Origin of the sequence: Paenibacillus sp. FSL R5-0887, assembly GCF_038002305.1 — a bacterium.
Classification (GTDB): Bacteria; Bacillota; Bacilli; order Paenibacillales; family Paenibacillaceae; genus Paenibacillus_AQ; species Paenibacillus_AQ odorifer.
Genome location: NZ_JBBOCE010000001.1, coordinates 403701 through 634386, shown reverse-complemented (window position 1 = coordinate 634386; position 230686 = coordinate 403701). Strand labels below are relative to the sequence as shown.

The 230686-nt window shown below is 44.0% G+C and carries 202 protein-coding genes, 3 pseudogenes and 1 riboswitch (2 of these 206 only partly in view); of the genes and pseudogenes, 47 read left to right on the top strand and 158 right to left on the bottom strand.

From position 1 onward, the window contains the following. The 4 genes from MKY14_RS02815 to MKY14_RS02800 form a co-directional block, all read right to left on the bottom strand. A protein-coding gene (locus MKY14_RS02815) for a hypothetical protein (RefSeq protein WP_076130570.1) crosses the window boundary here: on the bottom strand, window positions 1–251 show its 5' portion. 58 nt of this gene lie to the left of the window's left edge; 251 of the gene's 309 nt are visible here — the first part of the coding sequence; the start codon lies at window positions 249–251; the stop codon falls past the left edge of the window. Window positions 252–355: 104 nt separating this feature from the next. Beyond that, entirely contained in the window at window positions 356–991 is a 636-nt protein-coding gene (locus tag MKY14_RS02810; protein ID WP_312150683.1) for a pyridoxamine 5'-phosphate oxidase family protein, read from the bottom strand. Between the two features lie 18 nt (window positions 992–1009). Further along, window positions 1010–1420 carry an HIT family protein gene (locus MKY14_RS02805; RefSeq protein WP_340975743.1) on the bottom strand — a complete coding sequence of 137 codons (411 nt, stop codon included), beginning with the start codon at window positions 1418–1420 and terminating at the stop codon, window positions 1010–1012. A gap of 248 nt (window positions 1421–1668) precedes the next feature. Further along, window positions 1669–3636, bottom strand: a complete 1968-nt coding sequence (locus MKY14_RS02800) for a glycoside hydrolase family 127 protein (protein ID WP_445669869.1) — start codon at window positions 3634–3636, stop codon at window positions 1669–1671. 162 nt (window positions 3637–3798) lie between these two features. On the opposite strand from MKY14_RS02800, the gene MKY14_RS02795 reads away from it, so the two are divergent. The 5 genes from MKY14_RS02795 to MKY14_RS02775 all read left to right on the top strand — a co-directional run bounded on the left by MKY14_RS02795 (window position 3799) and on the right by MKY14_RS02775 (window position 9730). After that, on the top strand, window positions 3799–4665 hold the full coding sequence (locus tag MKY14_RS02795) for a helix-turn-helix transcriptional regulator (protein ID WP_076136035.1): 867 nt from the start codon (window positions 3799–3801) through the stop codon (window positions 4663–4665). Window positions 4666–6404: 1739 nt separating this feature from the next. Continuing rightward, window positions 6405–7007, top strand: a complete 603-nt coding sequence (locus MKY14_RS02790; protein WP_038570150.1) for a YitT family protein — start codon at window positions 6405–6407, stop codon at window positions 7005–7007. A gap of 81 nt (window positions 7008–7088) precedes the next feature. Next, a complete protein-coding gene (locus MKY14_RS02785) occupies window positions 7089–8351 on the top strand; it encodes a DNA polymerase IV (protein ID WP_076189810.1) in 1263 nt (420 codons plus the stop codon). 157 nt (window positions 8352–8508) lie between these two features. Beyond that, window positions 8509–9273 (top strand): threonine/serine exporter family protein, encoded by a 765-nt coding sequence (locus tag MKY14_RS02780; RefSeq protein ID WP_076129956.1) that lies wholly within the window; start codon window positions 8509–8511, stop codon window positions 9271–9273. Between the two features lie 28 nt (window positions 9274–9301). Beyond that, a complete protein-coding gene (locus tag MKY14_RS02775; protein ID WP_036685970.1) occupies window positions 9302–9730 on the top strand; it encodes a threonine/serine exporter family protein in 429 nt (142 codons plus the stop codon). A 109-nt stretch (window positions 9731–9839) separates the two neighbouring features. Here the strand turns inward: MKY14_RS02775 and MKY14_RS02770 are convergent, their stop codons facing one another. From MKY14_RS02770 to MKY14_RS02750, 5 genes are all read right to left on the bottom strand, one after another. Continuing rightward, a complete protein-coding gene (locus MKY14_RS02770; RefSeq protein WP_076129966.1) occupies window positions 9840–10724 on the bottom strand; it encodes a DegV family protein in 885 nt (294 codons plus the stop codon). A 528-nt stretch (window positions 10725–11252) separates the two neighbouring features. Then, the gene (locus MKY14_RS02765; protein ID WP_076280857.1) at window positions 11253–11714 is read right to left on the bottom strand and encodes a DIP1984 family protein; all 462 of its coding nucleotides are present in this window, start codon (window positions 11712–11714) and stop codon (window positions 11253–11255) included. A 2-nt stretch (window positions 11715–11716) separates the two neighbouring features. After that, window positions 11717–11962 carry a GNAT family N-acetyltransferase gene (locus MKY14_RS02760; protein ID WP_340975740.1) on the bottom strand — a complete coding sequence of 82 codons (246 nt, stop codon included), beginning with the start codon at window positions 11960–11962 and terminating at the stop codon, window positions 11717–11719. A 19-nt stretch (window positions 11963–11981) separates the two neighbouring features. Next, window positions 11982–12242, bottom strand: a complete 261-nt coding sequence (locus MKY14_RS02755) for a GNAT family N-acetyltransferase (RefSeq protein ID WP_340975739.1) — start codon at window positions 12240–12242, stop codon at window positions 11982–11984. A gap of 2 nt (window positions 12243–12244) precedes the next feature. Then, window positions 12245–14263, bottom strand: coding sequence for a Na+/H+ antiporter (locus tag MKY14_RS02750; protein WP_076129954.1), 2019 nt, complete (start codon window positions 14261–14263; stop codon window positions 12245–12247). A 249-nt stretch (window positions 14264–14512) separates the two neighbouring features. Here MKY14_RS02750 and MKY14_RS02745 point away from each other — a divergent pair, with 249 nt between their 5' ends. Further along, window positions 14513–15274, top strand: a complete 762-nt coding sequence (locus tag MKY14_RS02745; protein ID WP_339281982.1) for an MBL fold metallo-hydrolase — start codon at window positions 14513–14515, stop codon at window positions 15272–15274. A 77-nt stretch (window positions 15275–15351) separates the two neighbouring features. Here MKY14_RS02745 and MKY14_RS02740 read toward each other — a convergent pair whose 3' ends face one another. From MKY14_RS02740 to MKY14_RS02700, 9 genes are all read right to left on the bottom strand, one after another. Beyond that, on the bottom strand, window positions 15352–15987 hold the full coding sequence (locus tag MKY14_RS02740) for an NAD(P)-dependent oxidoreductase (RefSeq protein WP_340975736.1): 636 nt from the start codon (window positions 15985–15987) through the stop codon (window positions 15352–15354). 18 nt (window positions 15988–16005) lie between these two features. Then, on the bottom strand, window positions 16006–16899 hold the full coding sequence (locus MKY14_RS02735; protein WP_340975734.1) for a beta-1,6-N-acetylglucosaminyltransferase: 894 nt from the start codon (window positions 16897–16899) through the stop codon (window positions 16006–16008). Between the two features lie 67 nt (window positions 16900–16966). Next, a complete protein-coding gene (locus MKY14_RS02730) occupies window positions 16967–17833 on the bottom strand; it encodes a VOC family protein (protein WP_340975731.1) in 867 nt (288 codons plus the stop codon). A 154-nt stretch (window positions 17834–17987) separates the two neighbouring features. After that, entirely contained in the window at window positions 17988–18269 is a 282-nt protein-coding gene (locus MKY14_RS02725; protein WP_256715847.1) for a GNAT family N-acetyltransferase, read from the bottom strand. Between the two features lie 68 nt (window positions 18270–18337). Next, window positions 18338–18682, bottom strand: coding sequence for a low molecular weight protein tyrosine phosphatase family protein (locus MKY14_RS02720; RefSeq protein ID WP_076218945.1), 345 nt, complete (start codon window positions 18680–18682; stop codon window positions 18338–18340). A 36-nt stretch (window positions 18683–18718) separates the two neighbouring features. After that, a complete protein-coding gene (locus MKY14_RS02715) occupies window positions 18719–19270 on the bottom strand; it encodes a GNAT family N-acetyltransferase (protein ID WP_076129949.1) in 552 nt (183 codons plus the stop codon). Further along, window positions 19267–20025, bottom strand: a complete 759-nt coding sequence (locus MKY14_RS02710; protein ID WP_340975727.1) for a Type 1 glutamine amidotransferase-like domain-containing protein — start codon at window positions 20023–20025, stop codon at window positions 19267–19269. Before MKY14_RS02710 ends, MKY14_RS02715 begins: the two co-directional genes overlap by 4 nt. A gap of 5 nt (window positions 20026–20030) precedes the next feature. Continuing rightward, window positions 20031–20633, bottom strand: coding sequence for a GNAT family N-acetyltransferase (locus MKY14_RS02705; RefSeq protein ID WP_051491425.1), 603 nt, complete (start codon window positions 20631–20633; stop codon window positions 20031–20033). Window positions 20634–20714: 81 nt separating this feature from the next. Beyond that, window positions 20715–21449, bottom strand: coding sequence for a metallophosphoesterase family protein (locus MKY14_RS02700; RefSeq protein WP_076309930.1), 735 nt, complete (start codon window positions 21447–21449; stop codon window positions 20715–20717). A 267-nt stretch (window positions 21450–21716) separates the two neighbouring features. Here MKY14_RS02700 and MKY14_RS02695 point away from each other — a divergent pair, with 267 nt between their 5' ends. Continuing rightward, entirely contained in the window at window positions 21717–22040 is a 324-nt protein-coding gene (locus MKY14_RS02695; RefSeq protein WP_340975725.1) for a hypothetical protein, read from the top strand. A gap of 6 nt (window positions 22041–22046) precedes the next feature. On the opposite strand, the gene MKY14_RS02690 is transcribed toward MKY14_RS02695, so the two are convergent. The 29 genes and pseudogenes from MKY14_RS02690 to MKY14_RS02555 all read right to left on the bottom strand — a co-directional run bounded on the left by MKY14_RS02690 (window position 22047) and on the right by MKY14_RS02555 (window position 53390). Next, complete coding sequence (locus MKY14_RS02690) at window positions 22047–22571, bottom strand: hypothetical protein (protein ID WP_076129947.1); 525 nt, start codon at window positions 22569–22571, stop codon at window positions 22047–22049. Window positions 22572–22746: 175 nt separating this feature from the next. Continuing rightward, window positions 22747–23169, bottom strand: coding sequence for an Rrf2 family transcriptional regulator (locus MKY14_RS02685; protein WP_076100677.1), 423 nt, complete (start codon window positions 23167–23169; stop codon window positions 22747–22749). A gap of 455 nt (window positions 23170–23624) precedes the next feature. Next, entirely contained in the window at window positions 23625–24452 is an 828-nt protein-coding gene (locus MKY14_RS02680; RefSeq protein WP_340975722.1) for a HEAT repeat domain-containing protein, read from the bottom strand. 377 nt (window positions 24453–24829) lie between these two features. Then, window positions 24830–25420: pseudogene (locus MKY14_RS02675) on the bottom strand (4'-phosphopantetheinyl transferase family protein); the annotation flags it as partial. 56 nt (window positions 25421–25476) lie between these two features. Further along, window positions 25477–26901, bottom strand: coding sequence for a B12-binding domain-containing radical SAM protein (locus MKY14_RS02670; protein WP_076129944.1), 1425 nt, complete (start codon window positions 26899–26901; stop codon window positions 25477–25479). Window positions 26902–26919: 18 nt separating this feature from the next. Continuing rightward, window positions 26920–27663: a hypothetical protein gene (locus MKY14_RS02665; RefSeq protein ID WP_036685943.1), complete on the bottom strand. Its 744-nt coding sequence runs from the start codon at window positions 27661–27663 to the stop codon at window positions 26920–26922. A gap of 21 nt (window positions 27664–27684) precedes the next feature. Beyond that, window positions 27685–28857: an NAD(P)/FAD-dependent oxidoreductase gene (locus MKY14_RS02660; RefSeq protein WP_076129943.1), complete on the bottom strand. Its 1173-nt coding sequence runs from the start codon at window positions 28855–28857 to the stop codon at window positions 27685–27687. Then, on the bottom strand, window positions 28854–29861 hold the full coding sequence (locus MKY14_RS02655; protein ID WP_340975720.1) for a hypothetical protein: 1008 nt from the start codon (window positions 29859–29861) through the stop codon (window positions 28854–28856). Before MKY14_RS02655 ends, MKY14_RS02660 begins: the two co-directional genes overlap by 4 nt. Continuing rightward, window positions 29854–30114: an acyl carrier protein gene (locus MKY14_RS02650; protein WP_175617289.1), complete on the bottom strand. Its 261-nt coding sequence runs from the start codon at window positions 30112–30114 to the stop codon at window positions 29854–29856. The genes MKY14_RS02655 and MKY14_RS02650 overlap by 8 nt, the downstream gene beginning before the upstream one ends. Before the next feature lie 18 nt (window positions 30115–30132). Beyond that, complete coding sequence (locus MKY14_RS02645; RefSeq protein ID WP_076189798.1) at window positions 30133–33474, bottom strand: non-ribosomal peptide synthetase; 3342 nt, start codon at window positions 33472–33474, stop codon at window positions 30133–30135. 38 nt (window positions 33475–33512) lie between these two features. Further along, window positions 33513–33800: a hypothetical protein gene (locus MKY14_RS02640; RefSeq protein ID WP_076129939.1), complete on the bottom strand. Its 288-nt coding sequence runs from the start codon at window positions 33798–33800 to the stop codon at window positions 33513–33515. Window positions 33801–33827: 27 nt separating this feature from the next. Next, window positions 33828–35480, bottom strand: coding sequence for a carbamoyltransferase family protein (locus MKY14_RS02635; protein WP_076129938.1), 1653 nt, complete (start codon window positions 35478–35480; stop codon window positions 33828–33830). Further along, complete coding sequence (uvrA, locus tag MKY14_RS02630; protein WP_076305287.1) at window positions 35474–38059, bottom strand: excinuclease ABC subunit UvrA; 2586 nt, start codon at window positions 38057–38059, stop codon at window positions 35474–35476. Before uvrA (MKY14_RS02630) ends, MKY14_RS02635 begins: the two co-directional genes overlap by 7 nt. Further along, window positions 38052–39785 carry a hypothetical protein gene (locus tag MKY14_RS02625; protein ID WP_143763938.1) on the bottom strand — a complete coding sequence of 578 codons (1734 nt, stop codon included), beginning with the start codon at window positions 39783–39785 and terminating at the stop codon, window positions 38052–38054. Before MKY14_RS02625 ends, uvrA (MKY14_RS02630) begins: the two co-directional genes overlap by 8 nt. Window positions 39786–39795: 10 nt before the next feature. Next, the gene (locus MKY14_RS02620) at window positions 39796–40989 is read right to left on the bottom strand and encodes a glycosyltransferase (RefSeq protein WP_076305289.1); all 1194 of its coding nucleotides are present in this window, start codon (window positions 40987–40989) and stop codon (window positions 39796–39798) included. Window positions 40990–40991: 2 nt separating this feature from the next. Then, window positions 40992–41258 carry an acyl carrier protein gene (locus MKY14_RS02615; RefSeq protein ID WP_036685924.1) on the bottom strand — a complete coding sequence of 89 codons (267 nt, stop codon included), beginning with the start codon at window positions 41256–41258 and terminating at the stop codon, window positions 40992–40994. A 14-nt stretch (window positions 41259–41272) separates the two neighbouring features. After that, window positions 41273–42442: a peptidase U32 family protein gene (locus MKY14_RS02610; protein WP_076129934.1), complete on the bottom strand. Its 1170-nt coding sequence runs from the start codon at window positions 42440–42442 to the stop codon at window positions 41273–41275. A 3-nt stretch (window positions 42443–42445) separates the two neighbouring features. Next, window positions 42446–43642, bottom strand: coding sequence for a glycosyltransferase (locus tag MKY14_RS02605; RefSeq protein WP_076129933.1), 1197 nt, complete (start codon window positions 43640–43642; stop codon window positions 42446–42448). Continuing rightward, a complete protein-coding gene (locus MKY14_RS02600; protein WP_179088803.1) occupies window positions 43639–44553 on the bottom strand; it encodes an NAD-dependent epimerase/dehydratase family protein in 915 nt (304 codons plus the stop codon). Before MKY14_RS02600 ends, MKY14_RS02605 begins: the two co-directional genes overlap by 4 nt. 8 nt (window positions 44554–44561) lie before the next feature. Further along, on the bottom strand, window positions 44562–46043 hold the full coding sequence (locus tag MKY14_RS02595; protein WP_076129931.1) for a class I adenylate-forming enzyme family protein: 1482 nt from the start codon (window positions 46041–46043) through the stop codon (window positions 44562–44564). A 12-nt stretch (window positions 46044–46055) separates the two neighbouring features. Then, window positions 46056–46850 carry an ABC transporter permease gene (locus tag MKY14_RS02590; protein ID WP_076309157.1) on the bottom strand — a complete coding sequence of 265 codons (795 nt, stop codon included), beginning with the start codon at window positions 46848–46850 and terminating at the stop codon, window positions 46056–46058. A 5-nt stretch (window positions 46851–46855) separates the two neighbouring features. Continuing rightward, window positions 46856–47647 carry an ABC transporter permease gene (locus tag MKY14_RS02585; protein WP_038570104.1) on the bottom strand — a complete coding sequence of 264 codons (792 nt, stop codon included), beginning with the start codon at window positions 47645–47647 and terminating at the stop codon, window positions 46856–46858. After that, entirely contained in the window at window positions 47644–48651 is a 1008-nt protein-coding gene (locus MKY14_RS02580; RefSeq protein ID WP_076183227.1) for an ABC transporter ATP-binding protein, read from the bottom strand. Before MKY14_RS02580 ends, MKY14_RS02585 begins: the two co-directional genes overlap by 4 nt. After that, the gene (locus MKY14_RS02575; protein WP_218641646.1) at window positions 48648–49796 is read right to left on the bottom strand and encodes a DegT/DnrJ/EryC1/StrS family aminotransferase; all 1149 of its coding nucleotides are present in this window, start codon (window positions 49794–49796) and stop codon (window positions 48648–48650) included. The genes MKY14_RS02580 and MKY14_RS02575 overlap by 4 nt, the downstream gene beginning before the upstream one ends. A gap of 12 nt (window positions 49797–49808) precedes the next feature. Continuing rightward, the gene (locus MKY14_RS02570; protein ID WP_340975718.1) at window positions 49809–50669 is read right to left on the bottom strand and encodes a hypothetical protein; all 861 of its coding nucleotides are present in this window, start codon (window positions 50667–50669) and stop codon (window positions 49809–49811) included. A 26-nt stretch (window positions 50670–50695) separates the two neighbouring features. Further along, window positions 50696–51391, bottom strand: a complete 696-nt coding sequence (locus MKY14_RS02565; protein WP_076183221.1) for a hypothetical protein — start codon at window positions 51389–51391, stop codon at window positions 50696–50698. Next, window positions 51388–52500: an electron transfer flavoprotein subunit alpha/FixB family protein gene (locus MKY14_RS02560; protein ID WP_254857014.1), complete on the bottom strand. Its 1113-nt coding sequence runs from the start codon at window positions 52498–52500 to the stop codon at window positions 51388–51390. The genes MKY14_RS02565 and MKY14_RS02560 overlap by 4 nt, the downstream gene beginning before the upstream one ends. Before the next feature lie 3 nt (window positions 52501–52503). Further along, window positions 52504–52590, bottom strand: a pseudogene (locus MKY14_RS30755) (4Fe-4S binding protein); the annotation flags it as partial. Further along, window positions 52587–53390 carry an electron transfer flavoprotein subunit beta/FixA family protein gene (locus MKY14_RS02555; protein ID WP_256715848.1) on the bottom strand — a complete coding sequence of 268 codons (804 nt, stop codon included), beginning with the start codon at window positions 53388–53390 and terminating at the stop codon, window positions 52587–52589. The gene MKY14_RS02555 and the pseudogene MKY14_RS30755, both read right to left, overlap by 4 nt. Window positions 53391–53611: 221 nt before the next feature. Between MKY14_RS02555 and MKY14_RS02550 the strand changes: the two genes are divergently transcribed. Next, window positions 53612–54598, top strand: a complete 987-nt coding sequence (locus tag MKY14_RS02550; RefSeq protein WP_076183212.1) for a hypothetical protein — start codon at window positions 53612–53614, stop codon at window positions 54596–54598. A gap of 33 nt (window positions 54599–54631) precedes the next feature. Beyond that, complete coding sequence (locus MKY14_RS02545) at window positions 54632–55720, top strand: hypothetical protein (protein WP_340975717.1); 1089 nt, start codon at window positions 54632–54634, stop codon at window positions 55718–55720. Window positions 55721–55916: 196 nt separating this feature from the next. Here the strand turns inward: MKY14_RS02545 and map are convergent, their stop codons facing one another. From map to MKY14_RS02515, 6 genes are all read right to left on the bottom strand, one after another. Next, the gene (gene map, locus MKY14_RS02540) at window positions 55917–56663 is read right to left on the bottom strand and encodes a type I methionyl aminopeptidase (RefSeq protein WP_036685897.1); all 747 of its coding nucleotides are present in this window, start codon (window positions 56661–56663) and stop codon (window positions 55917–55919) included. A gap of 32 nt (window positions 56664–56695) precedes the next feature. Beyond that, a complete protein-coding gene (locus MKY14_RS02535; protein WP_139330173.1) occupies window positions 56696–57682 on the bottom strand; it encodes a hypothetical protein in 987 nt (328 codons plus the stop codon). A 168-nt stretch (window positions 57683–57850) separates the two neighbouring features. Next, window positions 57851–58477: an SGNH/GDSL hydrolase family protein gene (locus tag MKY14_RS02530; RefSeq protein ID WP_076279848.1), complete on the bottom strand. Its 627-nt coding sequence runs from the start codon at window positions 58475–58477 to the stop codon at window positions 57851–57853. A gap of 163 nt (window positions 58478–58640) precedes the next feature. Next, window positions 58641–59819 (bottom strand): NAD(P)/FAD-dependent oxidoreductase, encoded by a 1179-nt coding sequence (locus MKY14_RS02525; RefSeq protein ID WP_036685891.1) that lies wholly within the window; start codon window positions 59817–59819, stop codon window positions 58641–58643. A gap of 40 nt (window positions 59820–59859) precedes the next feature. Continuing rightward, window positions 59860–60303 (bottom strand): DUF1641 domain-containing protein, encoded by a 444-nt coding sequence (locus tag MKY14_RS02520; protein WP_340975713.1) that lies wholly within the window; start codon window positions 60301–60303, stop codon window positions 59860–59862. 200 nt (window positions 60304–60503) lie between these two features. Continuing rightward, a complete protein-coding gene (locus MKY14_RS02515) occupies window positions 60504–61346 on the bottom strand; it encodes a DUF2785 domain-containing protein (protein ID WP_340975710.1) in 843 nt (280 codons plus the stop codon). 221 nt (window positions 61347–61567) lie between these two features. Here MKY14_RS02515 and MKY14_RS02510 point away from each other — a divergent pair, with 221 nt between their 5' ends. After that, window positions 61568–62185, top strand: coding sequence for a nitroreductase family protein (locus MKY14_RS02510; RefSeq protein WP_076129923.1), 618 nt, complete (start codon window positions 61568–61570; stop codon window positions 62183–62185). Between the two features lie 110 nt (window positions 62186–62295). On the opposite strand, the gene MKY14_RS02505 is transcribed toward MKY14_RS02510, so the two are convergent. The 7 genes from MKY14_RS02505 to MKY14_RS02475 all read right to left on the bottom strand — a co-directional run bounded on the left by MKY14_RS02505 (window position 62296) and on the right by MKY14_RS02475 (window position 68449). Next, window positions 62296–62916: a hypothetical protein gene (locus tag MKY14_RS02505; RefSeq protein WP_076129922.1), complete on the bottom strand. Its 621-nt coding sequence runs from the start codon at window positions 62914–62916 to the stop codon at window positions 62296–62298. 3 nt (window positions 62917–62919) lie between these two features. Then, window positions 62920–63804, bottom strand: coding sequence for an EFR1 family ferrodoxin (locus tag MKY14_RS02500; RefSeq protein ID WP_340975708.1), 885 nt, complete (start codon window positions 63802–63804; stop codon window positions 62920–62922). Window positions 63805–64479: 675 nt separating this feature from the next. Beyond that, window positions 64480–65622, bottom strand: coding sequence for a DNA polymerase III subunit beta (gene dnaN / locus MKY14_RS02495; protein WP_340975706.1), 1143 nt, complete (start codon window positions 65620–65622; stop codon window positions 64480–64482). Continuing rightward, on the bottom strand, window positions 65623–65958 hold the full coding sequence (locus MKY14_RS02490) for a hypothetical protein (protein ID WP_248548037.1): 336 nt from the start codon (window positions 65956–65958) through the stop codon (window positions 65623–65625). 824 nt (window positions 65959–66782) lie between these two features. Beyond that, entirely contained in the window at window positions 66783–67268 is a 486-nt protein-coding gene (locus MKY14_RS02485; protein WP_232061297.1) for a DUF3888 domain-containing protein, read from the bottom strand. A 60-nt stretch (window positions 67269–67328) separates the two neighbouring features. After that, window positions 67329–68291 (bottom strand): phosphotransferase enzyme family protein, encoded by a 963-nt coding sequence (locus MKY14_RS02480; RefSeq protein WP_340975703.1) that lies wholly within the window; start codon window positions 68289–68291, stop codon window positions 67329–67331. Beyond that, entirely contained in the window at window positions 68288–68449 is a 162-nt protein-coding gene (locus MKY14_RS02475; protein WP_179087399.1) for a hypothetical protein, read from the bottom strand. The genes MKY14_RS02480 and MKY14_RS02475 overlap by 4 nt, the downstream gene beginning before the upstream one ends. 174 nt (window positions 68450–68623) lie before the next feature. On the opposite strand from MKY14_RS02475, the gene MKY14_RS02470 reads away from it, so the two are divergent. Beyond that, window positions 68624–69838 (top strand): MFS transporter, encoded by a 1215-nt coding sequence (locus MKY14_RS02470; protein ID WP_076129958.1) that lies wholly within the window; start codon window positions 68624–68626, stop codon window positions 69836–69838. 77 nt (window positions 69839–69915) lie between these two features. On the opposite strand, the gene MKY14_RS02465 is transcribed toward MKY14_RS02470, so the two are convergent. Genes MKY14_RS02465 through MKY14_RS02455 form a run of 3 tightly spaced genes read right to left on the bottom strand, consistent with a single transcriptional unit; the run spans window position 69916 to window position 71908 of the window. After that, window positions 69916–70626 carry an SAM-dependent methyltransferase gene (locus MKY14_RS02465; RefSeq protein ID WP_076279853.1) on the bottom strand — a complete coding sequence of 237 codons (711 nt, stop codon included), beginning with the start codon at window positions 70624–70626 and terminating at the stop codon, window positions 69916–69918. Between the two features lie 38 nt (window positions 70627–70664). Next, window positions 70665–70964, bottom strand: coding sequence for a hypothetical protein (locus tag MKY14_RS02460; RefSeq protein ID WP_076189785.1), 300 nt, complete (start codon window positions 70962–70964; stop codon window positions 70665–70667). Between the two features lie 50 nt (window positions 70965–71014). After that, window positions 71015–71908 carry a LysR family transcriptional regulator gene (locus MKY14_RS02455; protein WP_076189784.1) on the bottom strand — a complete coding sequence of 298 codons (894 nt, stop codon included), beginning with the start codon at window positions 71906–71908 and terminating at the stop codon, window positions 71015–71017. A 131-nt stretch (window positions 71909–72039) separates the two neighbouring features. On the opposite strand from MKY14_RS02455, the gene MKY14_RS02450 reads away from it, so the two are divergent. Beyond that, window positions 72040–72780, top strand: a complete 741-nt coding sequence (locus MKY14_RS02450) for an SDR family NAD(P)-dependent oxidoreductase (protein ID WP_076220260.1) — start codon at window positions 72040–72042, stop codon at window positions 72778–72780. A 505-nt stretch (window positions 72781–73285) separates the two neighbouring features. Here MKY14_RS02450 and MKY14_RS02445 read toward each other — a convergent pair. From MKY14_RS02445 to MKY14_RS02435, 3 genes are all read right to left on the bottom strand, one after another. Further along, window positions 73286–76618 carry a X2-like carbohydrate binding domain-containing protein gene (locus MKY14_RS02445; protein ID WP_340977011.1) on the bottom strand — a complete coding sequence of 1111 codons (3333 nt, stop codon included), beginning with the start codon at window positions 76616–76618 and terminating at the stop codon, window positions 73286–73288. A 350-nt stretch (window positions 76619–76968) separates the two neighbouring features. Continuing rightward, window positions 76969–77727, bottom strand: coding sequence for a DUF6612 family protein (locus tag MKY14_RS02440; RefSeq protein ID WP_076309246.1), 759 nt, complete (start codon window positions 77725–77727; stop codon window positions 76969–76971). A 220-nt stretch (window positions 77728–77947) separates the two neighbouring features. Continuing rightward, window positions 77948–79189 (bottom strand): purple acid phosphatase family protein, encoded by a 1242-nt coding sequence (locus MKY14_RS02435; RefSeq protein ID WP_340975696.1) that lies wholly within the window; start codon window positions 79187–79189, stop codon window positions 77948–77950. Between the two features lie 226 nt (window positions 79190–79415). Between MKY14_RS02435 and MKY14_RS02430 the strand changes: the two genes are divergently transcribed. From MKY14_RS02430 to MKY14_RS02420, 3 genes are read left to right on the top strand one after another with little or no spacing between them, the layout of a single operon-like run. Further along, the gene (locus MKY14_RS02430; protein WP_036683495.1) at window positions 79416–80129 is read left to right on the top strand and encodes a polyphosphate polymerase domain-containing protein; all 714 of its coding nucleotides are present in this window, start codon (window positions 79416–79418) and stop codon (window positions 80127–80129) included. 2 nt (window positions 80130–80131) lie between these two features. Continuing rightward, window positions 80132–80860 carry a DUF4956 domain-containing protein gene (locus MKY14_RS02425; RefSeq protein WP_340975695.1) on the top strand — a complete coding sequence of 243 codons (729 nt, stop codon included), beginning with the start codon at window positions 80132–80134 and terminating at the stop codon, window positions 80858–80860. Window positions 80861–80889: 29 nt separating this feature from the next. After that, complete coding sequence (locus MKY14_RS02420) at window positions 80890–82788, top strand: CotH kinase family protein (protein WP_340975693.1); 1899 nt, start codon at window positions 80890–80892, stop codon at window positions 82786–82788. A gap of 112 nt (window positions 82789–82900) precedes the next feature. On the opposite strand, the gene MKY14_RS02415 is transcribed toward MKY14_RS02420, so the two are convergent. The 10 genes from MKY14_RS02415 to MKY14_RS02370 form a co-directional block, all read right to left on the bottom strand. Beyond that, complete coding sequence (locus MKY14_RS02415; RefSeq protein WP_076187371.1) at window positions 82901–83542, bottom strand: DUF1775 domain-containing protein; 642 nt, start codon at window positions 83540–83542, stop codon at window positions 82901–82903. A gap of 63 nt (window positions 83543–83605) precedes the next feature. Beyond that, on the bottom strand, window positions 83606–84265 hold the full coding sequence (locus MKY14_RS02410) for a response regulator (RefSeq protein WP_076130654.1): 660 nt from the start codon (window positions 84263–84265) through the stop codon (window positions 83606–83608). Next, window positions 84262–85035, bottom strand: coding sequence for a sensor histidine kinase (locus tag MKY14_RS02405; protein WP_254857126.1), 774 nt, complete (start codon window positions 85033–85035; stop codon window positions 84262–84264). Before MKY14_RS02405 ends, MKY14_RS02410 begins: the two co-directional genes overlap by 4 nt. Window positions 85036–85321: 286 nt before the next feature. Continuing rightward, window positions 85322–86215, bottom strand: a complete 894-nt coding sequence (locus MKY14_RS02400) for a hypothetical protein (protein ID WP_340975692.1) — start codon at window positions 86213–86215, stop codon at window positions 85322–85324. 20 nt (window positions 86216–86235) lie between these two features. Next, entirely contained in the window at window positions 86236–87156 is a 921-nt protein-coding gene (cysK, locus tag MKY14_RS02395; RefSeq protein ID WP_036683481.1) for a cysteine synthase A, read from the bottom strand. A gap of 147 nt (window positions 87157–87303) precedes the next feature. Then, window positions 87304–91224 carry a discoidin domain-containing protein gene (locus MKY14_RS02390; RefSeq protein ID WP_340975690.1) on the bottom strand — a complete coding sequence of 1307 codons (3921 nt, stop codon included), beginning with the start codon at window positions 91222–91224 and terminating at the stop codon, window positions 87304–87306. 267 nt (window positions 91225–91491) lie between these two features. Further along, window positions 91492–93186, bottom strand: a complete 1695-nt coding sequence (locus MKY14_RS02385; protein ID WP_076303021.1) for a methyl-accepting chemotaxis protein — start codon at window positions 93184–93186, stop codon at window positions 91492–91494. Window positions 93187–93346: 160 nt separating this feature from the next. Continuing rightward, window positions 93347–94045, bottom strand: a complete 699-nt coding sequence (locus MKY14_RS02380) for a Crp/Fnr family transcriptional regulator (protein ID WP_036683474.1) — start codon at window positions 94043–94045, stop codon at window positions 93347–93349. A gap of 94 nt (window positions 94046–94139) precedes the next feature. Next, on the bottom strand, window positions 94140–94664 hold the full coding sequence (locus tag MKY14_RS02375; RefSeq protein ID WP_076280879.1) for a hypothetical protein: 525 nt from the start codon (window positions 94662–94664) through the stop codon (window positions 94140–94142). A gap of 24 nt (window positions 94665–94688) precedes the next feature. Continuing rightward, a complete protein-coding gene (locus tag MKY14_RS02370; protein WP_076280880.1) occupies window positions 94689–96200 on the bottom strand; it encodes a DUF4153 domain-containing protein in 1512 nt (503 codons plus the stop codon). A gap of 112 nt (window positions 96201–96312) precedes the next feature. Between MKY14_RS02370 and MKY14_RS02365 the strand changes: the two genes are divergently transcribed. Next, on the top strand, window positions 96313–98007 hold the full coding sequence (locus tag MKY14_RS02365; protein WP_340975688.1) for an ABC transporter substrate-binding protein: 1695 nt from the start codon (window positions 96313–96315) through the stop codon (window positions 98005–98007). A 71-nt stretch (window positions 98008–98078) separates the two neighbouring features. Here MKY14_RS02365 and MKY14_RS02360 read toward each other — a convergent pair whose 3' ends face one another. From MKY14_RS02360 to MKY14_RS02330, 7 genes are all read right to left on the bottom strand, one after another. Next, the gene (locus MKY14_RS02360; RefSeq protein WP_076306246.1) at window positions 98079–100058 is read right to left on the bottom strand and encodes a CotH kinase family protein; all 1980 of its coding nucleotides are present in this window, start codon (window positions 100056–100058) and stop codon (window positions 98079–98081) included. A gap of 88 nt (window positions 100059–100146) precedes the next feature. Continuing rightward, complete coding sequence (locus MKY14_RS02355; RefSeq protein ID WP_340977009.1) at window positions 100147–100638, bottom strand: DinB family protein; 492 nt, start codon at window positions 100636–100638, stop codon at window positions 100147–100149. A 31-nt stretch (window positions 100639–100669) separates the two neighbouring features. Beyond that, the gene (locus MKY14_RS02350) at window positions 100670–101113 is read right to left on the bottom strand and encodes a GNAT family N-acetyltransferase (RefSeq protein ID WP_076219441.1); all 444 of its coding nucleotides are present in this window, start codon (window positions 101111–101113) and stop codon (window positions 100670–100672) included. A gap of 124 nt (window positions 101114–101237) precedes the next feature. Further along, window positions 101238–101372 carry a hypothetical protein gene (locus MKY14_RS02345; protein WP_303047238.1) on the bottom strand — a complete coding sequence of 45 codons (135 nt, stop codon included), beginning with the start codon at window positions 101370–101372 and terminating at the stop codon, window positions 101238–101240. Window positions 101373–101451: 79 nt separating this feature from the next. Further along, the gene (locus MKY14_RS02340) at window positions 101452–101985 is read right to left on the bottom strand and encodes an AAA family ATPase (protein WP_076219442.1); all 534 of its coding nucleotides are present in this window, start codon (window positions 101983–101985) and stop codon (window positions 101452–101454) included. 116 nt (window positions 101986–102101) lie between these two features. Continuing rightward, on the bottom strand, window positions 102102–103520 hold the full coding sequence (locus MKY14_RS02335; RefSeq protein ID WP_340975684.1) for an NAD-dependent malic enzyme: 1419 nt from the start codon (window positions 103518–103520) through the stop codon (window positions 102102–102104). A 323-nt stretch (window positions 103521–103843) separates the two neighbouring features. After that, on the bottom strand, window positions 103844–104419 hold the full coding sequence (locus MKY14_RS02330; RefSeq protein ID WP_340034344.1) for a hypothetical protein: 576 nt from the start codon (window positions 104417–104419) through the stop codon (window positions 103844–103846). Between the two features lie 139 nt (window positions 104420–104558). On the opposite strand from MKY14_RS02330, the gene MKY14_RS02325 reads away from it, so the two are divergent. Then, on the top strand, window positions 104559–105554 hold the full coding sequence (locus MKY14_RS02325) for an acrylyl-CoA reductase family protein (RefSeq protein WP_340975683.1): 996 nt from the start codon (window positions 104559–104561) through the stop codon (window positions 105552–105554). A 300-nt stretch (window positions 105555–105854) separates the two neighbouring features. Here the strand turns inward: MKY14_RS02325 and MKY14_RS02320 are convergent. Then, a pseudogene (locus tag MKY14_RS02320) lies at window positions 105855–106442 on the bottom strand (cupin domain-containing protein); the annotation flags it as partial. A gap of 171 nt (window positions 106443–106613) precedes the next feature. Between MKY14_RS02320 and MKY14_RS02315 the strand changes: the two are divergent. Next, a complete protein-coding gene (locus MKY14_RS02315; protein WP_081391977.1) occupies window positions 106614–107471 on the top strand; it encodes an alpha/beta hydrolase in 858 nt (285 codons plus the stop codon). Window positions 107472–108675: 1204 nt separating this feature from the next. On the opposite strand, the gene MKY14_RS02310 is transcribed toward MKY14_RS02315, so the two are convergent. Continuing rightward, window positions 108676–108903 (bottom strand): hypothetical protein, encoded by a 228-nt coding sequence (locus MKY14_RS02310; RefSeq protein WP_143763946.1) that lies wholly within the window; start codon window positions 108901–108903, stop codon window positions 108676–108678. 142 nt (window positions 108904–109045) lie between these two features. Continuing rightward, a complete protein-coding gene (locus MKY14_RS02305) occupies window positions 109046–109552 on the bottom strand; it encodes a hypothetical protein (RefSeq protein ID WP_036689814.1) in 507 nt (168 codons plus the stop codon). Window positions 109553–109753: 201 nt separating this feature from the next. Here MKY14_RS02305 and MKY14_RS02300 point away from each other — a divergent pair, with 201 nt between their 5' ends. Next, window positions 109754–110023 carry an excalibur calcium-binding domain-containing protein gene (locus tag MKY14_RS02300; RefSeq protein WP_076187014.1) on the top strand — a complete coding sequence of 90 codons (270 nt, stop codon included), beginning with the start codon at window positions 109754–109756 and terminating at the stop codon, window positions 110021–110023. Between the two features lie 2 nt (window positions 110024–110025). On the opposite strand, the gene MKY14_RS02295 is transcribed toward MKY14_RS02300, so the two are convergent. The 5 genes from MKY14_RS02295 to MKY14_RS02275 form a co-directional block, all read right to left on the bottom strand. Then, window positions 110026–110787 carry an ABC transporter permease gene (locus MKY14_RS02295; protein ID WP_076309132.1) on the bottom strand — a complete coding sequence of 254 codons (762 nt, stop codon included), beginning with the start codon at window positions 110785–110787 and terminating at the stop codon, window positions 110026–110028. Beyond that, complete coding sequence (locus tag MKY14_RS02290) at window positions 110784–111533, bottom strand: ABC transporter ATP-binding protein (protein WP_254847623.1); 750 nt, start codon at window positions 111531–111533, stop codon at window positions 110784–110786. The genes MKY14_RS02295 and MKY14_RS02290 overlap by 4 nt, the downstream gene beginning before the upstream one ends. Before the next feature lie 122 nt (window positions 111534–111655). Beyond that, entirely contained in the window at window positions 111656–113281 is a 1626-nt protein-coding gene (locus tag MKY14_RS02285; protein WP_340975681.1) for a glycoside hydrolase family 9 protein, read from the bottom strand. A 157-nt stretch (window positions 113282–113438) separates the two neighbouring features. Next, window positions 113439–114188 carry a GTP pyrophosphokinase gene (locus tag MKY14_RS02280; RefSeq protein WP_076130330.1) on the bottom strand — a complete coding sequence of 250 codons (750 nt, stop codon included), beginning with the start codon at window positions 114186–114188 and terminating at the stop codon, window positions 113439–113441. Between the two features lie 766 nt (window positions 114189–114954). After that, the gene (locus MKY14_RS02275) at window positions 114955–115533 is read right to left on the bottom strand and encodes an LOG family protein (RefSeq protein ID WP_076193859.1); all 579 of its coding nucleotides are present in this window, start codon (window positions 115531–115533) and stop codon (window positions 114955–114957) included. 97 nt (window positions 115534–115630) lie between these two features. On the opposite strand from MKY14_RS02275, the gene MKY14_RS02270 reads away from it, so the two are divergent. Continuing rightward, window positions 115631–115948, top strand: a complete 318-nt coding sequence (locus MKY14_RS02270) for a MazG nucleotide pyrophosphohydrolase domain-containing protein (RefSeq protein ID WP_076130332.1) — start codon at window positions 115631–115633, stop codon at window positions 115946–115948. Between the two features lie 82 nt (window positions 115949–116030). On the opposite strand, the gene MKY14_RS02265 is transcribed toward MKY14_RS02270, so the two are convergent. From MKY14_RS02265 to lepB, 3 genes are all read right to left on the bottom strand, one after another. Then, complete coding sequence (locus MKY14_RS02265; protein WP_076280317.1) at window positions 116031–116891, bottom strand: alpha/beta fold hydrolase; 861 nt, start codon at window positions 116889–116891, stop codon at window positions 116031–116033. Window positions 116892–117154: 263 nt separating this feature from the next. Then, the gene (locus MKY14_RS02260) at window positions 117155–118192 is read right to left on the bottom strand and encodes an HD-GYP domain-containing protein (protein WP_076130334.1); all 1038 of its coding nucleotides are present in this window, start codon (window positions 118190–118192) and stop codon (window positions 117155–117157) included. A gap of 184 nt (window positions 118193–118376) precedes the next feature. Next, on the bottom strand, window positions 118377–118874 hold the full coding sequence (gene lepB / locus MKY14_RS02255; protein WP_076130335.1) for a signal peptidase I: 498 nt from the start codon (window positions 118872–118874) through the stop codon (window positions 118377–118379). 155 nt (window positions 118875–119029) lie between these two features. Between lepB and MKY14_RS02250 the strand changes: the two genes are divergently transcribed. Further along, on the top strand, window positions 119030–120007 hold the full coding sequence (locus tag MKY14_RS02250; RefSeq protein ID WP_076187003.1) for an alpha/beta hydrolase: 978 nt from the start codon (window positions 119030–119032) through the stop codon (window positions 120005–120007). A gap of 84 nt (window positions 120008–120091) precedes the next feature. Here the strand turns inward: MKY14_RS02250 and MKY14_RS02245 are convergent, their stop codons facing one another. Continuing rightward, the gene (locus MKY14_RS02245; RefSeq protein ID WP_076130337.1) at window positions 120092–120493 is read right to left on the bottom strand and encodes a DUF4265 domain-containing protein; all 402 of its coding nucleotides are present in this window, start codon (window positions 120491–120493) and stop codon (window positions 120092–120094) included. A gap of 369 nt (window positions 120494–120862) precedes the next feature. Beyond that, window positions 120863–121720: an SDR family oxidoreductase gene (locus MKY14_RS02240; RefSeq protein WP_076130339.1), complete on the bottom strand. Its 858-nt coding sequence runs from the start codon at window positions 121718–121720 to the stop codon at window positions 120863–120865. 268 nt (window positions 121721–121988) lie between these two features. Between MKY14_RS02240 and MKY14_RS02235 the strand changes: the two genes are divergently transcribed. Continuing rightward, entirely contained in the window at window positions 121989–122732 is a 744-nt protein-coding gene (locus tag MKY14_RS02235; RefSeq protein ID WP_076193905.1) for a hypothetical protein, read from the top strand. 24 nt (window positions 122733–122756) lie between these two features. Here the strand turns inward: MKY14_RS02235 and MKY14_RS02230 are convergent, their stop codons facing one another. The 14 genes from MKY14_RS02230 to MKY14_RS02165 form a co-directional block, all read right to left on the bottom strand. Next, on the bottom strand, window positions 122757–123548 hold the full coding sequence (locus tag MKY14_RS02230; protein WP_036689792.1) for a lipid II flippase Amj family protein: 792 nt from the start codon (window positions 123546–123548) through the stop codon (window positions 122757–122759). 24 nt (window positions 123549–123572) lie between these two features. After that, window positions 123573–123983 carry a ribosomal maturation YjgA family protein gene (locus MKY14_RS02225; protein WP_076218742.1) on the bottom strand — a complete coding sequence of 137 codons (411 nt, stop codon included), beginning with the start codon at window positions 123981–123983 and terminating at the stop codon, window positions 123573–123575. Window positions 123984–123992: 9 nt separating this feature from the next. After that, complete coding sequence (locus tag MKY14_RS02220; protein WP_076130341.1) at window positions 123993–124418, bottom strand: hypothetical protein; 426 nt, start codon at window positions 124416–124418, stop codon at window positions 123993–123995. Beyond that, a complete protein-coding gene (locus MKY14_RS02215; protein ID WP_340034340.1) occupies window positions 124415–125002 on the bottom strand; it encodes a histidine phosphatase family protein in 588 nt (195 codons plus the stop codon). The genes MKY14_RS02220 and MKY14_RS02215 overlap by 4 nt, the downstream gene beginning before the upstream one ends. A 16-nt stretch (window positions 125003–125018) precedes the next feature. Continuing rightward, window positions 125019–125492 carry an NUDIX domain-containing protein gene (locus MKY14_RS02210; protein WP_076130372.1) on the bottom strand — a complete coding sequence of 158 codons (474 nt, stop codon included), beginning with the start codon at window positions 125490–125492 and terminating at the stop codon, window positions 125019–125021. Window positions 125493–125522: 30 nt separating this feature from the next. After that, entirely contained in the window at window positions 125523–125972 is a 450-nt protein-coding gene (locus MKY14_RS02205; RefSeq protein WP_076130343.1) for a DUF4362 domain-containing protein, read from the bottom strand. Window positions 125973–126140: 168 nt separating this feature from the next. Next, a complete protein-coding gene (locus tag MKY14_RS02200; protein ID WP_155288116.1) occupies window positions 126141–126287 on the bottom strand; it encodes a hypothetical protein in 147 nt (48 codons plus the stop codon). Between the two features lie 49 nt (window positions 126288–126336). After that, complete coding sequence (locus tag MKY14_RS02195) at window positions 126337–126813, bottom strand: DUF523 domain-containing protein (RefSeq protein ID WP_076280321.1); 477 nt, start codon at window positions 126811–126813, stop codon at window positions 126337–126339. A gap of 146 nt (window positions 126814–126959) precedes the next feature. Then, window positions 126960–127526, bottom strand: a complete 567-nt coding sequence (locus MKY14_RS02190; RefSeq protein ID WP_036689784.1) for a putative ABC transporter permease — start codon at window positions 127524–127526, stop codon at window positions 126960–126962. A 165-nt stretch (window positions 127527–127691) separates the two neighbouring features. After that, window positions 127692–127871: a hypothetical protein gene (locus MKY14_RS02185; protein WP_076280322.1), complete on the bottom strand. Its 180-nt coding sequence runs from the start codon at window positions 127869–127871 to the stop codon at window positions 127692–127694. A gap of 166 nt (window positions 127872–128037) precedes the next feature. Then, window positions 128038–128217 carry a hypothetical protein gene (locus tag MKY14_RS02180; protein ID WP_076305409.1) on the bottom strand — a complete coding sequence of 60 codons (180 nt, stop codon included), beginning with the start codon at window positions 128215–128217 and terminating at the stop codon, window positions 128038–128040. Window positions 128218–128311: 94 nt separating this feature from the next. Then, on the bottom strand, window positions 128312–128998 hold the full coding sequence (locus MKY14_RS02175; RefSeq protein ID WP_036689780.1) for an LrgB family protein: 687 nt from the start codon (window positions 128996–128998) through the stop codon (window positions 128312–128314). Next, the gene (locus tag MKY14_RS02170) at window positions 128998–129408 is read right to left on the bottom strand and encodes a CidA/LrgA family holin-like protein (protein ID WP_036689778.1); all 411 of its coding nucleotides are present in this window, start codon (window positions 129406–129408) and stop codon (window positions 128998–129000) included. Before MKY14_RS02170 ends, MKY14_RS02175 begins: the two co-directional genes overlap by 1 nt. Window positions 129409–129595: 187 nt before the next feature. After that, window positions 129596–130270, bottom strand: coding sequence for an NAD(P)H-dependent oxidoreductase (locus MKY14_RS02165; protein ID WP_076309913.1), 675 nt, complete (start codon window positions 130268–130270; stop codon window positions 129596–129598). Window positions 130271–130420: 150 nt separating this feature from the next. Here MKY14_RS02165 and MKY14_RS02160 point away from each other — a divergent pair, with 150 nt between their 5' ends. Then, window positions 130421–130813: a winged helix-turn-helix transcriptional regulator gene (locus tag MKY14_RS02160; RefSeq protein WP_076130348.1), complete on the top strand. Its 393-nt coding sequence runs from the start codon at window positions 130421–130423 to the stop codon at window positions 130811–130813. Window positions 130814–130829: 16 nt separating this feature from the next. On the opposite strand, the gene MKY14_RS02155 is transcribed toward MKY14_RS02160, so the two are convergent. The 10 genes from MKY14_RS02155 to MKY14_RS02110 all read right to left on the bottom strand — a co-directional run bounded on the left by MKY14_RS02155 (window position 130830) and on the right by MKY14_RS02110 (window position 141650). Beyond that, window positions 130830–131207, bottom strand: coding sequence for a YkvA family protein (locus MKY14_RS02155; protein WP_081383451.1), 378 nt, complete (start codon window positions 131205–131207; stop codon window positions 130830–130832). Window positions 131208–131317: 110 nt separating this feature from the next. Next, window positions 131318–131956 (bottom strand): Vat family streptogramin A O-acetyltransferase, encoded by a 639-nt coding sequence (locus tag MKY14_RS02150; protein ID WP_340975679.1) that lies wholly within the window; start codon window positions 131954–131956, stop codon window positions 131318–131320. A 154-nt stretch (window positions 131957–132110) separates the two neighbouring features. Then, window positions 132111–133385 (bottom strand): L-rhamnose isomerase, encoded by a 1275-nt coding sequence (gene rhaA / locus MKY14_RS02145; RefSeq protein ID WP_340975677.1) that lies wholly within the window; start codon window positions 133383–133385, stop codon window positions 132111–132113. A gap of 137 nt (window positions 133386–133522) precedes the next feature. Further along, complete coding sequence (rhaB, locus tag MKY14_RS02140; RefSeq protein WP_340975675.1) at window positions 133523–135013, bottom strand: rhamnulokinase; 1491 nt, start codon at window positions 135011–135013, stop codon at window positions 133523–133525. Between the two features lie 26 nt (window positions 135014–135039). Continuing rightward, window positions 135040–135768 (bottom strand): LutC/YkgG family protein, encoded by a 729-nt coding sequence (locus MKY14_RS02135; RefSeq protein WP_248548013.1) that lies wholly within the window; start codon window positions 135766–135768, stop codon window positions 135040–135042. Then, window positions 135761–137314 (bottom strand): LutB/LldF family L-lactate oxidation iron-sulfur protein, encoded by a 1554-nt coding sequence (locus MKY14_RS02130; protein WP_340975671.1) that lies wholly within the window; start codon window positions 137312–137314, stop codon window positions 135761–135763. The genes MKY14_RS02135 and MKY14_RS02130 overlap by 8 nt, the downstream gene beginning before the upstream one ends. After that, window positions 137311–138039 (bottom strand): (Fe-S)-binding protein, encoded by a 729-nt coding sequence (locus tag MKY14_RS02125; protein WP_036689769.1) that lies wholly within the window; start codon window positions 138037–138039, stop codon window positions 137311–137313. Before MKY14_RS02125 ends, MKY14_RS02130 begins: the two co-directional genes overlap by 4 nt. 26 nt (window positions 138040–138065) lie before the next feature. Continuing rightward, window positions 138066–138824, bottom strand: a complete 759-nt coding sequence (locus MKY14_RS02120; protein WP_036689767.1) for a DeoR/GlpR family DNA-binding transcription regulator — start codon at window positions 138822–138824, stop codon at window positions 138066–138068. 40 nt (window positions 138825–138864) lie between these two features. Then, the gene (locus MKY14_RS02115; protein WP_340034336.1) at window positions 138865–140934 is read right to left on the bottom strand and encodes a bifunctional aldolase/short-chain dehydrogenase; all 2070 of its coding nucleotides are present in this window, start codon (window positions 140932–140934) and stop codon (window positions 138865–138867) included. A 215-nt stretch (window positions 140935–141149) separates the two neighbouring features. Continuing rightward, window positions 141150–141650, bottom strand: a complete 501-nt coding sequence (locus MKY14_RS02110; protein WP_076130357.1) for a GNAT family N-acetyltransferase — start codon at window positions 141648–141650, stop codon at window positions 141150–141152. Between the two features lie 381 nt (window positions 141651–142031). Between MKY14_RS02110 and MKY14_RS02105 the strand changes: the two genes are divergently transcribed. Together MKY14_RS02105 and MKY14_RS02100 are read left to right on the top strand one after the other, a co-directional pair. Continuing rightward, on the top strand, window positions 142032–142940 hold the full coding sequence (locus tag MKY14_RS02105; protein WP_076130358.1) for an alpha/beta fold hydrolase: 909 nt from the start codon (window positions 142032–142034) through the stop codon (window positions 142938–142940). 29 nt (window positions 142941–142969) lie between these two features. Beyond that, entirely contained in the window at window positions 142970–143836 is an 867-nt protein-coding gene (locus MKY14_RS02100) for a sugar phosphate isomerase/epimerase family protein (RefSeq protein WP_076130359.1), read from the top strand. Window positions 143837–143899: 63 nt separating this feature from the next. Here the strand turns inward: MKY14_RS02100 and MKY14_RS02095 are convergent, their stop codons facing one another. Next, window positions 143900–144136: a hypothetical protein gene (locus MKY14_RS02095; protein ID WP_340975670.1), complete on the bottom strand. Its 237-nt coding sequence runs from the start codon at window positions 144134–144136 to the stop codon at window positions 143900–143902. A 142-nt stretch (window positions 144137–144278) separates the two neighbouring features. Here MKY14_RS02095 and MKY14_RS02090 point away from each other — a divergent pair, with 142 nt between their 5' ends. Both MKY14_RS02090 and MKY14_RS02085 read left to right on the top strand, forming a co-directional pair. Then, complete coding sequence (locus tag MKY14_RS02090) at window positions 144279–145307, top strand: glycosyltransferase family 4 protein (protein WP_076130360.1); 1029 nt, start codon at window positions 144279–144281, stop codon at window positions 145305–145307. 156 nt (window positions 145308–145463) lie between these two features. Continuing rightward, window positions 145464–146432 carry a glycoside hydrolase family 43 protein gene (locus MKY14_RS02085; protein WP_076130361.1) on the top strand — a complete coding sequence of 323 codons (969 nt, stop codon included), beginning with the start codon at window positions 145464–145466 and terminating at the stop codon, window positions 146430–146432. Between the two features lie 73 nt (window positions 146433–146505). Here the strand turns inward: MKY14_RS02085 and MKY14_RS02080 are convergent, their stop codons facing one another. Further along, window positions 146506–147300 carry an AraC family transcriptional regulator gene (locus MKY14_RS02080; protein WP_076130362.1) on the bottom strand — a complete coding sequence of 265 codons (795 nt, stop codon included), beginning with the start codon at window positions 147298–147300 and terminating at the stop codon, window positions 146506–146508. A gap of 133 nt (window positions 147301–147433) precedes the next feature. On the opposite strand from MKY14_RS02080, the gene MKY14_RS02075 reads away from it, so the two are divergent. Further along, window positions 147434–148777: a glycoside hydrolase family 30 protein gene (locus MKY14_RS02075; RefSeq protein WP_340975669.1), complete on the top strand. Its 1344-nt coding sequence runs from the start codon at window positions 147434–147436 to the stop codon at window positions 148775–148777. Between the two features lie 89 nt (window positions 148778–148866). Here MKY14_RS02075 and MKY14_RS02070 read toward each other — a convergent pair whose 3' ends face one another. The 5 genes from MKY14_RS02070 to MKY14_RS02050 all read right to left on the bottom strand — a co-directional run bounded on the left by MKY14_RS02070 (window position 148867) and on the right by MKY14_RS02050 (window position 156511). Beyond that, complete coding sequence (locus tag MKY14_RS02070; protein ID WP_340975667.1) at window positions 148867–151284, bottom strand: glycoside hydrolase family 31 protein; 2418 nt, start codon at window positions 151282–151284, stop codon at window positions 148867–148869. A gap of 22 nt (window positions 151285–151306) precedes the next feature. Beyond that, window positions 151307–152911 carry an extracellular solute-binding protein gene (locus MKY14_RS02065; protein ID WP_340975666.1) on the bottom strand — a complete coding sequence of 535 codons (1605 nt, stop codon included), beginning with the start codon at window positions 152909–152911 and terminating at the stop codon, window positions 151307–151309. Window positions 152912–152959: 48 nt separating this feature from the next. Next, window positions 152960–153883: a carbohydrate ABC transporter permease gene (locus tag MKY14_RS02060; protein WP_076130365.1), complete on the bottom strand. Its 924-nt coding sequence runs from the start codon at window positions 153881–153883 to the stop codon at window positions 152960–152962. Window positions 153884–153900: 17 nt separating this feature from the next. Next, entirely contained in the window at window positions 153901–154824 is a 924-nt protein-coding gene (locus MKY14_RS02055; protein ID WP_076130366.1) for an ABC transporter permease, read from the bottom strand. An 82-nt stretch (window positions 154825–154906) separates the two neighbouring features. Continuing rightward, the gene (locus MKY14_RS02050) at window positions 154907–156511 is read right to left on the bottom strand and encodes an extracellular solute-binding protein (RefSeq protein ID WP_076130367.1); all 1605 of its coding nucleotides are present in this window, start codon (window positions 156509–156511) and stop codon (window positions 154907–154909) included. A 257-nt stretch (window positions 156512–156768) separates the two neighbouring features. Between MKY14_RS02050 and MKY14_RS02045 the strand changes: the two genes are divergently transcribed. Both MKY14_RS02045 and MKY14_RS02040 read left to right on the top strand, forming a co-directional pair. Further along, the gene (locus MKY14_RS02045) at window positions 156769–158493 is read left to right on the top strand and encodes a cache domain-containing sensor histidine kinase (protein ID WP_340975665.1); all 1725 of its coding nucleotides are present in this window, start codon (window positions 156769–156771) and stop codon (window positions 158491–158493) included. A 14-nt stretch (window positions 158494–158507) separates the two neighbouring features. Further along, entirely contained in the window at window positions 158508–160118 is a 1611-nt protein-coding gene (locus tag MKY14_RS02040; protein ID WP_340975664.1) for a response regulator transcription factor, read from the top strand. An 88-nt stretch (window positions 160119–160206) separates the two neighbouring features. On the opposite strand, the gene MKY14_RS02035 is transcribed toward MKY14_RS02040, so the two are convergent. Both MKY14_RS02035 and MKY14_RS02030 read right to left on the bottom strand, forming a co-directional pair. Next, a complete protein-coding gene (locus MKY14_RS02035) occupies window positions 160207–160335 on the bottom strand; it encodes a hypothetical protein (RefSeq protein WP_256715861.1) in 129 nt (42 codons plus the stop codon). A gap of 1169 nt (window positions 160336–161504) precedes the next feature. Then, window positions 161505–162599 carry a glycosyltransferase gene (locus MKY14_RS02030; RefSeq protein WP_076280902.1) on the bottom strand — a complete coding sequence of 365 codons (1095 nt, stop codon included), beginning with the start codon at window positions 162597–162599 and terminating at the stop codon, window positions 161505–161507. A gap of 181 nt (window positions 162600–162780) precedes the next feature. Here MKY14_RS02030 and MKY14_RS02025 point away from each other — a divergent pair, with 181 nt between their 5' ends. Further along, the gene (locus MKY14_RS02025; protein ID WP_340012349.1) at window positions 162781–163662 is read left to right on the top strand and encodes a DUF4850 domain-containing protein; all 882 of its coding nucleotides are present in this window, start codon (window positions 162781–162783) and stop codon (window positions 163660–163662) included. 131 nt (window positions 163663–163793) lie between these two features. Next, a complete protein-coding gene (thiD, locus tag MKY14_RS02020) occupies window positions 163794–164606 on the top strand; it encodes a bifunctional hydroxymethylpyrimidine kinase/phosphomethylpyrimidine kinase (RefSeq protein ID WP_038570000.1) in 813 nt (270 codons plus the stop codon). 200 nt (window positions 164607–164806) lie between these two features. Here the strand turns inward: thiD and MKY14_RS02015 are convergent, their stop codons facing one another. The 6 genes from MKY14_RS02015 to MKY14_RS01990 form a co-directional block, all read right to left on the bottom strand. Continuing rightward, on the bottom strand, window positions 164807–166150 hold the full coding sequence (locus MKY14_RS02015; RefSeq protein WP_036689741.1) for a glycoside hydrolase family 30 protein: 1344 nt from the start codon (window positions 166148–166150) through the stop codon (window positions 164807–164809). Between the two features lie 63 nt (window positions 166151–166213). Further along, the gene (locus tag MKY14_RS02010; protein WP_038569996.1) at window positions 166214–167851 is read right to left on the bottom strand and encodes a sugar ABC transporter substrate-binding protein; all 1638 of its coding nucleotides are present in this window, start codon (window positions 167849–167851) and stop codon (window positions 166214–166216) included. A gap of 55 nt (window positions 167852–167906) precedes the next feature. Next, window positions 167907–168794: a carbohydrate ABC transporter permease gene (locus MKY14_RS02005; protein ID WP_036689738.1), complete on the bottom strand. Its 888-nt coding sequence runs from the start codon at window positions 168792–168794 to the stop codon at window positions 167907–167909. A gap of 14 nt (window positions 168795–168808) precedes the next feature. Then, window positions 168809–169750: an ABC transporter permease gene (locus tag MKY14_RS02000; RefSeq protein WP_036689816.1), complete on the bottom strand. Its 942-nt coding sequence runs from the start codon at window positions 169748–169750 to the stop codon at window positions 168809–168811. A gap of 179 nt (window positions 169751–169929) precedes the next feature. Next, entirely contained in the window at window positions 169930–170937 is a 1008-nt protein-coding gene (locus MKY14_RS01995; protein ID WP_036689737.1) for a LacI family DNA-binding transcriptional regulator, read from the bottom strand. 171 nt (window positions 170938–171108) lie between these two features. After that, a complete protein-coding gene (locus MKY14_RS01990) occupies window positions 171109–172011 on the bottom strand; it encodes an ArsR/SmtB family transcription factor (protein ID WP_076130581.1) in 903 nt (300 codons plus the stop codon). A gap of 150 nt (window positions 172012–172161) precedes the next feature. Here MKY14_RS01990 and arfA point away from each other — a divergent pair, with 150 nt between their 5' ends. After that, window positions 172162–173667 (top strand): arabinosylfuranosidase ArfA, encoded by a 1506-nt coding sequence (arfA, locus tag MKY14_RS01985; protein ID WP_076100772.1) that lies wholly within the window; start codon window positions 172162–172164, stop codon window positions 173665–173667. A 72-nt stretch (window positions 173668–173739) separates the two neighbouring features. Here the strand turns inward: arfA and MKY14_RS01980 are convergent, their stop codons facing one another. After that, the gene (locus tag MKY14_RS01980; RefSeq protein WP_340975661.1) at window positions 173740–176121 is read right to left on the bottom strand and encodes an alpha-L-arabinofuranosidase C-terminal domain-containing protein; all 2382 of its coding nucleotides are present in this window, start codon (window positions 176119–176121) and stop codon (window positions 173740–173742) included. Window positions 176122–176291: 170 nt separating this feature from the next. Next, window positions 176292–178958 (bottom strand): family 78 glycoside hydrolase catalytic domain, encoded by a 2667-nt coding sequence (locus MKY14_RS01975; protein WP_340975659.1) that lies wholly within the window; start codon window positions 178956–178958, stop codon window positions 176292–176294. 136 nt (window positions 178959–179094) lie between these two features. Here MKY14_RS01975 and MKY14_RS01970 point away from each other — a divergent pair, with 136 nt between their 5' ends. Continuing rightward, complete coding sequence (locus MKY14_RS01970) at window positions 179095–179964, top strand: AraC family transcriptional regulator (protein ID WP_076130584.1); 870 nt, start codon at window positions 179095–179097, stop codon at window positions 179962–179964. A gap of 47 nt (window positions 179965–180011) precedes the next feature. On the opposite strand, the gene MKY14_RS01965 is transcribed toward MKY14_RS01970, so the two are convergent. Next, the gene (locus MKY14_RS01965; RefSeq protein WP_076130585.1) at window positions 180012–180917 is read right to left on the bottom strand and encodes a hypothetical protein; all 906 of its coding nucleotides are present in this window, start codon (window positions 180915–180917) and stop codon (window positions 180012–180014) included. Window positions 180918–181084: 167 nt separating this feature from the next. Continuing rightward, complete coding sequence (locus MKY14_RS01960; RefSeq protein WP_076143215.1) at window positions 181085–181909, bottom strand: AraC family transcriptional regulator; 825 nt, start codon at window positions 181907–181909, stop codon at window positions 181085–181087. A 120-nt stretch (window positions 181910–182029) separates the two neighbouring features. On the opposite strand from MKY14_RS01960, the gene MKY14_RS01955 reads away from it, so the two are divergent. Beyond that, entirely contained in the window at window positions 182030–185140 is a 3111-nt protein-coding gene (locus MKY14_RS01955; protein WP_340975658.1) for a glycoside hydrolase family 2 TIM barrel-domain containing protein, read from the top strand. A gap of 66 nt (window positions 185141–185206) precedes the next feature. Here MKY14_RS01955 and MKY14_RS01950 read toward each other — a convergent pair whose 3' ends face one another. Continuing rightward, window positions 185207–186037, bottom strand: coding sequence for an AraC family transcriptional regulator (locus MKY14_RS01950; RefSeq protein WP_340975657.1), 831 nt, complete (start codon window positions 186035–186037; stop codon window positions 185207–185209). A 120-nt stretch (window positions 186038–186157) separates the two neighbouring features. Between MKY14_RS01950 and MKY14_RS01945 the strand changes: the two genes are divergently transcribed. Beyond that, entirely contained in the window at window positions 186158–187618 is a 1461-nt protein-coding gene (locus tag MKY14_RS01945; RefSeq protein ID WP_340975655.1) for an alpha-L-fucosidase, read from the top strand. Window positions 187619–187709: 91 nt separating this feature from the next. Here the strand turns inward: MKY14_RS01945 and MKY14_RS01940 are convergent, their stop codons facing one another. Together MKY14_RS01940 and MKY14_RS01935 are read right to left on the bottom strand one after the other, a co-directional pair. Continuing rightward, window positions 187710–188915, bottom strand: coding sequence for a mannitol-1-phosphate 5-dehydrogenase (locus tag MKY14_RS01940; RefSeq protein ID WP_340975654.1), 1206 nt, complete (start codon window positions 188913–188915; stop codon window positions 187710–187712). Between the two features lie 42 nt (window positions 188916–188957). Next, window positions 188958–189620, bottom strand: coding sequence for an HAD family hydrolase (locus MKY14_RS01935; protein WP_036689719.1), 663 nt, complete (start codon window positions 189618–189620; stop codon window positions 188958–188960). Window positions 189621–190146: 526 nt separating this feature from the next. Between MKY14_RS01935 and MKY14_RS01930 the strand changes: the two genes are divergently transcribed. The 6 genes from MKY14_RS01930 (at window position 190147) to MKY14_RS01905 (ending at window position 196747) form a co-directional block, all read left to right on the top strand. After that, window positions 190147–191172 carry an ABC transporter substrate-binding protein gene (locus tag MKY14_RS01930; protein WP_340975653.1) on the top strand — a complete coding sequence of 342 codons (1026 nt, stop codon included), beginning with the start codon at window positions 190147–190149 and terminating at the stop codon, window positions 191170–191172. Between the two features lie 139 nt (window positions 191173–191311). Beyond that, a complete protein-coding gene (locus tag MKY14_RS01925; protein WP_340975652.1) occupies window positions 191312–192979 on the top strand; it encodes an AraC family transcriptional regulator in 1668 nt (555 codons plus the stop codon). A 48-nt stretch (window positions 192980–193027) separates the two neighbouring features. Beyond that, window positions 193028–193171, top strand: a riboswitch (cyclic di-AMP (ydaO/yuaA leader). Window positions 193172–193302: 131 nt separating this feature from the next. Beyond that, the gene (locus MKY14_RS01920) at window positions 193303–194478 is read left to right on the top strand and encodes a KamA family radical SAM protein (RefSeq protein WP_370510714.1); all 1176 of its coding nucleotides are present in this window, start codon (window positions 193303–193305) and stop codon (window positions 194476–194478) included. A 133-nt stretch (window positions 194479–194611) separates the two neighbouring features. Further along, complete coding sequence (locus tag MKY14_RS01915; RefSeq protein WP_339190538.1) at window positions 194612–195523, top strand: helix-turn-helix transcriptional regulator; 912 nt, start codon at window positions 194612–194614, stop codon at window positions 195521–195523. An 82-nt stretch (window positions 195524–195605) separates the two neighbouring features. Further along, window positions 195606–196121: a DinB family protein gene (locus MKY14_RS01910; protein ID WP_339190537.1), complete on the top strand. Its 516-nt coding sequence runs from the start codon at window positions 195606–195608 to the stop codon at window positions 196119–196121. A 56-nt stretch (window positions 196122–196177) separates the two neighbouring features. Further along, window positions 196178–196747, top strand: a complete 570-nt coding sequence (locus MKY14_RS01905) for a YdeI/OmpD-associated family protein (protein ID WP_339190536.1) — start codon at window positions 196178–196180, stop codon at window positions 196745–196747. Between the two features lie 939 nt (window positions 196748–197686). Here the strand turns inward: MKY14_RS01905 and uvrA (MKY14_RS01900) are convergent. Further along, window positions 197687–200191 (bottom strand): excinuclease ABC subunit UvrA, encoded by a 2505-nt coding sequence (gene uvrA / locus MKY14_RS01900; RefSeq protein WP_340975650.1) that lies wholly within the window; start codon window positions 200189–200191, stop codon window positions 197687–197689. A 257-nt stretch (window positions 200192–200448) separates the two neighbouring features. On the opposite strand from uvrA (MKY14_RS01900), the gene MKY14_RS01895 reads away from it, so the two are divergent. Further along, window positions 200449–200886 (top strand): MarR family transcriptional regulator, encoded by a 438-nt coding sequence (locus MKY14_RS01895; RefSeq protein ID WP_076277474.1) that lies wholly within the window; start codon window positions 200449–200451, stop codon window positions 200884–200886. A 70-nt stretch (window positions 200887–200956) separates the two neighbouring features. Here MKY14_RS01895 and MKY14_RS01890 read toward each other — a convergent pair whose 3' ends face one another. The 8 genes from MKY14_RS01890 to MKY14_RS01855 all read right to left on the bottom strand — a co-directional run bounded on the left by MKY14_RS01890 (window position 200957) and on the right by MKY14_RS01855 (window position 215489). Beyond that, window positions 200957–203710 (bottom strand): alpha-mannosidase, encoded by a 2754-nt coding sequence (locus MKY14_RS01890; protein ID WP_340975649.1) that lies wholly within the window; start codon window positions 203708–203710, stop codon window positions 200957–200959. A 45-nt stretch (window positions 203711–203755) separates the two neighbouring features. Beyond that, window positions 203756–206908, bottom strand: coding sequence for a beta-galactosidase (locus MKY14_RS01885; RefSeq protein ID WP_340975647.1), 3153 nt, complete (start codon window positions 206906–206908; stop codon window positions 203756–203758). Further along, window positions 206905–208224: a glycoside hydrolase family 125 protein gene (locus tag MKY14_RS01880; RefSeq protein WP_340975646.1), complete on the bottom strand. Its 1320-nt coding sequence runs from the start codon at window positions 208222–208224 to the stop codon at window positions 206905–206907. The genes MKY14_RS01885 and MKY14_RS01880 overlap by 4 nt, the downstream gene beginning before the upstream one ends. Window positions 208225–208346: 122 nt before the next feature. Continuing rightward, entirely contained in the window at window positions 208347–209864 is a 1518-nt protein-coding gene (locus MKY14_RS01875) for an ABC transporter substrate-binding protein (RefSeq protein ID WP_076129999.1), read from the bottom strand. Between the two features lie 85 nt (window positions 209865–209949). After that, window positions 209950–210873: a carbohydrate ABC transporter permease gene (locus MKY14_RS01870; RefSeq protein ID WP_038569957.1), complete on the bottom strand. Its 924-nt coding sequence runs from the start codon at window positions 210871–210873 to the stop codon at window positions 209950–209952. An 18-nt stretch (window positions 210874–210891) separates the two neighbouring features. Beyond that, the gene (locus MKY14_RS01865) at window positions 210892–211821 is read right to left on the bottom strand and encodes an ABC transporter permease (protein WP_076129998.1); all 930 of its coding nucleotides are present in this window, start codon (window positions 211819–211821) and stop codon (window positions 210892–210894) included. 280 nt (window positions 211822–212101) lie between these two features. After that, window positions 212102–213676 (bottom strand): response regulator transcription factor, encoded by a 1575-nt coding sequence (locus MKY14_RS01860; protein WP_340975645.1) that lies wholly within the window; start codon window positions 213674–213676, stop codon window positions 212102–212104. After that, a complete protein-coding gene (locus MKY14_RS01855; protein WP_175617386.1) occupies window positions 213651–215489 on the bottom strand; it encodes a cache domain-containing sensor histidine kinase in 1839 nt (612 codons plus the stop codon). The genes MKY14_RS01860 and MKY14_RS01855 overlap by 26 nt, the downstream gene beginning before the upstream one ends. A gap of 250 nt (window positions 215490–215739) precedes the next feature. On the opposite strand from MKY14_RS01855, the gene MKY14_RS01850 reads away from it, so the two are divergent. The 3 genes from MKY14_RS01850 to MKY14_RS01840 all read left to right on the top strand — a co-directional run bounded on the left by MKY14_RS01850 (window position 215740) and on the right by MKY14_RS01840 (window position 220911). Continuing rightward, entirely contained in the window at window positions 215740–218886 is a 3147-nt protein-coding gene (locus MKY14_RS01850) for an alpha-mannosidase (RefSeq protein WP_340975644.1), read from the top strand. 152 nt (window positions 218887–219038) lie between these two features. Continuing rightward, the gene (locus MKY14_RS01845) at window positions 219039–220229 is read left to right on the top strand and encodes a pectin acetylesterase-family hydrolase (protein ID WP_340975643.1); all 1191 of its coding nucleotides are present in this window, start codon (window positions 219039–219041) and stop codon (window positions 220227–220229) included. A gap of 46 nt (window positions 220230–220275) precedes the next feature. Next, on the top strand, window positions 220276–220911 hold the full coding sequence (locus tag MKY14_RS01840; RefSeq protein WP_340975642.1) for a TetR/AcrR family transcriptional regulator: 636 nt from the start codon (window positions 220276–220278) through the stop codon (window positions 220909–220911). 2 nt (window positions 220912–220913) lie between these two features. Here the strand turns inward: MKY14_RS01840 and MKY14_RS01835 are convergent, their stop codons facing one another. The 5 genes from MKY14_RS01835 to sbnA all read right to left on the bottom strand — a co-directional run bounded on the left by MKY14_RS01835 (window position 220914) and on the right by sbnA (window position 228372). Then, window positions 220914–222266, bottom strand: coding sequence for a HAMP domain-containing sensor histidine kinase (locus MKY14_RS01835; protein WP_340034309.1), 1353 nt, complete (start codon window positions 222264–222266; stop codon window positions 220914–220916). Beyond that, window positions 222263–222940 (bottom strand): response regulator transcription factor, encoded by a 678-nt coding sequence (locus MKY14_RS01830; protein ID WP_076100805.1) that lies wholly within the window; start codon window positions 222938–222940, stop codon window positions 222263–222265. The genes MKY14_RS01835 and MKY14_RS01830 overlap by 4 nt, the downstream gene beginning before the upstream one ends. A gap of 59 nt (window positions 222941–222999) precedes the next feature. Beyond that, complete coding sequence (locus tag MKY14_RS01825; protein WP_340975639.1) at window positions 223000–224973, bottom strand: serine hydrolase domain-containing protein; 1974 nt, start codon at window positions 224971–224973, stop codon at window positions 223000–223002. 201 nt (window positions 224974–225174) lie between these two features. Continuing rightward, on the bottom strand, window positions 225175–226140 hold the full coding sequence (locus MKY14_RS01820) for a 2,3-diaminopropionate biosynthesis protein SbnB (protein ID WP_340975638.1): 966 nt from the start codon (window positions 226138–226140) through the stop codon (window positions 225175–225177). 24 nt (window positions 226141–226164) lie between these two features. Then, window positions 226165–228372 (bottom strand): 2,3-diaminopropionate biosynthesis protein SbnA, encoded by a 2208-nt coding sequence (gene sbnA, locus MKY14_RS01815; protein ID WP_340975637.1) that lies wholly within the window; start codon window positions 228370–228372, stop codon window positions 226165–226167. 162 nt (window positions 228373–228534) lie between these two features. On the opposite strand from sbnA, the gene MKY14_RS01810 reads away from it, so the two are divergent. Then, the gene (locus MKY14_RS01810) at window positions 228535–229344 is read left to right on the top strand and encodes a YheC/YheD family protein (protein ID WP_076129991.1); all 810 of its coding nucleotides are present in this window, start codon (window positions 228535–228537) and stop codon (window positions 229342–229344) included. A 71-nt stretch (window positions 229345–229415) separates the two neighbouring features. Here MKY14_RS01810 and MKY14_RS01805 read toward each other — a convergent pair whose 3' ends face one another. Then, window positions 229416–230438: an NADP-dependent oxidoreductase gene (locus MKY14_RS01805; RefSeq protein WP_076129990.1), complete on the bottom strand. Its 1023-nt coding sequence runs from the start codon at window positions 230436–230438 to the stop codon at window positions 229416–229418. Between the two features lie 127 nt (window positions 230439–230565). Then, window positions 230566–230686, bottom strand: the 3' portion of a protein-coding gene (locus MKY14_RS01800) for an ArsR/SmtB family transcription factor (RefSeq protein ID WP_038569940.1). It continues 176 nt past the right edge of the window; 121 of the gene's 297 nt are visible here — the last part of the coding sequence; the start codon falls outside the window, past its right edge; the stop codon is at window positions 230566–230568.

The window sequence follows — 230686 nt, the reverse complement described above, 5'->3', positions numbered from 1 at the left end:
ACGGCTTCATTGGCGCCAGAAACATAAATATCGCCCTGATAATGTCTAAATGGGATTGTTGTATCACCATAGCTCCACATAAAGAAATCTCCCTCAATGGACATGGTAGTGGCACCTGTTACTGTAAAAACTGATGTATAGGTGAAATCAGGTTTGGATGCGAAATATTGCTTACACTCTTCTAAAGATAGGGTTGTTGCTGAATCTCCAGCATTCTGCATTGCTCTTGTCATCCGATAACGTTTACTCATTGTGATGCCTCCATTATTATCTGTAAAATGATCAGTTACCTTATCCAGATCAAATATAGCATACAATGAAGGGCAAATCCCATTCCAATTCTAAGTCGAAAATGTTAATATAGCCGTTTTTCATAGCTTTCTTTTAGTGATTTTGAGATATCCTCTGGAGTAACTCCAAGTTTACGGGCATGCTGCGCCAGTATTTTTGATGGATTAGGCAAGACTTCTTTCGCAAGCCAATGATCTTCATCCCACAAATGTGACCGCTTAAAGGCTTTTGCACAATGCATATAACATTCTTCTACTTCCACGCCAATTCCAATGATCGGCACTTTACCATGCGCTTCCATAGGTTTCAATATTTCTTCATCCTTAACTATACTCGCGTGCCCATTTATTCTTAATGTTTCTTCAAGTCCGGGGATGATGAATATCAATCCGACTTTTGGGTTCTCAAGTATATTCCGCAAAGAATCAAACCGTCTATTCCCAGGGCGTTCAGGGATCACTAAATGTTTATCATTCAACACGTGAACAAAACCTTCTGCGTCCCCGCGCGGAGAGACATCACAAGCACCGGACGAACCGCTTGTAGCCATAAAAAGCATTGGGGATTTTGAGATATAATCACGGCAATGATGATCTATAACAGTTATGGTTTTGTTGTTAACCAATTCGCTTGGGTACCCAAATAAAGACCTTAGCTCTTCTTCTGACTCTATAACTTTTTCGAAAAAGTTTGACTTCATACTTCTCCCTCTCTCAACTTAATAAGCCCCAATGTTCTTATTTTTGCTCAAATATCCGCTTAATAATTGGGCGAAATTTTTTCTTGTTGATTCATCCGATAACTTCCCAAAAGTACCATACAGATTATCCCCATGATATCTTGGAAACACATGTAAATGATAATGCCATACATCTTGGCTGCCATCCGGCTCATTATGTTGTCTAGAAGAAACGCCATCACATTTATAAACTTCTTTAAGACCTTTAGCAATTTCAATTTCCAGCTCATGTATCCGGTTTGAGATCTCAACCTCCAATGTGTAAATATTCTCGATATGCTGATTAGGGATGATTAGAACATGCCCTTCATTATTCGGATACCAATGAGAAGCAATAAAAGCCGTTATGTAATGATCTTTATAAATAATATCCGCTTGCTTAGAATGCACATCTTCATTTTCAATGCCCGAAACCAACAAACAAAAGGGACAAGTATAACCCTCTGGAGCATGATTATAAATATAGCCCGCCTCCACTGTTATAGGATTTAAAATATTTCTATGTTTCTTCTAATTTCGCCATTTTGCGTGTGTTCTCCTTTTTGCAAAAAGAAAAGGACAGACTGTAAATTACAGCTGTCCCCTTAGAAAATACTGATAAAACACAGTCATTCCCGAGATCAATGTCTACCTATAACTTAAACGCTGGCTTCCGGAATCCATACCTTCATTTCACCACTGCCACGATTTCCCCATAAGTAATACGGAACCGCCTTAACCTTTACGGTTTGAACTGGTGCTTTGACTCTGCTGTAAAGCTCACCACTCCAGCCCTCTTTATCTACACGTAGCCCCTCTGCCTCGACAACAACAGCGCCGCCGAGCAATGTCTCATCAAAAGCCGCAGTAAGTTCACTGCCTTCTTTTAAAGAAATCGAGCTTAACGGCTCACCATTATCGATACTTTCAAGACAATACACAAGAGGTCCACGCTGAATCGTTACTTTTTGAGCATCAGCACGCAAACTTGGATGTGCGTAGATACGATGTGCCTCCATAGGGTCATGCACTTCGATTACATCTCCTGCTCTCCACAGTCTCCGGATAACGAGGTATCCCTGCTCGATGTTCTCAGCAGTATTCATTGCTTCACCGTTGACTCTGATCTCCATTCCTTGGCTCCATGATGGAATCCGTAAGGCAATCCCAAACTCTGCTTCCGCTGCGGGATTAATCTTCAACGAGACTTTACCTTCCCATGGATAGTTACTCTCTTGCTGAATCGCAATATCTGTTCCACCCAGCTTTGTTGTCAGCTCACTGCCAATATACAAATTCGTATAGAGCGTATCACCATGGATCGTATAGATATATTGATTAAGCGAAGTCAGCAGACGCGCCACATTCGGAGGACAGCAAGCGCAGCCAAACCAACCTTGGCGCTCGGACTTCACATGATGTTTATCTGGATTGCAGCTGCATGCCTTAGGCCATACTTCCAGTGGATTCACATAAAAATAGTGCTTACCATCCTGTGCCATTGAACCCAACACATTGTTATAAAGCGCCCGCTCCATCACGTCGGCATAACGTGCATCCGGCGATATTCTCAGCATTCGCTGTGCAAAAAAGATCAACCCAATAGATGCACAAGTCTCTGCGTACACCGAATCGTTAGGCAGATCATAATCGAAGGTGAAAGCCTCACCCCGATGCGTAGATCCGATCCCGCCAGTAATGTACATTTGCTTAGTAGTGATGTTATTCCACAGTCTCTCGCATGCTTCGCGAAGGGTATCATCTCCCGTAAGTGCGGCTAGATCAGACATAGCAGTATACATATAAACCGCACGCACAGCGTGTCCTACAGCCACTTCCTGTTCTCTTACCGGAAGATGACTTTGGTAATATTTTAAATCTAAATTCTCCTTCTGACCTGTGAAAAAATTGATACTCCCCAGACTATCCCATTGTTGCTTTAAGAAATTCGGCTGTTGACCTCGCTCATTAATAAAAAAGCTGCTGAGCTTCAAATACCGCTCCTCACCTGTGAGCCGATACAGCTTCACGAGCGCAAGCTCAATCTCCTGATGGCCATCATATCCCCGCATTTTTCCTTCTTCCGGACCAAACACAGAATCGATATGATCAACCATTCGGCACATGATGTTGAGCAGTTTTCTTTTGCCTGTAGCCTCGTAATAAGAAACGGCTGCCTCAATGAAATGCCCAGCACAGTAAAGCTCGTGGCAATCGTTCAGATTAGTCCAGCGTTTGCCGGGTTCTTTTATCGTAAAATAAGTATTTAAGTACCCGTCTTCCTGCTGCGCTTCTCCAACGAGGTCAATCACTTCATCCGCTTGACGCTCCAGCTCAGGGTCACGTTTGATGCTTAAGGAATAACCTACGGCCTCCAGCCACTTGGCTACATCACTGTCTTGAAATACCCAGCCGTAAAATTCACCGTTCTTCCGGCCCGCAGCAATCTCAAAGTTAGCAATGGCATGACTGGGCTCAGCTCCCGCTGCTTTATCGTGCAATGCCTCGTATTGATACGGGATTACAACATCCTGAACCAGCTTTATATAACTTCCCCAGAAATCATCTTTAATGCTAACGGATTGATCTTTTACAACTTGCTGATCCTGGATCGTTTTATTCATCATCATCTTCCCCTTAGCCTTATTTTATACTCGCTAATTACAATTATAGAGCGTACAATAGATAAAAAATATAATCAGAAGCAACCCCTTTTTTGTACTATTTCACACTCCTAATTCCAAGGACAATTTGAGCTCGGACTACGATAAAAAGAGAGGTAGAACACAGTGAGTCCTTCCTATGTACATTTCGCAGCGCCACCTTTTCCATATTTTCTGGAATGCAATCACACTGTTTATCAACCCGGAGAGCAGCATCCAAATAGAAGCCATATCGGCTTATTTGATCTGATTATTGTAGAGCAAGGTTGTCTATTTATCGGTGAAGAGCATAATCAATGGGAGGTTGCGGCTGGGCATACGCTGCTTCTGCTGCCTGACCGCTATCATTATTCCGTTAAGTCTTGCGAGGAGCTGACTTCGTTTATCTGGATTCATTTTCATACCCTCGCAGATTGGTCAAGCTCTGAAGGCGAGCCTGTGTATATCAACCGAGAGACACATTTCCGGCAGTTTCTTACTCATCCATATACCATTCGCATCCCGCAGTTTGGTCCCCTTCCTGATCCCTTTAAACGGAGTGGACAAGCTGAGAAGCTTTTACAGCTGTCCACTGGAAGACGTTCCAGTGCAGTTTGGGAGCAGCAAAGGATTTTTGAAGAAATGCTGCGGATGATGGATCTAGCGCAGCATGATACTTCAGAAAGTCATGCGGTAGAGATCGCCGAGAGGACAGAGACTTATATCCGCAATCATTATGCGGAGCCTCTCTCCAATGCCTCTTTAGCGGATGCGCTGCATTTTCATTATAACTACCTTGCCCGCTGCATGAAACGCGTATATGGACTGACTCCGATGGAGTATTTAACGGATTACCGTTTGGAACAGGCCAAGCTGCTTCTGCTTAAAACAGAGATGCCTATAGCTGCGATCGCAGAACGTATCGGTTTCGAGAGCACCGCCTACTTCTCGCGTCGCTTTACTCAGCAGATCGGAATCTCTCCGCTTCGCTTCCGCAAGCGGTATTCCCGATAACGGCAAAAACAGCATGCCTCATAATTGGAGGCGTGCTGTTTTCGTTGTTAATGCGATGCGCTGCTGTAGCTTTCTTGTGTGCTGCTGGCTTACGTGATCAACTATGGATTAATTGGACGCGAGATGCGAGATGCGAGTTGCGAGTTGCGAGTTGCTCCTCTAGCTCGGAGAAACTTAAGTAACTATTATGATGGAGCAGTACTCCGCTTGGCACATTTATTGTGTACCCGTGATCCGTCCTAAATCCTTCTGCTGCTTCTTGCTCCTTGCTCCTTGCTTCTTGCTCCTTGCTCCTTGCTTCTTGCTTCTTGCTCCTTGCTCCTTGCTTCTTGCTTCTTGCTTCTTGCTTCTTGCTTCTTGCTTCTTGCTTCTTGCTTCTTGCTTCTTGCTTCTTGCTTCTTGCTTCTTGCTTCTTGCAATAATTTTACCAGTTTACCTTCCTAGGCGTGGCGCACTCATACTTATCATAGATCAACGGCGATCATGCGGCTCGACCCTCCAAAGCTTATCAGCAAGTAACTTACCGTATAGCCATCACACTACTCTCTGTATCCCCCGGAGACGCGTCTACTTAATCATCCATTCATAGCATTCCCCGTTGCGGACCGGATTGCAGCTATTTGTGATTTTCGATCCATTTTGCAGCAGTTTCGGACTGCATAGCTCTTATTGCTCATAATTTGCTCCAAATCGGGCTACATTTGTGGGAATAACTGCAACTGAGTCCGATAGTGTGACAAAACGAGCGGAATCATGGAAATAAGAGCAACTGAGTCCGAACAGTTGCTGAAAAGAACGCCGCCTGCCAAATTTGCTCCTAAACGTGCTAGCCATTGTTTAAACTAGCTGTCTGGGGCTCAACCTAGCTACTCTGCGAGAAATTAGTTACCTGTTGTTCAAACTAGCCGCCTACGTCTCGAAATCTGCTACCTTTTGCTAGAACTTGATCGTATCGGACCGTATTGCAGCTATTTCAGCATATGGGTTCATTTTGCGAAGGTTTCGGACTGCATAGCGCTTATTACTCATAATTTGCTCCGAATCAGGCTACATTTGTGGGAATAGCTGCAACTGCGTCCGATAGTGTGACAAAACGAGCGGAATCATGGAAATAAGAGCAACTGAGTCCGAACAGTTGCTGAAAAGAACGCCGCCTGCCAAATTTGCTCCTAAACGTGCTAGCCATTGTTAAACTAACTGTCTGGGGCTCAACCTAGCTACACTGTGCGGAATAGCTACCTATAGCTCGACCTATCTATACCGTGTGCGGAATTAGCTACCTATGGCTCAACCTAGCTACACTGTGCAGAATTAGCTACCTATAGCTCAACCTATCTACTCCGTGTGCGTAATTAGCTACCTATGGCTTAATCTAGCTACTCCGTGCGCAGAATTTGTTACCTGTTGCACAACCTAGCTGTCTACGTCTCGAAATCAGCTACCTTTTGCTCGATCTTGATCGTAACGGACCCTTTTACACCTATTTGTGATTTTCGGCCCATTTTGCGGCAGTTTCGGACTGTATAGCTCTTATTGCTCATAATTTGCTCGCAATCGGACCACATTTGTGGGAATAGCTGCAACTGGGTCCGTTAGCTCGAAAAAATACCTTGTATCTGCCTAATAGCGGCTCCTGGGTCCGCATGATTAGGCCCGAAATCAGTTTTTTTGCTTCAATGCAATTTTTTGGAAGTGACAAGCATATTTATAAGACATGCCTTTAATGTGGAGATGTTAATATGCAGTCATTATTAAGATACGCGATCATCCTGATCGGAAGCTTGCTCATTGCAGCAGCAACTAATTTTTTTCTAGTCCCATATAAAATCCTAGATGGGGGAATAATAGGAATAGCCCTCATCATCAATTATTTATCCGATGCCAAAATCGGTATAGCTGTCCTTCTCTGCAGCTTTCCGATTTTCCTGTTAGCCTGGCTGAAGGAACGCGATATCTTTTTCAATAGTGTATTAGGTTTATTGACCTCATCGTTTCTGATTGAGCTTCTCGGTCCTTTGCAGTACCACTTTCTGTATTATTTTGAGTTCGGCTCCATTTCCAGCGCCATTATTGGCGGTTTTTTAATGGGAACGGGTCTTGGGCTTATGCTGCGGTTCAAAGCCAGTACAGGCGGAACGGATCTGCTTGCTCAATATATCAAAAGGTATCTCCCGCTTAACCTTGGACTCATCATTTTTTTGACAGATTTTATAATTATCGGCGCGGGGGGACTCCTGATTTCCAAAGAAACCTTCTTCCACTCCATCCTCACGATTATCGCTGGGGGTGTGGCCACAGGTCTCTGCACCTTGGAGACTGAAGAGAAATGGAAAAAAATATGAATATACACGATCATATGTTCGTATTATAATAATAAGAAAATCATCTACCGTATCTCTACCTCACCTGGAGAGTGTGAATCTATGAATAAAGAGCGTGTTATTTTGTTATCCGATTGTCAGAGCTTTTACGCCTCCGTGGAGAAGGCCTCTAATCCGCAATATAGCAACAAACCGCTTATTGTCGCCGGAGATCCGGCTAGACGAAGCGGGATTGTACTTGCCGCTTGTCCGTTAGCCAAATCTTTTGGCATTACTACCGCTGAGACTTTGAAGGAAGCACTCGCGAAATGCCCCGAAGTAATCGTCGTCAGACCACATATGCAGCAATATATCGATGTTTCCTCCCAAATCACGGACATTCTACGCAAATTCAGTGACCTCGTAGAACCTTATTCCATCGATGAGCAGTTTATTGATATCACCGGCAGCCTCAGCTTATTCGGAAGCCCAAGACAGATCGCTACGACCATTCAGGACTTAATCCGCAGAAATACAGGTGTGCGCGCACGTATCGGTATAGGTTATTCCAAGGTTACCGCCAAAATGGCTTGCGACCTGTGGGCCAAGAAGAACCCGGAGGGTCTATTTACCCTCACTCAGGAAGAGCTTCCAGATGTACTTTGGCCACTGCCCATTAGTGAGTTGTTTATGGTAGGCCGCCGCATGTCCGCGCACTTCCAGAGCATGGGCCTCACAACGATTGGCCATTTGGCACAGATGCCGCTAAGCGAGCTGAAATGGCGCATGCGGGAGAAATTCCATAAAAAATGCGATATCGATGCCGAGCTATATTGGCGAATTGCCAATGGCATCGACGATAGCCCTGTAAGTCCCGCTACCTATGAAGTAGCACCCAAGAGCGTCGGGCACCAAATGACACTGCCACGGGATTACTATACACTGCAAGAGATCAAGACCATCATTTTGGAGCTGTCAGAGCTGGTGTGCAGGCGCAGCCGCAAACTGAAGGTGCATGGTGCAGTCGTGTCTGTTGGCTGCCAAGGCGCCAGCTTTGATGACCCCAGCGGCTTCTCGAGACAGACTACGATGAGCGATCCTACGAATGCAACCCAGCTGGTATACGAGGCCGCCCTCGCTCTTTTCAAACAGCATTGGGAAGGTCAGCCTGTGCGCCGAATTCATCTAAGCCTGTCCAATCTGTCTGACGAAAGCCAATATCAGCTAACCTTATTTGAGTCGCGCCCCCGCTACCGCGAGCTCGAACGGGCCACTGATGCGCTGAAGAATAAATACGGGGAATCGATCATCGGACGCGCCGCATCGTTCACAGATGCCGGACAACTTAAGGACAGATCCGGAAAGATTGGCGGGCACTATAAATAAACAGTGCATCTTTATACATTTTATTTCTGAAACTATATTAAAATATATCCCATATCGTTTATAATGCTATATTGAGGTTGTTATTTTCACACAATGAAGCGACAATCATAAGTATATACACATAGATATGTAACATTCCAGGGGAGGACCGGAGAAGTTGGAAAGCACGAGCAACACTAACACTACCTATTATGAAATCGTTGATCTCTGTCTTCTTGCTGGCAAGATCATGCTGCAAAACGGTGCAGAAACCTACAGAGTAGAAGATACAATGACACGTATGGCTGCTTCTCTCGGTTTTCCAGGGGCACACAGTTATGTGACGCCAACCGTTATTATGTTCACCACCAATAGAACGGAGCCCGTTAAGTTATATCGGATTGCCGAGCGGACAACAGATCTGCAGAAAGTCTCGGAGGTTAATGATATCTCGCGGCGTCTGAACGAGCGTCAGATTACAGCCGAGGAAGCTCGGACACGATTAGGAGAGGTCGATGATGCCGCACATGCGTATCCGGTATGGCTGCAAATCATAGCAGCGGCGCTTACCGGCGCTTGCTTCACCGTTATGTTTAAGGGCAGCTTGTGGGATGCTCTCCCCGCATTACCGATTTCCGGGTTAGGTTTTGCTGCGGTTATCTACCTGCATCGTCTTGTGCAGACTAGATTTTTTGCAGAGTTCTCTGCTTCCTTCCTGATCGGACTTCTGGCCTTCTATTCTGTAAAGCTGGGCATAGGTCAAGAAATGGACAAAATCATCATCGGCTCCGTGATGCCTCTAGTACCCGGTCTACTCATTACTAATGCCGTTCGTGATCTGATGGCTGGTCATCTGGTCTCAGGCATATCCAAAGGAGCAGATGCCTTTCTAACTGCTTTTGCGATCGGTACAGGCATTGGGCTTGTACTATCACTATTTTAATTTTCCATGTGAAAGAGGTTAGCCCTTCATGATTTTGCAACTTATAACCAGTTTTATCGCCGCGGCAACCTTCTGTATTTTATTTAATGCGCCTAAGCGCGCTCTACTGCAGTGTGGTTTTGCTGGAATGGTAGGCTGGATGGTGTATGTAATCCTTGATGTAGAGTGTGGGCCTGTTGTTGCTACGTTTGCGGCTACTGTAGTGGTGGGCATCGTCAGCCAGCTGTTTGCCCGATCCTTCAAAATGCCGGTTATTATTTTTAGTGTAGGCGGTATTATCCCACTTGTTCCGGGTGGTCTTGCTTACGATGCTATGCGTAGATTTGTAGAAGAAAACTATAATCTGGCTGTAGAAATCGCTGTTCGGGCATTAATGCTCTCTGGCGCAATTGCGGCTGGACTGGTGCTGAGTGAAGTTATCGGACAAATGTTCCGCCGTCGTGCAAGCAAAGCATAACCTTCTTACAACGTCATCTCATAGATTCAAAAAAAAGAAATCGTCTCTTGGTATAATGAGGATCATCCGTCCCTCTTCCAAGAAGCGATTTCTTTGTTTACTATCCTATCTACACAAGTACTGCTACAGGTTCAACCTCCGAATAAATACTATTGATCCGGTTATTTTTAATCCAAGAAAGTCCCACGGTACCTTCACCCGCATGAACAGCCACGGCAGGAATGTAAGTCATAATCTCCGTACGTAAATCAGGCGCCATCTCTTTGATGTCTTCTTCTAGCTTCAGCGCCATTTCTAAATTATTGGAATGCATGATGCACACATCGCTAACAAGTCCAGCATCCTGTTTAAAGATATCTAACAGCGCCTGTTTCGTCTTCTTCATCGTGCGGATTTTTTCCACAACAATGACCTTGCCCTCGTCAAAACGCAGCAACAAATTTATCCGTAGTAATTGACTAAGAATTACCTGTGTACCAGAAACACGCCCACTACGGTGAAGCTGGGACAAGCTTGCAGGAATTAAGTAGAAGGACATATTTTGAATGATATTCTCTATCTTTTCTTTAATCTCTAGGCCAGTAAAGCCCATCTTGTGCCAATGAATACCTCGCGTAATCATTTCCCGAATCGGATAAGCGCCAACCTTGGAATCAATTCCAATAACATTAGCTTCCGCTATTTCAGCACCTTGCATGGAAGCATTGTATGTTCCGCTAAGCCCTGTCGAAAGATGCACCGCGATAATCTCATCATATTCTTCCTTCAACCGTTCGTATAACTCGATAAACTCACCGATTGGCGGCTGTGAGCTGCCTACTTGATCATGCTGACGCATTTTCTCATAGAACTCATCGATCGTAATATCTATATTTTCTTTATAACACTCGTTGTTAATAATCAGACGTAAAGGAACAATATACACATGGTTGTTCTTGGCGAATTCAGGATCGATTGTACATGTACTGTCGGTTACCCAGGCAATTGATTTCATGGTCACTTGTCACTTCTCTCTTTCATGAAAGGAATAGTAGAATGTTTGAAGAGACAAGGGCCACTAAACCTTCTCGGCCAATGAATCACTCTCTCATCCTGTACAATCAACATACGAATAGATCAGCGGTTTAGGAAGTCCTCGTGCGTATTCGTAAATTATACAAGATAACGAGCGATAAGATAGGCAAAACAGGCCGATAATGCAAATTTTATTCAACTTTTTTCAACTTTATTCGACATTATTTCACATTATGTATGACGAATATACCTATCCTAATAGAGACAGTTCATGTTATGTAAAAGCCTAACCACAGCAAAAATATCCCCGTCCCCACCCTCACCGTTCTTACATAAATCAGCGCTTGGTAGTTACATTAATAGGTACTCTTTGCAGTTGTTACAGTACGGGGCTAAGTTATGATTGGTCAGATATGGCCCGGCATCTGTCAATTTGTCCAACTTTCCCTGTTGGCGGGTTGCGCTCGCTTTTATGAAGATCAGTTACCTTCTGCTGTGATAAAGCTTTTTACGGTGTGATTAAGGCTACCGTCCAGTTTTTCTCCTGAATTTTAAAATCCAACTCGCGATAAGACTTAGACAGTTCATCAATCCGTTTCTGAATCTCAGCGACATCCACCGTTCTCTGGAAACGAACCTCAGAGCGGCTATACCGATCCTGAGTGATCGAAGCTTGCTCAAGCAAATCGCTAAACAGCTTCCGCAGCTGAAGCATTTTATCCCGTTCGGCTAGGGCATCGGCAATACTCCAATTCTCATTGAAGGCAACAGATGAATTCGTTCGATTAATCGCTCGAATCAAAATCGTCTGCTCGTTAACAGCTATTTCTAGCTCATGCAAAAGAGCCTCCGGCTGCTCTGCCGGATCTTCCCCCTCCTGCACCTTAACGACCCGATCGAGCCGCTGCTTTAGCTGCGCGATTTTACGGGTAAGATCACTTCGGTTCACTAATGCTTCCGCAAGTTTCATCTTTAAGTTCCCCCTAAGATTTTCTGATAGCTGGCGATATCCAGTCTTCGACCAAATTTACAGCCAATCTCCTTGAAGTAGGCACATTGTTCATATCCATTCTTTGAGAAAAGCTGGCGACTGCGTTCATTCTCTGCGCAAACGGTAGCTACTAACACATGGAAATCCAGTTCGGCAGCTCTCTTTTCAATAAAGCGTAAGGCATGCTGTCCTATTCTTTTACCCACACAAGCAGGTTTCAAATACACACTGATCTCCCCAGAGCTATCATAAGCCCGGCTTACTCTTATGTCTAGCAATCAGAACATAGCCCTGAATAACATTATCCCAGGATAATATAACGTATGATTTGAACCGCGGATCATCATTCATCACTGATTGCCGCATTTCGTCCAAACTTAAAGGCTCGGTATGAAAAGAAACCGTAGTGTTCAGCACGTAATAGTTATAAATATCGAGTACATCCGACAGATGCTCTTCGCGAATTTCAGTGAATAACAAACTTTCTCCCACTACTTTGTTCAACACAGCTAATCCTCCCAAATGGATGTTTCCAAATGATCGACGAACTTGCGTAATTTACCGGCTAGCTTGCGGTTAATAGTTCCATCCTGGTACATTTGCTGCACCTTATCCCGTTGCTCCTGAATAGCTTTCAGTTTCAATTCAAGCTTTTGATCATCAACGAGACCATCCTTTGTCCAACCTTGACCCTGCTCGAAGCGTGAGATTAGTTGCTCATAACTGCATGCAACCTTCTCTACTGCTTTTCGGTTGTTCTCATTCATACTTGCATTAACAGCAGCTATTGCTGCGCGGGACATAGAAACCTTAGCTTTTCTTGCACATTCAGCCTGTTGCAGCATTTGCTGGCTAGCTTCCCGTTCGTTTTGTCCTGAGAACATCCCCGCAAATAGCCTTCTAATCTCTGTAAGGGATAATCTAATTTGAGAGTTGAGACTTCTGGCTAAGAAAACTTCACTATGATCCAAGAATTCTTCCATTTTCTGAGCCACTGAGGCAGGAATCTCATTGTTAGTAAGCAATCGGGTCAGCTCTTTGCGTTCAGCATGCAAGCCCACTATCCTTGCTTCAACCCCAAGCCGACGGAGTTCCTCAAATGCCGGATCGTTCGCTTGATCCTCGCGGTTCAGACTATAAACCTTTTCTCTGAATTCACTCAAAGCTGGCTGTGCGGAATCCTTGCTCTCCTCCGTCATCATACTTTGAAGCAGCGTTATCCCGGCAGCAACGACCTTAGATTTGGCCGCCTGTTCAACCTCAGTGTCCCCTGGTTCGGCAACCGGCTCTTCTTTACCTGCGAGAATTGGTAAAAAGATACTAGCGATCAGCAGCGACATCAGAATCACACCCGCAGCGATAAAGATAATTAGATCACGTTCAGGAAAAGGTGAGCCATCTCCTAACACAAAAGGAATCGAAAAGGCACCGGCTAAAGTAACCGCGCCTCGCACCCCTGAAATGGTCAGGATTAGCATGGACTTTATAGACGATTTTTCCATTTTTTGCAGGCCGGCGCCAGCCAGGGAAAATACATATACCCATATAAAACGCAGCACAAAAAGCAGTAACGTTATCGCTAATACATAACCAATCACCATAAGATTGTCCACCGCTGTATCCCGGTAGATCACTTCAATAACATCTGGAATCGACAATCCGAGAATAAGGAAGACCAAGCCATTCAAGATGTAGAGCAGCACAGACCATGTGCTGGCGGATACCAGCTGTAGCTTATACTGTGGCGAGACCGCACGGTCCTTCTCGACCGCATGAATTATCCCCGCTGCAACCACAGCTAAAATGCCGGATACCCCTATTTCTTCACTGATCAGATACACAATGAAAGGAGTCAGGATTTGCAGCAGCACATGTACTGTGATGTCCTCCATCCCCAGTCTGCGGATAAATACACTGAACCGAATCAGGAGGAACGCGAGTATTGCTCCGACAATTAGCCCACCTAAAGCGATAATCACAAAGCTAATGGAGGCTTTCGGCAAAGAAAATATGCCTGTAACAGCTGCTGCAATAGCGAAGTTAAACGCAACAAGGCCAGAGGCATCATTCATCAATGATTCGCCCTCTAGAATACGATGAATACTCTTGGGAAGATGTACTCTCCCAGCGATTGCGCTTACCGCCACAGCATCTGTCGGCGATAAGATCGCTGCCAGCGCAAAAGCAGCTGCGAGTGGAATGGTGGGGATCATCCAGTTAATGGAATATCCAGCGATAAGCACTGTAGCAAATACCAAGCCTAGTGCCAGCATTAAGATTGGAGCCCGCAGGTTCCATAACTCATTTCTCGGTGTTCGCTTTCCGTCATTAAACAAAAGCGGCGCAATAAATAACACGAAAAACAACTCTGGCTCCAGTGACATATGTATTCCCAAAGGCAATAGTACGACCACTACACCCAAGCCAATTTGTATTAAGGGTATCGGCACGAAGGGAATGAATCGGTTTATGATGTTGGATATTGCGATAAGCCCAAGTAGGACGAGTACAACTAGAAATGTCTCCAAACCACATCAACTCCCTTTTTTATATTTGATTATTATATCGCAAAGCTTTAGGCAAGGGCAAAATCTAGCAAAAGATTCTTAACATTAAATCCCCTACAAATTCCACAAAAATTCCATCAGATACATATTGACATAAATATTTATTTGTGTTATAATTAAATATTTACCTATTGTGTTTATTTTCAGTTTTGAGTAATATATGCATTAGCCTCACGGCGTCGCTCTTATTATCAATCACGGAGGGATATAATGTACATTGCTCAAGGAATAGAAATGCTCGAGATTACAACGCAGGTTATGGGTGGAAAAGACACGATTTACCCCACGCTACTCTGGGATGAACATGCCGCCGTACTCGTCGATACCGGATTCCCGGGTCTACTCTCTACTTTCAAAGAGGCTCTAAAAGAAGCGCATGTGCCTTGGGAGAAGCTCCGTATCCTTATTATCACGCATCAGGATTTAGACCATATCGGTTGCCTCCCTGCCCTATTGGCTGATGAAGATCTAGAGCTTACTGTTCTGGCTCATGAAATTGAGCAGCCTTATATTCAAGGAGAGCGAATGCTCCTTAAGCACACTCCTGAAGCTTTAGCGGCGGCAGCGGCTATGATCCCAGCTCATGTACCTGAGGAATGGCGGCGTGCCTTCCTCTCTGTATTAGCCCATCCTCCTAAAGGAAAAGTGGATCAAACGCTTGTGGATGGAGAAAAGTTACCTTTTGCCGGTGGAATTACGGTGATCCATACCCCTGGCCATAGCCCAGGGCATCTCAGTCTTTACCATCATGATAGCCGTACACTTATTGCCGCCGATGCCTTGACCGTTCAGGATGGCGAGCTACAGGGTCCCACTCCTTCCGCCACCCCTGACATGGAGCTGGCTTTGGCCTCTCTGAACAAGTTCTCTGAGTATGAGATCGATACGGTCATTTGTTATCATGGCGGACTCTACCGCGGAGATGCAAACAGACGTATTGCTGAACTAGCAGAAGGAAAAGGAAAGCTGTAATGATACAAAAGAAGACAGAGCCTGAAATCCGGCTCTGCCTTCTCTTGTTATATATAATCGTTATTCTTCATTATCACTTAAGACTCTGAACCCACCGTAAACCGTTCACGAATATGCTGCGGCTGTTCGATTTCATCGACAATAGCAACGGCATAATCTTCGTAGCTGACATAACTCTCACCTTTGGAGTTCACCAGAAGATTATCCTTACCTTTTACATAAGAACCCGTTCTTGTGCCGATGGCAAAATTAGCAGATGGGCTAACAAAGGTCCAAGAGAGTGCATCTGTCCCTTGCAGAATCTCCAGATTCTTGGCTTGATTCGTCGCTGTTGGCTTAATAAAGTCAGGAAAATCATTCGTATCCACTACTTTAAGCGTTTTGGCTTCATCTACATAAAGACTTCCTGCACCCCCAACTACAATTAATCTTGTATCGGGCGAAGCCTTCAACGCTTCAATAAGCACATTCCCGGCATCCACATGCAGATGTTCTTGTCCAAACGGCGCACCAAAAGCATTCACAACCACATCGAACCCCTGCAAATCTTCAGCGGTAAGTGCAAATACATCCTTTTCAACGATATTCGCTTTACTATTTGTTACTTTAGATGCATCCCGCACAATCGCTGTAACTTCATGACCTCTATCCAACGCTTCCTGCGTAATTCGGCTTCCAGCTTTTCCACTTGCTCCAACAACTGCGATTTTCATATGATTGTCCTCCTGAGTTTACGATGTTTTCGCTTTAATATTTATATCAAGGAGCTCCTGAACGATGGTTCTATCGATATCGAGATCAAATTTTCTCCCCCAAAAGCATTCCGTGCCCCGTTGAGTGATCCGATCATAGTCTTCAATCGTTAGCGTTCTAGGATAATCCGGTCCTGTTTCCCAATCTGTATACCGCTTAATTTCATTCAGCACATGCATCTTATAAACACTATTCAAAATTATCGTATGGAAAAAGATTTCATCTCCACATAAAGTGTTCCTAAAAAATCTGACGTATTCCGGAGAGCTTTTTGTAAAATCCAAGATATATTCCATACATCCACCTGTAATAGACATCCAGTTTGAGCCTTTATATAAACCGTTCGGCAGAGCGCTTAATCTTCTTTGCAGAAACGAAACGCTCATAATTAGTTTAATGTACCTCATTCGGATCGCTGTCATACGCCGGGTCCTTGAGATGAGGAATCTAGGATAATAAACTGAGACCCGCTCGTAACATCCCCAAGTTTCCGCAGCATTGGGCAGCTGCAAATACTTCACAAATTCCTTACCTTCATTCCCCTTAAAGAAATCCAGAATCACTTCATTTGAAGCCAGAGGCAGATCCTGACCGCTTAGGATGTGGATATAATTGAAATCCCCATGTTCTTTGATCAGCGAAAAGCACTTCAAAATGCATTCAATCTGGCTGTAATGCCCCCACTGCACATCAATAGGCTTTTCCACAAAATGAATATCGTTACGATGAATAATATCAGCTTCAATATTACTTTTCTGATCGACATGAAGGAAAAACTCTACGGACTCGTTAGTTAAACTATCGATTAGCAAATTGATCTGCTCCGGATTCTTATGACAAAGAATGATATACGCCATTTTGAATGCTTCCAACAAACTTCACCCTTCCGCCCATCTATTTCCAATATTATAAAATAAATGGACGAAAATGGATATATAATTATCTCTCTAAAACAAGTCTGATTCCAATGTTCCATGGATCTTGGAATGTAGGAGTTCCATTCACTTCTGTAACTGCGTAACCAGCCTGCCGAACTCGCTCCACCACAGCGTTGCGTTCCTCTTCATTCGTAAGAATTAAGGTAAAATAATCAATCCCTACAGTATCAGCTGGAGCCGCAGGTGCGCCCTGTCCGGCCCAAACATTCAGCCCGATATGGTGATGATAGCCACCAGCAGAGATAAACATAGCAGCACTTCCATAATTAGCTGTTAGTTCAAAACCAAGCAAATCGACGTAGAAGGCTTTCGCCTTATTTAAATTCCCCACATGAAAGTGTACATGCCCAATCACTGTTCCCGCTGGCAGCCCGTTCCATGATAAACCTTCAGAAGCCGCCAATAGTCCATCTACATCCACTGGATCAGTGGACATCATTACATGCCCTTCCGCATCATATTTCCATTCACTCTTAGGACGATCTCGATAGATTTCAATCCCATTATTATCTGGATCCTGAATATACAACGCTTCACTGACCAGATGATCCCCCTGCCCCACTTCAATCCCCGAAGAGATCAAATTGCGCACAACCAATCCAAGGCTAGGACGATCTGGAACAAGGATAGCAAAATGATACAACCCAGCCACAGAATTAGGACGGATCACCCGCGCATTTTCAATCTCCCGCAAAATCAATAACACATTCTGACCGTCAGCGGTCATTTCAACTTCGCGGCCAGTCTGCCGCAAAACTCTTAACCCCACAACATTCTGATAAAAGGTGAGCGAACGCTCCAAATTGCTTACTCTAATCTGCACCAGACCGATCTGAGTGTCTGGTTGAAGTATTGTTTTAGTCGTCATTATAAATTCCTCCCAATCATGCTGTAACTGTTTTAGTTACAAATTAACTATCTTTAGTATAGTTACCTTCTATATGTTTGTCAATTACCTATAAAAAAATCATGTCGACTGGTGCACAGCCAAACATGATTCACAGGAACATATAATAAGTAATTCAAAAAAAGGTTTCCGGGTATTTCAACTCTCCCTTAATCCTCTGCAGTACGCCTTCCTTCAGCTCACAGACCATAAAGACATTCTCCGGTACCGCGAATTGTTTCAACTCCAGCCCATGTAGCCCTGCGGGTTGAAATCCGAATCTTGGATAATATTCGGGATGCCCGATCAAAAAGACAAGCTCATATCCGAGCGTTCTACATCTTTCTAACCCTTCTTGGATCAGCGCCTTGCCGATTCCTTGCTTCTGAACGAATGTTTTCGACCAACTGCGCTTCATCTTCCCGATCACCAAAAGCCTTAACATTCACTTGAAATACTTCATTATAGTCTGCCACAGTTTCTGCTCTAATTCTCATTTTTGTTGCTCCATTCCAGTAAATATTCGGATACACTGGATTCCAAAAGGCCGATCAAGTCTTCATCCATATACTTATAGTCATCAGCTATGTTCAGGCAAATTATTTTTTTGCCCCTTACACAGTCTCTAAATTTATCTTGAATTCTTCGAACATGTTTCTTCTCCATCACAAAAATCACATCCGCCCAACCCAAATGCCCTTCAGAAATTTTAATTCTGGCATGATCTTCAGTCCCTGCTGATCTCACTTCATGACCATCAATTCCTTGAAAGATCTTCTCCGCAGTTAGACTCCGCCAGCGATTCTGGCTGCAGACAAACAGGAGTTTAATAAGTGCACCTTCCTTATCCGATTGTTAAAAAGATATTTATTGTCTCGCCTGCTTCGTGTATTCAATCAACCAACAATCTCTTAGCTCTCCTTCATGTTGTTCGTGCTGTTCAAGGTATTTCTTTTTCACAAAGCCAATCTTTTCGTATACTCTAAGGGCTCTTTTATTCCAGGCTTGCGGGTCCATGACAATTTTTTCAGCCTGTTTTGCTTCGATAAGATAATTAACCGTTTCTTTAATGAGTCGCGAACCCATTCCTTGATTCCATAAATCAGGCTCGCCAATAAACTGGTCCATCCCAAAGATTTGACCTTCGAATCCCACGTAGCCGTACACCTCTAATTCTTCATCATCTATAAGATAGAACTGGAGATAACCTATATCCCGCTCCTTGTATTGCACAATACACCGCGTAACTTCGGCTTGCTCGTCGTAAAAATGCTCCTTCACCAGCTCCAAATCATGCGGGCGATCACGACCTTCATAGAACTCCAGTACAACGGGATCTGAAAGCCATTTTACAAGTAATGCGGCATCGTTTAGCTCAAGTGTTCTCAGTCTGATCTCTTGCTTTTCAAAAATAATCATAACGCACCATACAGTTCATGAAGTGGTCTGTAGCTTGGATGTTCTTCTATTTCCGTTACGACAACACCTTGCTCGGAGTCAATCACACGGTAGGCCTTAGCTTCTTCTCTGGTCGACATCACTTTATATTCCTTATCTTTATAGATGATTGCACAATTGTTATCCACCGCGATTCCAGGCAAACCTCCACCTTTAACCATGCGTGTAAAATCTTCAACCCGAATATCCTCATTATAATGCGGACAATGAATGCCCGGCAGAATCCCCATGGCTTCAAGCTTGATATACTGCCATTCCCCCTGATCGTCGAACGCCTCAGAGTCACTATGCCCATATTCAAACCAACAGATGGAACCTGCGCTAAGCCCGGCCAATACGGTTCCAGAGGAATAAGCTTCTTTCAAAAGCGTATCTACCCCTGTATTTTTCCAAATCTCCAGCATCTTTCGGGTATTGCCTCCACCAACATAAATCAAATCAGCAGCTGTAATTAAATCTGTAATCTCATCATGAGTGTAGGTTTGGCTCACAAGCAATAAGTGACTTGTTTCACATCCAAGAATATCGCCATATACTTTGCTAAAAGTATCACAATATCCCGGCACATCACTACTGGCTGTTGGAATAAATAACGCCTTCGGCTTAGCCTTTTGAGTTAGCTGCACAACTTTACGATCAATTTCCAGCGTTTCAAGCTCGATTAACTCTCCCCCGCCAATCACTACGATAGTGCCCATGATTTCCCCTTCTTTCACTAGGATTACATCCTATTGCTCACTCTTGGCTTACCGATGCTTGCAAAATATTCCTCTGCCAAAATGCTGTAGATCTCCAGATCCACCAGCCCTTTACCTGACCATACATGCGCCTGCCTTAACGTGCCTTCTTTCGTAAAGCCATTTTTCAAAAGCACCCGCTTCGATCGTTCATTAAAGGGCATAACCTCAGCTTGAATTCGATTGACTTCTGCAGTCTCAAATAAATATTTCACCACTAACTGAATGGCCTGAGCTGCAATTCCTTTTCCCCAATAAGGTTCCGCCAAAAAGTAACCGATCGTCACCATATCCACCTTTTGATTAAAATCCATAACTTCGATGATACCTAGCAATATGTAAGGGTTATTTTTGAGGAAAATCCCCCATTTCACTCTTACCCCTTTGGTAAAATCACGTTCGAAATGACCGATCATATTCTTGACTGTATCTTTATTATGTTTCGGAATAATTCCACAGTACTCAAACACTTGATCATTGCTATATATCCCAAATACCTCATTAAGGTTGCTGACTTCAATCTTTTTCAGTAATAATTGCTCGGATTCCAAAGTAGGGAATTGCTCAAATACGTGACTAAGCTTCAATTTGTTCCCTCCATTACTTTTTGATGGCTTGGATCAGGGTTGCAGTTTGACTTTTTGTTTCCTTTATTATCCTTTCCTTTATTATCCCCGGACACTTCCCCTGTACTGCGCGGTTCTAAGCTCACGAATATAAGGCTCTGCAGCTGGCATATCTGCCTCAACGGCCTGTTGAACAGCTAACTCGATGTCATAAGGCACTCTTACAAATTGCATATTCAAAGGAGCTGCTGACACTCCCATGTATTCTCCCTCCATAATCACATAAGATGCCTGGGTTAGATCAAGCGGATTCCCCACACTGCCTACGTTAAATAAGGTCTTACCTTCTAGATGTTGAATAAAAGCATTATGAATATCCCCATAACCTACGATATCCGCTTGTCGTTTTTCCTGGCAGAGATCAGAATAATCAAACAAAGATAATCGCTTTTCATAATCATCCCAAGGTTGAACACGTTCATACAGGCTTCGTGGCGAAGCATGAAATAATCGCACAAATTTACCACTCAACATAAACTCAATCGAAAACGGCAACGTGCTTAAATAAGCTAGGCGCTCTTGACCTAACAACCCGCGGCACCACCGAGCCATCTCAAAATCAACATCCTGATTCATTAAATCATCCCAGTTCCCCATAACACTGATTTCACAATTCTTTTTTATGATATCAACGGCTAGGTCTGAGTCCGGTCCTTTTCCAACAATATCGCCTAAACAAAAGACTCTGCTGATTCCCCGCTGCTGGATGTCATCTAAAACGGCCGTAAGGGCTGGTATATTTCCATGAATGTCTGAGATTATTGCAATTTGCTCCACTGTAGAACCTCCGTATATATTGATCTTTAAAAAAATTACTTATCCTAAAACTAATTGTACTGCATCAGCGGCTGTTGCTCGTTTATAGGGCATTTTGCCTTTCTTTTCGCTCATTCTGCGACTGTTGCTCATTTATAAGGCATTTTTGCCTTTCTTTTCACACTTTCAGCGGCTGTTGCTCATTTATAAGGCATTTTTGCCTTTCTTTTCGCTCATTCTGCGACTGTTGCTCATTTATAGGACATTTTTGCTTCTCTTTTTGCTACTTTGGATGATTTCAGCCAAATCCGAGGCGTTTATACCGTACATTTTACCATTCCAGCTACTTCAGCCCATTTCAACGGCATTTATACCGTACATTTCACCATTTCAGCCACTTCAGCACATTTCAACGGCATTTATACCGTACATTTCATCATTCCAGCCACTTCAGCACATTTCAACGGCATTTATACCGTACATTTCACCATTCCAGCTACCTCAGCCCATTTCAACGGTATTTATACCGTACATTTCATCATTTCAGCCACTTCAGCACATTTCAACGGCATTTATACCGTACATTCCACCATTCCAGCTACCTCGTTCTAGTCACACTTAATCTTTTGTAAACTTTATGGATTGTAAAATATCCTCTATCCTCTTCATATCTTCTTTATGTACTTCATCCACACTATAAGGGAACTGCACCATAAATGACATTTCCGGTTCCTCAATAACGTAATAGATAGCTTTTCCTTTACTCCCTTCCTCTTCGAATACTTCAGTTTCGTACTTTATGGACTCTAACCCGCCTAAACTAGCTTTACTTTTTGTCAGCTCCGCCCCGTTGTTGTAATTCGTTTGGGCATCCTCGAGCCATTTGTTGACAAGCTCCATGTCCTTAGGCTTAAATCCAAAGAGCATTACTCCCGGACCTTTAAGTCCCTCAGCAGGTTTATAATCAGTCGTAGAGACTATCAACCATAATGGCGCTCCATACTTCTCAGTTACAACCCAATCATCCGGATAGTTAAAGGTGATTCCAAAATTAGTATCCTCGTATTTAGTGGTATCCTTTGATTCATTACATCCGGTAATCATTACTATAATTAGTAGTATAGGCAGTAATTTCTTTAACATTCTTTAGCTCTCCCTCAATGTATGTATGTATATTATCTTTAATCCGGCTTCTAAATACAGATTCTATATTCTCTCTCACTTCCCTTCTTTGACCCTAAACCTAATTAAGCCAAAAAAGACCAGAATCACGTTTTCACATGTTCTGGCCTTTCTTCTAAGCTGTGATATGGAGGAATCATAGTTCTGGCATTTCATTCACAATCTGTTCCAATGTAACCTCCTGGAGAACATTCTCCATTGCTTTTTGGGCGAGTGAGAACACAGGTACAATTGCACTGGCTATATTCTTGCCAACAGGACAATCTGGATTAGGATGCTCATGTACAGAAAACAACGAGTCCTCTTCCACCGCATTAACTGCCTTATAAATCTGCAGCAGCGTAATCTCGGATGCGCTACGTGTAAGCGAAGCGCCTGCGACTCCGGGGCGTGCATTTACTAGTCCTGCTTTTTGCAGCATACTCGTAAGCCGACGGATAACTACAGGGTTTGTGTTTACGCTACCAGCTATCCACTCCGACGTGCTTTTGCCTTCTTTATTGCTGTCAATCAACGTTAATATATGAATGGCTACCGCAAATCGGGTGCTAATATTCATGGAAATCTCTCCTTCTGCCTTGCTGCAAAACATCCTTCAGATGCAACTATAATAGTTACATTTCATGCATTTGTCAAACTTTTGAGGATATGAACAACTTATAATCTATCAATATCTTCCATATAGATTATTCCTCAATATGACACATATTATTGAATCCAACATCAAGAATTCAAGAACTGCATTTACTTTTACAGTAAATAGAGCAATACTTTTGAAATGATTAAATATAGATAGGTTGGTGCATTTTAATGAAAAAAGATCGTTGGGACATATTTTTAATAATAATAGCTGTCTTTGAATTTATTAATATAACCTACAGTTTAATATTCGAACAATCCATAGAGTGGTTTTCTTTGATTATATTAATTCTCTTTGTTTCTTTAATTGTTAATTCTAATATAAGTAAAAACAAAAAAAATGATTAAATACAACTGCCAAATGGCACTCGTATCCTAAGTATCTTTTCCTATCTTATCGAATTCCTTTAGGATCTCAGCCACCTGGGCAGCATATTTTTTACTCAGACGCGATTTGCCAAGATTACTCTTCACAATCTTAAGGATTCGGGCATCTCGGCTCTTTGCAAATCTCTCCAGCATAACAAAGCCTTCTTCAGGCTCATTCGCCACAAATACACTCAAGCTGTATTCAAGTCCCTTAGATAATACACGAAAATGCTCAGCGTCCTCATGTTGCGCTCCCCCACCATCTATACTCTCCATGATTCCGGCAGCCATCTGAAGACAATATAGCGTATTTTCTTTCTTTTTTAAAAGAGGAGGATGCGCTAATGCCGCTACAAAAGCCCGTTGCTCAAGCCTGTTCGCACCCTTCTCCCACATGTCAATCAGCTGCCTGAGCAGGGTGAAATCATCCTCCCCTATACTTTGCAGCGCCATAGCAGACGCTTCACGCACCCTCCATCGCGAATCATTCATAGCTGTCTTGATGATGTTTTGAATCACTACTTGCTGCTCTTCTCCAGCGTAACTGTAATAAGCACCCAACGCCCTAACTGCACAAAACGGCAGAAACTCACGGGGATCATTCACCCCAGCTTCAGCTTCACTAATGTCAGTCCAAGAGACGAGCAGCTCCCAGCCTGTATCTGTTAGATTAGGATGAGCGAATTGTTTGGCAAAATGGTCTGAGAGCTCCAAATTCACTCGTGGTCCTGGGAGTTTACTCTCCTGCATCATCAAATCATTAAGCTGTACCCACAGCTCCTTATCGTTTACCCATTGCTGAAACGGCACTTCAATCATCTTTTGCTCAGCCATCTCTGGTCCCTCCGATAGTTATCTTCAGATTCGAACGATTCCTTGCATCGCATATGCGAGTTTCCTGTTCCATCAATATTTGATCAAATCTCCAGCATTAATCACTCATGGACATTTTACATCACATCAATGACTTATGCATATAACCGATGAGGGAATATTAACACCTTGGCAGAAAACTTCAAATCTAGATAAAGCGAAAACGTGCAAGACAAAAAGCAACTTATCTGTAGATAAGCCGCTTCTCTGTAACAAGTTCAATATCACCTAGGCTTAGATCGTTAAAAAGCATCCAATAGTTGCATGCAATCCTGGTGAAATTGGCATTGGTTTACCACTGAAACCTCCCCGGGAAATAAAGGGTTTTGCGCACATACGGCTAATTTATATTTCTCATCAATATGATACTGCTTAAAGTGATACAATCCGATTGTGTCATCGTTCTCCAATTGAATTCCGTTGTTTAAACGAAACGAAAACGAGTTCAATGGAAGAGATAATCCCTTCCCTATCGCTTTGATATAGCTTTCTTTAAGTGTCCAAAGGTCAAAGAACAGACTCATCCGGCCCATCTCTTCACATTCCGTCAATTGGACATATTCATCTTGCGAAAAAAAACGCTTAGCAATATTAAGATCGGCTTGCTGAATCTGCTCAATGTCAATACCGATCGGCAATTCATCCAATGCGCAAACCACCCATTCTCCTGAATGCGAAATATTAAACTCTACAGTACCCTCCCTTTTTTTTAGGGAGGGTTTTCCGTAGACATTTGTAACAAACTCGAGATCGCGGTTGTTCACTTTTAACCGTTTATTTAAGCTTACACGAACCAGCAATTCAGCAATAAGAGAATGCTGTAACGCTTCCACTCTTTTAAAGCGTTTAAGCCGCTCTCTCTTTTGTTGGGGGATGCGCCACATTAATGTTTCTAACGCAGGTTCAGATATTAGCTCAGCCACCTTCACCCCGAAAATCTCCATCGCTCATCGCTACTCCTTCAGCTCATAAGTACTTGCGGATCCTATTCATGAAAGGACAACACGTCATTCTCTATAAAAGCATCCTTCTCTACAATTTTCCGCTTATAATTCCTTACTTTTGCATCATCTTTCTCACCTTGAAGTGCAAAAAAACTATCCCGTGTTTCATCAGAAATTCCCCAGAATTTTTGCATCACCAAGGAAGTATGCATGTAACTTTCTTCACCATCTTTATAAATTCCAAAATCAAAAAGCTGTTCCTTCACCTGTTCATATAGCTGTGTGCCAACATAAGGAACATTAATATTTATCACATAATTATCAGCCTTTAAGGCTTTAAAAAAAGGTAACATCTCTATATAATCTTGGTCATTGAATCCAGGGCATCCCAGCAAAATATAGGCTGTCCGTTTGATTCCCGCCTCCGCTGCCATGCGGAAAGCTTCCTCGACTTCCGTCAATCTAATTCCTTTATTCACCACTTGCAGCATACTTTGATTGGCCATTTCTACACCAAATTTCAAATGCACGCACCCCGACTGCTTCATCTTATCAAGGATATTCTGTCTCACACAGATGTCCACGCGCGCCTCTGCCCACCAGTGAAACTCAGAGTACTCCTCTTTTAGTTCAATCAGCAATCTAAGCATTTCTGAAGTGCGTTTGCCTAAGCCCGGCAGAAAGATCATATCTGAGAAATAAAATCCAAATACATGCATATGTTCAATGCGGTAGCGGATTTCGCTAACAAAACGTTCGGGAGACATAAAGGAGACATTGCAGCCACGCAGCGAGGGCTGATAACAGAATGTACAGCGTTTGGGGCACCCGCGCATAGACATAATGTAGTCCCAGTCTTCCGGCTTATTTTTCTGCGCTAAATATGAATCTGTCAATATCGGAAGATCGTTTAATTGCTGGGCCCATTTAACAGGCAGCATTCCCCTTGCATTCTCCTCTACTACAGAAACCGCAAGGTCCTCACCTTCTCCAACAATGATCGTATCCAAATCAGCCGTATCCTTCAGCTTGGCATGTTTAAGCAAATGTCCATAACCAATACAGGTAACCTTATCTCCCCATCTCTTCTTTATCTCTTTTGCAAGGTATGCACAGGACTGAGTACTTCCAAGCTCGACAGTAGGCATCAGAACATCGCCAACACCAATAAACACATAATCAGGCTGAAAGCATTCTAGCTCATTTATGACCATATCAAAGCTTTCATGCCCCCGAGTACAGCGTTCCTGCATAAGCCAGCTGTTCATAGTCATACTGTACCGCTCTGTATAATCATGATCATCTGGAGCATTATCGCCATTAATTAACGTGACTGCATGACCCCTACGATGCAATATCTCCGCTATGTAATGCATAGCAGGACTGATCCTATTGTTTTTCGACTCAATAAGCCGGTAAAACGGGGGAATAACACAGGCTACTCTTTTACTCTGACGATCTGCCATTGATTTCGGCCTCCATTGTTAAATTTTAGTGAAACTGAGGTCTGAATCTGAGACGATGGAAGAACCGACTTTGGCAGCGGAACCGGGAAGTGTTCCAAATCTGGCACCCAAAAAACTGGCAGAGAATTGGGGCATCCAGCCATGCACATTAAAGCAGCCATTTCGGTCAAAACCGGCAATTAACATTCCCGAACGGTCGTATCTCCCTCTTGGAAGCCAAATCCAGTATTCCGAATCCGGGGTATTACCTGTCAAAAATCTCACTCTAGCCACGAACAGAAGATACCTTTCCAAACTAAAGTTAAGATCCCCGCTGTCTTCCACCAAGTGTGCAACCTCTAGCCCTGTGTGTTTCATTAATGAAGGCGACAGCGCAGCCGATGTGCGAATCCAGCAATCTTCCTGCTCCGTTGCGGCTGTCACAAGTGGATCTTTTAAGGCCCAGCTTGAAATTCTTGTAAGCTCACCAATCTGTTCCCGTGTAATTCCCTTGGGAAAGCACAAAATAATTTCTCCATTTTCTCTCGATGAACGAATCTCTTCGCTTGTAAAAGGACAAGGCGATAGTTCGAATTTTCTGCCAATGATCTGATCTACCCCCATCCCACGATACCAGGATTCAAGCTCCAGACGCAGCATTTCGGGATCATCCGGTGAATGCTCAAGGTTTGCGGTAAACCGTTTGAGATCCGTCCGCTGAAGCACATTTGCGTTTAGCATATTATCTATAAGCTTTAACATTTGGTTCTTAGAGTTCTCCATTTCAATAAACCTCCTATACTTCTAAATCTTGTAGTATTCATTAATTTTTCTGCCTGCTGCAGTTAGCCAGCGATTGGACCGCAATGATGATATGTCTAATGTTTGTGCGGAATTCCCGGCTATTTCTTCACTGATTAGGAGTCCGGCGGCCGGGCTGTGCATAAAACCATGTCCGCTGAATCCTGACGCATGGTAAAACCCCTGGATTTTGTTATCAGCGCCCAGCACCGGATGGGAGTCCAGCGTGTCATCATAATACCCTCCCCAGCAGGATTTGATGGTTGCTTCCTGGAGACGAGGCAGTCGACGAAGAGCAGCTTCCAGATGTTTATATTCCCATTCCGGGTCTGAGTAGTTGTAATCCGGATCTTCGCATACCCCTGCAACAAAGGGCTTATTCAAGCCCGTTAACAGACCGCCTGTCTCCTTATGTAAGCCTAGACCTTCCCCGGGGAACACAATAACGGGAAAATCGGCGGGCAGCCATGGGAGCACATCTGTAACCAACAACTGCTGATGGCAGGGGATTACCGGCAACTCAATTCCGGCTTTAGCAGCCACAAATTTGGACCAGGGGCCTGTAGCATTTACAACAACTCGCGAAGTTATCGCTCCTTCTGACGTTACCACTTGCTGTATCGCGGAACCGTCAGTAATAAAGTCCGTTACAGCGACTCCAGGATAATATTTGACACCCAGCTCTCTGGAGAGCCGAATATACGCGTTTGTAATCTTATTGGGGTCGATCAATCCATCCTGCTTATTGTAAGTTGCACCGGCTACATCCTCGAGAACCAGCATCGGCAGCTTCTTTTGAATCTGCTTAGGCTCCATCCATTCCGTTTGCACACCCAACCTTTGCTGCAAAAGCATCGCATCATAAAACTCGGAAAGATTATCTTGTGCCGTGAAAATAAACATATATCCGCACTGGTCCATTTCATCCTGAACAAGGTTATACGAATCAAGCTGCTCCAGCAATCGAAAACTTAACTTGGACAATTCAATATTTATCTCCGTTGTAAACTGACTTCGCATCCCGCCTGCGCAGATAGATGTGGTTGCTCCGCCTAAACTTCCGCTTTTCTCAAGCACTACCACATCGGTTATCCCTTTTTTGGCTAAATAGTAGGCTGTACATGCCCCGACTGCTCCAGATCCAATAATAACAACTTCACATTTATCGGGTATCACCGAGAATTCTCCTTTTCTTCTATTTTGCTGATTACAGTACTAAACTCTTTCAAAAGCGCTGACAGAAGCGCGCGCTCTTGCTCATCGATACTCTCCACTGTGCGTGCAGCGATCCGCAACAGGTTAAGGTCAGGCTCAAGATGATATTTCACCAAAATGTTTCTGAGAATAAGAGTGGTTTCGTATATATCCTCATAGCCTTTCATAATGAAATCAGAAAGGTTATATCCACATTGAGACAAATATCCAAGCCTGTTAACCATGCATTTTTTGTGCTCCCAGAGTAAATGAAACGGACGAACACAATAGAAAATTTCGTTACGCGCCAACCTATCTAAATAGTCTAGCAGCGCCCCATACACCTTCATCCCCCAACACGAACCTCCATCTGTTTCCGGGCAGGTTACCATGGTTTTCGGCTGGCGTGAATAGTAATAATCCCCTAGGCTTGCGATCAGTGTAGTTGGCTCAAAATGCATCTTATCAGCTTCATTTAGCCGGACAGAGCGAATCGAATGCCGCTCGAATGCATGAGCGCGCAGCGATGATATGATCTGATCGGCGGGAAGCTCATGAAACTCGAAGATTTTATCGTAATCCGAGCCAGCAATACTAAATGTATGACTAAGATCATCATAGCCGTAAATCATAAAATTCCTTTCGAAATGAACCTTATTAAAATAGTGCTTACCTTCTATATAAAATTCATCCAAGCTTACTTCGACATACTCCTTCTCGGCAAGACAATCCAAGATCTGTTTTACAGCAACACGTTCAGGACCAAGCCTGATCTCTTTAAAATTCAGATAGGGGAAATGCCCCAAAGATTGCTCGGGTGACAGAAATTCAAGATCCATCACATCCATATTCGCTCCAAGATATAAATGAATATAATGGTTATGCAGCCAATCCATCTTACAAGAGCAGACTTCCACTACACTGAGCAGATGAGAACTGTTCATGCTGCTGTTCACCATAGGGTACTTGATCGGCAGGTTAGGCATCTGTGGCACATCCTTCACCATTTTTACTCCAGAGATATGCCGTTAAATCTCCAACCGTAGGAAAATGTCCTGCTACCAAAAGGTAAGGATCAAAGTCCAATTGCAACGCCCGCTCAACTTCAACAATAAATTTGATGTAAGTAAGCGAATCCATTTCCAGATCTGTGAACGCACTTTCGGGCTCCAAGGAAATATCACACTTTACAAATAGGCGCAGCAATACCTCCACCCGCTGTTGTATTTGGTCCATCATATCCTCCCTGTCCATCATTTATCTCTGGCCTAATGTTCCTTCGCCTACTTGCAAAATTTCTTCCAATGACATTCCTAATTGAGATAACACTGATTTCGTCAGCTGTCCTTGGGCTGCAGCTGAGGACGGTTCAGACAGCATGTCCGCCATTCTTGCAATCGTAAATTCGCCTAGGTACAACTCCATAATGGTTATGTTTGTATTGAATCTTTTGTTGACAATACTAACTAGCTTTAGAGCTAATAACGAATGGCCGCCCAGATCAAAAAAATTCTCGGAAACGCCGATCGCACGGCCCTCCAAACTCAACAACTCTTGCCAGATAGATTCTATCTCTGCCTGAAACTCATTTTTAGGAAGTAGAGCGCTGCTCACTTCTTTAAATCTCACATCAGGCAGCGGAAGCGCCTGGCGATCAACCTTGCCATTTCGATTTAACGGAAATCTCTCAAGTTTCATAAAGATGCCAGGAATCATATAGGCCGGCAAATACGCTCTCGCATAGTTTCGCAGCTCCGCAGCAGCAATCTCTTCATCGCTCACATAATAGGCAATCATAAGCTGCCCCCCGTTATTCTGCTTCAGCGGATGGACAAGAATCTCTTTGATCCGGTTGTAACGGCGAAATACGGCCTCGATTTCACCCAGTTCTATCCGCGCACCGTTGAGCTTGATTTGTTGATCTGTTCTTCCCCCATAAATAATCGTGCCGTCTTCGAGGAATTTGCCCATGTCTCCTGTGCGGTACAGACGTTCAGCAGCAGGATGTCTGGAGTAAGGATTGGGTACAAAACTGCGGTTAGTCAGCTCTTCATTTCCGATGTATCCTAGGCCCACTCCTATTCCGCCAATACATATTTCTCCGTAAACCCCAACGGGAACCGGCAGAAGATACTTATCCAGAATGTAAATTCGGAGATTGGAAATCGGTTTGCCGATCGGAACACTTGAATGGCCTCGGCCTTCCGCACAGTCCCAGCAGGTTACATCAATGGCTGCCTCAGCGGGCCCGTACAAGTTGAACAAACGCGCAGCGGATTTAGAGAAAAAAGAATCACGTAATGTGGTACTCAGCTCTTCTCCACTGCAAATGACATTTTTAAGTGAAATGCAGTTTTCTATTGGAACGGAGTCCATAAACTGCTGCAGTATGGCCGGAACAAAATGAATGGTCGTAATATGCCTTTCGACAATCACATTCCCAATATATTCGGGATCATGCGGTTTATCCGGTCGGGCTAATACCAATTCCGCTCCATGCAGTAATGGCCACAGCAGCTCCCATACTGCCACATCAAAAGTGAGCGGTGTCTTCTGCAGCACTTTATCGGTCTCATCCAAACCAAACTGCCGCTGCATCCAAAGAAGCCGGTTGTATAATCCCTCATAGCTGTTCATCGCGCCCTTCGGGGTTCCGGTTGAACCGGAAGTATAGATAACATAGGCTAAATCGCTGGGCTCGGCCGGCTCATTGTGCACAATTTCACACCTTAAGTCAGCTGAATAAGAGCTAATCCCGACGAGGACCACCTTATGCATCGGTTTAAACAGAGCCGCATATTGTTCCTGGGTGATGATCAGTGCACACGACGACTCACAAATCATATGGGCCAGACGTTTGGAGGGCAGCTGTGGATCAAGCGGCATAAATGCCCCGCCGCATTTAATTACCGCCAGAATTGAGGTGACTAGCTCAACAGATCTCTCCAAGCCCAATCCAACAAGGCTGCCACGCCCGATCCCCAATTGCATCAGCCTCGAAGCAAGCATATCTGAGGCCAGATCAAGCTCCTCATAACTCATGTTGTCTTCTTCGCTCAAAAATACAGCCCGCAGATGACTATGCTTCTCAGCTTGTTTTTTGATCTGGCTTATGAACCTTCGGCTGTCCAGACAGCCGAAATCGGTACAAGTATCATTCCATTCGTAGATCACTTTATTGATTTCTTCCGCGGTCAAAAACATGTGGCTGCTAACCGTAGCCTCCGGTCGCTGCAGCAGCTGCTGGAGAATGTTAATGTAGTGGTAATGGAATTGCCTCAATGAGGCCGCGTACCATTTATCATTGTTGTATTCGTAAAATAATTGCACTCCGCTTCCGGTATCATTAAGCCCAATCGTCAGGTCAAAGGCCGAAGAGCTTTTATCTGCCTTTAACGCTTCAACAGTTAGGTTGGATAACTCCAAATCCGTTTTGCCGCTCTGCACATAAGTAAACATCGTTTGAAACAGCGGATTTTCCCCTGGCCTGCGATCTGGATGCATAATACTGACCAGCTTGTCGAAAGAGACTTGTTGATAGGCAATGCCCTCATTAATTGTTTCTTTCTCTTTATTCAAAACTTCAAAGAAGCTGTCTTCAGTCTGCACATTGGTGGTGAGTGGCAACGTATTGGCAAAAAAACCGATAAGATTCCTTACTTCAATGCGGTTACGGTTAGCCATGGTTGAGCCGATAATCAGGTTAGACTGACCGGTGTATCTAAACATCAGGACCCGGTAGGCTGCCAGCATAACGTTATAGACCGTGAATTCGGGGTGACGTTTTATAAAATCCAGCATTTCATTATAGGCATCCTGCGGCAACTCTCCCCCATAATTGCACTCCGAATCGGTTGGTCCAGCAGCTTCAGGCATTGCCGCAAGATTTAAATCAAGCCGCGTATCTGCCGAAGCTAACTTGTTGCTCCAATAATCCATTAGTGTTGAATTGCCGGCATTTGCAATATATTTTTGTTCCCAGACCGCATAAGCAGAATACTGTACCGGCAATTCAGGCAAGCGTGCCACCCTGCCTTCTTCCAAAGCGTTGTAGATCTCCCTGAATTCATTTGTAAAAATATCCAGAGACAACGCATCTGAAATGCTGTGATGGAAACGAAATATCAGTAAATGCTCGGTTGGGCTCATCTGCACCAGTACCGCCTCAAATAAAGAGCCTCCATTTAATTCGAACGGTTTATTAATCTCCATTACCAACCAATCCAGCGCCTGTTTCTCCATCTCTGACTCAAGACAATCCAGACGCTCAATCCTGACCGTTGCGGGCTGTGGAACCGTCTTTTGGTAAGGTTCCCCGTCTTTTTCGTAAAATACAGTGTCTAAAATTCGATGCCTTTCCTTCAAGATACCCAGACATTCAGTCAAGTGTTTATAATTCAGACAACCCTTCAAGCGGTATTGTATCGTCATATTGTAAGCGGAGCTGGTAGGGTTCAATTGATGCAAAAACCATAATCTGCGCTGAGCACCGCTCAGCGGAATATCAGTTAAATCGGAATCAGCACGGATAGGAGGGAGACTTCTATGCATTCGCTCGGCCTGCAGCAGCGCTTCCCAATTTGATAAACCTCGAGTCATACTTCATCCTCCCGATTCTTGGAATTAAAAATCATGCATCAGGAAATTGCCTTATCATTGAGCAACACTTTAAGACAGTTAATAATCGTCAGGGGAGACTCAAAGGTCTCCGGAGTGAGACAGTTGTCTGGAATCTGAACCCGGAAGACCTCCTCCAAATCGTACAGAAGATATAAAGCCCGAAACGAATTAACTCCCCATTCGCTTAAAGTTCTGTTCAAATCAGCAGCCTGTAGCGTCTCTTTCTGTTCTACTGTGGGTAAGGCTCCATTTTTGCGGATTAGTTCCATCACTGTCGCTTGGATATATTCCTCATCTCTGTTCATAACGGTCAAATCCCCTCGTTTCCCGTATTATTTTTCGATTAAGAAATTGCCGACCGCCAGCGCATCCATAGCGGAGGTATAGAAGGTTTTGATGGCGTCGTATGGAGTCTCACACACCGGTTCTCCTCGTGTGTTAAGCGATGTGTTCATTATCAGCGGAATTCCAGACAACTTATAATGCTCGGCAATAAGCTGATGCCAGACCGGATTCACCTCGCTTCGGACCGTTTGCGGTCTAGTGGATCCATCTACATGCACGATGGCAGGAACAGCTTGCCTTCTCTCTTCTTTGACTGTGTAGGCTTTCAGCATATACGGCGAATACTGCGCCTCCTCCACCAACCAATCCGAATGTTCATCCATAATACTTGGCGCCAGAGGTCTCCAGGATTCTCTGAATTTGATTTTTTGATTGACTTTTACATATGAATCATAACTTGCAGGACTGGCTGTTATGGAACGATTGCCCAATGCCCTTGGCCCCATCTCGGCTGCGCCTTGGAACCAGCCAATGACTTTACCTCTATCAATCAGTTCTGCCGTCTGCCGGCAAATATCGGATGAATAGTTATACTTCAAACCAAGCTTTTTTAACACCTCCGATATATGGTTGTCATCATAGGAAATTCCCCAGTAAGGAGTCTTCAGTCTGCCCTTTACAGGGAGAACGGAACGTTCTTTAGAGGCAATCATGGCAGCTCCGATACAGCCCCCAGCATCATTGGTTGCCGGTAATACGAAGATTTCATCGAACATTCCGAGGCGTTCCAGCCTTCCATTCGTCGTACAATTGAGAGCAACACCTCCGCCTATCACCAAATTTTTACTGTTGCCTTGCCGGATGGTCTGCTGGCAAAGATGCACAATAGTGTCTTCCAGCGCCTGCTGCGCCGATGCGGCAATATCTTTGTGCTTCTTGCTGTATTCGACCGTATAATTGAGCCCGCCATACAGTGTATTATTGCTATAGATACGTTTTGGAGGATCACCGAATTTACGGTACATTTCCTTCATCCATATTCGGGTCAGCTTGTTATACTTATCCTCCAAACCAAGCGAACTATCAGGTTCTCCGATAGGAATCTCGTACCCGTCTTCCGTCAACCGTACAGAAAAGTCATAGACTGACTCTCCATAAGAGGCTAATCCCATCAGCTTTCCTTCTCCCGATGCTCCAAGCTGTAAATAATCACTGACTATGGAATAAAAAAATCCAAGCGATTGTGAAATTCCGTATTCTTGCTTAACCTCAATATGCTCATTCTTCCCATAGGCTACTGTGGTTGAAATATCGTCTCCTTGTCCGTCCATGACCAAAATCACCGCATCATCGAACCCGGATAAATAGTAGGCACTTGCCGCATGGCATAAATGGTGGCTGACCGAAATGATAGTGGGCATTTTTTTGCCTGATAATACCGGGTGCTTCTTGAATTTCTCCAATATCCCCAATTCTTCCGCTTTTTGCGGGTCCCATGATAAAGCAATCAGATCGATATCTTCAAAAGCAACGCCCGCTTGTGACAGACAATTGAGGAGCGACAAAACCGGGGGCTCTCCGTAAGCATGTTTTTTTCGGCAAAAACGCTCCTCCTCAGCATAGGCCACCAAAACGCCATCATGAACCAAACATGCCGCTGAATCATGTCCTAGCCCACCGCTTAAACCAAGAATTAACACGTATACTCCCCCTCTAAGTTTTGTTGATATTGATTGAGAAGCTGATTTACAATTCGACCTGTTTTGGAATTCTTGATTTCCGCGATGTTCTCTGGTGTGCTTTCACCCAAGACTTGTCCCCCCTCCAGGCCTCCCTCCGGCCCCATGTCAATAATCCAGTCCGCCATGACTAAGACATCGGTATTATGCTCTATCACAACGACAGAATTACCCGAGTCGACCAACTGCCCAAGCATATCAATCAGCTTAATCACATCATGCGGATGCAGGCCTGTTGTTGGTTCATCAAGCAAGTACAAGGTGTGGTGTCTACTGCTTTTGGAGAGCTCTCTGGCCAACTTTACCCGTTGTGCCTCCCCGCCGGACAAAGTGGTTGCCGGCTGGCCCAGAATTAAATAATCCAGCCCAATACGGCACATCACATCCAGCTTGTTATATACGGATGGTTCATCCGCGAACAGTTTCATCCCTTCTTTTACAGAGCAAGCCAATACATCTGAAATGCTATGGTTTTTATACTTTACATCCAGAATCTCCGGCTTAAATCGTTTGGTCCGGCATACAGGACATGGGGTCTCAACCGACGGTAGGAATTGCAAATTCACTTGCACAAGCCCGGCTCCCTGACAGCGTTCGCATCGGCCGCCGGGTACGTTGCAAGAAAAGTGTTTGGCCTGGAGATTACGCATTTTCGCTTCAGGCAGCGCAGCAAAAATATTCCTTATCGCCGTGTACACATCTGTGTAAGTTGCCGCGTTTGATCTTGCAGTCTGACCGATAGGGGATTGATCAAAGCTAATGACCTTATGCACATTCTCCCAGCCCTTAACATCTGCATAGGCATCAGTCTCGGTGCTTTGGGTAAAATGAAGCTGTGCGGATCGAGCCAGGACGTCGAACATAAGAGTCGATTTCCCCGACCCTGATACCCCGGTCAGCACAACGAGCTTGCCCAACGGGATATTCACACTTACCTCCTTAAGGTTATGGCGATTGGCGTTTGTAATCTCAATGCATTTCCCGTTTCCTCTGCGGCGCTGTTCAGGAAGAACCACTGTATCTTCACCAGCGAAATACTGCCCGGTCCATGATCTGCTGCACTGAATCAGCTGCTGCACGGAGCCAGCCGCAACCACTTCTCCCCCTTGCTTGCCCGCACCCGGTCCGATGTCAATAATGTAATCGGCCGCCCGCATAACATCCGGGTCATGCTCGATAACTAGAACCGTATTTCCAAGATCACGCAACTGCCGGAGCACCCGGAGCAGGCCTTCGGTATCTATCGGGTGAAGGCCAATTGTCGGTTCATCGAGAATATACAAAACTCCTGTTAAGCTAGCTCCGATTAATGAGACGAGCTTAAGCCTCTGCATTTCTCCCAGAGATAAAGAAACGGTGGATCGGTCCAAGCTTAAGTAGCCGACACCTACTTCAATCAAGCGAGCCAGCTTTTTTTCCATTTCGGAAACGATGTTCATAAGCGGATCCTGACTTCCCCCTAGCTGTTGAGCGGACACTTTACGCAACCAGCCAAGCAAATGGAAGAGCGGCATTGCAGATGCTTCGGTGATACTTTTCCCGGCTAGCGTAACCGCTCGACTATCTGTGTTCAGCTTCGTACCGTGACAATCCGAACACTCTTGCAGATGAAAGAATTTTTCAATCTTCTCTCGATAGTCCGATTCGTGTCCGCGTTCCTTGTATCTGCGTTCCAGGTTGGTCAGAATTCCCTCGAACCTTCCCTCTGCAGCATAAGTTGGAGGGGTCTTCTCAGGAAAATGCCTGATAAATCGCTGGCTGTATACACCGAAATACAGCAGATCCCGTTCGACCGTGCCCAAATCTCTCAAGGGTTTATCAGAATCAAACACAAATCCGTAATAGTTACCGGCTGCAACCAAATTATCGGCCATTAACTGTGCTCCATGAGGATTGCTCCCCTTAAGTGCACACTGCTTCAAGCTGAGGCTGTCATTGAAAATTTCTTGTAAATTCGGTTTTCGTTCAACCCCCAAGCCCATACAAACCGGACATGCGCCTTCAGGTTTATTGAAAGAGAAATGGGACATGGTCAATGCTCTAAGCTCATGGCTGCACTCTGGGCACACGGCTTTGCCCTCATCGGAATAGGACATAGGAAGATCTTTAATCTCTGTTTCGATCGACTCATAGTTTTCCTGCCAGATGTCAGCACTACTTGGACCCTTGACTTGGCTTCCGCAATTAGGGCAAGGTCTTTCTCCGCTTTTGGTAAACAATATACGAAGCAAGGTGTACAATTCCGTTGTAGTTCCAACGGTTGACCGGGGATTTCGGTTAGTGTGGCGCTGGTCAATACAGATGGAAGGCGACAACCCTTCAATAGAATCAACCTTAGGTTTGTGGATAAAATCACTTATCATACCGAGCGAATCCATGTATTGCCTCTGACATTCCTGCTGCAAGGTATTCATGGCAAGCGTTGATTTGCCGGAACCAGACAATCCAGTTAACACCACTAGTTTGTTTCGGGGGATAGACAGAGATATATTTTTCAGATTGTTTTCTCTCGCACCTTGAATTTTAATCCAGTCATTCAATGTGATCGGCTCCTTCATGAGACATCGTCATATGCTGCCGTATGAATGTTATCCATTCGGTCTTCGCTTCAGAAATGTTCATCAGCTCACTGAAGCATGATTCATGGTTAAAAGCTACTAACAGATTTCCTTGCATCTTTGATGCTGGTTTTCGTTTTTTGCCGCTCCATATTTCTCCTTCAAAAAAACAATAGCTATCTTCATCAGTTATACAAACCCCGCCTTGAGACTGGTGGCTTTGATTTAACCAGACATACACCAACACTGTAAGGGAAGCAGGATCGGCGGTACCGTGACGTATTACTTGGTCCGCAGTCATCAGTCGGTCATGTTCCCGAAATATGGATTTCTTCTTCAATAAATCCACATATTCAAAAAAATGCTGTCTCGTATTATAGTCGCTCAGGAACTGACGAATAAGCGGACTATTCATAGATGCGAGAACATAAGCCTGCGGTTTTGTTACTAATAGTGTCTGATAAGCATATTTGGCGTACGTATATACAGAATCCGGCAGATTGCAGCTATATCTCAGCATCGTTTGACGCAGCAACCGATGAAGTTGCAGCGGGTCGGCGCATTCTTTTAAACTGGGCATTGGGCATTCATCCATATATCTAATTCCCGTTGTTAGCGGACGCGAGAATTTAAATACAATACCATCCTTGAACCAGTTATTTAACTGCTCCACCATCCGGTCTGATAAATTCGAACTTCCGGCAGCAGACCAATACTCCCTCTCATTGAACAGCTTGCTGATTTCGGTCTGATAATAGTAAGTACCTGCATTTAATTTAACAATCCGATCTGTGAAAAACAGATATGCCTCTCCAGTGATGGAGACGAGCAAACAATCGTAATTAACTAAACGGAGCTGGACGATATCCGAAGCCGCCAAGCCGCATAATCGGAGCACCGCAAAATAAAATGACATAAGCGGCGTACAATTAGCGGTTAGTGGAAAGTGATCTTCAGCCAAGGTCAACAATTCATCATAACTAAACGTTGGAGCAGTAAATTTGCTTGACCAGCTGCTGTTACGATCAGGCCGCTCAATCTGGAAATTGATATTTTCACTTGCAAAATGATATAAGGACTCCAGCGTCCCTAGAGCGGTTGGCTGAAACAGCAATGCTGCCAGATCAGCTACGCGCAAAGACAGCATATTGGATAGAATGGCCGCACATTCCAATTCAGAGTGCACTTCCCGGGAACGTATATTTCGTGGAATTGCCCGAGCGTATAAATTCGCCGGCAGAGGATCGTTGCTGTTTCTAACAATCTCCAATTCCGCTTCATTGGTCCACCAGAAGAGATCAGTCATGGAATAAGTATCGTAATAAATTAGATCGGCTTCGGCCGAACCAAACGGTAGCCAGCTTTTCTCGATCGTTACAACCTTCCATTCTTTTTTGTCTTCAACATAGCGCATAGTATAAATATGCTCATCCTTTAGCTGGTCAAACTCTTCATAAGTAAAGGTCAAAGTACAGGCAGCAACAATTTCAGCAAGACTTATTCTGACATTTCGTACGTTAAATTCTATGCAAGTCGGAACTGTTTTTTGTAAATACCCATGGAACCATGCCCGCTGTGATTCAGCTTCCATTTCATCTTCGAAATACTGGGTCTCCAGCCAAAGTTCAATATCTCCTGTTGTTAAAGCGCGATGAAGACAGTCGAGCAATGTAACGGAAATGGCGGATGTACCCAATGTCTTTTCCACACTCTTCACCTCACCTTGCTGACATTTCGGATTGCAGCATATTCTCCAGATACAGTTCGAATTTTTCAGGCTGGGCCTCCGTTATAAATTCCTGCGCGGCAGCTTTAGAGGCTGCAGAAATGGATTCGTAGAGTGTCCTGTCCGTCAGCAGCCGTTGCAAAGTCTCCACCCATATGGCAGTATCCTGTTCGGGAATAACCGGCATTGTATGTCCTGTTGCTTCATCCTTGTAAGTTTCCGAAATCGGCGTCACCGGAAGATTATAGTCAACCTTGCATTTCGATTGCATGAGGCCGCCTTGGTCGCTTGCAATAACAGGAATACCTCTTAGCATCGCTTCAATTACTGTCTGCCCAAAAGCTTCAGCGCAGATGGAAGGATGAAGCCACACTCGTACCTGTTCAAAAATCAAATTCATCTCGCGCTCCGGTTCAAGCAGTGTCACATTAGGCAGAGCACGTAAAGCGGATTGTTCCTCCTGCTTCAAATCGCCCCATGTAATTATCGCAGCAAAAGGATAGTCCGGAAAAGCTTGAGCCAGCTTCAGAAAAATGGATAAACCCTTTATCTCTGTAGGGTTGCATATCGCGATGTATCCTCTGTTGAAATTATGAAAGGTTGGAAAAATACCATCCCCATAAATTGGGAAACGTAGCGAAACAGCATTGGTATAACTCCCCCATTCGGTGATATTATGAGCTACGAAATCACTGTCACCAATAAAGCCGGAGACCTGGGCAAGCTCCTGTCGGAGCAGCGGATTTTCGATCCAGCTATGCGGCCCAAAAGGGAGAGTGATCACATCATGACAAATCACAACCAATTTTGTTGCGCTTCCAGCCACGAGCTTTATTCCCGCAGCAACCATGGTGTGGTAAGCCATATTCACAAGAACCACGTCCGGCTTGCCTTTTTTCATCAAATCCCCTGCTGTTCTGTATAACAGCATAACACTCGTGGTGAAATGGCATTCTACACCACTTACTGTACCCTGAAGACTATGCGCGGAACGAATAATATCGTTTACCCCATGCTCCTGCAGCTGTTCCTCCACCTGTAACAGAGAATCTTCCTGGTCTACCAGATGGACTACTCTACATTGATGTCCCCTGGCAGCCAGGGATTCGAATACTGCACGGTTAGCCTTGACGGCCCCTTGATAATAGGCAAAATAAGCACCTTCAGAAAGAAACAAAAGATTCATCGTCAGCTGCTCACCCTTTCCGACTGTCCCTCAATATATGCCGTCAATTTTCCGGTATCATTTAATAGTTCCAGTGCCAGGTCATCATCTTCAATGACGATTCCAAGCTGCTGTTCAATCTTAACGATAATCTGCAAAGCAATCAGTGAATCCATATGGAACGCTTCAAGTAAATCCGCTTGCGCATCCAGTTCCTCCATTGTAACCTCCTTGCTCAAGACCTCTGAAAAAATAGCGGCCAGCTTACCCAGAATCTCCTTGTTCTGCATGCTTATATCTCCTCTCAGAAAACCTTTGGTTGGCGCTCTGCCGTATCTTGTACCAGCTGCTGCAGCATGTTCAAGCTCTTGGTCCGGGCAGAAGGATCAGGAAACGAAAGGGCTTCAACGGCAAATTGATCGCAATACCCGCATACCGCACAATCCAGCGACCGGCAATCGACTTCTTTGAAAAAATCAATAAAACCTTGCAGCTTAGAATTGTCAAGATAAACATCCAATAAGGTCAGGGCACGGATGCTCTGGCGGCTCTGCTGCGTTTGCCGGGAAAAAACCGCCTTTTCTCGTGTAACCGCACCGGCGGCTCTGCGATGGTTGGTGTGAACGATGTTCAAAATATCAGCCAAGTTCCCCGGATACTGCCTATCATGATAGGCTTTTGCCGCCTGCAACAGCCAGGCAGTAGATTTTGACCGGTCTGTCAGCTTAAAACGGTGTATGCCTATCTTCTCATATTCCGCCAAATCCTCCGGCCTGATCCAGCGCGCCTTCATGATATTCCCTGGATCATTAAATTTCTCGTAAGTGCATTTGACGGAGCAATAATCCATAAAGCTTTGGTTATCCGTTCCACGGTTGGATGAGCCATGGCTCATTACATTGTCATGATAGACCTGCATTGGACATTCATAGAGACAGGTCTGATTGACAATGACCTGGATTTCACATTCAACGCTGTTCTGTATACGTTCAAGCAGCCTGAAATCTCTGGCTATATTTTCTCTCACTGTGATCTCTTTGACGCCCATTGAATCAAAGTATTTTGCCCGTTCCACACTTTCGACCACCGCAAAGGAGGACAAGCTCACTTTGATCTCAGGATGTCTTCTCCTGCAAATATCCACAAGCAGCTGATTGGCTAAGGTGATCCAGTCTACACCTATTTCAGCAGCCCAATCCATTTGATCTACAATTTGTCGGTAGCCTTCATCCTCATATTCCCTGTTGCCGAGACAGGAACTGTTCATCAAATAGTTAAACTCTTTGTTGTACATATGGGCCCGCTTAACCGCTTGTTCAATATCGCTCCGCGTACTTATCGGCATTGCCGCAGCCGATCTTCCGCTTCCACAGCCCTCCTTAGAAGAACCACCGAAGAAGCAGCTGATATATTCGTATCCGCCCAGCTCGTCAATAAGCTGGATATCGCCGTTATATGGAACAGATATCTTCATAAATTACACCTGCCAGCTATTTTTTTGTGCCAGTGCGATCAATGCAGCACAGCAATTCTCAGTTCCGCTTAAAGTCCTCAGCTTGGACCTATAATGCCCGCGAAGCTCAGCCAAATTATCGTTCAACGCTGTCTCAACAATCTTACGGATACGGCTTGGTCTGAATGCTTGAACGGGTAGTTTATAAGTGAGCCCAAGATTTTGGAGCTGCGTACAATTATAGTCCCGTTCAAAATGTTGACCGGGAATGGTTATGCTCGGAAGTCCATGCAGCATTGTCGTAAGCATAGTATCTTGTCCGCCATGAAAGATTACCAGAGCTGCTTCCGGCATAATTTCAGCAGCCGGGATAAACCAATGGAATTGAATATTGTCGGTATGGTCAGGAAGCGCCTTAAGCTCATAATGAAATCCGCATAAACAGGCAACACGGTAGGGTTGCTTGTCAAAGATCTCTTTGACCAGCTCAATATAAATTAAAGGGGGAATGGCACTAACGCTTAAATAAATAAAAATTAGCGGCTTGTCCTGCCAGTCCGGATGCCACTGCAGATTTGAAGATTGTCTTGCCTCCAAATCCAGAATGTAACCGGCGAAATCGCACTCCTTCAACGCAGCCAGCTCCGGCTCCAGTTCCGGTAGTGTCGGTGCCATTTTAATCGTTGCTCTTGAAAATAATAATTCAGCCAGATTGGAAACAGAATCCAGTGAATAATCCGCCAACACCTCGTTAAAAGCGGCGATAGCTTTGGCAGATCCCGGATACTGTAGGTTGGCCGGGAAGGCTGGATGGCTTGGCCAGCTCGCAATCATCAAAGCGGGAATCTGGGCCACGGCAGCTGAAATGGAAGCACTCGGACGAGACTCGGCAAATATAGCGTTGGGTTTAAAAGCCTGTATCGCCTTCAGTTCAGCCTCAACCGCTTGACGGATAAAGCCCGATTCTGCCATCCCTGTCCACTCCACATAATCGGCAGCACTGCGAACATCTCCGGAATTCGCTGAAGGAAGCGGAATCGGATAGTCATAAACCTGAAAGCCGTTGGCTCGGACAAATTCAGCAAGCTTGCCGCCAATCACAAAGCTGACCGTGCAACCTTGGCTTTGCAGAACCTTGGCAATGCCCAGCGTTTTGCTTACTGATCCTACAGAACCGGAGCTAGGGGGGCTTGGAAGAAGCATAATTCTTGGCGGACTCACAAACTATTCACCTCGCTTCTATTCGACATTTCTTCGATTAAATAAGGAATCGCATGGGCGTAAGTAGGGTATGCCAGCCGTACATCGGCATTCTTTTTTATCTTTTCGTTTCCCATACGTACGGAAAGGGCGCGTAAACCATGTATACTTAGTCTGATACGCTCAGTGACAGCCTCAGGAGAAATCCATTGTATTTCAGACAGTTGAGCATATTTCCGAACCTCTTTTATCAATTCCTCCTGTGTTAGAGGAAGATCATCACTCACGTTATAAATCTCTTGAACAACAAGATTGCTCCAGGCCAACTGCATCATTGAAATAACATCGTCAATATGCACTTTAGATGAGTAACTGCGTCCGTTCCCCAGCATCTGAGTGCAGCGCATTAATTGCCGGATATAATTATGCTCAAGCGGGCCGTACACTTCAGCGATCCTGAGAATGATATAAGAAAATTTCGCATGGGTGCAGTATTGCTGGACCAGCTGCTCCATTTCGAGTGTAATTCTTCCAAATGGATGAACGGGATGGCACAGTACAGATTCATCGGCCACACAAACGTTGTCGCTTCCATATACAGCCCCATTGCTTGCCACAATGAACTTGCCATACGTTCCGCTGCGCAAAAGTTGGTCCAGCAGATTCCGCGTCCCCTCTACATAAAGCTGCCTCATCCGGGACACAGAACCAGAATGTTTGCCGGCAAGATGATAGACGACATCAATATCCTCCCCTATGCCATCCATCGTTTCAGGGTTCAGAACGTCGCCTACCCACAGTTCCATACCCAATTCTGCAAGTGTTTCGCCAACGCCTTTTTCCTTCGGCAATACAAGCCCTCTGACAGCATGTCCCTGTTCCAGTAAACTGCTTGTTAACCTGCTCCCGATAAAACCGCTGCAACCTGTCACCAGAAATCTCATGGCGTCAGGATGTGACTGGCTGCTTGATTCTGATTTCTCAGCTTCTTCCCATAGCGACCCTTGGGAATGTTATCCGTCCACTTGATTACTCTAGGCACCTTATATGCCGCAAGTCTCGCTGAACAGAATCTGATAATATCATCGGCTGATACCTGGGCATCCAGCGGCACAATCTCCGCAATCAGCTTGCTGCCATAGTATTTATCGGAAACACCAAATACAAGTGCTTCTTTAATGCCGTTATGGAGCAGCAGGACTTGTTCAATCTCTGCCGGATTTACCAAATGTCCGCCGACATTGATGTTATCAGAAAGCCGCCCCGACAAATACAGATACCCAGCCTCATCCAACCTTCCCAGATCACCCGTACGTACCCAACCCTGTTGAAAGACCTCTGCCTGCAACTCTGGCTGCCCGTAATACCCGCACGATATATGAGCGCCGCTGACCCATATCTCTCCCTCCTCTCCATGAGCAACTTCGTGCCCCTCCGGGTCAAGCAGCCGAATAGAAACTCCCAGATGTGGCTGTCCCACCGAATCTCTGATCAGTTCTTGCTCATTTGAAGGATTATAGGCAATTGCCCCACCTTCGGATGAACAGAACAATGAACGGATAGACTTGCCCGATAGCTTATAAAAGTCATTAAAAGTCGCTGCGTCCAGATGGGCAGAACAGCTGATGCACAGTCTCACTTTATCCCAAGCTACACTTGAGGATGACACGACTGACTCATTAAGCAAGGCATACATATAGGGAACCGCAAAAAGAATCGTTACCTCTTTGCGATTGATCTGCTCGCAAATTCTAGCAGGCATTGTTCCCTTCGACATGATTAATGTAGCACCGGCACAGAGGGCCGGTAGGACTACAGTGGTTAGCGTCGCGGGCAGCCACGGCGAAATCGGTGTGAACAGCTTGTCGTTTGCAGTAATCTCAAGCCCTCTACAGATAGCCATTACATTATTGTAGATGGCCCGATGGCTGAACTGTACACATTTAGGCGGTCCAGTCGTTCCTGAGGTATAAAAATTCAAAGCAATATCTTCATCAGACTGCTTATCTGCCTGTAAAAAAAGCGTCGCAGTCCTAAAAATAAACATCGGTACTCTGAGTACGAGCTCAAGCTGACTGCTGCCCTCCGAATCAATTGGATCGCAAATTAAATACTGACAATGGCTTGACGAGTGCATTCTCTCCAGTTCCGGTAAGTTCTTCACAGGTTCAAATGGGATCGGAACGGCTCCCGTATGCCAGCATGCAAGCCACAGCATGATAAAAGCAGATTTGTCTGCAACGGCTAAGGCAACTCTGTGCCCGGGCCGGATCCCCGCGAGATCCAGCTTCTCACTACTGTGCTCCAGTTCCTGCCGTAGCTCTTCATAAGAGATCGTTGATCCTTCATAATCAATGGCCGTAAGCCCTGGATTATTCAAGCAATTGAAATAAATCAAATCAAATATGGAAGAAGTGTCCACTTAGAATCCTCCTCAGCTTGAAGCACTTGCATATTTTTTCACTGCTCGTTTAAAAAACGCACTGGCTAACATTAGCAAAACCGCAGCTAGCAAGCTGCCTCCGAATAAATAGGACCGGCTTACCCTGCCCACTAATGCTTCTGCAGGAATAGAAACGATAAAGGCGACAGGAACGATCCAGGTAAGCGCCAATTGGATTGGTTTCTGATATACATTGACCGGAAATCTACCCATCTGCATGATACTGTCGAATATACTCAACATCGGACTTCCGGCATACCAAAACGCCAAAGAGCTTAATAATAGCAGTATTGAGTACAACAGCAGTAAAGCATTGCAAATGGCCCATACAAACATCAGACAAGTGGATATTCCTATCGCTTCTTGCATTTGAGAAACGCCAAGCACCATCACCGCTACTCCCACCATAACATCAAACAGATTAAGCGGAGACCAGTATCTCGTGCTCACATAAAATTGGGTCTCAATCGGTTTGAGCAGTGTTAAATCAAATCCTCCAGTCCATAGCTCCCCTTCCATCCCGGCTAATGAGCCAAGGCTTGGACCAACAAATAGATTTTTCATTGCCAAAATAAAATAGTAAACGCCCGATAATGCCAGCGTATCCGCAAAAGTCCAACTGTTAAGCGAATTTGTGTTGGAAAAGAGGATCGCGATCCCGCCAATCGTCCCGGTTAAATTAATTGCGGTATACAAAATTTTGATTAGAAAGTCACCGCGGAATGACGCTTCCTTTAGAAGCGCTGTAGAGAAAAACAATCTCAGCAAACGCATATATCTCAGCATGTTCCCTACCCTCCCACGGCCATGTATGCACGAATCCCTTTTTTCCACACTAAACGGTTACATAATATGATAACGACCGCCCAAATGAATTGAACAATTATGCCAAAAACAAGCTGTGAATGATCCAACTTTCCAAGGGAAAACTCTATCGGAAAGCTGATCATATATTGAAAAGGCAAATAATCCGAGATATCCTGCATAAATCCCGGAAGCAACGACGAAGGCGCTACCTGTCCGGCCAGCAAAAATACCAGGGTGTCGTTAATAGAAAGCAAGGACTTGATTTTATTGGTGAAAAATGCAAACAGGGAAAGTGTATAGGCCAGCATAAATCTGATTATTTGAGCCATGAGAAGAAGATAAACGGCCACCAGCAAGTCCAGACCGGATATAGCCAGTCTGAAGTTCAAAAAAATGGCAGCCACGCCGGCAACAAATATAACAAAAGGCATACAGACGATTTTGACAGCCAAATCTGACGCAACCACATCGTAAAAAGGCGATATCGGCCTCAACAATACAATCGACATCTTGCCGCCATAGATTTGATCGCCGACCGTCCAGTGTGAGGTAGGGTAGGTCAGCTGGTTCACAAGAATTAACAGAATATAATACCTCACAAAATCCTGCTGAGTGAACCCGGTTATGCTCCCATCCCCCGCAGCAACGGTCCAAACAAACATATAGATGATAGGTCCCATCATCCAACCAAGCGTCAATGTCCAGAAAAACCCTTTCTCAGCCATAAACCCGAACATAGTCCTACGTATCAGCGCAAAGCCTCCGCGAAAATTCAAAGGAGCCTCCCCTCTCGATACACTTCATCAATTACAGAATCGATTGGAGCATCATTGATTGTTACATTTCCAATGCAATAGCTATTAAAGATTTCTGAAACAATCTCAGGTACAGCTTCCTTCTGAATCTTAAACAATACGTAGCTTTCCGCAAGCTCCATGACCTGCAAGCTGTCAGTAAACTTCTCCTTTAGCTCTTCAATTGTGCCCGTTACGTCTTCATCCATAAAACTGACTTTGAGAATGCGGTAGGGAGCTATTTTACCGCTCAGCTGCTCCAGAGATCCGTCGTATAACAGCTTGCCTTGATTGATCAGTACAACCCGTTTACAAAGGGAAGAAATATCCTCCATATAGTGACTGGTAAGCAGGATGGTTGTCTCATGTTTTTGGTTATACTCCTTGATAAAACTGCGAAGCCGCAGCTGCATGCTGACATCTAGCCCCAAAGTAGGCTCATCCAAAAACAATACACGTGGCTGGTGTAACAACGCTGCTGTTAATTCACACTTGGAGCGTTCTCCCAAAGAGAGATTCCGCGCCTGATTCTTAAGCAGATGCCCTATATCCAGCAGTTCTTTTAGCTCATTGAGTCTTTTTTTAAAATCAGCATCAGAGACTCCGTATATTTCCTTCATCACAAAGAAAGAGTCCTCGACCGTAATATCCCAGGTTAACGTCGATTTGTTCCCCATTACCATACTGATGTTGCGCAGAAACTTATGTTGGCGTTCCCACGGTTTGAAGCCATAGACGGAAATGTCGCCTGATGTCGGATACAGGATACCGGAGAGCATCTTCAGCGTGGTTGTCTTTCCCGCGCCGTTAGGTCCGATGAACCCGACAATTTCTCCCGGCTCAACCCTGAGGTCGATACCTTTTACAGCCTCAACTTCGTTGTATTCCATTTTGATCAGACTTTTGAACGCATGCTTTAACCCATGTTCTCTTACAGGGACGCGATAGACCTTTCTCAGATTATCAATAATAATGCCCTCTTTCATTGCTGCCCCCTTAACTCTGCGACCACACTTAAGAATACAGCCAAAACATAATCGATCTGCTCATCAGTCAAATTGGGATAAATCGGCAAGCAGATATGACGCCGACAATAATCATCCGCTAGCGGATATTCCCCACTGAACTGTAGGGAAGCAGCGATCGGCTGCCTATGAAGCGGCGTTGCATATACCTCCCCTTGGAGCGAAACGCCTTTCTCCTTGAGTCTGTCCTTCAAATCGGAACTATCAACGTCCAAAGGCACTATAACAATGTACTTATACCAACTGCATCTGTCCTGCGGCATCACAATCTCGAAATCAGGAAGATTTTTCGTAAAGAAGGAAGTATAACGGTTGGCGATCGCTTCCCGTTGTTCAATGATCGCGTCGAGTCGCTCAAACTGGGTAAGCGCTATCGTAGCTGTGATATCACTCATTCGATAATTGTTGCCAAGCGAGGTGTGGTAAGTCTCCCAGGGCTGGGGCTTGCCATGATTGCGGAACATTCGCAGCTTCTCAGCCATTGAATGATCGTTTGTGACAATGATCCCTCCTTCCCCCGAGGTAATGATTTTCGTGGCAAAAAAGGAATAACTTCCGGCAATTCCGAAAGCTCCCGCACCTTTTCCAGCCATCCTGCTGCCATGTGCATGAGCGGCATCTTCAAATAACCAGAGCCCCTGCTCATCGCACCATTGCCTGATTTCTTCAATCTCCGGTGTAACAATTCCGCCAATATGTACGATAATAACCCCTCGGGTACGACTTGTGGCCTGCTTCTTTATTTCAGCCAGCGACACCGAGAATGTACGGGGATCAATATCAACAAGGCGAACATGCCCTCCGGCAAACAGGACACTGGAAGCCGTGGCAATAAACGTATTTGCCGGAACCAGCACTTCCTGCCCCTTTACTTCGAGCACTCTCATTACCGCTTCAATCGCACTTGTACCCGAATTAACCGCAATGGCATGAGTAACTCCTACATACCGGGCAAAACGTTCCTCCAGCTCCTGTACATACCTACCCTGACTCAACGCTCCTCTCGACAGACAATCATCAATTCGCTCCATAATGATACGCCGCTCCTGCTCAGAAAATGCAATATCGAGTGCGGGTACATCCATAACACCTTGTGTCAACTGCATGACGAACCTCCTCTACCAGTCATAGACTACAGTTTTCCCTTCAAAAAAGCCTTCCGCCGCTTGCCTGATAAATTGCTCCATATGTTCCGCATGAATATGTTGGGCAATTAGGCTGGTTACTTCAAGCTCTTGCTTCCCAATTCTGCGAGAGATTTCCTGAATACGGTCATGCGTTATGGATTCCTTAAGTATTCCAGGTCTTGTCAGATCAATAAATTGTATGTGCTGGTCTGGTGGATCGTTTTTTAAAGCCGAATGCCGTTGAACCTGCGAGAGCAGGTCCGAATCAAGTGCAACAATGGCTCTCTCCTCGCAGTCCCACACACCGCTATTTAACCCGGCCCAAATCTCATCCTTGGCCTCCTTCTTTTCAACACTGAAGCTCAAATCTTCATCCTGCTCAAGCAACCTTAATAAAAGCTTTCCTAGCAGTCCCATTCCCCACAGTTCCACCGTTTTAATGCCTTCATCTGCCAGCTCTTCACACACATTTAGTGCCACACAAAACATAGGAACAAACGCAGCTGTCACAGGGTCTAAGTCGTTGGAAATAAAGATCTGACCATCCACCCCACTGTGCAGAGGGACACATACATCCTTTGTATAATGAGGAGAAAACACAAGAGCTTGGCCTACGCGATGCTCTGCTCCAAGCCCCGCTTTAGTCACTACTCCGACACTGGAGTAAGGATAATGCCCTGGTAAATGGCATGCCCCATGAAAAAGCTGCAAGCAGGATGGGTCCTTTACCGTTCCCGTTAAAGTAAAACGGTTGGTAATGAACAATTCATTAGGACCCGGTTCCGCCTTGCGAGCAGTGGTGAAGTGTACACTAGGCTGATGATGCCCCGATTCAGTGAACTTATTGTACATAGCTGAAATAACCGTCTCCTTACTGCTTATATATGGTCAGGTATCCACGTATAACGTCCGCCCACCATAGGCGAGTGGAAATTCGGCATCCAGCCATGTGCTGTAAACTCGCCAGCCGAGTCGAAACCAACCACAAGCATCGCCTTTCCCTCATATTTGCCGTTGGTAATCCACATCTTTGTCCTTATATCCGGTGTTTGTCCTGTCAGATGCCTCATGCGGGCGACAAATACCAGATACCGCTCCAGGCTCATTCCCAATTTTCCGGTTTTCTTGTATGTACGCTGTATTTCCACAGCCGTCCGATCCAGCATATTCGGTTCGGTTGTCCGCGGAACGGTGAACCAGAAATCCTCAACTTCCGGAGTCGCTGCGACCAGTTCACTCTCCAGCGCCCAATTGCGGATATTAAACAAGCAGCCTAATTGCTTGCGGCTGACGCCTTGGGGAACACATAAAATGATCTCGTTTCTTCGGTCCGCTTCTTCTAATTCTTCTCTCGTAAACTGCGGCATCCGAAGTGAAAATTTTCGCTGGATGATATATTCGATTCCTAATGTTCTGTACCAATTCTCCATCTCGCTCCGGATGTATTCCGGAGAATATGTGTCGTGGACATCACTTTGAAACCTGAACATATCCTCCTTCTGAAGCAAGTGCTCATCGAGCATGACGCCAATCGTATGCAGCGTTTGTTGTCTTAACAGCTCCTTCTCAATCATCGCCCAACCTCCTGTACTGTGTTCAATGCCGACAATATTTCAGGTATGACTCTAAAAAGATCGCCTACGATCCCATATGTGGAGTAGTCAAAGATAGGTGCATTGCGATCCGTATTTATTGCAATTATCGTCTCCGAATGATGCATCCCAACCTTATGCTGCACTGCCCCAGACACTCCGCAGGCGATGTACAGTTTGGGCTTGACCATTTTACCTGTCAGTCCGACTTGATGCATACTATCCATCCATCCACATTCTACAAGCGGTCTGGTAACCGCTACTTTCCCCCCAAGCGCATCGGCGAGCGCATAGATTAAACAAAGATTGTCCGCGTTTTGAATGCCTCTCCCGGCAGCAACAATAATTTCTGTAGTCTCGATGCTCTCCTTGCCCACGGCTTCTTCAATTACTCCCATAAACTGCAGGACTGAGGAAGAGCAAGAATACTGGGAGCTTAGATCAACAATCTTGCCCTGCACGACGTGTGCGGTCTCAGCAGCGGAATAAAAATTGGTTTTTACAGTTGCCATTTGCGGCCGTCTTGCCGGTATTTTTATCTCAGCGAATTGCTCGCCCATTTGCGTTGGTCTGGTAATAATAAAATCCCCATGATCCGGTCCCATCTTCAAATCGATGCAATCGGCGCATAGCCCCGTCCGCAGGCGGACTGCGACTCTGGGGAAAATAGACCTCCCCCATGCGGTAGCCATACCTAGCACGACAGACGGTCTTTGATCCCGGAGCACCGCAGAAATCAAATTATAATGAATATCTTCGGCGTAACGCTGTATGCCCGGTTTGTTCACCATCCACACCTCATCTACTCCCCATTGAAGCAGACGCTGGGCTAGGTCTTCTATACGCTCTCCGACCACCAAAGCACAAATGCGCTGGGCTCTCATAGCCTGCAGCTGTTTTGCTGCGCTAACCAGTTCCGGAAAATATGAAGAGAGCGCGCCTTCAGCATGTTCCACAACAAGGCAAATACCTTCATGCTCAGGGTACGGTTGTCTGGTCTCCTGTACCCTGTCTTTCATTATAATGGCTTGGTTAGGACAGCAAGACGTGCAGACTGAGCAATAAGTACATGCCGCAACGTCGATACGCAAGCCCTCATCCTCATCTTTGATTGCAGCCGCGGGACAGCGTTTTAAACACAGGAGGCAATATGTGCATTGTTCCTGATCAATCCTAATCATCCACTTCTAACCTCGCTGATTTTGCTGATTATCGGCTCCAATACCCGTAGATATTCATCGCTTTCTAGCAAAATCCCCTTTCTTTCGGAGTGCTGTTCGTACACTGAAACTACTTCAGTAGCCGAGCCTGCCAAACCAACCGTCTGTGGGTCAAGGCCAAGGTCATGACAGGACCATACCAGAATATCCTTGGTTCTGGCATGCAATTTGGCAGCAATTGTTAGCGGTTTCAACTCAGAGACGGCTGTCATTCCACCAATACTCAATACTGCCGGAAGCCGGCAAGACTGTCTGGTTGTTACCCCTTCGTCATGCTGGCGGTGGAACAATACCTCATCAGTCGAAATATCCTCAAACCGTGTTACATTTATCGCGTGGGGGATATCTAGATACTCGCCGATTCCCGGACCTACCTGACCGGTATCACTGTCGGTTGAATGGCTGCCGGTCAGAACCAGATCACATCCACCAAGCTTCTCAACAGCACGAGCCAGTACCAGCGATGTCGCCAATGTATCCGAACCGGCAAAAGAAGCGTCGCTGAGCAGGACAGCCTCATCGATCCCATAACCCATGAACTCCTGTAGAACCGTTTTACAACCGGGAGGGGCCATGGAAATAAGAGTTACATTAGCATTACAGCTATTCTTCAGCTCCAATGCCACATGGATGGCTTGCCGGTCCGGATAGTTTAGCTCAAAGGTTGCCTTCGGTGGCGGTGAGGCCGAGATCTTACGGCCATCATCAATGCCACGCACATTGTATTTGTTCACGTGTGCAATAAACTTTAAACAAACCACTATTCGCAATATATCGCTCCCCCCATCACATTCTGCAGCTTTTTCACCAGAGAAACGTATGCCAAAATGTATTCAAAAGTACTATTCTTCGCCAGATTACCACTTCCCTTTATTATCATAATATGATTATCATCACATAATTGGAATGAACAATTATTATAGTATAATAATGTCATTTATTTCATTTTTATTTAAATATAATGGGAATATGGAGGTGTAAATTGAGTAAAATTACTTTACCCGTTTCCGATCCACTAATAAATACTTCCAACACTTATGGGACTTTGTTTTCTATTATTTCTTCGGATAACCGCATATGGCCCTGGGTTTATTCCAACTTCATTCAGCTGAGATATGTAACGGATTGGGAAACTTACTTTTTTGACAATCATGAGCTTCTTGTTGATTATTGCCCATTTCTCAATAAGTTCATATTGCCTAGAACCATCATTTCCAAGTGGTCTTCCTTTACGGATTTCGTTGTAGACTCTATCAACGGCGATTGCTATGTATGGTGCCATCTCGACCGGTACTTTATATCTGCATATCAGGAGTTCGGCCAAGAGCACCGTTTTCACGAGACATTAATTTACGGCTACGATCTTGATCGCCAAACAGTCTGCATTCGGGACAATATTACGGGCGGTAAATTTATGACCGCTCAATGCACCTTTTCCGAACTGGAATCTGCCTTTGACTATCTGTGCAGAGAAGAAAATTTTATTACGCGTGTAACTTTGCTTAGCAAAATCGATGCAGAATTTGATTTAAACGTCGAACAGATTGTCGACAGCTTGCAGCGATATCTATCCTCCAAGCGCACATTTGATTTTATTAACCATACCACTACCAGCATTTATGGACAAAGTGTGTACCAACACCTCATTTATCAAATGGAGCACCCTAAAGAGGATGACCCTGAGCTTGACATTAGAGCTTATCATTTGCTGTGGGAGCATAAGAAGCTTATGGTTTTAAGACTTAAATATCTCCAACAAATAGAACTCCTGATGCAATGCAACCGATGGATTGAACGTTGTACTGAGCTTGAAGAACGTTCTCTTCTGAACAGAAATATGGTGCTTCGGTATAATCTGTCCATGGACCCCAAGGTGCTAGACGCACTCAAACATTCTCTGTTGACCATACAAACAGACGAAGCCAAATTATTGGGCGAAATAATAAGCGCGCTCGGCTCCAAGGGATGAATTGGAGAATTAGCAGCAGTTGGAGGGACAATTATGCAGCCGTTGCAGACGTTAGAAATGGAATATTACTATAATTCTGCAGGGGAGCCTATTGCAGAGGTACAGTCACTGGGAAACTGCTATACCCGTAATATTTTTTTCATGCTAAAAAGGTATGTCAATGACTCTAGCGTATTGTACAAGATGTTTTTAGATGATTTTAATCTGAAATTAGTTACCCATACTGACAGTGACCAGTTTGAATTAAGCTTGAACGAGATCAAAGATCCCGAGGATTATATAACAGTCGCTAATAAACATACTTTTAGCAACAATGCAGAGGCAGCCATCCAGACGATAGAGACACTGTTAGCAAATAACGAAGTCGTATTTGTCAATACGTTAATGAAACGAGTCCCCTTTTATAGAACATTTGAATTAAACCCGGCTCTGGAAACAGATCATATTGTGGATGGGCATATATTTTTGATCCTAGGGCAGACGGCAACTGATTTTTATTTCTTGGACAATTATATAAATTACAACAAAGAGTATTTCAAGCCTTATCCGCATAACAAAAATATCGGTCAAGATGCCAAAACTTCGTTTATGGATGCCTACAATCGGCAGTTTTCCTGTTTCACAGTGCATCCTAATCAAGATGAGCTTGCTGAATTGCCAGCCCGAGCCTCGCTCATTTTAAGAACCGCGCTATCGAATTATTATAAGCCGCCCTCTTGTACCGAAGGACGCCTTGAATATATCGGACGATCAGCTATCCAGGAACTGAACAATCTGTTTGCAAGTGGACGCTTCATCCTCAATACAAAGATTTCAAACCGCCCCCATGACCTTTACTCTTTAACCCGGACGACGCTCACCCGTCATTCAGATAGAAAAAAAGTATTGCTATTGCTGCTGAATTCCTTAGCGAATCCTAATGCTCTCAGCGATGTCATTCATTATGCTCGGCAAAGCATCGAACAATGGGAACTTTTAAGGAATGTTATGACCAGGCAGTATATCATGAATGAATTTACACTTACTGACCAGATGGAAGAATACATGGCCTATGTCCTTCATGCGGAAGACCTGTTTTATCATTCCATTGAAAAAAACATCGATAACTTATGCCAAATATAGGATATAAGCGTAACGCCTCATCCTAGAAAAAAAGAGACTTGTCAAATAGACAGGTCTCTTTAAAGTATTTACCGCATTGCCACTTATCACGGCTAATAACAACTTCGCTAACGACATGGAAGGAACGGAGGGTCCGGGTAAGGGCTTTTGCTCATATCCCCCTCCATCCTCCACCCCTTTAAGTCGCTATTCGAGCTTACACACTAGTCAGAATAACAGGCTCACCTTTAGTCACGATAATCGTATGTTCAAACTGTGCTACCCGACCGTTATCTACAACACTTAGCGTCCAGCCATCCGATTGCTGCTCCACATAGTCCGCTCCAGTCGAGAGGAAGGGCTCTATCGTAATTACTTGTCCTTCCTTTAGCACCGTGGTCACTCTTGGATTATAGAAGGGTAGAATTTCAAAAGGCTTCTCATGCAGTGATTTGCCAATTCCATGGCTGCACAGATTACGCACCACTCTATAACCGCGTTTGCGAGCTTCAAGTTCCATCATTCTGCCGATCTCGTTAACCTTCATTCCTGCCCGCAGATGATTGATCACACTCATCATGGTTTCCTCTGTACTCCGGCATAAACGCAGAATATCATCGTTATAGGGCGGCAGTTGAAAAGAAACGCCAGCATCCCCATAATACCCATTCAGCTCAGCAGAGACATCAATGTTGATCAAATCGCCAGCATTAATCACTCTCGGACCCGGAATACCATGAGCAACCTCTTCGTTCACACTGATGCAGGTGCTGCCCGGGAAATTATAAGTTATCTTCGGGGCTGAGGATGCTCCGAAGCTTTCCAGAATCTCAGCTCCAATAAGATCTAACTCCGCAGTCGTCATCCCAGGGGTTACTTTCTTTTTCATCTCGGCGATGGTGTGGCCCACCACTTTTCCAATAGCTTTTAACCCTTCTAAATCTTGTACCGTATCACTTGTCATCCAACACACATTCCTCTCACTTCATGAATTAATCATTTGTCGAGCCTCTGAAATGCACTCCCTACCCACTGAAAAGTATCTTCCACTTGTTTGCCTGCTGCGTTATCGTAGTAACTTCTCTTGAAGCTATGCTCATCAACTTTATCCAGCTTTATGGAATACCGCTCAGGACTGCTGATAAACAGCTGATTTTCAGGTTTAATAGGCAGTTCTTCTATCACGTTATTTCTTCTGAGTGTAAAAAGCTTGTAGAAATAACCGTTACTCGTTCCATATTGTCCGATCGTAAAATCGGGATCACCATCTCCATTATAATCCTCAAACTGAAGCTGAAAAAAATCATTAAAGGTCTGGGCAAATTGATCATTTAACGGATAGCTACTCAGTGTTCTTCCATGCTCATCAGTCACTACTAGCCTAAATCGGCCACTCCAGTTTCTTCCCGCTAACGGACTCGGTGTAGTCCAATCTTCGCTATATGTCCCCTCTAGCAGTTGCAGATTTAAAAATCCCGCTCTCCCTGTGACCGGAGACAGTTCATTATGTGATAGGGTTACTGGACCTGTTACCTCGACAGAAGTCTCCACAGGGTCTGCCTGTTCAATGTTCTCCGTATCGATTGTTCCATAAATGAGCTTTCTTAACTGGTCAGAGTTTTTCACAGGAATTGTATAGCCCTGACTGCTGTTCTCTGCTGTAGTAAACATCCCTTCATGTCCAAGTTGATCTCCAAGCGCTATGTAATAATCTTCCGAATAGCCGTCCCCATAAACAAGCTTCATTTCAAATTCCGGACCCCAATCCAGATCATCAGAAAATTTCTTACTCTTGTTCATAGCCTCCGCAAGCGTCTTGATCAAAACAGAATCCTTTAGCGTTAAGCTCTCTGAGTGCAAAGGACGATCCGCTTGTTTCTGATCACTCGTTGCCACGGGTGTCAACGACACGCCTTCGATCCATCTGGCATTGATGAAGCCCAAATCACTTTTACATCCGCTTAACACTACGACCAATAACAAAGGTGCTATCCATATTAACCGCCTAATGCGAATCGCCTCCAATACATAAGCATATTCCAATTATAACAGTGTCTATAAATATATAAAAACGACTTTATGAACACGCGATTAAAAAAAGACTACAACCTGCTTATTAAAGCGTGGTTCTAGTCTTAAAATGGCAATTGATTAGATTGCTCCCATCGTTTTGAGCCAAGCATCCGCAATAAGTGCATGACCTGCAGGAGTAGGATGTACTCCATCATATGCCCAGTAAGCCGGTTCTGCTTTTACGGAAGCCGCTGCAAAAAGTCCATCTAGCGGAACCAGCGGCGCCCCATATTCACGTGCCAGCTCGCGGACAATATGAATTTTAGGATCAAGATCCTGACGCCAAGTTCTACGATCTTCCGGTACAGGCAAAACAAAAGGCTCTATAAGCACTAATTTAGCATCTAAAGATTTCTGAGTGCGTTCGATCAGGTCCCGATATGAAGCTTCAAACTGCTCGGGAGTGGTTTCTTCACCAGAATCAAAACGCCGCCAAGTGTCATTAATTCCAATATAAATGGACACCCAAGTCGGCTTCAAATCCAGACAATCCTTATCCCAACGTCCCTGTAAATCAACAATACGGTTGCCACCAATACCACGGTTAATAAAAGTAAGATTCTTCTCTGGATATAAATACCCCAGACGAGCGGCGACCATCATTGCATAACCTACTCCAAGTGATGAAGCGTCTTCATGATTACGCCCCCAGTCTGTTATGCTGTCCCCTTGAAACAGAATGACATCGTTTTGTTGGAATATCATAAATGAAATCCTCCTCTAACTACCTCTGTTAATATAACCCAATCTATTATATCAAATACAATGAATACAGCCTACTGTGAAACATCAATAATGCAAACATTTCACTAAAAAACAATAACAAAAACCCCGCTCAGATTTGAGCAGGGTTTAGGGTTAAACTATATTAGTAAGCTAGGCTGAACAATCCTTTAATGTGGGACAAGTAACGGATATTACTTGCTTCCTTCATTAGAGTTGCAGGCAAGCCTTTTAACGGAGTAGAACTTGCACCAACGATGGCAACACCGTCTTTACGGCCTAAGCTAGCAAGTGTACCAGAGTTGATTGGGCTAAAGCTTTCAAACGATTTATTTTTCAAGAAGGCATACAGATTGTATCCGATCAATTCACCCATTTGCCAAGCAATTTGCGCAGTTGGAGGGTAAGGACGTCCGTCTTCTGCAAAGACCACCGCGCTGTCACCAGCAACGAATACATCTTTGTGGGAAGTGGATTGCAAGAATTCATTCACCGTTGCACGACCTCGGTTAACTTCAAGACCCGATTCGCCGATGAGTGGATTTCCTTGTACGCCACCAGTCCATACAAATGTGTTAGCAATAATTTTTTGACCGTCTTTCAAGTCAATCGCATTGCCTTCTACATTCGTAACAGGAAGACCTGTCAGGAATTGAACACCACGTTTCTCCAAGCTTGCTACAGCACGTTCGATTAATGCATCTGGCAATACTGGAAGGATTTTAGGACCTGCTTCAACGAGCATAAGCTTAATTTCTTTAGGATCAACGCCATATTTTTTAGTAAGTGTAGGCAATACATCCGCGATTTCACCAACAAGCTCAACACCTGTTAAGCCGCCGCCACCGATCAGGATGTTTGCATCTGCTTCATTTTTCGATTTCGCATATTCACGAATACGATCTTCAATATGTTGATGAATTTTGTTAGCATCTGCAGCTGATTTCAATACCATACTGTATTGTTCAAGCCCTGGAATGCCAAAATAAGCTGTAGTGCTGCCAAGACCTACAACAAGCGCATCATAAGTAAGTGTCACACCATCAGAAAGAACAATTTGTTTGTTCTCCACAGAAAATGAATTAACCTTCGCGATTTTCAGGTCAATATCTTTCCCTGCGAAAAGCTTAGTTAGAGGCATAGCTACAGCACCCTCTGCAACACTACCTGCTGCAAGACGATGCAATTCTGTAATGATTTGGTGGGTAGGATACTGATTAACTACAGTAATTTTAGCTTCATCTTTTTTGAGATATTTGCGTACGGTTAAGGCGCTTAGTAGACCACCATAACCTGCTCCTAGAATGACAATATGTTTAGACATGATGTTTCCTCCGTCCCTTACGTATAAGATATGAAAATGATTATTTCTGCTTACTGCGTTCTCCAGCAACTTGAAGGTATGCATTTACGAAACGGAAAAGCTTTTGCGCTTGCGGATCTTTCAACAACTTCATAAGACCAAAAAGACCAATAACTTCGTTACTTTCATTCGCACGATCTTTTGCTTCGATCACTGTAGCTGCCATATTCTTCGCGGAATACACTACAGGTTCAGCAAGTTCTTTAATTGCACTTACCGTATCACTTTTCAAGACATCATCCGCTGCGACAGTTTGCACAAAGTCATAGGACTTTGTAAGCACGCCAACAAGCTCAGTTAATTTTGGCAGCTGTTCCACCAAGACTGTTAATGATTCCTGAACTTCTGGTTTCAAGAGCTGCTCAAGAACATCCATTTGTTCCTTGCTAACAGCTACTTTTGGTGATTCTTGTTCAGGTTGTGTTTGAGTGATTGATTCTGACATATCCAAATCTCCTCTGCAATAAGCTTTGCTGCTTAATAGTGATGAAAAACATAAGAACTTTTAACGCCATATTTCTATTATAGCACTTATCAAGTTATAAATGTCACAAAGTTTTTGAATTTCCATAAAAATTTGTGATTTTTATTACATTATAATAAATTATTTAAATTACTAGTGTTAATTAAAACCGTTTGAGTGAATTAATGTACAAATTCATTCAAATTCTTCTCAGTTTTCAATAAAACCTCCACAATGTCCATATTCTTCTCTGTTAGAAGTAACCTGAAATAAAGAGAACGCAGGAAGTTCTTTGTATTTATTCGTGTAACGTACTGGCTGTGGCTTCTAGGCCAACTGCCACATTGCGCCAAGTTGAGAATCCAATCGGTTATAGACTGCTGTGGAAGTAAATGATGATCGATGATTGTAACTATAATAGTAGCAATCCGTTCATCTTCTTCCTCCCTGAATATGTATTGATCGTTATAAAGCATCTTTTGAATAACTGCCAGAACCTCTTCCCGCACCGCGGCATCACTCTCCGAGCATAAAACCAGCTCATCCAAGGCGTCGGCGCCATGAGCTGCTGCGTGTGCCCAGCCTTCTTTTTCCATATAACCTCTTAAGTCCCGTTCTTCCTCATAATAACGAATCAAACCCTGCTTCACCTTTATAAATTCAGAGCTATCCAATATAGCCATTTCCCTATGCCTCTGGAGAATAAGAGCAACAACCAATACAGAAAATGTTCTTGTATACACCGTCAGATCTTCTTTATTCCCAATGTGATAAAAAAGATGCTGCTCGTCAAGAAGTATCCACAGCAGTTCACGAAGCTCCGCATCATTAAACCAATGTTTCTCATTAATCCATTTGTAGAATGTGGAATAAATCAATTCATCACGCAGTACAGGCTCGGGATCTCCTATATGCTCAAGCATCAACTTCACATATTCCTTTATGTCCTCTCCACTTTTAAGTTCGTAGTCATTCTCTTCGATTCTTTGCAAATCTATCATCAATTGTTCTCTACTATTAATCAACTTATCCACCCTTTCATCCACTGTGTTTCTACATATCCTAATATCCTAATTTATGTCCTATTTTTTGACAACAGGGTATTCAAGATTAACTTCAATAAATTTTATCATTGACGAATTTTTTAGGCTGTGTTATTTTGAGTTAGTAACATTTAGTTAGTTCATTTACAAATATCAGGTGTTTATATTTTACAACCGAATACATACACAACGGAGGAATACTTATGAGCGCTTTTACAGACTTGATTCAGTCACGCAGATCCGCTATGAATTTTGTGGAAGGGGTTATCATCCCTCAGAATGAATTAGAGGAAATGTTCTCTTATGCCAGATTGGCACCATCGGCCTATAATCTACAGCATACAAATTACAAAGTGATATCTAACGAGAGCTTAAAAGAAGAAATTCGCGAAGCAGCTTACGGCCAATATAAAATCCATACTGCTTCAGCAGTTATTGTAGTGCTAGGAGATAAGCATGCTTATCAGCAGGCTCCAGAAATCTATGGCGGGCTTAAAGCTTTAGGAGCGATGTCACAAGAGGAATATGATGAGCAAATAGAGATGATTAACAATGCTTACATTGATAAGGATGCTTTTCAAAGAGATGAAGCAATACGTAATGCCTCTCTCTCTGCCATGCACTTTATGCTGATCGCCAAAGATAAAGGCTGGGATACCTGCCCGATGATCGGCTTCGATGCTGATGCTATCCAATCCACCTTGAATCTGCCGGATCATATGGTACCTGTTATGCTGATCACGATCGGCAAAGACAAAAAACATAAAATCAGACCCCGCGGCTACCGTAAGCCAGTCAACGAATTCGTTGAATTCATCTGATTATAGATACAGCAAAACGTTCCATCCGAGGCAAGTAGCGGGTGGAACGTTTTTTAATTGGAACTCATCATGAAGATAATGAACCGTACACCCGATATACAAGAGGGGCTCTACTTCGCATATTGTAAAATGGCTATCGCTGCTCGTTCCCGTCGTTCGGAGTCATCACAAATCAAAGCATCTTTCAAAATATTAAGCGCCTTAGAGAGTGTCTCCTCATCCAATTCCAGCGGACTATTCACTTCTTGTTCATTAGCAGAAACACCTGTAATCCACAGATCCAAGCGAGCACTTGGTTTGGGACCCTTATATTGTACAACCGGTGCACTTTGGTTAAATAACTCCCGCACGCCTGCGTTTAGTTCAGAAATCGGCAGACTTTTCAACCACGTCACACCACGTCGATGGCATGTACCCTCGTCAACATTATCAGTTAACTCGTTGTAAAAATAATCTCCGAGGTCCCCGAGATGTACCCAATCTCCATCGGCCACCAGCACATAATCTCCATCTTGCATCGTATGTACAAATAGCTGAAGGGCTTGCAGATGTTGCATAAGCTCCAACTCACTATATTGGTATGTGCCAATCAATCGATCATGAAGTTCCTCTGTGCTTAGATTCTCCAGATCCCCTATTCCGGGGTAGCCGATACTCACATAATTATCCTCCAAAAATGTGCTGATCCGCTCAATCCCCAGTGGCTTCGATCCCATCCGAAACAGATTCATATGTCATTCCTCCAAATACTTAATAAAATGCTTGTAGTAGCCCTTGGATTTGGGAGTAACAAACCGTCCATCATTCGCAGAATCCTTCATTAGTTTATGAAGATTCGGACCTCCAGTATAGGGATCTACTACGCTAGCCTTAAGTCGTGTCGCTTGGATTGCCTTCTGAGGACAAGAATAAACACAACGCATACATAATAAACAATTTTGACTGAAAACAATTCCTTCTACGCCGCTACTAATATTGGATGTTGGACAGTTTCTGACACATTTTAAACATAGTGTGCAAGCGTCGGTTGTACGCAATCCTTTGGCGAAGTATTTTCCCCCTTGGTGTTCCTCACAATAGTATACTGTTCTCAGAACCCGCTCCAACACAGGGTGAATCGGCAGATTTCGTGGTGTCCGGTTTACGATTTCCTCTGCAAACAATTCCACCTTACGCTGTGCGGCTTGATACAACTGCTTATTCAACCTGTCATCATATTTAATATAAAAATTACATGGCATCGCCAAAATCGAATTGTGAAAGGGATTATATCCCTTCCCACGCAAAGAACGAAGCACCGTATTCGAAGCACCGTTATTGATATAGTGTGGAGAGGATGCCGTTTTGAATACAAATGCCGGGGTTCCATTACAATCAGGTAGCCCTTCTGCAAAACGTTCAACAAAACCGGAAGCGCCAAAGCCTAGAACCGGATGACCAATACCTATAAGATCATAGGCTTCATATTCTACAGAACGAGTGCCTTTAAAAACATCTTCCACTCTAAACAAATCTACATCTTGCCCTTTACTTCTTAGCCTTTCAGCAAATTGCTTAGCAATAATCTCCGTATTGCCAGTACCTGAGAAATAAAATATGGCCGTCTTTGCATTATGCATTCCATCCCCTCCCAGATCAAATATACCTCATTCCCGTCTGGAAAAGCTGTGAAGTTGAGATGGATTTTGGCTAATTCGGACTCAGTTGCTCTTATTTCCATAATTTCGCTCATTTTGCCACACTATCGGACTCAGTTGCAGCTATTCGCTCAAATGCACTCCTTTTCTGCACAAATCAGGGGCAATAAGAGCTATACAGTCCGAAACCTTTGCAAAATGAACCCATATGCTGAAATAGCTGCAATACGGTCCGCTACGATCTCAATCGAGCAAAAGGTAGTTGGTTTCGAGATGTAGGCGGCTAAGTTTGGGACGTAGACGGCTAGGTTGAGTAATAGGTAACTAATTTCGTGCACGGAGTAGATAGGTTGAGCTATAAGGAACTAATTCCGCACGAAGTAGTTAAGTTGAGCTATAGATAGCTAATTCCGCACGAAGTAGTTAAGTTGAGCTATAGATAGCTAATTCCGCACGGAGTAGATAAGTTGAGCCCCAGACAGCTAGTTTAAGCAATGGGCAGCACGTTTAGGATCAAATTTGGCAGGCGGTGTTCTTTTCACCAACTATTCGGACTCAGTTGCTCTTATTTCCATAATTCCGCTCATTTTGCCACACTATCGGACTCAGTTGCAGCTATTCGCTCAAACCTACTCAAATACTGTACTTAACAAATCCTCAATCATGCGTCCTCACAGGAGTAATTAAAAAAAGTGTGGACGAAGATGCGTCCACAGGCAGGATCACCAGCGCCCTTTCTTTTCCCGCGAACCTGATTCTAAGCGTCTCACTATCGATCGCCCGAAGGATGTCCCTGAAATATTTTCCGTTAAAGGCTACTCGAAAATGATCACCTTCCAGATGCTCCAAAGGAATCTCTTCTTTTACATCCCCAATTTCTGCAGTCTTGGACACTAAACTTAGCGTATTAGAAGGAAGTACGCTGAGCATAACACTCTCACCAGCCAATATAGAAATACGTTCAACCACATGTAACAAACGGTCTTTCTTAACAATCACTTCGGAGAGGTACGCTTTTGGGATTAAATTATTGACAGAGGGATAAGTTCCTTCTAAAAGAGCAGACTGAACCCTCAATCCATTAGAAATAAATCTGATCTGCTTGGGGCCTATTTCTAAATCGGTGCTGCTGTCTGCATCATCGTTTAATATTTTCAAAAGATCCTCCAGGGTGCTGCCCGGGATTACAACATCTAAAGGAATTTCCCCGTAATCATCTACGCTTTCAACAACATGCTGGGCGAAGCGGATGCCATCAGTGGCGACTACACGAATATTATGCTTCTCTATTTGCAGCAAAACTCCTGTAAGCACAGGTCTGGTTTCCGATGAAGAGACCGCAAAAACCACTCTTTTAAATATTTGCTTCAGGAGAGTGTTCTTCATGCTTATCCTTTGAATGTTTGGATGATCTATGTATTGGATTCTTGGAAACTCTGCCACATCCATTCCACATAAACGAAATTGAGTGCTCCCTGATTGAATATTTAATATCAATGACTCTACGATTTCCAGCCTAATTAGTCCAGGATCAAGCTTACGAATGATCTCATAAAAATAACGCGCGGGAACTACGATCTCACCTGTGTTGTGCACAACCATCGAATCCATCTTCACAGGGAGCTTATATTCAATGGTCATTCTTATATTGCTGGCTGTTAATATCAAACCCTGAGTTTGCGCTTGAATAAGTATTCCTGATAGAACACGTGAGGAACTATTCGCGGATATGGCTTTTAATGCTGCCTGCAAAGCGGTACTAAGAGAATCTTTTGAAACATGGATTAGCAAAGACTTCACCTAACTCTCCTTAGATTCCTTTACAAAATGCGCCTCAATGATGTTCCGAAATACTTGGGAGCGAGATGCGTTCTGATCCGCGCAAGCCTGCTCTATCTCCTGCCAAACGTCCTCAGATAACGTCAGTGATACCTTTTTAGTTACACCAGTGCTTTTTCTACCTGCACCTTCCCGAAGCCCCCCTCTTGTAAAAAGAAACCCTAACTGCCCGTCTTTAGTAGCTACACCTACTTTGACTTTATCCTCGTTGTTACTTGCGCTATCGCTAGTGACCTTATCTTTAATTTCGCTAATACTGCTCCCCTTTTGTTCGCCCTCGAATTTATGATCACCCAATCCCTCACACCTCCATATTTGAATTTAGTAACTTAAATCAATATATCCACTAATTTCATAATACCATAATCGCCATTAATCCACCACAATTCTAACCACAAAAAAACACCCCAAAGATCGGAGTGTGTGCGGTGAGCTGGGCATGAGTTGGGTATGAGTTGGGTATGAGTTGGGTATGAGTTGGGTATTGCAATGTTAACCCATGGACTTTTTTATTTTGCTTAAAATCGTTTGGGAATGTATGGGTTAATTGCACTTTATACAACTATAAACAATACATTGTGCTGGCCGAGCGAAATAAGTGTATTCTCTGCAACTAAATTCAACGATATTAACAAATTAGTGTGAAAAGACTTCTTTTAACTGCACTAAATGCAACTAAAAGTGACTAAGCTTCTTATCTCCTGCAAATAAGTGTACAAACTGCAACTATCCCGTTTGCCCGCTCGCGGACACACGCACGCACACCCTCATCATCCCACTAACCCAATCTTTATCCCCTCACGCACACCCTCATCATCCCACTAACCCAATCTTTATCCCCTCACGCACACCCTCATCATGCCACTAACCCAACCTTCATCCCCTCACACACCCTCATCATGCCACTAACCCAACCTTCCTCCCCTCTCCCTCACCTCATCATGCCACTAACCCAACCTTCCTCCCCTCTCATACACCCTCTCCCAAAGACTCCTTTCCCTACAACTCCCATCACCATTACCTCAGAACTCCCTACTCATGTAAAAATAGCTCGCCTCATAACTCAACGTGTGGCACATATTAATATCTACTCTTCCACCCACCCGCCTTACCAAACTACACTATCTAAGGATGTTCTGATAATTTGGTGGAAAGTCTGATTTTTTGGGGTCTTTTAGATGCTTGAACGATTCAAGCTTCACCTTAGGACCAGGAGAGATCCTAAAAGTCATGGTATCTTCTCCAACTGAAATATGTGGACCAACTGTAGGATATACGTTAAGTGTAATCAAGAAATCAAACCCACGGAAACCATTGGTCCGCTTCACCTCTGTCACATCCACAAAGTAAGGATAAACCATTGGCGATTCTCGCAAAAGCGGCGAATAAATATCTGCAATCTTTTTCTCAATATGAGGTAAAAGAAATAACATCAGCATGTCTTGAAACTTAAGTTCGCGAGAATCTTGATCTGGCAGTTGAAGTCCCGAATCAGACCTGGAAGGTGTTACAGATTGAGGTTGAATCAACCTATTTGCGGAGCAAGGTTGTGGCGTCAGAACGAGCATCACTGCGACAAGAAGGGGAGCAATCCAGCTTTTTTTCATCACAATAGCCTCCTTAGGGAACTTTATATAAATTCCCCAAAGAGACCCTATTTCTATACGTTAAATCTCAATCCTGTTAAAAAGAAAGGGTTCTCCCTTAAGATAATTTTTCAGGATCGCTAACGCATACGGCTGTTCTGCTATTAGACCCTCGGTTTCCCTAGGATCGGATGCGTGATGGCAATAATTTTCGATCATAACCATGACCGTAAAATTCTCTAAAGTCTGAACCCACTCCCCATCAAGCTTGGCGATACTTTCGTACCCCTTAATGACCCCTTCTCTTTGCAATGGATACAGTCCAAGAAGGGTATGTGCCACGTCATAAAGATAATACCCCCAACCACATCTTCCAAAATCAATCGGCCGAGGTTCACCCTCTTTAAATATGATGTTGCCTTGATGTAAATCTCCATGGATAACGCCATAAGACCTTCTGTTCTTATTTTTATGCTGCTTGCTTAACCAATTGTATAACTTCTCAGCTGCCGACTGATACAGCACAAACTCTTCATCCGTAAGAAAACAATGATAATGAAGTTTTAAACGAAGCATTGCTTTTCGAAAGCTATGTTCATCCCAAACAGGACGATTAAAGCCAGGGGGTAACTCCAGCTCCTGTGCCGCCTTATGTAGCTTGGCTAATAGAACGCCTTCTTTGTAAATTTGTTCTTCGGTAAGATTTTCTTTCGCATGTTCCCCTTCAACCCAGCGCATTAATGAGGCATAAACACCTTCTCCATTTCCCTGTTCCACTCTGAACGTTACAGCACCCGTGCGATCATGAACACCTTTTGGCAGGGGGACATCGATTTTGCTCTTCAAAAGCTCCAGCCACGCGATTTCGGAGTTAATTTCCTCTTTAGATCTCCCCGAATGAAGGCGCAGTAAAAAAGTTCCCTCTTTATTAGTTTCTATTACAAAGGTACAGGTATCCGATAGCTGGTTAAAACGAATCTGCGTCCAATCCAGGTCAAAGTTCTGAAGCGCTATTAAAGCTGCCTGCTTATAATTTTTTCTCATCGCAAAGGAAGGAACAATTCAGTCTCATCGGGCCAGGAAGAGTTCGCAAATTGATAGATTTCTATAACCAATCCACGATCATTACTCTGCAAACTGCTATTAAATTCTCGCTTCATTTCCGGCAATTCAAGCACTTGGACTTGGCTTTCATCATTCATAAATAACCATCCCTTCAATGATCTATAAAAATGAAAACTATCTGAAAAAATATTTATCTTGAAAATATTTTCAGAAAACTAAATAATAGAAAAGCAATACTTACATGTCGGATCTATCATCTTAACCAAGGTGGAGCTTCATTACAGGCAGAAGAAAGGTTGAACATCGGCATCATGAACGCAATTCCAAACCTCAACAAGGCACAATCACGCAAAGAACGAGCAGGGAAAGAGCCCTTTCCCATCTCTATACTTTCTCTTACGGTAGGCGCTTTTGCGATTGGTATGACTGAGTTTGTTATTATGGGTATTTTACCAAATGTCGCCAACGATTTACAGGTTAGTATTTCGACTGCTGGCCAACTCATTACAATGTACGCACTTGGAGTGGCCGTTGGCGCACCCATCCTGACCATTCTCACGCAGCGTATTCCGCAAAAGAAACTGTTATGTCTTCTCATGATTCTTTTTATACTGGGCAACGGAATCTCTGTGTTTGCACCAAACTATACCGTTCTCATGGTAGCTCGTATAATTACAGCTTTAACTCATGGTACTTTTTTTGGGGTTGGCGCAGTCATTGCATCCAATCTTGTACAACCCAATAAGCGGGCCGGAGCCGTATCTATTATGATGGCAGGTTTAACGATAGCCAATATTGTTGGAGTTCCTCTAGGAACATTTATTGGACAAAGTATGGGCTGGCGGGCCTCATTTGCAGCGATTGCTGTCATGGGAGTCGCCGCGCTGATCGGCATCCTCATTTTTATTCCAAAGCTTAAACAAGAGAAACCAGCGAGTGTTATCCAGCAGATTGCTGCGCTGGCTAATCCAAAGCTGCTGCTATTCTTATTGATCGGGGCGTTAGGGAACGCCAGCTTGTTCACCGTGTTCACATATATTACTCCACTGCTTGAAGAAGTGACCGGTTTTGCTGAACATAGTGTGACTTGGATTCTAGTCTTATTCGGCTGTGGGGTGACCATCGGGAACATCGTTGGCGGAAAGCTTGCGGATTGGAAGCTGATGCCTTCTATCGTGGGACTTTATTTTGCAGTCAGTATGATTCTAACGATCTTTTCCTTCACGATGCATAGCCCAATAGCTGCGGTAATCACAATATTTTTCTGGGGTATGGTGTCCTTTGCGGTCATGCCAGGTCTGCAAATACGGATTATGAGTCTGGCTCAGGCAGCCCCTGCACTTGCTTCAACGACCAGCCACTCCGCCGGGAATCTCGGTAACGCAGCGGGTGCCTTTATTGGCGGTTGGGTTATTTCTCATCTAGCGATCACTTCGCTTCCTTGGGTCGGTGCGGTTCTAGTGGGCCTTGGTCTGGTATTAGGCATAGCTTGTTTTGTAGCAGAACGGAAAGAAACTGTAGCGTAAGCTTTATAGATATTTATACAAAAAACGAGGGTGCTCCCAAAGTCATCATGGCTTGAGGCACCCTCGTTTTTTATATTTCAGAGGAACAATTCTGCTCTTCTAATCTTCAACATCTGCTTTGCACCTTTTTGAAATTCATAAGGAACCTCTAGTTCCTCTGCAGTAAATCCTTGCCTCACCAAATCATCAATAAGGCGGTCTAAATACTTATACCTTTTACAAGAGAGGTCGACTAGTGGAAAGATTCGAAGCTCGCCTCTCGTCACCCGCATGAGTTCCTTAACAGTCTCTAAATGAAATTCATAGTCCAGCCGATCGCTGTACATAAATAGAAAGTGAGCAGATAATGTCAGATCAAATGCTTCATCCGCAAATGGCAGATCCGGAAGTATCACAGGAACATATCGCTGCGGGGTTTGTCTTCGATCCTTAGTGCTGGCGGTTAAAGCTGCGTTCCTCGCTTCGGTCAGTCCCTCGATTGATTTAAAGTAGTTCCAAACGAAATTATCCTGTACTTTTTCCATTCCGGACATCGCATGTGCAATATCTTGAGCCCCTTTGTCTGCCAGCTCATCTTCAGAGTAATAGTAAGCAATATCAGCAGCCGTTACTTCACCACCCAACCGATTCGCTATTGCTGTAAAAGAGCAAGCACCCGCAGGACAATCCAGAATGCTCTGGCCGATAAGATCTGATTCCAGCAAATCAAACATACGTATATATTCCTCATAGGTTCTGCCAATAAAAACAATTCTCTCCAAATCAAGTTTTCCCTTTGCTCCGCTCATCTCAGCTCACCTTTCCTCTTCTAGGCTCATCTACACTTCTACTTCTGTTTTAATATACGAATAAGGTAATCCATTAGAATACCCAAAATCAAAAACGTTCCAAAATGAATAATATACGTTGGGAATCTGACGCTGATTAACGCACTAGTGGTTCCCCATCTCGAATTGTTTACATCAACCATGAAGCTTTCAAAAGGTTCTGTAAAGATCAGTGTATCTATAATAGGGTTCAAACGTACAAGAATAATATTCGCGATCCCCACCCCCAGATAGTCACTCAGACAGATGATGATACTTATAATCGAAAGCCAGAAACTGAATTTCCTCCTAAAAAACATCAAACACCGCCCTTTCTATTTTTTCTATTTCTTAACAATTCGTTTAAAATTCAAAATATCCTTGTCACGGTTAGTTCCTGTTTTAAAAAATGATACAATCTGGAGCTCGCTTGCTTAAGCGGATAATCTGAAAGTTTACATAGGATCCCACAGGTCATATCAATAACCTTCCCCTCCAGCTTCCGTACTATAGTTCCTGCTGGGGCTGGATTCAGCACAATCTCAGGAACAAGTGCCACACCTAAACCACTTCCCACAAAATATTTCAGCGCTGTCATGCTCCCAATCTCCATTGTATCTAGTGGCGGCCCGCCTGATTCCTGCAGCACACTTACTAATTTTTTACGATAAGGACAATTCGCTGCCGTAATCAGTAAGCGATGACTCTGTAGATCCTCTGGGGTGATACGTTCCTTGGATGCTAGCGGATGCTCTTCTGGCAAAAGTAACAAGAATTCCTCCGCAAATAAGGGTTCAAAATACAGCTCCTTACCGAGCTCTGGTGCCGAACACACTGCCAAATCAATTTCACCACGCAGGAGTAGTTCACTAAGTGCGGCGGTTCCCGCAATATCCACGGAGATCTTCACTTTAGGGAATTGCACCATAAACCTACTTAAAAGCTGCGGCAAACGATAGCTCGCCGTAGGGTCCGTTACCCCTAATCGCACGTTGCCAGCTTCCCCTATTTTTAAATCAGCCAAACGGCTCTCTAGTCGTTCCATATCTTTAACAATATGTAGGCTCTCTTCATAAAACAATCTGCCTGCTTCTGTTAAGCTGATTTGCTTCCCCCGCTCAAGCAATTGACATCCCAGATCAGATTCAAGCCTTTGCATCTGCATCGTAACTGTAGATTGGGCATAGTTCAATTCTTCTGCTGCGCGATTAAAGCTTCCGGAAGTTACGATCGTTTGAAAGGTTTTTATTGTTTTTAGATCCATCCTAGTGCCCTCCCCTATTCAATTCAAATTAATTGAACCAAACCTTCATTATATTCAATTATACGAAATCCACTTTTCTCTATAGAATACTTTATAACAACAACATACGCCAACATAAGGAGTGATTGAGGGTGGATCTCAACAATAAAGTCGCATTAGTAACCGGTGGAGGGACTGGAATTGGCAAAGCTGTAAGCTTGGAGTTATCCAAACGCGGAGCCCACGTCGTAGTGAACTATTCTAGATCTGAGGATGAAGCCAATGAAACCGTAAAGACGATTCTGAATCAAGGAGGGTTGGCTATAGCAATACAAGCGAATGTGTCTAAAGATCAGGAAGTGCGAAGTATGGTCGATTCGATTATTCAGCATTTCGGGACAATAGATCTGCTAGTGAATAACGCCAGTATAACTAAACATATTGCTCTCGGAGATCTGGAAAAGGCAACAGAGGAAGTATGGGATGAGTTATATGATGTAAATGTGAAAGGAATGTTTTTCTGCGCCAGAGCGGTTGCACCGTATATGAACCAAAAAAATTCAGGAGCCATACTCAATCTCGGCAGCATCGCTGGACAGACAGGCTTAGGCTCATCCCTTCCTTATGCCGTCTCCAAAGCGGCTGTCCACGGTCTTACCAAATCGCTGGCACACGCGCTGGCTCCCCATATTAGAGTTAACTGTGTAGCACCGGGAGCCGTTGCTACTAGATGGTGGTCTGGACGAGAAGAACAAATGCATAAACTAGCCCCTAATCTGCTGCTTCAGCATATTTCAACCGCCGAGAATATCGCCCAGTTCGTCTGCGCTGCGCTAGAACAGGAAGCAATGACTGGACAGATCATTACCATAGATAGCGGACAAACATTGTAACAGCCAAAACAGCAAATGGTATTTCAGAACTACCTTTAAATATCATTAGCTGGTTTTTGCGTACCGTACAGGAGGAAGTGAAGCGTTGATAGCATAATTGGGGAATTTCTCCCTAAAATTCTAAGTTTTTCGGTCATCCAGCCAATAATTAGAGAAAAACTCCCTAATTATTGGTTAATTTGCTGGAAACTAACGAATACGCCTGATTTTCAGGGAAGAATTCCCTGATTTCGTTGATTTAAAGCAAATATCGGCTATTTTCAGGGAGGTTTTCCCTAATTTTTATATAGCCAACACTATAGGAACCATAAATGCATCCGACATACCACATAACGTATACCACACCCCCTCTCATAGCACGTACCACATACCACATGATTCATAGAACGTAGCACATAGCGTACATACCACCTATAGCCTGAGGGTTAAAGTAAGAAGCTGCCCCAAAAGTAGAATTTTCTACTTTTTAGGACAGCCTCTTCAGCATAACTATTGGTGAAGATTCTTAGTTAGGTTCATTACCCCAGATCAGGTTACCTGAGATGTAGGCGGGCGCTTTTGTCCAGTCTACAAAATTGGTATCAACCGCATTAAAGGAGTAATCTCCGGTTTGAGTGTAATTTGACCAATCCTCTTTAGCTACTCGCACTTGGATATCGATGCTCGCACCCGCAGCTAGTGAACCTGCTGCACTCGAGAATCCAAGCTCCAGATAATAATCCGCATCCGCTTTAGCCGTTGGCAGCTTCACAAACGTGCCCGTTACATTCGCGCTTCCAGCCTGTGACCAATCGCAGAAGAAGCTTTGTGCCTTCTCTCCGTCAATTGTGTAATAATATCTTAATTTCACATCAGAAAGTGCAACGGCACTTGTACTTGTGTTCACCAGCTTAAACTTTGGATTTAGCGTATTTCCGGAAGCAGTCACTGTACCGTTATACATCTGCACTTTCAGTGCTGCTATAGGAGCTACTGACGTATCTGAGAGAGTGACAACCAAGGATTGTGCCGCTCCGGCACTAAACTCAAAGGTCAGCGTTGTCGTTCCTACCGCTTGAGTTGCCAAATACTCCTTCTTGAGAGTGACTGTTGATCCACTTACCGTATAATCCGTTCCGGCTACGAGGGTTGCCGTTCCGTTCTTGATCGCACTCAGCGTGTTTCCGTTCAACGTCATAGTTACTGCAACGTCTGCCTGATTCGCTGTTTTCTTATCAAATCCCGCGCTTGTTGGCGTTATCGTGGAGTTGGATACTGGTGTTGTAGTATCCGTTACCGCTACCGCCAAGGATTGTGTAGCTCCAGCGCTAAAGCTGAACGTCAGCGTAGTCGTTCCTACCGCTTGCGTCGCTAAATACGCTTTTTTAATCGTCACTGTTGATCCACTTACCGTATAATCCGTTCCGGCTACGAGGGTTGCCGTTCCGTTCTTGATCGCACTCAGCGTATTTCCGTTCAACGTCATAGTTACTGCAACGTCTGCCTGATTCGCTGTTTTCTTATCAAAGCTTGTAGTTATTGGCGTAATGGTCGAGCCTGTAGCTGGTGGATTTACAGGATCAGCATACAAGGTGCCTCGGCCATTCGTACCGAGATATACACGTCCATAGATTCTTGGATCCCCAGTAATCGCCATATTGATCTTAGCGTATTGGTGAGCATCGTCATTAATACGAACCCAAGTTGCGCCAACATCATCAGAACGGAATACGCCCCGTACACCATCAATCTTAGCTACGGTGTACAATGCCATATAAGTTTGGCCCGGAGCAGCCTTACCATAACCAATAAGATCAGCTTCTTCTACATTCGTTAACTTCGTGAAGCTCGCACCTGAATTAGTGGAGTGCCATAGACCATATTTATTCTCAACCGTATTCCCTCCGGCGAACCAAATGTCACCTTCAATACCTGGAACTGCCTTCATACTGATTTGGGCTTCGTTCGGCTGTAATCCAGCCACATTATTGGTCGGGAAGCCCGAAGCTGCGGTGGCAGTAAATGTAGCTCCACCATCCACACTTACATAGAAGATTCCTGCATAAAATCCATAGTATTTGTTAGGATTCACGCGATCAGACGCTATCTTCGCGCCTGCCGGTAATCCTGCACTTGCTGTCCAAGAATTGCCTGAGGTTTTGGAATAATACACCCCGATATCTGAGGTGCTCCACAGAATGGAATTACCACTTGCAGAGACAGCTACTTGTCCATGGCCCACCGTTGTTTTGGTTCCATTGGAAGGCTCGGAGTTTGGCATGTACCAGTTCACTCCACCATCGTTAGAGATACCAATGGACTTCATACTTGGCGTTTTTTCTTTATCTGCACTGCCTACCCGCACCATATAGGACGGACTCAGTTCAGCATAGTCAATACTCATCGTCGTTGCCCATGAAGGACTGGTCTGGAATTTAGTCGGCGCTACCGACAAATCCTCATGACGGAAACCGGAAACGTCACCAAGTGCAGTGATCAAATGGGAGGTTCCTGTTGGCGGGCTAATTAGCCCCAGCACTGCAGTTTCCTCCACGCCTTTTGCCATGACAGAGATATTTACCTTGCCTCCGGTATCCCATGAGGTCAAATTGTTCGAGCCATAAATTGTTGCTCCAGTGCCGTACATCATTCGATTCGAGTTAAATGGATCAATTTCCAAATCACCCATCATCCAGCCTAGCTTCGGTGAAGGATCCAGGGATGTTGAAGTGGTTCCATGATCGAGCCATGGAGCAGCGGTGATGTCCATGCTGAACTTATAAGTCCGTTCTGGATAATTGCCCCAATCCCAAATGCGACTCCAAGTAGCCCCACCATTGGTACTGCGGAAAATAACTTCATCAGGCCACCAAGCGTTTAAGCTGGATACCATCAATGTGTTAGGGTGCTGAGCATCCAGCGCCAATCCACCAAAGCCATACCAGTTATCTTCACCGGTCGTAGGACTGATATTGGTCCAAGCCCCACTAGTTTTGTTGTATTTCCAAACTTCACCCTTACTGCCATCATAGGGACCTACACCATTACTATAAGTAATATAGAGATCACCTGTGGATGACAGCTCGCCGTGATGTGGCAAGAACCCCGTAGGTTGTCCAGCCAGAGCTGTCCAGGTTACTCCACCATCTGTACTCCGATATACGCTGCTAGCCGTATCGGCCACACCGACATATATCGTTTGAGTAGCGTTGCCAAGTGTACCTGTGCTCTTATCGAACGTGATCCAAGACAATCCGACAAGATCATTCCCATAATCAAGTGTCGGATTCTGAATATACGTTCCTACGTTTGGAAAAGAGGTTACCTTTGACCAAGTTACACCCGAATCAATACTCTTCCAGAGACCATTACCACTTCTAGCTCCAAAATAGAGAATGTTGTTCTTATTGGGGTCGATGACTAGACGTTCACCAGCGGAACGGCCAGGCATATTGCCACCTACTTTAAAAGGCAGTGGAGTAGTTTGCCAGGTGTTCCCCCGGTCATTAGAGCGCATAATCTGGCCATTATTATCCCAATGATTAGTATACGTACCCGTTGCCATGTAGACTTTATTAGGATCAATTGGGTCTGTAGCCAGAGCATCTACGCCATTCTTGTTCCAATCCACCCAGCCTACCGAGTCACTAATTGAGACCCAACTGGATGTAGCTTGATTCCAGCGATAGGCCCCGCCAATATCTGTTCTGGCATAAATCAGATTCGGTTCAGTTTGATTAAAAATAATTCCGGGTACAAAGCCCCCGCCAGCTCCCGTTACAACGCTTTTCCAGGTGTAAGGTTCACTTGAGGCTGCATGGGTAGTAGCTGGGAATGCAGAGAATAAAGAGCCTACCATCGCGCCAAGCAGGACCAAAAGTCCTGTTTTCCGGATACGGTTACGAATCACGTTTTACGCCTCCTACGATATAATTGGTTTGTTTATGCCTTCTTCTTACTCTATATCCCTGCTCCTCCCTCCCCCTTAATCCATACCTTCAGAACTTAGACTCCATTTTCTGATAACGCTTTCATTATAATGGTAAGGTTTTTCATTATCGAGAGAAAATGGTTATATTTTGCAGAAGATTGTCTCTAAAAATCGTACCATTTTCACACTTCTGGATACAATTTCACTAAATTTTGATTGAAAATAATTCTGCTGATAAAAAAAACCTCCGGAATAAATCCCAGAGGCTTCTGATATAACTATTCTTCACTAGTATCTACAGGCATAACAATCTCTTTTATACCATTAAAATTGCTGATAGTTGTTTGCAACGTGAGCACTGACTCTGAATTTAAGTTTTCTGATTTCAATGAAGTGAATATTTCTGCCTCCACTTTATGCGGCAAAAGTGTAGTTTTATCCAGCGTATATCTTAGTTTAATCTTGTCTGTCAAATTCTGCTTCATCAATTTCATCGTTTCCTTACTCGCATCATGAGACGATATCTCTATCGAAAGTATGTATTCTTGTTCCTCCTCAGAAACAACGATCCCCTGAGAATCTATCCGGTATATGTCTATATAATCATACGGGTCAATAAATCTTTGTGCGATTTGTTTTTCTTTCGCTGGAATATAATCGTCCTGCTTAATAAATAAATCATCCATTACCTTTGTATGATATTCAGTATCCGATATGTATTCTTCTCGTTCCTTTCCTTCCGCAGTCTCCGATTTTAGATATACGGTATAAGGATTTCTAACATAGTCGACATGAAATGAAACAGCGCTCAACCAATGTTTATCTTCACTTTTTTCCGATTTGCTGGATGTTTCTTCTTGTTTCTCCATTTCTATAGTATAGCTCTCCTGCTTAGCCAGTTCACTCCGAGACATGCTGAGCAGCTCCTCTGCACGCTTATCTCCCTCTCCTTCAGCACCTGATTTAGTGTTCGTTGCACAACCTGTCAAACCTAACATACAAATGATACCGATAAAAACCATTTTTCTGATAAACATATTACTTCCCCTTCACTTCAAATGAAATCCAAATATAACTAAATCTATTTTATCATTATAAAGTTAACAGCTTATATGACGGAAAAGGTAGACATGTGAAAAAACGGCTTAAGATACACAGTTGTTGCGCTGAATTTAGTGTTTTAATGCAAATCAAAAAATACCTCCCCGACTTTACAGCAGAGAAGGTATTTAAATAATATTATCCAATTCTCTTAGCTCAATGTGTCAACACAAACTCATCCAGCAGCTTTCCATCCACATCATAGGCCTGATAGGTTAATGTATCCCCGGTAACGTTAATGCCCGCAAACATTTGCTTATAGTTCTGAAAATGCACCGCATGATAGAACTGATCTTCTTTTTTCTCGTTAAATTTCCCTCCAGAAGCGTTGGTCACCACATAGACTGTCCCTCGTTTAGCATCTTTGGAAATCTCACCTTCTGGAACTATTTTTCCGCCACGTAACGGGTAGGATCTGGAGTATTCATGATTATGACCCTGCAGCACTAAATCAACCTCATACGTATCAAAAATATCCGTCCAATTTTCAACTTTCTTATAGGAGTTCCCCCCGTAAGCCGGTCGGTGCATCGCAACGATTTTCCACTTCTTGTCTGTGTTCTTCAGATCTTCCTTTAGCCACTCCGTTTGCTTTTTTAGATTGCTCTCTGTATTCAGTACCGTTACATGCACTGGTCCATAATCGAAGGAATACGAGGTGCCTGCAATTGAACCCTTTGCCCCATTATCCGGCAGGTTGAAGTGTGAAGTATAATACGTTGCATCCTCATCCACCTCATCATGATTGCCTGTTACCGGCATTAACGGAATCCCTGAAATCCAGCCCTGCACATTGCCAAAAAAATCATCCCAGCCTGCCGAATCCTCCGGATCCTCCGTCAAATCCCCGTTATGCACAATAAATTCAGCTTCAGGAAATGTCTGAAAAGCCTTGTTCAATGTATTTCCCCACAGCTTAAAATCCTCTGCCGTTTCCCCTTGAGAATCCGTTACGTTGATAAAAGACACACTGTCCAGTCCATCTTCTTCCGTTGTAAATTCCGCTGCCGGACTCCATTCTCCTTCAACGCCACTACCCACTCTATAAGTATATAACGTCCCAGGTTCAAGACCCGTAGCTTCCACTTTATGAACACCTTTGGTGCCATTGTCTGTTTTGATGGAACTACTTTTCGCATCTACCCTTTGTACATCCGTATTTGCAAAAGAGGACACTTGTCCCTTTACAATCTCCAGAATGCCTGCTGCACTCGAATCACTTGTATACCAAGTAAACGCGCGGCTTGTGCTCGCATCTCCCTTAAAGGTAGTCACGAGATCATACGGTGCTGGTGAATTTGCATTACTTCCGCTTTTCGATCGTTCCAACCCATAAGCCACTAAAATAACCACAATCACAAGCACTCCTAGGATTATGGCAAATTTATAGTCTCTCATCACGGTACCTCCTTATGAAAATTTCTCTCTAGCCTTCTAAATAAGATAGCCCCCTGCAAAGTCAGAAGTCAAATTTGCACACGAATCTTTATACAGACTTTTGTTAACGCAGTGTAAAACATTCAGCAAACATTCAGTCTATTTTAAGTTAAGCATAAGGTCTGTCTCCTAGAATTAGTCAAGCAGGAAGGTTAGCCAGAGATAGAGAGAGAAACGAGGTGTGAAAATGAATAAGAAGCTTCAATTCCGGCATGAACTTAAATTTTTCATTAACTATCATCAATACCTTATATTGCGCCAGCGATTGCAAAGCTTGATTGATAAAGATCAACACGCTAATGAGAGTGGAGAATACCACATTCGGAGTTTGTATTTTGACGATATCAACAACACGGCACTTGCAGACAAGCTCGGCGGTCTCAGAGAGCGGGCCAAATACCGGATTCGCATTTACAACATTCAAGACAACATCATTCACTTTGAGAAAAAAATTAAAATGGACGATTATATCGCTAAAATCAAAGAACCACTAACCCGGCAAATGTACGACGAGATTATGGCGGGCAACTACGAAGTGCTGAACGTCCCGGACAGTCCGCTGTTCATGGAGTTATACGATCAGATGCGCCATAACCTGCTGCGACCCAAGGTCATCGTGGATTATGTTCGCGAGCCTTATGTTTGCCACAACGGAAATGTGCGAATAACGTTCGATAAAGAACTACGTACGGGCCTGCACTCTACGGATATTTTCGATAAGGATTTGCATCCGATTCGGGCGATTGATGAGAACTTCATAATTTTCGAAGTGAAATTCGATGAGTATATTCCGGAGTACATTAAAATCGCGTTGCAGCTGGAGGGACTGAATAGGCAGTCCGCTTCGAAATACGTGATCTGCCGCAAATTCTTAAAAACTAACACTTGGGAGGATTATTGATTATGAATGCATCACTAGCACCGTTAGCAGCTACAACAACGACTACAGATACTACAAATAATTTTTCAGACATTATTAAAAACTCGGTGATCGACAATTTTGTATCTGATATTAGTATCTCCAAGATACTGATTACCTTGGGCGTAGCTTTTCTGATCGGATACTTCATTTACCTGCTCTACAAACGTGTCTTTAGCGGCGTTTTATATTCCAAAAGCTTTAACGTCTCACTCATGGGCATGACCATGATTACAGCTACTGTCATTATCGCGATTAACTCTAACCTTGTGCTGTCCCTCGGTATGGTCGGCGCATTGTCCATCGTTCGTTTCAGAACACCAATCAAAGATCCAACTGATCTGATCTTCTTGTTCTGGGCAGCTGTAGCAGGGATTGTAACTGGAGCAGGATTTTTCACCTTGGCTATTATCGGTTCGATCATTATCGGCCTTATATTGTTCCTGTTCATTAAACACTCTTCTATCGAAACGCCATACTTACTGGTCATTAACTGCGACAGTGATGAAAGCGAACGTGAAGTACACAGCCATATCACCAAATCCGTAAAACGCTACAATGTGAAGCAAAAAACAGTCTCCGCAAACAATATTGAATTGACGCTGGAGCTTCGTCTGGATGATAAAGTAGGCGGCTTTGTCAACACAGTCTCTGACCTTAAAGGTGTCAAAAATGCACTCTTGATCAGCTATAGCGGTGACTATGTATCTTAATTACAACGAGATGAAAGGCGGTGCCCCAGATGAAAACCAGAGGTAAGTCAATCCTGCTGAGTTTTTGCTGCCTGCTGCTGGTCATCGCCGTAGCCGGGTGTCAGAACGCAAGTCCGTCTGCAACAAATAATCCAACGTCTGATGCTCAGGACAAGGTCATTTCGAGCGATGAGAAAAAGCTAGACGAGCAGGTCTTTCCAAAAGATAAGGTCGTGGATGTCAAAATCACCTTGGACCCGGACGATTTTCAGGATATGCTGGATAATGCCAGTGCTGAAGAATATAAAATGGCTTCCGTCGAGTACAACGGTATGAAATACGATAATGTAGCTGTACGGACCAAAGGAAATCTCAGTCTCAGAAGCGTAGTACAGATGACAGACTCTGACCGCTACAGCTTCAAAATTTCTTTTGATGAGTATGTTAACCAGAATTTATTCGGCATTACTAAGATCAACCTGAATAATAATTACAGCGATGCTTCTTATATGCGTGAATTTCTGACCTATGAGCTCGCTGAAAGTGTCGGTCTCCCGACGCCGAAATATTCCTTCGTCAATGTGTATGTAAATGATGAACTGAAGGGTTTCTATCTTGCAGTAGAACAGATCAGTGATGCTTATCTGGAACGCAATTTCGGCAACACTTATGGTGCACTTTATAAAGGTGTAATGACTGGTCAGGGCAGTGATTTAACTTGGCTGGGCGATGATACAGCCCTCTATACTGGACTAGAAATGAAATCCGATAAGTCTAACGATGATATTCTTGTCGACATGCTGAATGAGCTAAACAACGGCACCGATTATGAAAAATACATCGACGTAGAGGAATCGCTGAAGTATATCGCTCTAAATGCGGTCACGGGTAATATGGACAGTTATTTAGGTGGAAATAAGCAGAATTATTACTTATATGAAGACGATGGGGTCTTCTCGATTCTGCCGTGGGATTACAATATGGCTTTTGGCGGCATGGGAAGCGCAGATGTGTTAATTGACGAGCCTACCCAAGGTGCGTTGGCAGAACGACCACTGATTGCGAAACTGCTCGCTAATGATGAATACAAAACGAAATATCATGAGATTGTTAGTGAGATGATTACTGGCTATCTAGCGGACGATACGTTCCAGGCTCGGATGGATGAGCTGAACACGATGATTTCCAGCTATGTCAAAGCGGATCCATCCGCCTTCTACACTTTCGAACAGTATGAAAATGGGATAAAGGCTGTTGAGACCTTCATGTCGAACATGGCCACAAGTATCCAGCAGCAACTCGACGGTACCATTCCTTCCTCCGGTGACGGATCAGGAAGTGGTGGTGGCATGGGTGGTGGTGGCTTTGGTGGCGGCGCTAAAAATGGCGCAGCTCAAGGCGCTGCGGGTGCTGGGCAGGCCACAGGTGCAAATGGCGCTACTGGTAATACTGGCGCAAATGCAGCAGCACCAAATACCGAAGGACAAGCGGCTACAGGTGGACAGACTGCCCAAGGCGGTGCAGGTGGTGAACCTGGTGCCATGGGCGGACCGGCTATCCCTAATGGCGGCGAGGGGCCTGGCAGTAACTCACAAGCAGCTGCGGGTGGGCAGACTACACAAACAGGGCAAACTGCTCAAGACGGACAGACCAACACTAACGGCCAAGCTGCTCAAGGTGGATTTGACGGCGGCGCGGGTGGTGAGCCTGGAGCTATGGGCGGACCTGCTTTCCCTGAAGGCGGCGGAAATGGTCCTGGTGGTGGCGGCATGGGCGGCGGTGGCTTTGGTGGCGGTATGCCTGGTGGTATGGGCGGTGGCGACTTTGGTGGTGCTGGTACTATGCAGCAAAAAGGCAGCACGAGTGAAGCCATCACAACTGGCGTCGCCATCCTTCTCCTAATACTAACCGCTGCTTTCGTAACCTTTTACAAACGCAAACGGCTGTAGATAAGTAAAAAGTATCCTCATAAACAAATAATTCATGCAAGAAGCCTCCGTCGTTTATTGGCGGAGGCTTCTTGCATGAACACTATATTCTTGTATCACAACTATTTCCCGCTTACTCTTTTCGCCCGCGCAATATACTTATGGTTGCTATTAAAAAGGCTAGTAAAGAGATCCCTAATGCGATATAGACCATTGGGTTGACACTGGTAGAGTTGTTCTCGCTTTCCATGATGGCATTATGTTCTTCCATGCTCATTCCATTGTCACTGGAACCATGAGAATGTTCATCCCCACCGGAGGCTTGCACAATCGAAGTAATAGAATGCGGACTTTCTGTTCCTGCCTCACCAGACCACTGCACCAAGCTGCCATCGGCATAATGCTGATAAGCATCCCAAGCAATGTCGCCTGCAGTATCAGGATTCTTTGCTGTGAAATAGAAACGTTGGAATTGCCCTGCTTTAATTCCTTCTCCATTAGCTATCCAGCTAACTTTGTTCCCCTCAATGGTAACATCCCAGCCCGGTGTAGCCTCATATTGCTTGAACTCGGCACCTGCCGGGATTCGTAGATCCACTTGTGTAGTCGCCACATCTTTTTCTGAAGGAACTTTAAGTGTGTAAGTCTCCCATGCTCCGGTACTGGATTGTGCTGGTGCTACGGTTACATGCGCGCTAGCCACGGCTGCGAACAACAGAAGTGTTGCAGCGGCTGGTGCGAAGAGTGTCATTATTTTGCGAGATAATCTGTTCATAGTTAGAGTGCCTCTTTCTTTAAGTAATTTTATCATTATTCACTTTCATCTCTATCCTCATATTTACCGCGGAAAATCACGTTTACGTGAAGCAAGCCCCTGCTCCAGAGCATAACGCGTCAGCTGCGTACGATTTTGGAGTTGAAGCTTCTGAAGGATGTTTTTCAGATGGTTTTTTACGGTATGCTCCGAAATCGACAGGCTTATGGCAATCTCTTTATTCGTCGATCCGGAAGACACACAGCTTAAAATCTCCTTCTCCCTCGCCGTCAAAGACTCCCCTTCGTCCGTTAATGAAGGAACGGTAAATTCTTTCAAGATTTGAAAAGCCAGCTCCCGGCTTAGCGGTGCTTCTTCATTCACAATGGCTTGCAAATATTCAATCCAGGTGGAAGGTGCCAGATTCTTGAGTAAGTACCCTTGTGCGCCTTGCTTCAGCGCTTCGAGGAGGTGGGAAATTTCGTCCGATACCGTAACGATAACGATTTTGACATAGGGATATTCCTGCTTGATCCGGCGAGTAGTCTCCAGCCCGTCCATCTCCGGCATCTGAATGTCGATAAGAATGAGATCAGGCATCCACTGGGCCGTGAACGCGATCGCCTCAGGACCACTCTCCACTACACCAATGACCTCAAAACTATCATCCATGGACAAAATCTCACACATCGCCTCACGTGCATGCGCATGATCATCCACAACCAAAACCCGGTACCGGCTCATAAACTTCCCCCTCCTTTCGTAATTTCCACATTTGTCCCCGTATTGCCGGAGCTCACCTGAAGCTTCCATCCCATTCCTTCGACACGTTCCTTCATGATCTGAAGGCCGTAACTTCCGTTCACCTCAAAGGGATCATGCTGAAATCCTTCGCCATTGTCGACAATCGCCACGCTCCAGTTTTTCTCAGTGCCTGCACCTGTGATGGAAACCTTCGCCGCTCTTGTATGCTTACGCACATTAATAATAGCCTCTCGGATACAAGATAGCAGTTCTGCTTTTTCCGAAGGAGAGAGGGCTTCATCCTGTAGACTCCAATCCAAGGAAACCTCAATCATAATCTCGTTAGCCATTTGAGCAAGCTGATCTTTAACCGACTGTTCCAATGAAAAAGAGTGCTGCTCAGACACTGGTACCTTCAGATTGGCGATCGCCTGCCGAACATAACGGTTCACCTCGTGGACGGTCTTTTTGATCTGATCCACATTTTCTTCGCTGACTTCCCCATTCCTGCGGCTTGCTTCCAGACGATCTATTTTGACAGATAAAAGAAATAAAGATTGCGCCATCCCATCATGCAGTTCCTTAGCTAGCCCTTCCCGGGCTTTCATTGCCTCTTTGAGCGCACGTTCCTGCTCCAGCTCCCGCTGATTCCGCTCCATCAGCGAAAACAAAGGGACGAGCAATACAAGAGTGAACAAAAATACGAGGACAGGTGTCAAATAATTCCCCAGATCCATCGAGATATAAGGCATTAGAAACTGATGGCGCACGACCTCCCAGATCCCTACCATTAGCGTTGGCAGTAACAGGATCATATACTTGATTCGGTTATACGTTGCTGTCCCCTCCCGTACATCTTATGATTAACAATATCACCGTCACAATTCTGCTACATGACTCGATCGGGCTATTTAAAGTTCTTATTGTTACAAATTTAAGTATTTTAAAAAAATAATGCTATCCTTCATAATATTATAAGCAATATATAGTGAAAATTTATACTTTCTTATATTGTAGCAAAAAAAAGATACATCCTTCGATGTATCTGCATCCCAGTTATAGTGGTGATGTGTAGCGTCCGTATTGAATGTCCATTTCTTTAAAAACATCTCCCTCTTTTTTCAGGAAAAATGTGTTTACGCCTTCCGCTCCCCACCACTCCATACCGAGTAATGGACCTTCAGCAGTTTCCGCCGCAAAAAGAATAGAGAACATCTCAGGTATCACTTCCCCTCCATCATCCACTCTCCAGACGGAAAATTCATCGCCTTGAATGACAGCCGGATAATCCATAAAGGTAAGCCCGGCCTTATCTTCCAGCACGAGACTAAATAACATATCCTGATCCTGTCTAATGAATTGAACGAGATACAGCTGCCGATCACCAGACAGGTCAGCAAGTTTCCAAATGTGCTCTACTTCACGATTTTTCGCAGAAACAATATTCTGCCGCACACTTTCTGCAACATTTAGCGAGGCTTGCTTAACCTCTGTAGGCTTAACAGAGATTAGCGCATTCGCATTAAACTCTGCCTGATCCGTCAGGTAATAGGTCTCATCAGGGGTCGCATTCCCCTCTTCAACCGTATAAAGATACCCTGGCAGATTCATAAAATTGTGAGCCATCTCCCGGCCATTACTGTTCTCCGTACCCTCCTGCCATTTATTCAATTTCACTTTTAGCACTTGCCCATGATCGCCGATCGCTTCATTCAATTGTTGCATTTGCGCATCCAGCCCTTTTTCCTGCCCGGTGACTAAGATGCTCTTGCCAGACTCATCTGCAAAACCAAAATTCGCCTTCAGCTTTTCAGCTTCCAGATAAGCTGCTGGCTGCTGCATGCTTGCCGTTGGCCTTGGCTCTGCACTTGGAGAAGGGGTTGGCTTGTTAGAGCCTGAGCAGCCCGCCAGCAGTAGAACAATAAGGAAACTCACACTGAGCTTATTCATTCCCATTCCTCCAGACGAAACTAAAATATTCCCATACTAAGATACCGTTCCCCTGTGTCAGGTGCAATGCAAAGCACGCGTTTGCCAGCCCCAAGACGACGCGCTTCCTGCAACGCCGCCCATACAGTGGCACCCCCGGATGGACCCAGCAGAATTCCTTCTTTTGCAGCTAGCGTTCTTACCGTCTCCAAGGCAGCCTCATCCGCGACTTGAACGATGTCATCGTAGACCTGTGTATTCAAAATGGCGGGTACGAAGCCCGGACTCGTTCCTACCAGCTTATGTGGTCCTGGCTTTCCTCCAGATAATACGGGCGAGCCTTGCGGCTCAACCACAAGAACCCGGATATCAGGTAGATGCTCACGCAAAACCTCACCGGTTCCAGTTATCGTGCCCCCAGTTCCTGATGAAGCAACAAACACGTCCAGCTTACCTTCCATTTGCTCCAGGATTTCCAGAGCGGTCGTTGTCCGGTGAATATCCGGGTTGGCTTTGTTCTCGAATTGCTGTGGAATAAAACTGTTCTCCACTTCTTTTCCCAGCTCAATCGCTTTTGCTATAGCTCCCGGCATCCGTTCTGCTGCGGGCGTCAGCACAACATCCGCACCATAAGCCTTTAGAATATTGATTCGTTCCTTGGTCATATTATCAGGCATGACAAGAATCGCTTTATACCCTTTTGCCGCGGCATTCATCGCTAAGCCTATCCCTGTATTTCCACTAGTCGGCTCAATAATCGTTCCGCCCGGCTTCAGCAAACCTGCTAGCTCGGCTTGCAGGATTAGATTATAAGCTGCCCGGTCTTTTACACTGCCACTTGGATTAAAAAGCTCCAGCTTCACGTATAGTTCTGCATCTTGGGGGCTAGTCAGCCGATTTAATCTTACAACCGGTGTATTCCCAATCAGCTCTGTTATATTGTTAACCACTAAGGATGTCATTTTAGAGCCTCCTTCATTTCTGTACCTTCCATTATTGTAACGTGAGCAGCACCTCCTGTCGATTCAGAACCTTAGTTTCTGCAACCTGAAAACAACCGCCCCCCACGAAAGCGGGAGACGGCTGTTCAGTACTGGCAGCATTTATTTTTAAGGATTAACGTTAATCGTAAAAGTAGACGTATTATTTTTAATATTCGTTACCGTGTTGGTAATCTTCAGATTGTTAAAGGTGGCTGACCCTCTGGCAGGACCTTGCCCAGCCTCAGCCGCTTCATTTACCCAGATGCCCACTCCGGATTTGCTGTCAAAAGCATCTCCACTCTTTTGCGCACCGGAAATTGTGACATTCGTGAAGAGGGTATCTGTCACTGGGAATTGCGGCGTGGAGCCGACATAGTTGGTCTGGAACATGATGCCATGATAGGTTGGATCAATGATATCCACATCACTGACACGAATGCCTTGGAATACCTTAGAGGCTGAGAATACCCAGATTGCCGGGAAGGTCTGTGCCCCCCAGAAATGTCCACCTGCACGAACAATGGAAATATTCTCAAAATTCGTTGTCGGTGAAGCGCCAAAGCCGTTCATTGGATACCCGAAGTCAAGTGAGCTGATCGTAATTCCAGAATAGCAAAGCGTGTCGGCAATATAAATGTTGCGGAAGGTATTGGCATATCCGCCATAGACGGCTACACCTGCTGCCCGCCAGGTTAAGATTGAAGTGAGATTCTCATAAATATTATCCTTCATATCTGCACCACCGGAATCAATAGCCGAAAACAATGCAAAGCTATCATCCCCTGTTGCCCGTGCCTCAATATTGGATACGAGATTATTCGTGCTGCCATTCGTCATATTGATGCCGTCAGCGAAGGTGTTGCGGATACGGGAGTTTTTGATCACCATGTAATCCGTATTAGCTCCCCAATACATACACACCTGATGTTCGGTCCAGATGTTATCGATCGTAATATTTGCCACATTGGAGAAATCAAATACTTTACCCGGGCCATCAATACGTGATGTGTAGTTCCCAAAGTAAGCAAAATTCGCAAAAGTAGAGCCGTTAGCGGTATCGCTTGCCCGGAAACCGATATCCGTATTCTCCTGATTCGTTGGAGCGTAAAATCTGGTATACCATGGGCCCGCACCAATGATCTTCATTGCTTTTCCATAGACCTGAAATTTACTGGAGGTCTGATAGTTACCGGCCGGCAAATACACACCTACGAGATTTCCGGTCGTATCCATGCGTACTTTATCTAGCGCATTTTGCACATCCTGATGTGTAAAGCCGGCTGGGACCGTATATTTGGCCGGATCTGGATTGGCAATCGGTGATACCTGCTCCAAACTGATGAAATCAATGGCATACTGCGAGGTATTTGCCACATCCTTTTGCAGTCGAATCGTACTACCTTTCGGAATCGTGCTGTCGAACATAATGTTAGCTTCATCATAAATATGCCGCGGAGAACCCGCGCTTGGTGAATTGCCGGGACTTATCTCTGAACCGTACAGCCATGCATATTTAGAGGTCAGATTAATCGCCTTGGTATAAACTCCGTTCACATAGATGTTCAGTGTAGCATTCGTACCGTCTCCACTCGCCGAATCTGGAATGGAGAAGCGGGTGACCAGTGTATTAGTGTCAGCCTTAGTAGTGAATTCTACATAACTGCCTGTAGTATTCAGTGTGACTGCTCTTCTGCCTGAAGCCTCACCCGCAAGATCTCCAATGGTCCGATTAGCAGTAAGCTTCACAGCCCCGCCACCAATCACACCCTCCTCAGCCTCATACATGTCGTAAGGCATATTGGCTCCACGACCTACAAAAAGAGACTGTGTTTGAATATTATTGGCCTGTTTAACTGGCAGCTCATTAGTGTCTACGGCAATTTCCGTCTTCACAGTATATTTGCCATTAGCTGCTGTCCAAGTGCCAAGACTAACAGGAGGCGCTGTTACTCCACTGCCAATCACGCCGTTATAGGTTCCAGTTAAGGTTTGGAGTACAGCATTCGTAGTAGCATCCAGAACCTTCAAGGTTATGTTATGCGCACCCCCTGCGGATGCTGCTGTCCCTTGATTCTTGATTGCTACCGAGAAGCTGACCACATTGCCGCCTGCTGGATTGCTTGGTGTCCAGCTAACAGGGGAAGCTACTAGATCAGAACTGGATACGGGAGCAATAATAAGAGAATTTGGGCTAGTGAAGCTGTTATTGCCTTCGTTCAATTCAATAACCGTATTATTCTCGTCAACCTTTGCAGTTAAAGTATAGGTAGCAGCATCCTTTGCGCTTATATTTAAAGTGACGTTCGTAGATGCGCCAGCCGCTAATGCCCCCACTGGGCTAGTGCCTACAAGTGTGCTGCCCAAGTAGAAATTCACATTAGTCGCTATGGAAGCTAACGTTCCAAGGTTTTTTACCGTTGCATTTAAAGTAATGGCATTGGTCTCTACTGGAGCTGAAGGTGACCATGTAAGACCGGTTATTGCCAAATCCGGATTAGCAGCTGGTGCACCCATCACTTGGAATTCAGCGATTTGTCCAGCGGTTGAACCAGTATTGGTGGTAATCTTCAACTGTACTTCACTAGCCGTGGCCGTTACCGGAATAGTGACCGTATTGCCAGTTGCCGGATTAAAAGTATACACGGTTGCTGGCACAAGACTAGTAAAGGCTGTTGTATTCTGATTATGCCCAAGCACTTGAATAGTCTGAGTACGTGTGGACCAAGCCGATGATGGATTCAGTTTGAGGACAATGGATGTAATATCGGCATTACTACCCAGGTTTACAGATAATGTATTGGGATAACTTCCTCCTGCTCCTTCCCAGTAAGAAGTTACATCACCGTCATTCGCATTTGTAGGAACAAAGGTAAAGACGGAAGAGGAAGCGTTGATGCTTTTGTTCAAAGCCAGATTGGAACCCGCCCCAGGCGTTGGTGTAACTGTTGGTGTCGGGGTCGGTGTTACCGTTGGAGTTGGTGTAGGTGTTACTGTCGGTGTTGGCGTAGGTGTTACTGTCGGTGTCGGTGTTACCGTCGGTGTCGGTGTTACCGTCGGCGTTGGGGTAGGTGTTGCCGTTGGTGTCGGAGTTGCCGTCGGCGTTGGCGTAGGTGTTGTCGCAGAAGCTGGAGTGACGTTCAAATTATCTAGATTCACATTTCCAGTGTCTCCTGCATCGTACTTATAAGTAATCGTGTTAGCACCAGCATTCAGAGCCAGCGTCTCAATCTTTGTTGACCAAGTATTCCAATTGGCCAGATTCGCAAGTGAGGTTTGCTTAATTTTAGTTCCATTCACATAAACACTAATGGTTTTTGTACTGCCTAATGCATTTGAAAATCTTAATGTAGCATCATAGTTACCAGCAGAAGCCACATTAACGCTAAATGCAGTCGCAGCACCTTGATTTAGGTAACCATCAACAAATCCTGTACCTGTATAACCTGTATGATCCGTGTTAACCTTGGCACCACCGGATAATGCGGCATTCTCCGCTTCATATCCTGAGGATGGAGTTGTAGTTGTATTACCATGAACCTCAAATTCCGCTAACTGTGCTGCTGGCCAGACCGTATTGGATGTGAAATTCAGTTTAACATATCTGATATTCGCAGTTGTAAAGCTGATGGTCACTGTATTGGAATCAATCGTTGGATTAAATGTATAATTGGCGGAATCTACTAAGTTATTGTAAGTTGCATCATCTGTACTTCCTTGCACCGCTAACGTTTGAGTTCTTGTTTCCCAATTCGTTGGCAGCTTTAGTACAACCTGATTCACGCTGCTTGCTGCCCCTAAATCCACTTTAATCCATTGCGGAAAAACACCGCTTGCGCTCTCCCAATACGTTCCTTGGCTGCCATCATTAGCATTGGCTGCTACGTATACATCACCGAAGGAGCTTGAAGTAATAGTCTTCCCTTGGGCTAAATTCCCCGCGGCTAAACTCACCGAGGGATATAATCCTAACTGACCTACAAATAATATAACAATCAAACAATAAAGTACTGCCGTCTTCCCGGTAAATCTTTTAGAAGCTGCTATCATTGAATAACCACCTTCCAAAATTTTGTGGAGCTACACAGCAGAAAGGATGCGCTTTCAAAACAGTAGTTTTATAGACATTCGCCTCCTACATTTGAAATGATGGATTACGGATACAAGCTAACTAATAACGCTAATAATATAAGTTATAGGTAGATGGCCGTCGATGGCGATTTCTATGCTTTGTATGTGGGATATTACGTTCAACCAAAAAAAGCCCCGGAGAGGCCAAGGGGATTATATTGCCCCTTAACTCTCCGACGCTTCATGTTATACATTAAATCTAGCTACCAACCCTTGCAGTCCATGCGCCATTGTACTTAATTCACTTGCAGAGGATGCAATTTGTTCGACCGAAGCCATTTGCTCTTGTGAGGCTGCTGACACATGCTGAGTACTCGCAGCGGTTGTTTCCGAGATTTGCGTAACGTTACGAATTGACTCTACAATCTCATCCGCAGCTGCCGTAATCTCCTCCACGGCTCCAGATACTTCCTGAACCTGTTCAGCAAGTGAATCTATAGATAATCGAATCTCACCGAAGGAACGTCCCGCTTCCTCGATAATCTCCGTACCTCCCTTTACTTCACGCATGCTGCTCATCATCACCTTCATAGCATCATCTGCTTCACTTTGGATCCCAGTCGCCATTTCTGCAATTTGATTGGCGGATTCCGCGGACTGCTCTGCCAGCTTACGGACCTGATCGGCAACCACAGCGAAACCTCTACCTTGTTCACCAGCACGAGCTGCCTCAATCGTCGCATTCAGGGCCAGCATATTCGTCTGCGAAGCGATTCCTTTTATGACTCCTACAATACTGCCAATCTCCTGAGATCGATTCACAAAACCTTGGACCTGCTGTGATAAAGATTGTATGGAGTGATTAATCGATTCCATTTGCTGCCCAGCGGCCTGAAGGGATTCATCTCCAGTAATGGCAAATGCCGCAGAGCGATGGGAGGCTTCCGAAATGTCCTGGACACTGGCAGCAATTTGGCCGATTCCTAGTGATATTTCTGAGATTGTAATTGTATTAGTCTGCAAATCATTCATCTGTTTGGCTGTTCCAGAAGCGACTTCACCCATAATATCCGATATTCGTTCTGTGGCGCCTGCCGTCACTCCACTATCTGACCTAAGCTTTGTAGAGGAACTCGCGAGACTATTCGCTGATAACTTCACCTGTTCAATCATCGTGCCCAGATTATCTGTCATTTTATTAAAGTTAAACGCCAGTTCACCAATCTCATCTTTAGAACGAACACTTAACTTGCGGGTAAGATCGGCATCCCCATCTGCAATTTCCTTCAACTGAGTGTTCACATCACGAAGCGGTTTAATAATCCGTCCAGAAATTAGCAGCGCAAGGATCACCGCGAGCACTACCGACAATCCGGTCACACCAAAGCTAGTAATCAAAGCGTTGTTACGATGCGAATTTGCCAGGCTTTGTCCATTCTCTATTTCCTCTATGAGCATGTTCTGAAACACAATCTGAGATTCAATCATAGCGTCTAATGACAGGTTCGTGAATTTCTTCTGCGCTTCCGGGAAGTTGCCTTCCTTAGCTAAGGCAAAAGCTTCCTTCAGAACGATTAAATAATCATTCCATTTGCTCTTCAGCTCAGCTACACCCTTTAACTCAGCTTCACTTAATCGGGCATTCTCCAGCTCTGTAATAGCATTTTCAATCAATGGGAGCATTTCTTCATACTGCGCCAGATATGAATTCCGCTCATCATCTGTGTTACTCATCACATAACGAGCACCCAGCTCATCTGCGGTACGAATCTTATCCGTTAAGCCTTGAACAAGTGACAGCTTGTCCCAGTTACGATTAACCTGATCTGTCAATTGGGTAACCTTCCCCTGAAACAATGTGTTTCCGGCTATCGCCACTAGAAAGACTATAATCACAGCAGTAAATCCTAAGACTATTTTCCCACGGATACTTTTCACCATCGGTTTTCCTCATCTCTATATGTATGTAGATCTATTTGGTACTTTTATCCTACTAGCTCTCCCTTAAGCCTCTCTGAATTTGAACTGAATGTTTGCTTAAAAAAACAAAAAGACCCCTATTTCCGGCCGAGGCAGGAACTAATGGTCTCTTGAGATCTTTTTATTCGTATAAATTTCCGTTAGCCAGCTCTGCCAGCTTCGATTCATCCAGTACACTTAAGCGTCCACGATTTCGTGTAATGATTCCTTCATCAATAAAACGCCGTACAATTCGATTAAGATGCCGATAGCTTGTGCCAAGCAATTCTGCTGTCTCAATAAGACTTGAGGTCCGAATCTCCTCCACCCGCCGGTCACCATTTTTATCCGCGAACAAAGACATTAAATAACTGGCAAATCGATTCTCCACAGGATACAACAGGTTAAGTGCGGAGGCTTGACCGAGTGTATGCAATTTGTGACTAAGTTCTCCGACGAGAAAACGTAACAACGCTGTGTTTTCCTCAAGCTCTCTCAGGAGTAGTCTTCTCCCTGCAAAAAGAATCAAGCTCTCACCCACAGACTCCACTTGATTCTTAACAGGGAACCGGTGAAGCAGCTCTACATCCCCAATCACAGATATCGGATTTGTAAACCGCACCAGCATAGATTTGCCATTTGGCAGCAAGGTCTGGATTTTGAGCTTGCCCTCAACCAATATGAACATTCCATCCAATTGATCGCCAACCAGACACAGCTTTTCTTCATCCGCGTAACGTCTCAACTCCATTTTATGCGTTACCAGCGGGCTAAATATTCCGTCCAGACCGTTCTTCACTGCCAAGGCACGGACAGCCTCACGGTCATTTATCGTCTGCATGTAGTGCCCCCTCTATTGTTTGCTCTAGTGTAATTTAGAATACCCCACAAAAAAAGGACATATGTCCTTTTTAATGAGGTTTTCCTATGACACTTTACATTACAACAGAATCCACACAATAACGAATCATATCCACCTTCTGATCCTGCAGCCAAAATTCAATACTCCGATGGTTGATTTTATCCACGTATCCGATAATCTCAGCCCCTTGCTCCCCTCTTTTATAATAAGAAGTGCCATAAGCCTTGATCACTTCGTCCGCTGAAGCTCCAATATGAATATCTCTTGCCGTACTCATCGTATGATCGGAATAGACGCTGATTAGAATGATCTTATCATCACCACGTGCTGTGGCTATTGTTGTCTCGTGACCCAGATCATAATACTGATACCGCTCTATATCATTATTTGGCTTAGGTTCCGTAGCGATTGAATCAAGGCTTTGAAGCAGCTGAATGCCGCCCAGACTTTCCTGTTCAAGATGGGTGCTGGAAACACGCGAGTAATGATTTTGTTTGGGCGCATTGTATAAATAGATATGATAGATCCCGTAACTTAAACCTACCGTAATAAAAATAATGATAAATGACCAGCCTCTTTTAAATGGCTTTTTCCTCACTGACCTCACACCTTCTTCTTACCTTTACTGTGCAAAATATTCAGCCAGCTCACGCTGCGCCAGATATTGCGGGAAATTAAACGACTGCCATGCCTGCTCACGCTTATTGAGTTCTCTCCATTCATTCTTTAAAAAATCATCCAGCATCCCATCTTCCTGTTCACTAAACTTTATCAGAGAAGGGATGACCTCCGGAGATAAACGGACCAAATAATTGGCGTCCAATTTACCACTCGCTGCATAGCGATCCATATTTTTATTAGCGATAATAACATCCATCCCGATATAGTTCATGACGACGTAGGAGATCAAGCCCAGCACAATATAACATTTCGCCAATGGCACACGCTGAACAGCTATCCGTAAGGCTGCAACCACCAACAATAAGCCCATAAATATCATAAATGCATGCACTAAAAACCGAGTCGTGGTATAGCCATACACCTCTTCATAGAGAGTCAGACGGGTATAGGCGGAATATAGCATAACTGTCGAGCAACCAACCAGAATGTAGAGCAGGACATTAATGAATTTTTGCAGCCCCCCACTTCTTTTTCCTTCCGATACCAAAGCCAGCAGTAAAATCACGAAATTAATCGCAGCCACCATAATCAGCTCAAAAAATCCACTACGTGCGTAATCAGCATATGAGCTGCCCTCTGGTAAAATCCCTTCCCATGCTCCAAACAAGTAAGAAAACTGTACGAAAACAAACAATACATATACCGTGTTAATGGCTATAAGAATCGTCGTCATAATTATCGGATCCATTTTAAAGCTTACAGGCGCCAGCACTGGACCATATTCCTTAGGCTGCATATTCCAGTCATAGATTTTCGAATCCACATACCCCCACACTAAGCCGAACAAGCCCATGCCCAGCAGGATAATCCACAGCACCCGCACAAAACCTTCCCCAAATGAAATCCGATCCAGCACATTCGGCAGCGCCAGCAGTACATGATGAAACACTCCGTCCGCTGAGGACAGCAGAGTCACCACAACCAGCAATATTGGAAAAGAGATCGCAAGTCCTATCAGCACTTTCCCCATGACCTGCTTACGCTCGTCCTTCATTTTACTGCCGCCAGACCTTTTAATGATCGTAAACACAGTGCTCCAATGGCGGAAATTCTGTGGAAGCACATGCTCCAGCGTGTTCCCCACTAATCCAAGCCGGCTCCAAGCCGGCCGTTTATCACTAAGCAAATAAGTCATATGTAATAAAATCAACACCGGGATCACCAGCAGGTTCAGCCCAAAGAAGAAAAAATTATGAAAGAATAAATAGGTTAATGAAAGTAGAAAAATCGCTCCAAACCAGAAGTAACTGAATTTGTTAAGCTTGCGGATTTTAGCCTTGGCATAATAAAGCATGAACGCATAGAACAGACATACAAAGATTGGATACGATAGGCCCGCCAGCTTTCCATAAAATAAATACTGATGAACTATTGCCAGTAAGAACGCGGCAAGCAAAGCAGCAAGCGATCGATTAAGCCTAAGTCCCGTTCCCGTTTCCATTTCCTCGGTCATGGTAATTACCCCCATTTTCTTACTTTCTCATCCTTATTTTACGTGATAAAATAAGAAAAAAAAGAGAAAGAATTTATTTATAATTTCCTATTTTCCGAAAGGAACCAAAACAATGAAGCTGCATAGCCAATTTTTAAAGCTGCAATCTCATTTTGGGGGAGCCACAGAAATCTCAGTGACGATGGATGAGTTGGCATTGATTTTCGGCTGTACACACCGCAATGCCATGCATATTGTGAATAAAATGATGTTGCAGGAATGGATCAAATGGACGCCTAAGCGTGGGCGGGGAAGCCGCTCTTTGCTGCAATTTCTTGTTCCCTCCGAAGAAATTGCCCTTCAATCCATGATGCAGGCGATTAGCCGCAAAGATGTCCACAACGCTTTAGAAGGCATCAAAACCCATGCCAGCTCCACCTCACTGCAGGATACACTGCAGGGTTGGCTGCTGACCTATTTTGGGCATCATTCTGAAATTCGTAGTGACAAACAAATTGATACTCTCCGGCTGCCTATTACCCAGCAGCTCCATACCTTCGATCCGCTCTATATGAATTTGCTGGCAGAGTCATTTGTTTCCAGCCATGTTTTCGACGGGTTAGTGAAACGAAGCGGTGAACAGGACAAAATTGTTCCCTGTCTGGCTCACGCCTGGGAAGTCGATGAGAGCCGGACGCTCTGGACTTTTTTTCTACGCAAAGAGGTGTTATTCCATCATGGAAAAGTGCTGACAGCCAAGGATGTAGTCTATTCCCTGGGACGGTTGATGCAAACCTCTAAACGGACACTCTATAGCTATATTTTCAAAGAAATCCAGCGGGTCACCGCATTAAATCCATCTACCGTTCAAATTACGCTTAAGCAGCCTAATGAACTATTTCTGCCATTTTTGTGTACGAGCAGAGCCGCAATTGTACCGCGTGATTTAGAAGGAATGGATGAGCAGAGCTTTGGCCGTAGACCCGTGGGGACTGGCCCCTTTAAGGTTGTGGATATGACCGAGGACACTTGTGTGCTGGAGGTTTTTCCTTATTATTTTCAAGGACGGGCTCATTTAGATCGGGTTGAAATCCTTTATGTCCCGTGGGATACCGAAACGTCATCCTCTGATACGGGTTCTGCTTTTCACGTGATTCAGAATCCCTCATCCGCCAGTTCTTCGACCTGGAGCCGAATTCATTCGGAGTCTTCCATTCGGAAATTCGTCACCTGCAATACGCAAAAAAAGGGACCGCTAAGCGATCCCCTGCTTCGGGCAAAAATAGTCTCCTGTTTAAAAGACGATTCAGCGTCCATCGAGCAAGAAGCGATAATAGATCAAGAAATCACGTTGCAAATCTCTACGATTCCACAATATGCTGGCGATGCTGATTTTATTGCCACTAGACTAGAGCAACAAGGTTATAAATGCAATGTCATTTCCGTGTCTCCAGAGGAATTTAAAGGTCCGATTCGGCTGGAATCTGACCTGATTGTTTTCTCATTATTCCGTGACGAGGATGAACAACTTCGTTTATTTGATCTATACCTCACGCTCTCCCAGCATATTGAACCGCATACCCGGGCGGATATAGAAGGCTGGCTGTATACCATCGCGCGCGAACCTAATCCGGTGGCCCGAGCGGAAAGTTTCAGTATCATCGAGAACCGTCTGATTAAAGAGCACCACCTACATATTTTGTATGAAAAGCCGACTCAGACAGCTTATCTCCCCTCTGTCCGCGGGGTTAGCTTCAATAGCCAGGGTTGGGTCGATCTTCGTCATGTCTGGTTTCCGCCACTGCTCTCTAGCAGCAGCACGAGTTGATCTGCTTGAATTAAAAAATGCGGAAATCCAGAGCTTGCCCCGGATTTCCGCATACGCGATAAAGCTAATTATTAAGCTGCCGTTTTAGTCGTAGCTGTAACTGTAGAAGTCCCTGCATCCCACTTCACATCCATATTCAATCCCTCGGAAATAAATCTTACCGGAACCAGTGTCCGATTTCCGATAATTTGCGGAGGAACGTCGAGTGTGAGTGCTTTGCCATTGATATAAGCAGTCTTGCTGCCAATGGCCATTACGATCGTTGTATTGTCTTTTATTGCGGTAATTTTCTTAGTCGTTTGATCCATGGTTACTGTAGCACCCAGAGCATTAAAGATTGCATTCACTGGCACCAGCACACGGCCATCCTTATTCACAGGAAGCTGATCTGCAAAGCTGACCGCTGTTCCGTTTAAAAGTACGGATATTCCCTTAGTGCCCGTCGTGTTCGGATTCGTTGTTGATGGTGTTGTAGTTACAGAGGGTAGAGGTGTGACGTTAAGTCCTAGCTGGCCTTGCAAATTAGCAAGTCTGTTCAGCGCAAAGGTCATAATCGAACCTGCAGCCATTGTGCCCATACCTTGTCCCCCGCCTCCAGCGTTACCTGTTGGAGGTGTAGGATTACCATCAGTGGCAGTCCCTGTATTATCAGGACGTGCTGGCGGTGTCGTTCCATCCGGAGGTGTCATGCCCTCCATCCCTTCAGGAGGAGTCATGCCTTCCATCCCAGCTGGCGGAGTCATTCCTCCACTACCACCCATTTCACCTGTTGTTGAATAAGTAACATTACTTTCAAATTGTTCCATGGTATAAAATTTGGTTGGGTCTGCTTGAACGTAAGGTTTGATTAAGGTAGCCAATTCAGTAATTCTGCTCTGAATTCCTTCCAAATAATCAACCAGCTCAGATACATATTTCAGGTATTTAGTCTTATATTCAGGCACTTCCAACAGATTAGCAATCATTGGGACCTGATCTAAACTTATCCCAAGCGTTGGATTATCAATTGATGCAGTTACTGCGTTGGTATTGGCTGCAAGGGTTGTTGCCGATGTAGAAGTTGTGCCCGCAGCAGCTGTTGTCCCTGTTCTGCCGCCTCCACCACCAGAATACCCGTTAAAGGACATGTTCATATCCCATGGAAGTACACTAAATTTACCGGATGCATCCCCGTACAACATATAATTATGACCTTTATCCCCGTTATAGCTGTCATAGTTACCCAATACAGCATTAGCGGCAATATACTTCAGTGCCGAATCCACATCTAGCACACTTTCAATAGAACCCTTCTCACCGGCAGGCATCTCATTCAGCACCTTGATGAAGTTCTTTAACGAAGCTTTATCATCTTCTTTACCTGTATCATAAGTTATCGTTTCGTAGTCACTGCCTTCTTTGTACTGCAGATAACTTTTTTCTTCTGTATCATACAGAACACCATCGTCATAATTTTCTCCATAGGTACGTTCTAAGTAGCTGTCATCTATTGCTTCCACGCCTACATAAAAACCATATAATTCTCCGTTGATATACAGGTTGGTGAACACAGTCAAAGGTGCATCCACACCAACAGAACGGAGCGCTTCGTAATGTAAATATTCACGAATATACGAAGGGTCTGAGTAATTGTTGTTCAGTACCATTTTATCAAGACCAAGTAACGTTTGCTTCTTATCATATTTATCAAATTTCAGCCGGAAGCTGTATCTGTCCGAGTCTGTCATACTGGCTACCGATTTTAACGTCAGATTCCCTTTAGTAGAAAATCCAACATTTTCAACAACATTCCCGTCAACTTCAACCTTAACTTTTTTGTATTCTTTTTCGAGGGGACTTGCTAATATACTTTTCCAATCCGCATCATCAATCGTTACTTTAACATCAATGATTCTGTCACCCGCGAACAGGGATTCATACGCTTTCGTTACACCTGCATCCGCCGCACTAACTACGGGCGTGTTTCCAGCAACACCAAACGCCGTTGAGACGATAGCAAGACTTAGTGTAGCTGCCATGAACTTTCTCAGCAAATTTTTCTTCTTCACCATGTGTAATCCTCCTTGAAGTACAGATTTATGTTTTCGCAGTTCAAGGAGATTGTAAAATATGAATCTGAGTATACGCTGAATAGCTTGTCTACACTTTGCCAGGTAGGCTGTTTATCAGCCCTTTGCCAATCAGATTAGCTGAAACTGGCGGTTTTCCGATCTCTCTAGCCCAGACCGATAATTGCCCGACATGATGAATCTCATGAGCAATCACATGGCGCATTACCTCACCCCAGGCATCGGTCACGATCCTGCCATCCGGAAGATGATCCTCAAAAATCCTCTGCTCCAGCCCCTCATGCCAAGCCGTTACAAAAGGTTCCACCTCTGAGTGGAATTTTGCATCCAATTCTCGTACTTGCTGCAAAGTCTTGTACCGCTCAAAATCCTCTTGGAAATCCGGCTTTCCTTGCAATACTTGAATCCAGCTCCACTCCACATCAACAATGTGAAAAAGCGTCTTAAGAATACTGCCTACACCACCTATACGTGTTGCGAGCAACTCCTCCTCAGAAATATCTCCACACCACTCATACCATTGTTCACGGATCATCCAGTTATATTGAAAAAATGTTTGCAGGTTAAAAACCTCCTAGAAAGTTGTGTGCTTTTTAATGGGAGCTTAAATGTTTTCGGTATCCCTCCACCTTTTCATCTCTATAACCTAACGATTCATAGAACACATGCGCTTCCTTCCGCTGCTCACCGGAGACTAAAATGATATAATAGCAGTCTCTTTCCCGGGCCGCTTGTTCAATGGCGTTCATAAGTTTTTTGCCAACGCCTTGACGGCGTGCCCGCGCTGAAACCACCACATTCTCAATCACCATAAACGGTTTGCAGTCCCCCACTAAATCCTGACACACGATCCCCATCAAAGACCCTAGTAACTCTCCTTCTACAAAAGCACCCAACAGGATGTAGCGGTTATCCGCCTTGACCCCTTTAAATACTTCTTCAAGCCTATTAAGGTCAGACGGTTTATTCATCAGCTCTTGATATAAATTCCCCAGTTCAGGAAGAGATTCCATTTCTATTTCTTTAATAACAACCATGATTGTTCATCCTGCTTTCTTTTAAATTAACAGCCCTACTCATACACATACAGTCCACCATTCCGTGGATGAGATATTCGCTTTCCATTATAACCTCTTTGGACCAGCTGCTGCGCCAACACCTTCATAAAGAGTAATGCCCATAATTCCAAACTTCCTTCAACTCGAATTCGTCTTTCTGTCCATTCCACTCTACTACCACTTTGATGATAGAATCCTCTCGCTCAAACGCACCAATCCCAGAATGTACGGACTTCAACTCACCTTTGACTCCCTCAATATTATTGCTGACTTCTTCTGTAGCCTGTTGAATATATTCCGCCGACCAAAAGTTCCTCCTATACCATTTGTAAATATCTCAGCACGATCTCAACGCGCTCTCCAACCGATAAATCTTCCTCTATTCGTAAAATAGGACATTCCAGTGCGGACATCCATTCCTCATGCAGCACTTTGCTCCTGACTTCAACTCCAGCAACATCATATAATGCCGCCCACTCCATAAAGGTCTGATATGCTTCGTATTTACTTCCTCCAGGCAAAATATGATCACCATATCTCTCGTACTCTCTGGCTCTTAATCTATCTAAACGAATTTCCGGTGGAAGTCCTAGAAAAATAACCAAATCGAATAATGGTCGAAGGCCATCTCCCCAGCCACATACCGCACCGCTTAAAATCCAAGGCTCCTTATGGGTCAAATCGCTTGTAAGTTTCGCTAATCGCGCATTGACCTCACGCTGCTTAGTGAATTTATGCTCCCAAAAATAGTCGTCACTGTCTAACTGTACATGTGGCAACACTTTAGCTAATTCGTAACCTAAAGTACTCGTTCCTACGCCTGAGGCTCCCATAATATGAATTCTTCTCATACACTCCCTCACCTTTAAGTGGATTTAAAGTTGCAATTCGGGCAATTTTCCTCCAAGTATAAAAACAAATAGACTGCTCTCTAAGTAAGCAAAGCAGTCCATTTATCGTATAGATCTTATTCCGTTATAGCTGCTACGTCTTTAGGAATCCGGCGTGCTGCATCCGTGGATATAGCTGCTTGGATTACTGCCAGGCGCACCTGTTCAACTACTTTTTCGTTAAAAATACTTGGGATGATATATTGCTCATTGAGTTCATCCGGATGAACGACCGATGCAATGGCTTTTGCCGCAGCCAGCTTCATTTCCAGATTCACAGTTCTAGCCCGGCAATCAAGTGCGCCACGGAAAATACCCGGAAAACATAACACATTGTTGATCTGGTTCGGATAATCACTTCTGCCTGTCGCTAGGACGCGAACAAAAGGTTCTGCCAAATCCGGTTCAATCTCCGGTGTAGGATTAGCCATCGCAAAAACGATGTTATCACTGGCCATGCTTTTGAGATGATCCACGGTTAGAATTCCCCCACGGGACACCCCAATAAAGACATCTGCCCCTCGTATAACCTCCGTTATTCCCCCCTCAATTCCCTCAGGATTGGTTGCGGCAGCAAGCTTCTGCCATTCCGGATTATCATACTGAAGATCTTTTCTGAGAACGCCTTCACGATCAACCGCATAAATATAACGCGCGCCCGCTGCCAGCAGCAGATTACCTATGGACACCCCAGCCGCCCCAATACCCACAACAACAATCCGTGCATTTTCAATAGATTTATTTACAACTTTAAGCGCATTCAAAAGTCCTGCAAAAGCCACCACGGATGTTCCATGCTGATCATCATGAAATACCGGAATGTCCAGTTCTTCCGCAAGCCGGCGTTCGATTTCAAAGCAGCGTGGCGAACTTATATCCTCTAAGTTTATCCCTCCAAAGCCAGGAGAAACTGCTTTTACGATATTGATAATTTCATCCGGATCTTTGGTATTTAAGCACAGCGGAAAAGCATCAATGTTCGCCAATTGCTTAAACAGCATCGCCTTACCTTCCATGACAGGCATAGCGGCTTCCGGCCCGATATCCCCTAGTCCAAGCACAGCAGTGCCGTCCGAAACGACTGCAACTGTATTTCTTTTCATCGTCAGAGAATAAGCTTTTCTGGGATCTTCGGCAATCGCCGTACATACCCGGGCTACCCCCGGCGTATACACTAAGGATAAATCCTCCCGATTTTTAATCGGCATTTTAGGTGTGATTTCAATTTTTCCGCCAAGATGAGCCAGAAAGGTCCGATCCGACACGTTGATTATTTTAATTCCCGGCATCTTCGATAATATTGAGATAATATCTCCATTAGCTGCGTCTTGCACATTCACTGTTATATCTCGGGTAGTGACATCCTTCCCTGCACGTATCACGTCAATAGCAACAATATCTCCGCCAGCTGCGGCAATTCCTGAAGCAACATCGCCAAAAGATGCAACCGATTTCCGAATTTCGAGCCTGATAATCATTGTAGTCGCAATCGACATGAATTAGCCTCTCTTTCTTCAATCCTATTATTTAAAAAATACTATACTTTCCCATTTAAACATATCTTCCGCCTATTAACTAGATCAACGAAAAATTTTTCTTCTTACAGTATTCCCATCCGCACCCGGTCCAAATACATCAGGTATGACAGCTACGGGCACAGAGCCATTTTTCCCATAAAAATAAAATTCATCATAATCTTAAGTGTATGTAAGCATAAACAAACCGTAAGCTCTTCTACTCTTCATTACCTTTTCTGCATGCTGTAGAGCATCCTGCCGATTCCTTTTCTCCACTGGCCCTTTCTAGTTGTTCTCCTTCACTAAGGTCTGTACTGCTCTTCTAGCAAAACAACCTTACCTTCTACAAATGTCAGATGGAATAATCTTTCCATTAGCTCTTCGCTAATAAAACTCGTGTAGTCCCCTTGCTGATGTCTCGCCCCGTTTAGTTCAGCTATAGTTACATCAGGCTCCAGCTTAACCCGCTTAATTTCTTCGCTTGCATTTCGGATATAGAATCCATTAGGCAATGATTCGGGTTCTATTACACCATCTTCTTTAGCTGCAATTTCTGCTGCCGCTCCACCGAACCATTCCACCTCATCCAGATCCAGATAAACCGTATTCCCTTCTGTGATAACGCCCTTTATAAAAGCTAATTCTTTCTCCACTTGCGGTAACTTATAAATAATTTTTTTCAGTTCCTCCACACTCTCACCCTGCACTCCGCTCTCAGAGTTAGATTGGATTGAAATCACACCCATAGTTTGAACTAGCTCCTTGGTAGTTGGGTTAGTCTCTTTTGGTGGCTTGTTATAAAAAGAATATCCATTAAAACCAAGTGAGACTAATGTGATACCCACTAAGACTGTAACCCTTAAATTTTTCCATTTCATAAGCTTCACCCTCTATCACGCGATTTAACGGAACCATAATAAACAATTGCGCTATATCATAGACAATCACAAGTTGACCGGGCAGAATAAATATTATATACATGTCTTACCTATAACGTAGTTGAAGGAGCTCACACTTATGACAGAATCATTTCAAGCGTTAGTTGTCGACAAAACAGAATCATCCTTCTCCGTAGCTGTTAAACCGGTTACCCTAGAGGATCTGCCAGCTGGAGAGGTTGTAATTAAGGTTGCTTACTCCAGTGTAAACTATAAAGACGGTTTAGCCAGTATTCCAAACGGTAAAATTCTAAGAACATATCCCTTTATTCCAGGGATAGATTTATCCGGTATTGTGGTATCTTCCACAGACGAGCGGTTTCATAAAGGGCAGCAAGTCATTGCGACAGGATATGGTGTTGGCGTATCACACTTTGGTGGCTTTAGCGAATACGCTCGTATTCCCGCAGGTTGGATCACTCCCCTTCCAGAAGGCCTGACGCTTAAAGAAGCTATGATCTACGGTACTGCAGGACTGACAGCAGCCTTGTCCATACTAGCCCTGGAAGATCATGACGTTTCCCCGGACAAAGGCAAAATACTTGTAACAGGCGCTACCGGCGGTGTAGGTGGATCTGCTATTGCCATGCTTGGCGCAAAAGGGTATAGCGTAGTGGCAAGCACAGGTAACGCCGAAGCTGCCGATTACCTTAGAGGTATAGGAGCCGAAGACGTGATCTCACGTGAAGAGGTCATTGGCGGCGCCAGCAAACCCTTGGACAAACAATTATGGCAAGGCGCAGTAGATTCGGTGGGTGGTGACACCCTTGCCGCAGTTCTGAGTAAAATCACCTACAGAGGTTCTGTAGCTGCAAGTGGTTTAACCGGAGGCACTTCAGTTCCAACTACAGTACTTCCGTTTATTCTTCGGGGCGTTAACCTTCTCGGCATAGATTCTGTGGAATGTCCTGCAGACCTTCGCCAGCAGGCTTGGAAACGGATGGCGAGCGATCTGAAGCCAAGTCTGCTGGAGAACCTCGTGGATCGTGAAGTCACGTTAAACGAGCTACCGCAAGCATTGGAAGATATTCTACAAGGAAACCTTAGAGGAAGAGTACTTGTCCGTTTATCCTAGGTTTAATAACGAAACCTCCCGGAATCTAGAGTTCCGGGAGGTTTTTTTAGTTTACTCTTGGTTATTCGGATATTGGTAATGCGGCTGCTGCTGTACATAGGGTTGTTGGCGATAATGCTGATCATAACCCTGCGTATAGTACCCTTGCATCGGGTAAGGCTGATAATTAAAGGCTTGTGTAGCTGGAGGCATTTGTGAAGATATCGGGATGGGTTGCGCCTGCATATGAGCGTAAGGATTCATATTTGGCTGCATATTAGGATGCATATTTGGTTTAACATTGGCTTGCATATTTGGAGCCATGTTAGGGGCCATATTAGGAGCCATATTGCTGCTGCCCATTACTTTATCTTCTTCGCAGCAGTCAGCAGGAGGGCCGATAAAGGTTCCAGGCTTGATTGGAGCTAAAGCTTCTTTTACCTTAGCTTCATTTAAGCAGTAAGTATGGGCTAATACATTTGCCGGGGTTTTGCTAAGAATATCCGAACCTAAGATAACCTCAGGAATAGGTGCGTCAAAAATCGCGAGCAGATGTGTATTATCGACAGTAGCTATCTCATAATGCCACCAGCCTTGCGGCACATTTGCCACTTGACCCGGACAAATCGGAAAATGCAGAAGTTCATTTGTGAACGGATTGATTAAAGACACTACCGCTGAACCGCAGATACAATATACAAGCTCTGCAGCATTTTGATGATAATGAGGTTCAACCACATTTGATTTGCTAAGAAAAATATCCAGCAGTGATATGTTCTCGAGCGTATTCAATTGTTTAACCGACAGCAAGTTAATGAAGTTGTTGGCATCTTTTTTAAAAAGTGTATTAGTGTTCACATCAAAAGTAAACTCTGTATTGGGGGACGTATAGTCCATGTATGAAGTCACTTTTTTTCCTACCTTTCTGTTGCTATAAATTTTTGCTTTCCCTAAACACAAGATATGCGTTTGCCTATGCCTAGGTGCGGAGATTCACTACTCCTGATAAAAATTCATCTTTCTTTTCTAAACGGGGCATCCTCTAAGTATTACACTCTCACCCCACATAGGAGGCACAGTATGAAATCGATTCGCACAAAAATAGTGTTAGCTTTATGTATCACTGTCTTTACAATTATGGGTTTCCAGCCTATGAATCTTAGCTCCACAGTTGAGGCCGCCAATAACAAAACAGCAGCGAAACAAGCGCCTCTTACATTCGTTCTAGTTCATGGGTCTTGGGCTACTGCTGGTTTTTGGGATCAAACGGCCGCCGCACTTCGCAGCTTAGGGCACACCGTCTATACTCCGGAATATGCCGGACATGGCGGGGACAAAAACAATAATGTAACGCATGCGCAAATCACACAGTCTGTTGTCGACTATATCAAGCAAAAAGACTTAAAGGATATCATTCTGCTCGGACATAGCTTTGGTGGTTCGGTGATCCAAACCGTCTCTCAGCAGGTACCGGATCGAATCAAACGTCTGGTATTCTTCGACGCCTTCGTACCGCTGGATGGGCAAAGTGTGGCGGACCAATTTCCAGCTGATTCGCTGAAGTACTTTGAACAGCTGAGAGATACTTCCGGCAATAACACCATAACGCTCCCTTTCCCTCTTTTCCGGGATACATTCGTCAACACCGCCAGTCTTGCGGAAGCGCAAGCTTTTTATAAACAAGCTCCTCCTGAGCCAGCAAGTCCACTTTTCGAAAAGCTTGATCTCAAGAAATTTTACAGTCTCCAGATCCCTAAAAGTTACCTTTATCTAACGGAGGACACCGCGATACCGCAAGGTCCATACGGATTCCACCCTACACAATCTAGTCATTTAGGCATCTTCCGCTTCATCGAGGGCAAAGGAGATCACATGACCACCGTTCGAACCGAACCCAAAATGCTGGCGGAATTAATGGTGAAGGCGGGAAGAGATTAGTCGCTTAACAGCTGGATAATCTAGGTAGCTTCTGTGGCTTGGCTGGGGTTTTTGGCACTGAGCTGGTGATTGAGCTGAGCTATGTGATGTGAGTTGGGCTATGCGATGCGAGCCGGGCTGATGACGCTGGGCCGGGCTATGCGATGTGAGTTGGGCTATGCGATGTGAGCTGAGCTGGCGGCTCGAGCTGCACTTTGTGAGCAAGCTAGACTACTGACGCTGAGCTGGGCTATGTCATTCTGAGATAGCCTTGCTACTTTGAGCTGGCATTGTCACTCTGAGTTAGCCTTGCCACTCTGAACTGGCATTGTCACTCTGAGTTAGCCTTGCCACTCTGAACTGGCATTGCCACGCTGAACTGAACATTACGACTCTAAATACACTAGAGTTTGGCGGTGATCGGACCGAGGAGCTCTTATTTTCATAATTTCGGCGATTTAGCCTTGCTATCGGACTCAGACGCAGCTATTCGCCCAAATGTACTCCTATAATGCGTGATTTTAGGGGAATAAGAGCATACAGTCCGAAACTCTCGCCAGAACGACCATAATGCTAAAATAGCTGCAATACGGTCCGTAACGATGTCTGAAGCGCTGTCTCTTAAGTAATCAGCAACGTAGGCTGATCATTTGTGACGCTGAGTTAGCCTTGCCACTTTAAGCTGCACTGTCACTCTGAGATAGCCTTGCTACTTTGAGCTGGCATTGTCACTCTGAGTTAGCCTTGCCACTTTGAGTTAGCCTTGCCACTTTGAGCTGGCATTGTCACTCTGAGCTGAACATTGCGACTTTAAATACACTAGAGTTTGGCGGTGATCGGACCGAGGAGCTCTTATTTTCATAATTTCGGCGATTTAGCCTTGCTATCGGACTCAGATGCAGCTATTCACCCAAATGTACTCCTATAATGCGTGATTTCACGGGAATAAGAGCCATACAGTCCGAAACTCTCGCCAGGACGACCATAATGCTAAAATAGCTGCAATACGGTCCGTAACGATGTCTGAAGCACTGTCTCTTAAGTAATCACCAACTTAGGCTGATGATTTGTGACGCTGAATTAGCCTTGCCACTTTGAGCTGGCATTGTCACTCTGAGCTGAACATTGCGACTTTAAATACACTAGAGTTTGGCGGTGATCGGATCGAGGAGCTCTTATTTTCATAATTTCGGCGATTTAGCCTTGCTATCGGACTCAGATGCAGCTATTCACCCAAATGTACTCCTATAATGCGTGATTTCAGGGGAATAAGAGCCATACAGTCCGAAACTCTCGCCAGGACGACCATAATGCCAAAATAGCTGCAATACGGTCCGTAACGATCGTGCAGTGCAGCAAAAATAGCTGCAATACGGTCCGTAACGATCTGTGAAGCGAGGTTTCTTAAATAATCACCAACGTAAGCTGATGATTTGTGACGCTGAGTTGGCATTGCCACCCTGGGCTGACATTGTCACTGATCATTTGTAGAAAAACAGACCACGTGGACTAAACGATGTGCTTTCGAATCAAAAAAAGAGCAAGCGTATGGGCCCCCCCTACTACGCTTGCTCTTTTTCCTATCCATAACCAACCTACTTCCTAGGCAATCCGCCACGCGGCAGCTCGGGGTCCGATGTCACTCCGGTAATCACCCAGCTATTCTTCTCTTGCACAAGTGAGATTGTCAAAAGTATAGAAGGTGCTGGTCCACTTGAAGTCGCAGTATCCAAACGCATTTCTATGACCTCTGAGTTCTTGTTAATTATCGTTTCTTTAGTGACCTCGTAGTTCGTGATCCAAGGGCTGGAGACACCCGTCACCCAGTTTAGTTCAACAAACCGCGGATACATAATCTTTTTGAAATCTTTAGAGAAGATCGAATACTGAATCGAGGCATTCCGATGCTGTAATCCGAACCCGTATAGCTCTGATGCTTGAATTGCAGAAGGTAATATAATGCGCCTAGACTCCGGAGCTGGCTTGGGCATAGCCGATAACAGTTCTCCATTAACGTGAGTCATAGTAACGGGAGCTGATGCACCCATAGCCATTCCCGGCAGAAGCAACAATCCCGCAATTAGGGCAGTCGCCATTTTCATTTTGCTAATTAGAATCACCTCATTCGTAGCCTGTTCACTACATGTGAATTGAATCTAATTATTCCCCCACCTCACCCATAAATATGTACACCGTTTCCAATTTTCCCAATAATGTATACCTCAATGAATTAAACTGGTAATATAAAATACAATGATACTACACAACCAGCAATTTCATTAAATTTTTATAGGAGTGTTCCCATGAAAAAAATCTTAAACATTTGTCTAGCAGCAGGCCTGCTACTCACTCTATCCGTCGCTACCTTGAATACAGCAAGCGCAGAATCCAAGGTCAAAACCTACAAAAACTGCACGGAGCTAAACAAAGATTACAAAGGTGGAGTTGCCATTTCCAGCTCAACCAAGAACAAAGGCGGCAAAACTAAATACAAACCCTACGTATCGAAAGAACTCTATAATGCCAATAAAAAAAGCGACCGTGACAAAGACGGAATCGCTTGTGAGAAATAGGCTTAGCCTTGCTCCACTATTTGCTTGAGCCTTAGATCCGGCGTGAAAAAGAGTCGGTAGCTCAGTACACTGAGCAGCATACTCGTTATGGCAGCAGAGGCAGTGAACGAGAACACAATTAATATCTGATAACGAACAGCTACTACAGGATCAGCGCCCGCGATGATCATTCCGGTCATCATTCCAGGGAGTTGAACAAGCCCAACCGTCTTCATACCGTCGATGGTAGGAATCATGCTGAATTTTACAGATCTTTTTCTAACTTCCTGGATCGCCTGTGGGATCGTTGCGCCAAGAGACAACAACGTTTCAATCTCCCCTTTGCTCTGCTGAATTTCATGCTTGATATGGTTAATGAACAACCCTGAAACCACCATAGCACTGCCAATGGTCATGCCGCTAATCGGAATGATATATTGTGGCGTAGCCTCAATGATATGTAAGCTGAGCAGAATGCCCATCATGAGCAGTTCCATAGTAGCAATCGCCAGTCCAATTCTCCAGACTAATCCGCGCAAGCCTTTGCCTCTTTTGGCTGCATTCCATGCGGCTACACTGATCATAAAGAGTATTATCACAATTACATAAATGATCTGATCCGATTTAAAAATAAATTGCAGCACATACCCCACCGCAAGCAATTGAATGGCCGACCGCACTGTGCCTACAATGATATCTTTTTCCAGTCCGAGCTTTTGCCACACGGAGACCAACATTGTCCCTAATACAAACAGAAGCGTGAAACTTAGTGCTGTATAACTCATAACAACGACGCTCCTTCCGAAGGCCGAACGAACCTTTTAGCCAATTCTTCCGCAGATTCAGCAAAAAAAGACTCGCTCACATGCTGTTCCAACCTGCCTTTTCCCATAAACCATGTAGTTGTGCTTATTCTGCTCGCCTGCTTAAGATCATGAGTGACCCAAATCATCGAAGTGCCTTCTTCCTTATGCCAATCCTCTAGTAGCTTTTCAACCATTTGAGTGCTGTTGACATCGAGCGAAGCGGTGATTTCATCGAGCAATAATACCGTAGGTCGGAGCAGCAAGGACCGAATTAAAGAAATCCGCTGCTTTTCACCACCCGAACAATCTGCCGCTTTTTTGCTTAAATCCAAATGCTCCAGCCCCAATTGCCCAATTAGTCGCTGCACTAGTTTAAGATCATAAGGTTTGTCATGCAGTCTGCTGACAGTTCTTAAATTATCCTCCACACTGCCAGACAGCATGACCGCTTGTTGTGCTACAAACCCTATTTTCATCCTCCATAATCTCGCATCCATACTTTTATATGAAGTCCCCTTTACCAACATATCTCCCTCATCCGGAGCATCCAAGAGAGCCAGGATTCTAAGGAGTGTACTTTTCCCTTGGCCAGAGGCACCAATCAATGCGATGCGGTCCGATTCAGCTATGTCTGCGGAGATCTCCGAGAAAAGATATTTCGAAGTTTGCTCGTTACTTTTCCAGTTAAGTTTTGCAAGTCTCTGAATCTCAAAAATACTACTCAATCCCCTACCTCCTAATACCATCCGCTAAAATAGCATACCGTCTAGTATTATAGCATTTCAGCTATAAAAAAGAGAAAGACATCCAGTTTCAGGACGTCTTTCTCTATTCGAACTATTGCATTTTATTGATTAAACCGGGCCACAACAAACACCGCAGGTGAATTCCAATAGATCGTCACTTCATTCGTAGAATAGCTAAGCTCATGATCGACAAAGCACTGCGCAGCTGGTTTTCCTTGTAAATGCTCAACTACATATTCATCATGCAGCCCACGATCTGGCCCCCCTGACACCAATCCCGGCACCGGATCAGCCACATGGTCACCTACAGAAGGGCGATGATGCGGATTCATCACGGCATGATCCCCAAACCCGGTAACATAGCTGATATCCAGAACGTTACGCCCCATCAGATAATGTAGATGATCTAAGACACAGTCCGCAAAACCGGAGTCTCCACTAAAATATTCAGCCGCCAGCAGCAGCATTGCATTGTTCATTACTAGCATATTGCTGCCCCAGATATAGTCCTCCTCTTTTAAGGAGATCCTATAGCCCTCCTCACGACTCTGTTCCGCTAATCGTTGTGCCTCAGCAACAAGCCCTTCTTTTAACGAGGCATATAAAGCACGGTCTGCCTGCTCTTCACCATTTAACAGATAAGCAATAGTGCCATAGCCCCCCATATCACCCCAGCCTAAACTGTATTTTGGAAAAGTCAGCTGCACTAGCTGCAGAACAGCTTGATGATATTCCTCTTTCCCTGTCGTACGATACAGCTCCGCCGCTGCCCAATACCGCTCGTCCTTATCGACTCCATCCCCGTATTCTCCAGTGCTAATCTCAGGCGGATTCGTAAAACCGGGTACATCTGGATGCTGTACAAGCCATTCCCATGCTGCCCCCGCAGCATCCAGACATTTCCGCGCATAAGCAGCATCAAAAGGCTTGTACACTCTTGCAGCCATAGCCATAACACCAGCAAAATCCCCAGTTGCAGTAGCAGATATTGGTGAGAAGTACAGATCTGCTGTATCGTCCTCAGGCATAACATCCAGACCAGGAAAGCTTAACGTAGTCAATTTATGGTATACACCACCTGTTGCGGAGTCTTGCATTTTAAACAACCAATCGAGCTCCACCTTGCATTCCAGCAGCACATCTGGCGTAGATCCATCACTTTCAGGCAATGGGATAGCGCTTACAAAAGCCGAGGGATATAATTCATAGGCAAGCAGCATATCCGCGATAGCTTTCGCTCCGGGACCGCTATATTTTCCATAATCACCTGCATCATGCCAGCCACCCGAACAGTCTAGTTGAAGATCCGGTTGCCCATATACAATCCCTTTTGCGGTATGGCACGCCTTGTGCTTCCAATCTCCAGCATATTCTTCAGTCAACTCAACGCCACAGCGATAATAATAGAAAGCTTTCAGCAAGCCCTGTTGAAGCTCATGATAAGGCTGATCTGAGATTGTAAAGGATGCCGAAGCTACACCCTCGCCCTGCTCAATCCGATATCTTCCCTCAGTATTGACTTCCGAGAAATCACCTGTGTGCAAAGTTACTCCACTGGCTTTATCAAATCTTCCAGCATCTGAACTACCTTTGAACACAATAGTCCCACTATCAACATCAACTACCTGAAAATCATGCTCAGTACCTGTAAATACTGCGATCTTTTGTCCATCCAGCGGATATCCGATTTGATTCACAGTAATGGTGCGAAGTGTACGCTCGCTCATCTTCATTCTCCTTTTATGTAAAAATGATGAAGCTGAAGTAACCATTCTCTTCTAGTTGAGAATACTCTATTCTAGTTATCTATAGCAATGATGTATACAAGAAAAAAACCTAGAGTCACCCGAAAGGAAACGGATAACTCTAGGCGGACAAAACAGCTTATTTGTCGTCAAGCAGTTTAATAAAGTTAGCTGGAAGTGTGAACTGCTTATTATGAACCACTATACGGCGAAGCTCTTCCTCGAAGGAGCTAAGATCATCTTCATCATCGTCTTTGATTTCCTTTATATCCCGGTGCAGACGCTCCATTTGCAGATCAAGGGCATGAGCGGCATCCGCCGCATTTTTCAGTTCACGAGTCATACTCTCAGGTACTGATTTATTATATTTATAAAAGATTTTATGTTCGAGGCTTGCCCAGAAATCCATAGCAATGGTACGAATTTGAACTTCTACACAGACAAGCTCCTGGCGATCGGACATAAAAACAGGGACTTGAATCAGCAAGTGAAGACTCTGATATCCGTTAGGTTTAGGGTTCTTAATATAATCCTTTACCTCAAGGACCGTTAGATCATCCTGCTTCTGAAGCATCTCACTAACATGATAGATATCAGAAATAAAAGAACAGGTGATCCGCAGACCAGCGATGTCTTTAATACAATTTTTCACTGAATCCAGCGATAATTCACCATTTTTGCGCAGCATCTTGTTCATGATACTCTCTGGAGACTTAATACGCGATTTGGTATGTTCAATTGGGCTGTAATCATGCAGAGACTGAAACTCCTGTTTTAGGATCTCAATCTTCGTTTCCATCTCATCCAATGCAAATTTATAAATTAACATGAAACGAGTGATATCGTGCTTAAGCTTCTTAAATTGTTCGATTTGATTCTCGGGGGTCATTATCTCATTTCTCCTCTTGTAGCGTTTCTCTATATTTATCATAGCCAATCCACTAGTGAATTTCAAATTCAGCGGTAATGTAGCCATAATCCAAACCTCACACTTCGTTTGATTACGTACCTTTTGCGCCGCGAATCCGCTTGCGAAGTCGCTATAGGACCCAGTTGACCTTATACACAGTATAATCCCATAATCGGGATGCTATCGGACTCCATAATCGCTATTGGCAAAAAAAACACAAAATATGAACCTCTTCATAAGAAATAACGTCACTGGAGTCCGAAACCCTCCTCAAACGGAGATAAACCTAAGAACCAAACCCATGATGCCCAAGAAACTAAAGTAACCCAAATAACCAAACTAGCCAAAGCCCCTCAATATGTTACGGACCGTATTGCAGCTATTTGCGCTTTTTGGTCATTTTTACAGAAGTATCGGACCGTATAGCTCTTATCACCATGTAACAGTGCAGAATCGGTGTGGTTATGAGTAAATAGCTGCAATATAGTCCGATAGCTCGCCTAAAACGTTCGAAATGGAGAAATAAGGTCAGCTGAGTCCGATCCATCGGAAAAGTGTGTTCACAAGCATGGGGGATAGTTCAAATCGCGCGAGAACCCAAAGTAACCTAAGTGCAAATAACGCCTTCTGAGTCCGAACGCTCAGCGGTAAAGGTCATGGAGAAACTAATGCCTGATTTCGGTTGGTTTACGTCCAGATCACAGTGTACCCGAGTACCCGATCATTAAACTGAAAGTTTCATTATTCAGTTGAGCTGTTTCCACTTTTGCTCAAGCGTTTGCGGAACATACTCCTTCAAAAGAGTCAAGAGTTCCAACGGCTCGTTGGATACGTTTAGCAGACTTAGATGCGAAGAATTAGAGAAGCCTTCTTGGATACTGTTATGTATCAGATTCATCAGAGGATCAAAATAATTCCTGATATTTAGAACCCCTACCGGCTTCTTGTGTATGCCAATTTGTGACCAGCACAAAACCTCAAAGAGCTCCTCATACGTTCCAAACCCTCCAGGCAAAGCAATAAAGCCATCTGCCAGCTCTCCCATTTTTGCTTTACGGCCATGCATATCCTCTACTTCTATCAACTGCGTTAACTCTCTATGTACCATTTCCCCATTAAATAATCCTCTAGGCATTACCCCAATTACCTCGCCTCCACCATTCAAAACAGCATTAGCGACCTCACCCATTAATCCGATTTTTGAACCACCGTAAATTAAACGATAATTATGCATAGCCATGTAGTTACCAAGTTCAACAGCTTTAGCTTTATAATCCTCATGCACCCCTAAATTCGATCCTGCGAAAACACATATTGATTTCAAAATCTCATCTCCAAACTATATATTGATAATGTCCGCTATCTAATATACTATATGTTGGAGTATAAATCATGTGAAAGATTAAGGAGTGCTACATAATATGGAAATTAATGATGTGCAGAAATGGATTAATCATTTTTATGGAGAACGAGGCTGGACTACTTATGGTCCTTTTATAAGAGTCGGATTCTTAATGGAAGAGACCGGTGAAGTCGCTCGAGCTGTACGCTCCTATGAAATCGGCAGAGATCGACCGGATGAATCGACTCGTACTCCAGAGCAACTGAAAAACGACTTGATTGAGGAAATCGGGGATGTTCTCGGAAATATCGCATTGTTAGCTGACTTATATGGCATCACTTTAGAAGAGGCTTTTACTGCACATAAAGAAAAATTAGTGAAGCGATTTAATTCCTAGGGACGAAGTAATCCTAAAAAAATAGGACTACAATCGGCAAGACCGAATTGTAGCCCTTCTTTATTTTACTCTTTAAGCCCTGTTAAGCTTTACCGCCTAAAGTATGATTCGAAATGGCTTTGATTATTGTTTCCCAATCATCCGGGTGGACTTCGTGGCCCGTTCCTTCCAGGGTTAGAAGCGACGCATCAGGAATTTCCGCCGCAAGCGCCAAGCCATGCTCTATAGGAAGCACCGTGTCTTCTGTGCCGTGGATAACCAAGGTAGGAACCATGATATTTTTTGCCTTGCCCTCGTAGCCGTCATCCCCTGTAAGAAGAGAATGATTAAACATGCTAAGCAAGTTGTTGGCACGTTTTATTTCCAGCCTTACTTGTTTATACGCTCTTTTCTCATCGAATTTATGTTTTGAACCACAGAGTATGCCGGAACCTGAAACCAAATAATTGGCTACCTCTTCCTCATTAGACCAATCCAGTGTTGCTCCATTTGCATGGAATGCGAGGATCCGCTCATCCATAGGAGGCAAGTTCCGATCATTATCGTCAGATTCGAAAAAACTTGATGCGATCAAGGTTAAGGTTAGAACTTTTTGCGGATGACGTGTAGCAAGGACTTGCGCAATCATTCCGCCTAAGGACATTCCAACGATATTTGCCTGTTCTATATTATAGGCGTCTAGTAACCCAGCAGCATCATTTGCCATGTCCATCACGGTATAATTGGAACTCCCAGGCTCATAAACAACGGAACGTCCGACATCCCGGTTATCATAACGAATAACGTAACGTCCGGTATCTGCTAATCGCTGACAGAACTCTTCATCCCAATAAACCATAGAACAGGTGGCACCCATAATCAGCAATATCGCAGGATTGCTAGGATTTCCAAAACTTTCCGAACATATATCAATTCCGGTTACTTTTACTATTTTTTCGCTCATTGTTCATTCCTCATTTCATTCGAATTTTATCAATGAATGCACAGTTAAATAAGACTCAATACATTTTCAAAAAAATGGATGATGTCATCATTGAATTGCACCTCAAATTAACGTAAACGAATGAATTTGATAATCACGATAAGCACTCTCCTATTCCATATTGAAGGGTTTTTAACCCAATTTCGATTATAACACAAAAAAGCTATCCCCTGATTTTACGGATCAGGGAGATAGCCTCCTATTTATCGCCACAAAAATATTCGTTAAATAAATACTTCTTCAACAGTCAAATTACGCTCTTTAGATAAGTCTCTGAACGTAGTCTCATTTATTTTTACCAGAGGTTTGAAAATATCCAACGGATTATTCATAATAATCGTACCTTGCTCACCATTGCTAAGCTGAACGCTCTTACCCACAAAATTCGGCAATAAATGTCCGATCAGAGCTTGTACCGCATTTCCATTCAGCTTGCCAAATCCAAGCTCATGTACCTTGCGCAGAACGTTAATCAGGCCTTGTTTTGGTTGATTCGCTCTTCCTAAGGTCATGCCTACATAAGTATTTGCAACAGCAACAATCTGCGTATACGGATGCAAGTCCTGTTTACGGAGATTGTTAGGATAACCTGTACCATCCTCGAATTCATGATGCTGAAGCGCCACTAGTGCGGTCTTTTCGTCATTCATCGATTTAAGGATAATGTCGTATCCATACGTAGTATGACGTTTTAGTTCTTCTGATTCTTCGGGAGTTAAGTTATCCGTCTTATTTAAGATATGTGGAGCAATCTGGCTTTTTCCGATATCGTGCAAATAACCAGCTCTACTAATCTCAAATCTTTCGGCTTTTGTATGACCTAACCAAGTCGCTATGTAAAACGATAACAGTCCGACCTGCAATGAATGATTGTATGTACTGATATCATCACGTTCCAGCAGCAATAATAAAGAAACGACATCCTTTTGTTCATCCAATTTCTCCAGCAATGGCTGCAGCGTATTATCAACATCCGACTGCGTAAAGCTACCCTTGCTGAGTGCTTCCAGAAATATAGATTCATAGTTTTGGATGGCTTGATCAAAATTACCATCTATCCCTTGTGCCACATTCATTTCTTCATTATCCAGCACCATCATGCGTGGTTCAATATCGACATAATCAATCTGATGCCTCATCAGGATGGTGATTTCTTCTCCGTAGACCACTGTCCCCTTCGGAAGCACGTGTAGGCCAACACTATTGAATGTATCTGTGATTAGACAATCGCCATGTTTGAGATCTGTGACATGAGCTTTCAAAATTCAGCACCCCTTACTATATGTAGGTATATTTTACCTTAAGGATAGCTAAATTCTTCCAAAGTAACAATATGGTTAAAGACTCATTAAAGCACTCGGTTAGTTCAAAAGACCCCCGCGACTTCAGCACCCCTAAATCTATTTTTAGAGATTAAGCCTTACATTTATCCGTCTTACACACTACCTAAAAGGGATTGCTAAATTCAGCGATTACTTTCCCAATCAACTTATCCTTCGACACAAATGGAGTATCCCACAGATGAGCATCATAGCTTATATTCCGGTTATCTCCGAGAAAAAAATAATGATCGGCGGGTACCGTAACCGGTCCAAAAGTGTAATCCATCTGTTCATTGAGGTAAGGTTCGTTAACCTTCGCTCCGTTTCGGTAAAGTGCGCCATCTTTAATTTCCAAGGTATCTCCAGGCAGCCCCATTAGCCTTTTTACATATCTTTTATTCTCATCACCAGCTACAGGTGGCGTAAATACAACAATATCTCCATGCTCCAGTGTGGTCATCCATAACATTTTCTCAACAATTAAGCGATCATTGATTTGAATCGTTGGGATCATAGAGCCCGTTGGAACTCTCATGGCTTCAGCAACATAGGTTCTAACAAACAAAGAAATAACCACTGCGATCACAATACTCGGCAACCATTGCTTCATAAATTTCAACATTATTGCTCACCTCACATTCATATTATAGAGTCAAACTTTTTTAGCTGGTTCATATTCAGTTCATATTGTCGTCATGTATAGTTCATCTTCATCGGGTAAGCTTTCTTTAGCAACTCATTAAGGTAGCTAGAATAAAGCGATTAGAACAGGAGAAGATGCGATTGAAACCAGAAGAAGAGGTTATTAAAAAAAGGATGAATAAACCGCTGAAAATTATACTTATTTCCTTAGGGGCTTTAGCTACTGCAATAGTACTTTTTCTAGTGACTGTTTTTGTCGCTAATATTTTCCTCAATAAATCGGACCAAGCTAAAATAAAACCCTATGGTCAGTCTGTAAGCGTCGATGGTAAAAATATGAACGTTTTGATTCAAGGAAAGGGTGAAGAGACAGTCGTGCTCTTACCTGGTTATGGAACGGTGGCACCGGGACTTGATTTTAAGCTGTTAATAGATGAACTATCTCCATTTTACAAAGTTGTCGTGATTGAGCCTTTCGGTTATGGATTAAGTGATAGAACTGAAAAAGAGCGAACCACAGAAAACATTGTGAGTGAAATTCACGAAGCTGTAAAGCAGCTTAATATTGACCGTTATATTCTAATGGCACACTCTATTTCCGGTATGTACAGTTTGAATTATGTGAACAAATATCCAAACGAAGTGAGTGCATTTGTCGGGATTGATAATAGTATTGCAACGGAAGACAGAATAGGTGTTAAAATACCAACAGGAAAATTAAAACTACTTAGAGAATCAGGCTTGGGCAGATTGTTATTTAAATCAAGTGGAAATCCCTATGCTGAATTGCCGTTTGATGATGAAACTAAAGAACAATTGAGATTGCTTACGCTTAGAAACACTTATAATTACACTAACTTAAATGAAGTGGAACATATGTCTTCTAATTATAAAGGGGCTCTAAATTCAACTTTTCCAAAGGATCTCCCCCTTTTGCTCTTTGTTCAAGGGGATGATACTCTCTTAAAAGATTGGATATCATTGCATGAAGAGCAAGTCAAAAATTCCGTACAAGGAAAATTGGTAAAACTTGATGCAGGACATTATCTGCACCATACCAAATCAAAAGAAATCGCCGAAAATTTTAAGACATTTATGGAAGAAATAAAATAAAAAGCGTTTCTTCTATTCTCCATGCTGCGGTCATCATGTGCAAGTTTCCTTGCATTTCATGACGCAGCATTTTTTCCTTAGTATTTAAATCTCGAACCGCTCAATAATTCGATTCATTTCCCCATCAACATCAATTGAAGTATTCTTAGGAATATGAATGACGAACAAACCGCCAAAGATCAACTCACATTTGCCTTCATTCTCTATAATTCTATGTTTAAAAGCTGCAATGGCCGTTGAATCAACAGCTTCTTTACTAAGCAGCCAAGCGTATCTTTTGAAAGGAGATTTCTGAACAGTCTCTTGGTAATAATAGACTCCATTTTCTTCCTTCACCTGTATAATATCTCCCATTGTAACAGCCGGATTAAAAATCGGTGTCTCTTCAATTCGAAATTTATCTTTGCCAAATGGAGTAACATCGAGGATTTCTATTTCACGGCCATCTGCGTTGAAACAGATATGGATTCCGGACGATTCTAGCATCGGCACACCTCTATCCTTGTTCAATATCTAATCTTGTTCATTCTAAATAACACAAAACAAAGTAAATACATTAGACTCGTAATCCCGAACAACCTAAAGATTCCGGGTGTTAATAACATATATAAACTGTAGGGAAAACTCCAGATAAATGCAAGCAGCATTAGCCGACTTCTGTTTAAAAAGACACCTATTGCTAATAACCCCGCCGGTAATAACAACATGATTATACTAATCACAAGAGTGGAGCGATTCGTAATCTCAGCATAAGGATTGATGAATATAAAAATTAGCCATAAAAAAACGGTCATCAAACTGGACACATAACCTATTAGTTTAATGATTGTTAAATTTATGGATGACTCCATCCTATCACCTCAATTCTTTCGCAATAATTCTCTCCAGCCACTTCCATGGAAGCAGCGTTTTGCCTAAAATTAAGATTCGCGTACCTTTGCCGATAGGATAACGTAGCCGTGGTGCTTTCATTTCGGTAATACGACCGATAAGATTAGCCACTTGACTAGGGTCAGGCGCTGTCTCAGCAGTATGTTTGGAATATCGTAGCACAGCGTCAAGACGCGCTTTATACGGAGAATCCTCCTTACGTCGAATTTGCTCCATGCCTTTTCCCCATATCGGTGTTCGGAAGGAGCCCGGTTCAATTAATACCACCCTTATTCCATAAGGGGACATTTCATGACGCAGGCTTTCGCTGAAGCCTTCAACAGCAAATTTAGAAGCTGCATAAGGCGCATAACCTGGAAATCCGGATAATCCACTTACACTTCCCACATTAATAATCGTGCCGCTCTGCTGTTCTCGCATAATGGGCAGCACAGCTGTTGTCACAGCCACTAATCCAAAAAAGTTCGTCTCCATTTGCCGCCGCCATTCCTCCATAGATATTTCTTCTATGAAACCGCCAATGGCAAAACCTGCATTATTGACTAGAACATCAATTCTTCCAAATGTTTCGTGTACTGAAGATATTGCTGTCTCTATAGAATCGCTGTCAGTTACATCCATGGTCATTAAATGAAGCTGCTTTAAAATTCCTGCCTGTTCTGCCTGCTGCACCAGCTCGCCTTTACGGCTTAAATCACGCATGGTTGCTATCACCTTAAACCCCTGTCCAGCTAATTTGAGCGCCGTCAGCAGTCCAAATCCACTGGAGGTTCCGGTAATCAGGGCCACACGATCGTGCCCATACTCTAGATGTGAACTCATATTTACTCCCCTTTGTATTTCACAATTACAAAAACAAGCACAAATGTTCTATTATTCATTGACTATCCATTAATTTCAAGTTATAGTAAGAGCATCTTTTATATTTCTGTGCGGGAGAAGCACCTCGCAAGACAGGCGTCAATGCCTATCTTGGAGGTGCTTTTTTGCGTATATTAACTAATTCATTAAGGAGCTGAGAGGAATGTTTAAGCCAAAAAACACCGTCAGATGTAGAACGAACATTTTCAGAATTAGGGATTTAAAATGGATGGCTCAAGTAGTACTGGTAGCAGCTTTCTTAACCTGTAACCTCACACTTGTGTCTGCTGCTACTGGCTGGGATTCCGCGCTGGATGACATTAACAGTCTTCATGGTAATTATACCGCGCTTCAAGCCACCCTCAAGACAGATAACTCAAAAATTCAGAAGTTACGCAAACAGAATAATGACGCTCTGAAATCTATTCGTACCGTCATACAGTCAACAGATCAAGCACTGTTAAGCCGCTTATCTTCAGAAGCTAGCTCAGTTCAGAAGAAACATGCTCCCCTTCTGGAACAATACAGCACACTCAGTAAACAGTCTACCGCAGCCAAGAAAGCTAAAGACTTGAAAACAGTCACATTGCTGGACCTGAAGCGTAATAAACTAAAGGCTGCTGTAACCCTCGCCCGAGCCGAAATTAAGACAAAGACAACCGCTTTGGCAGCCGCTCGCAAGCAAACCGCTGCTAAGCTTAAACCCGTCAAAGATGCGTTGGCACCCATCACTGCTTTAAAGAAACAAATAACTGCCGAGAGTAAGAATCTCGCTGCCACGCAGAAAGTACGCGCGGAAGCTGACAAACAATATAAAGCAGCTGTTAAGCAAGGAGATGCAGTTAGAGCCGCCACAGAATTGAAATCATCCTATGAGCAAATGAAACGAATTCATTCCATGCAGCAGAATATTTACAGCTGGGAACAGAAGACTTCGCTAGCACTACGAGCAGCAGAATCTAAACTTCCCTAATGATTATGATTCGCCCCCACCGGCTCAAATCAGCTTCACTAACATACTAATTAATTGGGCTGCAGGCACAATTAGGAGCTGAGCAAATATAGTGCCTACAAATCGTGAACCCATCAATACCACATATATTTTTCCTAGCTGATCACGGTATTCTACATTTTCAGTAGCCTTATGGGTAATAAGACCAAGCTGTGGGTCGATAAATATGGTCAGCAGAATAGTCGCCATACCGTTAATCAGTCCGGAAGCTTGAGAAGCAGTCGTGCTATATTGAGGCATTAGATGAGCAGCGTACAAAGATGATATGACACCTACGGTGTAAAAGGCTGTAACAAAAACATTCATCACAATAAAACGTTTAGGAATCCCCAGGTATCTGAAGTTATATAAGTTCACTTTTGGTTTTCTTATGTATTTTCTTGTGTTCTTAAGTTGCCCGATCGTCACACTGGTAAGCAGTTTTGGGATAGAACCTTCGATTTCAAGCTTAGAGATGATTCTCCCAAACAAGCCTACAAAGGTAGGGAACACAGCAATGGCAATTAAAGTCCCTAATGAAGAAGCCAATAATATAATTCTCAAGTAATTAAGAAGTGGAAAATCGGAATGTATTTTGGCATAATCTACGAATTTAGCCGTCAGTGGAGCTTGGATCATATTTGCAGTTCTTGAGACGAGAACAATAATGCCTGTGAGAGATAACGCAATGGCTATCTTGTTCAGCTTCACTCCGGCGTATCGTACCGAATACGATAAGGTTTCTGCCGTGTGAATAATCATCGTAAGCAAGCATACCACAATCAAACTATTTACCATTTAAAGGTTCCTCTCCAATAAACACTATTTATTATTTCGGTGCACCTTTTGGTGAAAGTATTGATCCAATCCATAACAAAGGGCAATGCCCACTAAATATCTAACAAGGTCGATCCACAGGAATCCTTTTCCGAGAATTAGACCACCCAATACTGTAGAACGGATGCTGTTGATCCACTCCGCTTGATACAGCTGGCTAAATTCTATGCCGAAGCTAAACACCAAACTCCATACAAAGGCGAGCCTTAGCTTTTGATTTACCAGTAGAACCCGAAACATAAAATAAACCATACTGCCCCAAAGCGCATCTCCGAAATGTCTAGATACAAACAAAGGCAGCTGATCCGTGAATACTCTAGTGCTTAACCCCAATACAATAACAACGAGGCAGATACAAATATAAAAAAGTCTTTCTTTCAGATCATTGATCCTCATTTCCAACCTCTATCCAGCTTCTGACTTAAAATTGATGCTTGCGATAATACTAATCATTGCGATATAAAACGGATAAATAATCATGGCCCCTATTATGATCAGTCCTGTTACCGGTGCAGGTTTATCTGCAGGTTCTGTGATTGGGAACCAGGTTGCGAATAAACTAATGAATAGAATCAAATAGGGAAACCATAGGATCGTAGTGAAATACATGGATTTTTTTCCGCTCAAATATTTTTTTGTAAGCCAAATAAATACTATAGAAGATAATAAAAATAAAACAAGCTTGAAGATAAACAGCAAGGTATCTACTTTTCCCAGCTCCAAGCCGGAAATTCTGCTGATTCGATAAATATTCAATGGCAGCTCTATTACAACAAACAACATAAAGGCATAAAGTACGCTTAGTGCATTCAGCTTTATAAAATATTTCATCTGTTCAGCACTTCGGAGTCCCACAGCCGCTCCACATGGGTAAGCTCCAATTCTTCAAATTCCAGCTTATAAATATCCGGCTTGGACGTTTGTTCAAAGAACTCATATCCATACTTCTTATCGAAGTAGTTCAGGATAATGGTCATGATATTCCCATGCGTACCTAATGCGATTTTTCCGCCTTTATGCTGTTGAATTAATTGCTTGATAACAGGAATTGCACGCTCTTGTGCTTCCTGGGTACTCTCTCCATCCGGCATTTTATATTGCTTGTCGCTGAACGATGTCCGAATGCCCTGCAGAAAATCATCTTCACTGATTTCAATCTCGGCACTTCCGATTGCTCGTTCTCTGAGTTCTTCATACAGTTCAATCTCTTGGTTCGAAGCTTCTGCCAAATATTTAATTGTCTCTACGGCTCGTCTATATGGGCTGGATACAAAATATGTAATTTTCTCCTCCGCCAAAAGCTCTTTGATTCTATAAGCGTCTGCGTGTCCTTTTTCGGATAATCCCCGTTCCCGCTCATTCCCTAATACAAAAGGTGACACTGCATGTCTAACCATATAAATGTATGTCTTCATGAGGCACTCCTCTCAGTCACTCAAATATCGTTGCAGTCTTCTCTCGGTCTTTTATAAAAATCTCTCTAGGATAAAGAATTGCAATCTCTGGCAGCTCGTTCTCTTTGAAAAATTTAAATTCTTCGATCTCCCCATCTATAGCTCTAAGCGTTCCTCTGATGATAGAGCACTCAAATACAATAACCGTATATTCTACCTGATCGCCATTACTATATTCGTATCTATATTTCGCTCCACCAAAAACACCTAAAATCGACGTAGGATGAACCATCAACCCTGTCTCTTCATATACCTCTCTGCGTAAGGTTCTTCCGGGACGCTCCCCTGGCTCAATCGCTCCCGCAGGCAATCCCCACAAAGATTCTCCTGGCTTGCGGATGAACAGAATCTCATCCTCTTTATTTCTTACTACTGCAGCTACGGAAGGCATCATTAATAATTCTGAGCCCACTTTCCCACGAATCCCTTGATAGTACTCAGACATCGGCATATTGATCATCCATCCTCTCCGTAAATGGGTTTATAATCTTTCTTTTAAAAAGCTGATCACGTTTATTTTCTCACCGTCTGGCTGAACATTACATTGAGATAACTCGACATTAAACCGCTCACCTGTCTCTATTAGTTCAATCGCTTGGCATACATATTCGATCTTCCCAGGACTACTACTCCATGCATCTCTTGTATCATCCTTTACCCAATGAAGCTCTTTACCATTAGAATAGAAATCATGAATTAACCGTCCACTATCCGTGGTTGGCTCAATCAACATCAGGTTATCTCCTTTACCTTCACTAAACCTTTGAACGGTTTCTTTCATCCTGTTTAAATCTTTTTGATCAAAATGTATTAAAATATCATCATGTTTAGACTCATCTGAGCCTGTCTCACCTAGATCGGCCGCCAACACGCCTACAAGCACAGCAATCATAAATAACTGCACAATGATTATCCATGTTCTAAATTTCATAGTTCCCCCTAAATTCTTTCCTTGGACTTCCCAAAAACCCACTATATGTATATTAGACATCACTATGAAGGAATCCTTTAGATTTCACAATATGCATAGCCGTGGACAAAAAAAGCTTCCGAACTCAAAAAATGCTGAGCTCCGGAAGCAGTTACAATGAGGTGAGTCTTAGTGTTTACCTTTTGTGCCAGCAAGCTGTACGATCATAATGACAAGAACGAGCAAAGCAATGAGCTGATCAATACTCATCTGCGTCCGCCTCCTATCCCAAATGAAGGATGGCTCATCGGACGGCATTTCCTCTCCCAAGGACACTGCTTCGTTCCCCTTATACACACTATGTATCCTGCAGCCTATTTATTACTTAAAGAATGCCCTGCCCGTCCGTACGTGCGAGTTCCTGCTCGACTTCATCCAGCTGATCTTCGCCAAATACTTTAAACCCATTTTTCCTCAACAGCTCCGTAGTGTTGCCCTCTCCCGGTGCTTTCGTATCCTTAAAGGTTCCATCATAAATATACAGGCTTCCGCATGAAGGACTGTCTTGTTTTAAAATAGCTAATGCAACCTGATGCTCCCTAGCCAGCTTTAGTGTGGCTTGAGCCCCCTTCATAAATGGCTCCGTAACATCGACGCCTGCCCCCGTCACTACCCGATCTCCTTGCCGCTGTGCGTCAGGACGAGGGGTTGGCAAACCTCCCACTACCTCTGGACAAATGTGGACAAAACGCCCTTCCTCATACCACTTTAGGAATCGGGCATCGAGACACGGAACATCGCCATTATCATAACGTACTTTATACCCTAACAGACATGCGCTCACTAGAATCTTCCCTGTCATCGTTATCGCCACCAGTCCGTCTAGTATTTAATATATTGCTATATTATTTATGACTAGAAACGGATATGCAATATCGAAATGCCTGTCCACGAAATGTTTGTGCTTGATACACAAAAGAAGACTCGTAGTACACATATAGAAAACCATTATTTCTGATATTGAGGGGTTTTCTCCATCCGATACCGGCTCCAGCAGGTCCATAATAAATCCGCCATAAAGTAGAACCCCACGATCGGAAGCACGAATTTCCAAATAGGCTGAACACCCGAATATAAAAGCTCCATAAGCGGCTGAATTACATACACACTAGCTACTGAAAGCCCCCACCAATATAGAGAAAAACGCAGGCAAATATGCCCTTGCAGTTGATAAGACATTCCTGAGTAATCCCACCATTGCTTATGGAATACCGTTTTTAACAGCCAACCGCTTATAAATTCCACAGCAGAAGGAATGATTAGCGCAAGAAATAGGAAAAGCGGAAGTGGCAGCGTCAAATCTCTAGCAATCAATAGCAATAGTGGAGCAAAGCCATACATCGGCTTAAATGGACCTTTTAGAAATCCTTCTTTGCGAAAGCTTCCATTACTGTATAAATTATAGGTCCCTTCCAATACCCAACCTAAAAAGGAATAGACCATAAAATAAAAAAAGTATTGGCCCACCACAGTAACTGCTATATCTCCACTTAACGAAAATATAGGAATAATCATGACCTAATCTCGCCTCCCGTTGTCATTATTTTCTTAGTTGTCCATCCGGCCCTATTATGTCTTGATCGTTCTGGAAATATGCGCACAAAAAAAGACATAACCCAAAAGGTTATGCCTCCATTCTAGAATTCCAGGAGTAAAAGTCTCCCACTTGTTACCTTCTAATTATTTAGGCTCTTCTTCATGAGGTGTCGTCAGCAACTGATCGTCGTTTGGTTTCTTCAGTGCATCCATCTTAAGCTCACTGCGTACGCCAAAGTTTGAACCGTACTTTTTCTCAAAGTTTCCTGCTAGAGCCTCACCACGTTTTTGCCGGTAACGGCTGTTCTCATTCCGACTACGCATTCCATTTCCTCCCTGTTGGCAAAGATCTGTGAAATTTGCGAAAAGCTAAGACGAACTTGGAGAAAACACTCTGATGAGGTTGTACTTTTATTTATTATACAATACTTACTATATTCATCAACAAAAACAGACTGTCCCCTAAAGGACAGCCTGTCTTCCGAATCATTTACTCCAAATTATCGGGAAGCGGATCTGGGTGTGAGGATTCAGCAGGTTTGGCTACCCACTCATCTGCCTCTGGCTCGATGTCTACACCGTTCTCCATCTTCTTAATTTCAGCTAATGAATCGCCTTCTTTATTTTCCTTGTTGCGGATTTCCGCTTCATCTTGTGTGTGATTGGACATGTGAAATCCTCCTCAGGTGCTTTGCTTTTTTTGTTCCTTAGTTATAGTTACCCGATGGAGTGTTTTGCAAACATAGTCCAATTAAAAGAATAATTTAAGGGTACATCATCCACGCTACAAGTGGGCCGATACAAGAGCCAACTATGGCGCAAACAGTCATCGCAACCGAGCTCATCGAAACGGATTGTTCACCATATTCCAAGGCCTTTGCTGTTCCTAGAGCATGAGAAGCGGTTCCTAGACCAATTCCGATTCCAACCTCACTACGAATTCTAAACAGTTTGATGATAAAAGGTCCGCCAATCGCACCTGTAAATCCAGCAATCATAACAAATACAGAGGTTAAAGAAGAGTCCCCACCTAAGCTGTTCGAGATCTGTATCGCTACAGGTGTAGTGATCGATTTAGGTAATAAAGATAAAACATATAATTTAGAGAAGCCTAGACCTGCCGCCAAAAGCAGTCCACTAAACATCCCTATAAGCAGACCTACAATGGCTCCGCCCAGAATTGCCGGGAGATTCTCAATCAACACATTACGTTGTTTATATAATGGGTAGGCTAACGATACTACAGCAGGACCGAGCAGCTGATTAATCCATTGGCCGCCTATCATATATGTATCATACGGAATATGAAAATATAGTAGTAAAGTTACAACAATCACTGTTGCTGTAAGCGCGGGAATAAGTACAGGAATACGAAATCGTCTATATACTACTGACATCATCAAATAAATAGCTACGTTAAGCAGTACAATACCTGTTGCGATAAAAAACATTATATTTCCTTCCCCTTTTCGCTTAGTCTCTTGCCGCTCCATCCCGCTTTCAGCTTGTTGTTTACGCTAGTAAGCCATTGGCTAGAATGTGCAGCTGCGGCAATCGTGAGAACACTGCTAACGATAAGGATTAGGATTAATAGTAAACCTCTACCACTAAAGATATCCATATGATTCACGATCCCAGCTGTCGCTGGAATAAAAAATAACGGAAGATAAGCTAATATCGTTGTAGCACCCTCTTCAATCCACTTCACAGGCACGACCCTGAATAGCAATAGAACAAAAAGTAACAGTAATCCTACGATACTCCCGGAAACGGGGAGATGCAGTTGCTTTTGCAGATAGTCCCCAGCCAAGTAGAACAAATATAGCAGGAACACTTGGATAATAATGCGAATGATTTTCATGATGCAGGATCCCTTCATTATTAAGTTAAAGCGATAGCGCTAATATGGAGTCACCTTCATAAGGGTATCAGAGTTTTCATGAAACTTTCAATTACTTTTTGAATCTTATAAGAAATATCGCAAAAAAACCTGCAAAATCCCCAGAATACAGAGACTTTACAGGCTCAAAGATTAAGATTCAATTTCGTTAAACCCACTGAATTACTTGCTCTGCACCTTGACGCGTCTTACCACGTGGTTCGTTCAGGCGATATCCGAAAGCTGCCATACAGGAGATTCCAAAATGCTCAGCGTCCAAAATCCCTTCTTCTTCCAGAATCTGCTCAACCTTAGCTTTATCAAAACCTTCCATTGGGCAGGAGTCGATCCCGATTAACGCAGCTGAAGTCAGCATATTCCCAAGCGCCAGATAAGTCTGCCGGCAGCTCCATTCGAACATTGCCCGCTCATTCTCCATCAGTCCGAAATCAATCTTCAAGAACTTATCAAAAACTTTACGTTTTCCTTCCATTCCTTGCGGAGGCAACTCCTGCACATTCTCCATGATCCCTTTAATATAATCGGAGTCAGCAGCCATATCTTTAGGAAGACGTGAGAGAATAAGCACAAAATGGCTTGCGGTTGCCAATTGCTTTTGTGCGCCCCAGGCATAAGGACGTAATTTCTCACGTACTTCCGGACTTTGTACTACCACAAAACGCCAAGGCTCGAATCCGAATGAACTTGGTGACAATCGTCCAGTTTCCAGAATAAATTGAAAGTCCGATTCACTAATTTTTTTACGGCTATCGAATTCTTTAGTTGCATGTCTGAACTGATATGCAGACAGGATTTCATTCTTGTTTAACGATAAAGTATCCATGAGTAACACTCCCTTTACTTGGTTAGCATCGACGAGCATTTGACTGTTTGCCGATCACATGCTTAATATTAGTGTATATATCACTTCTTTAAAAGTACGCACAATAATGTTATGTAGTATACAAAATGATACCATGGGAGTTGAACAGCTATGCGTGACCGAAAAGGTGGCTTTGGAAATTTCCCGGAAAGCAACAAAGAAGCTTGCCCTGTAGAATTTACACTGGACGTTATAGGAGGCAAATGGAAAGGAATTCTCATCTATCACTTGATTGATGGCACGAAACGTTTTAACGAATTCCGCCGGATCTGCCCGGGCATTACCCAACGTATGCTGACCCTGCAACTAAGAGAGTTGGAAGAGGATGGGGTTGTACACCGTGAGGTCTACCATCAGGTTCCCCCAAAAGTCGAATACTCTTTAACTGAATTCGGCAAGACACTGATTCCTATTATTAAACTCATGAAAGATTGGGGCGAGGTGTACAAAACAAAACAGCTTTCCGCAGAAAGCTGTCCTGAAGGTACAGATATTACAGTGTAGCTCAATGCTGCACCTTTTATTTTTCCCCATTAAAAAACGCTGCAGCTTTTTCCTTATGTTCGTTGGTTACCTGACCGGATATCGCTTTAATGCCTGCTGCGATAATCGCTGCATCATCTGTAAATCCAAGGCCTAGAATCGCATCGGGTATAGCATCTATAGGAGAAATAAAATAAGCCAATGCACCGAAAGCAATTCCTTTCGCCCATAAAGGTGTTTTAGCGTCGACGGCACAATAATACATCGCGATAGCATCTTTAGTAAATGGAATTTTGCCTGCGAACTTTTTAGTTTTCGTCCAAAAATTTTGCGTTACCATTTCCTCATTTTCTTTGCTATATGGAAATTCCTCTGCAGTGAGCTCCATGCTATTCTTGACCTTATCTTTCTTCATTGCCGGTTCCCTCCGAAAGGTTCATATGACGTACATACCTAAAGTATTCCCTCAATTGAGGTTTATATCTTTAAGATAAACTAAAGTCCGTATCCTGAACCTACTTACGATTAATTGATCGCTTTGATTTTCGTTAAATCGCTACTGCATAACACTTCAAGATTCTTAAAGATTCGCTCAGCATCCCAATCCCACCACTTCAGCGCTTCAAGATATTCGATCATTTCATCATCAAAACGTTGTCTAATCACTTTGCAGGGATTTCCTCCAGCTACACTATACGCCGGGATATCCTTTACAACTGTAGAATTGGCTGCGATAACTGCTCCGTTTCCAATATGCACACCTGGCATAACCGTAACATTTTGTCCAATCCAAACATCGTTTCCGATGACTGTATCACCTTTTAGCGGCAGATCTTTTAAATCCGGGACCGCCTGTTCCCAGCCATGGGCCATGATATTAAACGGATAGGTCGAAACCGAATTCATCCGGTGGTTGGCACCATTCATGACAAATTCAATGCCTTTGGCAATCGCGCAGAATTTTCCAATAATAAGCTTATCGCCAATAAAATCATAATGATGAGTCACACGTTCCTCAAACTTCTCTGCACCGTTTATATCATCATAATAGGTATAATCGCCAACAATGATATTGTCTCTTGTAATCGCATTTTTTATAAAGCAGATACTTTTAATTTGTTCATTGGGATAGAGCGTATTCGGGTTCGGTCCATATTGTTTCATAGTTTGCGCCTCGCTCTCTTTTGGATAAAACATAGCAGAGATCAGAGCTGAATTCAAATCATGCACGATTCATAAACATAAAAAAGCGGCTACCTGCCGGTAACCGCCTATCTTTTATCTACTTATATTGTTAAAGCTCGTTCTACTTCTACCTCTATCTTTTCGATAAAACCTCAGCCTCATACTGTTTTACTTCATTTAGCCAGCTTTCCCGGACCGGTACGCCATTCTTCGCACAATAATAATCCCAAATGGCTCCAAACGGATACGATTTAAATTCCTCGACCAAGGCAAGTCTTGAAGTGTAATCTCCATCTAGCTCAATTTGCTTCAATTGCTCGATTGGCTCCAGCATAGCACGAAGCAAAGCTTTTAATGTATTTCGTGTTCCGATCACCCAAGCAGCAACATGATTGATGCTTCCGTCAAAAAAATCTAATCCAATATGCGTTCTGCCCAGAAACTGACCACGAACCAGTTCACGGGCAATCTCGAGCAGCTCATCGTCCATAATTACCACATGATCACTATCCCAGCGTACTGGACGGCTAACATGCAGCAGCAATTGATCCCCAAACAGCAGCCAGGAAGACAGCTTATTCGAAATCGTCTCGGTTGGATGGAAATGCCCAGCATCGAAGCACACCGCCTTACCCCGGCTTAGCGCATAACCCATATAGAATTCATGTGAGCCAACCACGTAACTTTCCGAACCAATACCAAACAGCTTACTTTCTACAGCATCAATGTTATATTGCTGATCGATTTCCTCGCTGAAGATTTCATCGAGTGACTGCTGAAGCCGTACCCTTGGTGACAAGCGGTCGATCGGCGTATCTTTATAACCATCTGGAACCCAAAAATTAGTGACACAAGGCTGACCTAATGCTTGACCAAAGGACTCGGCGATTCGACGTGAGGCCTTGCAATGAGCGATCCAGAAGTTGCGGATCTCAGGATCTGGGTGACTCAGTGTGAAGCCATCATTTGCTTTTTCATGAGAAAAACAGGTAGGATTGAAATCCAATCCGAGTCCCTGCTCTTTGGCCCAGCTCACCCAGCGCTCAAAATGCTTAGGCTCTAACGCGTCGAGATCTACAGTCTCTTCTGTATCCGCATAAATAGCATGTAAATTTATTTTATGTTGCCCTGGGATGAGTGCTAGAGCCTGTTCCAAATCCCGGCGCAGCTCCTCCGGATTCCCGGCCCGCCCCGGGTAACTTCCGGTGACTGCGATCCCGCCGCTCAGTTCTTTTTCCTTATTCAAAAAACCCTTCACATCATCCCCTTGCCAACAATGCAAAGAAATCTTAATTTCCGCTAGCTGCTCCAACACTTTATCTACGTCGATCCCATGCTGTGCGTAAAGCTTTTTCGCTTCATTGTAGCTGTTCTGAATGCTCTGTAAGCTCTCTTTACTCTGCTCCATGTTTGAGCCTCCTGATTTTTAACTTAGTGTGTTTTAGATGAGGCACTTTTGCCTCTCTTTAGCTCGTTTTCCGCGTATTGCGCTCGATGAGAGGCATTTTTGCCTCTCTTTGGCTCGTTTTCCACTAAACTTAGCTACTAATTAACGACCTGCAGCCGGGCGAACTGTGCCAAAGCCGCTTCTTTGGTCGTGGGGTCCATCCCCTTCGGTATATAAGATGTTACTTGGAATGAACGACTTATAATTTCTCTCGCCTCTTGAAGATCAGTTACAGCACCCGTGCTGATCATCTGCACAACCAGATTGCCTAAAGCCGTAGATTCTGTTGGTCCGGCGTGAATTTCCATCTCCAGCAGATCTGCCGTAATCTGGCACAACAGGCCGTTATTCGCACCTCCGCCAACGATATGCAACCTCTCTAAGTTGTCACCCGTCAATTGCTGGAGATCCTGAATGTAGAAATAATAAGATAAAGCAAGACTATCAAAAACACATCGAGCTATTTCCCCAAGCGTTTGAGGGACCAGCTGTCCTGCTTCCACACAATAGCTGCGGATCTCGTCAATCATGCTCTGTGGATTCATAAATCGTTCATCATTGCAATAAATGATCGATCTAAAGGGGATTTCTTGTGCTGCCAGCTCTACCAGCTCGCCGAAGCTGTATTGTCCGCCGTACTCCTCACGAACCTTTTGAATCAACCACATGCCCATAATGTTTTTAAGAAACCGGAATGAGCCGTAGGCTCCCCATTCATTCGTATAGTTGCGTAACATTGCCTCTTTACTTGTGATGGCTGAACCCCGTTCCACCCCGATGAGTGACCAAGTACCACTACTGAGAAATCCCCATTTCTCGCTGTTTGCCGGAACCCCTAATACAGCTGATGCTGTATCATGAGAGGCTACTGCTATGAACTCGCAATCTGGAAGATCACCGCGAGCCGCCAAGTCCTCCGTCAACCTCCCAACGGGTTCCCCAGGTTCTGTTAAGGGAGGGAATTGCTCTTTTGAAAGACCAAGCACCGACAGAAGATCCTCATCGTAATCACGAGTGTGAAGATTCAGCATCCCAGAGGTGGAACCTATCGTCACTTCACTAATCTTGCGACCCGTAAGCCGATAATAAAGATAATCAGGGACCAGCAGGATGGAATGTGCTGCTTCCAGCTCCGCCTGATCATGCACAAACAGTTGATACAACGTATTTATCGGGAGATATTGTATCCCCACTTTTCCGTAAACGCTTTCAGTTGAGATGTTACGATGCAGCCTCTCTATCGCTCCATCCGTTCGGGAGTCACGATAAGAAAAAACCTCATGGATCCGCGCTCCCTCCTGATCGAGAAGTACATAATCGACACCCCAAGTATCGATGCCCACGGTGCAGCGCTCGATCCCTCTAGCCTTGGCCTGCTGTAAGCCCTTGACGATTTCAGCAACTAAATAATCTATATCCCAATATAGATTACCATTTTGTTCAGCGAATCCATTACTGAAGCGATGAATTTCTTCTATAGACAGGGTTCTTCCCGGCTGCTGCAAGGTTCCACAGACCACTCTCCCACTAGAGGCTCCGATATCAACAGCAATATGATTCTGAATTTGATTATGAGCTTGTGTATTCATCCCTATACAACACTCCTTATCTCCTATCAGCCTACTAGCAAAGCGAATACGATTCCTGGACCATGCACGCCTATCGTCAGATCATTCTCAATATCCGCTGAACGGCTAGGTCCGGAGATAAAATGGATGCCCGCCGGCAGCCCCGATGGCCCAGCTTCATCAAAATCAATAAGCACCTCACCGAGACGAGTCTTCAGCCGCTCCAATGGAACGATGGCAACTAATGCGGTAGGTAATAAGCTGACTGAACGGCCTTTATTCTCAGAGGACAGCACAGTAATGGAGCCTGTATAGGCAACTGCATAATCCGCAATCACAATTCCAATATCAGCCTCGGCCGCCCTAGCTTTCCATGCCTCCTGATCATCTGTATTCCAGACAGACACCCGTGTATCAGTGAGTTCCTCCTCTAGTCGAAGTGCTGCTAGCTCGGTGACATTTTGCCGGAGAATATACCGTGCGAGCATCTCATTGACTTTGCTGACGATGAAAGCTTTGGCTTCATCCATATCCTTCACACGAAATACATGACCACCGGCGCTTTGAAAATTCGCCGTAAATTGTTCAATCCTTTCCTCCGGACTCCACTGGAATTGCTGCCAATACTGCGGTGCGCCGCGAAAAGGATGTGCAGGAGCTTCAGTAATTCTCGGCCGCTTCAGGCGGCGAGCGATATCATTCATGAATGTCTGCTGCTTTTCACGTGAATCCTGCTCCATACGTTCCAACCAGTTACTGTGCGTCTCTTCAGTCATGTCCGGCCCCTCCTTCCAGCTCTTCCCGCTTCCGCTTCGCTAGTAAATCTTCCATTCGCTTCTGTATCGCCGGGTCCATTTCGCGACTGTTCTTGTCTAGCTCCTGTTGCAGCCCCTTCCAGCTCTCACGGAAGGATTGATCTGCCAGCTTCGGGGCGATCCGATAATTGTTCCAGCCTTTCAGCGGCCCCAGTTTCGACGAAATTCCTCCGTCTCGCACGAGCAGCTTTTGCCCGATTCTACCTACCTTCATCACATTACTAAATCGCTGTGACTTCGCCATAATCGCCCCAAAACCCTTCATGCCGAGACCTTCTCCCTTATCCCCATAACCACGTTCAACCTTCCGCCGCCGTAAATAGATGAGCATATCATGCAGAGGAATTTTGACCGGACAGGCTTCATAACATGCTCCGCACAGGCTAGAGGCTGAGGCGATGTCATCCCATTGATCTACATTTTTATTCAACGCCGGGGTCAACACCGCTCCTATAGGTCCGCTATACGTTCCCCCATATGCATGACCGCCAATATGACGGTAGACAGGACAAGCATTCAGACAAGCTCCACAGCGGATACAGTTCAGCAGCTCCTGAAACTCAGGATCACCTAGCTGCTCAGATCGGCCATTATCAAGAATAATAATATGCTGCTCTTCCGGCCCATCACCGTCATTATCCCTGCGGGGACCAGAAATACCCGACATATATACCGTTAACTTCTGCCCTGTTGCCGAACGAGGCAATAATGTAGCCATCACTTCAAGATCACTCCACGAAGGAATAATCCGCTCCATCCCCATCAGGGTAATTTGTGTTTTCGGTAAAGTGGTGACCATACGAGCGTTGCCTTCATTCTCGAACAGCACCATCGAACCCGTCTCTGCAATAGCAAAGTTACAGCCAGTCATTCCGATATCCGCATCAAGGAACTTCTCTCTCAGCTTTCGCCGTACAAATCCAGCAAGAATAGTAGTTTCAGGCAAAAGCTCCTCCCCTGCCTCTTTGGACAACAGCTCGGCAATCTGGTAGCGGTTCTTATGAATCGCCGGAATAATGATATGTGACGGGGTTTCCCCGGCAAGCTGGATAATATACTCCCCCAGATCCGTCTCTATGGTCTCCACACCAATGGATTCCAGCGCCTTATTTAAATGCAGCTCCTCAGTAACCATTGATTTAGATTTGACCACAGAAGCTGCCTGTTTTCGCTGCGCGATTTCAAGGGCAATCTTCACAGCCTCTTCACCCGTTGCTGCAAAATGAATATGTGTGCCGTTTGCTCTTGCCTTGTCTGCAAAAAGGTTCAAATAGTAATCAAGATGGGCGATCGTGTGTAGACGAATTTGCCGCCCACGTTCACGCCACTCTTCCCATTGACCGTGATCGTTAGCCGCTTTTTGTTTTCCATCACGCAGTCTCTCTGTGGTAAAACGAACAGCCTTTCGTAAAAAGTCATTATTCAGTGCCAAGTCTGCACGCTCTTTTACTGTTGTTGGCTTTCCATTCTCTGAACTCGCCGTGGAATTGGTGGTGGCTTGGCTCATTTATCAGTCACCCCCTCATATAGCAGTTCTGCTAAATGCATAACTCGAACGGGTTCGCGGCGGTAACGCAGATTCCCGGCAATATTCATCAGACAACCCATATCCAGACCCGTTAGGATTTCTGCTTCCGTCTCCAGCACATGATCTGATTTCTCAGTGACCATCGCCCCGGAGATATCAGACATTTTCACGGCAAAGGTTCCACCAAACCCACAGCAGTCCTCAGCAAAAGGCAGTGGTACCAGCTCCATCGCCTTCACATTTTGCATAAGCTGCATAGGTTCGTCGCGAATCCCTAGAATCCTTGTGCCATGACAGGAAGGATGATAGGTAACCTTATGCGGAAACACTGCTCCTAAATCAGTTACGCCAAGCACCTGCACCATAAACTGGCTGAATTCATAGGATTTACGTTGCAAATTCTGCGCCTTGACCAGATTAACCGGATCATCCTGAAACAGCTTAGGGTAATGATGAAGCATCCCCGTACAGGATCCGGAAGGTGCAATGACAAAATCACTGTCATCGAAGGCCTGCAGAATCGTAAGTGCAGCTTGCCGCGCTTCATTCCAATATCCACTGTTGTACGCAGGCTGTCCGCAGCAGGTCTGCACCTCCGGGAACTCCAGCTGTACGCCATATCTGGCCAGCAGACGAGCCATGGCTTCCCCGACCTTCGGGAACACGGCATCGCTGACGCAAGTTATAAACATCGATACCTTCATGCCTTCACCTCCTGCACAACTATTTACTACACCGTCGTTATTGCGATGTTCAGCTTCTGCAACTGCTTCATTTGTTCTTCAACAGGGCTGTAATCCGTTATTAGAACATCCACATCACTAGGAGCCGCAAAATGTGTGAACGCTTGAATTCCGAATTTACTGGAATCGCATAATAAGATCACTTGCTCCGCTATAGAAATCATCTTTCGTTTCACCATAGCTTGCAGCTCATTTGATTCACTAGCGCCACGTTCGAGATGAAATCCTTTACAGGAAAAAAACATTTTATCCACGTGATACAATTCAAGCGAACGTTCTGCTAAATGACCCACATAGGACATTGATCTGCGGCTCAGTTGCCCGCCTGTAGAAAAGACCTCGATCCGCTCCTTCCCGCTTAACTCTGCTGCCACTCTAGTAGAATTGGTCAACACAGTGAGCGGCATATCCGGCAAATGCGAAGCCATATACCAAGCCGTTGTACTGGCATCCAGTAAAATCCGATCGCCCGGCTTAATCATCATTACCGCCTCACGGGCAATCCGCTGTTTCTCCGCTGCATTCATGATTTCTCGTTCGGCATAAGGAGTCTCCGGTTGCCGGTCACGCAGGCTAACTGCTCCGCCATGCGAACGCAGCAGCCGCCCCGCTTTTTCCAATCGATCCAGATCGCGGCGAATGGTTTCTTCGGTCACTTGGCATAATGTACTCAATTCTGAGACACGGATGCTGCCACGTTCATTCACTAGTTCTACGATTCGTTCATATCTGTCTGCAATCAGCATGATTTCCCTCCGTTATCCCTATCTATATTCAAGCTACTTCTTATCTAGTAAAAGCTGCTGGCACTCCACCGTCGATTGTCAGCATACAACCCGTAGTTTTCTCTGACTTGGAAGAAGCAAAAAAAGCAACGCCTTCGGCAATATCACGTGGATAAATATTAACTAGCAGCGTCGTGCGTTTACGGTAATGCTCCTCTAATTGATCCGGCTCAATCCCGTAAGCAGCCGCCCGTTCATTACGCCAGTTCGAATTCCAGATGGCTGATCCTTGTAGAATTGCATCGGGCAGAATCGTATTGGCACGGATGCCAAACTCTCCACCTTCAGCTGCTATGCAGCGGGCCAGATGGGCTTCGAGCGCCTTGGCAGAACTGTAAGCCGAGACGCTTTTACCTGCAAAAATAGAATTTTTGGAGCCGATGAATACCATGCTGCCTCCGATTTTTTGCTCCTTCATCACTTTAAAAGCTTCGCGTGCAACGAGAAAATATCCTGTGCCCAGCACAGAAATATTCAAATTCCACTCTTTCAATGAAGTCTCATCAAACGGACTGGAGGTTGCAAGCCCAGCATTATTAACAATAATATCGACCCCGCCATAAAAAAGGGCTGTCTCCGCATAAGCTGCGGTTACCTGCTCTTCCTGAGTTACGTCCATTTTAACGGCGAATGCACGATTTTCACCATACTTAGCGTTAATCTCTTCCGCTACTTTTTGTGCACCCTCCAGATTGAGATCTGCCAATACAACATGCGCTCCTTCTGATACTAAACGACGAGCCGTCTCACTCCCAATTCCCCCGGCACCACCTGTAATAAAGGCAACTTTACGGGAGAACTCCGCTTCTGCCGGAGCCAAGGATAATTTATATAATTCCAGGGGCCAATATTCCACATTGTACGATTCATTCTCACTAAGAGAGACGAAATCTCCCAGCGCAGTAGCTCCGCGCATAACAGCAATCGCCCGGTGATACAAGGCTCCGCTGATCTTAGAATTGCTCCAGCTTTTACCTGTGTTGATCATGCCCACACCAGGGATCAGGATCACACGTGGCGCAGCCTCGAACATTACATCGCCTTCATGTTTATTACGGTCGAAGTACGCTTTGTACTGCTCCTTATAATCGCTAATCGCCTCGCTCAGCTTCACCTTCAAGCCATCGATATCATTGGTATTTGGCTCCCACGCAACAAAAAGCGGCTTCATTTTGGTATGTACCAAATGATCTGGACAAGCTGCGCCTACACCGGATAACTTCTCCGAGTCAGCCCCTCCTACAAAACGCAGCACATCCTCCGCATCGTCGAAGGTCAAAATCATTTTACGCTCATCGCTGACCGCGCCTCTGATCAGTGGCATCACTGCCGCCGCTACAGCCCGCCGCTCTGCTTCCGGAAGTGCTTCCGATTTACGGCCGCCAAATAGGTTCTGATCTTCAATTCTTTCTTCAATATAACTTTCCGCTTCGTTAATTATGGAGATTGTTTTGGCATAACAAGATTCAGGTGTATCCCCCCAAGTCACGAGACCGTGTTTCTCCATCAGCACTAATTCAGCTTTCGGGTTTGCGAGCACACCTTCGGCAATCATTTTGGATAAAGTGAAGCCTGGACGGATGTATGGCACCCATACGAAACGATCCCCATAAATCTCACGGGCAATTTCCTTACCGTTATGAGCGCAGCATAAACTGATAATGGCATCTGGATGCGTATGATCCACATGCTTGAAAGGTAAAAATGCATGCAGTAACGTTTCGATAGAAGCACGCGGATGTTTAGGATCAATCATACAATTTGCGAGATAAGCTACCATCTCTTCATCTGGCATTTCATCACGTTCAAATAACGGGGCAATATCCTGAAGCCTTAGTCCGGTAAAGTTGCCTGCTTTCATCGTAGCAAGGTCAGAGCCGCTGCCCTTTACCCACATTACTTCTACCTCACGCCCGCGAAAATCCAATTCTATCGTTTTGCTGGAGGTATTCCCTCCGCCAAAGTTACAGACTCTGCGATCTTCGCCCAGCAGATTAGAGCGGAACACTAATGCATCCAATCCCCCGTTTAATTTCGTTTCCCGAGATGAATCCCATAAGTTTTGTACCATTTGTGAATACCTCCGTTTTTGAATGTTTGTTTTTTTGTTTATTTTTGTTTGTTTTGATTTTAAACTATTTGTTTGTGTTTGAATAGAGCGCTTTCAACAAAATTTTAAATTTTTTCACATTTTAGACGAATCTCCATTGGATGAACTACAATAACATCGCGAATAACAAAAAAGAGCTGCCTCTTGGCAACTCCTCCCCTATTTTTCACACCAGCTTAAAGGGTGATCCAGTAGTTACATTTTTCATTCTCAATGCCATGTAGTATTCCTTTGTTCGCTTCAATAACCTTTCTCGAAGATATATTATCCGGCTCACAAGTCAGCATGACCTTATCAATCCCCATGTCCGCAGCTTTTTTTAACAGCTCTGCCAAAAAAATCGTACCATAACCCTTTCCTCTTTCACTGGGTCTGATACTATAACCGATGTGTCCACCGGACTTCCTCAATTGATCATTTAAGGAATGTCTTAGTTTTCCGACACCAACAGGATAAGCGTCAATCAGTAGCCAGTAGTTGGTTTGTGCTACATACTGTGGCGGAAGATTATCACCTTGTGAAAGTGCTATCCGATCCCGGATGAAATCAGGAAATTGACTGTAAGCCAGATCAAATCCGTTATTGACGAATCCATTCTCCCCCGGACCTATTTCCACAATCAGCTCAAAAATATCGCGTCCATCTGAAACACTAGCTTCCTTTAGCTCAACGAGCATAATCATCCCCACCTAGAACGTTATTAATAACTTCCCTATCAAAATTTACCGCAAAAGAGACCGGCATGCATTATTTAATTGCACATTCTACAACTAAAATGAACTTCAATGCTCACGCCTAATGTGTTAAGTGTACTTTGTGCAATTAAATTCGCCCAATTTAGCTGAATCAGCTAAATACGAGAGAAATAGTTGTACGAAGTACATCTATTTCACAGTAGTGAGAGTAAAGTAGCAATTTAGTTGTATGAAATACACTTATCTGGTCTGCACCCCTCTTTTCACAGGAATGTTCCTATTGCGCGCTCCTCCTTCCCCACTCTCGTAGTATACTTATTGGAATAAGATACAGATGTTGTATTTTCACTAAGGAGGTTTGTGATGGTAAATAGCTTTAAAAATGCCAAGGTGCAAGAACGAGTGTGGCAATCCTACCAACAGCTAGTTGATCAGTGGCCTATTCCTCTTGAAGAGCTCGATCTCCCAACCACATATGGGCTGACGCATTGTATCCTTACCGGGCAAAAGAGTAATCCCCCTTTATTTCTGTTTCATGGCGTTGGTGACAACTCGGCGGTCATGTGGCTCCTTAACATCGAGGAATTATCGCGGCATTTTTACTGCGTTGCTATTGATACTCTGGGCGGACCCGGAAAAAGTATTCCTAATGCGCACTTTAATAAACAAAAGTTTGAGCAGGTGGAATGGATTAATGAAATAGCCAAACATCTGAGCATAGACATCTTTAATATTGCAGGGGTGTCAAATGGCGCCTATATTGCTTTTAATTATGCAACCAAGCAACCGGACAAAGTGAACCGTGTGATTTGTTTGGAAGGCGGAATGGTCACCACACCCATCAAAGCCATGCTGCAAACGCTAATGATGATGTTCCCAGAGATTCTGATTCCCACGGATCGCAATTTACTGAAAGTGCTGAAGAAGTTAAGTGCGCCTGACTCCCCTTTATTTGACAATCACCCAGAAGTAGCTGCTCATCTAATTCTTTTAATGCGAGCTCATAATCAGCAAGCTATGTTTGTTCATAAGCTTCAAAAATATGATAAAAACGCCGCAGTTGCCGTCAGAGATAAGCTTTATTTTTTAGTAGGAGAACACGCGTTAAAACAATCAAAGGACTTCATAGATATTTTAGAGGATGGAAAGTTTCATTACCAAGTGATCCCCCGTGCGGGACACGGCATTAATCATGAGCAACCGGATAGAGTCAACACTGAAATCATCAATTTCCTGACCCGCGATAATGATAAATCACTTGCATCCTTATGAAAGCGTTACTATTATGAAGGTTATTACTCATACTTACTCTATTAAAGGAGAGGTTACTCATCAGATACGGAACTCTGGCCCACACATTTGGCTGCCTGCCGCTCAAGTCGTTAACTGCAACCCTTCAGAATTATGATATCGATTTTGTTCAGCTTGCATTATCCAAAGCCATTCAGGACATCGACACTTCTACCGGTAAACTAAGTCCAGGTCTTGCCAGCTATATTGGCGAACAATTTGACAAAGCAGGAATACGTATCGGTGTTTTGGGCTGTTACATCAACCCTGTTCATCCGGATCCTGTCATCCGGAGAGCTGAGATCAATCGTTTTAAAGAGCATCTTCGTTATGCCCGCCAATTCGGCGCACCTATGGTGGCAACAGAAACAGGTGCGCTGACTACTTTTCAAGCACAAGATCCGATCCATTACGAAGCTATCGGCTGGGATACGTTAAGGGCAACTGTAGAAGAACTTGCAGAGGAAGCTGAAAAATGGGGCGTTTTTCTAGGACTAGAAGGGGTCTGCACACATACACTTTCTACACCAGACAAGATGCGCCGCATCTTAGATGAAGTCCCATCAAGCTGTATAGGTGTTGTATTGGACCCTTGTAATTTTATTGGCACGGCTGCGCATTTGCAGGATCAAATTGTCGATGATTCCTTTAGATTATTCGGCGACCGTATCATTCTTGCGCATTTAAAAGATATCTATCAAGATGGTGAAAAAGCATACCACGGAAAAGCAGGCAGCGGAGTATTCCATACCGAGGCTTTCCTGCGCAAACTCCAAGGATATAAGCCAATGATCGATGTGTCATTAGAAGATATCAAGGATCTGGAGGTTAATGAAACCGTTGCTTTACTGAAGAAGCTTGCACCTATAACACAATAAAAATCCATTTCTGAGGATAGGTGTTAGCAGCAGCTGCGCATCTATCCCCAGCTTTATCTATGCTCAAAAATAATAATTCCAGTTATTGAGCAGATGATCATCCTCTTTCTGCAGCAATTTAGAGGCATATACGATTTGACCTGTATGATAGGAATAATGCTCTGCCGCTCCGATCATAATCTTTTGAATACTCCAAGTATAATTCTCCATTCCAGCCCCCTCAGGGAAACTAATGGTGACCTCCCGTTCTAGATCAGCCTTCGTCAAATTGCCCACCACCGAACGGCTTTCTTCCCTCATACTCCCCCCTCTTCCTTCTCCTTTTGTTTATAAACTTGATAAATGGTACTTTTCTATAGGAACTGAATAAAATAAGAAATAGAACGATTGAATAATATTGTTTCACTATTATAGCTCTAACTTGGAAGGGACGGGATTATCAATGAGATTCACATTCCCTATTCTGACCTTATCTCATGGCGGAGCACAACGTATGCTAGTAGAGCTCACCAATGGGCTGACAGACTTGGGTCATCAGGTCAATCTCCTTTTGCCTGTGGATGGCGCTATTTCTTATGATGTGCGCGCAAACGTAATCCGCTCCTCACATATGAATATTCACGAGCATGACTTTCCTCCCGGAGACGTCATTGTTTCTAATTATTATACAACTGTCCCCATCGCCCAAGCAGCAAGCCAACAAGGAAAAGGGGTTCATGTACGTTTATCTTTATGTTATGAGCCACCTTTTTTACCGGATAACGGACGCTCCTTCCCCTCCTATCACATCACTGAGCATCTAATCGTTTTATCACGTTGGCAGCAGGAGCTGATCCGTTTAAATCATGGTATCACCGGCAGTATCGTGCCCATTGGCATTAGCTCCTCTTTTAAAAATATGAATATCCGTCACAGTCTTCAAGAGCCTTTAAACATAACAGCTATATTAAGAAAAACAGAACGAGGTTTCTCCTGGCACCGTGAGCAAGATTATCTTATAGAACAGCTGGATTACGTAAAAAGCCAATATCCCGATGTAAATATTAACTTCATCAGTCCGCCTGACGAGTTCAACACCTCAGAAATTCTCCAAAGAATGAAAGCTACTGGCAAATATCGGTTCTTTACGCCAGCAAATGATGAGGAGCTCTGCTATCACTATAACGGTGCGGATATTTTTGTTAGCTCAAGTATTTTTGATACAGGCTCTTTACCGGGACTTGAGGCCATGCGTTGTGGAGCAGCGTTAGTCTGTGTATATTCAGGCGGGAATATGGAATACGCCCATCACAAGAAAAACTGTTTGCTCTCTTATCGATATGAGAACCGGCTCGGTGAAGATGTCATCCGCTTAATACGTGATCCCAACTTAAGAACTAAATTAGCGGAGCAGGGGGAAAGATATTCGCGCAAATGGACTTGGGAAAATAGTGTCAGATTATTTGAACAAGCGATCACAGATTTATTTTAAAATATAAAAAAGCAAGTCTCCGATGACCGAGATTTGCTTTTTTATTGATCCAAAAGAATCATTGACTAGAGAAATAATACAAGATATTATGTAAGCGTTATCAATTGAAAAATAATGAAACACTTTAGGGAAATCTAAACTAAAAGGAGAAGAAATATGGCGAAAAAAGGTAGGCAAGGTTATCGGTTGTTATTGTTGTCTTTTTTAATGCTTTTTACAACTGTTTTTTCAGCAGGATCGCAAGCTTATGCAGCAACCTGGAATCTGACTGGAGATACCAATGTACACGACCCTTCATATATCAAAGAGGGAAACACACATTGGGTATTCAGCACGGGATCAGGTCTCCAAGTGATGTTTTCAAACGATGGAACGAACTATATTCGCTCCCTCCCGATTTATAACTCGAAACCCTCCTGGTGGAGCTCTTACGTTCCCAATCAAGAAGGGCTAGATGTATGGGCTCCAGAAATTTTCTACTATAACGGTACCTATTACCTCTATTATTCTATCTCCACATTCGGCTCAAGAGTGTCTGCTATTGGTTTAGTAACTACTAAATCGATCTCCGGGGGAAAATGGACGGACCAAGGTGTCGTTATCTCGTCAAATGACGCCTCCAATTATAACGCCATTGATCCTAACATTACGGCAGATGCTAACGGAAACCTATGGATGACCTTCGGTTCCTGGAGCAACGGGATTTACATTACCTCCATCAACAAAACAACCATGAAGCCAACGGGCAACTCCTATCGCATTGCCACTAAATCCGGGGGGATTGAAGGCTCCAGCATGGTTTACAATCCAAATACCGGATATTATTATCTATTCGTATCCATTGGCCAATGCTGCTCAGGCGTAAACAGCACCTATAAAATTGCAGTGGGACGCTCAACCAGCGTACTGGGTCCTTTCTATGCAAAGGACGGTACTGATATGAAAAATGGCGGGGCTACGGTCATCGATAGCGGCAACAGTTTTTGGGCGGGTCCTGGTGGACAGGATATATACGGAACCAACGTTATCGTCCGCCATGCTTACAGTGTCGCCGAGAATGGTGCACCCAAATTGTTAATCAGTGATCTCGAATGGGATTCAGCTGGCTGGCCTTACTATAATTAACGTCTAATCGAGGAGTTGCCCCTAAGCCCTATTCTGTGATTTATGGGGCAGCTTCTTTTTACTGCTAAACCTTCTACTCTCTCTTTCGATAAATACCTGGCGAGACACCATAACGCTCCCGAAACACCCTGTGAAAATAGGTATAACTTCCAAACCCCGTCTCCTCTGCTATACGCTCTAAGGTGTAATTGGTATTGTCCATTAATCTCAGTGCCATCGCAAGCCGGATTTGCCCCGCATATTGCATAATAGAATAACCGAATTGGATTTTGAATACATGCACGGCCCTTGTCACACTAATTCCAGCATGAGCGGCTACGTCCTTTAGTCTGATCTCTGAAGTAGCATGCTCCTCCACATAACTCTTCATCTTAAGTCCGTGTAGAAGTGAAGCCGAAGATGATGCAGGTGCCTCTTCCATAGCCCGATCTAACAGCAAACATAAAGCTTTAAATAGCGCTTCTAGTATTTCAGGGCTACCCCCGTCTAGTCTTCTATTCTCCAGATCAAGCTGTTGCCATATACTTTGCAGCTTACCATCATCCGCAATTCTAACCTTTTTGGGTCGCTCACGCAGGTTCCACCAGTGGTCCACCCATTCCCCTGTACACATTACAAAATAGTCCACACTATGTCCCAGAGGACTTTTCTTTTCACCGATTCTCAGATCATATATATCATAGGGCTTAAATAATAGTAGATCCCCAGGTACTACGGTAGTCATTTCTCCATCAATGAGGACTTCACATTCCCCTTCGGCTTGCAGCCTGATGATATAGGTATCCAACCCACTGCGATATAGTTGCCGAAAAGGCTGAGTATGGCGGATAAATCCACACAAACTAATTTGAACGCTGTTTGTTTCCATCGCATTTGCTCCTCTTTCTATAGTAATCAATGACCAGATTGTTGAGGTTCTTAGCCATATAGTTTCTTCAAAGTGCAGTGAATCTCCTTCTATAATAAAGACAGAATTCATATGTAGGAGGTTATCAACCATTATGAGTAAAACTATTCGCGTCATTCAAACCGCTAAAGAAACCACGGATCGTTTAACAGAAAAGGACCCTCTGATTTTCCTTCCCGATACGTCAGGAGTCGAATCAGAGCTAATCAATATCTATGATGATCTGGAGTATCAAGAAATTGAAGGCTTTGGTGGAGCCCTTACGGAGTCCTCTGCCGTTACTATCGCTAAACTTAGTGAAGCTAAACAAAAAGACATCATTGACGCTTATTTTCATCCTGAGCACGGCATCGGATACACCCTTTGCCGCTCACACATCCAAAGCTGCGACTTCTCACTGGGCAACTATGCTTATGTAGAGGAAGGCGATGCGGAGCTACGTTCATTCGATATTTCCAGAGATCACGAATCAATTATCCCCCTCATAAAAAATGCTGCCGCAGCAGTAGGTGAAGATTTTCGTCTGTTCTCTTCCCCATGGAGTCCTCCAGCGTTCATGAAGACAAACGGGCAAATGAACGAAGGCGGAGCTCTTAAGCCTGAATATCGTGAGGCTTGGGCTAACATGTTCGTTAAATATATTGAGGCGTACGCTGCAGAAGGGATTGATATCTGGGCTGTCAGTGTTCAGAATGAAGCCAAAGCTGTACAAAGATGGGATTCCTGCCTGTATACCGCTGAAGAAGAAAAGGATTTTGTGCGTGACTACTTGGGACCTGCTCTGGAACAAGCGGGCTTGGGCCATGTAAAAGTTATGATCTGGGATCATAACAAAGAACGGGTATATGACCGTGCTAAGGTTGCTTTTGAAGATCAAGCAGCGTCCAAATACATATGGGGAATCTGCTTCCATTGGTATTCCGGTGATCACTTCGAAGCCCTCTCTGCTGTACATGATCGTTTCCCAGATAAAAAGCTGTTCTTCAGCGAAGGCTGCCAAGAAGGTGGCGTTCATCTCGGCTCATGGAACACCGGTGAACGTTACGGACATGATATCATTGGCAATCTGAACAACTGGATGTCGAGCTGGACAGACTGGAACATTGTCTTGGATGAGCAAGGTGGACCTAATCATGTAGGAAATTACTGTGACGCTCCAATTATCGGAGATACCAAAAACGATGAAATTACTTTTGAGAGCTCTTTCTATTACATCGGGCACTTCAGTAAATATATTCGTCCGGGTGCTAAACGCATTGGTTTCTCCAAATATACAGATAAGCTTGAAACAACAGCTTTCCGCAACCCTGATGGCACTATTGCTGTTATCGTTATGAACCGCACAGAGCAAGAGCTTCCATTCACCCTGCGCTTCCATGACGAACTGGCTGAGAACATGATTCCGGCTCATGCCATTCAAACCCTGCTAATTAAGTAGCAGCGGTTCATTCCTAATAAAAAAGAGGTTCTCTTTATGCCAGCGCACAGAGAGAACCTCCTTTTTTATTAAATTAAATGAAATAGTGCTTAAAGTCTTGCCGACAGTATTTCGCATAACGCTCCATACAGTGTATGTTCAAGATCCAACGAGGCAAGAGAAGCCAGGGCTGCCATCGGCGTTACTGCTGCTTTGACTACATGGTAAATTTGTTCTTTCAATTGGAAAAGAATTTGCGCACGGTTCAGAAGGCTGAACACCTCATCATCTACCGAATTCACCGCAATCCGGGCATCTGTGAACGTTACCTCCAATGAATGCTCTACCGCTTGATCCGAAATCATGATCGTAAGCGTATGTGTAGCCTCATCATAGTCCATGTTTGCTTCGATTTCTGTGCCGCCAGCGAATACCTGTACCTTCGTATCAGCAAAACCAACAAAGGACAGCTTCCACGATCTCCGCTCAGGCACAACCTTTGTATTTCCCTTAGCAGAGAGGATCTTGAAGCTCGCTCTATCCCCCATTTCCAGGATCATTTCTGTATCACACCATTGATCGTCCTGATCCTCCGCAGTATCGCCCTCATCCTCCCAGAGATGAAAATGACCCCTTCCTCCCGCAAATACACGGACCTCCATATGCCTCGGATTATCCACTGAAGAGGTAAATTGCGTCAGATCTGCCATGGGCACAATAGCACCCGCTTTAGCTAATACAGGGATATTCTCAAGATTACGATAAAGAGAAAGCTTTCTGCCACCGTCGTACACTCTTCCGTTAAAAAAATCTATCCAAATCCCTTCAGGTAACCAAGCCTTAAATTCGGCAACGCCTACCTTTGGGTTGACCGGCTGTGTAATCGGACAGGCAATAAGTTCCGTTCCGAAATAATATTCATTGGGCACTTCATAGGCTTCATTCGACAACGCATGATGATAATACATCGGTCGGATTAGCGGAAGACTATCGCGGCTGGCATAGCGATTCATCGTGTACAGATAGGGAAGTAAACTATGCCGCAAACGCAGGCAATCCTTCATCACATCTTCCGCAATCTTATTGAATCGCCATGGCTCCTTGCTGTTAAAGGCACTAGCAGAACTATGTAACCGCAGAATAGGCGAAAACACACCGAATTGCACCCAGCGCATTGCCAACTCATCGTCTAAATAACCATTCATATGGCCCCCGATATCATGGCTCCACCAACCATATCCCACGTTAGCGGCGTTGGCTGTGAAGTATGGCTGGAAATCCAGCGACTCCCAAGTAACAATGGTATCTCCAGAGAAGCCCACAGGATAACGATGGCTGCCAAGACCTGCATAACGGGAAAAAGTAATCTGCCGGTTGCCTCGCCGGCCGCTATCCAGATAGTGATAATGGTTCAGCATCCAAAGCGGATCTAGTCCCGGTACTTTAGTCACTCCACCCTGCTGCCAATCAATCCACCAGAAGTCCACACCTTCATTCTCTAGCGGATGATGCAGAAACTTAAAGTATGCTCGCAAAAAATTCGGATCCGTGATATCAAATTCCACAGCATCCCCTTTTTCCGGGTCCATACCCATCTCCGCAGCAATGGCAAGATAAGGATCTTCAAACGCCCGTACACCGTCTGCTGGATGTACGTTGAGCGTTACTCGAAGTCCTTTTTCATGCAGCCATGCCAAAAATCTTTGAGGCTCCGGAAACAGTTCCCGGTTCCAGGTATAACCCGTCCAACCACTGCCGTACTGCGGATCAATATCGACGAGATGCCAATCCATATCTATAACAGCGACGGAAAACGGAATTCGTTCGAGCTCAAACCGCTCCATTAACGCTTTGTATTCTTCTTCTGAATATCGGTAATAACGGCTCCACCAGTTGCCAAGGGCATAACGTGGCAATAGGGGCGTACGACCGCAAAGGTGATAGAAATCCTTCAAGCAGTGCAAATAATCATGACCGTATCCAAAAAAATAAACATCGAGGCCAGCCAACGCCCGTAGCTCGACCCGTCCATCCTCTTCCAGTACTAGGGAGGTGCTATCATCAATTAACGTATACCCCGCACGTGAAAGTAGTCCGTGCTCCAGCGGAATGGCACCATCTGCATTATCCAGGGTACGTGCAGTCCCTCCCAAATCTTGGACTGTATCTCCATAATTCCAGACACTCATTAGGTGACCCGCTTCGTTTCTCACCCGAACATTGAGACCATGCCGGGAGAAAGGCTGCTTGTCATAAGTTAAATACAGGCGCTCCGTAATCAACTCAAGTTTATTCCCCAGATCCATTACGCGGAACTCTGGAACCGGGAAATTGCGATTCACAACGGTCTGCGACGCCCGATCTTCGAAAAAACCTTCCTCACTATATTCCATCCGGATAAGCTCCGGAGTTAAGACAGTGAACCGATAGCACTCCCCCTGAATAATCGCGTCAGCATTACTGCCTGGTTCAGAATGCAGCTTTAATTGGGCCGCCAAAGGGGTTGGCTCTTTCATTATATTTCCCATCAAGTAAAAACCTCATTTCTTGTTATTCAACGCCCATATAACGGCTGAAAGCATCTGTCCGAATTTTCACCATCTTTTCGAGGCCCATCCCCCGTAGCTGCTTCACATAGTCATCCCACTGCTCGTCAATATCACCTGAGATTATAAATTGAGCACGCATTGTATTGACGTAACTATCAATATCGGTGGTCAAGGTCGGTAGCTCCTGAAACTCTTCTGCAGTGTACATTACGTTGGGGAAAGGTGGTGTTGTGTAGTTACTTCCCAGCTTATCGAGTTGTAGCTTCAGTCCATCTCCGGTTTTAGGATTTAGAAAGATAGTCTTTTCAAAAGCTGGGCTTACATATTTCGGCCCAAAATCCCGGAGTGACTGTTCCCAATACCAAGCATCCGCACTGGTGCCGGTTGGAGGGTCCATCAATGTATACGTACCGTTGTCATTTTTCTTAATCACCGTTCCAATGGCACCCCAGAAATTCTGAATGCTGGCTTCATTGGTATAGAACTGATCCGCCCAGCGTGCTGCAATTTCTGGATACTTGCAGGATGTGGTGATCAACAGCTCGTTGCGTTCCAGATTCATCCCATACGGGTTCCCAACGGTGTAGCGCTTCCCGTCTGGTCCAGCAATTGGCGGAATGGTCACATATTGATCACTCCATTTGCCAAACATAGCGTCTGGCGTCCACTGATAAGAGAAGCCTACGATTGGGGCATCCGGATTTAGAAACTTTGCCGATCTCATCGTTTCGTCTTGAGTGAATACTTCTTTATCAAGTAATCCGTCTTTAAACAATTTGCTCTCCCATTTGAGCCCTTCTTTGTATTCCTCTGAAATCGGGTAATAAACCGCATTTCCGTCCTTGACCACCATGAAGTTATTATTCAAATCTGCAATTCCGAAGGGACTGATTAGATCATTACTTAATTCGATAAAAGGAATCTCATCCTGTTTTCCGTTTCCATTCGGATCTTGTTCTTTGAAGGCTTTTAGCACGCTATAAAGATCATCAATCGTATCCGGTACCTTCAAACCCAATTTGTCCAGCCAGGTTTTATTAATCACAGGCTGACGTGAGCTTTTAGGACGTGAGGGTAATCTTGCAGGCAGCGAATAGATTTTCCCGTCAGGAAAGGTGCTGATTTTTTTCATTTCCGGTGTTTCTTCCAAAGCTGCTTTAAGATTAGGCATGTTGTGCTCAATATAATCATCTAACGGCCGAAATAAGCTTAAATTATTGACGATATCCGCATCTCCAAAGGTCTGACTCCCTAAAATGATGTCTGGAAGTGTGCCGCTGGCCAGCATAATAGACTTCCGTTCACTCCAATCATTGGAAGACATCACCTGCCACTCAATTTTGACATTCGTGTTCTTTTCCAAATCCTTGAGCCATTCATTCTGGGTAAAAGAATCTCCCATGCTTCCCCACCGGACAGTTAGTACTTTCAGCGTCACAGGCCTATCCACTATCGGCAATCCTTCTTTATTAAATTCACCCGGCTCAGGTTCAACAGAATTAACCCCATTGCTCCCTTTACAGGCAGTAAGGCTAGCAAGCAACGTTGTCACTAAAAGAATGACGGTGATTGTTCTATATATCCTGTTTTTTTGTTGCTTTTTCATAACGTTCTTGCTCCTTACGAATGAATGTTAGTAAAATAGCTGAATGTACTATTCCTTCACTGCGCCGATCATTACCCCTTGGTTAAAGTATTTTTGTACAAAGGGGTACACACACATGATCGGAACCGTTGCCACGATAATAACAGAATAACGCATCATATTGGCGAGTCGTAGTGCGATTTGCGCAGCTTCCCCGGTTCCCATCCCCGACTGCATCTGATTGGTGATCAGAATATTTCGCAGAATCAGCTGCAAGGGATACATATTAGGATTTTTCAAATAGATCAAGGCATTAAAATATGAATTCCAGTAACCAACGGCGATCCATAGACCCAGTACGGCAATAATAGCCTTCGATAGTGGCAAAACGATCTGTACAAAATAACGAAGATTTCCACAACCATCGATCTGTGCAGCTTCCCATAAATCTCCCGGAATACTCGACTGAAAAAAGGTGCGGGCAACGATAATGTTAAACACCCCAACGGAGAAAGGCAGTACCATCACCAGAAATGTGTCGTACAGATGGAAATCACGGATCGTTAGAAAAGTCGGAATTAACCCCCCATTAAAAAACATCGTAAAGATGAAAAACAGGGAAAGATATTTCCGTCCCACAAGATCCTTTCTGGACAACGCATAGGCCGCAGAAATATTTACAATTAAACCGATTGCCGTCCCTACCACCGTATACATGATGGTATTCCAGTAACCGATCCAAATATTTTCATGACGCAGCAGCTCTTTGTAACCATCGAAGGTGAACCCTTTAGGAAATAACCAAACCTGCCCCCCCGCCACCGCGGAAGGATCACTGAACGAAGCAATGACGATAAAATATAGCGGATAGATTAAGATAACTAGAAAAATTGCTGATATAACATACATCACTATTTCCATTATAGTATCCGAAGAACGATTCTTCTTTATTTTCCCCACATTCCCTTTAGTAACTGTCTCTAAACCTCCCATTTCAATTCTCCTCCCTTCTACCACAAGCTATTTTCGCTTAGTTTTTTAGAAATCTGATTGACCATGATCAATAAAATAAAATTAATAACGGTGTTGAATAGGTTGATCGCCGAGGAAAAGCTATATTGACTGCTGAGCAAGCCAATTTTGTAGACATAAGTAGAAAGAATTTCGCTTGAAGTGATGTTCAAGTCATTTTGCATTAAGTACACTTTTTCAAAACCAACCCCAAGCAATCCACCGACCCGCAAAATAAGCAAGGTTATCGCTGTTGGCATCAGCATCGGAATATCGATATAACGAATTTTATGCATCCGGCTTGCTCCGTCTACGGTTGCCGCCTCGTACAAGCTAGGATCAACTGCGGAGAGCGCAGCGATAAAGATAATGCTGTCCCAGCCGACATGCTGCCACACATCCGACCAAACATATACACTGCTGAATAATCCAGCGGAGCCAATCAGATCAGGAGCCTCTTTTCCAAAAAGACTATATATATTGCCCAGCAGTCCGGTGCTAGGTGAGAACAAAATCATCATTAAACCCACCATTACTACCGTGGAGATAAAGTGCGGCATATAGGACACCGTCTGGAAAAAACGTCTGAACCGGTTTGGTCTCATCTGGTTAACCATCAGCGCCAGTATAATTGGAATCGGAAAGGTAATCAGACTGTACACACTGATGATCAGTGTATTTTTAATCGTTGATGAAAATTGATAGGAATGAAAGAATTTCTCGAAGTATTTGAATCCTGCCCAAGGGCTGCCTCCAATTCCCAACGCCGGGCTATAATCCTTGAAAGCAATCAGCACCCCGTACATTGGCTTGTACGCGAATAATAACGTCAGAACTACAGCAGGAAAAAGCAATAGATAGAGACCCCAATTTTGTTTGATTTGTCCGAATTTCCGCCCGAAATGAAGTGGACTAGATTTCATGACATCCCCTCCTTATTTAAAATAGAGAATGCTACCCCACAGCTATCCTGCAGGGCAGCACCTTTTTCGAAAGACGAATAGGTTATTTCACGTTCATATAACGGCTGTAAGCATCCGTGCGAATCTTAACTAACTTTTCAAGTCCCATTTTATTAAGCTTGCTCACATAAGCATCCCAGCCCTCGTCAATTCCGCCTTTGCTAATAAATTGCGCCCGCATAGTATTCACATAGCTGTCGATATCCGTAGTCAAGGTTGGCAGCTCCTCGAACTCCTCAGAAGTGTACATTACGTTAGGGAAAGGTGTGGTTACATATTCACTGCCCAGCTTATCCAGCTGCAGCTTCAGTCCATCTCCACTTTCAGGGTTCAGGACAATTTTCGATTCAAAGGATGGGCTCACATATTTCGGTCCAAAATCACGTAGCGATTGATCCCAATACCAAGCATCTGCGCTGGTTCCAGCTGGTGGATCCATCAATGTATAAGTGCTATCATCGTTTTTCTTAATAACCGTTCCAATCGCACCCCAGAAATTCTGAATGCTCGCTTCGTCAGTATAGAACTGATCTGCCCAACGTGCGGCAACCTCAGGATATTTGCAGGACGTGGTGATCAGCAGCTCATTACGGTTAAGATTCATCCCAATCGGATTCCCGATCGTATAACGTTTACCATCTGGTCCGGCAATCGGTGGAATCGTCACATATTGATCGCTCCATTTTCCAAACACGGCGTCTGGAGTCCATTGGTACGTAAAGCCTACGATTGGAGCATCCGGATTCTGGAACTTAGCCGATCTCATCGTATCGTCCTGAGTGAATACCTCTTTATCTAGCAAGCCTTCCGCATACAATTTATTTTCCCATTTGAGACCTTCTTTGAACTCCTCCGAAATAGGGAAATATATCGCTTTTCCGTCCTTGATGATCATATTATTGTTATTCAAATCGGCAATTCCGAAAGGACTGATCAAGTCATTACCAATTTCAATAAAAGGAATCTCATCTTGTTTTCCATTCCCATTCGGATCTTGTTCTTTAAAAGCTTTGAGCACGTTATAAAGCTCATCAATCGTTTCAGGCACCTTCAAGCCCAATTTGTCCAGCCAGGTCTTGTTAATCACAGGCTGACGTGAGCTTTTTGGACGTGCAGGAAGTCTTGTTGGCAGGGAGTAGATTTTCCCGTCAGGAAATGTGCTGATTTTTTTCATTTCTGGGGTTTCTTCCATAGCTGCTTTGAGATTAGGCATATTTTGCTCGATATAATCATCAAGCGGCCGGAAAAAGCTCAGATTATTTACGATATCGGCATCCCCAAAGGTTTGATCTCCCAAAACGATATCCGGAAGCGTGCCACTTGCCAGCATAATAGACTTCTGCTCACCCCAGTCATTGGAGGACATTACTTGCCAATCGATTTTGACATTCGTATTTTTCTCCAGATCCTTCAGCCATTGGTTTTGCGTAAAGGTGTCCCCCATACTCCCCCAACGGACAGTCAGCACTTTAAGTGTCACAGGCTCATTCACAATCGGCAGGCCTTCTTTGTTATAGCTGCTCGTTTCATTTGTCGCTGCATTATTCCCGTTGTTACCGCCGCAGCCAGCAATTCCAAATACCATCGCAGCCGCCAGCAGACCCACAGTCCATTTCTTTGCAGTTTTTTTCTTACTGTGTTGACTCATCTCTTAATCCCCCATTTCAATTTATCAAAATGCATCTGAATAGCTTTATAATAACTTCTTATTTTTTCGTATTCCGGACACATTAAGACGGTTATCCAGACCTTTGAATTCGCTTACAAAAAAACACAAAAGCTAAATGCTCTACTTGGGGAGATTTAATAACAGTATCCCGACTTCTGTATGTGCTATCCGGACTTTGAGGGAAATCGATAGCGAGTTCTTATGTTTTTTTCACGCAGAGGTTTTATAATGACTTTATGATCAAAAAAACAGCGAAACACAAAACCTACCCCATTCGCCATTATATAAAAGTCATGATGTTGGTTTCATTCACAGTCCTTATTCTGGATTTAGGAATCAGCATCGCTTCCATTTCCATCGTTAAGCAGCAGTCCACTCGAAACTTGCAGGATACTGCGGCGCTTTACATCAATCGTATTAATCATGATTTTGCCTACATTAATCACTATATGGGCTGGACGCTTGGGAACGATGAGAGCTTACTAACGATGAATACTTACGGGGTCAACAGTATCGAGTTCTTAAAAGCAAATGATAATCTGTTCAAACGCTTTACCGAGCTGCAAAAAAACTACGGGCATGAGTATAACTTCTTCTACTATTTGAAAAATGAGACCTATTTTTTGAATTGCGCACCGATCAGCGTAAGCTATACGGATTACAGGGAGCTGAAAAAGAAGATTATTTCTTATATTGATGATAAGGAGATGTATGAGAAGTTTTATTCCAAATGGACGCCTATTCTTGTGAACAACCATTATTATGTAATTAATATCGTGCCCTATTACAATCGTTATTTAATTGGACTGATCTCCGCAGATAATCTGATCCGGCCGCTACGCCAAATTAATCTTGGCGCCAATGGTTATGTTTCTCTAGTAGATGAGAATGAACAGCCTTTAACCAGTCCGATCTCCAATAGCGGAACGTTAATAACGGAAAATGGGGGATTCGCTAATCTTTTGCAATCGCGTACAACCATCAACAGCGCATTCTCAGACACCACCTTCAGCACCAAAATGGTCATTAAATATGGCATATTCGAAAAAATCATGATTGCCCAGCTGCTTATTATGTTATTGTTCTTCATTGTGACCTCCACGTTATGCATTGTTCTGCTCTTTTTCAAAAAAAGAGTGTTAGGTCCGATTCAAAGCTTCTCCGATAACCTTGCCTTCATTAATGAGTCTGGGCAACCCGCAGATTTCAAAAGCAGTGAGATTATAGAGCTGGAACAGGCAAACACTCAGTTTAAAGGCTTGGTTGAACAAATCAAAACCTTTAAAATCGCTATGTACGAGCAGGAACTGGAGAAACAAAGAATACAGCTGGACTATATGAAGCTACAGATTAAACCACACTTTTTCTTAAACTGTCTGACTAGCATCTATAGCATGGCGCAAATTCATATGTATAAAGAAATTGAAAATATGACGTTGTCTACCTCTAAGTATTTCCGTTACATTTTTCAGAATGGCGAGAATTTTGTCCGGTTGGAGGATGAAATCGAGCATGTCCGAACCTACTTGGAGATTCAAAAGCAACGTTATCAGGACGCATTTATTTATTACATCGAACAAGAGGATCAGGCAGGCAGTGTGGAAATTCCACCGTTAGTGCTGCAAACCTTTATCGAAAATTCAATTAAATATGCGATTTCACGCGAACATGAAGCCGAGATCAGACTTACAGTACAACGATTACAGATGGAGCAGGAAGAAGAAATGCTCATTATCCAGCTCACCGATACCGGTCCCGGTTTTCCACCTCAGGTGTTAGAGAAACTTAATCTTGGAGAGCCCTTGGATCAAAGTAAAGGTACGCAAATCGGCATTATGAATACGCTTAAAAGACTAGAGTACCTATATTTAAAAAGAGCAACCGTCACCTTCTCCAATTTGGAGGGCGGCGGCGCTAGTGTAATCTTATATCTTCCGAAGCTTCCTAATAAATCTAAATGAATGGAGAGCAAACTATGAATGTACTGCTTGTTGATGATGACTTTTATGTTATTGCCGCATTGCAAAAGAAAATAGATTGGGAATCACTCCACATTGATACTGTTTATACGGCTAATAATGTCGCTCAAGCACGTGAAATAATAGAAAAGCATTCTGTTCAAATTCTGATTTCAGATATTGAAATGCCGCAGGGCAGCGGACTGGAATTACTGGCATGGATTCGCGAGGGAAATTATAGTATTCAGACTATTCTTCTTACCAATTATGCAGATTTCAACTATGCGCAGAAAGCAATCGAATTGCAGAGCTTTGAATATTTCCTCAAACCCATTGAATTTGACAAGCTGATGTTGATCATCCAAAAGGCGGTCACCCAAGCAAAAGAGCAGCAAAAAAACGAAAAAGCCATTCAGGGCGCTTACTTTTGGCAAAAAAATCAGGCGAAGATTCTTGAGCATTTTTGGCGGAAGCTAGTCAGTGGCAGTACATCATTTCCGATTAAGTTGGCAGACATCACACATGCCATTGAAGAACAAAACCTCTCCTATCAAATGAGCGATACTCTACAGCCTTTGATATTTAACTTATTCCCTTACAATGGCAGCATGGGAAAAGAAGAAAAGGATCTGTTTGATTTTGCCCTGCTAAATGTATTGTACGAATTGTTTCAGCACCCTTGTTTTACCATCGAAAGCATTCTGGAATATAGAGATTATAACTGGATCGCCATTTTAAAATGGAACCAGGCACCAGACACGCAACGGCTTGAAGCATTATGTTCTTCTTTTATTCAAAAGGCGAATCCTTATTTAAAATGTGATGTCTGCTGCAATATTGGCTTATACGATAAACTGAGTAATGTAGGGAATGTTCTAAAACAATCCCTGACTATGGATGAAGAAATTACGAGATGCAGAAATCAGACCTTTTTGGTGGAGGCTTATCTGCAGCAAAATAAACCGGGCTATACACCACCGGATCTTGCCTATTTGGAAGAGCTGCTGAACCAGAATAAATTCACTGCTTTTCTTGAAGAAGTTACACAATATTTAAAGGTCATGCTTAACAATAGAACACTTGAGACCTCTGTCCTTAGCTTGTTCCGTTTAGATGTAGTTCAGCTAGTCTATTCATTTCTCAATCTGAAAGGGATACGATCGCACAAATTATACTCTGGCAAAACTAATGATAAATTATCTATGCACTCTTTGGATTCAATCGAGGATATGGAAGAATATCTTAAATACCTTGTCACTACAGCCATGAAATATCGTGACTTTGCTGCCCAGCCTAAGTCCGTCGCAGAAGAAATCAAACAATACATTCATTCACATTACGGCGATGATCTGACCCGAAATGATTTGGCTGAAATTGTTTATCTCAATCCTGATTACCTGGCGAGGATATTCAAACGAGAAACTGGGGTTTCATTAGGAAGCTACGTCATCCACGTCCGAATCGCTGCTGCGAAACATCTATTAGAAACCACAAATATGTCTGTATATACCGTCGCGAACAAAGTCGGCTATAGCAACTACTCCTATTTCTCCAAGCTTTTCAAACAAGAGGTAGGTCTCCCTCCAAACGATTATAAAAAGGAACAACAATACAATCCAGCTTACTAAAAGAGGGTAACCAAGCATCTAGTTCATGGATGCTTGGTTACCCTCTTTGGGATATCTTCTGAATATTAATTACTGTCTACCTTTACTCCTACGCTGCTGATAATGATCCACCTACGAGCTTACTCTTGCGCCCAGTAATCATACGCCACGCCTGTACTCCTACACTGCCGGAGTCATTTACGCCGAGCTTACTCTTACACACAGTAATCATCCGCAATGCCTTTACTCCTTCGCTACCGGGAATCTTACACCCCTGACCTTACTCTTACATCCAGTAACCATTCGCCCCAGGTGCTTTCGGACCCAGATGACGCTATTTGCCCATTTGTCGCCTTTTGAGCACAGTTTCGGACTCCAGTGCAGCTATTCCTGAGATATTGCTCCAAACCGAGTGTGTTTCTGGTCAATAGCGACTATGCGGTCCGTTAGAATTCCAAATTTGGCATAAAGCAATGTTTAAGGTCCGCTGAGTCCGATAGCTACTTCCTACGCGGAAATCTGGAGCTAATTAGCGAAGCTTGCCGGGGATCAAGGGAAAAGACCAAGACCCCACCAGTAACTATCCGCCTCACTCTTGCAAACAGTAATCATCCACCGCACCTTTACTCCTACGCTACCGGGAATCTTACACCTCATACCTTACTCTTACACCCAGTAATCATCCGCCACGCCTTTTCTCCTACACTACCGGAGTCATTTACGCCGAGCTTACTCTTACAACCAGTAACCACCCGGCCCACTCTCGCCTCAGGTGCTTCCGGACCCAGATGACGCTATTTGCCCATTTATCGCCTTTTGAGCACAGTTTCGGACTCCAGTGCAACTATTCCTGAGATATTGCTCCAAACCGAGTGTGTTTCTGGTCAATAGCGACTATGCGGTCCCTTAGAATTCCAAATGTGCCATATAGCAGCGTTTAAGGTCAGCTGGGTCCGATAGCTACTTCGTACGCGGAAATCTGGAGCCAATTAGCGAAGCTTGCCGGGGAATCATTTCCCCGACCTCACTCTTACATCCAGTAACCACCCGCCCCACTCTCGCCTCAGGTGCTTCCGGACTCAGATGACGCTATTTGCCCATTTATCGCCTTTTGAGCACAGTTTCGGACTCCAGTGCAGCTATTCCTGAGATATTGCTCCAAATCGAGTGTGTTTATGGTCAATAGCGACTATGCGGTCCGTTAGAATTCCAAATGTGGCATAAAGCAACGTTTAAGGTCAGCTGGGTCCGATAGCTGCTTCCTACGCGGAAATCTGGAGCAAATCCGCGAAGCTTGCCGGGGATCACGGGAAGGTTCCCCACTGCCAGTAATCTTGCAAGCTCCAAAAAAAACATAAATGCCCCAGCAGTCATAATCAGAACGGCTGGGGCATCTCTTTTACTAAATTAAGCCTGAAGCGCTACATATTTATCGCCAAGCAGATTTTTAAAATAGGTGCGATTGTATAACATACTAGGATGGGATGGATAAAAACTCAACGCCGTTTCATTGTGATGATTCGCCTTCTCGTGTTGGCCGAGACGATCATAACAAAGTGCCAATTGAAGATGCGGCAGCCAGGTATAAAAGATCCCATTCTTCATCCCCATCGAATCGTTATCCCGCGGTAGCTGAATCGCTAGCTCATACCAGTATGCGGCTGGATGCAACTGGCCTTTTTCCAGCAGAAGTGCCCCCAGTCGGCAACAGAACTCTGACCGTGGTTTATCATACTGCAAGGTTTTACATAACGCTTCAAATGCACCGTCTTTATCCCCCAACCGTTCCCGGCATTCGGCAAGCTTTAGGCAAGCCTGGAAATTATCTTCAATCCAGCCCTGCCCACCCGCTAAGAAAATCTCATAGTATTTGCAAGCCTCTTCATTTATAGCATGATCCCTTAATTCATTCGCATAATAATACTGGTCTCTCGGCGAAAATACTTCACCCTGTGCAACTCGTTTTTGATAAATCCGCAAATTACGATCTGTGTATTCCTTATCTTTCTCATGTGTGATGCAGACATCACTACTAAAAGAAGGACCACTTACCTCTAAATACTCATGAACAGGCCCAATCCATTGAAAGTTGCAGCTGCGCCGAACCAGCCTGTTGCGGCGTAAACTAGCTGTGACATTTCCCGCTTCGTCAAAAGCCAGATTATATTGCATGTTCACACTGTGAATATGTCCTGGCAGGATTTCTTTTAGTTTTTTAAAAAGAATCTGATCCTCTTCCTTTATATAATCATCCGCATCAAGCCACAAAATGTACTCCTGAGTAGCTTTGCTAAAGGCAAAATTACGTGCGGCACTAAAATTATCAATCCATTCAAAATCATAAATTACAGCTCCGAAGGACAACGCAATCTCTTTCGTTTTATCCGTCGAGCCTGTATCCACGATAACAATTTCATCTACGAGACTTGTAATGGTAGACAAACATCTGTGTAAGCTTTTTTCTTCATTTCGTACTATCATACATAAACTAATCGTAACCATACTCGCCCTCCTACACGCTTTGTTTGAAATTCTTTCTATATTGATATGCAGGGTTTAAGAAACGGACTCCCTCTCTATCCCGCCCGATCATGAAGAACTTCAGAAATATAAAGGTTATGTAAGAAACTTTCCACTCCATTCTTAGGTCTATATAAGTAAGATCAAAGGAGGTACAACATATATGAAATCCAAACGAAGAGGTGTTAGAAACGGCTGGATCTTAACTTCAATATTATGCGTCGTAATTGTACTAGTGCTGCTGGTTGGATATAAAGGGCTCGACTGGGGTACACCTACCACACCACCTACATCCACCAACGCACAAACTAATAATGAAGCAGATAACAAACATAGCTCCACTCAAGAAATGCTCGAATTTCCTAGCAGTGATCCCGATAATGGGCAGGTCATCATTCCACTGCACACTACGCTCGCGCAGCTAAATATTGATAGTGGTGACGAATATGTAAATACAGAAATCCCCCCCATACCTGAAATGACCTTTGCTTTATCTCAAGACATGAAAAACCAAGTAGAAGCAACGCTGGTCTACCGCCCTGATATCGGTGGAGGTTATCTTCTACTCGCTCCTGCCGGATGGCAGGCTACTGCGGTTGTCGGCGCTAACGGTTCTTATGGAGTTACCTTTCAGGATCCGAACCATCCGGAACAAAACATGCACTATTCAGATACGGCTTGGACTTGTATAGGCTGTGCTATCACTGCAATCGGAGCCTATTTTCCGGAAAAAGCCGAATGGGCTGACGCGCTGGGATTTACCATTAATAATCCGCTTAAGTTTAGCGAACAGCATATTTTAGGTACTGCTGGAGCTGAAGCAAGAACGGTCAGATATACGCTTCAAGCAGACGCGAATGGTTATCAGGATGAGGGTGCTGCCTATTACGATAAGGGAGAATGGGGTTATTTATTCCGCAGTATCGGAATACATCAAGCTCAAACATCCCCACAGCAGGAAGTAGTGGAGACCCTCATAAAGTTCTTTACAGATAATCATGGACCGCTCTTCATTGCTGACCCAAACGCAGAGAGGCTGGACTAAGGGTGGGAATTTTTAGAGGAAGGTATTTTCAACCTTACTCTTGCTTTTAGAAAGACGTAGGTGCTATTTTTTGTTATAATCAATGCAATGCGTTGTTTATGAATTCAGACATATATAAAGGGGACGTAACCATGACTCAAATTATTAAAACTCTAACTATTGCAGGCAGCGACTCCAGTGGTGGCGCAGGCATCCAAGCGGATCTAAAAACATTTGAAGAGTATGGTACCTACGGCTTTAGTGCCTTGACCACTATCGTTACTATGGACCCGGACAACGGCTGGCACCATAATGTTTATCCAATTGATGCCTCCATTGTTGCTGAGCAGTTAAAAACTATTTTCGCTGGTGGCCCGGTTAATGCCATGAAGACAGGTATGCTTGGAAGTGTTGAAATTGTGCGCGTTGCAGAGCAAGCGATCAAAGAAAATCTTCAGACTAATGTAGTTATTGATCCAGTTATGGTGTGCAAGGGTGAAGATGAAGTCTTGAACCCTGACAGCGCTGAGGCTATTCGTGACTTATTGCTACCACTAGCAACTGTGGTCACCCCAAACTTGTTTGAAGCAGGTGTTCTTTCAGGTCTTGGCAAACTTACTACCCTTGAGGAAATGAAAGAAGCTGCCCGTCTGATTCATAAGCTCGGTGCACGTAATGTCGTGGTTAAAGGCGGCAAAGCACTCGGCGGCGATCAAGCGATTGATATCTTCTTCGACGGTTCTGAGTACACTGTATTCCAAACAGCCAAAATCGAACCCGCTCACAATCATGGAGCTGGATGTACTTTTGCCGCAGCAATTACAGGCGGTCTAGCTAATGGCTTAACGGTTCATGAAGCTGTTGCAAAAGCTAAAGATTTTGTCTCCGCAGCCATTCGTAATGGATTTGCGTTTAATGAATATGTGGGTCCTGTATTTCACGGTGGTTACCGTTTAGAACGTTAGAACTCGCAATCCAATTACACAAAAAATAAATGGCAGTCCAGACGCTGAACTTCAGCTCTGGACTGCCATTTTTATTTACTATTATAGAAAATCCGTAAATTCAAAACTAAGCTTACCGAACATACATTTTTTATACGATTATTTTCATAAAAAAAAGCACCCGAATCAAGATTCGAGTGCTTCTGAGCTACGTCCTCTAATTATTTTATCAAAATGGATAAAGCACTTTTTGACGCCAAACGGAAAGATAATTCATCCGCTCCCGGCAAGTTCAAAGCCACATTCTCAGCCTTTTCACTATCGTTGAACAGAACAACTGCAATAGAGTTATCTGTATTCTTAAAAGCTACGGAACGAATCACTTCTTGATTGGTGGAGGCGTCAATGCGCACAGCCTTCGGACGAATAAATTTACTGAAATGGGCCAGCGCATAATAGTCGAGCGTATACGTAAGCTCCTTGGTCTCTTGGTTGACTGTCACAACACCACGACAAGTACTTTTGCCAAAACCCGGTACGGTTGGGCCGTTCTTTTCATCTAAGGCCATATTCCATAACACAAAGGATTTACTATGATTTCTAAGAATATCAATCCCTGTTCTCATTACATTGGAGAAGGCTTGTTCAAACGGAGGAATCCATTCTCCACCAGAACCTTCTGTAAAATGCACTTCTTTATCAGCAAAAGCTTTCAGAACCTCTGATTGCGCTGACGCATTGCCACCATACCAGTGCCAAGCTACACCATCTACTTCATCTTTTGCATAATCGAGCACGGTTAACGGATAATCTGGACGATCCCAGTTGTGGTCGTAGCAGAGAATTTTTGTAGCGATGTTATGCTTAACAAAGCTAGGCTTCAGGTAGTTTTTAATGAAATCTTTTTGCGCCTCAGGCAACATTAACATACTAGGGTAGTGTTTGGGTTCAAATAAAGGCTCGTTCTGTGGTGTTACAGCATAAGTTGGCAATCCGTGCCCTTCAAAAGCTTGAATATATCGAACAAAATAATCGGCATAAGCCTGATAATATTCTTGTTTAAGTTCTCCAGCAATCATCGATCCGCTAGTCTTCATCCAACCTGGTGCACTCCATGGAGAAGCCATCAGTTTGATCTCAGGGTTAATTTCCAGAGCTTGTTGCAACAAAGGGATAATGTCTGCTTCATCATGTGCGATAGAGAAGTGGGTTAATTCCGTATCCGTTTCCTGTGCAGGTCTATCGTCATAGCTATAAATATCTCTAGCATAATCCGATGCCCCCATTGGATTTCTTAATACGGACAAACCAATTCCATCTTGTGCGTCAAAAAGCTTGCTCATGACTTCCTTTTTCTGTTCGTTGTCCAGGACTTGATTAATCAAATAAGCGGATGAATCCGTAAAGGATGCTCCAAAGCCATCCATTTCCTGAAAGGTTTGATTCTCGTCAATAGTTACAGTAGTGGTCGCCTCTGCGTCAGCAATTGGAGTTAATTGTTGCAGACTTTGCTCTACAAACAATGTATTCTCCCCGGTGGATTGATAAATTTTAAGCTCTGGCATGTTGTTTCCCTCCATCTTTCTATGAAGAGGCCCCAGTGAAGGGGCCACATTCTATTATCTAACTTATTTAAGGCCTAATTTTTCTTTGTTGTTTTTCATTTTTTCAGAACGAACTTCTACAATCTTATCCCAGTTGTTATCATTCAAAAATGTTTTGTAAGCAGCCAAGGTGCTGTCGAATGTAGCATCGTCTTTAGCGCGGATCATACTTACAAGCGTAGTGTTCCAAGTAGTATCAATTGCAGTAAGACTGCGAGCTTCAGGCGTTCCTTGAGCCGGGTTAATATTTTCAAGAATAAAGTGTGGTTTTAGCTTTCCTTTGCCCCACTCTTGCATTTGTTTAATGGAATCTGCGAATGCGTCATTACTCAGCGCTTTATCACGGTCATGTCCAAAGAACATAAATTCGCCCATCCGGTAATCTTTTTTGAATTTATCGGCATTATTTAATTGCAGGTCTTTGATTTCAGGCAAGAATTCAATTTTACCGCTGTCATTAACTTTATAGGTCTCTCCTTCAATACCGTAGTTCATGAGCTTTTGTCCTTCGTCGCTGAGCAAATAAGTGTAAATTTGAATCGCTTTTGCAGGATCCTTAGCCTTTTTAGTAACATAGCTAATCATCCAACCTGTAATTCCGGATTGATTCAACGTTGGTTCATGTCCAACAGTACTTTGTGGGCCATCAATAGCGATATATTCCTTGCCTGGATTTTCTGTCATGAAGATTTGCAGGTTACCACTTTGTTGAGGGGTTCCATCCAAAAGTATTGTTGCATATTTACCAGATTTCACTTTTTCTTCAAAGGCAGTACCGTCATCAGCAAAACTGTCATCACTGATGTCACCATTTCTGTAAACTTCATTTAACGTTTTCAACCAAGTCAAGTAATCCTCATCCAGGTTACGGTTGTAGAATTCGCCATTTTCAGTTTCCATCGGCACTCCGATGAAATCCTCCAATACATCTCCCAAAGAACCAGTGCCTGAACCAATGGAGTTAAAACCAAAAGGAATCATGTCCGGGAATTGTTTTTTGATTTGTTGCATAACGCTCTTGAATTCCTCAGGAGTTCCAAAGCTTGGTTTTCCAATGGCTTCGTAAACATCCTTGCGGATGACAAAGGCTGTTTTAGCAGGGATGTTACCGCTATCATAATCGTTTTGCGTATTGGAATAGTTAGGGTATCCATAGGTCTTGCCATCTGCTAACTGGAACCAGTTCATCGTATCTTTTTCTGCAACTTTATTGAAATACGGATCATATTTATCTGCCAGATCATTTAAAGGCAATGCCCAGGTAGCAGCTTTTTGTACGACTGGAGAGTTGGAATCAAAAATAGTCAACAGATCTGGCATTTCACCGCCGGCAAAAATCGTATTCAGCTTAGTGTCATCGCCTGTAATGAATTTAATGTTGATGTTTAAATCCTCTTTAATTTTCTTGGTGACAAGGTCTTTTCCGAAATCAGTATTCCACCAGTCTGCATTCACGTACCAAGTCAGATCTGTTGTTTCTTTTTTTGTATCCAGCTTCCATGCCGGTGTTTCCGGATCTATAGTATAACGGCCTTCAATGGAGCTTAACTCTTTACTGGAGCTGTCAGAATTACCTTTCGATCCACAACCTGTAAATACTAATACAACAGCCATAAGTGCCGTACAAAGTTTGAGTCCTTTTTTCCCAAATGCTTTGTTCATCTTTTGTTTCCCCCTAAAATGTTTTGTAAGCATTCACTACTTGGAGATTTACTTACTATTCCTTCACCGCCCCCATCATCATGCCTGAGATAAAGTACCTCTGTAATATTGGATACATCACAACAATCGGCAAAGTTGTAATGACAATTGTTGCTAGTTGAACCCCTTTAGTCGTAGTTTCGATAATCGCAGATCCACCAACATTTTGCATGGATTGTGTTTGCGACTGAACAATGATTTCATAGAGCTTCATCTGCAGCGGGTAGAGCGATTGATCGGTAATATATAACTTGGTAGTCATAAAGTCGTTCCACTGCCCAACCCCGTTAAATAACGCAATGGTGGCCATAGCCGGCATGGAAAGAGGGATAAAGATTTTTAGGAAAATGCGCCAGTCACCTGCACCATCAATTTTGGCTGACTCTTCAAGTGAATCCGGTACATTTCTGAAGAAGTTCATTAGAATAACTACATCATAATAACTGAACAAGGCCGGGATAATATAAACCCAGAAGCTGTTTAAGAGGCCTAATGATTTAATCAATAAATACGTAGGGATCATTCCACCAGAGAAAAACATAGTGATTACACCCATGGCAACATACAGCTTACGTCCACGTATGTATTTCTTACTCAAGCCATAACCGATCATGGCACAAAAGAATACGTGGGTAATGACACCAATGAATGTTTTGGCAAGCGATACTACGAATGCTAAACCAATAGTCTCATCTTGAAATACAGCACGATAATTTTCCAAAGAGAACTCTGGAGACCAAAATATGAATCCGCCTTCCGCAAGCGCCTTGCCCGAACTTAAAGAGGATATGACTACATTCCATAAAGGAACGACAATAATGATTGTACAAATACAGAGCAGGATAATATTTAAGGTATTAAAGATTCGACTATCGAGATCTTCTTTAGCCACCGTACGATTCACAGAAATGCCTCCTTCTACAGAACTGATTGATTATCATTTAATTTACTGGATACTTTGTTGGCGCTAATCAGTAGGATGACTGAAACGATGGAGACACCTAAACCAACAGCAGTAGCATAAGAGAAGTCACCTTGCGTCATACCCATACGATACACATAAGAATTAATGACCTCCGCCTTAACGCGGTTCTGAGAATTCATCAATACCAAGGTTTGATCCAGATTTGATCCTAATAAACCGCTTACAGTCAGAATCAGATTTAAACTGATAATCGGTTTCATGTTAGGAAGCGTGATATTCCAAATTTGTCTCATACGGCTTGCGCCATCTATTTTGGCAGCCTCATAATAAGTAGGATCAATTTTCGACATAATGGCTAAGTAGAGAATCGTTCCCCAACCAGCCTCTTTCCAAATATCGGATAACGTTGCAATCCACCAGTATTTATTCGCATCAAGCAAAATATTTACCGGTTTCGAAATCAGTCCCAAACTGAGCATAATCTCATTAAACATACCGGATGAGGAAAACCAGGCAATCAGCATCCCGCCGAGAACGATCCAGGACAAAAAGTGTGGTAAATAAGAGATGGTTTGCACTATCTTTTTAAAGCGTCCACCACTTAATTCGTAAATCATAACGGATAAAATAATAGGAATAACAAACCCTATGGCTAATTTCAGAAAGCTGATCCCTAATGTATTGACTACAGCGTCCCAAAAATATTTATCAGATAAAATAATTCTGAAATTATCGAGCCCTACCCAAGGTGCAGAATCGAGCGTATCAATTACGGTGTAGCTTTTAAAAGCAATCGTCAATCCGTAAATCGGAATAAAACAAAAGATAATCATAAAAATAATTCCCGGGATGACCATGGATTGAATTTCCCATTGTCTCTTATAATCAATTACAAATTCTTTGACCCTCTGCCCCATAGGCTTTTTCCCGCTCATTGGATTCTTTCCGTTTGTTGGCACTACGGCTAATTTATCCACTTTTTCTTCTCCCCTCCAAATCATGATCCCCAAACAATAAAAACGTTTTTATTTTTTCGAAAAAAAAACCCTCCCAAAACAACAAAATTTTAAAAAATGATCGGGTGAAATCTTGAACCCATTACATATATGTGTTCTTACCGACCAATCTTTACTTGACTAGAACCTCTTACAACTAATTCACCCGCCAATTTCATCATCTCGCCCTGTTCCTTCTTCTGAATCATACGAACGAGGTGATTAATAGCCAAAATACCCTGTCTAGCAATTTGATTTCTTACAGTAGTTAAAGGCGGTGAGAAATATTGCGCAATATCAATATCATCAAACCCCATAACACTAACATCTAGCGGAACTTCGTATCCATGCGATTTCAAAGCTTGAATACATCCAATCGCACTCAAGTCGTTCCCTGCTAAGAAGGCATCAGGTATTTTATCAGGACTATAGTGAAGAAAAGATTTTATAGCGTTGTAAGTGCTTTCTTCTTCAAAATACCCTTGTATAATATACTCTTCATGCGTGGGTAGCTGATACTGACGCAAAGCAGCTAAGTATCCTTCTCTCCGCTGAACACTGTCGTACATCTCATCCACACCAGATATGTAAGCAATCTTTTTATGCCCTAGACTGATTAAATATTTGGTCGCTTCAAACCCCGCTTCAAAAGAATCAAATATCACGCTTCCCATCGTGTCGTTCTTAAGCGGCCGATCCAAAAATACAGCCTTGATCTTGTCTTTCACCATTGCGGCAATTTCTTCTTCGTCTATTCTCAGCTCCTCGTAGATAATGACACCATCCACTCGCCGGCCTAGAATATTGCTCATAATCACTTGTTTGTCCTTGGTAACAAATACATTCAGCCCGTAACCTAGCCGATCACATTCACGCGACATGGACTCAACAAGCTTATAGAAGTATGGACCCGACACACTTGTTGTGAAAAAACCCAGCATTTTGGTTTTCCCATTCCTAAGGAGCTTACCGTTCAGGTTAGGAACATAATTTAATCGCTTCGCAACCTTAAGAACATGTGATTTCGTCTCCGGGTTCAATACATCTACGTCATTTAGCGCGTTGGAAACCGTAGAAATGGAGACTCCAGCCTCTCTGGCAACATCTTTGATCGTTACCTTTTCCATAATGATTCAATCTTCCTTTACGAATAAAAACGTTTTTATAGATTTAAATTAACATAAAAACGTTTTCATTACAATATATTTTTTATTTTTATTTTATCAGAGGTAATAATTGGTACACAAGCTTAAATTTTCTACAGAATCTTATAAAACACCTCTTCTGCAAACTCGAAATCATTCATAATACACTCTAAACATAATGTCTTGCTCGTAATTCCCAAACCCACGGCCATATATGGTTAGTCCGCCTCTTCTCCGTCCGCTATTCTCTGCCGTTAAACGAAAGGTCCACTGATCCTGCTCTACTCGTACATCCTCCAACGTAATATCTGAGATTTGCTGGCCATCCACAAAGGTTCCACCTGTATTAATCCGCAGAACCTTCAGCAAACCATATTGGTTAACATCCGAACGCCACCAAATGGGATTTAATCGTCCTCTAGTGAGGCCAAAGTCGCCCGGACTGGTCCATTTTCCTAAATCCTGACCATTCATCATAAAGCCAATATCCGACGGCCACTTCTCATTTACATGTGGAGCTTCGGAACCTATTTCTAGCGAAATCTCAATTTCCTGCACCACTTGATCTTGAAATAGATAATTTGGAATCTTGTACTCGATAGAACCTTTCGCAAACCATACAATGCCGGCATTCACCCGTTCCGGGTCCAGAAAATAACGTGGATCATCATAATAGCCGATCAGCTTCTCAGTAGTAGCAATCCCGCAGGTAGGTAAAGCCTGAATATCGGTATATTGCCCTACAGGGATAGACACCTCAACCACCTTTCTGGCAACTCCACGGGAGCCCGATAATTTAATCTGCAGGTAATTCGCAGACAAAGAACAATATTTATAGGTCCCTCCATTTACTCGTCTCATTTTAGAACTGATCAGGCCTGCTTTTTGCAGCTTTGCTACATGAGTACTGACAATTGCACTACTAAGGTAGAGCTCCGCTGCCAGCTCTTTGATGTGCATCTCTCTGCGGTCCAGAAGTTCAATAATTCGCAACCTAACTTCACTTGCCAGCGCTTCATACACCTGCAAGGATTCAGAATCTGTGGTTAAGTACATTTCAACGTCTCCAATGCTTATTGAATTAGTATTTTAACGAATCCTAAATTAATTCATTGCTTATTATAAGCTAAAATCAGTATCATGTAATCATAAAACAATTACTTAATTAGTGAAATCATTAATTCAACTAGAGGGAGCTGTACACTCATGCCGATTAAATCGACAATGATTATTGACAAAGATTTCAGACTAGCTGAAGTAGACCCGCGGATCTACGGCTCATTTATCGAACATTTAGGAAGAGCAGTTTACGGTGGCATTTATGACCCGGGTCACCCTACTGCGGATCAGAATGGTTTTCGGAACGATGCCATCGAAGCTATTCGTGCCTTAAACGTTCCTATCATCCGTTATCCTGGAGGAAACTTTGTATCCGGTTACAATTGGGAAGATGGGGTTGGACCCAAGCACGAACGCAAGCAATCTCTTGAATTAGCTTGGTGGACCACGGAAACCAATCAAGTGGGTACCAACGAATTTGCAGATTGGGCTAAGCTCGTAGGCAGCGAAGTCATGATGGCAGTTAACCTTGGAACACGCGGCATCGATGCAGCTAGAAATCTAGTAGAGTACTGCAATCATCCTTCCGGCTCCTACTACAGTGACCTGCGGATCTCTCATGGGTATAAAGAGCCTCACGCTTTTAAGACCTGGTGCCTCGGAAATGAAATGGATGGTCCGTGGCAGATTGGAGCTAAAACCGCGGTCGAATATGGACGGTTAGCGAACGAAACTGCAAAAGCTATGCGCTGGGTCGATCCAACGCTTGAGCTTGTGGCTTGTGGCAGCTCCGGCAGCGGCATGGACACTTTTGCCGAGTGGGAAGCTACCGTGCTTGATCTTTCTTATGATAATGTGGACTATTTATCACTGCATACGTACTACAATAACAACAATGACGACACGCCTAACTTCCTAGCCCGCTCTATGGATTTGGATCATTTCATCAGCAGTGTGGCTGCCACCTGTGATTATGTTCAAGCGAAGAAAAAGAGCAAAAAGAAAATTAATCTGTCGCTCGATGAATGGAATGTATGGAAATCACAAGGCAGCAGCCGTGCCGAACAACATTGGCAGATCGCACCGCCAGAATTCGAAGATGTGTACACACTTGAAGATGCACTTGTTGTGGGCTGCTGTCTTATTTCATTGTTGAAGCATGCTGATCGTGTGAAAATGGCCTGCTTAGCGCAGCTGATCAATGTTATCGCCCCAATTATGACTGAAAATGGCGGACCGCTTTGGCTGCAGACTACTTATTATCCGTACCTGCATGCTTCCCTTTATGGTCGTGGAACCGTACTTCACCCGCTGATTTCCAGCCCTAAATACGATTCCAAAGATTTCACTGATGTGCCTTATTTGGAAGCCATTAGTGTATACAACGAGGAGCTGAATGAAGTAACCGTCTTCGCTGTAAACCGCCATTTATCCGAAGGACTAGAGCTCGACGTGGATCTGCGCAGCTTCAGTTCCGTAAACATCATTGAGCATATTGTACTGGAACATGAAGATATTAAAGCTGTAAACACCAAATCCAATCCACATAACGTGATGCCTAGCCAAGGCAAAGCCGTTGTTGAGGGTGGACATGTAAAGGCCCTTCTCGCAAAAGCTTCCTGGAATGTGATTCGTCTGCGGGTGAACGGCTAAGTTAACTTGTAATAGTCATAGAAATGCCCCCATGAATCTTTAATAAGCCATAGATTCATGGGGGCTTCTTCGTTATTTTATTCTGAAAATTGTCACGGATTGCTTCGGAAACTCATAACTAAAGCTGCTCCCTTCTGTCTTAAAGCTGGTTTGTTTCGGAGAGACCTGCTGCTTATTCTCGAAGTTATTTTCGTCCTCAAGCGGGTATCCCGACATTTCATAGACTTCGATGGTCAGTGCTTCTTTTGCCAAAGATTCCAGTGCAACCTCAGCAGAAACACTATTCTCTTGTACGTTTACTGTCTTGAGGATAATATCCCCCGTTAAGTCTTCCACACTTGCCGTGTAATACAGCGGTTCGATCACCGGAAGTTTATCTTCTGTCTCATTCACCAGTTCTCCGTTAATAAAAGTACGGATCTGTCTGCCCACTACTTCTAGCTTAAGATCGTATTCTACATCTGTTTCAACCGTAAACATAGCATGCGTCAGAACAGAATTTCTTCCGTTGATAATTGAGGCCACAATCGAATCCTGATTCTGCCAGCCACCCAGCTCCCAGTACAAATGATTCTGATCATCCGCTTTACCAAAATAGAAGATAAACCCTTTATTTCCTGCGGTTCGTCTAGCCTTAAAATGCAAAGTATAGTTTTCCCACTCTGTCTCACCAAGCTCTAGTGTCCGATTAGCCGTTTTGTTCTGAGCAGGGTCAGGCAGATTTGAAACTTCCTCTGATAAGTCAGAATACGTCTTCACTTCTCCCGTAAGATTGTTGACTAAGGTGATCTCGGAGAAACGAGCAGCAGAGGCATCCACACCGAAACTGACGGCTCCAGTGATCGCTTCCTTTCTGCTTTCCTTCGGTGCCGTGAAGCCATCTGCTTCCATCTTCAGCAAATGATCTCCCTGATGGTTCATAAATAGCTTTTGCACATAATAGTTTGCCGTTCCGTACACTTCATGATTATTGAACCAGATCATATCCGGCTTCCAGTTAATATAATCCACATTGCAGAGCATTGGAGCATAACAAGCTAAGCCAACGGCATGCGCATTATTTTGCAGACCTGTCATAAATGCTGCTTCCACCAATGCATTGTAATAGGTATTGCCCCATGAGGCATATTCACCGAGGAATACCTTTGGCTCATCCGCTTTGAAGTCATCATAACGATGATGATTAGCCAGGAACCATTCAGGTGTACAGTAATAATGCTCGTCTACGAGGTCAGACTTGTTCTCTTTTGCCGACGTCCAGCCCCGTTCATATTCCTGACCGGCAGAGAACGGACCGCTAGAATTAATGACCTTGATTTCCGGATATTTTGCTTTGATGGCTTGATGAAAGTAAGGATATCTCTCGAAAAAGGGTGCACCTACCTCTTCATTCCCAATGCCGACATACTCCAGCCCAAAAGGCTCAGGGTGACCCAGTTCTGCACGAATGCCTCCCCACTTCGTGGAAGAATCCCCCTTGGCGAATTCAATTAAATCCAAAGCATCCTCAATCCAAGGCGTTAATTCATCCAGCGGTACCATCCGTTTATGATGCGGGTCGTAGCCGCCCGGAAGTACGGGGATCGGCTTAGCTCCAATATCCTCACAGAACTGAAAATATTCATAATAACCTAACCCAAGCGTTTGATTATATGACCAGTTATTGCGTCTTGCCGGTCTTTGTGCAACATCCCCAATCGTATTCTTCCATCTGTACATGGAGTCTCTGTCATCTGGATCCAAGGAACCGTCATGCACCAGACATCCTCCTGGGAACCGCATAAATTTAGGTTTTAAATCAGCGAGCAGCAGCGAAATATCTTCACGCATGCCTCCGGGTCTATTCTTAAAGGTCTTCTCAGGAAACAGGGAAACCATATCCAGATATACCTTCCCGTTACCTTTGGTAACGATTACGAGACGACTGCTTGTGTCCGTGCTATTAGCTGTAATAACGGCTTCATATCGGGTCCATTCAGAGCTGCTTACGGCGATCTCCACTTCACCAAGAATGGTGCCGTCTGTGCTTTCAATGTTTACGGTAAGCGGCACATCAAAGCTTGTCTCCCGGCGGGCATACACCGAGAAGTTATAATTCTCGCCTTCTTTTACCGGAATACCACTGTTAAAGCCTAGATTCATCAGGCCAACGCCGTCACCTTCAGCCACAATATCGATGGCAACATAATGTTGGTTACGATCATTTAAGGGCTTGCTGTCTTCTACAGAGATATTTACCTTTCCATCTCCACGTTCTACAGGCTCCCAAGCCATCAGCGCATGATAATCTGCCCGGTCAATCGGGTCGAATTCAAAAGATCGGTTCTGAACTAGCTCAGCGTAAAGCCCACCATCGGCCGCATGATTCAAATCCTCGAAGAAAATACCGAATAGATCGCCTAACTCCGCCCCCCGCTGCTGCGTATGTATCGTCAATTTTCCTTCTGTCTTCATTCTTTTGTCTTCCTCCTTGTGAATTCCAATTTGATTTATATTTATATTACTTAGTTCATATCAATATAAATCATTATAATAACTCCTCTCTACATTCGTCAATTCGAAAACGAAAAACTGACACCGAATACCCCTCGATGTCAGTTCACACTAGGAAGCCCTAGTAAAGGTTATAAAGAATACGTAAATTGATAGCTGCCCGAACCTAATTGAAGTCTCACTCCGTTATCGACCAAGCTGATGCTGTGCACACCTCTGGACTGCTCCACAGGAACTTCATTTTCTAATAACCCTAGTTGATTGGCTCCAGGCAGAACGACAATACCGTTGGTATTGGCAGGAATCGTAACGTGAATCATCATTCCATTATCCTCTGATCGCCGCCACGCTGACTCTACTTTTCCGTACATGGTTTCAAGACTAGCTTCTGCGTAATCCAGACCGGGGCCTGGCTGTGGCTTGATATGAACGATTTTGAAACCAGGCTCTAACTCATCTGTTCCGATTCCTGCAACGTAACGATACAACCATTCACCTATTGCGCCATAGGCATAATGATTGAAGGAATTCATATCTGCACTCCAGAAGCTGCCGTCATCCTTGATCCCATCCCAATGCTCCCAAATCGTAGTCGCACCTTTCGTCACCTGATACAGCCAGGATGGATAATCCTTTTGAAAAAGAAGCTTATACGCGAGTTCATTATTTCCAATCTCGCTGAGCACAGGATTCAGATATGGTGTGCCCACGAATCCAGTAGTCAGATGATCCTTAGCTTCAGCAAGCAGCTCAGTGAGCTTCTGAATTGCACGTTCTTTGGCGACCCCTTCTATAAGATCGAAACGTAGGGCTAATATCTGTGCAGTCTGGGTAGAGACGGACAACCTTCCCGCAGGTGTTATGAACTCATCACTGAATGCTTTTATAATATTGGCGTGCAGCTCCCTATAATAGTCCACGTCCTCCGATTTTTCTAAGGCTATTGCCGCTTTTAAAGTAAGAGAAACGGAATAGGCATAAAAAGCGGTGGCGACATAATCCCGATCTGTAGCTCCCACATAGCTGTCTGGCTTGGAATCAAGCGCTAGCCAATCGCCGAAATGAAAGCCAGTATTCCACAGATAAGGGTTACTTCCCTGTGCATAGATATATGAAATCCATTGCTTCATGCTCTCGTATTGCTCTGCAAGCAGCCTTTTGTCGCCGTACATTTCATAGATTGTCCATGGACAGATCGTAGCTGCATCCCCCCAGGCTGCAGAAGAATGGTTAGTATCTCCGTCGCCAGGAGGCGCTGCTCTCAGCTCTGGAATAAAAAACGGAATGCCGCCCTCAGGGGTTTGGTCTGCCTTCAAATCCCGTAACCATTTCGTAAAGAAAGGTGCCGTATTCATCAAATAAGAGGCTGTTCGGACAAACATCTGAGCATCCCCCGTCCAGCCGAGCCGCTCATCACGCTGTGGACAATCAGTGGGCACATCGAGGAAATTCCCTTTTTGCCCCCACAGGATATTGTGATGCAGTTGATTCACAAGTGGATCTGAGCACTGAAAATCACCCGTACGTTCCATATTAGAGTGCATCACAATTCCTGTGAAATCCTCTAATTGAAGATCTGCTGAGAACCCACTAAGCTTCACATACCGAAAGCCTTGGAAGGTGAAGTGTGGTTCATACGTCTCTTGCTCCCCACCTTTCAGAGTATAGCGGATGCACTGTTTCGCTTTACGCATATTCTCCGTGTAGAAATTTCCGTCCCGGTCTAATATTTCAGCATGCTGAAGTTCTACCGCCTGACCAGATTGACCTTTTACATTAAATTTTAGCCACCCTACCATGTTCTGGCCCATGTCCAGCACTCTATCTCCCTGCGGGGTAGTCAGCAGTGCAATCGGCTTCAAGGTTTCAACTTGTGTCACTGGCACATTTTCCTGGGCAACGATGATCGCTTTGGAATAATTAATAATCTCCACTGGATGCCAACCTTCTGATGAAGGATCGGTGATATCCAGCTCCAGCCGAGCATCATAGGTTTCACCATTATAAATTTCAGACATCATAATTGCGCTTTTTGCAGCCTGCCAATTCTGATCTGAGCTAATAAGCTCATTTGAACCGTCTGCATACCGGATATGAAGCTCCAGTAGAAGTGAAGTCTTTGATCCATAAATCTCCTTTTGATTATCCCAGCCCAAATACCCTCTGTACCAGCCATTGCCCAACAGTGCGCCTAACGCATTCGCACCTTCATGCAGAAGCTTTGTGACATCATAAGTTTGATATTGCAGCCTCTTACTGTAACTGGTCCAGCCTGGAGTAAAATAATGATCTCCCACCCGACTTCCGTTCAGCTGCAGTTCATACAAGCCCAAAGCAGTAGCATAAATCCTTGCACTTTCCACTGGACCTTTTACATTTACGAATGTACGAAGCTGTGGGCAAATCTCAGAATCTTGTGAAAAAGAGGCTGTAGGAGCGCTGATCCACTCCGCCTGCCAATTCCCTGCATCTAATAGTCCGGTTTCAAAAAATGCAACCTCAGACCAACCCGAGTCTATTGCATTCTGATTCCATGCCCGAACCCGATAATAATAACGCGTGCGAGCTTCCAGCAGCAGACCTTCAAGCTCAACATGGATCGATTGAGAAGACTTTACTTCCTCTGTATCCCATAGCTTGCCTTGAAAAAGCATATTCTCCGCCACTTGAATTTGATAAGCAGACTGCATGCAGTCCCTGTCATCTGAAACTAACTGCCAACTGATTCTGGGTCTGATCACATCAATTCCTAGCGGATTTTCTTTGTACTCACAACGAAGCTTAGTGATTGCGAACATATAGATAAAACCTCCTTCTATAGCGACAAATTAGTCTTTGCCCTATAATTATAGCTGGGTTACCGCTTTCATCACCCGGTAAAAAGGACATCATATCCCTGCAATCATGCCATGAATTTGGAAGGGGCAATTCAATATGCAACGAACCACCGAGTTGTTCAAAAATGAAATCTTTTTTCAAAACGATCTGCATCTGCTCGTTAACCGCTATTCAGAGAACTTCCACGCCCCTTTTCATGCTCATGAATTTATTGAGTATTGCTATGTAGCTGAAGGAAGAGGTTTTCATCACCTTGAAAATGAGATCTTTCCCGTTAGAAAAGGAATGCTGTTCGTGATTCCTGTAGGTGCCCCCCATGTGTTCCGTCCAGCATCTTCTGATACTTTAGGGAATCGCCTGATCGTCTATAACTGCCTTTTTGATATGCAAATGGTGGAGCAATTAAATATCGTCCTTCAAGAGCCATCTATCCGGGAGCACCTAGCCACTCTTGGGAGTAGCAGCTCATCTTACTTTTCCGTCTCAGATCGAGATGGCTCTATTGAGCGCTTAATGCTGAATTTATATCATGAAATGTCGGTATCCGGTATGGGCTCCAAAACAATGCTTTACACCCTCTTAAGTCAATTAATCATAGCAGTGTACAGGCAAAAATACGGAGAAGATGACAAATCTACGATGGATATGGCAGACTTCACGCAAGTCATTCAATACCTAGAGCATAATCTGTCGGAAAAGATTACACTTGCCGAATTAGCCCGTATTTCACAGTGGAGCAGCAGGCATCTTCAGCGCATGTTCCACAAGCATACTGGCCAGTCCTTTGGGACCTACTTGAAGAATCTGCGAATGCATAAAAGCTGTGAATTGCTGCGTACTTCTGGACATAAAATTAATATGATTGCCGAGCTAGTTGGTTACCGTGACATCGACTCCTTTAACGCTGTATTCAAAAAAATAGTCGGCCAGACACCCATCGCGTACCGCAAACTCTACAGATCATAAAAAAGCCGATATCGTATGAACATCCATACAACATCGGCCCTATTAATTTATTGATTAGTGATCTGTTTAAGTAAAAACTCAACAAAATCAGTTGATTTAGTCTTACTGTCATCTTGTCCTAACGTTCCGACGATCATCTGATTTGAATGGATAGGGAGTTCTGTAGCAAAATCCGTATCTGTGATATCTATGCCAGTAATCAGCTCTTGACCACTCTCCGGGTTAGTCATACGTTTCAAACGGTTATCATCAAGAGGAAGTCCTGCGGATTTAATAAACGACTCCAGATTTTGCAGTCCCGACTGCTGGCCAATCCATTCAAAAGTAGCATCATCCATAATCAGGATATCCGGATGATCGGCTGCCAGCATCGCCATAGCCCGCTGCATATAGCTCATATCCAAGGCTCCACCGTCCGTCCCACCTGTTGAGGGTAGATAAACGATTTCTGCCTCCACTCTCTTCCAAGCCGGGTAACGTTTGATGATTTCTTGTTTTAGCTCTTCATTCTTACCTGATGAGTCCTGAGATTCATAGTTGCCTAGGAACATGATTCGAACATCTACCGGTGGAAGCGTAGCTTCATATTTTCTTTCCTGCCATTGATCATAGAGCGCTTTCCCTCCAAAGATAACTACCAGCAGCACGATAATAGAAATAATAGTGTGCGTTTTGTAGAGTCGAAAGAAATTCTCCGATTTACGTGCTACGCCGGACATGGCTCCCCACTTCTCCAGCCGCTTGTCCTCTGCTTCCTGAATCTCCTTCTGATCCAAGCCATCTAGAATGGTTTTGTAAGCGCGGAATTCCTCTTCATAAGCTGCAACCTCATCTTCAGTCGAATTCGATCGACGGCGTTTCAAATGCATATCTAACCTTTTGTTCAATTCCTCCCGGGTAACGTCTTCAGGCAAGTTCAAACGCTCATAGGCTTGCTTTAGCTTCTCATTCAAAATGATGTCTCCTTCCTGATGCTTTTCGTCATTTCAGATCGTTAATTTGGTTCTATGTATTGAATTCTTGTGGCAGTAAAAGTATGGGCTAAGCCGCAAAAAAAACATCGCAGGAACTCAAGTAAACTATATCATGTTGTGCTAGACGGTAACAAGTAAGCGTTTATCTAATCCAAACCATGCAGCTGCTTAAATTGCTCAGGACTCATCCCTGTCAATCTTTTAAACACCAAACAAAAGTAACTAGCATTATCAAAACCCACTAGCTGGGCAATTTCATACATTTTTTTATCGCGTCCATTAAACATAAGCTGTTTACTCAAATTGATACGTTGCTTATTGATATAGGTTACAGGTCGATCATGAATTGTTTTTTGAAAAAGCCTGCATAAATACTGTGGCGATACAGAAATAATCTCTGCCAGCTCCTTTAAAGGAAGCGTCCTATGCAGATTGCTCTCAATATAACGCAGCACCGGCTTAATTCGCTCCAATTCATGTGCCTCATTCAGAGGCGATACTAGCTTTCTTTTTAAATCCAGAAGCAATGCATAAAGATGTTTAGATCGTGCCAAATTAGTCTCCAGCTCATTGCTATCTGGCAGCATAAGGATTTGCTTTAGAGGATTGAGCCATTGATCTTCTTTTAATCTAGCAGGACCAGACTCGCGGATGCCCGCATAGAGCAGCATTTGACCAACCTCTCTGCCATTGAACGAGACCCATGATACCTTCCATTCCTTCCCACTGATAGGGGCATACGAATGAGGAATATCCGGGAACAAAAAGAACACATCCCCTGGACCCACGAGATATCGGTTCTCATGAATGATAAGCTCACCCTTGCCTTCGTGAATCTGATGTATTTGATAGTCTGGAAAGCCTGCAGGACGTATAGTTTCTGGCTGATGCTCCCAAAATCCAAGGGTTGTAGCATAAAGCGGCAGCATGATTACATCTTCTGTTTGGCAAAAAATAATTTTGCTCTCCATAAAAAGTCCTCGTTTCATATTTTGTTATCTGGGACTAAAATTCTTTTATTTATCCTAACATTACTTCAACTTATAATATGAATATAATAACATTACAATGATTATAAAGGAGATCAACTCATGCGAGCAAAGTTTGTCTACCAGCCACCTGCTAACGGTTATCCGGAATGGAATAACAACCCAGAGACTTTTGAATTGAATCGATTGGATGCACATGCCTCCATGATCCCTTACCGTAGCTTATCCCAAGCGCTAACTAACGATAAAGAAACCTCACCTTTCTACCAAACCCTCAATGGGCTTTGGAAATTCGCTTTTTCCGAAACACCGGATCAACGAATTGTGGATTTCTATAAAACAGATTTTGATTGCAGTACTTGGGATACAATTCCTGTACCGTCCCACTGGCAGTTCCAAGGTTACGACTACCCACAATATACAAATCTCCGGTATCCTTGGGCGGAATCCGAGCCAGAGCTTAAAGCCCCCTTTGCCCCAACAAAATATAATCCAGTAGGCTCTTATCTACGAACCTTTACTGTACCTGAGTCTTGGAACGGTCAACCGGTGTACCTAAGCTTTCAGGGTGTTGAATCCGCTTTCTACGTCTGGGTAAACGGTGAACTTGTCGGGTACTGTGAAGATACATTTACTCCATCAGAATTCGATATCACCCCATATTTAGTGGCAGGGGACAACAAACTAGCTGTCGAGGTTTATCGTTGGTGTGATGCCAGCTGGCTAGAGGATCAGGATTTCTGGCGCCTGAGCGGTATTTTTCGGGAAGTCTATCTTTATTCGGCTCCTTCCGTTCATATTGCTGATTATTTCGTCCACACAGATCTGGATGAAAACTTCGTACATGCGGATTTAAATGTAGATATCAAGGTGGAAAATTACTTTAACGAGCAAAGCCCATATACACTGCAAATGCAGCTTTACAATAAAGAGGGCCAGCCTGTTTGGGAGACTCCTATCTCCGCTACGGGTTCCTTTGAGCAAGAAGGCGTTCAACAACTCAAGCTTGCTGCCCCGGTTGAGCAGCCTTTTAAATGGAGTGCTGAAACCCCTTATCTTTATACCTTAGTTCTGTCTATAAATGACAGCAACGGGCATACACAAGAAACGGTCAGCTGTAAGGTTGGATTCCGCAAGTTCGAGATTAAAGACGGACTTATGAAGATCAATGGCAAAAGAATCGTACTCAAAGGTGTCAATCGCCACGAATTCTCTTGCGACACAGGTCGTGCTTTAGCCAAAGAAGATATGCTGCGCGACATCCAATTAATGAAAACACATAATATTAATGCTGTTCGAACCTCCCATTACCCGAATCAGTCTGTCTGGTACGAGTTATGTGATGAATACGGATTATATGTGATTGACGAAACTAATCTGGAAACTCACGGCACCTGGGCATACAGCCAAGCAGGGTTGAATGACGGGAATGTCCCTGGAAGCAAACCGGAATGGCGGGCCAATGTCATTGACCGCTGCAACTCCATGATGCAAAGGGATAAAAACCACCCTTCAGTCATCATTTGGTCTCTCGGCAATGAATCTTTCGGAGGCGACAATTTTATCGCTATGCACGACTACCTGAGAGAAATCGATCCTTCGCGGCCGGTTCATTATGAGGGAATCTTCCACTGTAGAGAATCGGAAGCAGCAAGTGACATAGAATCTACTATGTACATTAAACCGCAGGATGTTGAAAAATATGCGCTTAATAATCCGAAAAAGCCTTATATCCTCTGCGAATACAGTCATGCCATGGGCAATTCATGCGGTGGGCTGCACTTATACTGTGACTTGTTCGACAAATATGATATTGTTCAAGGTGCATTCATTTGGGATTGGGTAGATCAAGCCATTCGGACCCACACCTCCGAGGGAATTGAATATCTCGCTTATGGCGGGGACTTTGGTGAATCGCCTCATGACGGCAACTTTAGTGGCAACGGATTGCTTTTTGCTGATCGTACGGTTACTCCTAAGCTCTTTGAGGTCAAAAAATGTTATCAAAATATTAAAGTAACGGCTGAAAATATCCTAGAAGGACTCTTCCAGATTCGCAATTCCTTCTTATTTACCAACTTAAAGGAATACGATCTCAAATGGGAAGTTCGTTTAGACGGAGTAACTGCACAAGAAGGCTTGCTGAAGATCTCATGTGCACCAGGTGAGAACATTTCATGCAAAGTTCCTTACGAGCTGGATTCACTGCGTGGCAATCATGAAGCAGTTCTGAATCTTTCCTTTATTCAGCCTTCAGCAACTATATGGGCAGAAGCTAATCACGAAATCGCTTGGGAACAGTTCATTCTGTCACCCCGTTTTGTAACCAATACCTCAAAGACAATCGCAGAACCACTGCGTGTCAGCGAGCTTGAGAATGTTTTGAATGTACAAGGTGATAATTTCGAACTGAGCTTTAGTACCACTACGGGTGCTCTGAACTCTTATCGTTCCTCAGGCAAAGAACGTCTGCTTGAACCTGTAAGAGCTAACTTCTGGAGAGCAGTCACTGATAATGATTGTGGTAATAAATTGCCACAGCGGTGTGCAGTATGGAAGCAGGCATCGCATAAACAACACTTAATCAGCTTTACATTTAGAACCGAAGGCTCTCTCTGTTTCGTCTCTGCCAGCTACCTTCTGGCTACAAGTCCGGATTCCACGCTTCGGGTCCAGTACGTGATTCGTGCTGACGGGACTTTAGAGATCACGCAAGAATTGAGTCCGGGCAGCAGCGTTCTGCCAGAAATCCCTGAGTTCGGAATGATGTTCGTTCTAGATGGAAGTCTTGATACCCTGTCATGGTACGGCCGCGGACCTCATGAGAATTATTGGGATAGACAAACCGGAGCCCCACTTGGACGTTACACTGGTAAGGTCAGTGATCAATTCACACCTTATCTCAAACCTCAAGAGTGCGGCAACAAGACTGATGTCAGATTCGCTTCGATTACAGAGGGCAACGATGGAACAGGATTCTATTTTGAAAGTGCAACGCCTATCGAAATTAATGCCCTGCCTTGGAAGCCTGAGGAACTGGAAGCCCATGACCACGTCTATAAATTGCCAGTCTCGAACAAAAGCGTACTAAGAGTTAACTACAAGCAAATGGGTGTTGGCGGGGACGACAGCTGGGGCGCACCAACCCACGAAGAGTTCACTCTGCCGGCTAATCGCCCGTACATCTTCCGTTTCACTGTCTCACTGCTCTAATCTCTTCCACTTATAAAAAAGGCCGTCTCTGGTTGGTTTCTACCACACAGGACGGTCTTCTTTTATTTATTTCACTGCTACTGTTCCTTGTCTGAATTCCGAAGGGCTTAAACCCACATTTTTCTTGAACTGTTTGGAGAAATAATAAAGATCACTAAAACCAAGATCATGGGCAATCTCACCGACAGAACTTTGCGTCCCCCTCAATAGCTCCTTGGCCTTAGTTATCTTTTTTCTGGTGATATACTGTATGGGTGGAACTCCGATTTGCTGTTTAAATAGCCGGATAAAATAGTTGGGATGCATGTACGCAATCTCGGCAAGCTCGTGTATGGTGATATTACGCTCGATATGGGTGTCTATGTACGTTAATATTTTCGTTAATTTTTCGATCGAGCTTAGATTCTTAAAAGTGATTTCGTCTACATCTATGTTCATAATAAAATAAGAAAATAACTCCATTAACTTACTTTTGGCTAATAAATGAGCATACACCGCATCAGATTTCATATGACTCGTTAGGCTGCTGAATATCTCTTGGATTACATGAGGATCTACTTCTCTGCATACATGACTTAGCTCTAACATTTTGAATAGATTGATGTCTCCGATTTTTGCGCTGAAATGGCACCAATACTTCTCAAAGGGTTGATCACTTATGCAAGAATAAGATTGCTTAACTCCCTCAGGCATCAAAAAAAGCTGACCAGGCTTCGGATAATATTCTCGATCGCCAATCTTTAACCAACCCTCCCCATCGCAAATAAAATAAAATTTACTATAGTCAGGTGTGTAGTCAAGATCTCTCCAGTCACGGCCACAAAGATTGTAATCAGCCATAAATAAATCAACCTTTAAATTGGATAAATAATTTGTAAGCAAAACATGGTTATCCATCCCTTACTCCGCCTTATCAGGTTAGTTTTGTACATCTAAAAGTTAATGTCCTACATTTTGATTTCCACCTCTAATCACTACAATGAAGAAGAAATAAACGTTTGAAAGGATGATTGCAAAATGGTGGATAAAAGCAAATATTTAAAAGTAATCGAAGATACGATCGCAACTGGAAGATTCAAAGCCAATTGGGATTCACTAAGTCAATTTCAAGTGCCTACGTGGTATGAGAACGCTAAGTTTGGTATTTTCATTCATTGGGGCCTTTATTCTATTCCGGCTTTCGCCAATGAGTGGTATCCCCGAAATATGTATATCCAGGGTTCGCGGGAATATGAACATCATCTTGCTACTTATGGTGAGCATAAAACCTTTGGTTATAAAGACTTCATCCCCTTGTTCAAGGCTGAGCATTTCAATGCTGAGGAATGGGCCAGTCTCTTCAAATTATCTGGTGCCAAATACGTGATGCCTGTTGCAGAGCACCATGACGGCTTTCAAATGTATAAGAGCGCTTACTCCCACTATAACACATATGAGATGGGTCCTAAGCGGGATTTAGTCGGGGAAATGAAAGACGCTTTTGAGCAGCAGGGATTAGAGTTTTGTGTATCTTCCCATAGAGCTGAGCACTGGTTCTTCCTGTCTCATGGCAAGGAATTTGATTCCGATATCCATGAACCGCTTGTATGTGGAGATTTCTATTGGCCATCTATGCCCGAACCCGATCATCACGATTTATTCGGCTCCCCACCTAATCAAGAATTTCTGGAGGATTGGTTGATTCGCTGCTGCGAGCTGGTAGACAATTATCAGCCGAAAATCTTTTACTTTGACTGGTGGATTCATACAGCTGCCTTCAAACCCTATCTCAAAAAGTTCGCCGCTTACTATTACAATAAGGGAGAGGAATGGGGAACTCCGGTTGCAATCAATTATAAGCATGATGCCTTCATGTTTGGCTCAGCAATCCCAGATATTGAGAGAGGTCATTTCTCCGAGCTTAAACCTTATTTCTGGCAAACGGATACAGCAGTTGCTAAAAATTCATGGTGTTATACACCGGAAAATGATTATAAATCTGCCGTAGAAATTATCAGAGATCTAGTAGATATCGTAAGCAAAAACGGCAACTTGCTGCTGAATATAGGTCCTAAAGCGGACGGCAGCATTCCAGCTCAGGATCAGGAAATTCTGCTTGGCATCGGAGAATGGCTAAAGGTGAATGGTGAAGCAATCTATGATACGACCTACTGGCGCACCTTCGGGGAAGGCCCTACAGAGATCGTTGAAGGTCAGTTTACAGATGGGATCACGAAAATTTTCACTAGTGAAGATATCCGCTTTACGGTAAAAGGCAGTTATCTTTACGCTACTGTTCTTGTCTATCCAAACAACGGTATAGTGCAAATCAAATCCCTTAAAGAAAACTCTGCGCACTTCCATGGGATGATTAAACAGATCAAAATCTTAGGTTTTGAGGAACAACCTGCATGGGAAAGAACCGATGAAGCCTTGGTTATAAAAACGACCTCGGTTCGCAGTGAGACTCCGGTTGTTCTGCGGATTGAATTGGATTAGAGACTTACAGACCTTCGTAACCTATAAAAAGAGTGTTCTTGCCCATCCTGCAGAGAACACTCTTTTATAGGTTTATAACCATCGTTTTATATTAAAAGTAGGGTACCCTGACGTTTACTGTCTTCATTCTAGTCCTATGAGGATATCTCGCGCGTAATTTGTTGGACTCCAAAATAATGCGACCATGAAGCGGATGCTCCGTGGGGATTTTTAGTTGTGCAGCAATGACTTCACTTAGCCCGTGGTTTCGGATGTCCGTTTGAAGCTGTAAGGCTTCTGGATCTTTTTCATGATCAAAATAAAGTGCAGAAGCAATAGCTGAGACTAAATGTGAGGTCTCAAAACCAAGTTCATGAGCAAGCATTGCCGGTTTTACGAGTCGATCATTAGGTGAAAGCTTGCGAAGCGGAGAGCGGGCGACACGTGTAATTTTATCGTTAAAGTTGGGGTTAGTGAATCGTTCCATCATCTTTTCTATATACCGGTCATGTTCTATGGGCTTGAAGCCATATAAATGCACCAATAAGGCCCCTGTTTCCTTAAGCACCCCGTGAACACGAGCTCTGATTTCGGGATCAGACATCGCTTCTTGAATGCTAGTATAACCTTCCAGGTATCCAAAATAGGCTGCACTGCAATGACCTGTATTCACAGTATATAGCTTCCGTTCGAGGTATGGCGCCAGCGAATCCACATAATGGACGCCTTTAATTTCATTGTAATTACCAATCATTCCACTGCGGGGAATAACCCACTCACTGAAGGGTTCAACGAGGATTTCAAGTGAATCTGTATTTTTCTGCATAGGTACAATCCGGTCCACCATCGCATTGGGAAAAGCGACATTGCGGTCAGCAAGTTCCTTGAAGGATTGCTTCATATGCCGATAAACTGATTTTTTCAACTTCTGACTGCTTCCAATCCCATTCTCACAGGCAATGATATGAAGAGGGTTGAGATTTCTGCTATTTTCAAGCCTTCGTTCGATGCCCTGCGCAATGGTCTCAGCAATATCTTTTAAAGCGGATATTCCGACGGCAGTTGTCACAATTTCAGCTTCTGCTATAGCTCTAGTAACGTCCTCAGTATCATTCAGATTGATTGCAGTAACATTATCAACAATAAAGCTGTCCCGGTTCTTGTTAGCTAGGGTGACAGGATATTGCCCACGTTTTTGCAATTGGGCAATTTTACTCTTATTTCTTCCGACGAAACAAACATTGTAACCGGAGTCCGACAACATAGGCCCAATAAAACCTCTGCCAATATTGCCTGCTCCAAAATGTACGGCTCTCAATTTGGTATCCCCCTTTAATTTGAACTTAGTTTCTCGGTTTCTCTATACGAAGCAACGTTGAGTAACTACATGATCAAATTCAAGAAGACTTAGATTATCAATTTTATGGTGCTGCTTATCGAATTCAAGAAAATTAGTAATTTCGTTAGGCGTCACAATGCAACGGATGCCAGCTGCTGCCGCTGCCTTAGATCCATTCGGTGAATCCTCGATAGCAACCGCCTCATCAGCTGTGATTCCAAGACAAGCTAACGTTTGGTTATATAGCTCCGGATCTGGTTTCACTTTTGCCACATGGTCGGCAGTCCGAACACATTCGAAATACTCGCGAATACCCAATTGATTCAGATATTTTTCCACCCATTCCAGTGAAGAACTTGAGGCCAGCCCTATGCGTAGTCCAGCTGCTTTGGCGGAATCAAGATAATGCTGAATGCCTGGTCGTATTGTTTCAAGCTCCATAAGTTTGCTGTGTCTCTGTTTAACAGCCTTACTGAACTCTTCTTTGTCAATCGCTAGCTTAAGATCAGTCATTAAATATTCATAAGGATTAAAACTGTTCAAGCTCGTGCCGATGCAGGTGGAATATTGTTCAAGCGTCAGATCCACTCCATATTCTGCATAAGCCTCGTTAAATGCGGTGTACCAAGCAGTCTCCGTGTCGATAATCGTTCCGTCAAAATCAAAAATAATTCCTTTGATCACAATCAACCATCTCCCTCGTATTATGTCTGGTTAGAATATCTTACGCAAAACCTTCTGCATATTCTACAAAAAGCTATTTCGGCTTGCGTTTGACTATAAAAACCATAACAAAGCCCTTCTACTGACGTCAAGCACGGTAGATAACATGCCACGTAATGATAACGATTACAATCAATGTGGACAAACCTGGATTTTTGCATCACCTGAACTTCTTAATACATAACAGTAATCAGATTCAAAAAAACACCACAATCCTATGTGCTTCAAGGGATTCCTTTGCCAAGTTTATTATGAAGACAAGCTCCCTCTCTTTCTCTCGATTGCTGTTATTTAGAGTATTTTTCCAAGCAGCTAAAAATAATTCAAAATAATTTTAAACACATCCTTTTTACTTGATTGTACAAATCAAATTACGGGGTTATTTTTTGTCCATTGAGTAAAAAGAGGCTTTAATTTATGATATATTTTAATCGAGAATGATTATCATTATTGGTGGTCGTTACATATAATAGGGAGGCAATAAGATATGAACAAGGTACGACAGTCCTTCGCTGTGGTATGTGTACTATTTTTGCTGAGTACATTGCTACTAGCGTGCGGAAACTCAAAGGAACAATCCTCTGCCAATAGTACGGCAAACGCAACCGGGAACTCTTCCGCTGCAACCGCAGTACCTTCAGCAGAACCCTCAGATAGCAGTACAGATGAAGCAGCAGCGACTACTCGTTCCTATACAGATTACATAGGGCATACTGTAGAGATTCCGGTGAATCCGCAGCGAATTATCTATTCTGGAGAAACTTATGGCGATTTGCTCGCACTTGGTGTGCAAGCGGTAGGTTATCCTCTTTCTATGGGTGAAGGCCAGGTTTTTGAAGATCAATTACAAGGTGTGGAGGATGTAGGCTTCCCTATCAATCTGGAAAAAACATTGGAGCTTCAGCCTGACCTGATCATCTATGCGGGCACAGATGAAGCTGATTTCGAGCAGCTCTCCAAAATTGCACCCACTATAATATTTGATACCTTTGCCCCACTCCAGGAACGTATGCTGGACATTGGTGGAATTGTTGGGAAAACGACTGAAGCAGAAGCATGGCTTGCACAGTATAAAACCGCTGAAGAGAACATGTGGAAGCAATTGAAATCCACAGGCATGAAAGAGGGCGAAACGGCTGCGGTCTTCACTTATTATCCAGGAGACAGACTGTTTATAATGGCAGCAACCGGACTTTCACAGGTACTCTATGGGGAGAATGGCTTCAAGGCAACTCCAGCTATTCAGAAGATCCTTGATGAAGGTAAAGGGTTCCAGGAAGTATCCATGGAAGTCCTGAAAGAATATGCCGGAGACCGGATATTCCTCTTGACTCCAGTGGCAGAAGAAGCAAAACAATCCACAGAGAATCTATTAAAGAGCCCTATCTGGAAGAGCCTTCCTGCCGTCAAGAACGGATATGTCTATACACAAGACATCATGAAGACTTCAAGTGATGCGACAACAAGAGAATGGCTGCTTGGGGAAATTCCACAGCTATTGAATATGAAATAACCTTCTGTGATGAAGAGTTTAACACAAGGCTGATAAAAAACTGTAAGAAGCATGTCAACAGCTGTTGATATGCTTCTTTTTTTTATATACAATGAATTCATTGATAATCATTCTCACCAAATGAACGGAGGCTGAACCCATGCTGCATACATCATCGTCCTGCCCCCCACTCCACTCTCTGCTATTTCAGCTAAACGAGGCCGAACTGATGATTCAAGCTGCCGATTCAAGCTCTATAACGCGTACAACCCAGGACTATACCCTTCTCATATTTACTGGAGGGAACGGACAATTGAACCTCGATGATCAAAGCGTGATGCTAAGTACGGATAAATGTTATCTACTATCTCCTGGAATCTCCTATAGTACGGACAACCAGGAGCTGACGTTGTATTATTACCTCATCACCTTTACAGCAATTTATACAACCGAGCATCCTAAACGATATTCTGGAGAGCTGCTTTCCGGCAGACGGGAGTTAATTGTGCACCCGTTCACCAAGGTAATCCGACTAGTCGAAGACCTGCTCATGAACAGGAATAACACCGATGATGTACAACAATTCAAGCGACAATTAAAATTCCAAGAATTGCTGCTGCTACTTTTTGAGCATAATTACCCTTCCAAACACCTGCCAAGTCCTACGGAATCCGTAGAAAAGACCATAACATTCATTCAGGAGCATTATACAGAGAGTATCACCGTGAAGCAGTTAGCTGAACTGGCGGGAATATCAATCTGGCAATATACACCGATCTTTCAGCAGCTTACGGGTAAAAAGCCGCTTGAATACCTGACGGATCTGCGCATTAATCATTCCAAACGATTCCTGCAGGAATCGACTGAACCACTGCGGGAAATCGCCAGACTGGTCGGCTTCTCGGACGAATACTATTTCAGCCGCCGCTTTCGGCAAAAAACCGGAGTTACACCCGGACAATATGCACATCAGCAAAGTCGTAAGCTTACCGTCAAGGATTGGACGGGTCATGAGGTGGAGATTCCAGAGCGAGCGAAACGTATTGTCTATCATGGCGAAACACTTGGCGACCTTCTCGCGTTAGGCGTAAAGCCTATCGGTGGAGATGAAGCGTTCGCCCGGAACAGCGTCTATAAACATCGGCTTAAGAAGCTCGCCAACGTCGGGTTTCCACTGGACCCGCAGTTGACCGCTTCCCTAAACCCAGATTTGATCATTTTGGCAAATAGTGATGAAAGAGCCTACAGAGCAGTTTCTGGTATCGCTCCGACACTCACCTTTGATTCATTTGCGCCTCTCGACAACCGAATGCGGACATTAGGCAGTTGGCTAGGTAAACAGCGCGAAGCCGAAGCATGGCTGGAGTCATTCACAATCAAAAACGCTGCCATGTGGCAGCAGCTTTACACGACAACCCTTCAAGTTGGAGAAACCGCCTCTGCTTTGGTCTATGATCATGGAGATCATCTATATGCTATGGGAATGTCCGGATTCTCCACTGCGCTTTATGCCCCATGTGGTTTACAACCGACCGAAGAGATCCAGGCCATATTGGACGAAGAGTTAGGGTTCGCCGAAGTTGATCCAACGCGACTGCCTGCCTACGCCGGAGATCATATCTTCATGCTCATTCCGGAACGCAAAGACTCGCGAGCTGCGATGGAACGATTACTAGACAGTTCACTTTGGAACAGTCTCCCGGCAGTACGTCAGGAACATGTTTATCTGCTCGACGGAAGCAAATGGAACTCTAGTGATGCGTTAACCCGGGAGAAGCTGCTAACGCTGTTGCCTAAACTACTCGGCGGAAGTAGCGCTAACAATTGAAAGTGAATCTAGGATTCTCTTTTGACTTTTCAAAACTTGATAGGGTATACTTTATCTACGCTTAATTTCCAACTTTTACAGTTGAAAAGCGGGGGAACCAGTTAATTGGGGCGAATCATTGAGCATTAGAATGTAGGGTACCATCTTACCCGAGTCCGTCAGCTAACCTCGTCAGCAGTGGATGGGTCTGCTTTTCATGTTATTTACATAACCAGAGACCCTTGCTAAGGGTCTCTTTTTGTGCTTTTTTGGACCCTGCTGGCAGTAGATTGGCCTTTGACACTAAGGCTCCCTCATTTCTCACACTACGAGACAAAGGAGAGATGTACGTGCAAAAGGTAAAGTACTTCACGGATATTAACAAAATAGCTATGTTGTCTGAGCTGGAAAAAGAGAATCTGAAAGAAATTACGGACAAATTTGTTTTTCGTGTAAATGACTACTATCTGTCTTTAATTAACTGGGATGATCCAAATGATCCCATCCGTAAGCTGGTTATTCCTAACGAAGGTGAACTGCTGGAATATGGGCGCTGGGACGCCTCCGATGAGGACACGAATTATGTGGTACCTGGTTGTCAGCACAAGTATAGAACAACTGCACTGCTGATTGTATCCGAGGTCTGCGGGGCTTATTGCCGCTACTGTTTCCGTAAGCGTCTGTTCCGAAATGACGTGAAAGAGGCGATGGCTGATGTCTCTCCGGGCTTGGAGTATATCGCAAAGAATCCGGAGATTAACAACGTACTTCTTACGGGCGGGGACAGTTTAATTCTCTCCACACCGAAGCTAAGATCCATTATTGAAAATCTAAGAAGCATTGAGCATGTTAAGATCATTAGACTAGGTTCCAAAATTCCCGTATTTAATCCGATGCGGATCTCTGAAGACGAAGAGCTGCTGGAGCTGATTCGTACTTACTCTACCGAAGACAAACGAATCTATGTTATGGCGCACATCAATCATCCTCGTGAAATCACACCTGAAGCCAAAAAAGCATTTAAAGCTCTCCACAACGCAGGGGCAATTGTCGTAAATCAGACCCCCATCCTCAAAGGCATCAACGATGATCCCGTTATTTTAGGGGAACTACTGGACCGGCTTTCATGGGCTGGCGTTACACCCTACTACTTCTTTGTGAACCGGCCCGTAGCCGGAAACCGAGATTTCGTATTACCGCTCGAGCAAGTCTATCAAATTGTAGAAGAAGCCAAAGCCAGAACCTCAGGACTTGGCAAAAGAGTACGCTTATCCATGAGCCACACCTCAGGAAAAATAGAAATTCTCGCCATTGATAACGGAAAAGCCTATCTCAAATACCATCAATCCAGAGATCAGGAATACGGAAAATTTATGATTCTAGATTGTCCAAAGGACGCCGAATGGTTCGATGACCTGCCTGGGAATGAGCAATATTGGACCCCACCTGTGAAAAAAAACGATGCTATTATTTCTGTTAATGATTTATCAGGCGAGCCTGCGGATTTAATCTGTAAATAGATTTAATCGACTCTGTCATAGGATATTTCTTCATCGCCAACAACAAAACTCCTCCCTCCCAAAATTAGCCCGAAAAAATCTATGATATAATCACGCTGTAACACGAAATGGACTAATGGGTGGGAATGCACACATGAAATTGGAACGATTGATTTCTATGATCTACAAGCTATTGAACCACGAAGTTTTATCTGCCTCCAAGCTGGCTGAAGAGTTTCAGGTTTCCCAGCGAACAATCTATAGGGATATCGATGTGATTTGTGCCGCTGGCATCCCGGTCGTATCGTATCAGGGTACTAAAGGTGGATATGGCATAATGGACGGATATAAAATGGATAAAAGCCTGCTCCGTTCGTATGATGTCACTTCTCTGATTACTGTACTTAACAGTCTTTCTTCCGTTTTTGAAGATGAGCATACGCAAGGAACCATTGAACGGCTGCAAACGATTGGAACGGAGCCACAGACCTCTAGTCTCGCGGTGGATCTTGAAACCCGGCGTACGGATCCTGACGCACTTCCTCTTTTACGTGCGGCTATATCGGAACGAAATGTTGTCCGTTTTGATTACATCAGTGTAAAAAATGAACGTACAACCCGTGAAATGGAACCAGTAAAGCTTCATTTTAAATATAGCAACTGGTACATCTATGGTTATTGCCGGACACGGCAGGACTATCGGGAGTTCCGACTTTCCCGGATGCTGAATTTGTTCCTGACGCAGGATACCTTTCATTCGCAACATGAGGTACCCAAAGAGGCCGGCTGTTCAAACAGGGCAGATCAGGTGGAGGAAATAGTGATCCGGGTAGGCCCTGAGGCTCTGGCAGAAGCTTTGGATCAGTTTCATCAAGTCGACAAGGAATTTCATTCCGATAAAAGCATGACGATGCGAATTCCTGTGTATAAGCCATTGGAAGCACATTGGCTTTGGTCCATTCTGCTGAGTTTTGGCAGCGGCGCCGAAGTCCTCGAACCCCCTGCATTGCGAGGTATTTTAAAAGAGCAGCTTCAAAACACACTCAAACTTTATGAAGAAGTATGACAGTCTGATGTCATACTTCTTCTTTTATATTAACTACAGTAACAAAAACAAATCCATGACCATTCAAAAGGAGAATGTACGAATGACAAATTATACAGTAGAAATGTTTAAATACCACACTTGGGCAAACCAAACTATCCTGGGAAGAATCAAGGAACTCCCGCCTTCTGTGCTAAGTCAAGAAGTGAACAGCTCATTTCCCACCATCGCTCATGCCCTTAGCCATATCTATGCGGTTGATACGATGTGGTATCTTGTATTAACAGGCACTGCCATGCCAGAGGCTTTTCAACAAAGTATCCCGCTAAATTTGAGCATTCTAGATTCTGTGGATGAATACGTAAATATCTTTGCCCAGCTATCAGAACAATACAAAGCATGGTTACACAACCAATCCGATTTGGAGCAAACCATTCTGCTTGACAATCCATTCGCCGGAATCCGCCAAACACGCCTATCAGAAATTGTGTTGCAAGTCGCCAATCACGGGACTTATCATAGAGGCAATGTATCTACTATGTTACGGCAGTTAGGCCATGCTTCCACCATGAATGACTATGCTCTTTTTTGGTATCAGGTTCCTGCGGAAGCTATTTAATCTCGGATGGGCAAGACGCTCCACTCCATACCTAGAAAGGAAATTGTATTTTAATTATGGAGATTGAAAATCTAATTACAGTGAAAACGAGAGAAGATTTAAGAGTTTGGCTGCAGGAGAATTGTAAGACTGAACAATCTTGTTGGGTACTCGTTAGTATGACGCCAAACTCAGAAACGTTGCTATATTTGGACGTAGTTGAGGAATGTTTGTGTTTTGGATGGATCGATGGAGTGAAAAAGAAAATTTCGGAAACGGAGCTGGCGCAAAGACTCTCTCCCCGAAGCAACAAAAGCTCTTGGACTGAATTGAATAAAGAGCGTGTCCGCCGCCTCGAAAAGCTGGGGTTAATGAGTGCTGAAGGAAAACGGATACTTCCTGATATGAACCCTGATTCTTTTATAGTAGATAAGATTATAGAGCAACGGCTAAAAGAGGACAGGCAAGTATATGAGAATTTCACGGCCTTTCCAGCCCTTTATAAAAGAGTTCGGATCGACACGATCCAAAGCAATAAACATCAGCCAGATTTATTTAAGAGTAAATTAGACAAATTCATAGCAAACACTAAAGAAAATAAAATGTACGGGCAATGGCATGATAATGGACGTCTGCTAGATTATTAAGCTGCGCTAGATGCACGATCTCCTGCTGAGGCTTTCGGACCCCAATGACGCTATTTACTAATTTATCGCCTTTTCAGCAATCCATCGGACCCCAGTGCAGCTATTCCTTAGAAACTGGCTCTTATAAGGCGTTTTTTTGGCCAATAGGAGCTATGCGGTCCGATAATACTCCAAATGGCGGATTTTCTTGCATATAAGGTCTGCTGAGTCCGATACCGCTGAAGCATAGTCATTCGCTGGACTCCTGAGTCCGATACCGCCGAAGCATAGTCTTTCGCTGGGTCTACCGCTACTACTACTACTACTACTACTACTGCTACTGCTACTGCTACTGCTACTGCTACTGCTACTGCTACTATGATCTCCTGCTGAGGCTTTCGGACTCCAATGACGCTATTTACTAATTTATCGCCTTTTCAGCAACTCATCGGACTCCAGCGCAGCTATTTCTTAGAATCAGGCTCTTATACGGTGATTTTCCCGCCAATAGGAGCTATGCGGTCCGATAATACTCCAAATGGCGGATTTTCCTGCTTATAACGTCTGCTGAGTCCGATACGCCGAAGCATGATCATACGTTGGTCTCCTGAGTCCGACACGCCGAAGAATGATCATTCGCTGGTCTGCTGAGTCCGATACCGCCGAAGCATAGTCTTTCGCTGTCTTTCGCTGTCTTTCGCTGTCTTTCGCTGTCTTTCGCTGTCTTTCGCTGTCTTTCGCTGTCTTTCGCTGTCTGATGCTACCGTATCCTAATCATCTGCGGATCAAACACCATTGACTCATGATCATCTCTTATTCCGAAAGTGCTAAGTACGCGCGAATGAGATTGGTTCAGACGTTCAGACGAAGTTTAGAGTTGAGAGCAGAGGTTTGGTTTAAGTTCAAAAAAAGAGAGGTGCCCCAGCCATTTTCATGGCTTTGGGCACCTCTTTTATTAAGTTACAGCCCTTCAGCCAGAATCCGTTTCAGGAACATCCCTGTGTAGGATTCCCGCACTTCAGCAACCTGCTCCGGTGTACCTTCAGCTACAAGCTTACCGCCCACAACGCCACCTTCAGGGCCAATGTCAATCACCCAGTCGGACTCCCGAATCAACTCTAAACTGTGCTCCACAACTACGACGGTATTTCCCGTATCAACCAATTTGCTCAATAAGGTATGGAGCTGCTTGATGTCTGACGGATGAAGGCCTGTTGTTGGTTCGTCAAGCAGATAGAGCGTATGGTTTTTGGAAGGTTTGCTCAGCTCTTTAGCCAGTCTAATCCGTTGCCCTTCACCACCGGATAAGGTTTTGACAGATTGTCCCCATTTAAGGTAACCGAGACCCACCTCACACAATGTCTCGATAATCCCCGCCATTTTGGCTTCCGACTTAAGAATCGGCAAGCTTTCCTGTACGGACATGTCCAGCAGATCCGAGATGGAATATCCATCATATTTCACCTGGAGAACCTCATCCGTAAATCTTCTCCCCTTGCATGCGTGGCATTTAACCTCCAGATCGGGTAAGAAATTCATGTCTACAGTCAGCACCCCAAGACCCTGACAGGTTTCGCAGCGTCCACCCGGTGTGTTAAAGGAAAAATGCTTGGAGGTCAGTTTTCTTTTTTTCGCCTCCGGCAATGCAGCAAACAGCTGGCGCAGATGTGTGAATACATCTGTATATGTCGCTACATTAGAACGCAACATTCTACCCATGGGCGATTGGTCAAAGATCACTATATTTCCAACCTGATCTAAGCCCGCAATCTCCGCACAGCCTATTTGCTCATGTTCTTTCGCACTGCCTTGCGCAAGAATATCAAAGACTAGTGTCGACTTGCCTGAACCCGAAACCCCAGTTACAGAAACTAGACAATCTAGAGGGAATGAAACCTCCGGGATATCAATATTCCGGTACTGTGCCTGTCGGATGGTGATTTGTTTTCCGTCACCTTTCCGGCGAACGTATGCAGCAGTCTTATTACGCTCTTCTCTAAGATAGGCTCCCGTAACAGAAGTCTCGCTTGCCATCAAATCCTCAATGCTGCCCTCGCCAACAACTTGCCCTCCGTCCAGACCAGCACCCGGACCCATATCAATAATATGATCGGCAGCGCGCATCATCTCAATATCATGCTCGATAACGAGCACCGTATTACCCAAATCGCGCAGCTCCTGAAGCACACGAATGAGGCCAACAGTATCCCGCGGATGAAGCCCGGTCGTCGGTTCATCTAGAATGTATAACACTCCAGTCAGACCTGACCCCAGCAATGAGGCAAGGCGCAGCCGCTGTGCCTCTCCACCAGAGAGGGAGACCGTCTGACGGTTCATGGAAAGATAACCAAGACCAACATCGATAATCCGTTTTAGTCGGGTAGGCATATCGTGAAGGATGGGTTCAAGCAGATGAAGTCCCTCGGCGGGCAAAGCCGCCTGCAAGCCTTTCGTCCACTCGTAAACATCGCTTAATGACCAATCCGATAGCTCCGTAATCGATGTGCCAGCTACCCGAACGAGACGAACTTCTTTTTTTAGGCGAGCGCCAAGGCATTCTGGGCATTGCTGCTCATGAAAAAATCCGCCGTCTTTTTCCTGTGTACCAGCTTCTCCTTCCTTCTCCTTGTATCGCCGCCACAAACCAGGAATGACGCCTTCAAATTTGGTGCCTTGAATCGGCTTAACATTGGGAAAATGGCGCTTAAACGCCTCACTTTCCACTCCGTAATATAACAAGTCGCGCTGAATTTCGCCGTAATTTTTTAAGGGCTGATCTGGGTCAAACACAAAACCAAAATGCTTGCCAGCGGCCACTAATATACGCATCTGTATATCACGATGAACACCATTCAGCGAGGCAACACCACCCTCATGCATACTAAGTTCTGGATTAAACACCGCCGCTTCATTTATAGTTGCCACAGATCCAACACCACCGCAGGCTTCACAAGCTCCCTCCGGTTTATTAAAAGAAAAGTGGGACATGCCCAGCCTCTCAAGCTCAGCTCCGCAATGCGGACACCCCATCGTTTGACCATGCATTTCCTCGTCTTCCTCGATCAGCAATCCCCTCGCTTCAAAAGAAGGTGGAATGCTGCCACTACAGGAAGGGCAAACCCGCTCGCCTAATCTGGAAAAGATAAACCGGACAAACGTATAGATGTCGGTGACTGTCCCAACTGTCGAACGGGGATTACGATTGGTGACATGTTGTCCAACACTAATGGACGGAGACAGTCCAATAATAGACTCCACCTTTGGTTTGCTGATCGTATCTGACGTCATGCCCATGGAATCCAAATACTGTCTTTGGCATTCCCGCTGAAGTGTATCCATAGCTAACGTCGATTTCCCTGATCCCGAAGGTCCTGTCAGGACAACTAGCTTATACTTAGGAATCGTGAGCGAGACATTTTTCAGATTATTCTCTCTTGCCCCTTTAATAACAATAGTCTCTTTCACATCTATTCCCCTCTCAATTCAACCCACTGGTTCGTAGTTATATCTTCTATCCATATGGTTGCCCAAAGTTGTTGGATTGCAATTATTTTGCAAAACATTTCTAATTTCGATAGAATGTATTTGATAAATCACAAAATTTTAGAATAACTTTATAATCTAATATCTTGACTATCAAGATATAATTATTTTAAAAGGAGCGTTATCTTTTGTCAAGCCACGAACAACCTACACCAGAGCAGGAACAATTCACCTTGCTTATGCGCAGTTTGGGAAACCGAACGGTATTGTACCAACAAAATGTAGCCGCCTCACTTGGGTTATACAATAATGATTTCTTATCTATAGATATTCTACGGGAGAAAGGTCCTATCACTGCTGGAGAACTGTCTAAATTAACCGGTCTGACCACAGGCAGTGTTACGGCATTAATAGACCGGCTCGAAAAAAATGGCTATGTCCGCAGACAAAATGACCCGAATGACCGCCGTAAAGTGATTATTGTGCCATTATATGAGAATAAAGATGATGTCATTAATACGTACCAACCGCTCCATACCGCCATGGTTAAGCTCGCAGCTTCTTATACGGATGAAGAGCTCGCCCTTATTTCGCAGTTTTTAGGCCAAGCAAGTGCGGTTCTGGAAGAGCAGATTGATCATCTTGGATCCACTGCGCGCGGCAAATCTTCTTCCTAAGATACGTATTTATACAAAAAAGGACGATATCCAAAAGTCATACGACTCTCTGGACACCGTCCTTTTTCATTTATTTTCTAATACCAATCGTTACAATTTCGCATGGACCGATCAGTAAGTCCAAGCTACCTTTCTCATCCCTAGAAACTGGGTGGCTCTCCTCTTCTAGAATCGTCGTTTTATAGAAATACTGCTGTGGAATAGACGAATGGAAGGCCAGGTTGGTGTTCTGCTGACTCATGTTGTACCAACGCATCAGTATATCTCCAGTCTGCTCGTTCATTTTTAGTGAAGAAAATGCGAGTTCCTTACTCTCCCAATCAAATGGAGTATACACCGGCGCAACCACGCCTGCATGTACATCGGTCTGGCAAACAATCCACGGAACCTGAAATTGGTAAGCTTCAGCATAAGCACCAGAAATTATACCCTCACCAGTGTGCGGGATAAGCTCCATACGAACAACATGCTCTCCCAGACACTGCGCTTCTGGAGTTGGGAATAGCCCCCAGTCACCAAGTTCGCCAACAGAACGTAGCAGCGTAATCGCAATAGTGTTACGCCCATCTCGCAGCACTTCATATTCATTTAATCCAAAATTAGCGACGGTTAGACCCGCTTTCCCATCACTAATATCAACAAAGGCTTGCTGATGTTGCGTGTTACTCGGATTCTTCCATTCTGTGGCTGGTTCAATATTCCGCTCAGCAACCTCGAACATCGAATCTACACGATGCGTGGCAGCGTTCAAATCTGTTGGAAACAGTATACGAATCCGGTGATCTTTGGCCTGGTTATCTATTGTCGTTTCGATATGCAATCCCTTTCCGCCCCGCTCCAAGGAGATTACAGTACGAAGTTTCAGAATGACTGTGTCACTACTGCGCTGAGCTTTGCGCTCCGGATAATAAACCAGTGCACGCTGCTCCTCATCCAGCTTATCATCTGCCGAGGCTGGAATCTCCCAGTTATGGTTAATTTCTATAGCGGCGCGAAACGATGTATTTTCCAGTACACAAATGTTAGCCTTCAGTCCTTTAGTCGTCAAAGCTTGTTCGGCCTCTGGCTGTTTGTACATATATTCATTGCCGATATCCCCGGTGTTTTCATATACACCAAGATCTTGATAGGTCACCCCACTAGTTTTGTCACTTAGCATAAACGAACCATCATCATTAATGACTACCTTGATAACGTCATTTTCCAGCACCCGATCTCCATATAGCAAAGATTCAGCGGCTATTGCCAGTTTTGCATCTGCTCGGCGAACCCAAGCATATGATCGAAGACCTAGCTCAGGAACTTCTACGGCTTCAAAGGTAAGTCTTACCCGGCGGCACATATACGGCTGACGGAACTTATCATCTGGCAAATCATAACCAAACTGAAGCCCCAAGTCCTTCAGCTGGCAGGCAATGTTATTCCCTTGATCGTCTACTAACATACGACCGTGCAAGTCAATTCCAATCATACGGCTAGCCGTTTCTTCCAGAGAGAATCCTTCTCGCAAATATAGACGCGCCACATCAAGTTCTACGCTCACAGTACCCGTGCGACTCCAACCCGTCATATTCATCGCTACTAGTGGAAGCACGTCTTCACCATATGCTGTAAACCCGGACGTATCCACAGCTTCTGCAATCACTCGTTTACTATCCTCAACAATGGTCTCTGCCACATGACGGCTTTTGTCAAAACGGGTGACCATCTCACGGTGTACCTCATCCACGCTGCATCCACAAATACTATCATGCGGATGATTTTGCATTAATGTCTTCCATGCATAGGTGAACAGATGATGGGGGTACTCTTTGCCCAGTAAATGTGCGAACGAAGCAAGTGGCTCGGCCAACTTTTCAAGCAAGATTTGCCCTTCCTGATTCATCTGTTTCAAATAGACACGAGCAGACGCGGTATTCACTAACGTACCCCATCCATCGGTATGCTGGCTCCGCAGTTCGCCCTTTACAGTCGACAGATTGCTGCGATCCACTACACCCTCTACGGCCTTAAGGTAATCAGGAAAGTTCGAATGAATGAACTCCATATCTGGATACAACCGCTTCGCAGTTTCGATAGCCTCTGGCAAATCCAGTTGAGCCGGCTGATGATCACAACCATTCATGAACAGCAGCTCACCTGTAGAGGCAAACTTCCGCGCATCTGCCAGCTTTTTCTCCCAGAACACTTTGGCTTCTGCTTCATTTACAGGCACTTCGTTTCCGTTAGAATACCAATTGGCAAATAGGATGCCTAGCACTTTTGATCCATCAGGGCCTTCCCAAATCAGCTCCGAGAATGAGGATTCGTAACCTCCATCCGACACCGTATTATTGAATCCAGTGGGCTTCACACCTCTTCCAAAAAAGGCATTATTGATGCCGGATTGCAGCATTAATTGTGGAGTCTGGCCGACTAGACCAAAGGTGTCCGGAAAATAACCGATTTTGGAGGGTTCCCCGTAACGCTTCGAATCCTGATGGCCAATCTGCATATTACGAACATTGGCCTCCCCACTAGTAAGGAACGCATCCTGCAAAATATACCAAGGTCCTATTAGAAGGCGACCTTCCGTAATATATTTCTGTAGCCGCTCTTGATTTTCTGGACGTACCTGAAGATAATCTTCCAGAATAATCGTCTGTCCATCCAGATAGAAACTCTTAAATTCGTTATCCTCATCCAACCGGTTCAGTAATTCATCAACCAGTTTCACTAAGCGTACATGATGCTTCTCATAGGGAAGATACCATTCCCGGTCCCAGTGTGTATGGGAAATGATATGGGCTGTCTGAGGGCTAATTGATTGTTTTGAGCTTTCCAAAGTGAAGACCTCCTTATATGCAATGCGTTCTATCTACCAAGTTGCTTAATGTAGAAGATGTGGATAATTGACATGAATCTCGACTTCCTGCGGGCGATAAACACCAAGCAAATCTCCTTTACTATCCGTGGCAAAAAGAACAGAACGTTCCTGTTCCAACACGAACGAATAAGTTCGGCCAGTGGCCGAATCCTTCACCTCGATCTTTGCATCCTGGGCATATTCCGACACGAAGGTAAAAAGTGCACCCGTAGCAAAGCTCAGTTTTCGTCCGTAGATACCCGCTAAGTCCCCACCACTAATCCATTCAAAATCACGTTCCACAAAAGCAGCATTAACCGCGTAGCGGTAAAGTGCAGCCGTAGTATCCCTACGCTCACTCAATTCAACTGGCAGTGGACTCCATAGGAGTCGACCCTTGCCAAGCGGTATGTTCTCGACAGTGTCTATAGTAGAACTTCCACCATTTTGTTGAATGATCGTTTCCTTCGACACCTCAGCAATCCGTCGGTGACCGAAGGAGACGGGGAGTTCTTGGCCTTGAAGGCTAATCACTTCTTCGCGGCGAACATTACGCAATTCACGTTTGCCAAGAATATCACTCAACCGATCTGAAGAACGCCAGTAGGCATCAATGCCTAACGGTCCAGTGGCAAGCAACACCGCTCCTGTCTCTTCAACAATGTGTAACAACCGTTCCATCGCTGCATCAGCGAAGTTATGCGCGCTTGGCAGTATAATCAGCTTCGCAGGGTTCTTCTCCAAATCATCTAGATGGTATTCGGATGCCCCCCGAAAAGACATCTTGAGCTCATAAGACAGAATGCGGGTAAGCTCTGTTGTAGACGCAAAAGCCAACTTTCGATTAGAGAAATCATTCGAATAAGGGAACACCACCGCAATCTCTTCCAATTTCCGATCACCAAATATATCACGGATACCTTCTATAAACTTCCCGAAATCATAAGATACGTCTGCCTCAGGCTTCTCGGTTCCATCTGCTCTCAGTGCTCCGATATGGGACTCATTCGCATTATCCATATAGAAATTCGTATTCCAGATCCAGTGAATAGCCCCCGCACCAGCCGTTCCAAAAGCGTAAGCATACTTCCGTTCCAGCAAATTCCGCAGCTCTTGTTCTGAACGTTTGGCTCGGCCATCTGGAGCTTCTACATACATGACGCCAGTCTCCTGAATTAGGTTTGGCTTATTGGGGGTTTTGGCAAAAATGCCATCCCATATCAAATAGTCGTTAAACCACCAGGAATGCACAGTAGTGTAATCTACCGCCTCCTCATAGAAAAACGGCGAAGGACGCTGCGCTCCTAGTCCCTCATCCTGGCCAACCGTAACCATCTGAGCTGGACATTGCTCCTTAATGGTATCGTATAATTGCTTCACCCAACGGTTATGCATTTCCATAGAGAACAAACAATAATCCAACCAGCGTGTCCCCCTCTTAGCACTGTGCATATCTTGTACGTCGAAGTTCATCTCTTTTGCTTCAGGCAGCCCTGCCGAAGCAAAGTCCGGAAGCTGTGCGGGCGTCATATTCCAGCGTTCCTGCAGCACTTCGATTACACCATGTCTTTCTTGTAGCCATTCCCTAAAAGCTTGTCGCTCAAAGCGATCATGGCATGAACTCGGGCCGTCCGAGAAAATACGGTCCGGATCAAACATCGACGGTTCATTAATAAGATCCCAGTCTACATTCGAAGAATCTTTATGACGAGATACAATAGACCGAATGAACCGCTTCTGAGCCTCCACACTTTGTGGGTCCAGATAAGGATTTACCCCACCCCACGTTTCCGGGGTGAAGGAGAAAAACGTGAACGTCACCTGAAGATCATGCTTTTTCGCCGTCATGATGAAGGCGTCGATCGCCCGCAATACTTCTTCCGAGACATGTCCATCGTCTTGCATCACATTGCGATAAGCTGTCCAGATCCCTGTACGGATCCAGTTAATCCCGGCCTTCCGCATCTGGCCCATATCACGATCCCAAACTCCGACGTTCGGCAGAAAAAGAAATTTTCGCGCCACATCACTCGCCATATAAGTCATGCCGACCACTGGTAGCGGACGCCCATCTTTTATAAAATAATCTCTGCCGCTCGTTACCGGATTGCCTGCTGCCAGCAGCTCAGGAGCATGACCCCAGAACCCTTGACGCAGAATACGAACCTCACCATCACTGGCTTCTGCTTCACAGACAATATGGTAGAGGCCCCTACTTATCTCCAGAGGAATGGGCAGACGCACCATGTTTAGTTCAGCATTCGCCTTCATTTCCAAACTCTGAGACCACTTCAAAGAGGTATCTGATTCATGCTCTACATAAATTGTGAAATTCCATGTATCTTCATTTCGCATAGAAGGTCTCACTCGTTCAAGCTGCTGAATCTGAAGGGTTAGGGAAGCACGTTCTCCTGATTCATAAGACGCGTAATTGGGCTTAACCCACATTTCCGTAACACCCTTGCTGCAGAAACGCGCCCAATTGGATATCGCGGAAGGACCTTTTTGCTCCCAAAAAGAAGCTGTTGCAGGTGTATTTACGAACAGCCAGCGTGAACCTGCATATAAACCAATCGTATTCTCCCAAAGAACCACTGGGGCAGCGGTTTCTCGACCCTCGGACGTAATTCCCTTTAAGAGCGGGTAAATCCGTGTGCTCATCGGACCTGCCGAGCCCATTTGATGTGGTAAATCACTCGACTTTGTCGTATGTGGCACGAGGTTCCATGTGTCTGCACTCGTTAGAAAAAGAGATTCTTGACCCTTAAGCAGAGGAATGACATCCAAGGCAAGCAATGAATGGTTGCGTGAGCATTCAACACGAAGTGCCTCATGAATATACAGCTCCTGATGATAGGAAGTCTGCTCCGCTTCGACATGCCATCGGCCATTTTCCCAACGAACAGGTTGTTTGAAGGGTGCGCCTCCAATGCTAATCAACCCGCCACCTCTTTGCAGGTATTCAAGAATGGCTATCCAGGCCGCTTTCGGGAAATAGGGTGCATGCAGATTGATGAAACAGCCGCCTTTCGTTTCGTGCAGCGTTTGTGCAAGCTGATTCTCATTTACAATAGATCCGAACTCACTCATGGATGTAATCGCATCGCTAGGAATGGGACTGGAAATTGGAAAATCAGAATCATAGAATATGATTACAGGTCTGCTCGGGCTGGTCATAGTAGTCCTTCCTTCATCGTTTTATAGACAAGTTGAGAGAACAGACTATTGGACCAGGCGAACCATTTTCTAGTGAACGTATTCGGATCATCAACATGGAATCCCTCATGCATAAAGCCAGTATCCGCATCTGTAGCTTCTAACATCGCAAGCATCTCCAGCTTTTCTTCCTTAGTTGAAGCCGTCAAACCTTGCATCGATAATGCCATATGCCAGATGTAGTCTTTGGGAGTATGCGGACTGCCGATTCCCTTCGCTGCGGTTCCTTCAAAATAAAAAGGATTCTCCTTGCTCAGAGCAAATCGTCTCGTATTCTGATAAATTTCATCCTCTGCGGTAACATAGCCGAGATAAGGAATCGACAGGAGTCCTGGTGTTCCCGCATCATCCATCAAGCAGTAGTTGCCATAACCATCGGTCTCGTAGGCGTAGATTGGACCGAATTTCGGATGACGATAAATACCATACAATTGAATTCCGTGATCAATCTCAGCTTCTAATACTTTAAGCTGTTCCAGAAATTCAAGATCACGGAATACCCATTCAGCGAATTCCTGCATATGACGTAATGCAACAACAGCGAACATATTCCCCGGGATGTTGTAATGAAAGTCGCATGCATCATCACTCGAGCGGAATCCGGACCAGACCATACCCGTGTAATTAACAGGCATACCTAGACCGTTATTACGCAGTGTATCTTCAGGAATCCCATTGTTACGCGTAAAGCGGTATGGAGATAATTCACTATGGCGCTGTTCAGTTTTGAACAGGTTGAATATTTTGAACATTGCTGCCTTAAATCCGGCGTCGAATATATCAGCCTTTCCGGTTTCTTTCCAATAGGCATAAGCCAGACGCATGGAAAAACAAAGAGAATCGATCTCGAATTTACGCTCCCACACCCAGGGGGACATTTCCGTAATATCGCTAGTGCTCCAATGCCAATCATTCGCTGACTCATTAAACGCATTGGCGTACGGATCGATATGAATATACTCGATATGACGTTTAATTAACCCGCCAATAATCCGCTGAAGATCGGGATCGTTTTTAGCAAAGGGCACGTAGTGCATAACCTGCTCCACAGAATCTCGCAACCAAGAAGCTGGGATATCTCCTGTAATTACAAACGTTGTCCCATCATCCATAAGCTTAGTCGTTGTCTCAAGCGTATTGGGAAAACAGTTCTTAAAAAGCTGCAACAGCTTTGGCCGATGAGCTAACTTCTCCTCTGCTTCGTTCAATACTTCTTGAACCGCTTGAGGAAGCGGCAGCTTCGGCATAGAGATGGCGGGAAGTCGGAATTGTTCCATATTCTCACTCCTTCATAATAAATGGGGATAGATAGAGAGACGGGCAGCATAGCTGCCCGTCTCCACTAATCCTATTTGTGTTACCTTTAGTGATTAATCTTAGGCGTGTTACGTTCATTAGCTTATTTCTTTGTCTGGTTCCACTCATCAAGTTGCTTTTGAACTTCTGCAATGACTTTATCAAGTCCAGCTTCTTTAAATTTCTTCGCTGCTTTTGGCAGATATGTTTTAGGATCAACAGAACCTGTGTATAGCGCTGGCATAAATTCTTTAGTTACGTTGTTGATAGCCGCTACTTCTGTTTTTACAGGTGTAGGATCAAATGCAAAACCGAAGGTAGGGGCTTCTTTTGAAGAATCATTAAACTTCTTGAAAGCATCCCATTTATCAGCAGGGTCATCAGCATGCAGATAAGTCAGTAACATGTTTCCAAGTGTGAAGCCTGGCATTGCATAGCTATCTTGCATAGCTGGCAGATCTTCAATGACATTGTCGGAGATTTTCTTATAATGAGTGCCTTCAATACCATAGTTGAGCAAATTGCGTAAGTACTTATCTGTATTCAAAAGATTCAAGAACATCATCGCGCGCTCAGGATCACCTGAGGTTACGGAAATCGCGTGCATCGAACCTGCGGCGGACTGTGTATATACATAAGGCTCATGCATAGGCGAAGTTACAATTTCATAACCTGCTGAACGAGACCAACCTTTTTCTGCATAAGGCTGTGTGATTTCGCGATCGGCAAACCATTTACCGGTCTTAATGTTATCAATACCTTCAAGTGTCGCAACGTCTGGGCGTAAGTAACCTGCTGTGTAAAGTCTACGCATCGTATCTAACGATGTTGCAAGTTCAGGTGTCTCCAGAATATTAACAACCTTGCCATCTGTGGAATCCATATAGACCCCTATAGGTAACTCATCACCTAGTACATAGTCAAATGGCATGAATGGTTTAAAGCCTTTAGGAACAGCTAGCGGTGTAATATCAGCCGGCTCGTTCTCTTTAATCGTTTTAAGAAGTGGCTCTAGATCATCCAATGTACGGATATTGGAAATGTCCATGTTATATTTATCAACATATTTCTTATTGAAGCGCCATACCCATTGCTGTCCAAGCTCCTTATTTACAGGAACACCATAGATCTCACCTTTAATCTTAGTTCCTTCTAAGAAACGAGGATCCAAAACTTCTTTCGTTTCCTTACCATACTTATCTAGCAGATCATTCAGACCCAAGAACGTCCCATTAGCAGCGTTACGACGGAAGTCATTTGTCCAAGAAGAGGTAAAGGCAATATCATAAGGCTCACCGGAAGCGGTGATGACTTGCATCTTCTTATCGTAATCGCCCCAATCGAACATCGTAATGTTCAACGTCGCGTTAATTTTTTCTTGGGTATATTTATTAACTTCTTTTAAGACAAGATCTAAATCCTTTTGAGGTCCACCAATTAAATACATCTTCAACTCATATGGCTTTAATTCTGATGTGTTCCCTGCTGAATTCCCTGCTGCCGCTGAATTGTTTGTTTCTTTAGCAGCATTTGTATTATTATTCGAACCACATCCAGCTAGAAGGCCAGAAAAAAGCATTGTCCCTGCAAGAGCGAGTGTTAAGCCTTTTTTCATTTTCATTTCTATTTTCCCCCTTTAGATTAATGAACGCTTTATTTATATCGATTCCTGTCCTAGCGATTCGAATAAATACATCTTAGTAGTGTTACTCCTTTAAAGAGCCCACGGTTAAGCCTTGTACAAAATACTTTTGGAAGAACGGATACGCTAGTGCTATAGGTAAGGTCGCCAGTACAACCATCGCCATACGAACGGTTTCTGTTGGCAAGGTTGCAGCAATCTCAAAGCTTGATCCCATCTGCATACTGTTCTGAATGACAAACTCCATATTATTCTGAATTCGCATCAGCATCGCTTGGAGTGGAACAAGACTCGCATCATCTATATACAGCAGGGCATTAAACCAATCATTCCAATAGCCCAGCGTACAGAACAATCCAATCGTTGCAATCCCCGGTAAAGAAATTGGAAGTACAATTTGCAGGAAGGTCCGAAACTCACCAGACCCATCAATTTTGGCAGCCTCAATGAGTGCATCAGGTACGCTAGTCTGGAAGAAGGTCCGCATTACTAGAATAAAGAATGCATTCATCGCTATGGGCAATATTAAAGCCCATATCGTGTTGTACAAATGTAAAAACTGCGTAGCCACGATATAGTTGGGAACCATTCCGCCTGAGAATAACATCGTGAAGAAGGCGAAGAAGCTGAAATAATTACGATAGCGAAATGATCTTCGAGAGAGAACATACGCATAAGTTGTTATTAAAAATAAACTAATGAGCGTACCTAGTACAGTAACCATCAAAGTAACTCCAAAGGAACGAAGCAATTGATCACCTGTGTTAAAAACAAACTGATAAGCTGCTAAACTATATTTTTCGGGTAACAAGCTAAATCCATTTAGAGCAAGTACTTTCTCATCTGTAAAAGAAATGGCTATGACAAACAAGAACGGAAACACACAAGTAAAAGCGAAGATGCCAATTATAATATTGAGTACCACATTCCATAAAGGAGTAATGGCGTTGTTGTCGATTTCTTTTGGCTTACGTTTGAATACTGCCATAACGTCACTAACTCCTTTCTAGAATATCGCATTCTCTTTGCTGATCTTTTTCACAATAGAATTCGTTACAAGCACCATGATAAATCCAACAATCGATTGATATAGACCCGCTGCTGTACTCATCCCTAGATTACCTGTCGTACTCATGCTGCGATAAATATAAGTATCGATAACATTCGTTACGGAGTATAGAACACCTGAATCCCGAGGGATTTGATAGAATAAACCGAAGTCCGATCTAAAAATACCACCAATCGCTAAAATCGTTAGCGTTACCATTAAAGGTTTAAGCAAAGGAAGTGTAATAAACTTAATCTGCTGCCATTTGCTGGCCCCATCAATCATAGCTGCTTCATAGTAGGACTTGTCGATACCCGCTATAGCCGCTAAGTAAACAACACTTGAATAACCAATTGATTTCCAAATCCCCATGAAAATTAGGATATATGGCCAAAAGCGAGTATCCCCATACCAGGAAATAGGATCGCCTCCGAAGTAAACAACCACTTGATTCAATATTCCTTTATCTACACTCAGAAAGCTGAAGGTAAAGAAACTAATAATGACCCAAGAAAGGAAGTAAGGCATAAACATCGCCGTTTGATAAACTTTAGCCATCCGTTTGTTTACAAGTTCATTTAAGGTGATCGCAATGCCCACCGCAAGAACTAAACCGAGAGAGATCAACGCCAAGTTATAAAGAATCGTATTTCTTGTAATGATATAGGCGTCCTCCGTCGAGAACAAAAAGTTGAAATTTTCAAGGCCAACCCACTTACTGTTTAAAACGCTTGCAAAGAATCCATCCCGATGAATCTTGAAATCCTTGAATGCAATTACTGTTCCAAACATCGGTAAGTAGCAAAAGATCAGGAACCATAATGTCCCTGGTAATACCATAAACCAGAGTACTTTATCCTTAATTAAACTTTTGAAAAATGCAGGCATTATTCCACATCCCCCTTCTCTCTATCCCCAAACAACCCCTATATATCCCTTCGATCTTTTTCCCTCGCCCCTTTAACTACCCTTAATTCTGCGCTATAAAAGCGGTTTCATAAAGTTGAAAAACTCCAGAATCAGATGTAAAAATTAAAGATCCACAGCAGAAGGGACATTTAAAAAGTCTATTTCCCCTTAAATTTGAGCAAAAAAAAGGAAACATTCTCGTTATCAACGTCCATGAAGCCCGTACTTGAACGTGATACTCAGGAACATTTCCTTTATTTTAGGATTTTGCTTTTTTGTACATATTCCGAAGCTCTGTCGGCGATACACCTACTGATTTTTTAAACTGGCGATAGAAATATGCTGGATCCGGATATCCTACTTCAGCTGCAATTTCGTTGGTTAGTAACGTAGTTTGAAGCAGCAATTGTCTTGCCTTTTCAATTCGAAATTGATTAACATAATCAGAGAAACTACGGCCCATTTCCTTCTGAAATAGCTGGCCCAAATAATTAGGATGCATTTCCATACGCTGACTGAGCGTTTTCAGGGATAGCTCTTCTCTATAGTGTTTGCTTACTTGATCAACCATATATCTCATATTCGGACTGAGCTCATCATTTACTAATGATAATTGGTCCAGTGTTTCTTTCACACTTTCCTGCACATGGTGCACCAATTGCTCAATAGTATGTATGCGCAGCAATGGATTAAACACGGCACTAAAATTAGAGTTTTTCTCCATTTTCTTAGCAATCAACATTAACTCAATCGCTACGTTGTAATTATCAATGCGGGTAATCATGCCACAGCCAAACAGCTTTTCGAACGTTTCTGCGATAAATTGGTTCGTAGCCTCCCGGTCTCCAGATAATAATAATTTGGTGAATTCCTCATAATCAATTTCGAGCTTCTCCTCATGCAGGACCATCTTTGATAGTTGTTCCACATCTATAATCGGGTAACCCGGTAGCATAAGATGATCAACATATAAACTCTTCGCCTTTTTATAACTATTTGGGACTTCCTGAAAAGCATGCTCCTTACTTCCTATCGTTATCCAGACAGACTTTTCTAACTCATGCATAATCTCACATTGCACTTGCTCCAGTACACAATAAAGCTCTTCTTTGTTCTCAGCTTCAGCCCACTCAGCAATAATAAGAACAAGATCACCTTCCATATCTATAAATACAATAACGGTTCCAAGTTGCTCTAATGATTTCACAGCGATACGATAACATTCATCCATAAGCTGATTCCTATGGAGTTTATCCTGGCCCTCATCGTCATCCTGTTCGGTGATAAGCCGAATCGCAGCCACCGTAAAAAATGAACAGTCCAGTGAGATATTTAAGACTTTTGAACGGTGCTGTAGCTCCTGCCGGCCTATATTGCCAGTTACCCAGCGGTTTAGAATATTATTGCGTAGAACTTGCCAATCATCTTTAGCATGAAATTGTTCAACATCCTCTTGATTCAGCACTTCAACAATTTGTTCAATGGTTGATTCCAACTCATGTATATTAATGGGTTTGAGAATATAATTTTCAATGCCTAGACTCATTCCAGCTTTTAAATACTCAAATTGCTCATACCCGCTCAAGATTATAAACCTCATTTTTGAATCAAAAACCTTTATTTGCTGAATCAGTTCAAGTCCCGTAAGTTTTGGCATCGTAATGTCAGTAATTAATATGTCGATCCCTTCATTATGATTGCGTAGAAATTCTAAAGCTTCTTCCCCATTAGACGCTTGTCCCGCGATTCTCAATCCATATTTTTCCCATTCAATCACTGAACGTAATCCTTCAAGAATAAGAGGTTCATCATCCACGATAAGTATATTGTGCATTATTAGTACTCTCCCTTACTACTGGTATATTCATGATGACTATTGTTCCTTTATTTACTTCACTAGCGATCGTTAATCCATATTCAGTCCCATAATAAAGTTTAATTCGTTCATTCACATTACATAGGCCTACCGAAGAAGGAGGTTCATCCATTCTCATACTGACTTGAAGCATTTGCTGTAGCTCTGTCAGCTTGCTGGCAGTAATTCCATTCCCGTTATCACTTATAGCAATTTGAATTTCCCCGCCAGATTCAGTAACTTCAATACGGATGAGATTGCCAAAACGGTCAGGTCTAAATCCGTGAACAATATAATTTTCAATGACCGGTTGGATGAGCAATTTAACGATAGAACAATTCATGGCAACTGGACTTATTTGTGATATGATTTGGAGCCTATCTTTATGTCTAATCTGAAACAGCTCCAGATACAAATTGCAGTATTCAATCTCATCAGATATTGTAACGACCATGCTTTTCTTAATCATCGTTCGAAATAATGTCGATAAAATGTAAATCATCTGACCTACATCCTTCGCTCCTTGCGTAATTGCCCGCATCCTAATCGCCTCAAGTGTGTTATATAAAAAGTGTGGATTAATCTGCGATTGAAGTGCAACTAGCTCTGCATTTTTCTGCGTAAGCTCCGAAATGTACACTTTATTAATATAGAGTTCTAACCTTTCACACATATAGTTAAAGTTGTTGGCAATTAGCTGCAATTCATCTTCTCGATTTAGGTGAATACGTGTGCTTAAATCACCTTCCTGTAAGCGCTTCATAGATTTGATAATGATCTTCACTTTTTTAGAAAAACGTAAAATAATTCCGTATGTAAAAGACATTGCAGTAATAATAAGCGCTGTGGTAATCCCGATAATCCAAGTTCGAACCGTTTTCATTTCGTTGTTGACCTGTGACTTCTGAATGATCCCTGCCATAATAAGACCTGAGCTATTCGTTGTATTTAAGTTAACCTTGGAGATCCCATCCAGTGTTGTCCAGCCATCCGCATGAAGCGCATCGAGATGTGGATATCGCTGTCCCATATACCTTCCCAATGAATCATATATAACGTCACCGCTTGGGGTTAAGACCAACAATTGACCATTATTTTCTGCAACTTTTGTGCCAAGCCATTTTGAAATAAGTTCTGCGTCAAAATCTACTATGAGCATCCCGATCGTTTTCAGTGTAATCGGATCTTTAATTTCCCTAGTCATTGTATACAAATTGTTATTGTCTTCTCTTATTTCCTTAAGCACTAATTTGGTTTCATGCGAGACCCAGCCATTCTTCGGTAAGGATAACTTTTGCTTAGAACCGTCCATGTCGCTCAAGTAGAATTGTCGGGTATTATTTTTATATAAATAATAAAATTCTTTCTCTGTACTGTATAAAATAACGTCATAAATCCCGTTTTTCTGATTCAAATAGGTTTTGAAATAAGTATCGAACGTATGAGGAACGGAGCTCCCTATGTCTGCATATTGATCTAAACGGTATTTAAGATAATCCCCATAATCATTTTGCAAAAAGTAGGACAAATCCTCACTGACAGAGGCATCGCTATAAATTTGCTGGATAGCCACTTGGATGCTTTCGTACTGCTGATTCATATACAAACTTACATAATCCAGCACCTCCCGATTGGCATCTACATGTTGGCGAGTGATCGTCTGTTCATAGTATTTATATACGGTAATGGATGAGGCAATTAACGTAATTATAATGATCGAAGAGTATATAGCTAAAATTTTATTGAACAGTTTTTTCTGCAAATGGTTTTGATAAAATTTCTTTACATTCAACAAAGCCACCTTCTTTCTGAATATCACCTTTAGGATTAGAAGCTTAACATCACACTTCTTTTTCTGCAATGGAAGCGCATGCATTTTTTTATTTATATATTCTAGCGCTCCAACTTTTCTCTCCACCGAGAGTTTACAACTCACACAAAATCGTCTATAGTTGATTTCTACCCCCCAAACAAACCTATAATAACCCAAATAGATCTTAATTTCCTCGTCCCCCATCAACATATTGGAGGGGCTATTACTCATGTTTCTAACCAAACGCAAACTCAACTCCCAACTAAACGAAATTTCCGAATATCGTTACAGGGATCGTATACACATTCCTTTTTTCAACTCAATGATTGACGAACAAGGTGAAATTGCAGCCGAACCGCCCGTGGATGGAGAATGGTCTAAGCTACGAGTTGGAGATACCTGGAAAGGCCGCGATTTGTATTTATGGCTAACGACAAATATAGACGTGCCTGCCTCTTGGGCAGGCCGTAGAGTAATGGGTCGATTTGATTTTGGCGAGACGGGTGCTGGAAATAACTCCGGATTTGAATCCTTATTCTTTTTCAACGGCAAACCCTATCAAGGTGTGGATTCCAATCATACCGAAGTGTTCTTGCCAAATGAAACGACAGGCACTCAGCTTCCACTGACCTTCCGGTTATGGTCGGGACTCGAAGGTGGCGGCCCTAAAAAAGATCAGACACATGGCATTCGCATGGCTGAAATTTGTTGGCTGGATGAACCAACGGATGATTTCTATTTTACCGCGCTTGCTGTAGTTGAGACGCTGAACGTACTCGATGCCAAAACACCAGAATATACACAACTTATGAGTGCAGTAGACCGCTCCTTTCTTCTGATCGACTGGTCTCGTCCAAGTTCAGACAACTTTTACGCTTCGATCGGGGAAGCCCGCAATTATTTGCGTGATGAAATTAACAAAATGGAGAAGTCCTCACCCGTCACAGTTACCTGTATTGGCCATACCCATATTGATGTAGCTTGGTTGTGGCAATTGAAACACACCCGTGAGAAATGTGCGCGTTCCTTCTCAACCGTACTACGTCTGATGGAAATGTTCCCGGACTATACCTTTTTACAGACTCAGCCGCAACTCTATGAATATATCAAAAATGACTATCCAGAAATCTATGAAAATATTCGTGAACGTGTAGCTGAAGGACGCTGGGAAGCTGGCGGAGGTATGTGGCTTGAGGCAGATTGCAACTTGACCTCAGGGGAGTCTCTAGTCCGTCAATTACTCTATGGAACTCGCTTCTTACGTAATGAATTTGGGGTTGAATGTGACTATTTATGGCTGCCGGACGTATTTGGCTACAGCTGGTCCTTGCCACAAATTCTAAAAAAATCAGGAATTAATACCTTCATGACCACAAAAATTAGCTGGAATCAATATAACCGGATGCCACATGATACCTTTCAATGGCGTGGGATTGATGGCACAGAGGTATTAACACACTTTATTACAACGCCTGAGCCTTGGTCCGAAGAAGATTCTTGGTTCTACACTTATAATGGCCGGATTATTCCTAAGACTGTAAAAGGAATTTGGGATACTTACCGGGATAAAGAAGTAAATCGCAATCTGTTACTTTCTTACGGATATGGCGATGGTGGCGGGGGTGTGAACCGTGAAATGCTAGAGATGCGCCGCAGGCTAAACGATCTTCCCGGTCTGCCGAAGATTGAAACAGGAACAGCGGGAGACTACTTCCGTACCCTGCAAGAAACTGTTGCAAATACAGATCGTTATGTCCATGTATGGGATGGCGAGCTTTACTTAGAATATCACCGCGGCACCTACACAAGCCAAGCCTACAATAAGCGGATGAACCGTAAGCTTGAGCTGCTATACCGTGAGGCGGAATGGCTAAATACACTGCAAAGTGTGATGACAGGTGACTGGTCGAACTATCGTCAGACCGATTTAGACGAGGGCTGGAGAATTATTTTGCGCAACCAATTCCATGATATTATTCCGGGCTCTTCGATTCGTGAAGTATATGAAGACAGTACTATTGAATATGCACAAGCAGAAGCAATAGGTCAGTCTGTCTGGGAGCAATCCAGTAAGGCACTTGTGAGCGGAAATGAAGCCGGTAAATATACGATCTGGAACAATGCTGCTTGGGAGCTGACAGAACTCGTAGAAATTACTGTTGAAGCCGGGATGGAAACAGGACATTGGATAAGCTCAGAAGGAAAACAACTACAAGCTCAGCGTGAAGGTGACCGCTGGATCGTTGAAGTATCTAACATTCCTTCTCTTGGATACACAACGATCTCCTTCGTAGAAGATGTGAATTCTAAGTCACTAAGCGCTCCATTCAAGCTAAATGAATCAGGAATCTCAACGCCTCACTTCGAAATTGAATGGAACGAACAAGGTCAATTAGTATCCATCTATGATATAAATGAACAAAGACAAGTATTAGCAAACGGAAGTCACGGTAACGTGTTCCAAGTGTTTGAAGATAAACCCCTAGCCCATGAAGCTTGGGACATTGACATCTACTATCAGCAAAAGAAACGTGAAGTCACCGACTGCCGCAGCATTGAAGTCATAGAAAAGGGTTCACTGCGATGTGTTGTACAATTCACATGGAGTTATATGGATTCCACGATTAAGCAGCAAATGATCTTACATGCACACCATCGTCGTATCGATTTCGTGACAAAGGTAGACTGGCATGAGCGACAACAGCTAATGAAAGTAGCTTTCCCTGTTGCAATACGAGCTACCGAAGCCACTTATGATATCCAGTTCGGTAATGTTACGCGTCCAACACATTGGAACACTAGCTGGGATTATGCTAGATTCGAGACTGTGGGGCATCAGTGGGCAGATTTATCAGATCGTGGTTATGGCGTTAGCTTGCTGAACGACTGCAAATACGGTTATGACATCAAGGATAATGTGATGCGTCTATCCTTAATCAAATCGGCAACGCACCCTGACCCTGAAGCGGATCAAGGTGAACATACTTTCACCTACTCTATCCTGCCTCATACTGGGGATTGGCTACAGGGTGACACCGTCCGTCAAGCTTGGTCCGTCAACAACCCTCTACGGAGCACCATGGGGCAAGTAGAAGGAGCATCCAAGTCGCTTATTCGCCTTTCTACTCAGACGGTTATGGTTTCTGCGATCAAGAAGTCTGAGGATGGTCAAAAATTAATCGTACGTGTGCACGACTATTCCGGAAGCCGCCAGCAAATTGATATGACTAGCGACTTGAATATTATTTCGTGGCAAGAGTGTAATCTAATGGAGCTTCCTGAAGGGGAAGTCCACACTGAACCTGTCATTACATTTATACTTGAACCTTACGAACTAAAAACATTTGAAATTGAAGCAGCAAAATTAATAAAGTAACATACACAATCGAGGTGTCCCTGTAGCCATGGATCAAAGGCTGCGAGGACACCTCTTTATATATTTTCTCACGATTGTTTCTTATGCTTTTAAGTATACACCTTGTGTAATGAGTGATCTTGACGTATACTCCGAGTAAGGGAGAGATGGATATGAGAAAAATGAGGAAAATCACAATATTCACAGGTATTGGATTATTCAGCCTTGTTTTGATTGCCATGTTTGCAATCAGCGCTTTTGTAATCAAAAGACCGGCGACTACCACCCCTGTAATTGCGGAAGTGAAGCCTTACAAGTGGAATAAAGTCACGCTAGACGGAAATGTCATATCAAGTGATGGATCAGAGTATTTTTTGTGGAATAAAAAGGGTGAAAATAATAACTGGATCATCTTTTTTTCCGGTGGCGGAGCCAGCTGGGATGCCCAAAGTGCCGCACACCCCATCAAGCTTATGAACTTTATTAAAGGTGGAGATACAGGCAACTATTTCCAGAACATCCCCTTCTATATGTTGACATTGCTGAGAGGCATGATGGATACGGATAACCCTGCCAATCCTTTTCATGGCTGGAATGTGGTCTACCTTCCCTATTCAACCGGTGACTTCCATATCGGCAACCGCACAGTTGAATATAAAAAAGATGACGGCAGCCCCTTTACTATGCGTTATAACGGCAGCAATAATGTGCGAAGCAGCCTCGATTGGATATATGCCAACGTGGATAAACCCGGCAAACTACTGATTGCTGGCGAAAGTGCTGGTGGCTTCGGGTCCGCTTTTTGGGCTCCCGAGATCGCCTCTCATTACAAGAACTCCGAGATTTTCCAATATTCAGACAGTTCCTTCTTGAAATCAGACAAGTGGCCAAATGTTGTGAAGCAGGAATGGCAGGCAGACTTCGTGAAGAACTTCGGATATGCCCCTGAAGCGGATATCATCGGGGCAGCTTTTAAAGCGAACGGCCATCTACTTCCTGCGAATGCGATAATATTGCAATCCTACTCGGTATTTGACGAGATTCTAATCCACTTTCAGAACAATATCAACGATTACAAGGGGCCAAGAGATCAAAGCATCATTTATGAGTGGTCACAGGAAATGCGGCAATCTGTTTCTTCATTGGCAGCCACTTTACCTAATTATTATTACTATCTCACCGACTATGGACTGAACGCTAAGACGGGTACAACTCCGCACACTTTTGCCACCAGAGAGACCTTCTTTCAGGCTGAACAGGATGGTGTGAAGCTTCTGAATTGGTTAGGTGATGCGATCAACCGGCAGAACCCCTATTCAGTGGGCAGCAAATTCCTCATGAATTCGAAGCCAGCTCAGAAATAGTGCTAGAAGCAGCGGAAGAGTTGCAACAAGACAGGAGAGAAAATCAATGAATTTGCGGGAAAAGCAAATGCAAATGACAAGGGAGATCATTAAGGATAGAGCGCTTAGCTTATTCTGTGCTCAAGGTATTGAGCGCACGGATATGGCACAGATTGCGGAACAAGCCGGCATCTCCCGGCGTACTTTGTATCATCATTATAAAGACAAGGAAGAGTTAGCCGCTCAAATCTATGTCCTTAATCTGGAGCGGATGTTTGGACAGCTGCTGTTTGATTTTGATTTTGAACACCCTGTACAGTCATTGGAGAACATTCTCGATAAATATCTGGCATTAAGAGATCAGCAGGAAGCCCTGATCTACTATGATGCCATTTTTGGAGTTTACTACAGCACGCTTTCCAAAAATCCCGCGGAACTTCCTGACTTTAAGCAGGCTATGGAAGGCTGGTATTCACGGTTAATTCTCCTTGAGTCCATATCAGTCGCTCCGGAGGAAAAAAATAAGTGGCTGGACATTCTGCACAAGTCCACCCACCTGTATTTCATGTATTTACAAAAAGCCGTCATTATTACTCATCAGCGGGGGGGTGTGGTTACGGAGGAAGATCGGGTTATGGACCGGCAATTCAAGGATTTCATTATGTTTGGCGTACGGCAATCCAAGAATCAGACAAACCCTTAATTTCACTTATGGGGCAACCTGACGATAATCGTCGTTCCCGCTCCAACCGCACCGTCCACTTCTATGTTTCCCTGATGCAGGGAGACAATTTTTTTAACGATTGCAAGTCCCAAGCCATTGCCATTGTTGTTTCCATTCCGTGACTTGTCTATTTTATAAAATCTTTGGAATACGGCGTTGAACTCTTCCGGGGAAATCCCGATCCCGTTATCACTGATGGTGACCGATACATCTGCTGCACTGTCATCTATACTAATGCGGATGTTCCCGCCTTCAGGTGTGAACTTGATGCTGTTGCTCAGCAAATTCATCCATACTTGTTTCAGCTGATCTTCATCACCCTTAATTTTGACAGCTTCCGGCAGCTCAAGATCGATAACGATGCCTTTGGCTGACCATTGTGGCTCACAGGTCACAACGATGGTTCTAATCTGCTCGTCAAGATTGAAGGAACCTGCATTAAAGGGATGATGTTCAGAATCCAGGGAAGCGAGCTTCAGCAAATTATCACTTAACCTCGACAGACGTTCACTCTCTGCAATGATGATATCAAGATATTCAGAACGTTCCTCTTCCACAATTAGATCATTGTTCTGCAATGCCTTGGCAAAGCCGGAAATAGACGTAAGCGGTGTCTGAATTTCATGAGAAACGTTGGATACGAAATCCTGCCTCATCTGTTCCAGCTGCTTCAGCTCCCCGGCCATCTCCACATAGCTTTGTGTCAGTTCCCCTATTTCGTCTACTCGGTTTACTTTAAGCTCTACCTCGAAATCACCCTTGGCCAGCCTTCTTGTCGCATTCGTCAAAGCTTTGATCGGCTCCACCAAATATCTGGCGGCAATAAGAATGCATAGACTACCCAGTAAAAGCACGAGTAAAAGCACAAAGAGCAGCATCCGATTGACGATATTTTCGTTCTCGGCAGAATACTGCAAGAACATTGCTTGCCACTCCCCGTTAAACATAAAGGGCATCCCGATAAAGGTATCCTTATCTTTTGCGGAGGAACGATAGAGTTTTCCTTGCAGCACTTGTTTCACAGCCTCGGGGGTGATAGTGACGGCCGGACTATCCTTGAGCCCATAAAAGGTATATTCCCCGGAATGATTATACAAGTGGATAGGGTATGCAGATACCTTAACCATACTATTCAAGAACTCGTCTGTATCCTCAGGCTTGGCGTCATCATAACGGTGAATGATCTCCTTCCCCACTGTGATCATTTCATTCTGTCCCTCGTTACTTATTTGTTTCTGAAAGACATACAAACCAATGAAAAAGGAACAGATCAGACTAAAGATAATGATGCCTAAAAACGTGAGAACGACGCGTACATACAATGTCTTGATCATAGCGCAGGGATCAGCCGGTATCCTAGGCCGCGGGCCGTTTCGATTTGAAATTGCTCGTCGTTACCGCAGAATTTCTCCCTCAACCGGCTTATATGCACATCTACAGTCCGGCCGTCTCCTTCATAGTTCAATCCCCAGATTTGAGAAATCAACTGTTCTCTTGTGAAGATTTGCCTAGGGTGACTAGCCAGCAGAAACAGTAGCTCAAATTCCTTCAAAGGAATCGTTACCGGTTCTTCATCACGCGTAACCTGGAAAGTGCGGCGGTTAAGCACCACATTGCCCAACTGCACAGACTGGGAAGAAACAACCAGCGAGCGTTTAAGCAAAGCTTTTACTCGCATCACCAGTTCAAGCGGATCAAACGGTTTGGTCAAATAGTCATCCGTGCCGAGTTGAAAACCTTTCACTTTATGTGCAGATTCTCCTTTAGCCGTCACCATGAGGAGGGGAATGTTGGCATCAGAGCGCCTGATTTCTCTGCACAGATCCCAACCATCCAATCCTGGCATCATAATATCTAGGATGACGAGATCGACTCGCGAGTTCTCTATAATGGACAGCGCTTTGGTGCCATCCCTGGCTTCTTTGAGGTCAAAACCTTCTTTTCGCAAAAACAAAGACATTAGCTTTCGGATGTTATCATCATCATCAGCAATAAGTATAGTAGCCACGATTGTCCTCCTCTCTTAAGCTTACATTATATATGATATATTCTTGACAAGAAACGAAGTTATCCGAACTGCCAACCCAACAGGTTCCAATAGTAGAAAAACAGAGTCATCACTACAGCCGAAAGTGCCACTAGTGTATAATGCACACGCTTGAAAGCTGTCCAGTATTTATTCTTCCAAACCAGTATAGCCGAGATTAGCAAAGCTAAAGTCAGTCCAACCAAAAGGATTGGCATAACTAAACTGAGAGAAAGCGAAAGACTGATACCGCTGAACTTCTGCATCGTATCCATGGACATAACCACCATAAATATCGTAACGAAAGATAGCAGCGCCCACCCAGCAGTTCCCGCAGATAAGCGGATGGCCCACTTTTCCGGAGGCGTCATCGCCTTGATCTTGCGTCTGGAGAAGATTAGTCCAAGCAATGCAGTGATGAAAATCAACCCCGAGCCGCCAAGTACGATAAGCCAAAACTTATTCTGATTCAAGAGTGGCGTACGCTCCAGTGGCATTTCCGGTGCCATACCTAAGAGCATATGTGTAACCTTACCGGTATCATTTGTGCGGAAGCCGATTTGTTCGGTGCCTCCCTCGAGCTGGAACAGATTCGGAGCGATTTCTCTATACAACTGTTGTTCACTACCACTTCCCAAAGATAGCTTATTATCCTTTACCTTAACATTTAGCTGGGCAAAAAAATTGAAAAATTTATCAATATCACTGTGGTTACGGCGTGTGAATTGATAGGTTCCCGCATATTTCTGAACAGATTCTGCAGAAGTGGAGAATTCAGGCTGCTTCGCTTCAGGATCGGGATAATAGCGCTCAAAAAAGGCATGGACTAGGCTTGCCGCGGAATCACCGCCCTGACCGCCGTTATAGGAAACAAAGATACCTACATGCTTGGCAGGCACAAGATAAAACTCTGTATTAAACATGGGGTCGGAACCACCATGAGTGATTAGTCTAAGACCATTGATGCGTTTCTCAGAGAACCCCAGATCTACTCCCGGCATACGTTTATCGAATTGGTACGCCGTTGAATGCATTAGTTCTGCAGTCTCCGTTCTAAGAATCTGCTGGTCACCATATTTCCCGTTCTGCAGATGGGCAATCATAAAGTGCGCCATGTCTACTGCTGATACTGTACCCGAGCCGGCAGGACGAAAGCCGCCCTCGAAGGTAGGTGTGCCAGGAATAAAGCTGCCGTTCTCACTCGTGTACCCTACAACTTGATTGGGTATGAATGACTCCGGCAAAGGCTCTACCACCGTCGAATATTTCATGTCGAGCGGATCGAAAATATACTTTTGTATATAGTCATTGTAAGGAACACCGCTGACTTCCTCCACAATCAGACCCGCGAGAGTAGCCCCGAAGTTCGAATAAGAACTCATCTCTCCGGGGGGTCTTACCCGTGCCAGCATATGCTTATTGAGTGTTTCCGAGATTGATCCCGGCAATTTGGCAGGGTCGGTAGTGATTTGATAACCCACTCCACCCTCTTCAAACCCCGCTGTATGTGTCATCAAATGGCGCATCGTGATCGGCTCAGGATAAGTAGCAGGGATCTTCACTGATTTCAGGTAGGTGTTAATATCATTGTCCAGATCTATCTTACCTTGTTCGACCATTTGCATCACCGCTGTCCAGGTGAACAGCTTTGTTGTTGAAGCGATTCGAAACATGCTGGTTGTCGGATTAACCGGTGCCGCTTCTTCCAGATTGGAACTGCCATAACCTTTGGCCAAAATAATCTTGCCGTCTTTTACAATGGAGATAACCGCTCCCGGAATTTGCAGCCGGTTCATATCTTTTTCCATAATTCCATCAACGAAGCTAGTCAGTCCCGCGGTATCATCGAGATTGGCAAATGCTTCAATTTGAGCTGCCGGCAGCACGGTTTGACCCGTTTGGTTCTCAGCCGAGGCCTGTTTCCCGGGAAATACCAAGCTTGCGCCTAAGCCGGCACTAATCACAGCCAATAGGGTCAGACCAGCGATCAGCCTTTTTTTCATAGGTGTCAACATTATTATCCTCCGAGTCATCATTTATTGGGGTGGATGATCATCCGCCTAACACTTATAGAGATTATCAGAGTATTATGAATGGAACGTTAACAAGACAATAAAAAAACTAGACAGCAATCCACCCTTAAAAGTGACGGATCATAGTCTAGTTACATCAGAAAAATCTATAAAAAATCCCATAGCGAACGTATGCCTACAACCTTACTGTAGCTCAGTCCCGATCCCTTTTTCTCTAGCCTTCTTCACGAAGTATACCGCTGTTGCGATATCAAAAACCGCCATCCCCATCGGACAAAAGAAAATCGGCTCATCGGCTCTGAGTTCATTCAGGCAATGGCGCGAGACGACATCGGTAATCATTCGGGTATCGGCACGAGTTAACCCATGTTTCAGATGGAGCTGCTGTATGTCAGTATTTTCGCGGCACACCTCATCCCAGTCGTCGACGATTATGGACTTCACCGAAGCTAATGCCTCAGGCTTATAATCACGCAGTGAAATATTCAGTAGAAGACTACCTTCCGCCGGAAGCATATCGATATATCTATGATTGGATACGGTACAGGTGATAAAGATATTGGACTTTAGATAAACGTCCGCCCACGTCTCCTCCACTTCTATCCTATCCTTATATATAGATGAGATGTCTGACAAATCTACTTCCCTTATATCAAAGATGCGGACACGTTCAACTCGATCTCCGTACAATGCCATAACCATTTGAAAATGATATTGCCCGATTGGTCCCCAGCCGATAATGCCAAGATAAATCCGTTCAAGTGAACGTGCCTGCAAAAAGTAGCCAATCATCAGTCCACTGATGGAAGCTGTCCTTACGATGCTGGGGAGCGGAGAGCTTAGGACGGATATAGGCTCGCCCGTAATGGGATCATTCAAGACAATGATGCTATGCGCGCGGGGAAGACCAACCTGTGTATTATCCGGGAAGCTGGAAATCCATTTGATCCCTGCTGCGTTCACGTTCCCCCCTACGTATGCGGGCATTGCAATAATACGATTTTGAGGATTTTTATACCTTAGATAAGGTTTTACGGGCTGCGCGTAATCTCCAGAATCAAGTATGCGCACCGTAGTTTCTATCGATTCCACGAGAGAAGGCCAATCAAGCCCCACCTCCCGGATGTCCCGATCGTTTAAATACAGCATTCCACAACCTCCTTTTGCCGTTCGTTAAGCAAGGACATCTCCACCGTCAGCCGAGAACTCCTGCCCAAATTCATTCTGAATCCATGGGTCAGAGTATACCGTATCGAGGTAACGCTCCCCTTTGTCATGCAGGATCACCGCACAGACAGATCCTGGAGCCAATTCTTGCTCCATACGCCTAACAGCGGCAAGGTTAGCCCCTGAGGATGCACCGGCCAGAATCGATTCATTCTGAGCGAGTGCTCGGCATCCTTTTACGATATCCAAGTCTGAGACATGCACGATACGGTCGATTAAATCCGTTCTGCAGAAAGGGGGTACGATGCCAGCACCCAGTCCCGGGAACCGCCGTTTCTCTTTGTTGCCACCAAAAATAGTACTTCCCTCCGCATCGACGGCAACAATCTTAGTCTTCAGACCATAATCCCTTACATATTCCGCGAGACCTCGAATCGTGCCGCATGTACTTACGCTGCAAAACAAATAATCTACTTCGCCAAGCTCAGTCACGATTTCTTTCATGGTCGTATGGTAGTGGGACAAATAGTTATTTGCGTTTGCATATTGATTCGGCCAGTAGCTGCCCGGTATTTCCTCCAAGAGTCGCTGCACTCGATTCAGTCTAGCAGGCAGATATTCACCGGTCTCGGGGTCGGGATCGCTAACAAAGTCAATTTTTGCAGTTAATGCTTTCAGAATCTGCAGATTTGTTGTGGTAGTTCTTGGATCAACCACGCTAATAAACCGCAGCCCTAAATATTGGCAAATCATCGCCAAGCTAATCGCCATATTTCCCGAACTTGACTCAATAATAGTAGTTCCCGGCCCGATTTTCCCTTCCTTCCATGCCTCATGGATCATCCGCAGAGCTGGACGGTCTTTCGCACTTCCTCCCGGATTTAGCAGTTCCATTTTTGCGTAGACTTCGAACTCACTGTTCTGGAACAGATTATTCAGCTTAATTAATGGCGTTTTTCCGATAGTCGACAAGATACCGCCTTGGATATTTATGTCCACCTTAGCTTTGTCCTTCTGATAATATAACTTCTTGTTCTTGACCTGCCCGCTGGCCAGCGACTCCCCTTTAGCTACTATAATGATCTCAATATCATCAAGCAGATGGTTGCGAATCATCATCCCGATTTCCGGAATACACTCCCTGATTTCCTCTTTGATTACCGGAATAATAGAGGGCTTCACAGATTTACTCATGATATAAATAGAGAGCGCATTGTTTTTTACTTTGACCCGAATGATTGCATCTTCAATATGACGGTATACGACCTGTTCGATATCGTACAGGCTGATCTTCTCACCGTGCTTCAGTTCTTGACCCACTCTTTTTACAATGGACTCAAAGCTTTGTTGTTCAACCCCGTCTATCATCACAGGCCTAAAATCCCTTACAACGTCATAAGTAACAAAACGAAGAGCTGGCAGCATCTTGCGGACAGTTGAGGTAAGCACCAGAATACTTTCATTGTTTCGAAGCGGCCTTACTTCTTCGTCTAACTCCTGAACCCCGATTCCTTCCGCAAAAATTCCGTCGGCAAAAATGTACCTGCCATGATCATGGGAGTAATAAGCGATCGTACCGATTTCAATGGAGCCGTAAGTATCGATGATATCTCTAGGATCAATACCAAACAAGCCAGCCATATTCCGCTGCCACTCAGGCGGAGCAATTTCCCCTACCAAAATAATCTTGCGAATTCCGAATTCACGCGGGTTTCCGGCAGCATATACGATATGGTCAAGGATGGACGGCATCGTATAGAGCAAGTCAGGTTTAAAAGCTTTAAGCTGTTCAATATGCTGTTCGATTGGCAGTTCAAAGGGTATTGAACTTTTCTCCAATCCTAACCTTTCAAAAATGGTCAGCGCAGTATTTGCTGCATGTCCAGTGCCCATATCCGCCAACGCTCTGTTACATCCGCTTCCCGCAATAAGCTCGCCGAATAGCTTCGTTTTAATATCCACATAGTGTTTGTCATCTTCCTCAGAGTAAAGGATTGCTTTTCTACGGCCTGAGCTTGTACCAGACGTCCTATAGACAGTCCAAGAAGGATCGATGGGTTGGTTATAATAGAAGGTTTCAAGTGTTTTCGAAGACATAAGAGGTAAGTTCTGCAGGTTATAATTCGTTTTCTCCCCATCGATCAGCCCCTTGTACCAAGGGTATTCGTCCATTACTTCTTGCACCTTATTCTGCAATTTCCCGAGCAGCATCATAGCCGCCTCCCGTTGACCGCATGCTGCAGCCCAAGTTTAATAAATGCCTCCAATATTCATATGTAGAATTCTTTGCATGTGTTCTATTATTCTGTGGTTGCCCAAGCAAAAACTGCGTATTCCCGTAATATAGCCTATAGATATATAGAACGGAGGAACAAAATGAAGGAGCCAATACGGCGGATATCCAATAAGCTGACGAAAACAAGGGTACTGCTTAGAAAACAAGAGCTAAGGAAGTATATACCGGTAACGAAAAAAATGAATAAAAACGTACTCTATGAGATGTTGCAAAAACATAAAATGGTGTACATCAAGCCCTGCTGTGGATCTTTGGGACAGGGTGTAATCCGGATTGAAAGATCGCAAGATCATTCCTCCAAAAAACGACCAGCCTACAGCTATCAGTCCGGTACGCATAAACATACATTTTCTGATTACGAGATGGCTTATCGGGCAATCTCTAGCGAGACCCAAGGAAAGTCCTATTTGGTGCAAAAAGGGATTTGGCTTTTGGTTTATGAGGGAAGGCCATTTGATATCCGGGTTATGGTGCAAAGAAATCTTAAGGGTGGGTGGGAAGCTACAGGCATTGCGGGTCGCGTAGCTCATCCTCGCAAAGTGGTTACGAATGGGAGCCAAGGGGGAACGATTTATCCGGTAGAGGCATTATTAGAATCCTACACAAACGTAGAGAATAGTAGCGCGTTGATCCGGTCCATGCAACAAATCGGAGTGAACTCCGCCAGACAGCTGAGCACAGCCTATCCCGGCCTGCAGGAAATCGGTGTGGATATTGCTTTGGATCGACGCCTTAAACCATGGATCTTGGAAGTAAATACTGCCCCCGATCCGTGCCCGTTTACCAAACTGAATGACACCAGCATGATTGAGCGAATCGTCAAATATGCAAAAGCCTATGGCCGCACATACAATCTTAAATGCATGAAGTCCAAACAGGGTATGGTCTGAACGGATTTGATTGGTAATAATACAAACAGCCCTGATATATAAAAATCTCTACCAGAGCTGTTTGTGTTGTTTTAGAATTCGGAGTCGCTCACCTTAACAAGCATCTTCCCGAGGTTCGCACCTTGGAACAATTGCAGGAATGCTTCAACCACATTGTCGAATCCTTCAACAACTGTTTCTTCATATTTTAATTTACCTTCTGTTAGCCATTTTCCAAGCTCTTGAAGTCCTTCTGACTGGCGAGCTGCGTAATCACTAAGAACGAATCCTTTGATAAGGGAGCGGGTTTTGATCAATCTGCTCTGAATACGTGGACCCATATCTCCATCTGTACTATTATAGGAAGAAATAGCGCCACATAGGGGAATACGTGCATAATCATTAAGCAAGCTCATCACAGCATCTGAAATCGATCCACCCACGTTGTCAAAATAAACATCCACACCATTTGGACATGCTTCTTCCAAAGCCTGGCCTAAATTTTCCGTTGTTTTATAATTAATGGTTGCATCAAAGCCAAGTTCTTTTTTCAAATAGTCGCATTTATCATCGCTACCTGCGATCCCAACGACACGAGCGCCTTTGATTTTGGCAATCTGTCCAACAAACATCCCCACTGAACCCGCTGCTCCAGACACTACGACAGTCTCTCCTTCTTTCGGCTGCCCGATATCAAGTAAACCGAAATATGCAGTGAGCCCTGTTAAACCTAGAACACTTAAGTAAGCCGATACAGGTGCAATCGAATCATCGATTTTGGTTACTGCTTTAGCATCTACAGTATTATATAACTGCCAGCCCAGCATACCGATGACTTTATCTCCAGCTTTGAATCGCTCCGATTTGGATTCTACGATCTCTCCCACAAGTCCTCCAGCGATGACTTCATTAAGCTGATAAGGAGGAATATACGATTTAGAATCATTCATTCTTCCGCGCATATAAGGATCCACTGACAAATACAACGTTCGTACAACAACTTGTCCTTCTTTTGCTTCAACTACAGGAATATCTTTGAACTCGAAATTTTGCTGGGTTGGCATGCCTACAGGACGTGAAATTAACAGGACCTGTTTATTTTTCAACTGATTCATAGATCACTACTCCATTAATATTTATTTTTGCTGCTACCTATAACTATTAACCAAATCCTGTACATGATTATCAAATAGTTATAAAACTATCAAACTATCAAGAAAAAATTATAGGTTTCCGGACATATTATAAACTGTCCAAGAAACCCGGTAATAATTCGCTAAACGTATCCTCTCGAAGCTGGCTAATCTTATTCTGCCCCATACGTGTGACACTTACTAAATCAGCTTCATACAAAATCTTCAGA

What these genes read in the sequence shown, in the direction of transcription:
- MKY14_RS02810 (WP_312150683.1), bottom strand. Translation starts at nt 991, where the DNA reads ATGAAGTCAAACTTTTTCGAAAAAGTTATAGAGTCAGAAGAAGAGCTA.
- MKY14_RS02800 (WP_445669869.1), bottom strand. Translation starts at nt 3,636, where the DNA reads ATGATGAATAAAACGATCCAGGATCAGCAAGTTGTAAAAGATCAATCC.
- MKY14_RS02790 (WP_038570150.1), top strand. Translation starts at nt 6,405, where the DNA reads ATGCAGTCATTATTAAGATACGCGATCATCCTGATCGGAAGCTTGCTC.
- MKY14_RS02785 (WP_076189810.1), top strand. Translation starts at nt 7,089, where the DNA reads ATGAATAAAGAGCGTGTTATTTTGTTATCCGATTGTCAGAGCTTTTAC.
- MKY14_RS02775 (WP_036685970.1), top strand. Translation starts at nt 9,302, where the DNA reads ATGATTTTGCAACTTATAACCAGTTTTATCGCCGCGGCAACCTTCTGT.
- MKY14_RS02770 (WP_076129966.1), bottom strand. Translation starts at nt 10,724, where the DNA reads ATGAAATCAATTGCCTGGGTAACCGACAGTACATGTACAATCGATCCT.
- MKY14_RS02765 (WP_076280857.1), bottom strand. Translation starts at nt 11,714, where the DNA reads ATGAAACTTGCGGAAGCATTAGTGAACCGAAGTGATCTTACCCGTAAA.
- MKY14_RS02745 (WP_339281982.1), top strand. Translation starts at nt 14,513, where the DNA reads ATGTACATTGCTCAAGGAATAGAAATGCTCGAGATTACAACGCAGGTT.
- MKY14_RS02740 (WP_340975736.1), bottom strand. Translation starts at nt 15,987, where the DNA reads ATGAAAATCGCAGTTGTTGGAGCAAGTGGAAAAGCTGGAAGCCGAATT.
- MKY14_RS02730 (WP_340975731.1), bottom strand. Translation starts at nt 17,833, where the DNA reads ATGACGACTAAAACAATACTTCAACCAGACACTCAGATCGGTCTGGTG.
- MKY14_RS02725 (WP_256715847.1), bottom strand. Translation starts at nt 18,269, where the DNA reads ATGAAGCGCAGTTGGTCGAAAACATTCGTTCAGAAGCAAGGAATCGGC.
- MKY14_RS02715 (WP_076129949.1), bottom strand. Translation starts at nt 19,270, where the DNA reads ATGATTATTTTTGAAAAGCAAGAGATCAGACTGAGAACACTTGAGCTA.
- MKY14_RS02690 (WP_076129947.1), bottom strand. Translation starts at nt 22,571, where the DNA reads ATGTTAAAGAAATTACTGCCTATACTACTAATTATAGTAATGATTACC.
- MKY14_RS02685 (WP_076100677.1), bottom strand. Translation starts at nt 23,169, where the DNA reads ATGAATATTAGCACCCGATTTGCGGTAGCCATTCATATATTAACGTTG.
- MKY14_RS02680 (WP_340975722.1), bottom strand. Translation starts at nt 24,452, where the DNA reads ATGGCTGAGCAAAAGATGATTGAAGTGCCGTTTCAGCAATGGGTAAAC.
- MKY14_RS02670 (WP_076129944.1), bottom strand. Translation starts at nt 26,901, where the DNA reads ATGGCAGATCGTCAGAGTAAAAGAGTAGCCTGTGTTATTCCCCCGTTT.
- MKY14_RS02665 (WP_036685943.1), bottom strand. Translation starts at nt 27,663, where the DNA reads ATGGAGAACTCTAAGAACCAAATGTTAAAGCTTATAGATAATATGCTA.
- MKY14_RS02655 (WP_340975720.1), bottom strand. Translation starts at nt 29,861, where the DNA reads ATGCCTAACCTGCCGATCAAGTACCCTATGGTGAACAGCAGCATGAAC.
- MKY14_RS02650 (WP_175617289.1), bottom strand. Translation starts at nt 30,114, where the DNA reads ATGATGGACCAAATACAACAGCGGGTGGAGGTATTGCTGCGCCTATTT.
- MKY14_RS02645 (WP_076189798.1), bottom strand. Translation starts at nt 33,474, where the DNA reads ATGACTCGAGGTTTATCAAATTGGGAAGCGCTGCTGCAGGCCGAGCGA.
- MKY14_RS02640 (WP_076129939.1), bottom strand. Translation starts at nt 33,800, where the DNA reads ATGAACAGAGATGAGGAATATATCCAAGCGACAGTGATGGAACTAATC.
- MKY14_RS02620 (WP_076305289.1), bottom strand. Translation starts at nt 40,989, where the DNA reads ATGAATCTTTTGTTTCTTTCTGAAGGTGCTTATTTTGCCTATTATCAA.
- MKY14_RS02615 (WP_036685924.1), bottom strand. Translation starts at nt 41,258, where the DNA reads ATGCAGAACAAGGAGATTCTGGGTAAGCTGGCCGCTATTTTTTCAGAG.
- MKY14_RS02610 (WP_076129934.1), bottom strand. Translation starts at nt 42,442, where the DNA reads ATGAAGATATCTGTTCCATATAACGGCGATATCCAGCTTATTGACGAG.
- MKY14_RS02590 (WP_076309157.1), bottom strand. Translation starts at nt 46,850, where the DNA reads ATGCTGAGATATATGCGTTTGCTGAGATTGTTTTTCTCTACAGCGCTT.
- MKY14_RS02580 (WP_076183227.1), bottom strand. Translation starts at nt 48,651, where the DNA reads ATGAAAGAGGGCATTATTATTGATAATCTGAGAAAGGTCTATCGCGTC.
- MKY14_RS02575 (WP_218641646.1), bottom strand. Translation starts at nt 49,796, where the DNA reads ATGCAGTTGACACAAGGTGTTATGGATGTACCCGCACTCGATATTGCA.
- MKY14_RS02570 (WP_340975718.1), bottom strand. Translation starts at nt 50,669, where the DNA reads ATGTACAATAAGTTCACTGAATCGGGGCATCATCAGCCTAGTGTACAC.
- MKY14_RS02565 (WP_076183221.1), bottom strand. Translation starts at nt 51,391, where the DNA reads ATGATTGAGAAGGAGCTGTTAAGACAACAAACGCTGCATACGATTGGC.
- MKY14_RS02545 (WP_340975717.1), top strand. Translation starts at nt 54,632, where the DNA reads ATGCAGCCGTTGCAGACGTTAGAAATGGAATATTACTATAATTCTGCA.
- map (WP_036685897.1), bottom strand. Translation starts at nt 56,663, where the DNA reads ATGACAAGTGATACGGTACAAGATTTAGAAGGGTTAAAAGCTATTGGA.
- MKY14_RS02530 (WP_076279848.1), bottom strand. Translation starts at nt 58,477, where the DNA reads ATGATATTCCAACAAAACGATGTCATTCTGTTTCAAGGGGACAGCATA.
- MKY14_RS02525 (WP_036685891.1), bottom strand. Translation starts at nt 59,819, where the DNA reads ATGTCTAAACATATTGTCATTCTAGGAGCAGGTTATGGTGGTCTACTA.
- MKY14_RS02520 (WP_340975713.1), bottom strand. Translation starts at nt 60,303, where the DNA reads ATGTCAGAATCAATCACTCAAACACAACCTGAACAAGAATCACCAAAA.
- MKY14_RS02510 (WP_076129923.1), top strand. Translation starts at nt 61,568, where the DNA reads ATGAGCGCTTTTACAGACTTGATTCAGTCACGCAGATCCGCTATGAAT.
- MKY14_RS02505 (WP_076129922.1), bottom strand. Translation starts at nt 62,916, where the DNA reads ATGAATCTGTTTCGGATGGGATCGAAGCCACTGGGGATTGAGCGGATC.
- MKY14_RS02500 (WP_340975708.1), bottom strand. Translation starts at nt 63,804, where the DNA reads ATGCATAATGCAAAGACGGCCATATTTTATTTCTCAGGTACTGGCAAT.
- MKY14_RS02485 (WP_232061297.1), bottom strand. Translation starts at nt 67,268, where the DNA reads ATGAAAAAAAGCTGGATTGCTCCCCTTCTTGTCGCAGTGATGCTCGTT.
- MKY14_RS02480 (WP_340975703.1), bottom strand. Translation starts at nt 68,291, where the DNA reads ATGAGAAAAAATTATAAGCAGGCAGCTTTAATAGCGCTTCAGAACTTT.
- MKY14_RS02475 (WP_179087399.1), bottom strand. Translation starts at nt 68,449, where the DNA reads ATGAATGATGAAAGCCAAGTCCAAGTGCTTGAATTGCCGGAAATGAAG.
- MKY14_RS02470 (WP_076129958.1), top strand. Translation starts at nt 68,624, where the DNA reads ATGAACGCAATTCCAAACCTCAACAAGGCACAATCACGCAAAGAACGA.
- MKY14_RS02465 (WP_076279853.1), bottom strand. Translation starts at nt 70,626, where the DNA reads ATGAGCGGAGCAAAGGGAAAACTTGATTTGGAGAGAATTGTTTTTATT.
- MKY14_RS02460 (WP_076189785.1), bottom strand. Translation starts at nt 70,964, where the DNA reads ATGTTTTTTAGGAGGAAATTCAGTTTCTGGCTTTCGATTATAAGTATC.
- MKY14_RS02455 (WP_076189784.1), bottom strand. Translation starts at nt 71,908, where the DNA reads ATGGATCTAAAAACAATAAAAACCTTTCAAACGATCGTAACTTCCGGA.
- MKY14_RS02445 (WP_340977011.1), bottom strand. Translation starts at nt 76,618, where the DNA reads ATGGTAGGCTCTTTATTCTCTGCATTCCCAGCTACTACCCATGCAGCC.
- MKY14_RS02440 (WP_076309246.1), bottom strand. Translation starts at nt 77,727, where the DNA reads ATGTTTATCAGAAAAATGGTTTTTATCGGTATCATTTGTATGTTAGGT.
- MKY14_RS02435 (WP_340975696.1), bottom strand. Translation starts at nt 79,189, where the DNA reads ATGAGAGACTATAAATTTGCCATAATCCTAGGAGTGCTTGTGATTGTG.
- MKY14_RS02430 (WP_036683495.1), top strand. Translation starts at nt 79,416, where the DNA reads ATGAATAAGAAGCTTCAATTCCGGCATGAACTTAAATTTTTCATTAAC.
- MKY14_RS02425 (WP_340975695.1), top strand. Translation starts at nt 80,132, where the DNA reads ATGAATGCATCACTAGCACCGTTAGCAGCTACAACAACGACTACAGAT.
- MKY14_RS02420 (WP_340975693.1), top strand. Translation starts at nt 80,890, where the DNA reads ATGAAAACCAGAGGTAAGTCAATCCTGCTGAGTTTTTGCTGCCTGCTG.
- MKY14_RS02415 (WP_076187371.1), bottom strand. Translation starts at nt 83,542, where the DNA reads ATGAACAGATTATCTCGCAAAATAATGACACTCTTCGCACCAGCCGCT.
- MKY14_RS02410 (WP_076130654.1), bottom strand. Translation starts at nt 84,265, where the DNA reads ATGAGCCGGTACCGGGTTTTGGTTGTGGATGATCATGCGCATGCACGT.
- MKY14_RS02400 (WP_340975692.1), bottom strand. Translation starts at nt 86,215, where the DNA reads ATGAATAAGCTCAGTGTGAGTTTCCTTATTGTTCTACTGCTGGCGGGC.
- cysK (WP_036683481.1), bottom strand. Translation starts at nt 87,156, where the DNA reads ATGACATCCTTAGTGGTTAACAATATAACAGAGCTGATTGGGAATACA.
- MKY14_RS02390 (WP_340975690.1), bottom strand. Translation starts at nt 91,224, where the DNA reads ATGATAGCAGCTTCTAAAAGATTTACCGGGAAGACGGCAGTACTTTAT.
- MKY14_RS02385 (WP_076303021.1), bottom strand. Translation starts at nt 93,186, where the DNA reads ATGGTGAAAAGTATCCGTGGGAAAATAGTCTTAGGATTTACTGCTGTG.
- MKY14_RS02380 (WP_036683474.1), bottom strand. Translation starts at nt 94,045, where the DNA reads ATGCAGACGATAAATGACCGTGAGGCTGTCCGTGCCTTGGCAGTGAAG.
- MKY14_RS02370 (WP_076280880.1), bottom strand. Translation starts at nt 96,200, where the DNA reads ATGACCGAGGAAATGGAAACGGGAACGGGACTTAGGCTTAATCGATCG.
- MKY14_RS02365 (WP_340975688.1), top strand. Translation starts at nt 96,313, where the DNA reads ATGAAGCTGCATAGCCAATTTTTAAAGCTGCAATCTCATTTTGGGGGA.
- MKY14_RS02360 (WP_076306246.1), bottom strand. Translation starts at nt 100,058, where the DNA reads ATGGTGAAGAAGAAAAATTTGCTGAGAAAGTTCATGGCAGCTACACTA.
- MKY14_RS02350 (WP_076219441.1), bottom strand. Translation starts at nt 101,113, where the DNA reads ATGGTTGTTATTAAAGAAATAGAAATGGAATCTCTTCCTGAACTGGGG.
- MKY14_RS02340 (WP_076219442.1), bottom strand. Translation starts at nt 101,985, where the DNA reads ATGAGAAGAATTCATATTATGGGAGCCTCAGGCGTAGGAACGAGTACT.
- MKY14_RS02335 (WP_340975684.1), bottom strand. Translation starts at nt 103,520, where the DNA reads ATGTCGATTGCGACTACAATGATTATCAGGCTCGAAATTCGGAAATCG.
- MKY14_RS02330 (WP_340034344.1), bottom strand. Translation starts at nt 104,419, where the DNA reads ATGAAATGGAAAAATTTAAGGGTTACAGTCTTAGTGGGTATCACATTA.
- MKY14_RS02325 (WP_340975683.1), top strand. Translation starts at nt 104,559, where the DNA reads ATGACAGAATCATTTCAAGCGTTAGTTGTCGACAAAACAGAATCATCC.
- MKY14_RS02315 (WP_081391977.1), top strand. Translation starts at nt 106,614, where the DNA reads ATGAAATCGATTCGCACAAAAATAGTGTTAGCTTTATGTATCACTGTC.
- MKY14_RS02310 (WP_143763946.1), bottom strand. Translation starts at nt 108,903, where the DNA reads ATGCCAACTCAGCGTCACAAATCATCAGCTTACGTTGGTGATTATTTA.
- MKY14_RS02305 (WP_036689814.1), bottom strand. Translation starts at nt 109,552, where the DNA reads ATGAAAATGGCGACTGCCCTAATTGCGGGATTGTTGCTTCTGCCGGGA.
- MKY14_RS02300 (WP_076187014.1), top strand. Translation starts at nt 109,754, where the DNA reads ATGAAAAAAATCTTAAACATTTGTCTAGCAGCAGGCCTGCTACTCACT.
- MKY14_RS02295 (WP_076309132.1), bottom strand. Translation starts at nt 110,787, where the DNA reads ATGAGTTATACAGCACTAAGTTTCACGCTTCTGTTTGTATTAGGGACA.
- MKY14_RS02285 (WP_340975681.1), bottom strand. Translation starts at nt 113,281, where the DNA reads ATGAGCGAGCGTACACTTCGCACCATTACTGTGAATCAAATCGGATAT.
- MKY14_RS02280 (WP_076130330.1), bottom strand. Translation starts at nt 114,188, where the DNA reads ATGACCCCCGAGAATCAAATCGAACAATTTAAGAAGCTTAAGCACGAT.
- MKY14_RS02270 (WP_076130332.1), top strand. Translation starts at nt 115,631, where the DNA reads ATGGAAATTAATGATGTGCAGAAATGGATTAATCATTTTTATGGAGAA.
- MKY14_RS02265 (WP_076280317.1), bottom strand. Translation starts at nt 116,891, where the DNA reads ATGAGCGAAAAAATAGTAAAAGTAACCGGAATTGATATATGTTCGGAA.
- lepB (WP_076130335.1), bottom strand. Translation starts at nt 118,874, where the DNA reads ATGTTGAAATTTATGAAGCAATGGTTGCCGAGTATTGTGATCGCAGTG.
- MKY14_RS02250 (WP_076187003.1), top strand. Translation starts at nt 119,030, where the DNA reads ATGCGATTGAAACCAGAAGAAGAGGTTATTAAAAAAAGGATGAATAAA.
- MKY14_RS02245 (WP_076130337.1), bottom strand. Translation starts at nt 120,493, where the DNA reads ATGCTAGAATCGTCCGGAATCCATATCTGTTTCAACGCAGATGGCCGT.
- MKY14_RS02240 (WP_076130339.1), bottom strand. Translation starts at nt 121,720, where the DNA reads ATGAGTTCACATCTAGAGTATGGGCACGATCGTGTGGCCCTGATTACC.
- MKY14_RS02235 (WP_076193905.1), top strand. Translation starts at nt 121,989, where the DNA reads ATGGCTCAAGTAGTACTGGTAGCAGCTTTCTTAACCTGTAACCTCACA.
- MKY14_RS02230 (WP_036689792.1), bottom strand. Translation starts at nt 123,548, where the DNA reads ATGGTAAATAGTTTGATTGTGGTATGCTTGCTTACGATGATTATTCAC.
- MKY14_RS02225 (WP_076218742.1), bottom strand. Translation starts at nt 123,983, where the DNA reads ATGAGGATCAATGATCTGAAAGAAAGACTTTTTTATATTTGTATCTGC.
- MKY14_RS02220 (WP_076130341.1), bottom strand. Translation starts at nt 124,418, where the DNA reads ATGAAATATTTTATAAAGCTGAATGCACTAAGCGTACTTTATGCCTTT.
- MKY14_RS02215 (WP_340034340.1), bottom strand. Translation starts at nt 125,002, where the DNA reads ATGAAGACATACATTTATATGGTTAGACATGCAGTGTCACCTTTTGTA.
- MKY14_RS02210 (WP_076130372.1), bottom strand. Translation starts at nt 125,492, where the DNA reads ATGCCGATGTCTGAGTACTATCAAGGGATTCGTGGGAAAGTGGGCTCA.
- MKY14_RS02205 (WP_076130343.1), bottom strand. Translation starts at nt 125,972, where the DNA reads ATGAAATTTAGAACATGGATAATCATTGTGCAGTTATTTATGATTGCT.
- MKY14_RS02195 (WP_076280321.1), bottom strand. Translation starts at nt 126,813, where the DNA reads ATGACAGGGAAGATTCTAGTGAGCGCATGTCTGTTAGGGTATAAAGTA.
- MKY14_RS02190 (WP_036689784.1), bottom strand. Translation starts at nt 127,526, where the DNA reads ATGATTATTCCTATATTTTCGTTAAGTGGAGATATAGCAGTTACTGTG.
- MKY14_RS02185 (WP_076280322.1), bottom strand. Translation starts at nt 127,871, where the DNA reads ATGCGTAGTCGGAATGAGAACAGCCGTTACCGGCAAAAACGTGGTGAG.
- MKY14_RS02180 (WP_076305409.1), bottom strand. Translation starts at nt 128,217, where the DNA reads ATGTCCAATCACACACAAGATGAAGCGGAAATCCGCAACAAGGAAAAT.
- MKY14_RS02175 (WP_036689780.1), bottom strand. Translation starts at nt 128,998, where the DNA reads ATGTTTTTTATCGCAACAGGTATTGTACTGCTTAACGTAGCTATTTAT.
- MKY14_RS02170 (WP_036689778.1), bottom strand. Translation starts at nt 129,408, where the DNA reads ATGAAAATCATTCGCATTATTATCCAAGTGTTCCTGCTATATTTGTTC.
- MKY14_RS02165 (WP_076309913.1), bottom strand. Translation starts at nt 130,270, where the DNA reads ATGGATACTTTATCGTTAAACAAGAATGAAATCCTGTCTGCATATCAG.
- MKY14_RS02160 (WP_076130348.1), top strand. Translation starts at nt 130,421, where the DNA reads ATGCGTGACCGAAAAGGTGGCTTTGGAAATTTCCCGGAAAGCAACAAA.
- MKY14_RS02155 (WP_081383451.1), bottom strand. Translation starts at nt 131,207, where the DNA reads ATGAAGAAAGATAAGGTCAAGAATAGCATGGAGCTCACTGCAGAGGAA.
- MKY14_RS02150 (WP_340975679.1), bottom strand. Translation starts at nt 131,956, where the DNA reads ATGAAACAATATGGACCGAACCCGAATACGCTCTATCCCAATGAACAA.
- rhaA (WP_340975677.1), bottom strand. Translation starts at nt 133,385, where the DNA reads ATGGAGCAGAGTAAAGAGAGCTTACAGAGCATTCAGAACAGCTACAAT.
- rhaB (WP_340975675.1), bottom strand. Translation starts at nt 135,013, where the DNA reads ATGAATACACAAGCTCATAATCAAATTCAGAATCATATTGCTGTTGAT.
- MKY14_RS02135 (WP_248548013.1), bottom strand. Translation starts at nt 135,768, where the DNA reads ATGACTGAAGAGACGCACAGTAACTGGTTGGAACGTATGGAGCAGGAT.
- MKY14_RS02130 (WP_340975671.1), bottom strand. Translation starts at nt 137,314, where the DNA reads ATGAGCCAAGCCACCACCAATTCCACGGCGAGTTCAGAGAATGGAAAG.
- MKY14_RS02125 (WP_036689769.1), bottom strand. Translation starts at nt 138,039, where the DNA reads ATGAAGGTATCGATGTTTATAACTTGCGTCAGCGATGCCGTGTTCCCG.
- MKY14_RS02120 (WP_036689767.1), bottom strand. Translation starts at nt 138,824, where the DNA reads ATGCTGATTGCAGACAGATATGAACGAATCGTAGAACTAGTGAATGAA.
- MKY14_RS02115 (WP_340034336.1), bottom strand. Translation starts at nt 140,934, where the DNA reads ATGGTACAAAACTTATGGGATTCATCTCGGGAAACGAAATTAAACGGG.
- MKY14_RS02110 (WP_076130357.1), bottom strand. Translation starts at nt 141,650, where the DNA reads ATGCTCGTTGAGCTAAAGGAAGCTAGTGTTTCAGATGGACGCGATATT.
- MKY14_RS02105 (WP_076130358.1), top strand. Translation starts at nt 142,032, where the DNA reads ATGGTAAATAGCTTTAAAAATGCCAAGGTGCAAGAACGAGTGTGGCAA.
- MKY14_RS02095 (WP_340975670.1), bottom strand. Translation starts at nt 144,136, where the DNA reads ATGAGGGAAGAAAGCCGTTCGGTGGTGGGCAATTTGACGAAGGCTGAT.
- MKY14_RS02090 (WP_076130360.1), top strand. Translation starts at nt 144,279, where the DNA reads ATGAGATTCACATTCCCTATTCTGACCTTATCTCATGGCGGAGCACAA.
- MKY14_RS02085 (WP_076130361.1), top strand. Translation starts at nt 145,464, where the DNA reads ATGGCGAAAAAAGGTAGGCAAGGTTATCGGTTGTTATTGTTGTCTTTT.
- MKY14_RS02080 (WP_076130362.1), bottom strand. Translation starts at nt 147,300, where the DNA reads ATGGAAACAAACAGCGTTCAAATTAGTTTGTGTGGATTTATCCGCCAT.
- MKY14_RS02075 (WP_340975669.1), top strand. Translation starts at nt 147,434, where the DNA reads ATGAGTAAAACTATTCGCGTCATTCAAACCGCTAAAGAAACCACGGAT.
- MKY14_RS02070 (WP_340975667.1), bottom strand. Translation starts at nt 151,284, where the DNA reads ATGGGAAATATAATGAAAGAGCCAACCCCTTTGGCGGCCCAATTAAAG.
- MKY14_RS02065 (WP_340975666.1), bottom strand. Translation starts at nt 152,911, where the DNA reads ATGAAAAAGCAACAAAAAAACAGGATATATAGAACAATCACCGTCATT.
- MKY14_RS02060 (WP_076130365.1), bottom strand. Translation starts at nt 153,883, where the DNA reads ATGGGAGGTTTAGAGACAGTTACTAAAGGGAATGTGGGGAAAATAAAG.
- MKY14_RS02055 (WP_076130366.1), bottom strand. Translation starts at nt 154,824, where the DNA reads ATGAAATCTAGTCCACTTCATTTCGGGCGGAAATTCGGACAAATCAAA.
- MKY14_RS02050 (WP_076130367.1), bottom strand. Translation starts at nt 156,511, where the DNA reads ATGAGTCAACACAGTAAGAAAAAAACTGCAAAGAAATGGACTGTGGGT.
- MKY14_RS02045 (WP_340975665.1), top strand. Translation starts at nt 156,769, where the DNA reads ATGATCAAAAAAACAGCGAAACACAAAACCTACCCCATTCGCCATTAT.
- MKY14_RS02040 (WP_340975664.1), top strand. Translation starts at nt 158,508, where the DNA reads ATGAATGTACTGCTTGTTGATGATGACTTTTATGTTATTGCCGCATTG.
- MKY14_RS02030 (WP_076280902.1), bottom strand. Translation starts at nt 162,599, where the DNA reads ATGGTTACGATTAGTTTATGTATGATAGTACGAAATGAAGAAAAAAGC.
- MKY14_RS02025 (WP_340012349.1), top strand. Translation starts at nt 162,781, where the DNA reads ATGAAATCCAAACGAAGAGGTGTTAGAAACGGCTGGATCTTAACTTCA.
- thiD (WP_038570000.1), top strand. Translation starts at nt 163,794, where the DNA reads ATGACTCAAATTATTAAAACTCTAACTATTGCAGGCAGCGACTCCAGT.
- MKY14_RS02015 (WP_036689741.1), bottom strand. Translation starts at nt 166,150, where the DNA reads ATGCCAGAGCTTAAAATTTATCAATCCACCGGGGAGAATACATTGTTT.
- MKY14_RS02010 (WP_038569996.1), bottom strand. Translation starts at nt 167,851, where the DNA reads ATGAACAAAGCATTTGGGAAAAAAGGACTCAAACTTTGTACGGCACTT.
- MKY14_RS02000 (WP_036689816.1), bottom strand. Translation starts at nt 169,750, where the DNA reads ATGAGCGGGAAAAAGCCTATGGGGCAGAGGGTCAAAGAATTTGTAATT.
- MKY14_RS01995 (WP_036689737.1), bottom strand. Translation starts at nt 170,937, where the DNA reads ATGGAAAAGGTAACGATCAAAGATGTTGCCAGAGAGGCTGGAGTCTCC.
- MKY14_RS01990 (WP_076130581.1), bottom strand. Translation starts at nt 172,011, where the DNA reads ATGTACTTAACCACAGATTCTGAATCCTTGCAGGTGTATGAAGCGCTG.
- arfA (WP_076100772.1), top strand. Translation starts at nt 172,162, where the DNA reads ATGCCGATTAAATCGACAATGATTATTGACAAAGATTTCAGACTAGCT.
- MKY14_RS01980 (WP_340975661.1), bottom strand. Translation starts at nt 176,121, where the DNA reads ATGAAGACAGAAGGAAAATTGACGATACATACGCAGCAGCGGGGGGCG.
- MKY14_RS01975 (WP_340975659.1), bottom strand. Translation starts at nt 178,958, where the DNA reads ATGTTCGCAATCACTAAGCTTCGTTGTGAGTACAAAGAAAATCCGCTA.
- MKY14_RS01970 (WP_076130584.1), top strand. Translation starts at nt 179,095, where the DNA reads ATGCAACGAACCACCGAGTTGTTCAAAAATGAAATCTTTTTTCAAAAC.
- MKY14_RS01960 (WP_076143215.1), bottom strand. Translation starts at nt 181,909, where the DNA reads ATGGAGAGCAAAATTATTTTTTGCCAAACAGAAGATGTAATCATGCTG.
- MKY14_RS01955 (WP_340975658.1), top strand. Translation starts at nt 182,030, where the DNA reads ATGCGAGCAAAGTTTGTCTACCAGCCACCTGCTAACGGTTATCCGGAA.
- MKY14_RS01950 (WP_340975657.1), bottom strand. Translation starts at nt 186,037, where the DNA reads ATGGATAACCATGTTTTGCTTACAAATTATTTATCCAATTTAAAGGTT.
- MKY14_RS01945 (WP_340975655.1), top strand. Translation starts at nt 186,158, where the DNA reads ATGGTGGATAAAAGCAAATATTTAAAAGTAATCGAAGATACGATCGCA.
- MKY14_RS01930 (WP_340975653.1), top strand. Translation starts at nt 190,147, where the DNA reads ATGAACAAGGTACGACAGTCCTTCGCTGTGGTATGTGTACTATTTTTG.
- MKY14_RS01925 (WP_340975652.1), top strand. Translation starts at nt 191,312, where the DNA reads ATGCTGCATACATCATCGTCCTGCCCCCCACTCCACTCTCTGCTATTT.
- MKY14_RS01920 (WP_370510714.1), top strand. Translation starts at nt 193,303, where the DNA reads ATGTACGTGCAAAAGGTAAAGTACTTCACGGATATTAACAAAATAGCT.
- MKY14_RS01915 (WP_339190538.1), top strand. Translation starts at nt 194,612, where the DNA reads ATGAAATTGGAACGATTGATTTCTATGATCTACAAGCTATTGAACCAC.
- MKY14_RS01910 (WP_339190537.1), top strand. Translation starts at nt 195,606, where the DNA reads ATGACAAATTATACAGTAGAAATGTTTAAATACCACACTTGGGCAAAC.
- MKY14_RS01905 (WP_339190536.1), top strand. Translation starts at nt 196,178, where the DNA reads ATGGAGATTGAAAATCTAATTACAGTGAAAACGAGAGAAGATTTAAGA.
- MKY14_RS01895 (WP_076277474.1), top strand. Translation starts at nt 200,449, where the DNA reads ATGCGCAGTTTGGGAAACCGAACGGTATTGTACCAACAAAATGTAGCC.
- MKY14_RS01885 (WP_340975647.1), bottom strand. Translation starts at nt 206,908, where the DNA reads ATGACCAGCCCGAGCAGACCTGTAATCATATTCTATGATTCTGATTTT.
- MKY14_RS01880 (WP_340975646.1), bottom strand. Translation starts at nt 208,224, where the DNA reads ATGGAACAATTCCGACTTCCCGCCATCTCTATGCCGAAGCTGCCGCTT.
- MKY14_RS01875 (WP_076129999.1), bottom strand. Translation starts at nt 209,864, where the DNA reads ATGAAAATGAAAAAAGGCTTAACACTCGCTCTTGCAGGGACAATGCTT.
- MKY14_RS01870 (WP_038569957.1), bottom strand. Translation starts at nt 210,873, where the DNA reads ATGGCAGTATTCAAACGTAAGCCAAAAGAAATCGACAACAACGCCATT.
- MKY14_RS01865 (WP_076129998.1), bottom strand. Translation starts at nt 211,821, where the DNA reads ATGCCTGCATTTTTCAAAAGTTTAATTAAGGATAAAGTACTCTGGTTT.
- MKY14_RS01860 (WP_340975645.1), bottom strand. Translation starts at nt 213,676, where the DNA reads ATGCACAATATACTTATCGTGGATGATGAACCTCTTATTCTTGAAGGA.
- MKY14_RS01850 (WP_340975644.1), top strand. Translation starts at nt 215,740, where the DNA reads ATGTTTCTAACCAAACGCAAACTCAACTCCCAACTAAACGAAATTTCC.
- MKY14_RS01845 (WP_340975643.1), top strand. Translation starts at nt 219,039, where the DNA reads ATGAGAAAAATGAGGAAAATCACAATATTCACAGGTATTGGATTATTC.
- MKY14_RS01840 (WP_340975642.1), top strand. Translation starts at nt 220,276, where the DNA reads ATGAATTTGCGGGAAAAGCAAATGCAAATGACAAGGGAGATCATTAAG.
- MKY14_RS01835 (WP_340034309.1), bottom strand. Translation starts at nt 222,266, where the DNA reads ATGATCAAGACATTGTATGTACGCGTCGTTCTCACGTTTTTAGGCATC.
- MKY14_RS01825 (WP_340975639.1), bottom strand. Translation starts at nt 224,973, where the DNA reads ATGTTGACACCTATGAAAAAAAGGCTGATCGCTGGTCTGACCCTATTG.
- MKY14_RS01820 (WP_340975638.1), bottom strand. Translation starts at nt 226,140, where the DNA reads ATGCTGTATTTAAACGATCGGGACATCCGGGAGGTGGGGCTTGATTGG.
- sbnA (WP_340975637.1), bottom strand. Translation starts at nt 228,372, where the DNA reads ATGATGCTGCTCGGGAAATTGCAGAATAAGGTGCAAGAAGTAATGGAC.
- MKY14_RS01810 (WP_076129991.1), top strand. Translation starts at nt 228,535, where the DNA reads ATGAAGGAGCCAATACGGCGGATATCCAATAAGCTGACGAAAACAAGG.
- MKY14_RS01805 (WP_076129990.1), bottom strand. Translation starts at nt 230,438, where the DNA reads ATGAATCAGTTGAAAAATAAACAGGTCCTGTTAATTTCACGTCCTGTA.